At 70.8% G+C, this 223,430-nt stretch carries 224 protein-coding genes, 1 tRNA gene, 1 other RNA gene and 3 pseudogenes (2 of these 229 cut by a window edge); 113 read left to right on the forward strand and 116 right to left on the reverse strand.

What is annotated here, in order from left to right; genetic code table 11:
- The 8 genes from FZ046_RS14485 to FZ046_RS14520 form a co-directional block, all read right to left on the reverse strand.
- Positions 1-1,939 carry the 5' portion of an NADH-quinone oxidoreductase subunit G gene (locus tag FZ046_RS14485; protein ID WP_246183042.1) on the reverse strand. The gene continues 371 nt to the left of window position 1, outside the view, so 1,939 of the gene's 2,310 nt are visible here — the first part of the coding sequence; its start codon is at positions 1,937-1,939; its stop codon lies off the left edge, out of view.
- 44 nt (positions 1,940-1,983) lie between these two features.
- Complete coding sequence (gene nuoF, locus FZ046_RS14490) at positions 1,984-3,297, reverse strand: NADH-quinone oxidoreductase subunit NuoF (RefSeq protein ID WP_070352410.1); 1,314 nt, start codon at positions 3,295-3,297, stop codon at positions 1,984-1,986.
- A complete protein-coding gene (nuoE, locus tag FZ046_RS14495; protein ID WP_070352409.1) occupies positions 3,294-4,139 on the reverse strand; it encodes an NADH-quinone oxidoreductase subunit NuoE in 846 nt (281 codons plus the stop codon). Before nuoE ends, nuoF begins: the two co-directional genes overlap by 4 nt.
- Before the next feature lie 58 nt (positions 4,140-4,197).
- Positions 4,198-5,502 (reverse strand): NADH dehydrogenase (quinone) subunit D, encoded by a 1,305-nt coding sequence (gene nuoD / locus FZ046_RS14500; protein WP_070352408.1) that lies wholly within the window; start codon positions 5,500-5,502, stop codon positions 4,198-4,200.
- Positions 5,502-6,179, reverse strand: coding sequence for an NADH-quinone oxidoreductase subunit C (locus FZ046_RS14505; protein WP_070352407.1), 678 nt, complete (start codon positions 6,177-6,179; stop codon positions 5,502-5,504). The genes nuoD and FZ046_RS14505 overlap by 1 nt, the downstream gene beginning before the upstream one ends.
- On the reverse strand, positions 6,176-6,733 hold the full coding sequence (locus tag FZ046_RS14510) for a NuoB/complex I 20 kDa subunit family protein (protein WP_070352406.1): 558 nt from the start codon (positions 6,731-6,733) through the stop codon (positions 6,176-6,178). The genes FZ046_RS14505 and FZ046_RS14510 overlap by 4 nt, the downstream gene beginning before the upstream one ends.
- Positions 6,724-7,098, reverse strand: a complete 375-nt coding sequence (locus tag FZ046_RS14515) for an NADH-quinone oxidoreductase subunit A (RefSeq protein ID WP_070352405.1) — start codon at positions 7,096-7,098, stop codon at positions 6,724-6,726. The genes FZ046_RS14510 and FZ046_RS14515 overlap by 10 nt, the downstream gene beginning before the upstream one ends.
- Before the next feature lie 201 nt (positions 7,099-7,299).
- On the reverse strand, positions 7,300-7,713 hold the full coding sequence (locus tag FZ046_RS14520; RefSeq protein ID WP_070352404.1) for an Rv3143 family two-component system response regulator: 414 nt from the start codon (positions 7,711-7,713) through the stop codon (positions 7,300-7,302).
- A gap of 93 nt (positions 7,714-7,806) precedes the next feature.
- Here FZ046_RS14520 and FZ046_RS14525 point away from each other — a divergent pair, with 93 nt between their 5' ends.
- Entirely contained in the window at positions 7,807-8,433 is a 627-nt protein-coding gene (locus tag FZ046_RS14525; protein ID WP_070352403.1) for a class I SAM-dependent methyltransferase, read from the forward strand.
- A gap of 21 nt (positions 8,434-8,454) precedes the next feature.
- Here the strand turns inward: FZ046_RS14525 and FZ046_RS14530 are convergent, their stop codons facing one another.
- The 10 genes from FZ046_RS14530 to FZ046_RS14575 all read right to left on the reverse strand — a co-directional run bounded on the left by FZ046_RS14530 (position 8,455) and on the right by FZ046_RS14575 (position 17,913).
- Positions 8,455-8,787 carry a DUF6285 domain-containing protein gene (locus FZ046_RS14530; RefSeq protein WP_070352402.1) on the reverse strand — a complete coding sequence of 111 codons (333 nt, stop codon included), beginning with the start codon at positions 8,785-8,787 and terminating at the stop codon, positions 8,455-8,457.
- On the reverse strand, positions 8,784-9,764 hold the full coding sequence (locus FZ046_RS14535) for a phosphotransferase family protein (protein WP_070352401.1): 981 nt from the start codon (positions 9,762-9,764) through the stop codon (positions 8,784-8,786). Before FZ046_RS14535 ends, FZ046_RS14530 begins: the two co-directional genes overlap by 4 nt.
- Positions 9,761-11,002, reverse strand: a complete 1,242-nt coding sequence (locus FZ046_RS14540; protein WP_070352400.1) for an acyl-CoA dehydrogenase family protein — start codon at positions 11,000-11,002, stop codon at positions 9,761-9,763. The genes FZ046_RS14535 and FZ046_RS14540 overlap by 4 nt, the downstream gene beginning before the upstream one ends.
- 18 nt (positions 11,003-11,020) lie before the next feature.
- Positions 11,021-11,632 (reverse strand): TetR/AcrR family transcriptional regulator, encoded by a 612-nt coding sequence (locus FZ046_RS14545; RefSeq protein WP_070352399.1) that lies wholly within the window; start codon positions 11,630-11,632, stop codon positions 11,021-11,023.
- Between the two features lie 9 nt (positions 11,633-11,641).
- Complete coding sequence (locus tag FZ046_RS14550; RefSeq protein ID WP_070352398.1) at positions 11,642-12,550, reverse strand: hydroxymethylglutaryl-CoA lyase; 909 nt, start codon at positions 12,548-12,550, stop codon at positions 11,642-11,644.
- On the reverse strand, positions 12,547-13,752 hold the full coding sequence (locus tag FZ046_RS14555) for a CaiB/BaiF CoA transferase family protein (RefSeq protein ID WP_070352397.1): 1,206 nt from the start codon (positions 13,750-13,752) through the stop codon (positions 12,547-12,549). The genes FZ046_RS14550 and FZ046_RS14555 overlap by 4 nt, the downstream gene beginning before the upstream one ends.
- On the reverse strand, positions 13,749-14,960 hold the full coding sequence (locus FZ046_RS14560) for an alpha/beta fold hydrolase (RefSeq protein WP_083298122.1): 1,212 nt from the start codon (positions 14,958-14,960) through the stop codon (positions 13,749-13,751). The genes FZ046_RS14555 and FZ046_RS14560 overlap by 4 nt, the downstream gene beginning before the upstream one ends.
- Positions 14,961-16,064 (reverse strand): homogentisate 1,2-dioxygenase, encoded by a 1,104-nt coding sequence (locus FZ046_RS14565; protein ID WP_070352396.1) that lies wholly within the window; start codon positions 16,062-16,064, stop codon positions 14,961-14,963. It abuts the gene before it with no gap.
- Between the two features lie 82 nt (positions 16,065-16,146).
- Positions 16,147-17,295 carry an acyl-CoA dehydrogenase family protein gene (locus FZ046_RS14570; RefSeq protein WP_070352395.1) on the reverse strand — a complete coding sequence of 383 codons (1,149 nt, stop codon included), beginning with the start codon at positions 17,293-17,295 and terminating at the stop codon, positions 16,147-16,149.
- A gap of 39 nt (positions 17,296-17,334) precedes the next feature.
- Positions 17,335-17,913, reverse strand: coding sequence for a TetR/AcrR family transcriptional regulator (locus FZ046_RS14575; protein ID WP_070352394.1), 579 nt, complete (start codon positions 17,911-17,913; stop codon positions 17,335-17,337).
- A gap of 255 nt (positions 17,914-18,168) precedes the next feature.
- On the opposite strand from FZ046_RS14575, the gene FZ046_RS14580 reads away from it, so the two are divergent.
- Positions 18,169-19,146, forward strand: coding sequence for an esterase family protein (locus tag FZ046_RS14580; protein WP_070352393.1), 978 nt, complete (start codon positions 18,169-18,171; stop codon positions 19,144-19,146).
- A 22-nt stretch (positions 19,147-19,168) separates the two neighbouring features.
- Here FZ046_RS14580 and FZ046_RS14585 read toward each other — a convergent pair whose 3' ends face one another.
- The 4 genes from FZ046_RS14585 to hisN form a co-directional block, all read right to left on the reverse strand.
- On the reverse strand, positions 19,169-20,167 hold the full coding sequence (locus tag FZ046_RS14585; protein WP_070352392.1) for an oxidoreductase: 999 nt from the start codon (positions 20,165-20,167) through the stop codon (positions 19,169-19,171).
- A gap of 36 nt (positions 20,168-20,203) precedes the next feature.
- A complete protein-coding gene (locus FZ046_RS14590) occupies positions 20,204-21,418 on the reverse strand; it encodes an acyl-CoA dehydrogenase family protein (protein ID WP_070352391.1) in 1,215 nt (404 codons plus the stop codon).
- Positions 21,419-21,478: 60 nt separating this feature from the next.
- A complete protein-coding gene (locus tag FZ046_RS14595; RefSeq protein WP_070352390.1) occupies positions 21,479-22,876 on the reverse strand; it encodes an acyl-CoA dehydrogenase family protein in 1,398 nt (465 codons plus the stop codon).
- A 91-nt stretch (positions 22,877-22,967) separates the two neighbouring features.
- Positions 22,968-23,741, reverse strand: coding sequence for a histidinol-phosphatase (gene hisN, locus FZ046_RS14600; protein WP_070352389.1), 774 nt, complete (start codon positions 23,739-23,741; stop codon positions 22,968-22,970).
- Between the two features lie 23 nt (positions 23,742-23,764).
- Here hisN and FZ046_RS14605 point away from each other — a divergent pair, with 23 nt between their 5' ends.
- Positions 23,765-24,115: a hypothetical protein gene (locus tag FZ046_RS14605; RefSeq protein WP_070352388.1), complete on the forward strand. Its 351-nt coding sequence runs from the start codon at positions 23,765-23,767 to the stop codon at positions 24,113-24,115.
- Here FZ046_RS14605 and FZ046_RS14610 read toward each other — a convergent pair.
- A pseudogene (locus FZ046_RS14610) lies at positions 24,112-25,376 on the reverse strand (DUF222 domain-containing protein). The gene FZ046_RS14605 and the pseudogene FZ046_RS14610 overlap by 4 nt on opposite strands.
- Before the next feature lie 64 nt (positions 25,377-25,440).
- Here FZ046_RS14610 and FZ046_RS14615 point away from each other — a divergent pair.
- Entirely contained in the window at positions 25,441-25,848 is a 408-nt protein-coding gene (locus FZ046_RS14615; RefSeq protein WP_070352387.1) for a PPOX class F420-dependent oxidoreductase, read from the forward strand.
- Between the two features lie 6 nt (positions 25,849-25,854).
- On the opposite strand, the gene FZ046_RS14620 is transcribed toward FZ046_RS14615, so the two are convergent.
- The gene (locus FZ046_RS14620; RefSeq protein ID WP_070352386.1) at positions 25,855-27,225 is read right to left on the reverse strand and encodes an FAD-dependent oxidoreductase; all 1,371 of its coding nucleotides are present in this window, start codon (positions 27,223-27,225) and stop codon (positions 25,855-25,857) included.
- Positions 27,226-27,368: 143 nt separating this feature from the next.
- Between FZ046_RS14620 and prfB the strand changes: the two genes are divergently transcribed.
- The 7 genes from prfB (at position 27,369) to FZ046_RS14655 (ending at position 32,968) form a co-directional block, all read left to right on the forward strand.
- Positions 27,369-28,475 (forward strand): peptide chain release factor 2, encoded by a 1,107-nt coding sequence (gene prfB, locus FZ046_RS14625; protein WP_070352385.1) that lies wholly within the window; start codon positions 27,369-27,371, stop codon positions 28,473-28,475.
- The gene (locus FZ046_RS14630) at positions 28,465-29,436 is read left to right on the forward strand and encodes a mechanosensitive ion channel family protein (RefSeq protein ID WP_070352384.1); all 972 of its coding nucleotides are present in this window, start codon (positions 28,465-28,467) and stop codon (positions 29,434-29,436) included. The genes prfB and FZ046_RS14630 overlap by 11 nt, the downstream gene beginning before the upstream one ends.
- 62 nt (positions 29,437-29,498) lie before the next feature.
- Positions 29,499-29,942 carry an Rv3103c family proline-rich protein gene (locus tag FZ046_RS14635; RefSeq protein ID WP_246183043.1) on the forward strand — a complete coding sequence of 148 codons (444 nt, stop codon included), beginning with the start codon at positions 29,499-29,501 and terminating at the stop codon, positions 29,940-29,942.
- Between the two features lie 42 nt (positions 29,943-29,984).
- Positions 29,985-30,674 carry a cell division ATP-binding protein FtsE gene (ftsE, locus tag FZ046_RS14640; RefSeq protein ID WP_070352382.1) on the forward strand — a complete coding sequence of 230 codons (690 nt, stop codon included), beginning with the start codon at positions 29,985-29,987 and terminating at the stop codon, positions 30,672-30,674.
- The gene (ftsX, locus tag FZ046_RS14645; protein WP_070352381.1) at positions 30,675-31,568 is read left to right on the forward strand and encodes a permease-like cell division protein FtsX; all 894 of its coding nucleotides are present in this window, start codon (positions 30,675-30,677) and stop codon (positions 31,566-31,568) included.
- Between the two features lie 19 nt (positions 31,569-31,587).
- Positions 31,588-32,082: an SsrA-binding protein SmpB gene (smpB, locus tag FZ046_RS14650; protein WP_070352380.1), complete on the forward strand. Its 495-nt coding sequence runs from the start codon at positions 31,588-31,590 to the stop codon at positions 32,080-32,082.
- Positions 32,083-32,131: 49 nt separating this feature from the next.
- Positions 32,132-32,968: a DMT family transporter gene (locus tag FZ046_RS14655; protein WP_070352424.1), complete on the forward strand. Its 837-nt coding sequence runs from the start codon at positions 32,132-32,134 to the stop codon at positions 32,966-32,968.
- A 1-nt stretch (position 32,969) separates the two neighbouring features.
- On the opposite strand, the gene FZ046_RS14660 is transcribed toward FZ046_RS14655, so the two are convergent.
- Positions 32,970-33,350 (reverse strand): nuclear transport factor 2 family protein, encoded by a 381-nt coding sequence (locus FZ046_RS14660; RefSeq protein ID WP_070352379.1) that lies wholly within the window; start codon positions 33,348-33,350, stop codon positions 32,970-32,972.
- 28 nt (positions 33,351-33,378) lie between these two features.
- Here FZ046_RS14660 and FZ046_RS14665 point away from each other — a divergent pair, with 28 nt between their 5' ends.
- From FZ046_RS14665 to FZ046_RS14675, 3 genes are all read left to right on the forward strand, one after another.
- On the forward strand, positions 33,379-34,215 hold the full coding sequence (locus FZ046_RS14665; RefSeq protein WP_246182784.1) for a maleylpyruvate isomerase family mycothiol-dependent enzyme: 837 nt from the start codon (positions 33,379-33,381) through the stop codon (positions 34,213-34,215).
- A gap of 78 nt (positions 34,216-34,293) precedes the next feature.
- Positions 34,294-34,662: a transfer-messenger RNA gene (gene ssrA / locus FZ046_RS14670) on the forward strand.
- Positions 34,663-34,802: 140 nt separating this feature from the next.
- Complete coding sequence (locus FZ046_RS14675; RefSeq protein ID WP_070352377.1) at positions 34,803-35,660, forward strand: cutinase family protein; 858 nt, start codon at positions 34,803-34,805, stop codon at positions 35,658-35,660.
- Between the two features lie 12 nt (positions 35,661-35,672).
- On the opposite strand, the gene FZ046_RS14680 is transcribed toward FZ046_RS14675, so the two are convergent.
- On the reverse strand, positions 35,673-36,035 hold the full coding sequence (locus FZ046_RS14680; protein ID WP_070352376.1) for an Rv2640c family ArsR-like transcriptional regulator: 363 nt from the start codon (positions 36,033-36,035) through the stop codon (positions 35,673-35,675).
- 55 nt (positions 36,036-36,090) lie between these two features.
- On the opposite strand from FZ046_RS14680, the pseudogene FZ046_RS14685 reads away from it, so the two are divergent.
- The 3 genes and pseudogenes from FZ046_RS14685 to FZ046_RS14695 all read left to right on the forward strand — a co-directional run.
- A pseudogene (locus FZ046_RS14685) lies at positions 36,091-36,471 on the forward strand (ArsI/CadI family heavy metal resistance metalloenzyme); the annotation flags it as partial.
- A gap of 5 nt (positions 36,472-36,476) precedes the next feature.
- On the forward strand, positions 36,477-37,556 hold the full coding sequence (gene arsB / locus FZ046_RS14690; protein ID WP_070352374.1) for an ACR3 family arsenite efflux transporter: 1,080 nt from the start codon (positions 36,477-36,479) through the stop codon (positions 37,554-37,556).
- Positions 37,553-37,954 carry an arsenate reductase ArsC gene (locus FZ046_RS14695; RefSeq protein WP_070352373.1) on the forward strand — a complete coding sequence of 134 codons (402 nt, stop codon included), beginning with the start codon at positions 37,553-37,555 and terminating at the stop codon, positions 37,952-37,954. The genes arsB and FZ046_RS14695 overlap by 4 nt, the downstream gene beginning before the upstream one ends.
- A gap of 7 nt (positions 37,955-37,961) precedes the next feature.
- Here FZ046_RS14695 and FZ046_RS14700 read toward each other — a convergent pair whose 3' ends face one another.
- The 6 genes and pseudogenes from FZ046_RS14700 to FZ046_RS27445 all read right to left on the reverse strand — a co-directional run bounded on the left by FZ046_RS14700 (position 37,962) and on the right by FZ046_RS27445 (position 40,979).
- Positions 37,962-38,675, reverse strand: a complete 714-nt coding sequence (locus FZ046_RS14700; RefSeq protein WP_083298129.1) for a DUF1460 domain-containing protein — start codon at positions 38,673-38,675, stop codon at positions 37,962-37,964.
- Positions 38,676-38,699: 24 nt separating this feature from the next.
- Positions 38,700-39,531 (reverse strand): annotated as a pseudogene (locus FZ046_RS28325) (lytic murein transglycosylase); the annotation flags it as partial.
- A gap of 53 nt (positions 39,532-39,584) precedes the next feature.
- Positions 39,585-39,809, reverse strand: coding sequence for a hypothetical protein (locus tag FZ046_RS14705; protein WP_070352372.1), 225 nt, complete (start codon positions 39,807-39,809; stop codon positions 39,585-39,587).
- 33 nt (positions 39,810-39,842) lie between these two features.
- The gene (locus FZ046_RS14710; protein WP_083298120.1) at positions 39,843-40,337 is read right to left on the reverse strand and encodes an ATP-binding protein; all 495 of its coding nucleotides are present in this window, start codon (positions 40,335-40,337) and stop codon (positions 39,843-39,845) included.
- Between the two features lie 80 nt (positions 40,338-40,417).
- Complete coding sequence (locus FZ046_RS14715; protein WP_070352371.1) at positions 40,418-40,765, reverse strand: hypothetical protein; 348 nt, start codon at positions 40,763-40,765, stop codon at positions 40,418-40,420.
- 49 nt (positions 40,766-40,814) lie between these two features.
- The gene (locus FZ046_RS27445) at positions 40,815-40,979 is read right to left on the reverse strand and encodes a hypothetical protein (RefSeq protein WP_170292439.1); all 165 of its coding nucleotides are present in this window, start codon (positions 40,977-40,979) and stop codon (positions 40,815-40,817) included.
- 282 nt (positions 40,980-41,261) lie between these two features.
- Here FZ046_RS27445 and FZ046_RS14720 point away from each other — a divergent pair, with 282 nt between their 5' ends.
- Together FZ046_RS14720 and FZ046_RS14725 are read left to right on the forward strand one after the other, a co-directional pair.
- On the forward strand, positions 41,262-42,128 hold the full coding sequence (locus FZ046_RS14720) for an extracellular catalytic domain type 1 short-chain-length polyhydroxyalkanoate depolymerase (RefSeq protein WP_070352370.1): 867 nt from the start codon (positions 41,262-41,264) through the stop codon (positions 42,126-42,128).
- Positions 42,129-42,198: 70 nt separating this feature from the next.
- Positions 42,199-42,378 carry a hypothetical protein gene (locus FZ046_RS14725; protein ID WP_125939687.1) on the forward strand — a complete coding sequence of 60 codons (180 nt, stop codon included), beginning with the start codon at positions 42,199-42,201 and terminating at the stop codon, positions 42,376-42,378.
- 59 nt (positions 42,379-42,437) lie between these two features.
- On the opposite strand, the gene FZ046_RS27675 is transcribed toward FZ046_RS14725, so the two are convergent.
- Entirely contained in the window at positions 42,438-42,977 is a 540-nt protein-coding gene (locus FZ046_RS27675) for a hypothetical protein (RefSeq protein ID WP_211372242.1), read from the reverse strand.
- 53 nt (positions 42,978-43,030) lie between these two features.
- Positions 43,031-44,608 carry a PTS transporter subunit EIIC gene (locus FZ046_RS14735; protein WP_070352369.1) on the reverse strand — a complete coding sequence of 526 codons (1,578 nt, stop codon included), beginning with the start codon at positions 44,606-44,608 and terminating at the stop codon, positions 43,031-43,033.
- Positions 44,609-44,756: 148 nt separating this feature from the next.
- On the opposite strand from FZ046_RS14735, the gene FZ046_RS14740 reads away from it, so the two are divergent.
- Positions 44,757-45,227, forward strand: coding sequence for a PTS sugar transporter subunit IIA (locus FZ046_RS14740; RefSeq protein WP_070352421.1), 471 nt, complete (start codon positions 44,757-44,759; stop codon positions 45,225-45,227).
- A 75-nt stretch (positions 45,228-45,302) separates the two neighbouring features.
- Complete coding sequence (nagA, locus tag FZ046_RS14745) at positions 45,303-46,439, forward strand: N-acetylglucosamine-6-phosphate deacetylase (protein ID WP_070352368.1); 1,137 nt, start codon at positions 45,303-45,305, stop codon at positions 46,437-46,439.
- Here the strand turns inward: nagA and FZ046_RS14750 are convergent.
- Entirely contained in the window at positions 46,436-47,047 is a 612-nt protein-coding gene (locus FZ046_RS14750; protein WP_246182786.1) for a TetR/AcrR family transcriptional regulator, read from the reverse strand. The two genes, nagA and FZ046_RS14750, sit on opposite strands and share 4 nt — an antisense overlap.
- 129 nt (positions 47,048-47,176) lie before the next feature.
- On the opposite strand from FZ046_RS14750, the gene FZ046_RS14755 reads away from it, so the two are divergent.
- Both FZ046_RS14755 and FZ046_RS14760 read left to right on the forward strand, forming a co-directional pair.
- Entirely contained in the window at positions 47,177-48,274 is a 1,098-nt protein-coding gene (locus FZ046_RS14755) for a DmpA family aminopeptidase (protein ID WP_070352367.1), read from the forward strand.
- Positions 48,271-49,704: an APC family permease gene (locus FZ046_RS14760; RefSeq protein WP_070352366.1), complete on the forward strand. Its 1,434-nt coding sequence runs from the start codon at positions 48,271-48,273 to the stop codon at positions 49,702-49,704. Before FZ046_RS14755 ends, FZ046_RS14760 begins: the two co-directional genes overlap by 4 nt.
- Here the strand turns inward: FZ046_RS14760 and FZ046_RS14765 are convergent.
- Entirely contained in the window at positions 49,694-49,885 is a 192-nt protein-coding gene (locus FZ046_RS14765) for a hypothetical protein (RefSeq protein WP_070352419.1), read from the reverse strand. The two genes, FZ046_RS14760 and FZ046_RS14765, sit on opposite strands and share 11 nt — an antisense overlap.
- 52 nt (positions 49,886-49,937) lie before the next feature.
- Here FZ046_RS14765 and FZ046_RS14770 point away from each other — a divergent pair, with 52 nt between their 5' ends.
- Complete coding sequence (locus FZ046_RS14770; protein WP_149484267.1) at positions 49,938-50,366, forward strand: hypothetical protein; 429 nt, start codon at positions 49,938-49,940, stop codon at positions 50,364-50,366.
- A gap of 80 nt (positions 50,367-50,446) precedes the next feature.
- On the forward strand, positions 50,447-51,073 hold the full coding sequence (locus FZ046_RS14775) for a GNAT family N-acetyltransferase (RefSeq protein WP_070352364.1): 627 nt from the start codon (positions 50,447-50,449) through the stop codon (positions 51,071-51,073).
- Positions 51,074-51,080: 7 nt separating this feature from the next.
- Here the strand turns inward: FZ046_RS14775 and mbtN are convergent, their stop codons facing one another.
- Genes mbtN through FZ046_RS14800 form a run of 5 tightly spaced genes read right to left on the reverse strand, consistent with a single transcriptional unit; the run spans position 51,081 to position 54,917 of the window.
- On the reverse strand, positions 51,081-52,271 hold the full coding sequence (gene mbtN / locus FZ046_RS14780) for a mycobactin biosynthesis acyl-ACP dehydrogenase MbtN (protein WP_070352363.1): 1,191 nt from the start codon (positions 52,269-52,271) through the stop codon (positions 51,081-51,083).
- A complete protein-coding gene (gene mbtM, locus FZ046_RS14785; RefSeq protein WP_070352418.1) occupies positions 52,268-53,815 on the reverse strand; it encodes a long-chain-fatty acid--ACP ligase MbtM in 1,548 nt (515 codons plus the stop codon). The genes mbtN and mbtM (FZ046_RS14785) overlap by 4 nt, the downstream gene beginning before the upstream one ends.
- Positions 53,816-53,844: 29 nt before the next feature.
- Positions 53,845-54,114 (reverse strand): mycobactin biosynthesis acyl carrier protein MbtL, encoded by a 270-nt coding sequence (locus tag FZ046_RS14790; protein WP_070352362.1) that lies wholly within the window; start codon positions 54,112-54,114, stop codon positions 53,845-53,847.
- Positions 54,115-54,154: 40 nt separating this feature from the next.
- A complete protein-coding gene (locus FZ046_RS14795) occupies positions 54,155-54,511 on the reverse strand; it encodes a fluoride efflux transporter FluC (RefSeq protein WP_070352361.1) in 357 nt (118 codons plus the stop codon).
- Positions 54,512-54,536: 25 nt separating this feature from the next.
- Entirely contained in the window at positions 54,537-54,917 is a 381-nt protein-coding gene (locus tag FZ046_RS14800) for a fluoride efflux transporter FluC (protein ID WP_070352360.1), read from the reverse strand.
- An 85-nt stretch (positions 54,918-55,002) separates the two neighbouring features.
- On the opposite strand from FZ046_RS14800, the gene pgm reads away from it, so the two are divergent.
- The 3 genes from pgm to FZ046_RS14815 all read left to right on the forward strand — a co-directional run bounded on the left by pgm (position 55,003) and on the right by FZ046_RS14815 (position 58,022).
- On the forward strand, positions 55,003-56,637 hold the full coding sequence (gene pgm, locus FZ046_RS27940) for a phosphoglucomutase (alpha-D-glucose-1,6-bisphosphate-dependent) (RefSeq protein WP_070352359.1): 1,635 nt from the start codon (positions 55,003-55,005) through the stop codon (positions 56,635-56,637).
- The gene (locus FZ046_RS14810) at positions 56,634-57,896 is read left to right on the forward strand and encodes an MFS transporter (protein ID WP_070352358.1); all 1,263 of its coding nucleotides are present in this window, start codon (positions 56,634-56,636) and stop codon (positions 57,894-57,896) included. The genes pgm and FZ046_RS14810 overlap by 4 nt, the downstream gene beginning before the upstream one ends.
- 53 nt (positions 57,897-57,949) lie before the next feature.
- Positions 57,950-58,022 (forward strand) — tRNA-Ala (locus FZ046_RS14815).
- A gap of 74 nt (positions 58,023-58,096) precedes the next feature.
- On the opposite strand, the gene FZ046_RS14820 is transcribed toward FZ046_RS14815, so the two are convergent.
- Together FZ046_RS14820 and FZ046_RS14825 are read right to left on the reverse strand one after the other, a co-directional pair.
- Positions 58,097-58,567 carry a hypothetical protein gene (locus FZ046_RS14820; RefSeq protein WP_125939686.1) on the reverse strand — a complete coding sequence of 157 codons (471 nt, stop codon included), beginning with the start codon at positions 58,565-58,567 and terminating at the stop codon, positions 58,097-58,099.
- Between the two features lie 116 nt (positions 58,568-58,683).
- Complete coding sequence (locus FZ046_RS14825; protein WP_070352356.1) at positions 58,684-59,514, reverse strand: MerR family transcriptional regulator; 831 nt, start codon at positions 59,512-59,514, stop codon at positions 58,684-58,686.
- 132 nt (positions 59,515-59,646) lie between these two features.
- Between FZ046_RS14825 and FZ046_RS14830 the strand changes: the two genes are divergently transcribed.
- Both FZ046_RS14830 and FZ046_RS14835 read left to right on the forward strand, forming a co-directional pair.
- Positions 59,647-60,000: a nuclear transport factor 2 family protein gene (locus tag FZ046_RS14830; RefSeq protein ID WP_070352355.1), complete on the forward strand. Its 354-nt coding sequence runs from the start codon at positions 59,647-59,649 to the stop codon at positions 59,998-60,000.
- Positions 59,997-60,839 carry an SDR family NAD(P)-dependent oxidoreductase gene (locus tag FZ046_RS14835; RefSeq protein ID WP_070352354.1) on the forward strand — a complete coding sequence of 281 codons (843 nt, stop codon included), beginning with the start codon at positions 59,997-59,999 and terminating at the stop codon, positions 60,837-60,839. Before FZ046_RS14830 ends, FZ046_RS14835 begins: the two co-directional genes overlap by 4 nt.
- Positions 60,840-60,849: 10 nt before the next feature.
- On the opposite strand, the gene FZ046_RS14840 is transcribed toward FZ046_RS14835, so the two are convergent.
- From FZ046_RS14840 to FZ046_RS14865, 6 genes are read right to left on the reverse strand one after another with little or no spacing between them, the layout of a single operon-like run.
- Positions 60,850-62,235 carry an NAD(P)/FAD-dependent oxidoreductase gene (locus FZ046_RS14840; RefSeq protein ID WP_070352353.1) on the reverse strand — a complete coding sequence of 462 codons (1,386 nt, stop codon included), beginning with the start codon at positions 62,233-62,235 and terminating at the stop codon, positions 60,850-60,852.
- Positions 62,236-62,243: 8 nt separating this feature from the next.
- The gene (locus FZ046_RS14845) at positions 62,244-63,353 is read right to left on the reverse strand and encodes an ABC transporter ATP-binding protein (RefSeq protein WP_070352352.1); all 1,110 of its coding nucleotides are present in this window, start codon (positions 63,351-63,353) and stop codon (positions 62,244-62,246) included.
- Positions 63,343-64,134, reverse strand: a complete 792-nt coding sequence (locus FZ046_RS14850) for an ABC transporter permease (RefSeq protein WP_070352351.1) — start codon at positions 64,132-64,134, stop codon at positions 63,343-63,345. The genes FZ046_RS14845 and FZ046_RS14850 overlap by 11 nt, the downstream gene beginning before the upstream one ends.
- Complete coding sequence (locus tag FZ046_RS14855) at positions 64,131-65,024, reverse strand: ABC transporter permease (protein ID WP_070352350.1); 894 nt, start codon at positions 65,022-65,024, stop codon at positions 64,131-64,133. Before FZ046_RS14855 ends, FZ046_RS14850 begins: the two co-directional genes overlap by 4 nt.
- Before the next feature lie 15 nt (positions 65,025-65,039).
- The gene (locus tag FZ046_RS14860; RefSeq protein ID WP_070352349.1) at positions 65,040-66,152 is read right to left on the reverse strand and encodes an ABC transporter substrate-binding protein; all 1,113 of its coding nucleotides are present in this window, start codon (positions 66,150-66,152) and stop codon (positions 65,040-65,042) included.
- A gap of 10 nt (positions 66,153-66,162) precedes the next feature.
- Positions 66,163-66,750, reverse strand: coding sequence for a type II toxin-antitoxin system RelB family anti-toxin (locus tag FZ046_RS14865; RefSeq protein WP_070352348.1), 588 nt, complete (start codon positions 66,748-66,750; stop codon positions 66,163-66,165).
- Between the two features lie 135 nt (positions 66,751-66,885).
- Between FZ046_RS14865 and FZ046_RS14870 the strand changes: the two genes are divergently transcribed.
- Positions 66,886-67,233, forward strand: coding sequence for a cupin domain-containing protein (locus tag FZ046_RS14870; RefSeq protein WP_070352347.1), 348 nt, complete (start codon positions 66,886-66,888; stop codon positions 67,231-67,233).
- A 26-nt stretch (positions 67,234-67,259) separates the two neighbouring features.
- On the forward strand, positions 67,260-68,435 hold the full coding sequence (locus FZ046_RS14875; RefSeq protein WP_070352346.1) for an MFS transporter: 1,176 nt from the start codon (positions 67,260-67,262) through the stop codon (positions 68,433-68,435).
- Here the strand turns inward: FZ046_RS14875 and FZ046_RS14880 are convergent.
- From FZ046_RS14880 to FZ046_RS14905, 6 genes are all read right to left on the reverse strand, one after another.
- Positions 68,414-68,839 carry a PPOX class F420-dependent oxidoreductase gene (locus FZ046_RS14880; RefSeq protein ID WP_070352345.1) on the reverse strand — a complete coding sequence of 142 codons (426 nt, stop codon included), beginning with the start codon at positions 68,837-68,839 and terminating at the stop codon, positions 68,414-68,416. The genes FZ046_RS14875 and FZ046_RS14880 overlap by 22 nt on opposite strands.
- Positions 68,840-68,909: 70 nt before the next feature.
- The gene (locus FZ046_RS14885) at positions 68,910-69,668 is read right to left on the reverse strand and encodes an ABC transporter ATP-binding protein (protein WP_070352344.1); all 759 of its coding nucleotides are present in this window, start codon (positions 69,666-69,668) and stop codon (positions 68,910-68,912) included.
- The gene (locus tag FZ046_RS14890) at positions 69,665-70,624 is read right to left on the reverse strand and encodes an ABC transporter substrate-binding protein (RefSeq protein WP_070352343.1); all 960 of its coding nucleotides are present in this window, start codon (positions 70,622-70,624) and stop codon (positions 69,665-69,667) included. The genes FZ046_RS14885 and FZ046_RS14890 overlap by 4 nt, the downstream gene beginning before the upstream one ends.
- Positions 70,625-70,652: 28 nt before the next feature.
- Positions 70,653-71,498, reverse strand: a complete 846-nt coding sequence (locus FZ046_RS14895; RefSeq protein ID WP_246182787.1) for an ABC transporter permease — start codon at positions 71,496-71,498, stop codon at positions 70,653-70,655.
- Entirely contained in the window at positions 71,495-72,295 is an 801-nt protein-coding gene (locus FZ046_RS14900) for a sulfurtransferase (RefSeq protein ID WP_070352342.1), read from the reverse strand. Before FZ046_RS14900 ends, FZ046_RS14895 begins: the two co-directional genes overlap by 4 nt.
- On the reverse strand, positions 72,292-73,656 hold the full coding sequence (locus FZ046_RS14905) for an NtaA/DmoA family FMN-dependent monooxygenase (protein ID WP_070352341.1): 1,365 nt from the start codon (positions 73,654-73,656) through the stop codon (positions 72,292-72,294). Before FZ046_RS14905 ends, FZ046_RS14900 begins: the two co-directional genes overlap by 4 nt.
- 350 nt (positions 73,657-74,006) lie before the next feature.
- Between FZ046_RS14905 and FZ046_RS14910 the strand changes: the two genes are divergently transcribed.
- Complete coding sequence (locus FZ046_RS14910; RefSeq protein WP_070352340.1) at positions 74,007-74,669, forward strand: GntR family transcriptional regulator; 663 nt, start codon at positions 74,007-74,009, stop codon at positions 74,667-74,669.
- An 89-nt stretch (positions 74,670-74,758) separates the two neighbouring features.
- Here FZ046_RS14910 and FZ046_RS14920 read toward each other — a convergent pair whose 3' ends face one another.
- From FZ046_RS14920 to FZ046_RS14930, 3 genes are all read right to left on the reverse strand, one after another.
- Entirely contained in the window at positions 74,759-75,232 is a 474-nt protein-coding gene (locus FZ046_RS14920) for an ATP-binding protein (protein ID WP_070352339.1), read from the reverse strand.
- 73 nt (positions 75,233-75,305) lie between these two features.
- Positions 75,306-75,971: a L,D-transpeptidase family protein gene (locus tag FZ046_RS14925; RefSeq protein ID WP_070352416.1), complete on the reverse strand. Its 666-nt coding sequence runs from the start codon at positions 75,969-75,971 to the stop codon at positions 75,306-75,308.
- Positions 75,968-76,411, reverse strand: coding sequence for an EVE domain-containing protein (locus FZ046_RS14930; RefSeq protein WP_070352338.1), 444 nt, complete (start codon positions 76,409-76,411; stop codon positions 75,968-75,970). Before FZ046_RS14930 ends, FZ046_RS14925 begins: the two co-directional genes overlap by 4 nt.
- 9 nt (positions 76,412-76,420) lie before the next feature.
- Here FZ046_RS14930 and FZ046_RS14935 point away from each other — a divergent pair, with 9 nt between their 5' ends.
- Positions 76,421-77,287, forward strand: coding sequence for an adenylate/guanylate cyclase domain-containing protein (locus tag FZ046_RS14935; RefSeq protein ID WP_070352337.1), 867 nt, complete (start codon positions 76,421-76,423; stop codon positions 77,285-77,287).
- On the opposite strand, the gene FZ046_RS14940 is transcribed toward FZ046_RS14935, so the two are convergent.
- Positions 77,260-78,567: an MFS transporter gene (locus FZ046_RS14940; protein ID WP_070352336.1), complete on the reverse strand. Its 1,308-nt coding sequence runs from the start codon at positions 78,565-78,567 to the stop codon at positions 77,260-77,262. The genes FZ046_RS14935 and FZ046_RS14940 overlap by 28 nt on opposite strands.
- Entirely contained in the window at positions 78,567-79,343 is a 777-nt protein-coding gene (locus FZ046_RS14945) for an SDR family NAD(P)-dependent oxidoreductase (RefSeq protein WP_070352335.1), read from the reverse strand. Before FZ046_RS14945 ends, FZ046_RS14940 begins: the two co-directional genes overlap by 1 nt.
- Positions 79,344-79,454: 111 nt before the next feature.
- On the opposite strand from FZ046_RS14945, the gene FZ046_RS14950 reads away from it, so the two are divergent.
- Positions 79,455-80,285 (forward strand): LLM class F420-dependent oxidoreductase, encoded by an 831-nt coding sequence (locus FZ046_RS14950; protein WP_070352334.1) that lies wholly within the window; start codon positions 79,455-79,457, stop codon positions 80,283-80,285.
- On the opposite strand, the gene FZ046_RS14955 is transcribed toward FZ046_RS14950, so the two are convergent.
- The 5 genes from FZ046_RS14955 to FZ046_RS14975 all read right to left on the reverse strand — a co-directional run bounded on the left by FZ046_RS14955 (position 80,282) and on the right by FZ046_RS14975 (position 87,607).
- On the reverse strand, positions 80,282-82,609 hold the full coding sequence (locus FZ046_RS14955) for a putative bifunctional diguanylate cyclase/phosphodiesterase (RefSeq protein WP_070352333.1): 2,328 nt from the start codon (positions 82,607-82,609) through the stop codon (positions 80,282-80,284). The two genes, FZ046_RS14950 and FZ046_RS14955, sit on opposite strands and share 4 nt — an antisense overlap.
- 108 nt (positions 82,610-82,717) lie before the next feature.
- Positions 82,718-84,451: an FUSC family protein gene (locus FZ046_RS14960; protein ID WP_070352332.1), complete on the reverse strand. Its 1,734-nt coding sequence runs from the start codon at positions 84,449-84,451 to the stop codon at positions 82,718-82,720.
- Positions 84,452-84,477: 26 nt separating this feature from the next.
- Positions 84,478-84,732, reverse strand: a complete 255-nt coding sequence (locus FZ046_RS14965; RefSeq protein ID WP_070352331.1) for a hypothetical protein — start codon at positions 84,730-84,732, stop codon at positions 84,478-84,480.
- 98 nt (positions 84,733-84,830) lie between these two features.
- Positions 84,831-85,829, reverse strand: a complete 999-nt coding sequence (locus tag FZ046_RS14970; RefSeq protein WP_070352330.1) for a phospholipase D-like domain-containing protein — start codon at positions 85,827-85,829, stop codon at positions 84,831-84,833.
- On the reverse strand, positions 85,826-87,607 hold the full coding sequence (locus tag FZ046_RS14975) for an ABC transporter ATP-binding protein (protein WP_246182788.1): 1,782 nt from the start codon (positions 87,605-87,607) through the stop codon (positions 85,826-85,828). The genes FZ046_RS14970 and FZ046_RS14975 overlap by 4 nt, the downstream gene beginning before the upstream one ends.
- Positions 87,608-87,705: 98 nt before the next feature.
- Here FZ046_RS14975 and FZ046_RS14980 point away from each other — a divergent pair, with 98 nt between their 5' ends.
- Positions 87,706-89,091, forward strand: a complete 1,386-nt coding sequence (locus tag FZ046_RS14980) for a CYTH and CHAD domain-containing protein (protein WP_328514365.1) — start codon at positions 87,706-87,708, stop codon at positions 89,089-89,091.
- Between the two features lie 34 nt (positions 89,092-89,125).
- On the opposite strand, the gene FZ046_RS14985 is transcribed toward FZ046_RS14980, so the two are convergent.
- From FZ046_RS14985 to FZ046_RS14995, 3 genes are read right to left on the reverse strand one after another with little or no spacing between them, the layout of a single operon-like run.
- A complete protein-coding gene (locus FZ046_RS14985; protein WP_083298125.1) occupies positions 89,126-89,869 on the reverse strand; it encodes a carboxymuconolactone decarboxylase family protein in 744 nt (247 codons plus the stop codon).
- 58 nt (positions 89,870-89,927) lie between these two features.
- Positions 89,928-90,680 (reverse strand): mycofactocin-coupled SDR family oxidoreductase, encoded by a 753-nt coding sequence (locus FZ046_RS14990; RefSeq protein WP_246183045.1) that lies wholly within the window; start codon positions 90,678-90,680, stop codon positions 89,928-89,930.
- 50 nt (positions 90,681-90,730) lie between these two features.
- Entirely contained in the window at positions 90,731-91,561 is an 831-nt protein-coding gene (locus FZ046_RS14995; protein WP_070352328.1) for a mycofactocin-coupled SDR family oxidoreductase, read from the reverse strand.
- 106 nt (positions 91,562-91,667) lie between these two features.
- On the opposite strand from FZ046_RS14995, the gene FZ046_RS15000 reads away from it, so the two are divergent.
- The gene (locus FZ046_RS15000) at positions 91,668-92,315 is read left to right on the forward strand and encodes a TetR/AcrR family transcriptional regulator (protein ID WP_070352327.1); all 648 of its coding nucleotides are present in this window, start codon (positions 91,668-91,670) and stop codon (positions 92,313-92,315) included.
- Here the strand turns inward: FZ046_RS15000 and FZ046_RS15005 are convergent.
- A complete protein-coding gene (locus tag FZ046_RS15005) occupies positions 92,240-93,520 on the reverse strand; it encodes a cytochrome P450 (RefSeq protein WP_070352326.1) in 1,281 nt (426 codons plus the stop codon). The genes FZ046_RS15000 and FZ046_RS15005 overlap by 76 nt on opposite strands.
- Before the next feature lie 128 nt (positions 93,521-93,648).
- On the opposite strand from FZ046_RS15005, the gene FZ046_RS15010 reads away from it, so the two are divergent.
- A complete protein-coding gene (locus FZ046_RS15010; protein WP_099045862.1) occupies positions 93,649-94,251 on the forward strand; it encodes a TetR/AcrR family transcriptional regulator in 603 nt (200 codons plus the stop codon).
- Here the strand turns inward: FZ046_RS15010 and FZ046_RS15015 are convergent.
- Positions 94,244-95,083, reverse strand: coding sequence for a mycofactocin-coupled SDR family oxidoreductase (locus FZ046_RS15015; RefSeq protein ID WP_070352325.1), 840 nt, complete (start codon positions 95,081-95,083; stop codon positions 94,244-94,246). The two genes, FZ046_RS15010 and FZ046_RS15015, sit on opposite strands and share 8 nt — an antisense overlap.
- An 83-nt stretch (positions 95,084-95,166) precedes the next feature.
- Positions 95,167-96,060: an endonuclease/exonuclease/phosphatase family protein gene (locus FZ046_RS15020; protein ID WP_246182789.1), complete on the reverse strand. Its 894-nt coding sequence runs from the start codon at positions 96,058-96,060 to the stop codon at positions 95,167-95,169.
- Positions 96,061-96,130: 70 nt separating this feature from the next.
- On the opposite strand from FZ046_RS15020, the gene FZ046_RS15025 reads away from it, so the two are divergent.
- Positions 96,131-96,427 carry a hypothetical protein gene (locus FZ046_RS15025; protein ID WP_070352324.1) on the forward strand — a complete coding sequence of 99 codons (297 nt, stop codon included), beginning with the start codon at positions 96,131-96,133 and terminating at the stop codon, positions 96,425-96,427.
- 7 nt (positions 96,428-96,434) lie between these two features.
- Here FZ046_RS15025 and FZ046_RS15030 read toward each other — a convergent pair whose 3' ends face one another.
- From FZ046_RS15030 to FZ046_RS15045, 4 genes are all read right to left on the reverse strand, one after another.
- Positions 96,435-97,505, reverse strand: a complete 1,071-nt coding sequence (locus FZ046_RS15030) for an aldo/keto reductase (RefSeq protein ID WP_070352323.1) — start codon at positions 97,503-97,505, stop codon at positions 96,435-96,437.
- Between the two features lie 23 nt (positions 97,506-97,528).
- On the reverse strand, positions 97,529-98,950 hold the full coding sequence (locus FZ046_RS15035; protein WP_070352322.1) for a glycoside hydrolase family 183 protein: 1,422 nt from the start codon (positions 98,948-98,950) through the stop codon (positions 97,529-97,531).
- A gap of 164 nt (positions 98,951-99,114) precedes the next feature.
- Positions 99,115-101,370, reverse strand: a complete 2,256-nt coding sequence (treS, locus tag FZ046_RS15040) for a maltose alpha-D-glucosyltransferase (protein WP_070352321.1) — start codon at positions 101,368-101,370, stop codon at positions 99,115-99,117.
- Between the two features lie 155 nt (positions 101,371-101,525).
- Positions 101,526-102,344 carry a siderophore-interacting protein gene (locus FZ046_RS15045; protein WP_070352320.1) on the reverse strand — a complete coding sequence of 273 codons (819 nt, stop codon included), beginning with the start codon at positions 102,342-102,344 and terminating at the stop codon, positions 101,526-101,528.
- 164 nt (positions 102,345-102,508) lie between these two features.
- Between FZ046_RS15045 and mbtM (FZ046_RS15050) the strand changes: the two genes are divergently transcribed.
- Positions 102,509-104,086: a long-chain-fatty acid--ACP ligase MbtM gene (gene mbtM, locus FZ046_RS15050; protein WP_070352319.1), complete on the forward strand. Its 1,578-nt coding sequence runs from the start codon at positions 102,509-102,511 to the stop codon at positions 104,084-104,086.
- 24 nt (positions 104,087-104,110) lie between these two features.
- Positions 104,111-104,950, forward strand: coding sequence for a glycoside hydrolase family 16 protein (locus FZ046_RS15055; RefSeq protein WP_070352411.1), 840 nt, complete (start codon positions 104,111-104,113; stop codon positions 104,948-104,950).
- A 12-nt stretch (positions 104,951-104,962) separates the two neighbouring features.
- Here the strand turns inward: FZ046_RS15055 and FZ046_RS27450 are convergent, their stop codons facing one another.
- The 3 genes from FZ046_RS27450 to FZ046_RS15070 are packed head-to-tail and all read right to left on the reverse strand — an operon-like array spanning position 104,963 to position 107,111.
- Positions 104,963-105,691, reverse strand: coding sequence for a hypothetical protein (locus tag FZ046_RS27450; protein WP_246182790.1), 729 nt, complete (start codon positions 105,689-105,691; stop codon positions 104,963-104,965).
- Between the two features lie 8 nt (positions 105,692-105,699).
- Entirely contained in the window at positions 105,700-106,383 is a 684-nt protein-coding gene (locus FZ046_RS15065; RefSeq protein ID WP_070353452.1) for an MspA family porin, read from the reverse strand.
- 44 nt (positions 106,384-106,427) lie between these two features.
- Positions 106,428-107,111, reverse strand: a complete 684-nt coding sequence (locus FZ046_RS15070) for an MspA family porin (protein ID WP_070353451.1) — start codon at positions 107,109-107,111, stop codon at positions 106,428-106,430.
- Positions 107,112-107,479: 368 nt separating this feature from the next.
- On the opposite strand from FZ046_RS15070, the gene FZ046_RS15075 reads away from it, so the two are divergent.
- Entirely contained in the window at positions 107,480-108,019 is a 540-nt protein-coding gene (locus tag FZ046_RS15075; protein ID WP_246182791.1) for an Rv2240c family protein, read from the forward strand.
- On the forward strand, positions 108,012-108,710 hold the full coding sequence (locus FZ046_RS15080) for a sensor domain-containing protein (RefSeq protein WP_070353449.1): 699 nt from the start codon (positions 108,012-108,014) through the stop codon (positions 108,708-108,710). Before FZ046_RS15075 ends, FZ046_RS15080 begins: the two co-directional genes overlap by 8 nt.
- Here FZ046_RS15080 and FZ046_RS15085 read toward each other — a convergent pair.
- Both FZ046_RS15085 and FZ046_RS15090 read right to left on the reverse strand, forming a co-directional pair.
- Positions 108,658-110,199, reverse strand: coding sequence for a class I adenylate-forming enzyme family protein (locus FZ046_RS15085; RefSeq protein WP_246182792.1), 1,542 nt, complete (start codon positions 110,197-110,199; stop codon positions 108,658-108,660). The two genes, FZ046_RS15080 and FZ046_RS15085, sit on opposite strands and share 53 nt — an antisense overlap.
- Positions 110,189-111,022, reverse strand: a complete 834-nt coding sequence (locus tag FZ046_RS15090) for an AraC family transcriptional regulator (RefSeq protein WP_176749568.1) — start codon at positions 111,020-111,022, stop codon at positions 110,189-110,191. Before FZ046_RS15090 ends, FZ046_RS15085 begins: the two co-directional genes overlap by 11 nt.
- A gap of 24 nt (positions 111,023-111,046) precedes the next feature.
- Here FZ046_RS15090 and FZ046_RS15095 point away from each other — a divergent pair, with 24 nt between their 5' ends.
- Positions 111,047-112,312, forward strand: a complete 1,266-nt coding sequence (locus FZ046_RS15095; RefSeq protein ID WP_070353446.1) for an amidohydrolase family protein — start codon at positions 111,047-111,049, stop codon at positions 112,310-112,312.
- A 12-nt stretch (positions 112,313-112,324) separates the two neighbouring features.
- Here the strand turns inward: FZ046_RS15095 and FZ046_RS15100 are convergent, their stop codons facing one another.
- The 8 genes from FZ046_RS15100 to FZ046_RS15130 all read right to left on the reverse strand — a co-directional run bounded on the left by FZ046_RS15100 (position 112,325) and on the right by FZ046_RS15130 (position 118,622).
- Positions 112,325-112,735 (reverse strand): Zn-ribbon domain-containing OB-fold protein, encoded by a 411-nt coding sequence (locus FZ046_RS15100; RefSeq protein WP_070353460.1) that lies wholly within the window; start codon positions 112,733-112,735, stop codon positions 112,325-112,327.
- A 23-nt stretch (positions 112,736-112,758) separates the two neighbouring features.
- On the reverse strand, positions 112,759-113,964 hold the full coding sequence (locus tag FZ046_RS15105; protein WP_070353459.1) for a thiolase family protein: 1,206 nt from the start codon (positions 113,962-113,964) through the stop codon (positions 112,759-112,761).
- Positions 113,965-113,992: 28 nt separating this feature from the next.
- The gene (locus tag FZ046_RS15110; RefSeq protein WP_070353445.1) at positions 113,993-114,580 is read right to left on the reverse strand and encodes a TetR family transcriptional regulator; all 588 of its coding nucleotides are present in this window, start codon (positions 114,578-114,580) and stop codon (positions 113,993-113,995) included.
- Positions 114,581-114,735: 155 nt separating this feature from the next.
- Complete coding sequence (locus FZ046_RS15115) at positions 114,736-115,860, reverse strand: acyl-CoA dehydrogenase family protein (RefSeq protein ID WP_070353444.1); 1,125 nt, start codon at positions 115,858-115,860, stop codon at positions 114,736-114,738.
- An 11-nt stretch (positions 115,861-115,871) separates the two neighbouring features.
- Complete coding sequence (locus FZ046_RS15120; protein ID WP_070353443.1) at positions 115,872-117,104, reverse strand: acyl-CoA dehydrogenase family protein; 1,233 nt, start codon at positions 117,102-117,104, stop codon at positions 115,872-115,874.
- A 120-nt stretch (positions 117,105-117,224) separates the two neighbouring features.
- The gene (locus tag FZ046_RS15125) at positions 117,225-117,884 is read right to left on the reverse strand and encodes a TetR family transcriptional regulator (protein WP_070353442.1); all 660 of its coding nucleotides are present in this window, start codon (positions 117,882-117,884) and stop codon (positions 117,225-117,227) included.
- A gap of 60 nt (positions 117,885-117,944) precedes the next feature.
- A complete protein-coding gene (locus FZ046_RS28175; RefSeq protein WP_256277809.1) occupies positions 117,945-118,073 on the reverse strand; it encodes a hypothetical protein in 129 nt (42 codons plus the stop codon).
- A 45-nt stretch (positions 118,074-118,118) separates the two neighbouring features.
- Positions 118,119-118,622, reverse strand: coding sequence for a TetR family transcriptional regulator (locus FZ046_RS15130; RefSeq protein WP_099045920.1), 504 nt, complete (start codon positions 118,620-118,622; stop codon positions 118,119-118,121).
- A gap of 448 nt (positions 118,623-119,070) precedes the next feature.
- On the opposite strand from FZ046_RS15130, the gene FZ046_RS15135 reads away from it, so the two are divergent.
- Positions 119,071-119,961, forward strand: coding sequence for an FAD-binding protein (locus tag FZ046_RS15135; protein ID WP_070353441.1), 891 nt, complete (start codon positions 119,071-119,073; stop codon positions 119,959-119,961).
- Here the strand turns inward: FZ046_RS15135 and FZ046_RS15140 are convergent.
- The 3 genes from FZ046_RS15140 to FZ046_RS15150 are packed head-to-tail and all read right to left on the reverse strand — an operon-like array spanning position 119,938 to position 124,674.
- Positions 119,938-121,785: a putative bifunctional diguanylate cyclase/phosphodiesterase gene (locus tag FZ046_RS15140; RefSeq protein WP_149484269.1), complete on the reverse strand. Its 1,848-nt coding sequence runs from the start codon at positions 121,783-121,785 to the stop codon at positions 119,938-119,940. The two genes, FZ046_RS15135 and FZ046_RS15140, sit on opposite strands and share 24 nt — an antisense overlap.
- Positions 121,786-121,795: 10 nt before the next feature.
- The gene (locus FZ046_RS15145) at positions 121,796-123,952 is read right to left on the reverse strand and encodes an Rv1355c family protein (RefSeq protein ID WP_070353439.1); all 2,157 of its coding nucleotides are present in this window, start codon (positions 123,950-123,952) and stop codon (positions 121,796-121,798) included.
- The gene (locus FZ046_RS15150) at positions 123,949-124,674 is read right to left on the reverse strand and encodes a hypothetical protein (protein ID WP_070353438.1); all 726 of its coding nucleotides are present in this window, start codon (positions 124,672-124,674) and stop codon (positions 123,949-123,951) included. The genes FZ046_RS15145 and FZ046_RS15150 overlap by 4 nt, the downstream gene beginning before the upstream one ends.
- A gap of 365 nt (positions 124,675-125,039) precedes the next feature.
- Between FZ046_RS15150 and FZ046_RS15155 the strand changes: the two genes are divergently transcribed.
- Complete coding sequence (locus FZ046_RS15155; protein ID WP_070353437.1) at positions 125,040-125,492, forward strand: MaoC family dehydratase; 453 nt, start codon at positions 125,040-125,042, stop codon at positions 125,490-125,492.
- Between the two features lie 92 nt (positions 125,493-125,584).
- On the opposite strand, the gene FZ046_RS15160 is transcribed toward FZ046_RS15155, so the two are convergent.
- Positions 125,585-126,754, reverse strand: a complete 1,170-nt coding sequence (locus FZ046_RS15160) for an acyl-CoA dehydrogenase family protein (RefSeq protein ID WP_070353436.1) — start codon at positions 126,752-126,754, stop codon at positions 125,585-125,587.
- A 57-nt stretch (positions 126,755-126,811) separates the two neighbouring features.
- Here FZ046_RS15160 and fabG point away from each other — a divergent pair, with 57 nt between their 5' ends.
- From fabG to FZ046_RS15190, 6 genes are all read left to right on the forward strand, one after another.
- Entirely contained in the window at positions 126,812-127,552 is a 741-nt protein-coding gene (gene fabG / locus FZ046_RS15165; RefSeq protein WP_070353435.1) for a 3-oxoacyl-ACP reductase FabG, read from the forward strand.
- A 1-nt stretch (position 127,553) separates the two neighbouring features.
- The gene (locus FZ046_RS15170) at positions 127,554-128,771 is read left to right on the forward strand and encodes an acetyl-CoA C-acetyltransferase (RefSeq protein ID WP_070353434.1); all 1,218 of its coding nucleotides are present in this window, start codon (positions 127,554-127,556) and stop codon (positions 128,769-128,771) included.
- Positions 128,768-129,961 carry an acyl-CoA dehydrogenase family protein gene (locus FZ046_RS15175; RefSeq protein WP_070353433.1) on the forward strand — a complete coding sequence of 398 codons (1,194 nt, stop codon included), beginning with the start codon at positions 128,768-128,770 and terminating at the stop codon, positions 129,959-129,961. The genes FZ046_RS15170 and FZ046_RS15175 overlap by 4 nt, the downstream gene beginning before the upstream one ends.
- The gene (locus tag FZ046_RS15180; RefSeq protein WP_070353432.1) at positions 129,945-130,628 is read left to right on the forward strand and encodes a GntR family transcriptional regulator; all 684 of its coding nucleotides are present in this window, start codon (positions 129,945-129,947) and stop codon (positions 130,626-130,628) included. The genes FZ046_RS15175 and FZ046_RS15180 overlap by 17 nt, the downstream gene beginning before the upstream one ends.
- Positions 130,629-130,697: 69 nt before the next feature.
- On the forward strand, positions 130,698-131,981 hold the full coding sequence (locus FZ046_RS15185; RefSeq protein WP_070353431.1) for a PucR family transcriptional regulator: 1,284 nt from the start codon (positions 130,698-130,700) through the stop codon (positions 131,979-131,981).
- A gap of 242 nt (positions 131,982-132,223) precedes the next feature.
- Positions 132,224-133,804, forward strand: coding sequence for a GMC family oxidoreductase (locus FZ046_RS15190; protein ID WP_070353430.1), 1,581 nt, complete (start codon positions 132,224-132,226; stop codon positions 133,802-133,804).
- Positions 133,805-133,845: 41 nt separating this feature from the next.
- On the opposite strand, the gene FZ046_RS15195 is transcribed toward FZ046_RS15190, so the two are convergent.
- Complete coding sequence (locus FZ046_RS15195) at positions 133,846-134,667, reverse strand: mycofactocin-coupled SDR family oxidoreductase (protein WP_070353429.1); 822 nt, start codon at positions 134,665-134,667, stop codon at positions 133,846-133,848.
- Between the two features lie 114 nt (positions 134,668-134,781).
- On the opposite strand from FZ046_RS15195, the gene FZ046_RS15200 reads away from it, so the two are divergent.
- From FZ046_RS15200 to FZ046_RS15235, 8 genes are all read left to right on the forward strand, one after another.
- Positions 134,782-135,957, forward strand: a complete 1,176-nt coding sequence (locus FZ046_RS15200; protein ID WP_070353428.1) for a thiolase family protein — start codon at positions 134,782-134,784, stop codon at positions 135,955-135,957.
- An 84-nt stretch (positions 135,958-136,041) separates the two neighbouring features.
- A complete protein-coding gene (locus tag FZ046_RS15205) occupies positions 136,042-136,815 on the forward strand; it encodes a crotonase/enoyl-CoA hydratase family protein (RefSeq protein ID WP_070353427.1) in 774 nt (257 codons plus the stop codon).
- 23 nt (positions 136,816-136,838) lie between these two features.
- The gene (locus tag FZ046_RS15210; protein ID WP_070353426.1) at positions 136,839-137,879 is read left to right on the forward strand and encodes an acyl-CoA dehydrogenase family protein; all 1,041 of its coding nucleotides are present in this window, start codon (positions 136,839-136,841) and stop codon (positions 137,877-137,879) included.
- Positions 137,880-137,907: 28 nt separating this feature from the next.
- Positions 137,908-138,879, forward strand: a complete 972-nt coding sequence (locus FZ046_RS15215) for an NAD-dependent epimerase/dehydratase family protein (protein WP_407664480.1) — start codon at positions 137,908-137,910, stop codon at positions 138,877-138,879.
- Positions 138,876-139,922: a TIGR03857 family LLM class F420-dependent oxidoreductase gene (locus FZ046_RS15220; protein ID WP_070353424.1), complete on the forward strand. Its 1,047-nt coding sequence runs from the start codon at positions 138,876-138,878 to the stop codon at positions 139,920-139,922. The genes FZ046_RS15215 and FZ046_RS15220 overlap by 4 nt, the downstream gene beginning before the upstream one ends.
- A gap of 178 nt (positions 139,923-140,100) precedes the next feature.
- Positions 140,101-140,634: a hypothetical protein gene (locus FZ046_RS15225; RefSeq protein WP_070353458.1), complete on the forward strand. Its 534-nt coding sequence runs from the start codon at positions 140,101-140,103 to the stop codon at positions 140,632-140,634.
- Between the two features lies 1 nt (position 140,635).
- Entirely contained in the window at positions 140,636-141,805 is a 1,170-nt protein-coding gene (locus FZ046_RS15230) for a glutathionylspermidine synthase family protein (protein WP_070353423.1), read from the forward strand.
- A 13-nt stretch (positions 141,806-141,818) separates the two neighbouring features.
- Positions 141,819-142,268 carry a DUF350 domain-containing protein gene (locus FZ046_RS15235; RefSeq protein ID WP_070353422.1) on the forward strand — a complete coding sequence of 150 codons (450 nt, stop codon included), beginning with the start codon at positions 141,819-141,821 and terminating at the stop codon, positions 142,266-142,268.
- Positions 142,269-142,272: 4 nt separating this feature from the next.
- On the opposite strand, the gene FZ046_RS15240 is transcribed toward FZ046_RS15235, so the two are convergent.
- The 4 genes from FZ046_RS15240 to FZ046_RS15255 all read right to left on the reverse strand — a co-directional run bounded on the left by FZ046_RS15240 (position 142,273) and on the right by FZ046_RS15255 (position 148,018).
- Positions 142,273-142,410 (reverse strand): YbdD/YjiX family protein, encoded by a 138-nt coding sequence (locus FZ046_RS15240; protein WP_099045919.1) that lies wholly within the window; start codon positions 142,408-142,410, stop codon positions 142,273-142,275.
- Positions 142,410-144,719 carry a carbon starvation CstA family protein gene (locus tag FZ046_RS15245; protein WP_070353421.1) on the reverse strand — a complete coding sequence of 770 codons (2,310 nt, stop codon included), beginning with the start codon at positions 144,717-144,719 and terminating at the stop codon, positions 142,410-142,412. Before FZ046_RS15245 ends, FZ046_RS15240 begins: the two co-directional genes overlap by 1 nt.
- Positions 144,720-144,811: 92 nt before the next feature.
- On the reverse strand, positions 144,812-146,344 hold the full coding sequence (locus FZ046_RS15250) for an ATP-dependent DNA ligase (RefSeq protein WP_070353420.1): 1,533 nt from the start codon (positions 146,342-146,344) through the stop codon (positions 144,812-144,814).
- Between the two features lie 99 nt (positions 146,345-146,443).
- Positions 146,444-148,018, reverse strand: coding sequence for a molybdopterin-dependent oxidoreductase (locus FZ046_RS15255; protein ID WP_070353419.1), 1,575 nt, complete (start codon positions 148,016-148,018; stop codon positions 146,444-146,446).
- A gap of 123 nt (positions 148,019-148,141) precedes the next feature.
- Here FZ046_RS15255 and FZ046_RS15260 point away from each other — a divergent pair, with 123 nt between their 5' ends.
- The 4 genes from FZ046_RS15260 to FZ046_RS15275 all read left to right on the forward strand — a co-directional run bounded on the left by FZ046_RS15260 (position 148,142) and on the right by FZ046_RS15275 (position 153,040).
- Positions 148,142-148,909 (forward strand): SDR family NAD(P)-dependent oxidoreductase, encoded by a 768-nt coding sequence (locus FZ046_RS15260; RefSeq protein ID WP_070353418.1) that lies wholly within the window; start codon positions 148,142-148,144, stop codon positions 148,907-148,909.
- Positions 148,910-148,985: 76 nt separating this feature from the next.
- Complete coding sequence (gene poxB / locus FZ046_RS15265; RefSeq protein ID WP_070353417.1) at positions 148,986-150,722, forward strand: ubiquinone-dependent pyruvate dehydrogenase; 1,737 nt, start codon at positions 148,986-148,988, stop codon at positions 150,720-150,722.
- Between the two features lie 62 nt (positions 150,723-150,784).
- Positions 150,785-151,990: an acyl-CoA dehydrogenase family protein gene (locus FZ046_RS15270; protein WP_070353416.1), complete on the forward strand. Its 1,206-nt coding sequence runs from the start codon at positions 150,785-150,787 to the stop codon at positions 151,988-151,990.
- Positions 151,991-151,993: 3 nt separating this feature from the next.
- Positions 151,994-153,040 carry a phosphotransferase family protein gene (locus FZ046_RS15275; protein ID WP_070353415.1) on the forward strand — a complete coding sequence of 349 codons (1,047 nt, stop codon included), beginning with the start codon at positions 151,994-151,996 and terminating at the stop codon, positions 153,038-153,040.
- Positions 153,041-153,043: 3 nt separating this feature from the next.
- Here FZ046_RS15275 and FZ046_RS15280 read toward each other — a convergent pair whose 3' ends face one another.
- On the reverse strand, positions 153,044-153,799 hold the full coding sequence (locus tag FZ046_RS15280) for a sulfite exporter TauE/SafE family protein (protein WP_083298242.1): 756 nt from the start codon (positions 153,797-153,799) through the stop codon (positions 153,044-153,046).
- A 185-nt stretch (positions 153,800-153,984) separates the two neighbouring features.
- Here FZ046_RS15280 and FZ046_RS15285 point away from each other — a divergent pair, with 185 nt between their 5' ends.
- Positions 153,985-154,458 (forward strand): 2-isopropylmalate synthase, encoded by a 474-nt coding sequence (locus FZ046_RS15285; RefSeq protein ID WP_070353414.1) that lies wholly within the window; start codon positions 153,985-153,987, stop codon positions 154,456-154,458.
- On the opposite strand, the gene FZ046_RS15290 is transcribed toward FZ046_RS15285, so the two are convergent.
- Positions 154,446-155,762 (reverse strand): MFS transporter, encoded by a 1,317-nt coding sequence (locus FZ046_RS15290; RefSeq protein WP_070353413.1) that lies wholly within the window; start codon positions 155,760-155,762, stop codon positions 154,446-154,448. The two genes, FZ046_RS15285 and FZ046_RS15290, sit on opposite strands and share 13 nt — an antisense overlap.
- 123 nt (positions 155,763-155,885) lie before the next feature.
- On the opposite strand from FZ046_RS15290, the gene FZ046_RS15295 reads away from it, so the two are divergent.
- Entirely contained in the window at positions 155,886-157,232 is a 1,347-nt protein-coding gene (locus tag FZ046_RS15295; RefSeq protein ID WP_070353456.1) for a rhodanese-like domain-containing protein, read from the forward strand.
- A 44-nt stretch (positions 157,233-157,276) separates the two neighbouring features.
- Here the strand turns inward: FZ046_RS15295 and FZ046_RS15300 are convergent, their stop codons facing one another.
- On the reverse strand, positions 157,277-158,758 hold the full coding sequence (locus FZ046_RS15300) for a cytochrome P450 (protein ID WP_070353412.1): 1,482 nt from the start codon (positions 158,756-158,758) through the stop codon (positions 157,277-157,279).
- A gap of 115 nt (positions 158,759-158,873) precedes the next feature.
- On the opposite strand from FZ046_RS15300, the gene FZ046_RS15305 reads away from it, so the two are divergent.
- Entirely contained in the window at positions 158,874-159,524 is a 651-nt protein-coding gene (locus FZ046_RS15305; RefSeq protein ID WP_070353411.1) for a TetR/AcrR family transcriptional regulator, read from the forward strand.
- Between the two features lie 7 nt (positions 159,525-159,531).
- Complete coding sequence (locus tag FZ046_RS15310) at positions 159,532-160,398, forward strand: SDR family oxidoreductase (RefSeq protein WP_407664392.1); 867 nt, start codon at positions 159,532-159,534, stop codon at positions 160,396-160,398.
- Here FZ046_RS15310 and FZ046_RS15315 read toward each other — a convergent pair.
- From FZ046_RS15315 to FZ046_RS15325, 3 genes are read right to left on the reverse strand one after another with little or no spacing between them, the layout of a single operon-like run.
- Positions 160,395-161,546: an AAA family ATPase gene (locus FZ046_RS15315; RefSeq protein WP_070353409.1), complete on the reverse strand. Its 1,152-nt coding sequence runs from the start codon at positions 161,544-161,546 to the stop codon at positions 160,395-160,397. The genes FZ046_RS15310 and FZ046_RS15315 overlap by 4 nt on opposite strands.
- A gap of 11 nt (positions 161,547-161,557) precedes the next feature.
- A complete protein-coding gene (locus FZ046_RS15320) occupies positions 161,558-162,631 on the reverse strand; it encodes a DNA polymerase IV (RefSeq protein ID WP_070353408.1) in 1,074 nt (357 codons plus the stop codon).
- Positions 162,628-163,245, reverse strand: coding sequence for a TetR/AcrR family transcriptional regulator (locus FZ046_RS15325; RefSeq protein ID WP_070353407.1), 618 nt, complete (start codon positions 163,243-163,245; stop codon positions 162,628-162,630). Before FZ046_RS15325 ends, FZ046_RS15320 begins: the two co-directional genes overlap by 4 nt.
- 89 nt (positions 163,246-163,334) lie before the next feature.
- Here FZ046_RS15325 and FZ046_RS15330 point away from each other — a divergent pair, with 89 nt between their 5' ends.
- The 4 genes from FZ046_RS15330 (at position 163,335) to nrdE (ending at position 167,266) form a co-directional block, all read left to right on the forward strand.
- Positions 163,335-163,877: an NADPH-dependent FMN reductase gene (locus FZ046_RS15330; RefSeq protein WP_070353406.1), complete on the forward strand. Its 543-nt coding sequence runs from the start codon at positions 163,335-163,337 to the stop codon at positions 163,875-163,877.
- 493 nt (positions 163,878-164,370) lie between these two features.
- A complete protein-coding gene (nrdH, locus tag FZ046_RS15335) occupies positions 164,371-164,613 on the forward strand; it encodes a glutaredoxin-like protein NrdH (RefSeq protein ID WP_070353405.1) in 243 nt (80 codons plus the stop codon).
- 71 nt (positions 164,614-164,684) lie between these two features.
- On the forward strand, positions 164,685-165,131 hold the full coding sequence (gene nrdI, locus FZ046_RS15340) for a class Ib ribonucleoside-diphosphate reductase assembly flavoprotein NrdI (RefSeq protein ID WP_070353404.1): 447 nt from the start codon (positions 164,685-164,687) through the stop codon (positions 165,129-165,131).
- Entirely contained in the window at positions 165,098-167,266 is a 2,169-nt protein-coding gene (gene nrdE, locus FZ046_RS15345) for a class 1b ribonucleoside-diphosphate reductase subunit alpha (RefSeq protein ID WP_083298240.1), read from the forward strand. The genes nrdI and nrdE overlap by 34 nt, the downstream gene beginning before the upstream one ends.
- Positions 167,267-167,335: 69 nt before the next feature.
- On the opposite strand, the gene FZ046_RS15350 is transcribed toward nrdE, so the two are convergent.
- The gene (locus FZ046_RS15350) at positions 167,336-167,728 is read right to left on the reverse strand and encodes a VOC family protein (RefSeq protein ID WP_070353403.1); all 393 of its coding nucleotides are present in this window, start codon (positions 167,726-167,728) and stop codon (positions 167,336-167,338) included.
- A 145-nt stretch (positions 167,729-167,873) separates the two neighbouring features.
- Between FZ046_RS15350 and FZ046_RS15355 the strand changes: the two genes are divergently transcribed.
- On the forward strand, positions 167,874-168,761 hold the full coding sequence (locus FZ046_RS15355) for a phytanoyl-CoA dioxygenase family protein (protein WP_070353402.1): 888 nt from the start codon (positions 167,874-167,876) through the stop codon (positions 168,759-168,761).
- Positions 168,762-168,770: 9 nt separating this feature from the next.
- On the opposite strand, the gene FZ046_RS15360 is transcribed toward FZ046_RS15355, so the two are convergent.
- Positions 168,771-169,154 (reverse strand): DUF5997 family protein, encoded by a 384-nt coding sequence (locus tag FZ046_RS15360; protein WP_070353401.1) that lies wholly within the window; start codon positions 169,152-169,154, stop codon positions 168,771-168,773.
- 58 nt (positions 169,155-169,212) lie between these two features.
- Here FZ046_RS15360 and FZ046_RS15365 point away from each other — a divergent pair, with 58 nt between their 5' ends.
- Positions 169,213-169,917 (forward strand): LysR substrate-binding domain-containing protein, encoded by a 705-nt coding sequence (locus FZ046_RS15365; protein ID WP_070353400.1) that lies wholly within the window; start codon positions 169,213-169,215, stop codon positions 169,915-169,917.
- A gap of 44 nt (positions 169,918-169,961) precedes the next feature.
- Complete coding sequence (locus FZ046_RS15370; RefSeq protein WP_070353399.1) at positions 169,962-170,786, forward strand: GNAT family N-acetyltransferase; 825 nt, start codon at positions 169,962-169,964, stop codon at positions 170,784-170,786.
- A gap of 93 nt (positions 170,787-170,879) precedes the next feature.
- Here the strand turns inward: FZ046_RS15370 and FZ046_RS15375 are convergent, their stop codons facing one another.
- Positions 170,880-172,064: an NAD(P)/FAD-dependent oxidoreductase gene (locus FZ046_RS15375; RefSeq protein WP_070353398.1), complete on the reverse strand. Its 1,185-nt coding sequence runs from the start codon at positions 172,062-172,064 to the stop codon at positions 170,880-170,882.
- Between the two features lie 141 nt (positions 172,065-172,205).
- On the opposite strand from FZ046_RS15375, the gene FZ046_RS15380 reads away from it, so the two are divergent.
- From FZ046_RS15380 to nrdF, 3 genes are all read left to right on the forward strand, one after another.
- On the forward strand, positions 172,206-172,946 hold the full coding sequence (locus FZ046_RS15380; RefSeq protein WP_070353397.1) for a TetR/AcrR family transcriptional regulator: 741 nt from the start codon (positions 172,206-172,208) through the stop codon (positions 172,944-172,946).
- A 32-nt stretch (positions 172,947-172,978) separates the two neighbouring features.
- Positions 172,979-174,502 carry a flavin-containing monooxygenase gene (locus FZ046_RS15385; protein ID WP_070353396.1) on the forward strand — a complete coding sequence of 508 codons (1,524 nt, stop codon included), beginning with the start codon at positions 172,979-172,981 and terminating at the stop codon, positions 174,500-174,502.
- Between the two features lie 98 nt (positions 174,503-174,600).
- A complete protein-coding gene (gene nrdF, locus FZ046_RS15390; RefSeq protein ID WP_407664395.1) occupies positions 174,601-175,587 on the forward strand; it encodes a class 1b ribonucleoside-diphosphate reductase subunit beta in 987 nt (328 codons plus the stop codon).
- Between the two features lie 78 nt (positions 175,588-175,665).
- Here the strand turns inward: nrdF and FZ046_RS15395 are convergent, their stop codons facing one another.
- Both FZ046_RS15395 and FZ046_RS15400 read right to left on the reverse strand, forming a co-directional pair.
- Entirely contained in the window at positions 175,666-176,721 is a 1,056-nt protein-coding gene (locus tag FZ046_RS15395) for an NAD(P)-dependent alcohol dehydrogenase (RefSeq protein ID WP_070353395.1), read from the reverse strand.
- 145 nt (positions 176,722-176,866) lie between these two features.
- Entirely contained in the window at positions 176,867-177,142 is a 276-nt protein-coding gene (locus FZ046_RS15400) for a YciI family protein (protein ID WP_070353394.1), read from the reverse strand.
- 191 nt (positions 177,143-177,333) lie between these two features.
- Here FZ046_RS15400 and FZ046_RS15405 point away from each other — a divergent pair, with 191 nt between their 5' ends.
- From FZ046_RS15405 to atzF, 4 genes are read left to right on the forward strand one after another with little or no spacing between them, the layout of a single operon-like run.
- Entirely contained in the window at positions 177,334-178,200 is an 867-nt protein-coding gene (locus FZ046_RS15405; RefSeq protein WP_246182794.1) for an urea amidolyase associated protein UAAP1, read from the forward strand.
- Positions 178,197-178,847 carry an urea amidolyase associated protein UAAP2 gene (locus FZ046_RS15410; protein WP_070353393.1) on the forward strand — a complete coding sequence of 217 codons (651 nt, stop codon included), beginning with the start codon at positions 178,197-178,199 and terminating at the stop codon, positions 178,845-178,847. The genes FZ046_RS15405 and FZ046_RS15410 overlap by 4 nt, the downstream gene beginning before the upstream one ends.
- Positions 178,844-182,461 carry an urea carboxylase gene (uca, locus tag FZ046_RS15415; RefSeq protein WP_070353392.1) on the forward strand — a complete coding sequence of 1,206 codons (3,618 nt, stop codon included), beginning with the start codon at positions 178,844-178,846 and terminating at the stop codon, positions 182,459-182,461. The genes FZ046_RS15410 and uca overlap by 4 nt, the downstream gene beginning before the upstream one ends.
- On the forward strand, positions 182,458-184,248 hold the full coding sequence (gene atzF / locus FZ046_RS15420) for an allophanate hydrolase (RefSeq protein WP_149484270.1): 1,791 nt from the start codon (positions 182,458-182,460) through the stop codon (positions 184,246-184,248). Before uca ends, atzF begins: the two co-directional genes overlap by 4 nt.
- On the opposite strand, the gene FZ046_RS15425 is transcribed toward atzF, so the two are convergent.
- The gene (locus FZ046_RS15425) at positions 184,188-184,907 is read right to left on the reverse strand and encodes a TetR/AcrR family transcriptional regulator (RefSeq protein WP_070352134.1); all 720 of its coding nucleotides are present in this window, start codon (positions 184,905-184,907) and stop codon (positions 184,188-184,190) included. The genes atzF and FZ046_RS15425 overlap by 61 nt on opposite strands.
- 218 nt (positions 184,908-185,125) lie before the next feature.
- Here FZ046_RS15425 and FZ046_RS15430 point away from each other — a divergent pair, with 218 nt between their 5' ends.
- The 10 genes from FZ046_RS15430 to FZ046_RS15475 are packed head-to-tail and all read left to right on the forward strand — an operon-like array spanning position 185,126 to position 195,915.
- Positions 185,126-187,117 carry a dipeptide ABC transporter ATP-binding protein gene (locus FZ046_RS15430; RefSeq protein ID WP_070352135.1) on the forward strand — a complete coding sequence of 664 codons (1,992 nt, stop codon included), beginning with the start codon at positions 185,126-185,128 and terminating at the stop codon, positions 187,115-187,117.
- A complete protein-coding gene (locus tag FZ046_RS15435; protein WP_070352136.1) occupies positions 187,118-187,996 on the forward strand; it encodes an ABC transporter permease in 879 nt (292 codons plus the stop codon). It begins immediately after the preceding gene.
- Complete coding sequence (locus FZ046_RS15440; RefSeq protein WP_070352137.1) at positions 187,993-188,997, forward strand: ABC transporter permease; 1,005 nt, start codon at positions 187,993-187,995, stop codon at positions 188,995-188,997. The genes FZ046_RS15435 and FZ046_RS15440 overlap by 4 nt, the downstream gene beginning before the upstream one ends.
- Positions 188,998-189,633 (forward strand): cysteine hydrolase family protein, encoded by a 636-nt coding sequence (locus tag FZ046_RS15445; protein WP_070352138.1) that lies wholly within the window; start codon positions 188,998-189,000, stop codon positions 189,631-189,633.
- Positions 189,630-191,207, forward strand: coding sequence for an ABC transporter substrate-binding protein (locus tag FZ046_RS15450; RefSeq protein ID WP_070352139.1), 1,578 nt, complete (start codon positions 189,630-189,632; stop codon positions 191,205-191,207). The genes FZ046_RS15445 and FZ046_RS15450 overlap by 4 nt, the downstream gene beginning before the upstream one ends.
- Positions 191,207-192,046: an N-acyl homoserine lactonase family protein gene (locus FZ046_RS15455; RefSeq protein WP_070352140.1), complete on the forward strand. Its 840-nt coding sequence runs from the start codon at positions 191,207-191,209 to the stop codon at positions 192,044-192,046. The genes FZ046_RS15450 and FZ046_RS15455 overlap by 1 nt, the downstream gene beginning before the upstream one ends.
- Complete coding sequence (allB, locus tag FZ046_RS15460) at positions 192,046-193,332, forward strand: allantoinase AllB (protein WP_070352141.1); 1,287 nt, start codon at positions 192,046-192,048, stop codon at positions 193,330-193,332. Before FZ046_RS15455 ends, allB begins: the two co-directional genes overlap by 1 nt.
- A complete protein-coding gene (alc, locus tag FZ046_RS15465) occupies positions 193,329-194,351 on the forward strand; it encodes an allantoicase (RefSeq protein WP_246182795.1) in 1,023 nt (340 codons plus the stop codon). Before allB ends, alc begins: the two co-directional genes overlap by 4 nt.
- The gene (locus tag FZ046_RS15470) at positions 194,348-194,872 is read left to right on the forward strand and encodes a hypothetical protein (protein ID WP_070352224.1); all 525 of its coding nucleotides are present in this window, start codon (positions 194,348-194,350) and stop codon (positions 194,870-194,872) included. Before alc ends, FZ046_RS15470 begins: the two co-directional genes overlap by 4 nt.
- Positions 194,869-195,915 carry an isopenicillin N synthase family dioxygenase gene (locus FZ046_RS15475; protein ID WP_070352142.1) on the forward strand — a complete coding sequence of 349 codons (1,047 nt, stop codon included), beginning with the start codon at positions 194,869-194,871 and terminating at the stop codon, positions 195,913-195,915. Before FZ046_RS15470 ends, FZ046_RS15475 begins: the two co-directional genes overlap by 4 nt.
- Here the strand turns inward: FZ046_RS15475 and FZ046_RS15480 are convergent.
- Entirely contained in the window at positions 195,908-197,005 is a 1,098-nt protein-coding gene (locus FZ046_RS15480) for an iron-siderophore ABC transporter substrate-binding protein (RefSeq protein ID WP_070352143.1), read from the reverse strand. The two genes, FZ046_RS15475 and FZ046_RS15480, sit on opposite strands and share 8 nt — an antisense overlap.
- A 171-nt stretch (positions 197,006-197,176) precedes the next feature.
- Between FZ046_RS15480 and ctaD the strand changes: the two genes are divergently transcribed.
- Positions 197,177-198,922, forward strand: a complete 1,746-nt coding sequence (gene ctaD, locus FZ046_RS15485; RefSeq protein ID WP_070352226.1) for an aa3-type cytochrome oxidase subunit I — start codon at positions 197,177-197,179, stop codon at positions 198,920-198,922.
- Positions 198,923-198,945: 23 nt separating this feature from the next.
- Positions 198,946-200,160, forward strand: a complete 1,215-nt coding sequence (serB, locus tag FZ046_RS15490) for a phosphoserine phosphatase SerB (protein ID WP_407664397.1) — start codon at positions 198,946-198,948, stop codon at positions 200,158-200,160.
- A gap of 10 nt (positions 200,161-200,170) precedes the next feature.
- On the opposite strand, the gene yczR is transcribed toward serB, so the two are convergent.
- Complete coding sequence (gene yczR / locus FZ046_RS15495) at positions 200,171-201,616, reverse strand: MocR-like transcription factor YczR (protein WP_070352145.1); 1,446 nt, start codon at positions 201,614-201,616, stop codon at positions 200,171-200,173.
- Positions 201,617-201,794: 178 nt separating this feature from the next.
- Between yczR and FZ046_RS27455 the strand changes: the two genes are divergently transcribed.
- From FZ046_RS27455 to FZ046_RS15530, 8 genes are read left to right on the forward strand one after another with little or no spacing between them, the layout of a single operon-like run.
- On the forward strand, positions 201,795-201,962 hold the full coding sequence (locus FZ046_RS27455) for a hypothetical protein (protein ID WP_170292440.1): 168 nt from the start codon (positions 201,795-201,797) through the stop codon (positions 201,960-201,962).
- Positions 201,959-202,642 carry a membrane protein YczE gene (gene yczE, locus FZ046_RS15500; protein ID WP_070352146.1) on the forward strand — a complete coding sequence of 228 codons (684 nt, stop codon included), beginning with the start codon at positions 201,959-201,961 and terminating at the stop codon, positions 202,640-202,642. The genes FZ046_RS27455 and yczE overlap by 4 nt, the downstream gene beginning before the upstream one ends.
- Complete coding sequence (locus FZ046_RS15505; RefSeq protein WP_070352147.1) at positions 202,594-203,442, forward strand: ABC transporter ATP-binding protein; 849 nt, start codon at positions 202,594-202,596, stop codon at positions 203,440-203,442. The genes yczE and FZ046_RS15505 overlap by 49 nt, the downstream gene beginning before the upstream one ends.
- Before the next feature lie 47 nt (positions 203,443-203,489).
- Positions 203,490-204,269, forward strand: coding sequence for an NUDIX hydrolase (locus FZ046_RS15510; protein WP_176749518.1), 780 nt, complete (start codon positions 203,490-203,492; stop codon positions 204,267-204,269).
- Positions 204,266-204,916 (forward strand): enoyl-CoA hydratase-related protein, encoded by a 651-nt coding sequence (locus FZ046_RS15515; protein ID WP_070352149.1) that lies wholly within the window; start codon positions 204,266-204,268, stop codon positions 204,914-204,916. Before FZ046_RS15510 ends, FZ046_RS15515 begins: the two co-directional genes overlap by 4 nt.
- A gap of 27 nt (positions 204,917-204,943) precedes the next feature.
- Positions 204,944-205,912: a class I SAM-dependent methyltransferase gene (locus FZ046_RS15520; RefSeq protein ID WP_070352150.1), complete on the forward strand. Its 969-nt coding sequence runs from the start codon at positions 204,944-204,946 to the stop codon at positions 205,910-205,912.
- The gene (locus FZ046_RS15525) at positions 205,870-207,066 is read left to right on the forward strand and encodes a THUMP-like domain-containing protein (protein WP_099045850.1); all 1,197 of its coding nucleotides are present in this window, start codon (positions 205,870-205,872) and stop codon (positions 207,064-207,066) included. Before FZ046_RS15520 ends, FZ046_RS15525 begins: the two co-directional genes overlap by 43 nt.
- Before the next feature lie 59 nt (positions 207,067-207,125).
- Positions 207,126-207,833 (forward strand): esterase, encoded by a 708-nt coding sequence (locus FZ046_RS15530; RefSeq protein WP_070352151.1) that lies wholly within the window; start codon positions 207,126-207,128, stop codon positions 207,831-207,833.
- A 35-nt stretch (positions 207,834-207,868) separates the two neighbouring features.
- On the opposite strand, the gene FZ046_RS15535 is transcribed toward FZ046_RS15530, so the two are convergent.
- Entirely contained in the window at positions 207,869-209,170 is a 1,302-nt protein-coding gene (locus tag FZ046_RS15535; protein ID WP_070352152.1) for an outer membrane protein assembly factor BamB, read from the reverse strand.
- A 53-nt stretch (positions 209,171-209,223) separates the two neighbouring features.
- On the opposite strand from FZ046_RS15535, the gene FZ046_RS15540 reads away from it, so the two are divergent.
- Positions 209,224-209,961 carry an acyltransferase gene (locus tag FZ046_RS15540; RefSeq protein WP_070352153.1) on the forward strand — a complete coding sequence of 246 codons (738 nt, stop codon included), beginning with the start codon at positions 209,224-209,226 and terminating at the stop codon, positions 209,959-209,961.
- A 26-nt stretch (positions 209,962-209,987) separates the two neighbouring features.
- Here the strand turns inward: FZ046_RS15540 and FZ046_RS15545 are convergent, their stop codons facing one another.
- From FZ046_RS15545 to FZ046_RS15555, 3 genes are read right to left on the reverse strand one after another with little or no spacing between them, the layout of a single operon-like run.
- Positions 209,988-211,214, reverse strand: coding sequence for a glycosyltransferase family 4 protein (locus tag FZ046_RS15545; RefSeq protein WP_070352154.1), 1,227 nt, complete (start codon positions 211,212-211,214; stop codon positions 209,988-209,990).
- 22 nt (positions 211,215-211,236) lie between these two features.
- The gene (locus FZ046_RS15550) at positions 211,237-212,799 is read right to left on the reverse strand and encodes a 1,4-alpha-glucan branching protein domain-containing protein (protein WP_070352155.1); all 1,563 of its coding nucleotides are present in this window, start codon (positions 212,797-212,799) and stop codon (positions 211,237-211,239) included.
- On the reverse strand, positions 212,792-213,583 hold the full coding sequence (locus FZ046_RS15555) for a class I SAM-dependent methyltransferase (RefSeq protein WP_070352156.1): 792 nt from the start codon (positions 213,581-213,583) through the stop codon (positions 212,792-212,794). The genes FZ046_RS15550 and FZ046_RS15555 overlap by 8 nt, the downstream gene beginning before the upstream one ends.
- A gap of 206 nt (positions 213,584-213,789) precedes the next feature.
- On the opposite strand from FZ046_RS15555, the gene FZ046_RS15560 reads away from it, so the two are divergent.
- From FZ046_RS15560 to mnmA, 8 genes are all read left to right on the forward strand, one after another.
- Positions 213,790-214,581 (forward strand): electron transfer flavoprotein subunit beta/FixA family protein, encoded by a 792-nt coding sequence (locus tag FZ046_RS15560; RefSeq protein WP_070352157.1) that lies wholly within the window; start codon positions 213,790-213,792, stop codon positions 214,579-214,581.
- A gap of 41 nt (positions 214,582-214,622) precedes the next feature.
- The gene (locus tag FZ046_RS15565) at positions 214,623-215,576 is read left to right on the forward strand and encodes an electron transfer flavoprotein subunit alpha/FixB family protein (protein ID WP_070352158.1); all 954 of its coding nucleotides are present in this window, start codon (positions 214,623-214,625) and stop codon (positions 215,574-215,576) included.
- A 177-nt stretch (positions 215,577-215,753) separates the two neighbouring features.
- Positions 215,754-216,509, forward strand: coding sequence for an SDR family oxidoreductase (locus FZ046_RS15570; RefSeq protein WP_070352159.1), 756 nt, complete (start codon positions 215,754-215,756; stop codon positions 216,507-216,509).
- Positions 216,510-216,535: 26 nt separating this feature from the next.
- Positions 216,536-216,916, forward strand: a complete 381-nt coding sequence (locus FZ046_RS15575) for a cupin domain-containing protein (RefSeq protein WP_246182797.1) — start codon at positions 216,536-216,538, stop codon at positions 216,914-216,916.
- 89 nt (positions 216,917-217,005) lie between these two features.
- Complete coding sequence (locus tag FZ046_RS15580) at positions 217,006-217,845, forward strand: GNAT family N-acetyltransferase (protein WP_070352161.1); 840 nt, start codon at positions 217,006-217,008, stop codon at positions 217,843-217,845.
- Positions 217,842-218,702, forward strand: a complete 861-nt coding sequence (locus tag FZ046_RS15585) for a lysophospholipid acyltransferase family protein (RefSeq protein ID WP_070352162.1) — start codon at positions 217,842-217,844, stop codon at positions 218,700-218,702. The genes FZ046_RS15580 and FZ046_RS15585 overlap by 4 nt, the downstream gene beginning before the upstream one ends.
- Positions 218,703-218,736: 34 nt before the next feature.
- Positions 218,737-219,933, forward strand: coding sequence for a cysteine desulfurase family protein (locus tag FZ046_RS15590; RefSeq protein ID WP_070352163.1), 1,197 nt, complete (start codon positions 218,737-218,739; stop codon positions 219,931-219,933).
- Positions 219,934-219,940: 7 nt separating this feature from the next.
- Positions 219,941-221,017, forward strand: a complete 1,077-nt coding sequence (gene mnmA, locus FZ046_RS15595; RefSeq protein ID WP_070352164.1) for a tRNA 2-thiouridine(34) synthase MnmA — start codon at positions 219,941-219,943, stop codon at positions 221,015-221,017.
- Here mnmA and FZ046_RS15600 read toward each other — a convergent pair.
- A complete protein-coding gene (locus FZ046_RS15600) occupies positions 221,014-221,661 on the reverse strand; it encodes a sensor domain-containing protein (RefSeq protein ID WP_070352228.1) in 648 nt (215 codons plus the stop codon). The genes mnmA and FZ046_RS15600 overlap by 4 nt on opposite strands.
- An 82-nt stretch (positions 221,662-221,743) precedes the next feature.
- On the opposite strand from FZ046_RS15600, the gene FZ046_RS15605 reads away from it, so the two are divergent.
- Positions 221,744-222,754, forward strand: coding sequence for a uroporphyrinogen decarboxylase/cobalamine-independent methonine synthase family protein (locus FZ046_RS15605; RefSeq protein WP_070352165.1), 1,011 nt, complete (start codon positions 221,744-221,746; stop codon positions 222,752-222,754).
- Positions 222,755-222,869: 115 nt separating this feature from the next.
- Positions 222,870-223,430 carry the 5' portion of a hypothetical protein gene (locus FZ046_RS15610; protein WP_070352166.1) on the forward strand. Its footprint extends 342 nt past the window's final position, so only the first 561 of its 903 coding nucleotides appear in the window; its start codon is at positions 222,870-222,872; its stop codon lies beyond the right edge, outside the window.

Consider the following 223,430-nt stretch of genomic DNA (forward strand, 5'->3'; position numbering starts at 1 on the left):
CGCGGGCCGCGGCGGTGTCGGGCAGTGCGAGGTCGACGCCGAATTCGTCGGCGAGCGCCGCCAGCACGCGCATGTCGGCGGTGGCCTCCGGCGGCAGCGCGGGACCGAACGGTCGCAGCCGGCCCTCCCAGTCGACGAAGGCGCCGGCCTTCTCCGCGACCGGCGCCACGGGAAACACCACGTCGGCGCGGTCGCTGACGGCACTGTGCCGCAGTTCGAGGCTGACGACGAACCCGGCGGCGTCGACGGCGGCGAGCGCCGCCGCCGGGTCGGGTAGATCGGCGACGTCCACGCCGCCGACGAGCAGCGCGCCCAGCTCCCCGTCGAGGGCGGCGGCCAGGATGCCGGAGGTGTCGCGGCCCTCGGCGTCCGGCAGGGCGTCGACGTGCCAGGCGGCGGCGACCTCGGCGCGGGCGTCCGGGTCGGCCAGCGGCCGACCGCCCGGCAGCAGCGTGGGCAGCGCGCCCGCTTCGAGCGCCCCCCGGTCCCCGGCACGGCGCGGGACCCAGCCCACCCGCGCGCCGGCGGTCGCGGCGGCGCGCAGCACCGCCGAGTACGCACCCGGTGACGTGGCGAGCCGCTCACCGACGAGGATCACCGTGCCCGGCGTCAGCTCCGGCCCGAGGGCGTCGAGGGCCTCGGCCTCACCGCCGGGGACGGCGGCGACGAGGGTGCCGTCGAGCTTGCGCAGACCGCGGGACGCGAACGGGGCGACCGAGATGACCGCGAGCCCGTGCTTGCGGACGGCCTTGCGTAGCCGCAGGAAGACGATCGGCGACTCCTCCTCGGGCTCGAGCCCGACGAGCAGCACCGCGGGCGCCGCCTCGAGGTCGGCGTAGGTGACCGCCATGGTGCGGCCGGCGACCGCGGCGGCCAGAAAGGCGGCCTCCTCGGCGCAGTGGGCGCGGCTGCGGAAGTCGATGTCGTTGCTGCCGAGGACGATTCGCGTGAACTTCGCGTACGCGTAGGCGTCCTCGACGGTGACGCGGCCGCCGACCAGCACGCCCGTGCGGGCGCCGGCGGCCTGGAGCCCACGGACCGCGACGGCGACGGCCTCCGACCACGACGCGGGCCGCTGCCCGCCGTGCGCGTCACGGATGAGCGGCGTGGCGATGCGGTCGCCCTGGCGGGCGTAGGCGAACGCCCACCGCCCCTTGTCGCAGTTCCACTCCTCGTTGACCTCGGGGTCGTCCCCGGCGAGGCGGCGCAGCACCCGGCCGCGCCGGTGGTCGGTGCGCTGCGCGCAGCCCGACGCGCAGTGCTCGCAGACGCTGGGCGTGGAGACCAGGTCGAATGGGCGGGCACGGAACCGGTAGGCGGTGCCGGTGAGCGCGCCGACGGGACAGATCTGCACCGTGTTGCCGGAGAAGTAGGAGTCGAACGGCGCGTCGGCCGCGATCCCGACCTGTTGCAGCGCACCGCGTTCCAACAACTCGATGAACGGGTCACCCGCCACCTGATCGGAGAATCGGGTGCAGCGCGCGCACAGCACGCAGCGCTCCCGGTCGAGCAGGACCTGCGCGGAGAGGTTGATCGGCTTCGGGTAGGTGCGCTTGACGTCGGTGAAGCGGCTGTCCGCGCGGCCGTTCGACATCGCCTGGTTCTGCAGCGGGCACTCGCCGCCCTTGTCGCAGACCGGGCAGTCCAGCGGGTGGTTGATCAGAAGCAGTTCCATCACCCCGTGCTGGGCGCGGTCGGCGATCTCCGACGTCAGCTGCGTGCGCACCACCATGTCGGGCATCACGGTCGTAGTGCAGGAGGCGAGCGGCTTGCGCTGGCCCTCCACCTCGACGAGGCACTGCCGGCAGGCGCCCACCGGGTCGAGCAGCGGATGATCGCAGAACCGGGGGATCTGCACGCCCATCAGCTCGGCCGCGCGGATCACGAGCGTGCCCTTCGGCACGCTGATGCGGTGGTCGTCGATGGTCAGCGACACCATCTCCACCTCGGCGGCGGTACCGGCCCGCTGGTTCTCGGCGGTCGTCACACGCCCACTCCTTCCGGTGCGGCCAGCATCGCGGCGCGCGGGTCGAACGGGCAGCCGCCGTCGAGGTGCGCGAGGTACTCGTCGCGAAAGTGCGCAATCGAGGACGTGATCGGGCTCGCCGCGCCATCTCCGAGCGCGCAGAACGACTTGCCGAGGATGGCGTCGGACACGTCGAGCAGGGTGTCCACGTCCGAGGCGTCGGCGTTCCCGGCCTCCAGACGGGCGTAGATCTGGGTGAGCCAGTAGGTGCCCTCCCGGCACGGCGTGCACTTGCCACACGATTCGTGGGCGTAGAACTCGGTCCAGCGGCGCACCGCCCGCACCACGCACGTGGTCTCGTCGAAGATCTGCAGCGCCTTGGTGCCCAGCATCGAGCCGGCCTTGCCGACGTTCTCGTAATCCAATGGCACGTCCAGGTGTTCGGCGGTCAACAGTGGCGTCGACGAGCCGCCGGGGGTCCAGAACTTCAGCTGGTGCCCGGCGCGGACCCCGCCGGCGAGGTCGAGCAGCTCGCGCAGCGTGACCCCCAACGGTGCCTCGTACTGGCCGGGCCGCGTGACGTGCCCCGACAGCGAGTACAGCGTGAACCCGGGTGACTTCTCCGATCCCATCGACCGGAACCACTCGGCGCCACCGCGGATCACCGCGGGGACGCTGGCGATCGACTCGACGTTGTTCACGACCGTCGGGCAGGCGTACAGGCCGGCCACCGCGGGGAACGGCGGGCGCAGCCGGGGCTGGCCGCGCCGGCCCTCGAGCGAATCCAGCAGCGCGGTCTCCTCGCCGCAGATGTAGGCGCCCGCGCCGGCGTGCACCACCAGATCCAGGCCGACGCCGGAGCCGGCGACGTCCGGGCCGAGGTAGCCCGCCGCGTAGGCCTCCGCGACCGCGGCCTGCAGGCGGCGCAGCACCGGCACCACCTCGCCGCGCACGTAGACGAAGGCGTGCCGGGCGCGAATGGCGTAGGCGGCGACGATGGCGCCCTCGATCAGCACGTGCGGCGTGGCCAGCAGCAGCGGCATGTCCTTGCACGTCCCGGGCTCGGACTCGTCGGCATTGATCACCAGGTAGTGCGGCTTGGCCGCCGCCCCCTCCGCGCCTTGCGGAATGAACGACCACTTCTGCCCGGTCGGGAACCCCGCCCCGCCGCGGCCGCGCAGGCCGGACTCCTTCACCAGCGCGATGACGTCGTCGGGTGCCATGCCGAGCGCCGTGGTCAGCGCGTCGTAACCGCCGTGGCGGCGGTAGGCGTCCAGCGTCCAGGACGACGGCTCGTCCCAGTAGCGGCTCAGGACCGGGGTGAGCGTCACGGGCGGCTGCCGTTCCTCGGCGGCACGTCGGCCGATGGGGCGGGCGCGGGCTCCTCGCGCACCGCCTCGGCAGCCATCTTCTCCTGGTCCGGGGCATCGACGGCCGCGGTGGCGGCGCCGGGCTCGGGTGCGGTCATGCCGTGCTCGCGTGCCACCGTCAGCCCGGCGAGCGTTGCCGCACCGGGCAGAGTGTCGTTGGCGCCGGGCCGTTGATCGGGGAACCCCGCGAGGATGCGGGCCGTCTCGCGGAACGTGCACAGCGTCGCGCCCCGGGTGGGGGTCACCGGACGACCGTCGCGCAGCGCATCCACCACGTCCCGTGCGGAGTCGGGCGTCTGATCGTCGAAGAACTCCCAGTTGACCATCATCACCGGGGCGTAGTCGCACGCCGCGTTGCACTCGACGTGCTCGAGGGTCACCCGCCCGTCGGCGGTGGTCTGTCCGGCGTGCAGTCCCAGGTGCTGTTGCAGGGCGTCGAGGATGGCGTCACCGCCCATCACCGCGCACAGCGTGTTCGTGCAGACGCCCACCAGGTAGTCGCCGGTGGGGGTGCGCCGGTACATCGAGTAGAAGGTCGCGACGGCCGTCACCTCGGCCGCGCTCAGCCCGAGTCGCTCACCGCAGAAGGCGATTCCGGCAGGGGTGAGGTAGCCGTCCTCGGCCTGCACCAGGTGCAGCAGGGGCAGCAGCGCCGACCGCGGCTGCGGGTACCGGCCGATGATCTGCGCGGCGTCGCGAGTCAGCCGCTCGACGACGTCGACCGAATACGACTGCGGTCCTCGCGAGATGGGCGGCCCGGGTTCGTCGGGGCGGGGGCCGAGCCGCAATTCCACCGCCGTCACACGAGTCTCCTCTTCGCGCGAGCGCTCATCAAAAGTCTCCTCTTCGCGCGAGCGCTCATCAGCGGTCCACCCCACCCATCACCGGATCGATCGACGCCACCGCCGCGATCGCGTCGGCGACCATCCCGCCCTCGCACATCGCCGCCACCGCCTGCAGATTCGTGAACGACGGGTCGCGGTAGTGCACGCGGTAGGGGCGGGTGCCACCGTCGCTGACCATGTGCACGCCGAGTTCGCCGCGCGGCGACTCCACGGCCACGTACACCTGGCCGGCGGGCACCCGGATGCCCTCGGTGACGAGCTTGAAGTGGTGGATGAGCGCCTCCATCGAACCGCCCATGATCTTCGCGACGTGCTCACCGGAGTTGCCCAGGCCGTCGGGCCCGAGCGTCAGGTCGGCCGGCCACGCGAGCTTGCGGTCGGTCAGCATCACCGGACCGGGTCGCAGCCGGTCCAGGCACTGCTCGACGATCTTGATCGACTCCCGCATCTCCTTGACCCGAATGAGGTAGCGGCCGTAGGAGTCGCACCGGTCGTCGGTGACGACGTCGAACTCGTAGTGCTCGTAGCCGCAATACGGCTGGGCGCGTCGGAGGTCGTGCGGCAGCCCGGTGGAGCGCAGCACCGGACCGGTGATGCCGAGCGCCATGCACCCGGTCAGGTCGAGGTAGCCGACGCCGACGGTGCGCGCCTTCCAAATGTAATTCTCGTTGAGCAGATTCTCCATGTCGCGCAACCGCTTCGGCAGCAGCGCCAGCAGCTCGCGCAGCTGCGGCAGCGCTTCGTCGGGCAGGTCGGCGGCCAGCCCGCCGGGCCGGACGTAGGCGTGGTTCATCCGCAACCCGGTGATGGTCTCGAACACCGACAGGATCAGCTCGCGCTCCCGGAACCCGAAGAACATGGCCGACATCGAGCCGAGTTCCATGCCGCCGGTGGCCAGCGCCACCAGGTGGCTGGAGATCCGGTTGAGTTCCATCAGTAGCACCCGGATGACGGTGGCGCGTTCGGGGATGTCGTCGGTGACGCCGAGCAGGGCCTCGACGCCGAGGCAGTACACCGTCTCGTTGAAGAAGGGGGAGAGGTAGTCCATCCGGGTGACGAACGTGACGCCCTGCGTCCAGGTGCGGTACTCGAGGTTCTTCTCGATCCCGGTGTGCAGGTACCCGATTCCGCAGCGCGCCTCGGTGATCGTCTCGCCCTCGATCTCGAGGATGAGGCGCAGCACGCCATGGGTGGAGGGATGCTGTGGGCCCATGTTGACGACGATGCGGTCACCGGCGTCCGCCGCGTCGCGCGCGGCGGCGACGACCTCGTCCCAATCCTCGCCGCCGACGGTCACGACGGTCTCGCGCTGATCGGTCATCAGTGGTACGCCCTCCGCTCGTCGGGCGGCGGGATCTTCGCGCCGTGGTACTCCACCGGGATGCCGCCGAGGGGATAGTCCTTGCGCTGCGGGTGGCCCACCCAGTCGTCGGGCATCTCGATGCGCGTCAGCGCGGGATGACCGTCGAACAGGATGCCGAAGAAGTCGTAGGTCTCGCGCTCGTGCCAGTCGGTCGTCGGGTACACCGGGTACAGCGAGGGGATGTGCGGGTCGGCGTCGGGGGCGGCCACCTCGACCCGCAGCCGGCGGTTGTGCGTGATGGACATCAGCGGGTACACCGCATGCAGTTCGCGGCCGGCGTCGGCCGGGTAGTGCACGCCCGAGACCCCGAGGCACAGCTCGAATCTCAACGCCGGATCGTCCCGCAACGCCTGCGCCACGGTCCGCAGGTGCGCCCGCCGCACCTCGATCTCGAGTTGGCCGCGGAACACCACCACGCGCTCGACCGCGGCGGCGAAGGTCTCCTCGCCGAGTGCGGCGGCCAGCGCGTCGACCACCTCGTCGAAGTAACCGCCGTACGGCCGCGGCGTGCTGCCGGGCAGGGCGACCTCGCGGACGAGGCGGCCGTAGCCGGACGTGTCACCGCTGCCGCGCACGCCGAACATGCCGCGCCGCGTGCCGATCACCTCGCGGTCCGGATCGTCGGTATCGGTCATGGGCGCAGCAGTCCGGTGAACTCGATGGTGGGACGGGACGCGAGCGCGGCCTGCTCGGCGGCCGCGACCACCTCGGCACGGTGGACGCCGAGCGGCATCTCGGCGATCTTGGCGTGCAGGGCGAGGATCGCGTTGAGTAGCATCTCCGGGCGGGGCGGGCAGCCGGGGAGGTAGACGTCGACCGGCACCACGTGGTCGACGCCCTGCACCACGGCGTAGTTGTTGAACATGCCGCCCGAGGACGCGCAGACCCCCATCGCGAGAACCCATTTGGGCTCTGCCATCTGGTCGTACACCTGTCGCAGGACCGGGGCCATCTTCTGGCTGACCCGACCGGCGACGATCATCAGGTCGGCCTGGCGCGGGGTGGCCGAGAATCGCTCCATGCCGAACCGGGCGATGTCGAACCGAGGCCCAGCGGTGGCCATCATCTCGATCGCGCAGCACGCCAGGCCGAAGGTGGCCGGCCACAGCGACCCCTTCCGGACGTAGCCCGCGACCTTCTCCACCGTGGACAGCAGGATGCCGCCGGGCAGCTTCTCCTCTAGTCCCACGTCAGACCCCCGCGCCGCCACACGTAGGCGTAGGCGACGAACACCGTGAGCATGAACAGCAGCATCTCGATCACCGCGAAGAGGCCGAGCGCATCGAAGGACACGGCCCACGGGTAGAGGAAGACGATCTCGATGTCGAAGACGATGAACAGCATCGCCACCAGGTAGTACTTGACCGGGAACCGCTGGCCGGTGGCCTGCCCATTGGGCGAATGGGGATCGATCGGCTCGATGCCGCACTCGTAGGCCTCGAGTTTCGCGCGGTTGTAGCGGCGTGGGCCGATCAGGACCGCGATGCCGACCGAACCGACCGCGAAGACCGCAGCGATCGCCCCGATGACCAGGATGGGTATGTAGGAATTCATACCGCCGTGTCGCTCCCTCGTTGGGCTGTCGATGTGAGCTACGACACAGCTTAGCCTCGTTAACGGATCGCCCGGAGCATTTTGGCGAGGATCGCGTGTTCGGCCCTTCGTCCGGCACCGCCGCGGCGCTCAAGACGAAGACGCAACGCGCTCAGTTCATTTCGCGCCGTCCACGCAGGGTGTCGTGCACCCGCGGTGTCGTCAGTCGACCAGCGTGCGCAGCACCCCGGCCACGGCCTCGCCCAGCGCGATCGGGTCGATGGGGTGCGGCACCGCCGCCTCGGCGCGCGACCACGAGGCCAGCCAGGCGTCGTCGCGCCGGCCGGTCAGCACCACGATCGGCGGGCAGTGCGCCACCTCGTCCTTGAGCTGCTTGGCCACGCCCATGCCGCCGGCCGGGGTGGCCTCGCCGTCGAGGACGGCGACGTCGATGCCGCCGGCGTCGATGGTGCTGACCACGACGGGGGCGGTGGCGACCTCGAGGTAGGTCAGCTCGGGCAGGTCCGGGTGCACGCGGCTGCCCAGCGCCCACCGCACCTGATCGCGGACGCGCGCGTTGTCGCTGTAGACGAGGATCCGGATGGGGTCTGCTGCGGCGTCGCGCGCGGGGGACACCTCGGTGATGCTACGACCGGCGTGCGCTCACCGCGGCGAGTTCGCGTACCCGGTGGTTGACCTCAACGATGGTTGAGGTCCGACACTGGCGTCATGACCACTCCAGCCATGCACCGCTTCAACGAGGCCTACCTGTCGCACACCGCTCCGTGGGTGATCGGCGAGCCGCAGCCCGCCATCGTCGCCCTGGAACGCAGCGGTCGGCTACGGGGCCGCATCCTCGACGCGGGCTGCGGCCTCGGCGAACACACGATCCTGCTCGCCGCCCTCGACTACGACGTCCTGGGCATCGACTACGCACCCGAGGCCGTCGAGCAAGCGCGCGCCAATGCCCGCGCCAAGGGCGTCGACGCCCGTTTCGAGGTGGCCGACGCGACCGCGTTGCCCGCCGACGGCGGGTACGACACGGTGCTCGACAGCGCGCTGTTCCACGTCTTCGCCGGCGACGACCGTGGGGCGTACGTGGCGAGCCTGCACGGCGCGCTGCGACCCGGCGGCACGGCCCACGTGCTGGCGTTGTCCGACACCGGTCGCGGCTTCGGTCCGGCCGTCGGCGAGGACGACGTCCGATCCGCGTTCGCCCACGGGTGGGACCTCGAGGCCCTGGAGGCCACCACCTACCGCGGCGTGGTCACGCACTGGCACGCCGAGGCCCTCGGGTTGCCGATCGGCACGGTCGTCGACGAGCCGGCGTGGCTTGCGCGGGCGCGGCGTCGCTGACAGCACTGCGCGCGCTTGGCGCTACTCCTGGTCGTAGCCGGGATGGGCGACGGCGAGCCGGCGCAGCACCAGAGCGCGCAACACCGCGGTGACCTCACCGCCGTGCCCGTCGAGGTCGCCGCGGCGGATGGCGGCGGCCAGCGCCGCCTCGTCGGGGTAGCCCAGCAGTTCCGGGGGCGCCGCGCCGCGGGCGTCGTCGAGCAGCTCGCGCTCGACGGTCCGCAGCGCGTTGGCCGCGACCCGGACGTGGAAACCGACCGCCCCGTCGGTGGCCTCTCGCACCTCGGTCTCGAGGAACTCGGCGACCGCGGCCACCAGTTCGGCGGCGGTCGGCCTGCCGTGCCAGCCGGTCACGCCGACTCCAGCAGCGCAAGCAGGTCGTACTCGGTCTCGCACACCCGCCTGCCGATGGCGGCCAGCTCCACCGACCGGGTGGCGCCGGACAGGTGGCGCTCCACCTGATAGCGGCAGATGACGCCCCACCGCAGGGTGGACAGCACCAGCCACCAGTGCATCGCGCCGCGGTCCAGCGTCGTGCCGGATGCGTCCTCGTAGGCCCGCAGCAGGTCCTCGACGCTGCCGAGGCCGCCGGCGCCGAGGGCGGGCGGCGCGCCGAACCGCCACGCCCGGATGCAGAACCAGGCGAGGTCCTCGTACACCTCGCCGGCGTGGGTCAGTTCCCAGTCCAGCACCGCGGCCAGCCGGGCGGGTGCGGTTGCGGTGTCGACGATGAGGTTGCCCATCCGAAAGTCGCCGTGCACCAGCACCTTCGGCGATGGGGCGGGCCGGTGTGCGGCGAGCCACCGGAACGCCCACTCGAAGGTCGCGGTGGTGTCGCCCATCGCGTCGAGCTGCCCGTGCGATTCGCCGAGCGGCTCGGCGTCGGTCAGCCCGATGCCGGTGGGATCGGCGCGGTGGATCGCGGCCATCGCCCGGGCGCACTGCGACAGCAGGTCCGCCCGCGACGCGTCGTCGATGGCGCGCTGGATCCGGCGCACGATGGTCTCGCCGGCGACGAAGTCGCACACCAGGAACGGGCTGCCCAGCGTCGCGGTGGAGTCCGACGCCACCAGGACGCGGGGCACCGGCGCGCCGGCGGCGGCGGCACGGGTGAGGGCGGCGGCCTCCAGCTCCATGCCGGCGTGGATCTCCTCGGGCGGGCCGACGCGCAGGATCAGCGGCCGTCGTCGGTCGGTGGTCACGGCGTCGAACGCCCACGTCGCCCGGCTGGCGCCGCCGGTGAGGACGCGCAGCCCCTCGATGCCCACGTCGCCGAGCGCGGGGGCCAGGGCGGCGCCCAGTGCGCGGGCCAGCGCGTCGCCGCCGATCATCGACGCGACCCGAACCGGAACATGCGCTGCGCCACCCGGCGGATCTGAATCTCCTCGGCGCCCTCGGTGATCCGGTAGCGGCGGTGATGACGGTAGATGTGCTCGAACTGCTCGTGGCGACTGTAGCCCAGGCCGCCGTACACCTGCATCGCGCGGTCGGCGGCCTCGCACACCAGGCGGTTGGCGCGGTAGTTGGCCATCGACACCTTGTCGGAGACCTCCATGTGGTGGTCGCGGTCCAGGTGCCAGGCAGCGTAGTACACCAGCAGCCGCACCATCTGCGTCTCGGTCTGCAGCTCGACGAGCGGCCACTGCACGGCCTGGTTCACCGACAGCGGCTTGCCGAACACCACCCGCGCACTGGCGTACTCGGCGGCACGGTCGATGCAATACTGGGCGGCGCCCAGGCTGCTGGCGGCCTGACGGATCCGGTTCTCGTGCAGGAACGTCTGGCCCACCTCGAGGCCGTGGTCGACCTCGCCGAGCACCGCGTCGGCGGGCACCCGCACGTCGGTCAGGACGACCTCACCGTGGTCGGTCGGCATGTTGAACGTCCACCAGTAGAAGGGCACCGTGAAACCCGGTGCGTCGCAGGGCACCAGGAAGGCCGTGATGCCGAGCGCCTGTCCGGCCTCCCCGGACGTACGGGCGAACACCAAATCGTGCGTGGCTCGGTGTACGCCGGTGTTCCACCGCTTGGTGCCGTTGATGATCCAGGAGTCCCCGTCGCGGACCGCGGTGGTCTCCAGCCAGGTGGCGTCGCTGCCATGGTCGGGTTCCGATAGTCCGAACGCCATGGACCGGGTGCCGGTCAGCATGGCCTCGATCCACTCGGCCTTCTGCGACTCGGTACCGAATCGGTCCATCATGATGACCTGGGGGAAGTTGCCGACGATCGACGACTCGTCCTGCAGGTCGTTGTGCAGCCCGAGCCCCTTGTGCGCCAGATGTTCCCGGATCACGGCCATGTCGAGGTTGCTGCCGTCGCGGCCGCCGAACCGCGACGGCAGGCCGTAGCGCAGCCAGCCGGCGGCGTCGGCGCGGCGCCGCATCTCGTCGAGCAGCTCCTCCCACTCCCGGCGCGGCACGCCGCCGTTCTCCCAGTCGGTGCGGGCGTACTCGCGTCGCCGGTCGAAGTACTGCAGGTGCTCGGCCTCCAGTGGCGCGATCTCCGCGGAGATGAAGGCGTCGATCTCATCGAGCACGCCCCGAAGGTGTTCGGGCAGGGCGAAGTCCACGTCGGTTCTCCTCGGTCGCTAGATGCCGTACAGGGTTCGCCGCCAGATCGTCGACAGCGTGGTGATGGCCTGCTCGTCGCCGACGACGAGTCCCAGGCCGGAGGGGCGCAGCGAGACCACCGTGAAGTTCTCGAAGAGCAGCGCGATCGCGGCGCCGATCAGCTCGGGATCGGCGTCGGGTGCGTACCCCTGCTCCTGGGCACGGCGCACCGACGCCGCCACCATGTCGATGCCGAAGCGCCGGAATTCGTTCTGCACGTCGGCGAAGCGCGGCCGGGTGTCGGCGAGCTGGTTGACCGCCACCATGATGCCGATGTGCTGGGTGAAGACGTTCCAGTAACCGGTGACCACCTGGGTGAAGAAGTCGGTGTCCGCGGGGGACTCGGGTAGGTGCACGGTCAGGCCGGAGGGCATCACGACGTCGTGCAGGAACGACGTCGCCAGGGCGTAGAGCAGGTCCTCCTTGTCGGTGTAGTACCGGTAGAAGGCGGCCGTGGAACGGCCGGCGGCGGTGGTGATGTCGGCCAGCGTGGTGCCGTGAAAACCGCGCTCCGCGAACAACGTTCGCGCAGCCTGCTCGAGAGCGTCACGGGTCTGGCGGCCCTTGGCGGTGAGGACGTCCTGGGGCACGGGACGGGCTCAGCCGAGGATGCGGTCGCCGGCGCGCAGCAGCGCGCTGGGCAGGTCGTGGCCGACGGCGTCGCGGGCGACGGCGGCGGCGTGGATGGCGGCCGTGAGGTCGACGCCGGTGTCGATGCCGCTGTCGCGCAGCAGGTACACCAGATCCTCGGTGGCGATGTTGCCGCTGGCGCCGGGGGCGAAGGGACAGCCGCCGAGGCCGCCCACGGAGGCGTCCAGGCGAGTGACCCCGGCCGTCACGGCGGCCCAGGCGCTGGCCAGTCCGGCGCCGCGGGTGTCGTGGAAGTGGGCGCCGACCGGCACGTCGCCGAGCACGGGGCGCAGCACGTCGAGCAGCGTCGTCACCCGACGCGGCGTGGTGGTGCCGATCGTGTCGGCGACGGCGACCCGGTCGGTGCCGAGTTCGACGGCCGCCGTGACGACGTCGCGGACCCGCGCCGGATCGGTGGGCCCGTCGAAGGGGCAGTCCCAGGCGGTCGCGACGATCACCTCGATGGTGGCGCCGCCGTCGTGCGCGATCCGGGTGATGTCGGCGATCAGGTCCGTCGACTCGGCGGTGCCGCGTCCGACGTTCGCGCGGCTGTGCCCGTCTGCGGCGGACACCACGTACTCCAGCGACGTCATGCCGGCGGCCACCGCCCGGGCGGCGCCGCCCGGGCCCGCCACCAGCGCGGAGAACTCGACGTCGCCGTGCTGCTGCCGCAACCGGGGCAGTTCGGCGGCGAGCGCGGCGGCGTCGGCGAGGGCCGGCACCTTCGACGGCGAGACGAAGGCCGTCACCTCGACCTCGCGGACACCCGTCGCGAGGACCGCCTCGAGCAGAGCGAGCTTGGCCGCCAACGGGATCGGCCGCTCGATCTGCAGGCCGTCGCGCAGGCACACCTCGCGGATGGTGACGCTCCCGATCACAGCACCCCCTCGTGGCGCAGCTGGTCGATGTCCTCGGCGGAGCAGCCCAGCAGACCGCGGTAGACCTCGTCGTTGTGCTGGCCGGGCACGGCCGATCCGGAGCACCGGATGGTGCCGGGCGTGTCGGAGAGCACCGGGATCACGCCGGGTCCCTTGACGGCACGCCCGATGCGTTCGTCCCAGTGGTCGGCGATCATGCCGCGAGACAGCAGCTGCGGGTCGGTGACGACCTCGGCGACGGTGTTGATGGGTCCGCTGATGACACCGGCGGCCGAGAGCGTGGCGATGACGTCGTCGGGTTGGCGGGCGGCGGCCCAGGCGCCGATGATCTCGTCCAGCTCGTCCTGATTGCGGCCACGACTGACGTGATCGGCGAAGCGCTCGTCGGTGGCGAGTTCGGGCCGCCCCATGGCGGCGCACAGCCGCCGGAACACGGTGTCTTGGTTGGCGGCGATGACCACCCAGCTGCCGTCGGCGCTGCGGTAGATGTTGGACGGCGCGATGCCCTCCAGCCGGGTGCCCGACGGCCCCCGCACCACGCCGCCGACGTCGTAGTCGGGGATCGTCGACTCCTGCACCGCCAGGCAGGCCTCGGTGAGCGCGGCGTCGACCACCTGGCCCTCGCCGGTGACGCTGCGGCGGTACAGCGCGGCCAGCGCGCCCTGGGCGGCGAACATGCCCGCCAGGCTGTCGCCGAGCGACAGCGCCAGGCGCGGCGGCGGACCGCCGGGGAAGCCGTTCATGTGCCGCAGGCCGCTGGCCGCCTCGGCGACCGACGCGTAGCCGGCCTTGTGCGCCTCGGGCCCGGTCTGGCCGTACCCGGACACCCGGACCAGGACGATGCCGAGGTTGCGGGCACGGAGCACGTCGTAGCCGAGGTCCCACTTCTCCAGCGTGCCGGGGCGGAAGTTCTCGACGATCACGTCGGAGCGCTCGACGAGGTCGAGGAACAGGTCGCGTCCGCGGGGCGCGCGCAGGTTCAGCGTCACGGCCTTCTTGTTGCGCGCATGCACGGTCCAGAAGAAGTGATGCCCGTCGCGTTCGGCCTGGCCCCAGGTGCGCAGCGGGTCCGGGGCACCCGGCGGTTCGATCTTGATGACCTCCGCGCCCATGTCGCCGAGCAGCCGTCCCGCGAAGGGGCCGGAGATCAACGTCCCGACTTCCAGGACCCGGATGCCGTCGAGCGGTCCGGTGACCGTCACGGCGCCGAATCCCGGGTCGCTTCGCTCCTGCTCTCCGCTGCGAATCCGTGCCGCTGCAGCCAGTCGGTACAGATGCCGACCGCGGCCGCCAGCGTCTCGCGCTGGTCCGGTCCGGCGTAGTAGTGGTTGGCGCCCGGGATCTCGTGCATCTCCTTGTCGGGGTGGCCGATCGCCTCGAACAGCCGGCGGGTGTGGCTGGGCGTGCAGGCGTCGTCGGCCAGGTTGCCGATGACCAGCGTCGGCACCGCGACGTCGGGACCGCACGCCACGGCGTCGCCGTGGGCGTCGTCGTAGCTCCACTGGGACAGCCAGCTCCGCAGCGTGCAGAACCGGGCCAGGCCGACGGGCGAATCGTTCACCACCCGAGGATCACCCAGATAACAGGTTCCCGGGGTCCGTTCGTTGGGATCGACGGTCGGGTCCAGCCAGCGCGGGTCCGCCATGGTGCCGTGCACGACGAAGGCGAACTCATCATCGGGTCGGCCCGCCGCCGCGAGTTCGGCCAGTTTCGCCTTGACCCACTTGGTGATTCGCCGGTTGCGGTCGATCTGCGCCTGCCGGTACCGCTCGAGGAACTCACTCGTGTACGGCGGCTGGTTCGGGTTGGCCGGGTCGTAGAGGTTCAGTTCGGGATCGCGACGGCCGGGGTCGGATTCGTCGAGGATCGAGGCGTCCAGCCACTCGGTCAGCGTGCCGTGCCGGCTGACGTGGGCGGCGAGCAGCATGACGGCGTCGGCCGGGACCAGCCCCAGTGCCGTCAGGTCGGGCCCGTCGCCGGACGGGCTCGACGTCACGGTGGGGTGCTGCGCCTGTTGCTGATAGAACACCGACAGCGAGCCGCCACCGCTCCAGCCGGCGAGCACCACCTTCTCGTACCCGAGGCGGTGCTTCGCGTCCTTGATGCACTCGCCGAGGTCTTCGACGACCTTCTCCATGAGCAGCGCGCTGTCGGTGCCGCGGAACCGGCTGTTGCAGTAGATGACGTGGTGCCCGGCGCGGGCGAGGGCGTTGATCATCGGCAGGTAGGCGCCACCGCCGATCGGGTGCATGAAGATCAGTACGGTATTCGATGCTGCGGCAGGCCGCAGCAGGTAGCTCTCCAGCACGACGAGTTCCGCGACACCGCCGTAGACGTCCCGCACGCGCGAGGTGTTCTGGTAGGCGACCAGGTAGGGGATCCGCTCGTAGTGGTGCTTCACGGCGCTCACTCAGTGCTGCCCGAGGTCGCTTGCGAGGACCTCCGCCGACGGCACCAGCCGGCGCCGGGTGTCGATGGCGATTACCGACCAGTCCACCCGGTCGAACTCGTCGAACGTCCGGCGTGCGCGTTCGCGGGCCTTCTCCGGGGCGCCGTGGTGCACGCCCTGCGGTGCGTGCGAGATGAGGCCCGGCGGCATGGGGATGCCGTACAGCGCCCCGCTGTGGAAGAACGCGATCTCGTCGTAGTCGACGTTGCGGTGGTACCAGGGCGTGCGCTCGGTGCCGGGGACGCCCTCGGCGGGCTTGGGCAGGAAGTTCATCACGGCCACGCCGGTCGCCTGCATGAACAGGTGCACGGTGGGCGGCAGGTGCACGCTGTCGGAGGTGACCACGTTGTAGTCGGCGATGTTGAAGGTGAAGGCGAAGTTGTCGCCCCGCCAGCCCTCGACGTCCAGCGGGTGGTGGGGGTAGTACAGCGTCGTCGGGCCGCCATCGTGGACGAGCCGGACCTCGTACTCCCCGTCCTCGGTTCGCGGCCCGTCGTCGAGCGCCGCGGGTTCGGGGATCACGGCCTGCGACGGGTCGAAGGGAAAGTGCCTGCCGAGCGCGCCCGGTGGCGGCACGCGGAACTCCGCGGTGGCCTGCACCATCAGCCAGACCTCGTCGCCGGCGTCGGGGACGTGGCGCCACGTGCAGGCCTTGGGGACGTAGACCCAGTCGCCCTCGCGGTAGCGCAGCGGGCCGAACTCGGTCTCCAGGAGCCCGGATCCGCGGTGCACGAAGCTCAGCAGGTCGCCGTCGACGTGGCGCACGAAGTAGGGCATCGCCTCGGCGCGGCGGGACAGCAGCACCTGGCAGTCGGCGTTCGAGAACATCAGCAGCGGGCCGCCCCGGGGGTCGCTGGCGTCGTCCGGCTCCAGTGCCGAGGACAGCACGTCCACGGGGCGCAGTGGGCCGACGCTGCGGAAGGCCGTCGGGTCGTGGCGCCGGTACATGTTGGCGGTCCGGCCGGTGAAGCCGTCCCGGCCGAGTTCGTCGTCCTTGAGGCCGTCGAGGTCGGCGTGCAGTCGCCGGGGCGTCACGCCCTTGCGCAGGTGGACGAAGGACTCCATGGCTGTCTCCCTTGACCGAACTGAAAGTGACGTTAGTTTCACTTCTGGATGGCTGTCAACGGTCCGACCGCGGGGGACGCGGTCAGACCATCGAGGTGCGCGGGATCTTCAGCCCGAGGGCCAGGGCGCCGGCCAGTTCGCGGCTGGTGTCGTAGTCGAACACCACGTGACCGGACAGCACGTCGACGTCGCGCTTGTATCGCTGCAGGGGACTGTCGAGGAAGTGCACGCTGGCGCCGGCCGCCTCGAGCAGCATGGCGATCACCGCCCGCGACTCGCGCACGACGTGCGCCGCGGCGAGCCGCGCCTCACCGCGCACCGGGCGCGGCACGGCCTCTCCCGCGGTGACGAGCGCCTCGATCCCGGCGACGGTGGCGTCCACCAGGCCGTGCAGTGCCCGTAGGCGCACCCCTGCCTCGGCCAGCCGGGCCTGGGCGAGCGGTTTCTCCTGCTGCGTCGTGCCCTCATAGGGCAGCACGCGCTGCCCGAGCCGCTCGGCGAACAGGTCGCGGACCCGTTCGGCGCTGCCGAGGGCGGGCATGGCGGCGAGCAGCGCCAGGGCGGGCACCAGCGGCCAGCGGTAGGTGGGGGAGTCGTGCAGGCCGGCGCCGGGCGTGGTGCCGGCGTAGACGTCGGCGACGCGCGCCAGACGGTGCTCCGGGACGAAGGCATCGGTGATGACGGCGTCCTGGGAGCCGGTGGCCCGCATGCCGTTGGTGTGCCACACGTCGACGACCGCGACGTCCGCTGCCGGGAGCAGGGCGAGGGCGGGGTAGATGCCGTCGTCGGGACCGCACAGCGCGCCGACCATGATCCAGTTGCCGTGTACGGCGCCGGTTGCCCAGGACCACCGGCCGGTGAGGCGCACGCCGCCGTCGGCGGGCAGACCGCGTCCGGTGGGCGCGAACGGCGCGGGTGCCAGGAACGGCCGCGTGCCGAAGGCCTCCTCCTGGGCCCGCTCGCCGAACAGGGCGACGATCCAGTTGTGCAGGGCGTAGAAGCCGAGCGTCCAGGCGCTCGAGGTGCAGCCGTGCGCCATTCGCCGCACCGGGTCGAGGAGTTCTCCGAAGGCCGCCTGGGCGCCGCCGAAGCGCTTCGGCACCAGCAGGTCGGACAGCCCGCTGCGGGCATAGTCCGCGACCGTCTCGTCGGGGAGGTGACGCAGGTCCTCGGCGTGCCGGGCCCGCCCGGCCAGCCGCGCGACGAAGCCCTCGTCGATGACGTCGCTCATGGCGTGGAACGTACCATACCTTTTGGTATGGAAGCTGTGTCAGCGGGTGAGGAGCAGGTCGAGGAAGCGGTCGGCACGCACCGCGTCCGTGCCGTCCGGCACCGCCTCGGAGAGATGGAGGAAGCCGATGCCCGCCGCGAAGGTCGCATTGGCCCGCACGTCGGCGTCCACATCGTCGAAGCCGTAGTCGAGGAACGCCTGGCGCACGGCTCGGAGCACGCGGCGGTCGGAGGCGCGCACGCTGGCCGCCACGGTCGCGTCGGACCGGGCCCACTCGCGCATCGCCCGTTCGAGCGTCCAGTGCCGGGGACTGACCAGAGACGCCATCATCCGCGCCAGCCGCTCGCGCGGGTCGATCCCGGCCGTCTCGTCGAAGACACGCCGGTCGGCGTCGCGCAGTTCTCCCCAGGATTCGATCAGTGCGGCGCGATAGGTCGAGATGTCCGCGAAGTGCCAGTAGAAGCTGCCCTTGGTGACGCCCAACCGGCTGCACAACCGGTCGATCGTCAGCGCCTTGAGCCCCTGTTCGGCCAGGATGGCAAAGCCTTCCTGCACCCAGTCGTCCACGCCGAGCCGTCGCGTCCGGGCGTCGGCGGCGGTGCGCCGCGAGCTCGCCATGTGCGGTAGCCTACGGACGGCCACGGCACCTGTTCTGACGTCGACGTCACCAGCGCCGACTTTCTCGGGGCGCTGGCACCGTGTTTTACTTCCTTGGCGACAACTGAATGCTTACGGTCCGCTCGAAAGCCTCCTGGGCTACGTCGGGTGGGCGCGGCGCGGGGCGGACATGCGTCCTCGCGTAGCAAGCGCGGTCAACCGGCCGCAGGGTGCACGGGTTACGTCGTAACCGGAACTGAATGGGAAATTTATTCGATGTTCGTTGACAGAATTGGCGGCCGTTGGGCGCGCCGGTTGTTGGTGTCGGCCATGGCGGTGCTCGCACTGCCGGGTCTGGTCGGCCTGACTGGCGGAAGCGCGACCGCTGGGGCGTTCTCGCGTCCCGGTCTGCCGGTCGAGTATCTGATGGTGCCGTCGCCCAGCATGGGTCGCGACATCAAGGTCCAGTTCCAGAGCGGCGGCGCCAACGCGCCGGCGATCTACATGCTCGACGGTCTGCGCGCGCAGGACGACTTCAACGGCTGGGACATCAACACCCAGGCGTTCGAGTGGTACCTCGACTCGGGCCTCTCGATGGTCATGCCGGTCGGCGGCCAGTCCAGCTTCTACGCCAACTGGTACAAGCCCGCGTGCGGCAAGAGCGGTTGCCTCACCTACAACTGGGAGACCTTCCTGACCCAGGAACTCCCCGCCTACCTCGCCTCCGAGAAGGGCGTGAAGTCCACCGGTGGCGCTGCGGTCGGCCTGTCGATGGCCGGTTCCGCCGCGCTGACCCTGGCGGCGCACCACCCGGCGCAGTTCCCCTACGCCAGCTCGATGTCCGGCTTCCTGAACCCCTCCGAGGGTTGGTGGCCCTTCCTGATCAACATCTCGATGGGTGACGCCGGTGGCTACAAGGCCAACGACATGTGGGGCCCCGCCGAGACCGATCCGGCCTGGAAGTACAACGATCCGATGGTGCAGCTGCCGACCCTGGTCGCCAACAACACCCGCATCTGGATCTACTGCGGCAACGGCCAGCCCAACGAGCTGGGCGGCGGCGACCTGCCGGCCAAGTTCCTCGAGGGCCTGACCATCCGCACCAACCGGACGTTCCAGGACAACTACATCGCCGCCGGCGGCAAGAACGGGGTGTTCAACTTCCCCGACGCCGGTACCCACGCCTGGGCGTACTGGGGTCAGCAGCTTCAGGCCATGAAGCCGGACCTGCAGCGCGTCCTGATCGGAGCCTGACGGTAGCGGGCCGGCGGGCGGCCTAGAAGCCGCCCGCCACCCGTACCACCGCCCGGCCCGAATAACGGCCAGCACGCACCTCGTCGATCACGGACACCACGTCCGTCGCATCGACGAGGTGCGTGACGTTTTGGAGGCGTCGAGGCCGCAGCTCGTCGCCGAGCCTGGCCCACAGCGCCCGGCGCGCGTCGATCGGCAGCAGCACCGAATCGATGCCCAGCAGTGCCACGCCACGCAGGATGAACGGCATCACCGTCGTGTCGAGCTTGGGGCCACCCGTCAGGCCGCTGGCGGCCACCGCACCCCCGTACGCGAGCGTGCTGAGCACGTCGGCCAACGTCGCACCGCCCACGCAGTCCACCGCCCCCGCCCAGCGGGTCTTGCCCAGCGGCCGCGGCTTCGCCTCCGGATCCTCCGGCAGCCGGCCGATCACGTCGGCGGCGCCCAGCTCGCGGAGGTGGTCGGCGGCGTCGGCCTTGCCGGTCGATGCCACCACCCGGTATCCCGCGGTGGCGAGCAGGTCCACCGACACCGATCCCACCCCGCCCGTGGCGCCCGTGACGACGACGTCGCCGTCGTCCGGGGTGATGCCACGGTCGATGAGGGCCTGGACGCTCAGCGCCGCCGTGAAGCCCGCGGTGCCGATCGCCATGGCGTCCTGGGCGCTCAGCGACCCGAGCGGCACCACCTGTTCGGCGGGCAACCGCGCGTACTCGGCGTAGCCGCCGTGCTTGCCGGTGCCGATGTCGTAGCCGTGAGCCAGCACCCCGTCGCCCACCGCGAAGTCCGGTGAATCCGACGCGACCACCTCACCGGCCAGGTCGATGCCCGGGACGATGGGGTAGTCGCGGACGACGCCGCCCTTGGGCGTCACCGCGAGCGCGTCCTTGTAGTTGACGCTGCTGTGCGTCACCCGGATGGTGACGTCGCCGGCCGGGAGGTCCGCCTCGCCGAGCGTCTCGACCGACGTGGTGATCCGATCGCCGTCCTGGCGTGCGACGAGTGCCTTGAAGGAGTCCATGCCCCGACGCTAGCGCGTCGGGGCTCCGCGGGGCCGCTACTTCAGTTCGGCCGACGACAGACCCAGCAGGCGACGTGCGATGACGAGCTGCTGAATCTGCTGGGTGCCCTCGAAGATGTCGAGGATCTTCGAGTCGCGGGCCCACTTCTCCAGCAGCGTCTCCTCGGAATAGCCCAGCGTTCCGGCCAATTCGACGGCCTTGAGCGTGATGTCGCTGGCGACCCGGGCGGCCTTGGCCTTGCCCATCGACGCTTCCTTGGAGTTCGGGATCTTGTTGTCCGACTGCCACGCCGAGCGGACGGTGAGCAGGTAACCCGCCTCCCAGTCGGCCTCCATGCGGAGGAACTCCGCGGCGGGGGCACTCTGCGCGTGCGCGGGCTTGTCGTAGGAGATCTCGACGCCTGCGTCGGTGAGGATCGTGCGCAGCTCCTCCAAGGCGGCGCGCGCGACGCCCACGGCCATGGCCGCCACGATGGGCCGGGTGTTGTCGAAGGTCTGCATGACCCCGGCGAAGCCCTTGTCCGTCTTGATCTCCGGGCTGCCGAGCAGGTTCTCCTTCGGGATCCGGGCGTCGACGAAGCGGATCGCCGCGGTGTCGGAGGCCTTGATGCCGAGCTTGTGCTCCAGACGCTCGACGGTGACGCCGGGGTGCTCGCGCGGCACGATGAACGACTTGATGGCCGCGCGGCCCTGGGACTTGTCGAGCGTCGCCCACACCACGATGTGCGTGGCACGCGAGCCCGCCGTGACATAGATCTTCTCGCCGTTGATGACGTACTCGTCGCCATCGAGGCGGGCCGTGGTGGTGACGGCCGCGGAGTCGGAGCCGAAGCCGGGCTCGGTGATGGCCATCGCGGCCCACACCTTGCCGAGCCGGTCGAGCTGCTCCTTGGTGGCGACGCTGGAGATCGCTGCGTTGCCGAGGCCCTGGTAGGGCACCGACAGCAGCAGGGCGACGTCGCCCCAGCTGATCTCGAGCGCGTTCAGCAGTGCAGACATGTTGGCGCCGTTGACGTTCGACTTCTTGCCGTCATCTTCGCCGGCGGCGAAGGCCTCCGCGCCGGCGAACGAGATGGTCTTCGCCGCCGAGATGCCCTCGAAGAGGGTGGCGAGGGTGTCGAGTTCGACGGGGTAGGCGTGCTCGGCGAGGTCGTACTTGCGCGAGATCGGCCGGATCATCTCCGCGGCGCCCTGATGGCCCTTCTCGATGACGGCCTGCAGCTTCTTGGGCATTTCCAGATTGATGGCCATGACTGTCCGTTTCGGTGAGGTGTGGTGGTCTGGGGTCAGACGATCAGAGAACGACGACGATCAGAGAACGACGACGCCTTCGGCGACGCCGAGGGCACGCAGGTCGCGGTACCAGCGCTCGACCGGATGTTCCTTGGTGTAGCCGTGCCCGCCCAACAGCTGCACGCCGTCCAGGCCGATCTGCATGCCCTTGTCGGTGGCGATCCGCTTGGCCAGTGCGGCTTCACGGGCGAAGGACAGACCCTGCTCGGCGCGTGCGGCGCCGCGCCAGGTCACCAGCCGCAGACCGTCGAGTTCGGTGGCGATGTTGGCGCACATGAACGCCACCGCCTGGCGGTGCGCCACGGGCTCGCCGAACGCCTCGCGCTCCTTGACGTAGGGGATGACGTAGTCGAGCACCGCGTGCGAGGTGCCGACCGCCAGGGCCGCCCAGCCGAGGCGGGCCAGCGCGATCGCCTCGGAGTAGTCCGCGGCGTAGCGGGCGTCGTCCGCGTCGGGCTCGCCGAGGCGGTTGTGCAGCGGCACCGCGACGTCGTCGAGTTCGATGCGGCCCAGTTCGGCGGCGCGGATCCCCATGCTGCGATCCGCCCGCACCGTCAGGCCGTCGGTGGACGACTCGACGATGAACAGCGCCGGCCGGCCGTTCAGCTGCGCGGCGACGACGAAGAGTTCGGCGTCGGCCGCGGCCGGCACCAACGACTTGACGCCGGTGAGCCGGTAGCCGCCGGGGGTGCGGACCGCGGTGGTCTTGAGCGCCGTGGGGTCGAAGAGCGCGTGCGGTTCGGCGATCGCCACGCACGCCTGCGGCACGTTCTCACCGGCGAACTCGGCGAGGTAGGTGGCCTGCTGGTCGGCGCTGCCCCAGTGGGTGAGCGCCGAGGCGACGCCGGCAGGAGCCAGGATCGGCAGGGCCAGGCCCATGTCGCCGTAGGCCAGCGCCTCGGCGACGAGGGCGTTGGTGACGGTGCTGCGCTGCTCGGCGATCCCGTCGAAGTCCTCTGGCACGTGGATGGCCGTGATGCCCAGTTCGGCGGCCTTGCCGACGAGGTCGCGCGGATAGGTCGCGGTGTCGTCGGCGTCGTGGGCGGCGGGGCGCAGGATCTCCTCGGCGAACTCCGCGACGGTCTCGACGATCATCTTCTGGTCGTCGTCGGGGGTGAGGTCGAAGTAGTCGGCGCCGCTCGGCTTGAGCCGGGTGGCCGGCTTGCCGAGCCCCTGCACGCGATTGAACTGCCGGGTCGAGGCGCCGACGGCCGAGAACGCCGTCTTGACGCCATAACGCAGACCACGATTGAGCGGATCACGCAGGTTGTAGCGGTCCAGGAACTCCTGGCCCAGAAGCGGCGTGATCAGCGCCAAGCCGATGTCGGTCGCCGACCGCTTGTGTCGCTGCAGTCCGATGGCGCTCTCGCCGGAGCGTCGCGGGCGTTGGTTCGTGCCGGTGCGGGTGTTGGTCATGTCGCAGCCTCGCGTCGTTGGGGCAGTGCTCGATGACCGTATCTTACTCCAGAGTAAGATCGGCGGTACCTGTTAGGAACTTCACACGGCGTCAACCCAGGCGGCGCAGGACCTCGTCGTGCAGCAATCCGTTGGTGGCCAACGCACTTCCGTCGTGCGGGCCGGGGGCGCCGTCGAGATTGGTGAACCGGCCGCCGGCCTCGCGGACCACCACGTCGATGGCCGCGAGGTCCCACAACTTGACCTCCGGTTCCGCCACGACGTCGACCGCGCCCTCGGCCAGCAGGCAGTAGGACCAGAAGTCGCCGTAGCCGCGGACTCGCCACACCTCGTCGGTCAGGGCGACGAAGCGGTCCCGCCGCCCCTCCCAGCCGACCAGATCGGAATACGACAGGCTCGCCGACTCCACGTCGGCGACCTTCGACACCGCGATCCGGCGGGTCGTGCCGTTGAACGACGCGAAGGCGCCCTCGCCCGTCCCGGCCCACCACCGCCGGGCCAGCGCCGGCGCGCTGACGACGCCGACCGTCGGGACGCCGTCGGTGAGCAGTGCGATGAGCGTGGACCACACGGGTACGCCGCGGACGAAGTTCTTGGTGCCGTCGATGGGGTCGAGCACCCACTGCCGGCCTTCGAACACCGGTGTGCCGCCGAACTCTTCGCCCAGCAGCGCGTCGCCCGGGCGGGCGTCGGCCAGGAGTCCGCGCAGCGTCTCCTCCGCGCCGCGATCGGCGTCGGTCACGGGCGTCAGGTCGGGCTTCGTCTCGACCGCGAGGTCGAGTGCACCGAACCGGTCGAGGGTCAGCGCGTCGGCGGCGTCGGCCAGTCGAAGCGCCAGGGTCACGTCGTCGGAAACGGTGCTCATGGCAAGAGTCCTACCATGGCGGTGTGTGGGAACTCCTTGCCCTTCTGCTCATCGTCGGAGCGATCGCCCTGATCGTCGTCCCGAGGCTCCGCAAGGGCGGTCCCCGCGGCGAACTCGCCCACGGCACGCTGCTGGTCACGGGACTCAGTCCGCGGCCCGCCGATGCGGTCGGCGAGCAGTTCGTCACCATCAGCGGCGTCATCAACGGACCGACCGTCAACGAGCACGTCGTCTATCAGCGCATGGTGGTCGACGTGAACGCCTGGCCCACCATGGGGCAGTTGATCCCGGTGCTGTACTCGCCGAAGAACCCGGACAACTGGAGCTTCGCGCCGCCCGAACCCCTCGACCCGCCCCCCGCGCCGGGCTACTAGGCCGCGCGGTCGTCCGTCGCCACGCGGAACCGCGCCACGTCCATCAGACGCACGTTGACGCGCGTCCGGCCGGGTAGCGGTGGTGCCGTCGAGGTGTACGTCGCACCGATTGGCGTCGTGAATTCGGCTGTATGACAGCCGGATTCGGTTGCCGTGCGCACGCGCCAGCCCGGCGCCTCCTTGGCGTAGTTGCAGGCTTCGCACGTGCCCTCGCCGTTGCAGGCGCTGGTGGGGCCGCCCCGGGCATCCGGCAGCGCGTGGTCGGTGTGTGCCGGATCGGCGCATCGCAGTACGGCGTGCGGCACGAGTCGTCGCGCAGCGCGATGAACGTCGCCAGGCCCTTCGGGAAGCGGCGCGCGCGGGACTCCATCGCTACCCGGCCGCCGGAGCGTGGATGGCGGTACAGGCGGAGCAGGGTGGCCGTCGAGCGCTCGTCGCCGACCGCGCCGGCGATGAGGTGCCGCGCCACCGCAGCGGGGATCGGGCCGTAGCCCGCGAGCCGTGCCGGATCGGTGGCGCCGCCGAGCAGTGTCTCGTCGGTGAGCAACAGCTGTACCGCCACCGGTACGGGGACGTCCGCCGGCCGGCCCGTCACGCGCTCGGTGAGCGTGTCGGCCATGACCTGACCGCGCCCGCGGCCGTCGCTGCAGGTATCGGCGGCCCGCCGTAGCGCGGCGTACACCGCCACGCCCGCGGCCATCGGCAGCAGGGCCGTCATGTACGACATGGCGTCCGGAGCCGGGCGGATGCTCACGGTGCGCTCGTTCTCGGCGCGCGCCGCACGGTCGACGACGGCGCGGGGATCCAGCCGGTAGGCGATGGCCCGCGCGTCCGCCGCGATCCGCCGGTCGCCCTTGCCCTCGAGATCGGCGGCGGCGCCGCACAATTCGGCGTCGAGAAGGCGACGGTCCTCGACGTCGAGGCAGGCCGACTCGCGCACGATCAACGTGGCGCGCCACTCGGAGAGCGCGCCGGACTCGAGCGCGGCCAGCGTGTGCGGCATCTCGTGGACCAATGCCCGCGCGAAGCCGAGGTGCCGCCCGCCGCGGCTGGGGGAGTCGCGGCGCGCCAATGCGACCTCGCCGGCCAGCCCACGACCCCGTGTGGCGGCGGGTAGACCCGCGGCCGCCTCGGCGCGGCGCCGCATCTCGTCGAGCGCCGCCGTCGCCCGGGCCTGCCCGGCGGCCGCGGCCGCCTTCACCCGTTCCAGGCGGCTGATCTCGGCGACCAGCGCCGCCTCCCGCTCATCCCGTTCGAACACGTGTTCGACACTACGTCAGGGGTACGACACAGCCGCGTCGCACGAAAGTGGGTATGAAGGCGTCATGCCAGAAACGCTGCCCGCCGACCTGATCGACCTGCTCCGCAAGCCCGCGCCCTGCTTCATCGCCACGCTGATGCTCGACGGCTCCCCGCAGCTCACCGAGACGTGGGTGCACACCGACGGCGAACACGTCGTCATCAACATCGTCGACGGCTCGCAGAAGGCCCGCAACGTGGCCCGCGACCCACGGGTAGCGGTCAACATCGCCGATCCCGAGGACGTGCGGCGCTTCTACGCGGTCCGCGGCCGCGTCATCGCGAGCACCACCGAGGGCGGCCGGGAGCAGATCGACGAGATCTCGCACAAGTACCTCGGGATCCCCTACCCGAACTTCAGCGGCAACCCGGACGAGACCCGGCTGATCCTCACCATCGAAGCCGACAAGGTAACCCCGCCCCCGATGGGCTGACGCCGGTCAGCCGTGACCGATGCGGAGCAACTCCGCCACGTTAGTCAACTTCACGCGCGGCCGGCCCACCTTCTCGCCGGCCACCCGCTCGTAGTCGTCGATGAGCTTCCAGTGATCGCCGGTGACCACCTTGGGCTGGCGCTCCACCAGCCACCGGGCGAGCTGCTCGTCGTGGTCGGGACCGAAGTCGGCCAGTTCGGCACCGGCGAGATCGGCCAGCAGCGTGTCAACGGTGTCCTGGGAGTCCCTCTTGTTGCTGCCGATCACACCCGACGGGCCACGCTTGATCCAGCCCACCACGTACGCGTTGCGGGTGCCCTCGACGTGGCCGTCGGCGTGCGGGATCGTGCCGGACCGCTCGTCGAACGGCAGGCCGGGGGTGGCGACACCGCGGTAGCCCACGGCACGGACCACCAGCTGTGCCGGCAGCTCCTCGCGAACGCCGCTGTCCTTGGCGACCACCCGGCCGCCCTCGTCCACGAGGTCGTTGCGGCCCAGCACGATCGACTCGACCCGGCCGTCGCCCTTGATCTCGATGGGAGAGGTGCGGAAGCGGAAGACGATGCGCCGCTTGGCGCCACGCGGACCGCGCTCGGCGTACCCGCGCAGCACCTTGACGTTCTGCTTCACGGTCTTGCTCGCCGCGTCGAGCGCCTCGTCGGTGACGTCGGCGAAGTCCGCCGGATCCACCACCACGTCGACGTCGGCCATGGCCTCGAGGTCACCCAGCTCGCGCAGCTCCAGCGTGGTGAACGGCGCCTGCAGCGGGCCGCGCCGCCCGACCACCACCACCTCCTCGACACCGCGGGTGTGCAGCGAGTCCAGGGCATGGTCGGCGATGTCGGTGGCGGCCAGCAGATCCGGGTCGCTGACCAGGATGCGCGCCACGTCGAGCGCGACGTTGCCGTTGCCGATGACCACCGCCCGGCCGGACGACAGGTCGGGCAGCATCTCCTCGAAGTGGGGATGCGCGTTGTACCAGCCGACGAAGTCCACGGCCGCCACGCTGCCGGTCAGGTCCTCGCCCGGAATGTTCAGCGCGCGGTCGGCCTGTGCGCCGATCGCATAGACCACCGCGTCGTATCGGTCAGCCAGCTCCTCGGCCGTCACGTGATTCCCGATCTCGACGTTGCCGAAGAAGCGGAAGCGCGGATCGGCCGAGGTCCGCTCGAACTGCGCGCTGATCGATTTGATCTTCGGGTGGTCCGGCGCCACGCCCGAGCGCACCAGCCCCCAGGGGGTCGGCAGCATCTCCAGCATGTCGATGCGGACGTCGCGGCCGGCCGCGGCGTCGGAGTCGGCGAACTTGAGCAATGACGCTGCGGCGAAGTACCCCGAAGGTCCCGAGCCGACGATCGCCACGTGGTAGGGCCGCATGCTTCAGCTTCCTCCTAGCCGGCGCCCGACCACGCGCACAGGGCTGTCGCGACGTCGCCAGGCTTCTGCGGAACCGACTCTAACCCCGCACCCGGGGGTAAGGAGGGAAGTCGCCGACGACCGGGTCGGTACGCTGGTGTCCCGTGGATCAAGACCGTCAAGTAGACATCGCCGCCCTCGACACCACCCTGACCACGGTGGAGCGGGTGCTCGACGTCGACGGTCTGCGCACCCGCATCGCCAACCTCGAGCAGGATGCCTCGGACCCGAAGCTGTGGGATGACCAGACGCGCGCCCAGAAGGTCACCAGCGAGCTGTCGCACGCCCAGGGTGAGCTGCGGCGCGTGGAGGGCCTGCGGCAGCGCCTCGAGGACCTGCCGGTCCTCTACGAGCTGGCCGACGAGGAGGGCGGCGCCGACGAGGTGGCCGAGGCCGACGCCGAACTCGCGCGGCTGCGCGAGGACATCGAGGCGATGGAGGTGCGCACCCTCCTGTCCGGCGAGTACGACGAGCGCGAGGCGCTGGTCAACATCCGTTCTGGAGCCGGTGGCGTCGACGCCGCCGACTGGGCGGAGATGCTGATGCGGATGTACGTCCGCTGGGCGGAGAAGCACGACTACCCGGTCGAGGTGTTCGACACGTCCTACGCCGAGGAGGCGGGCATCAAGAGCGCCACCTTCGCCGTGCACGCGCCGTTCGCCTACGGGACGCTCTCGGTGGAGCAGGGCACGCACCGGTTGGTGCGGATCAGCCCGTTCGACAACCAGAGCAGGCGCCAGACGTCCTTCGCGGAGGTCGAGGTCCTGCCGGTCGTCGAGACCACCGACCACATCGACATTCCCGAGGGCGACATCCGCGTCGACGTGTACCGCTCCAGCGGTCCGGGCGGACAGTCGGTGAACACCACCGACTCCGCCGTCCGTTTGACGCACATTCCCACGGGTATCGTCGTGACCTGTCAGAACGAGAAGTCGCAGCTGCAGAACAAGGTGTCGGCGATGCGGGTTCTCCAGGCAAAGCTGTTGGAGCGCAAGCGCCAAGAGGAACGTGCCGAGATGGACGCGCTGAAGAGCGACGGCGGCAGTTCGTGGGGCAACCAGATGCGGTCCTACGTGCTGCACCCGTACCAGATGGTCAAGGACCTGCGGAACGACTACGAGGTCGGCAATCCCGCGGCGGTGCTCGACGGCGACATCGACGGATTCCTCGAGGCCGGCATCCGCTGGCGCAATAGGAAAGATGACGACTAACTACCTGGCCTTCGACTGGAGCCAGCGCTGGCACGACTTCTGGCGCGGCGAGATCGGTGAGTGGATCCTCAGCCGCGGGCTGCGGATCATCATGCTCGTCGTGCTCGCGATGCTGATCGCGCGCTTCATCAACTGGCTCGCTCGCAAGGTCACCCGCCGCATTGACGCGGAGTACCGCGAGAGCGACCAGCTGGTGCGCAGCGAGAGCGCCAAGCACCGTCAGGCCGTCGCCTCGGTGATCTCCTGGGTGTCGATCGCCGTGGTCTTCGTGGTCGTCGCCGTCGAGATCACCGACGTCATCGACGTTCCGGTGGGCTCGCTGGTGGCGCCGGCGGCCGTGCTGGGCGCCGCACTGGGCTTCGGGGCGCAGAAGTTGGTGCAGGACCTGCTGGCCGGCTTCTTCATCATCACCGAACGCCAGTACGGCTTCGGTGACCTGGTGCAGCTGAGCATGTTGGGAGCGACGGAACCCGCCGAGGGCACCGTCGAGGAGGTCACGCTGCGCGTCACGAAGTTGCGTACCAGCGAGGGCGAGGTCTTCACCGTCCCGAACGGCAACATCGTGCGATCGCTGAACATGTCGAAGGACTGGGCGCGTGCGGTCGTCGACATCCCGGTTCCGGCCACGGCGGACCTCAACCGGGTAAATGACCTGCTGCATGCGGTGGGCGAGAACGCGATGGAGGACCGCGCGCTCAGCAAGCTCCTCCTCGACACCCCGCAGCTCATGGGCGTCGAGAGCATCGAACTCGACACCGTCAACCTGCGGATGGTCGCCCGGACCCTGCCGGGCAAGCAGTTCGACGTCGGTCGGCGGCTCCGCATCCGGATCATCGCGGCGCTCACGACCGCCGGCATCGCCACGCACGAGCAGACCCCGACCGTGGAGACCATCGATCACCCGTTGGCGACGAACCGGGCGGACGCGTCGTCGACGCCGTCGAAGGAGCAGCAGCGGTGACCCCGTCCCTCAAACGCGACAGCGTCGACAAGAGTTGGCCGCACTACCTGTTCTGGGGCCGGATGCGCACGTCGACCTTCGGGCTGATCGTCGCCTTCTTCGTGACCGCCTGGCTCTACCAGACCTATCAGCCACCGCCACCGGCGCCCGTGGCGGTCCCGGAGACGGCCGTCGTCCCGCCGGGCTTCGTACCCGACCCGGAGTACACCTGGGTGCCGCGCACCAACGTGGAGACGCGCACCAGGACCACGACGACGACCACCGAGCCGATGACGACCACGACCACCACCGAGCCGCCCACGACGACGACCCCGTCGACGACGTCGGGAACGCCGACGTCGCCCGGGCAGCCGAGCACCACCGTGACGGATCCGGACGGGCCGGGCCCGTTGCCGCCGACGACGATCACGCCGACCACCACCACGCCTGTCCCGGCACCGGGTTTGCCCTTCCCGCTGCCGACGCTGCCGGGGCTGGCCCCGGCCACCGCGCCGCCCCCGCGCTGAGCGGGGAGCCGGTCGGGTGTCCCGCTACACTGGCGTGCCGTGATGATCACCCTCGACCGCGTGAGCAAGCAGTACAAGTCCTCCGCCCGCCCGGCGCTGGACAACGTCTCGCTCAAGATCGACAAGGGTGAGTTCGTGTTCCTGATCGGCCCTTCTGGGTCGGGCAAGTCGACGTTCATGCGCCTGCTGCTGGCCGAGGAGCACCCGACCCAGGGCGACATCCGGGTGTCGAAGTTTCACGTCAACAAGCTGTCGAACCGGCACATCCCCGGCCTGCGACAGGTGCTCGGATGCGTGTTCCAGGACTTCCGCCTGCTGCAGCAGAAGACGGTGTTCGAGAACGTCGCGTTCGCCCTCGAGGTGATCGGCAAGCGGTCCGACGTCATCAACCGCGTCGTGCCCGACGTGCTGGAGATGGTGGGCCTGTCGGGCAAGGCGAACCGCCTGCCCAACGAGCTGTCCGGCGGAGAGCAGCAGCGCGTGGCCATCGCCCGCGCCTTCGTCAACCGGCCCCTGGTGCTGTTGGCCGACGAGCCGACCGGCAACCTGGACCCGGAGACCAGCAGGGACATCATGGATCTGCTCGAGCGGATCAACCGCACGGGGACGACGGTGCTCATGGCGACGCACGACCACCACATCGTCGACTCGATGCGCCAGCGGGTCATCGAACTCGAGCTGGGACGCCTGATCCGCGACGAGCAGCGCGGTGTCTACGGAATGGATCGCTAAGTGCGCTTCGGCTTTCTCATCAACGAGGTCCTCACCGGATTTCGTCGCAACATCACCATGACGGTCGCCATGATCCTGACGACCGCCATCTCCATCGGCCTGTTCGGCGGCGGCCTGCTGGTGGTCCGGCTGGCGGACAGCTCGCGGACCATCTACCTCGATCGCGTCGAGAGCCAGGTGTTCCTCACCAACGACGTGTCGGCCAACGACCCGACGTGCGACGCGGATCCGTGCAAGGCGCTGCGGACGCAGATCGAGGACCGGGACGACGTGCGGTCGGTGCGGTTCCTCAACCGCGACCAGGCCTACGACGACGCCATCGCCAAGTTCCCGCAGTACAAGGACGTGGCGGGACGGGACGCCTTCCCCGCGTCGTTCATCGTCAAGCTGGACGATCCCGAGCAGCACGCCGAGTTCGACAAGGCACTCGTCGGCCAGCCCGGCGTGCTCAACGTGCTCAACCAGAAGGACCTCATCGACCGGTTGTTCGCCGTCCTCGACGGGTTGAGCAGCGCGGCGTTCGCGGTGGCGCTGGTGCAGGCCGTCGGCGCGATCCTGCTGATCGCCAACATGGTGCAGGTCGCCGCGTATACGCGGCGCACGGAGGTCGGCATCATGCGTCTGGTGGGCGCCAGTAGGTGGTACACCCAGCTGCCGTTCCTCGTCGAGGCGATGCTGGCCGCGTTCCTCGGCGTGGTGATCGCCATCCTGGGCCTGATCACCGTGCGCGCACTGTTCCTCGAGAACGCCCTGAACCAGTTCTATCAAGCGAATCTGATCTCGAGGATCGACTACGCGGACATCCTCTACATCTCGCCGATCCTGCTGTTCGTCGGCGTCGTGATGGCCGGTGTAACGGCATACGTCACGCTGCGCCTGTACGTACGGCGTTAGACGGGGTAGGTAGTTCGACGTGGCGAAGAAGGTAGACGAGGCGACCAAGGCCAACAACAGGGTCGTCGCAACCAACCGCAGGGCGCGGCACAACTACGCCATCCTCGAGACGTTCGAGGCCGGCGTTGCGCTGATGGGCACCGAGGTGAAGAGCCTGCGCGACGGCACGGCGTCGCTCGCCGACGCCTTCGCCACCGTGGACGACGGCGAGATTTGGCTGCGCAACCTGCACATCCCGGAGTATCACCACGGCAGCTGGACCAATCACACGCCGCGCCGCAACCGGAAACTGCTGCTGCACCGCAAGCAGATCGACAACCTGGTGGGCAAGATCCGCGACGGCAACCTGACCCTGGTGCCGCTGTCGGTCTACTTCGTCGACGGCAAGGTGAAGGTCGAGTTGGCGCTCGCCCGCGGCAAGCAGGCGCACGACAAGCGCCAGGACATCGCCAAGCGCGACGCGGCGCGCGAAGTGACGCGCGAGCTCGGTCGACGCGCCAAGGGCATGGGTTGATGGCGCCGCCGGAGCGGCTCCGACGCTGAACGGCATCCTCTTCGCGTTGATCTCGGCTCTGGGTTACGGGATCGGCGACTTCGTCGGTGGCATGGCCGCGCGCCGGGTCGCCGCACTGCGCGTCGTGCTGGTGTCCTACCCGGTGGCGATGGTGCTGCTCACCGGGCTCGCGGCCATCGTCGGCGGCACCGTGTCGACCCCGGCGGTCGTCTGGGGTGCGCTGTGCGGCGTCAGCCAGGCCTTCGGGGTGTGGTGGTTCTACGCGGCGCTCGCCGCCGGGCCCATGTCGGTGGTGTCGCCGCTGACGGCGGTCCTGGTGGCGGCGATCCCCGTGATCGCCGGGGTGGGGCTGGGGGAGCGTCCCGCGATGCTGGCGGTGGGCGGCATCGTCGTGGCGTTGCTCGCGGTGGTCCTGGTGTCGCGGGAGAACACCGACCCCGAACCCGCCGGCTCGGAGAGAGGGACGCAGCGCTTCACCGCGTCGGTGGCGTGGCTGACCGTCGGTGCCGGCTCGGCGTTCGGTCTGAACTTCGTGCTGATCGACCAGGCACCCAGCGAGGCGGGGCTGTGGCCGCTGGTCTTCGCGCGGATGTCGGCCAGCGCGCTGGTCGTCCTGATCGCGCTACTGAGCCGTAACCTGGTGGTACCGGGCGGACCGACGCTCCGCCTGGCCATCCTCGCGGGCGTCCTCGACACGATCGCCAACGTCGCGATGCTGCTGGCACTGCAGGCGTCGCTGCTGTCGCTCGCCGGTGTGCTCATCTCGCTGTACCCCGCGGCGACGGTGGCGCTCGCGCTGCTGGTCCTCAAGGAACGGGTGACGGCGTGGCAGGTGGCCGGCATGGTGCTGGCGCTGGCCGCGGTGGCGATGATCGCGGGCGCCTGAGTCAGATCCGGGTGGGGTCCCAGTACTCCCGCATGAATGCGAGCCGGCCCGACGGCGCCACCCGGAAGCGGACCACGTAGTCCTGCTCGTAGGCCCTGCCGGTGTCGGACATCGTGGTCGAGCCGTGCAGTTCGGCGAACCACTCGCCGCCGCCGACCGGCCAGGCCTCGATCGCACTGAACGTGAACGGCTCGAACAGGCCCAGGGAGCTGAAGTAACCGACGATCGCGTCGATGCCGTCCAGCCGCTGCGGGGTGCCGACGCTGCCGGCGTAGGGGAACTCGACGACGCCGTCAGACTCCCAGATCGCGGGCAGTTCGGCGCCGGCGCCACGGCCCGCGGCGTCGAGGTGGGCGAGGTAGACGTCCGGTGGTGGGGGCACGCCACGAATCTAGGGTTACGGTCGTCTGGTGACCAGCCCCGCACGGCCCATGACCCTGCTCGACCGCGCCGAGGTCCTCGATGCCCTGTTCGCATCATGGGACGGCATCGACCGGCTGCTCGCCGACGTATCCGACGACGAGTGGCGCACGGCCACGGCGCTTCCCGGCTGGAGGGTGGGCGACGTCGTCGCTCACGTCATCGGCACCGAGTCGATGCTGCTCGGCATGCCGACACCCGAGGTCGACGTGTCCGGGCTCGACCACGTCCGCAACCCGATCGGACAGCTCAACGAGTGCTGGGTCCGCCACCTCGGCGCCGGTACCCGCGAGACGGTCATCGAGCGGTTCCGCGACGTCACCGCACAGCGCCGAGCGGCCCTGGAGGCGATGACCGACGACGCGTGGAACGCGCCCTCGGCCACCCCGGCCGGACCCGACACCTACGGCCGGTTCATGCGGATCCGTGTCTTCGACTGCTGGATGCACGAACAGGACATCCGGGACGCGCTGGCCCGTCCGGCCGACGACGACGAGCTGCGCGGATCCGCCGCCCGGCTGGCCCTGGACGAGGTGCAGGCGTCGATGGGGTTCGTCGTCGGCAAGCGCGGACAGGCGCCCGACGGGTCGCGCGTCGCGATCGAACTCACCGGCCCGCTGCAGCGGACCATCCGGGTCGCCGTCGACGGCCGCGCCAGGGTCGTCGACGACTTCGGTGGCGACGCGCCGACGACCACGATCACGCTCGACGGCCTGCACTTCATCGACGCGTGCGGTGGCCGCTCCGGCACCGAGCCCGACGTGACCTACGACGGTGACGTCGAGGTGGGCCGGCGGATCGTCGCCAACCTGAACTACGTGATCTAGCCGGAATGAAACCCAGCTGACCGTTGTCTTACTGGGCGCTACAATGGGAAGTCCTGTCGAGACTCGACGGGGATGCGAGGGGCTGAACGGTTTCGACTTCGCGCATCGAATCAAGGGAAGCGTGCCGGTGCAGGCAAGAGACCACCGTAAGCGTCGTTGCAACCAATTAAGCGCCGATTCCAATCAGCGCGACTTCGCCCTCGCTGCCTAAGCGACGGTGAGTCTGTCAGACCGGGAGCGCCCTCGGCCCGGACGCTGGCATCAGCTAGAGGGACCCACCCACGGGTTCGGTCGCGGAACCCGTGGGGACATCAAACAGCGACTGGGATCGTCATCCTGACTCGTTCGCGTGATCAGGAGATCCAAGTAGAGACATAGCGGACTGCGCACGGAGAAGCCTCGAGGGAATGCCGTAGGACCCGGGTTCGATTCCCGGCAGCTCCACCGACGACGAGCAGGTCAGACAAGCGTCTGACCTGCTCGTTGCCTTTCCGGCGGCTGGCGGGCCGCGACGCACTTCGTTCGCTGAGAATCCCCGATCACGCAAGAATGCTGCGTATCTCCTGGTTGGAGGTACCATTCGACGCATGTCACTTCGTTGTGGGCGTAGCTGGCGGGCGACGGACGCCCCATCGGTCGGCCGCGGGGCCGGGCGGGTGGCGGTGGCGCTGGTGGTCGCCTCCGTCCCGGCGTGGATTCCCGGCGCCCTTCCGACGGCTGCTGCGGCCGACTGCGCCGACGCCGAGGTCGTGTTCGCCAGGGGCACCGACGAGCCGGACGGCATCGGCGTGGTGGGCAGTGCCTTCGTCGACTCGCTGCGCGAGCGGGCCGTCGGCCTGGACATCGCGACCTACGCGGTGGACTACGACGCGGGCAAGCTGCAGCTGGGCAGCGGCGACGGCGCCAAGGACATGATCAAGCACATCGAATCCATGGCGGCCTCGTGTCCCGACACCAAGCTCGTGTTGGGCGGCTACTCTCAAGGCGCGAACGTCGTCAACATCGTCGCCGGCAATCCCATCGTGGGTATCGCCTGGGGCCGCTCGCTCCCGTCGTCGAGCGCGGACAACGTCGCGGCGGTCGCCACCTTCGGCAACGTCGCCAACCGCTCGGGCACCAAGTTGCCCTCCGAGTCCCCGATGTTCAGCGGCAAGGCGATCGACTTCTGCAACCCCGCCGATCCGATCTGTCACGCCGGTCCGGGTAACGCGTGGAGCGGGCACACCGACGGCTACGTGCCCACGTACACGACCCAAGCCGCGAGTTTCGTTGCGTCCAAGCTGCTGGCCGGCAGGGGCTCGTCGGTGCACGGCCTCGGGCCGTCGACGGGGTATGAACAGACGCCGCCCTACGCCTCGCCGGCGCCGATCTATGCGTCTCCGCCGCAGGGCACCGATCACATGCCGCCGGGCTACGACCCGTCCCTCATGGCCGGCATGCCCTGACGTTCGGCGACCCTAGGGCCGGCAGCAAGTCGGATCGAGTACGGCGCAGAGCGCGCCGACCGCGTCGTGGCTGGGGCGGTGGAAGACGCTCATGCCCCGCCGGTCGGAGGCGACGAAGCCGGCTTTGCGCAACTGCGTGAGGTGGTGGCTGACGGTTGATTCGCTGAGCCCGAGAACCGCCGCGAGGTCCGCGCCGACCTCCTCGCCGGCCGCGGAGCTGAACAGTAGCGACATGATCTTCACCCGCACCGGGTCGGCCAGCGCCTTGAGGCGCACGGCGACCTGCAGGGCGTCGTCGTCGCTCATGGGTCCGGCGGCCACCGGGGCGCAACACACGGGTGTCGAGACGTCGATCACTGGAAGAGCCTTCGGCATGCCGTCATCATGCCACGTTATTGACATATATCGAAGAGGTGGGCATCGTGGGCTCGTGTCCCGCATGCAACTCGCATTGAACGTCGACGACCTCGACGCCGCAATCACGTTTTATCGCAGCCTCTTCGGCGTCGAACCGGCGAAGGTGAAGGAGGGTTACGCGAACTTCGCCATCGTCGACCCGCCGCTCAAGCTGGTGCTCCTGGAGAACCCCGGGCGGGGCGGCACGCTCAACCACCTCGGCGTCGAGGTGGAGTCCACCGCGACGGTGCACGCCGAGATCACGCGCCTCGCCGGCGAAGGCCTCTTCACCGAGGAGGAGATGGACACCACGTGTTGCTTCGCCACCCAGGACAAGGTGTGGGTCACCGGCCCGGCGGGGGAGAAGTGGGAGGTGTACACCGTGCTGGCCGACTCCGAGACCTTCGGCACGGCCGCGCCGTGACAGGGGCCGTCGCGCCGGAAGCCCCCGTCGCCCGCAGGCTCTCGACCCTCGACCGGTTCTTGCCGGTGTGGATCGGCGTCGCGATGGTTGCCGGCCTGGTGCTCGGCCGCATGGTGCCCGGTATCGGCTCGGCGCTCGATCGCGTTGCCGTGAACGGAGTTTCGCTGCCGATCGCACTGGGCCTGTTGGTGATGATGTACCCGGTGCTCGCGAAGGTGCGCTACGACGCGCTCGACGCCGTCACCGGCGACCGGCGCCTCCTCATCGGTTCGATCGTGCTCAACTGGGCGCTCGGCCCGGCCGTCATGTTCGCCCTTGCCTGGCTGCTGCTGCCCGACCTACCCGAATACCGCACGGGACTCATCATCGTCGGCCTGGCCCGCTGCATCGCGATGGTCATCATCTGGAATGACCTCGCGTGCGGTGACCGTGAGGCGGCCGCCGTCCTCGTAACGCTGAATTCGGTGTTTCAGGTGGTGATGTTCGCCGCGCTGGGCTGGTTCTACCTCGCCGTGCTGCCGGGGTGGCTCGGCCTGCCACGGACCTCGATCGCGACATCGCCGTGGCAGATCGCAACCTCGGTCCTCGTCTTCCTCGGCATCCCGCTTCTCGCCGGCTACCTCTCCCGCCGTCTGGGCGAACGCGTCAGAGGCCGCGACTGGTACGAGGGCACCTTCGTGCCGAGGATCGGCCCATGGGCGCTCTACGGCCTGCTGTTCACGATCGTCGTCCTGTTCGCATTGCAGGGCGACCAAGTCACGACCCGTCCCCTCGACGTCGTCCGCATCGCGCTTCCGTTGCTCGTCTACTTCGCAGTCATGTGGAGTGGCGGCTACGCCCTCGGTAGGGCATTGCGGTTGGGCTACGCGCGCACCACCACCCTCGCATTCACGGCCGCGGGCAACAACTTCGAACTCGCCATCGCGGTCGCCATCGCCACCTACGGTGCCTCGTCGGGGCAGGCGCTGGCCGGGGTGGTCGGGCCGCTCATCGAGGTGCCGGTGCTGGTCGCGTTGGTGTACGTGTCGCTGGCCCTGCGCCGGCGGTCCCTCGCCGATCGGTCGGAGCGGCCATGAGTCGCAAGCCGGCCGTGCTGTTCCTGTGCACGCACAACGCCGGCCGCTCGCAGATGGCGATGGGCTTTGCCAGGCACCTCGCGGGTGAACGCGCGGACGTTTACTCAGGCGGCTCCGCGCCGGCGGACGCCGTCAACCCGGCTGCGGTCTCGGCCATGGCCGAGGTCGGCATCGACATCAGCGCCGAGGTGCCCACCCCGTGGTCCGACGACGTGCTTCGTGCCGTCGACGTCGTCGTCACCATGGGTTGCGGGGACACGTGCCCCTTCTACCCCGGAAAGCGCTACCTCGACTGGGAGGTACCGGATCCCGCGGGCCGAACCATCGACGCCGTTCGGCCCATCCGCGACGACATCGCCATCCGCGTCCGTCGCCTGCTCGACGATCTCGGTGTCTAGCGAGCACTCACGACAGCGGGCGCAGCACCACGATGCCCGGCACCGTGCGCAGGTAGCTCGACAGGGGGGTGTCGACGACCCGTTCGTCGGTGTCGAGCGAGGATGCGTTGCGCAGCACCGGGCCGTCGGGTCCGATCACGACGATGCCCACGTGGGTGACGTCCAGACCGCCGTCGTCGGCGTACGCGCCGACGTAGTCACCCGTGCGCACCCCGTGCAGCACCGCGTCGTTCACCCGTGCACTCGGGATGTAGGACACCGAGCGTGGCACCGGCGGCAGCCCGGGCAGGTAGACGCCGCCTGCGTCCTTCTGGTTGAGGACCTTCGGCACCGAGACGGCGTAAGCGCTCAGCGTCGCGGTCACGTCCGTGGCCAGTGCTGGTGTGGTGGCGGCCCAGTCGGTGAAGAAGTGCCGGCGAGTCGCGAAACCGACGACGCCGTCGCGGTAGCGCACGGTGGCCAGGGCGTCGACCACGTCGGCGCGGGTGCGGGAGCGCTTGAGGGCCTCGACGTAGTCGACGAGGGTGAGGCAGTCGACGCGCTCCAGGTCGGCGACGAGGCGCTCGGGTTCGGTGGCCGAGCCGACGAGCGTGTCGGCGCCGTACGGCGTGCCGAGGAAGGCTCGGGACAGCCGCTCGGCGCGCACATCCGAGGACGCGTCGAGCGGAACGAGCGCGAGCATCTGGTCGATGCGTTCCCCGCTGCGGGCCGTCATGCGCATGTCCGCGAAAGGCGTTCGGCGGTTCAGGAACTCGGCGACCGGCAGCGGGGACGCTGCGTCGTAACCGACGGGCAGGAGCACGTCGCCGTAGGGCGTGTCGACGTAGACCTGCCAGTGGTAGTAGCCGGCGAACGCCGCTGGATCCGCGGCCAGCACCGCGGCGTAGTCGTCGACTGCGCGCACGTAAGCGGAACAGCGCTGCGTCGGGATCGGCGGCGAATCCGTGAGCCGCCAGGAAGCGGCCAGAGGCCAGGATGGCGTCCCGCGTGGAGTCGATGTCGCCACCCTGGCCATACGCGGCGAACGTGCTCGGCAGGAACTGCATCGGCCCCCGCGCCCCGGCCGCGCTGATTCCGGCGACACGGCCGAACCGCGTCTCGATGGCGTGGATCGCCGCGAGGTGCGCCCAGCCGACGCCGGAGGCGGCCTCCGCCTCCCGGTAGTAGCGCAGCAGTTCGTCGGCGGGCGGGGGCGCGACGATGCGCCACGAGGGCAGGGTGGTGCGTAGCGGTGCCGACGCCGCCATGTCGTCGAGGCTCCGCCGGGCGTCGAGGTTCCGGTCGAAGGCAGTGAGCAGCGGCGGAGGCACGTGAGCCCTGGCCGTCGTCGCCCACTCCGGTTGGCGGCTCAGGACACGGTAGGCCCGTTGTTGTCGGTGTGCTGCCGCGGCGACGGCGTCCACGGTCGCGCGCGAATCCCTGATCACGCGCTCGTCGGTCACCAGGTCGACGGCGAGGCGTTCCGGGTCGGACGCCGGTGTCGACTCGGGGGTCGCGGGCCGAGGCAGGGTGGCGGACGGCGGGGTCTGCGGCGCTGCGGTCTTGGTGGGGACCGTGCATCCGGCCAGCACCACCAGCGCCGCTGCGAGCGGCGCACACCAGTCCCGGACGGGGTGCGCCGACAGCACCGTCAGGCGACGGCCGGCGGAGTGCCCCACAATTCCACGACGTCACCGATGCGGCGCAGCATCACGTAGCGCACGTTCTCGGATTCCGCCTTGCCCGACCACTGCTCGTATGCGGCCCTCGCCCCCTGCTCGTCGCCCTCGAACACGGTGGTCGGCTTCGGCGGCACTCCGTCGCTGCTCGTGTCCTCCGCTTCGCCGATGACGACGTTCCACATGGGGTCGGCCATGGATGGTTTCCTTCCGTGCGTCGAAGTTCGAAATCAGGCAGGTCCGCTGCCGCTGAGCGCCAGCTCGCGGGTCTCGCCGAGGGGGGTCTCCGAGGGACAGTCGTGGAAGTGGATGGACACCGTGGTGCCGTCGGCGCGACGGTCGATCTGGACGCCGTCGGCGAGTGACCGCATGAGGATCAGCCCGCGTCCACGCAAAGCGGTCGCCCCCGTCGTGGCGGGCTCGCGCCACACACCCTCGTCGCTCACCTCGAACCGAAGCGTGTCTTGCCCGCCGTCGTACTCGGCGGTCAGCCGCATCGGACCCGACTCCGCGCGTCCCTCGTAGGCGTGATCAGCGCAATTGGACAGGGCTTCGTCGACGGCCAGCAGGATGTCGGCGCGCCGCTCGTCGCTGAGGCGGAAGCCGTCGGCGATCCAGGTGCTCAGCTCGTCCCGAAAGTGCGCGACGGTGCGGCCATCGGCGCGTCCGAGGCGCCGGATGCCGGCGGTGCTCTCGACGTGATCGCCGTGTCGATGCGGAGTCATGATGGGTTGTGCTTACCCAGGATGGGCTTGGCTTACCCAGCTTCGCATCACGACAGGATCGCGATTCTTCGGCTCGCTCGCTACGGGCTCGAGCTGATGGTGGAGTGCGGCACCGGCTGTGGTCCGGCGGCCGCCTCGTCCTCCGACAGGCCGATGCAGGCGCCGCTGTCGCGTCCGGTGCACGGAACGCCCTCGATCTCGGGAATGTCCGGGTTGGCCGCGGTCGTATCGAAGCCCTGGGGGGAGTTCGGCACGAGGAACGGAGTGCACGTGGTCGTGAACACGTCCATCTCCTCGCCGCCCGAACAGTCGGCGTGCAGCCCGGCCGGTGCGACGTGCGACGCGAGGACGGCGGGTACACCGAGCGCGCCAACCGCGAGGGCCGCGGCGACGAATAACCGTCGTGACGGTGACGACACGAGCGACATGCGAACCCTCCCGGCGATGAGCGTCGGCCGAAGCCGTGGTGCTCGCATCCTATGCGGGGGCGGTTCCCGGCATCCGACGTTCGGCGTCGTGTCCCGCGGTGGTCGTCTCGGCCGGACGTAGGCCGCTGAAGGCGCCGACGGCGATGCGGACGGCGTGCAGCAGTGCGAGCTCTCGACCTCGCGCGTCGACGTCGAGGTTGTCGTGTTCGATCATGGCCGCTCTCCTCGCAGACTCCGGCGAGCATACGACGTACCGTTGCCAAAATCCACTCGTGGTGTGCGGTAGAGAATGACCCAAAGTGATCTTGACCTGCTCAGCGAGCCGTAAGGGCGCACGATCGGAAGCTCAACAGCACGGAGTTTTGTTTGCTAAATCTGCACCGTGATGCACGATTGGGGCGAAAGCCCCGGTCAGGGGCCCACCGTTCACCGGCGAGCCGTCTGCAGTTCGACGAGCGCGACACCGTGAGTTCACCCGCCGTGGCACCATCGGTCGATGCCGACGCTCAAGACAGCCGCGCGTCTCTGCGCGCTGGTTGTCCCGTTCCTCGTTGCCGTGGCCGGTATCGGCCCCGCTGCCGCCGTGCCGGGAGAACTACCCGGCGCGATCAGCCACGCCGGCATTCAGCGGACCTATCTGCTGCACCTGCCCGCGGGCGTCGACCGGCCCAACGGTCTGGTCGTCAACCTGCACGGAGCCGGTCAGAACGGCGGCATCCAGATGGGGGTGACCAATTTCAACGCGATCGCCGATCGCCAGGGCTTTGCAGTGGTCTATCCGGACGGCATTGACCTCAGCTGGGCCGATGGCCGCGGTGCGTCGGTGCCCGACCGCCAGGGCGTCGACGACGTCGGCTTCCTCTCCGCGCTCATCGAGCAGGTGTCCCGCGACCATGGCGTTCCGCCGGGCCGGGTCTTCGTGACCGGGATGTCGGCGGGCGCCTTCATGGCCTCGCGGCTGGCGTGCGACCGTGCCGACCTGGTCGCGGCCATCGCGCCCGTCTCCGGCACGCTGGGCAGCGGGGTGCCGTGCGCGCCGTCGCGGCCGGTGTCGGTGCTGCAGGTGCATGGCACCGCGGACCCCGTCGTGCCGTTCACCGGCGGGCCGATGGTCGGTCGTGGCGGCCCGAGCGACGTGGTGGCCGCACCCGCCGCTGCGCAGCGCTGGCGCGACATCGATGCCTGCCCGGCCCCGGTGACGACGAGCCTCGGGGGCGGCGTGACCGGCAGCACCTCTGCCGGGTGCGCCGGCGGCACGGCGGTCTCCTTCGTGCAGATCGACGGTGGCGGACACGTGTGGCCGGTCGGGAACTACGACGCTTCTGCGGCCATCGGCCAGTTCTTCGCCGCCCACGGCCGGTAGGTCACGTCGATCACGAAATGATCACGCGGCCAAGCGCGTCGGGAGTGGCCACGGTGGGTAGCCCCTCAACATGGCTGACATTCAGACCCGACGGCCGATGGTCACTCCCGCTCGAATCGGCTCGGTCATCGCGGTTTCCGGCATCGCGGCGTGCTGTTTGGCACTGGTGCTCGGACTCGCTCACTTCGCCGTCATCGCCCTCATCATCACGCTGGTCGGCGGCAGCGTGGCGCTGGTAACCCTCAGCTGACACCCGTCATTCACGCGAAAGGCGGGCCAGGGTCACCTGGCCCGCCTTTCGCGTGTGGATCACCCGGCAGACGCGCAACCGACGTTGGCGATGCAGAAGGATGCACCGCCGGGACCGGCGTTGGCGTTCGCGCCCGGAACGTTGGCCTGCGCGCCCCCGCCGTCGGCCGAGGCGCCGGCACCAGGGACGGTCGCCTGTGCGCCGCCGCGGTCGGCTGATGCGCCGGCGCCCGGGACGGTGGCCTGTGCGCCGCCGCGGTCGGCTGAGGCGCCGGCACCGGGGACGGTGGCCTGTGCGCCGCCGTTGTCGGCGGAGGCGCCGGCACCGGGGACGGTGGCCTGTGCGCCGCCGTTGTCAGCGGAGGCGCCGGCACCGGGGACGGTGGCCTGTGCGCCGCCATTGTCAGCCGACGCACCGGCGCCCGGGACGGCGGCGCTTGCCTCTCCGGGTCCAGCGTTCGCACACGCGGGCCCCTCGACGCACGGCGCCGGCGGGGCCGGCTCGGCCAGTGCGGCGGGCACGCCCAGCGGGCTGAGGGCCAACGCCGCCGCGGCGGCACCGGCAAGGATGAATCGCTTGGAGGAGGAGTTGTCGAACATGCAGGGCGGGTACCACTGCGTCGCGTCGCCAAAACGTGACCAAGATCGACGCGTCAGAGGACGTCGTTGATGTCGTTCTTGAGCGCCTCGGCCCGTGTACCGAACACAGCCTGAACGTTGTGGCCCACCTCCACCACGCCCGCTGCGCCGAGGGATTTGAGTCGTGCGTGATCGACCTTCGCGGTGTCACGTACCTCGGTGCGCAGCCGGGTGATGCACGCGTCGACGTTGACGAGGTTGTCCCGGCCGCCGAAGGCCTCGATGAGCTGCTCGGCCTGGCTGGCGGTCGCCGTCGCGACGCCGGCGCCGGCGCCGTTGTCGTCGTCGACGGCGACCGTGGTCACCGACGCGGCGCCCTCGCCGAGGTTCGCCCGCTGTTCGGCGTCGAACTCCGCCTCCGGCTCCCGGCCCGGCGTCCGCATGTTCCAGCGCGTGATGACGACGCGGAACAGGACGTAGTAGAGGACGGCGAACGCCACGCCCATGCCGATGAGGATGGGGATGTTCTTGGCGGCCGGGGCGGTCCCGTACAGCAGCAGGTCGATCAGGCCCGCCGAGAACGAGAAGCCGAGGTGGACGTCGAGCAGATAGGCGAGCGCGAGCGAAAGGCCCGTCAGCACGGCGTGCACTACGTACAGCGGGAAGGCCACGAACATGAAGGCGAACTCGAGCGGTTCGGTGACGCCGGTGAGGAAGGCGGTGAGCGCGGCTGCCGACAGGATGCCCACCGCCACGCGGCGCTGCCGCTTGTTCGCGACGTGGATCATCGCCAGCGCAGCGGCCGGCAAACCGAACATGAGGATGGGGAAGAACCCGGCCGTGTACGCGCCGCCGGTCGGATCGCCCGCCGTGAACCGTGGGATGTCGCCGGTGAACACCTCGCCACCCGGGGACTGGTAGTCGCCGTAGAGGAACCAGATGTAGGAGTTCGGAATGTGGTGCAGGCCGAGCGGTATCAGCATGCGGTTGGCGAAGCCGTAGACGAACGCGCCGAATGCGCCTGCACCGGTAATGAACTCGCCGAGGCCGGTGAGACCGGCATCGAAGATGGGGTAGAAGTAGCTCATCGCGAAGGCCAGGAACAGTGATGCCAGGGACACGATGATCGGGACGAACCGGCGGCCGCCGAAGAAGCCGAGGTACGACGGCAGCTCGATGGTGTGGTACCGGTCGAACAGCCAGGCCGTCAGCAGGCCCACCACGATGCCCGCGAAGACGCTGTAGTTGATCTGCGCCTGCTCGCCGGCCTTGTCGAGTTCGCCGGCCAACACGATGGGCGACATCGTCTCGAACACGGCCTCCACGACCAGATATCCGACGACGGCGGACAGGGCGGTGGAACCGTCGGCCTTCCGCGCGAAGCCGATCGCGACGCCGACCGCGAAGAGTAGCGGCAGGTGGTTGAACAGCGCGCCGCCGGCAGCGCTCATCGCCTGGAAGAAGGCGCCGATGACCGGCGCGTCGATCTTGCCCAGCAGGTCGGGCTGTCCGAGACGCAGCAGGATGCCCGCGGCGGGAAGCACCGCGATTGGCAGCATGAGGCTCTTGCCGAGCCGCTGCAACTGTGCGAAGCCGGGAATGCGCAGGCGTGACTTCGCCTGCGCGGCAGTACTTTCGGTCGCCTCACTCATCGCTGATGGTCCTCCCTCGCCGCGCCCGCCACGTCGTGCGGAACGAGGAGAAAGCCTAGACCAGGAGGGCCGAAGGGGGGCCGGCTTGCGGACACGCTCGTAAGGTGGGAGGGCGAGACGACGACGAGGAGTGGCCACGGTGAGTGCGGTGCAGACGACGACGGTGATCGCTCCGGTGGCGGGACGCGCGGTGCCGCTCTCCGACGTGCCCGATCCGGTCTTCAGTCAGGGCATGGTGGGCTATGGCGCCGCCGTGGACCCGCCGCGCGCGGTGATCGAGGCGGTGGCTCCGGTCGGGGGCACGGTGCTCAAGCTGATGCCGCACGCCTACGTCGTCCTGACACCGGAGAAGGTCGGCGTGCTGGTGCACCTGGGCCTGGACACCGTCGCGCTCGACGGCGAGGGGTTCACCGCGCACGTCTCGCAGGGCGACGACGTGACCGCCGGGCAGCGCGTCATCACCTACGACGTCCCCGCGGTCGTGGCCAAGGGGCTGAACCCCATCGTGCCGGTGGTGGTGATGGACCTGCGCGATGCCGACCGGGTGATGGCCGCCGAAGCGGTGCTGGAGGGTGCCGAGATCGACGCCGGCACCGCGCTGTTCACGGCACACGGCTAGATGGAGGTCGTCATCGTGCCGGGCGGCGCCCAGAGCGGTGCCCACCGCAGCGACCCGGACCGACGGGGCATCTGAGTGCTGCTCACCGCGGACACCGTCGTGACCGGACCGGACGTGCTGCGGCCCGGGTGGATCGAGACGTCCGGCGACGGCGTGCGCGCCGTCGGCACCGGGGCGCCGCCACGCCCCGCCGACCACGAACTCGGGCCGGTCACCGTGATCCCCGGGTTCGTCGACACCCACGTGCACGGCGGCGGCGGAGCGGAGTTCGCACAGGCGTCCGACGCGGCGACGGAGGCCGCGGTCCAGGTGCACCGCGCGCACGGCACCACCGCGATCGTCGCGTCCGTGGTGACCGCGGCGCCCGACGACCTGCTGCGCCAGGTCCGTCACCTCGCCGGCCAGGTCCGCGCCGGGATCCTCGACGGCATCCACCTGGAGGGCCCCTGGCTGTCGACGCTGCGCTGCGGCGCCCATGACCCGGCGCTGATGCGCGACCCGGACCCCGCCGAGATCGACCGTCTCCTGGACGCGGGGGCCGGAGCCGTCCGCATGGTGACGATCGCGCCGGAACGTCCGGGCGCGTTGGACGCCATCCGCAGGTTCGCCGACGCCGGCGTGGTGGTGGCGGTCGGCCACACCGAAGCCACGTACGCTCGGACGCTCGAGGCCGTGGAGGCCGGCGCGACCGTCGGCACGCACCTGTTCAACGCGATGCGGCCCATCGACCGTCGAGAGCCCGGACCCGTGGTGGCGCTGCTGGAGCACCCCGCCGTGACGGTCGAGGTGATCACCGATGGCGTGCACGTCGCGCCGGCGATCTATCGGCACGTGGTGCGCAGCGCCGGTCCGGGGCGGGTGTCGCTGATCACCGACGCGATGGCCGCGACCGGGATGTCCGACGGCACCTACCGGCTCGGCGGGCTCGCCGTCGACGTCGCCGGTGGCGTCGCACGGGTGGCGGGCACCGAGACCATCGCCGGAAGCACGGCGACCATGGATCGGGTCTTCCGCTACGCGCTGGCGCACTGCGGTCTGCCGCCGGAACCGGCGCTGCACTTGGCGGTCGAGCAGTCGAGCCTCAATCCAGCTCGCGCACTTGGTCTTTCGATTGGTCTGAGCGCCGGCGCGCCGGCCGACCTGGTGGTTCTGGACGCGGGGCACGCCGTCACCGCGGTGTTGCGCCGCGGTCGGTGGGTGGTGGCGCCCTAGACCGTCTCGGGCAGCGCGGACCCCGTCGCCAGGTGCGCGTAGTCGCGGACGAGCCGCAACGCGGTCAGGCGGTCGACGGCCGGGTCGCGCGCCACGATGCGGTAGCCGAGGTAATCCTCCAGGGCCATCAGCGTCATCGCGACGTCGCGCGCCGGCGTGGCGAGCCGGAAGCTGCCGTCGGTCTCCCCGGCGGTGAGGATGCGCTCGTAGAGCCCCACCTGCCGGTGGTAGATGCCCTGTACGTCGCGGCGCTGGTCGAGTTCGAAGCCGGCGGCGAGCACCGCCCGCCAGATCGCCCGCCACTCGGCGTCCTCCGGGCCGGTCGGCAGGCCCGCGGCGATCACGTAGGCGAGGCGCTGCGGGGAACCGTCGGTGGTCTCGGCGATCGCGAGCCGTTCGTCGTAGAACCGGACGTCGGAGCGCAGCGCCAGTTCGGCGAGCAGCTCGTGCATGTCCTTGAAGTAGTAGCGCACCGCGTTGGCGGTCAGCCCGAGTTCGGCGGCGACGTCGGCGATCCGCAGCGTGGCGAGGTCGTGCCGCTCGATGAGCCCGATCGCCGCGTCGAGGATCTCCTCGCGGCGTTCGATCTGACGGTTCGGCCGTGGCACCCCCTCATGATCCACGCCGCGGCGCCCGGAGCGTCGGCAACATCGGATTCCGTCCGTTCCGTTGCGCGCCGCCCGTAGGAGGCGCATTATTTTCCGACTAGGAAAAGAACTCCTGCCACGAAGGACGTCATGCGCGCTCGAGATCTCGGCGTCGTCGTCGGGGTGCACCCGACCGGAGAACACAACGCCATCACCGACGTACCCGGCGTGCGCGTCGGGCACGTGACCCTGCACGACGACGGCCCGCCGGCCGTGCACACCGGCGTCACCGTCGTCGTGCCGCACGACGACATCTGGACCGAACCGGTGTTCGCGGGTGCCCACCGACTCAACGGCAGCGGCGAGCTGACCGGGCTGGAGTGGATCCGCGAGTCCGGCGAACTCACCACCGCCATAGGTCTGACGAACACGCACAGCGTCGGCGTCGTTCGCGACGCCCTGGTCGACGCCCAGATCGGTGCCCGCGGCGAGGGTGTCTACTGGTCGCTGCCGGTGGTGGGGGAGACCTACGACGGCCTGCTCAGCGACATCAACGGCCACCACGTCCGCGCCGAACACGTGCACCAGGCGCTGGCCGACGCGCGCGGCGGCCCGGTCGCCGAGGGCAACGTCGGTGGTGGTGCCGGCATGATCTGTCACGAGTTCAAGGGCGGCATCGGCACCGCATCGCGCGTCACCGACACCGCCGCCGGCCGCTACACCGTCGGCGCGCTGGTGCAGGCCAATCACGGCCGGCGGGAACGGTTGCGCGTCAACGGGATCGGCGTCGGTGCCCGGATCGGTCCGGACGTGGTGCCGCTGCCCGGCGTGCCCGCGCAATTCGAACGCGGATCGGGGTCGATCATCGTCCTCGTCGCCACCGATGCGCCGCTGCTCCCGCACCAGTGCACCCGCCTCGCGCAGCGCGCCGCACTGGCCGTCGCGAACGTCGGCGGCACCGGTGAGCAGTACAGCGGCGACCTGATGCTGGCCTTCGCCACCGGCAACCGCGGCATCCCGTCCTACGCCTGGGACGAGGACCCGCAGGCCGAGCGGCCCGAGGTGCCGCTGCGGATGGTCGCGCCGCAACTGATGACGCGGCTGTTCGACCTCACGGTCGAGGCCACCGAGGAAGCCATCGTCAACGCGCTGGTCGCCGCCACCACGCTCACCGGACGTCACGGCATGACCGTGCACGCCCTGCCCCACGACCTGCTCGCGCAGGCCTGCTTCCAGGAGGAACGATGACCACGACGGGCACGGAGAACGGCACCGACACCGGCGCCGGGCGGCTACGCGGGCACCTCGGCAGCGTCGCGGTGGTGTTCATGGTCGTCGCGGCGGCCGCGCCGCTGACCGTGATCGGCGGCAACATGCCGCTGGCGATGGCGCTGGGCAATGGTGCCGGCGCACCGGTGGGCTTCGTCCTCGCCGCACTGGTGCTGCTGGTCTTCAGCGTCGGCTTCGTGACGATGACGCCGCACGTCCCCGAGGCGGGAGCGTTCTTCTCCTACGTCACCGTGGGTCTCGGCAGGCGCCTGGGCACCGGCATCGCCGTGGTCGCGCTGATCGCCTACACCGCCATCCAGGTCGGCATCTACGGCTACATCGGCTGGGCCATCGACGACACCGTCCGGTTCTACGGCGGCCCGGAGGTGCCGTGGCCGGTGTACGCGTTCGCCGTACTCGCGATCGTCGCGTTGCTTGGGTACCGCCACATCGACCTCAGCGCCAAGGTGCTCGGCATCGCGCTGGCCCTCGAGATCGGCATCGTGCTGCTGCTCGACGTCGTCATCGTCGGCAAGCCCGGGCCCGCCGGGCTGACGCTCGACTCCTTCCGCCCCGAGGTCTTCACCAGCGGCACCCTGGGCATCGCGGTCCTGTTCGCGCTCACCGGGTTCATCGGCTTCGAGGCCACCGCGGTGTTCCGCGACGAGGCACGCGATCCCGAGCGCACCATCCCGCGCGCCACCTACGCCGCGGTGCTCATCATCGGCGGGTTCTACGCGCTGACCTGCTGGGCGTTCGTCGTGGCCACCGGCCCGGACGAGGTAAGCGCCACGGCGCAGCGCACCCTCGACGGCGAGGGCAACATGCTGCTGGACACCACGGGTGCGATGCTCGGCGCACTGGGCCGCGACGTGGTCAACGTCCTGCTGCTCACCAGCCTGTTCGCCTGCGTGCTGTCGTTCCACAACGTCATCGCCCGCTACCAGTTCGTGCTGTCCGGGCGCGGGCTGCTGCCGACCCGCCTGGGCGTCGTGCACGACCGACACCGGTCGCCGGCGTTCTCGTCGGTGGTGCAGACCGTCACCGCGGCGGTCATCGTGGCGCTGCTGGCGGTGTTCGGCGTCGACCCACTGGTCGGGGTGTTCGGCTCGATGGCCGGTGTCGCGACCGTCGGCATGGTGCTGCTGATGTTCACCACGTCGGTTGCCGTGCTGGTCTTCTTCGTGCGTCACCGCGCCGAGTCGCGCGGCCGACTCTGGCAGACGCGGATCGCGCCTGCGGTCGCCTGCGTCGGCCTGCTCACCAGCCTGTGGCTGGTGCTGTCCAACTTCACGCTGGTCACCGGTGGCAGCGTCGCGCTGAGCGCGGCCCTGGCCGCGGTGCCGTTCGTAGGCCTGCTGGTGGGCGTCGCGCTCGGCAGCCGGTTGCGCGTGCCGGCTACCCGGTAGCGCCGTCGACGAAGGCGATGAGGCGCGGGTCGTCGGAGGTGAAGCGTTCGACCTCCTCCCCGCCGTCGCAGCGCAGCAGCGCGATGGTGATGCCGTGCCGGGTGCGGGCAATCACCTCCCACGTCGCGCCGGCGTCCTGCCAACGGATCAGCTCGGCCACCCGGTCCCGGTCGTCGTCCACCGCTCCACGATGGCACGCCCACCGCGACGATCCGCTGTCGTAGGCTGCCGCGGTGGACGTCGCGTCGCGCATCGGCATCGGAGCGGTGTTCGTGTGGCTCGGCATGGTGCTCGCGATCTCGTTCCTCGAGGCGCCGTTGAAGTTCCGGGCGCCCGGCATCACCCCGCAGCTCGGACTGGGTATCGGCCGCCTGGTGTTCCGGGCGCTCAACGTGTGCGAGCTGCTGCTGGCCGTCGTCGCCGCGGTCACCCTGTTCGCGCACGAGACGTCGACGGCGGCGACGGTCGCCCTGACCGCGGCCGGCGGCGCACTGGTGGTGCAGACGGCGATCCTGCGGCCCCTGCTGTCGCGGCGCACCGCGCTGGTGCTCGCCGGCGAGCACGACCGCGGGCGGTCGATCGCGCACTACCTCTACGTCGGGCTCGAGGTGGTCACGGTGGTGGCGCTGATCGCCGCCGGGGTGCTGCTGCTCGGCAACTGACGGGACGCCCGCGCCGTGAGGTCGGGAGCGGTTGGGTAGCCAAGGCTGCCCTTACTCCCTCGGGTAGGCTCGGCGCCGAGATGACCGAGATCGAAGAGGCACTGCCGGTGCTGCCGCGCGAACTGACCGACGTCACCGACGAGGTCCGGGCCGTTCCGGCCCCGCCGACGCCGGTGCTCGCCGAGCCCTACTTCTTCCGGCTCGCCGACGCCGACGCCGACGCCGCTTTGATCTCGGAGTGGATGAACCGGCCGCACCTCGCGGAGGCGTGGGAGTATGACAATCCGCCCGGCTGGTGGCGAAACCACCTGCGGGCGCAGTTGATCGGCGACTACTCGCGGCCGTTCGTCGGCAGCTTCAAGGGCCAGGAGATGGCCTACCTCGAGGTGTACCGTGCGGCGAAGGACTCGATCGCCCCGCGGTACGCGTGCGACCCGCACGACCTCGGTCTGCACGCCGCCATCGCGGACCTCAAGTTCGTCAACAAGGGCATCGCGCCGATCCTGCTGCCCCGCGTGGTGGCCAGCCTGTTCGACCTCGAACCCCGGTGCCGCCGCATCATGTTCGACCCGGACCACCGCAACAGCGGCGCCCGCGCGGTGTGCGAATGGGCTGGCTGCACCTTCCTCGGCGAGCACGACATGGCCAATCGCCGGATGGCGCTCTACGCCCTGCCGCGCACCCCCGAGGACGCGCCGCAGCGCTGAGACCGCGTCAGGGAAGCTGGTCGAACTCCGCGTAGCCGTCGTGGTCGGGCTTCATCGCCGCCGCCACCAGCTCCCACAGCACCTCGTCGGTGCCGCCGCCGACCCGTGCGAGCTTCATGTCCCGCCACCACCGGCCCAGCGGCGTCTCGTCCACCAGGTAGCCGGAGCCGCCGAAGATGTGCATGCACTCGTTGACGACCTCCTCGCCGAGGCGCGCGGCCGAGACCTTCATGGCGGCGGCGGCCCGCAGGTCCAGCCTGCCGGTCGCCGCAACGCCGTCCAGGGCGTAGCGCAGCATGTCCACCCGGGCCTGCAGGTCGGCCAGCCGCAGCCGCAGTGCCTGGTGCTCGTAGAGCGTGTGGCCGAATTGTCGACGAACCATCATGCGCGCCAACGTGATACCGATGACCCGCTGCGCCGAGGTCGAGACCAGCCCGGCCACCGACATGCGCTCCTGCGCCAGGCCCCAGGAGATCGCCGCGAGGCCGATGCCTGCGCGCGCGACCAGCGCGTCGGCGGGTACCCAGGTGTCGATGTGCACTGCGGCGGTGTCGAGCGGTCCGGCGCCCACCTTGCGGTAGGGCGTTTGGATCTCGCACTGCGCCAGGGGCACGGCGATGACGACGACGCTGCCGTGCTTGCTGTTCGGGTCGTGATCGACGCTGCGGGCGACGGCCATCACGTGGTCGGCGATGGGGGACAGCGACACGTACTTCTTGATGCCCGTGACCCGGAAGCCGGCGCCGTCGGTGCGCACCTCGGTGCCGACGATCTGCAGGTCCGATCCGCCGGACTGCTCGGAGGCGCCGATGCACAGCACCGCCTCGCCGCGGATGGCCTGCTCGGCGATGTCCTTGAGGTAGTCCGACTTGCCGAACCGGCGCAGGATCGCGATCGCCGAGTCGTGCAGGCCGACGCCCACGCCGATGCCCGCCGAACCCAGCGTGCCGAGCTTGCGGGCCAGCGTGATGACCTTCGCGACGTCGGACTGCTGCTGACCCGGCGGCCACTTGGCGGCGAACACGCCGCTGGCACCGAGGTATTCGATGAGCTGGCGCGGGAAGCGTTCGGTGGCCTCGGCCTGCGCGGTCCACGCGGTGATGCGCTCGTCGAAGACCCGGTCGAGGAGCGCGGCGTAGTCCTCGGCCGTCTCGTTCCCGGTGGTCGACACCGGCGGTGCGTCCGTCGTCGCGGTCATCGCGCGCCCTCCAATTGCCGTTTGACTTCGAGTCGCTTCAACTTGCCCGACGAGGTCCGCGGCAGCGAGCCAGGCTTCAGGAAGACCACGTCGGCGGGCACCACACCGCAGGTGGAGGCGATCAGCTGCACCACCTCGCTGCGGGCGGTCGGCTCGTCGGTGCCCTTGAACTCCGCGGCGATGACGAGCCCGGGCCGGGCCGTCGCCTCGCCCGTGCCGACCGCGACGACGCCGCCCTCGCGGACCCCGTCGACCCGGGCGGCGATGCGCTCGATCTCGGTGGGGAACACGTTGCGACCGGCGACGGTGATGAGTTCCTTCGCGCGGCCGCAGACGACCAGTCCGCCGTCGACGAAGTAGCCGATGTCGCCGGTCGGCAGCCATGCGGTGGGGTCGATGGGGTCCTCGCCGACGTAGCCGGTCATCAGCGACGTGCCGCGGACCTCGACCTCGCCGACCTCGCGGTCGCGCACGTCGGTGTCGTGGTCGGCGTCGGTGTTCAGCCGCACCTCCATGCCGGGGACGGCGTGGCCGAGGACGGCGTAGCGCCGTACCGACTCGTGGCCGTCGGCCCGCACGGTCAGCTCGTCGGTCGCCAGACCCGAGAACGGGGCGGGAACGGTGACGGCACAGGTGGATTCGGCGAGGCCGTAGGAGGGTGCCAGCGCGGCGGCGTCGAAGCCGAAGCGTGCCATCTCGGTGGCGAAGCGTGCGGTGCCCTCGCAGTCGACGGGCTCGCCGCCGTTGAGCGCGAAGCCCAGGTTGCTCAGGTCGACGTCGTCGCCGACGATCTTGGCGTACTTGCCGACGATGTTGAACGCCATGTTCGGTGCGGCGGTCATGGTGGCACGGCTCTCGGTGAGCCATGTCAGCCAGCTGAACGGCGACGCCGCGAAGGCCGTGGTCGGCGCCTGCCACAGGTCGGCACCGCCGAGAAGGGCGGTCATCACGAACGCCAGGCCCATGTCGTGATAGATCGGCAGCCAGCTGTGCGCGCGACTGTTGTGGTCGACGACGACGTGCTCGACGAGTCCGCGGTAGTTCGCGAGCGCGGCGGCCGGTGAGATCCGGGCGGCCTTCGGCGTCCCGGTCGAGCCGGCGGTGCCCTGCAGGATGGCGACGTCGCCGCCGACGGGAGCCGCGAAGGAGCGCGAACGTCGTTCGTGGGCAACGTGTCCGACGTCGAGGACCTCGAGGCCGGCGTGGGCGTCGCGCAGCAGGTCGTGCGGTGCGCCGTGGGCCAGCACGGCGGTCACGCCGATCGAGCGGAAGCGGTCCGCGGTGGCCAGCGCCCACTGCCGGGGGTCCGCGCCGCGGACGGGACCCGGGAGGATCGACAGCGCGGTGCCGGCGAAGAAGGCGCCGGGAATGGCGGCCATGAATTCCACGGTGGGATCGCCGATCAGGCCGACGGCGCGGACGCCGCCGTCGGCGAGGCGCTCGGCGACGTTTTCCGCGCGGGCGTGCACCTCCTGCCACGGATGTCGCTGCCACGCTCCGATGTCGGCATCGAGGACCGCCAGGACGTTGGGGGAGTCCGTCATCGCCGCCGACACGGCGGCCGCGAGGTCGTTCACGGATTGCTCGGCGCTGCAGGCACCTTGGCGAGGATGGCGTCCTCCAGTTCGCCGACGGTGTCGCAGCTGAGCAGGTCCTCCTCGGTGAGCGCGACGCCGAGCTTGTCCTCGATGGCCACCATGCCCACGGCGAACGCGACCGAGTCCAGACCGACGTCGTCGATGAGTCGGGACGCGCGGGTGACCCGGCCGACGTCGACGTTCATGTCGTCACGCAGGATCTCGCTGAGGGCAGCACTGACCGACTCCGAACTCGACTTCTCCATGGCGGTGGAGATTACACGGCGGGATAAGGCAAGGCTATGCTTACGTCCCGGCGATGGCGTCGACCAGCGCGAATCCTGCGAACGCCGCCGCCAGACCCACGGCGAGGCTGGCGAGCGCGTAGGCCAGCGCCACCCGAGGGCGCGAGCGCAGCTGCAGCATCAACTCCAGCCCGAAGGTCGAGTACGTCGTCAGCGCACCGCAGAACCCGACGCCGAGGATCTGCCCGGCCACCGGCCCCACTGGCACGGCGGTCAGCACGGCGAGCAGGAACGACCCCGCCACGTTCACCGCGAACGTGCCCCACGGCAGCGCCCGGCCCACGTTGAACGCGCGATCGGCCAGGTAGCGCAGCGGCGCACCGACGGCGGCGCCGAGCGCCACCCACAGCAATGTCATCGCGGCTCCCGCCGCCGCAGAAACGTCATTGCGGCTGCCGCCGCTGCACCGCCCACAGGCCCAGGCCGGCGGCCAGGACGCCGCTGCCGAGCTGCAGGCCCAGGTAGGCCAGACCCAGCGCCGGCCGGCCCGCCGCGATCACGGCGTGGACCTCGACGACGTGGGTGGAGAACGTCGTGTAACCGCCGAGGAACCCGGTGCCGAGGAACGGCCGGACGAGGTGGTGCGGCGTGAACCGCTCGATCGCGCCGACCAGCAGGCCGATGCCGAAGCAGCCGGTGACGTTGATGGCGAACGTCGCCCACCCGATCGTCCCGGCGGGATGTGGCCACGCCTGCTCCAGGACGGCACGCAGGACGGCGCCCAGCACGCCGCCCAGCGCCACCACCGCCAGAATCCTTGGCATCGCCAGGGAGCATAGAGACAGACGCCGGGCGAATTCTTCGGGGACGGTCCGGTGCGGCGCGCCGGGGAGGAGCAGAATCGACGCCATGGCGGCCAACCCACGCGCCGGGCAACCGGCACGACCAGAGGACCTCATCGACGTGGCCCAGGTGGTCACCGCCTACTACTCGGTGGTGCCCGACCCCGAGAACGTGGACCAGCAGGTCGCGTTCGGCACCTCGGGCCACCGCGGGTCGAGCCTCGATGCGGCGTTCAACGAGGCGCACATCCTGGCCACCACGCAGGCGATCGTCGAGTACCGGGCCACCCAGGGCACCACGGGGCCGCTGTTCATCGGGCGGGATACCCACGCGCTGAGCGAGCCGGCGTGGACCTCGGCGCTGGAGGTGCTCGCCGCCAACGACGTCGTCGCGTTCATCGACGCCGCCGACCGGTACACCCCGACCCCCGCCGTCAGCCACGCGATCCTGACCTACAACCGCGGCCGGTCGTCGGATCTGGCTGACGGCATCGTCGTGACGCCGTCGCACAACCCGCCCCGCGACGGCGGCTTCAAGTACAACCCACCCAACGGCGGCCCGGCCGACACCGACGCCACCGGGTGGATCGCGAAGCGCGCCAACGAGATTCTGCGCGGCGGCCTCGCCGATGTGAAACGGGTGCCGCTCGCCCGGGCGCTGACCACCGCCCGACGGCACGACTACCTCGACGCCTACGTTCGGGATCTGCCGAATGTCGTCGATCTCCACGCCATCCGTGCCGAAGGGGTGCGCATCGGCGCCGACCCGCTCGGCGGCGCCAGCGTCGACTACTGGGGTGCCATCGCCGAGACGCACGGGCTGGACCTGACGGTGGTCAACCCGCTGGTCGACGCGACGTGGCGGTTCATGACGCTCGACACCGACGGCAAGATCCGGATGGACTGCAGCTCGCCCAACGCCATGGCCTCGCTGATCGCGAAGATCGGCGACTACCAGATCGCCACCGGCAACGACGCGGACTCCGACCGGCACGGCATCGTCACCCCCGACGGCGGGCTGATGAACCCGAACCACTACCTGGCGGTGGCCATCGACTACCTCTACGCCAACCGGCCCGGCTGGCCCGGGTCGACGGCGGTGGGCAAGACCGCGGTCAGCAGCTCGATCATCGACCGCGTCGTGGCAGGCATGGGCCGCACGCTGGTCGAGGTGCCGGTCGGGTTCAAGTGGTTCGTCGACGGGCTCGTCGGCGGAAGCATCGGGTTCGGCGGCGAGGAGAGCGCCGGGGCGTCGTTCCTGCGCACCGACGGCACCGTGTGGACCACCGACAAGGACGGCATCATCCTGGCGCTGCTGGCCTCGGAGATCGTCGCGAAGACGGGGGCGACGCCGTCGCAGCGCTACGCCGAGCTGGCCGAGAAGTACGGCGCACCGACCTACGCGCGCATCGACGCGCCCGCCGACCGCGAGCAGAAGGCGCGGCTGGCCAAGCTCTCGGCCGATCAGGTGAGCGCCACCGACCTCGCCGGCGAGCCGATCACCGCCAAGCTCACCTCTGCGCCGGGCAACGGCGCGCCGCTCGGCGGGCTGAAGGTCACCACCGAGAACGCGTGGTTCGCGGCGCGGCCCTCGGGCACCGAGGACGTGTACAAGATCTACGCCGAGTCGTTCAAGGGTCCCGAGCACCTGAAGGAGGTGCAGGAAGCGGCTCGCGAGGTGGTGAATACAGTCATCTCGTGAGTGCGGAGGCTGACTGTACGTCTGCGGCGGAGGAGTCCAAGCCCCGGCTGCCCAGCGAGGTCTGGGTCCTGATCTTCTGCAACGCGGTGGTCGCCCTCGGCTACGGGGTGGTGGCGCCGGTGCTGCCGCAGTACGCGCGCAACTTCGGAGTGAGCATCGCCGCGGCGACGTTCGTCATCACCGCGTTCGCGTTGATGCGGCTGGTCGGTGCGCCACCCGCCGGGCTGTTCGTGCAGCGGTTCGGCGAGCGCCGGGTGTACGTCACCGGGCTGCTGATCGTGGCGCTGTCGACCGGGGCGTGCGCCTTCGCCGAGACCTACTGGCAGCTGCTGCTGTTCCGGTCGCTCGGTGGTCTGGGGTCGGCGATGTTCACCGTGTCGTCGCTGGGCCTGATGATCCGAATCTCGCCGCCGGACGCCCGTGGGCGTGTGGCGGGGATGTTCACCTCGGCGTTCCTCGTCGGTTCGGTCGGCGGCCCGGTGCTGGGCAGCCTCACAGCCGGGCTCGGGTTGTCCATGCCGTTCGTCATCTACGGCATCGCGCTGCTGATCGCGGCGGGCGTCGTGTTGGTCACGCTGCGCCGGTCGTCGTTGGCGGCGCCGGAGGAGCAGACCGAGCCGGCGATCAGCGTGCGGGTCGCGCTGCGCAACCGGGCCTACCGGGCGGCGCTGGCATCGAACTTCGCGACCGGCTGGTCGGCGTTCGGGCTGCGGGTGGCGTTGATCCCGCTGTTCGTCGTGGAGGTGCTCGACCGCGGGGCGGGCGTGGCCGGGCTGGCGCTGGCGACCTTCGCCGTCGGCAACGTGGCGGTCGTGATTCCCAGCGGGTACCTGTCCGACCGCGTGGGCCGCCGCATCCCGCTGCTCGTCGGGTTGCCCGTGGCGGCGGCGTCGACGCTGCTGGTGGGGTTCACGACGTCGATGCCGGTGTTCCTGGCGGCGGCGTTCGTCACGGGCGCGGCGACGGGCATCTTCATCTCGCCGCAGCAGGCGGCCGTGGCCGACATCGTCGGCAGCAAGGCCCGCGGCGGGACCGCCGTCGCGACGTTCCAAATGATGTCCGACTTCGGGGCGATCCTGGGCTCGCTGGCCGTCGGGCAGATCGCCGAGCACTTCTCCTACGGGGCGGCGTTCGCCGTCAGCGGCGGCATCCTGCTCGCCGCGGCGATCGGGTGGGTGTTCGCGCCGGAGACCCGGCCCCAGCGGTCGCACACGCCGGCCCGGCCGCTCGGCCCCGACGCCGGCGGCGAGGTGCCCTGACCACTGATTTTGGGCCTGCGTGCACCGTGGTGTAACTTCGATGAGCACGACGAGGGGCTATGGCGCAGTTGGTAGCGCACCACACTGGCAGTGTGGGGGTCAGGGGTTCGAATCCCCTTAGCTCCACTCCTCCTCGAGAACCCGCTCCGGCCGCTGGCTGGAGCGGGTTCTCTGCCATCGAAGGCATTGATGCCGAGGCGTCAGTAGTTGGGCTCCTCCGCGCTGGCTGCATCGACGAGGTTCGACAGCGAGATTCCGTCCATGTTGTAGAACATCGCACCGCTCGGATCGGCCACGACGTCGACTTGAACGAACTTCTGGGTCCCCCTGCGGGTGGTGGCCGTGAGGAGCCCCCGATATTGGTTCAAGTCGACGTTGATGAGTTGAAGTTCATCGTCGACGGTGATGCCGAAATCCTTGGTCCGGTCGTTCGTGGCAATCTGCTCGCGGGCCAGCACCACCACCTGGCTGGCTACCTGATCGACGTTGGTCGTTGGAGGAGGAGGCGGCGGCGGCAGCGGATCTTCCCACCAGTGACCGCCGACCACGACGGAGATGGCGAACGCAGACACGCCAGTGAACACGATGGTCTGCACGATGCGGATGACGTTCTCCGTCTTCATCAGCCCTGCCCCCGCTTGAACGAACGTAGCGGTCCACCCCGCCGCCACGCAGCAAAGGGTAGAACACGTCGGCTCGCGAAGGGAGCGATGCGCTGATTCGCTGCGGGCGAGGTCTTGTTGGAGATCGCGGAACCGCACACCGCTCAACCCACCGCGTCGCCCCGTCACTCAGACGCTGCAGTGGTCCCGAAGATCGGCCAGCAGATCTCCGTGGCGGTGAACGCCAGGGGAGCCGACGGCGTGCTGCCGAGGTAGTGCTCGCGGATCGGTCCCTGGTGACTGATCAGGTGCTCGTTGACGTACGTCCCCAGGGCCCCGTAGCTGCGGTCGATGTCCGCGTCGTGCGTGCCGGGGTGCACGAGCACCGCGTACTCGGCGGCAGGAAGGACCTCGGCCCGGACGCCGTGGGGAGCGGTGGCGGATTCCGGGGCGGGCACGAACAACGTGGCCTCGCCGCGTGTTTCGAGGAAGACCGCCCGGTCGTAGAGGCCACCCAGCTCGAGTGCGGCCGGTGCGCCTGCCGCCGAGTCGATGGCGTGACGCAGCGTCCCCAGCGCGGCCATGAACCAGTCGTCGATCTCGGAGACCTCGATGACGGCGCCGACGGACCACACGGCGAGCGCGGGTTCGTGGCGCACCTCGACGTCGGCGGTGGTCCGGACGGGGGAGAGCAGCTCACGCAGCGCGCCCACGGCATCGCGGGTCTGCTGCAACTGTGCCTCCATCCGTTCGAGGTGGGTCGTGATGATCTCCGTGCGGGCCGCCGCGTCGTCCGTGCTCAGCAGCGCCTTGATGTCCGGGATGGACATGCCCAGCGACCGGAACCGGCGAATGATGTGCGCGTGATCGACTTGGCCGGTGTCGTAGAAGCGGTACCCGGTGACGGCGTCGATGTGGGCCGGTTCGAGGATGCCGATGTCGTGGTAGTGCCGTAGCGCCTTGCGGCTCAGGCTGGTCATCACCGCGAAGTCACCGATCGAGACCTGCGCGCCCATGGGGTCCTCCTCTGCGTTTCACCGTCACGGCTCACGCCATCCTCGTGCCTCCCCCTAGGGGAAGGTCAACACCGCTCGCGAATTCGATCAAGGGCTTGACCTTCCCCTTACGGCAACCTCGATGGTGGCGTCATGACCAACACGCAATGGGATGCACTCCCAGACACCGTCAGGACGTTCATGACCGCCGTCGACGCACGGGAAGCCGACCGAGCCCTCGCCACGCTCACCCCGGACGCCGTCGTCACCGATGAGGGCCACGACTACGCCGGCCACGACGCCATCGGATCGTGGGTCGCGACCGCGGCCAGCGAATACACCTACACCACCGAGATCACCGGCGCGACGGTGCTCGAACGGGACACCGACACGATCTTCGACGTCGCACAGCATCTCGAGGGTGACTTCCCCGGTGGGGTCGCCGACCTGCACTACCGGTTCAGCCTCGACGGCGCACTGATCAGCCGGGTGGTGATCGAGCCGTGACGCGGCGTTGGTTCATCACCGGTGGGACGCCCGGCAACTTCGGGACGGCGTTCGCCGAGGCGGCGCTCGATGCCGGGGACCGGGTCGTGCTCACCTCCCGGCGCCCGCAGCAGCTGGCGACATGGGCAGAGGAGTACGGCGACCGCGTCCTCGTCGTGCCACTGGACGTCACCGACGCCGAGCAGGTGCAGCGCGCGGTGCGTACCGCCGAGGAGCACTTCGGCGGCATCGACGTGCTCGTCAACAACGCCGGCCGCGGCTGGTTCGGATCGATCGAGGGCATGGACGAGTCGGCGGTGCGGGCGATGTTCGAGCTGAACTTCTTCGCGGTGCTGTCCGTGACGCGCGCGGTGCTCCCGGGGATGCGCGCCCGCGGGAGTGGCTGGATCGTGAACGTGTCCTCGGTGGCCGGGCTGGTGGCGGCGACCGGGTTCGGCTACTACAGCGCGACGAAGTTCGCCGTGGAGGCCGTCACCGAGACGCTGCGCGCCGAGGTCGCCGCACAGGGCATCTCGGTGCTGGCCGTCGAACCGGGAGCGTTCCGCACCAACGCCTATGCCGGCTTCGCCGATGAGCCCGTCGAGGAGCCGATCCCCGAGTATCACGACATGCTGCGGCAGGTGCGCGACGCGTTCGTGGCGATGGACGGCGTGCAACCCGGCGATCCGCACCGCGGTGCGCGGGCAGTCATCGCGGCGCTGGCGCAGGACCCGCCTCCGCGGCGGCTGGTCCTCGGCAACGGCGGGTACGACGCCGTGATCGAGACGCTGGAGGGTGCGGTGGCGGACATCCGGGCGAACGAAACCCTCTCTCGCAGCGCCGACTTCCCGGCCGGGTAGCCGACCCCGTCTACCGGCCCGTGATCGCGTTGGCGACCCGCGCGATGCGGCTGGTGTGGCCCAAGCCGTTGGCCTCGCGGCGGTCGGCGGTGCGGTAGAGCGCGTACATGCTCTGCACGCCCAGCCAGCGCAGCGGCTCGGGCTCCCACCGGCGCACCCGGCGGCCCACCCACGGCAGGCGGGTCAGCTCGGTCTGCCGCCGCAGCACCAGGTCCGCCAGCGTGCGGCCGGCCAGGTTGGTGGTGGTGAGGCCGCTGCCGACGTAGCCCCCGGCGGTTCCCATCCCGGAGGCGGTGTCGAAGTCCACGGTCGCCGTCCAGTCCCGCGGCACGCCGAGCACCCCGCACCAGGCGTGCTCGATCGGCACCGCCGACGTGGCGGGGAACATGTCCCGGGTCAGGGCGGTCAGCGCATCGATCGTCCACTGCTGCGTCGCGCCGCGGTCGTCGAGCTTGGACCCGAACCGGTAGGGAATCCCGCGCCCGCCGAGGGCAATACGGTCGTCGGCGGTTCGCTGGGCGTACATGTAGCCGTGCGCATAGTCGCCGAGCAGTTCTGCACCGCGCCAGCCGATCCGGTCGTGCACGTCGGCCGGCAGGGGAGCGGTGACGATCATCGACGAGTTCATCGGCAGCCAGCTGCGCTTCTGCCCCTCGATGCTGCCGGTGAAGCCCTCAAGGCAACGCAATACCACCGGCGCTCGCACCGTGCCGCGGTCGGTCACCGCGCGGCCCGGCTCGATCCGGGTGACCGTGGTCTGCTCGTAGATCGTCACGCCGAGGCCCGCCACCGCGGTGGCGAGGCCCTGAACCAGCTTGGCCGGTTGTACGCGGGCGCAGTGCGGGCTGAACATGCCGCCCAGCGACCCGGCCACCCGCACCCGGTCGTCGATCTCCGAGCGGCTCAACTCGACGAAGTCGTCCGGGCCTGCGCCCCAATCCCGTTCGTAGCGCACGCCGTCCTTCAGCCGCTGCAGCTGCGGGGCGTTGCGGGCCACGTGCAGTAGGCCGTCCTTGACGATGTCCGCGTCGATGCCCTCGTCCTTGGCGACGGCGATAACCTCGTCGACGGCCTCGCGCATCGCCCGCATCAGATCGACCACGCCCTGGTGGCCGTGCGTCGACGCATAGGCGTCCCGCGAGCCCGCCAGCTCGGCCGACAGCCAGCCGCCGTTGCGTCCCGACGCCCCGAACCCCGCGAACTCGCGCTCGACGATGACGATGCGCAGGTCCGGCTGCGTGCGCTTCAGGTAGTACGCCGTCCACAGCCCGGTGAAGCCGGCCCCGACGATGCACACGTCGGCCTCGCGGTCGCCGGGCAGTGCCGGCCGCGGTTGCGGCAGCCCGATCTCGGAGTACCAGAACGACACACCGCCGTTGGTGGGCTGCTGAGACATGAGAACTCCTAGTTCGTCGAGACCGACGGCGCGCCGTCGAGGGTGAGGACCGAGGCGTCCTCGGCCCGGAAGGTCAGCCACACCGGGGCATCGGGGTGCACCGACGTCAGTGCGGCGCCGGCACTCTCGCGGACCAGCACCGTGCTGCCGTCGTCGAGGCGCACCTCGACCTTGCGGGCGTTGCCGAAGTACACCTCCTGGATGACGCGACCGCTGACGGCGTTGTCGCTCAACGGCTCCTGCGTCCCCGGCTGCAGCGCGATGCGCTCCGGCCGCACCACGACGGCCACGTCCCGTGCGCTCGGCAGCGGGCCGCGGGTGGCCCGCAGCGCCCGGCCGCCGGCCTGGACCCGGTCGCCGTCGAGGATGCCGCGGAACACCGACGACTCGCCGAGGAACTGGGCGACGAACAGGCTGGTCGGGTGTTCGTAGAGATCCGACGGCGTGCCGATCTGCTGGATTCGCCCGTCGTCGAACACCGCGATCCGGTCGGACAGCACCAGCGCCTCGTCCTGGTCGTGGGTGACGTAGACGAAGGTGGTGCCCAGCTCGGCGTGAATCCGCTTGATCTCCAACTGCAGTGTGTCCCGCAGCTTCTTGTCCAGCGCCCCGAGCGGCTCGTCCATGAGCAGCACCCGCGGGCTGTAGACCATGGCGCGGGCCAGCGCGACGCGTTGCTGCTGGCCACCCGACAGTTCCTTCGGCTTCCGTCGGCCCAGGTGTTCGAGGCCGACCATCCGCAGCGCGTCGGCCACCATGCCCGCCCGCTGCGCCTTGCCGATGGAGCGCTGCCGCAGCGGATAGTCGACGTTGTCGGCGACGCTCATGTGCGGGAACAGCGCGTAGTGCTGGAAGACCATGCCGATGTTGCGCTTGTAGGGCGGCAGGTCGGCGACCGGGCTGCCGTCGATCGCCAGCTCGCCGGACGTGACGTCGACGAAACCGGCGATCATGTTGAGCGTCGTCGTCTTGCCCGACCCGCTGGGGCCCAGCAGCGTGAGGAACTCGCCCGGGCGGGCGTCGAGGTCGATGGCGTCGACGGCAGTGACCTCGCCGTACCGCTTGGTCAGTCCCCGCATGGTGATCGAGGCACCGTGCGGCTGGTGGTCATCGGACACGATTCCTCCTGATGGCGACGACGCTGGCGAGGATGGTGAGCGCCGTGGTGAGCGCGAGGATCACCGTGGCGGCCGCGGCGATGGTGGGGTCGGTGTCGCGGGTGACCGACGCGTACATGCGCACCGGAAGCGTCTGCAGATACGGACTTTGGATGAACAGCGACAGGACGACCTCGTCGAAGCTGGTCGCGAAGGCGAACAGCGCACCGGAGAGCACGCCCGGGGCCACCTGCGGCAGCGTGATGGTGCGGAAGGTCGTCCACCGGTTGGCCCCGCAGATCGCCGCCGCGTCCTCCAGTCGACGGTCGAAGCCCTGCAGGCTGGCGCTCACCGGGATGATGACGAACGGCAGCGCCAGGACGCTGTGCGCCACCACGAATCCCGTCGTCGTGCCGAGCAAATTCAACCGTAGGTAGATCGCGTAGATGCCGATCGCCACGACGATGACGGGAACGATCATCGGCGACAGCAGCAGCGCCCGCAGACCCTGGTCGCCGAAGAAGCGCGTCCGGCTGAACGCGACCGCGGCGGCGGTGCCGCACACCGTCGCCACGACCGCCACCAGCAGCCCGACCCGGATGCTCGCCTCCAGCGACCACAGCCAGGACGGGTCGGTGAAGAAGTTGACGTACCACTGCGTCGAGAAGCCGGTCGGCGGAAAGGTGAACGACGGCCGGTCGGTGAAGCTCAACGGGATGACGACCAGTGACGGCGCCACCAACCACGCCGCCACCACCGCGCAGAACAGTCCCAGCACCGTCCGCCATAGTCGGCGCGTCACGAGGGCCGCTCCGAGGACGCGCGGCGCAGCGAGAACATCAGCACCGCCAGCACGGCGAAGGTCAACAGCAGCAGCACGACGCCCATGGCTCCGCCGCGGCCCCACTGCAGCAGGCTGTTCACCTGCACGTAGATCTGCTGGCTGATCAGCGCGTTGTCGGGTGCGCCCAGCAGCGCCGGCGTGACGTAGAAGCCGAGGCTGGAGATGAAGACCATCAGGGCCCCCGCGCCGATGCCGGGCATGGTCAGCGGCACCCAGATCCTCGTGAACGACGTCAGCGGTCGCGCGCCCAGGCTCGACGAGGCCAGCACCAGCCTGCGGTCGATGCCCGACATGACCGCATACAGCGGCAACACCATGAACGGCAACAGGATCTGACTCATGCCGATCACGACGCCGAGGTTCGTGCGGATCAGCTGGACGTCACCGAGGCCCACCAGGCTCAGTGCCGCGTGCACGGGACCGTTGTCCTGCAACAGGATCACCCACGCGAACGTCCGCACCATGAGGCTGGTCCAGAACGGGACGAGCACCAGCAGCGTCAGGACCGCGCGCACCTTCGGCCCGAAGGCCACCATGGCGTACGCGTACGGGTAGCCGAGCAGCAGACAGATGACGGTCACCTCGAGTCCCGTGGTGAACGTGCGCAGCAGCACCTCGCGTTGCACGGCGTCGCCGACGTACCAGGCGAAGTTGTCGAACCCGGCGCCGGGATCGGTGAAGGCGCGCCACAGCATCACGCCCAGCGGCACGGCGAACACGCCGAGCACCAGCACCAGCGAGGGCGCCAGCAGGGCATAGGCGCCGCGCCGCCTGCGCTGTGCGCCCGCGGCCTCGGTGCCCGACGCCGGCGGTGCTGCGCTGCCGGAGAGGACGTCGACGACGGTCATGGTGTGGTGCGTCTCCTACTTGGCGAGCCAATCGGTGTAGGCCCCGACCATGTCGTCGTTGTTCTTGGCCCACCAGGCGAGGTCGATCGGGAAGCGGTCCTCGAGTCGCTCCGGGGTGGTCGTGAGGTAGCTCTGCGCCAGCTGGTCGAGCTGCGGCTTCGCGTCGACGTTGATCGGGCTGTAGGACGTCAGCTCGGACAGCTTCGCCTGCTGCTGGGCGCCCAGGTAGTAGTTGATCAGCGCCATCGACGCCTTGGGGTTCTTGGCGCCCTTGGGCACGGCGATCGTGTCGGCCTCGGGCATCCACTGGTTCCACATCGGCGCGAAGGGTGCCCCGTTCTTCACCGCGGAGTAGGCGCGCCCGCTCCACACCAGCGCCATGTCCACCTGGCCGGCCTCGATGAGCTGCTGGGAGTGCGCGCCGCTGTTCCAGAACACGATGTCGTCGCGGATCGAGGACAGCTTGCGCAGCGCCCGCGGCGCGTCGATCGGGTACATGGCGCCGGGTGCGACGCCGTCGGCCAGCAGCGCGCCCTCGAGCACGCCGGGGTCGAGTTCGCCGGCGATGCCCTCGACGGAGCGCTTGCCGGGGAACTTCGCGGTGTCGAAGAAGTCGGCCCACGACTTCGGCGGATTGGCGCCGTACTTCTTGGTGTTGTAGACGACGATCAGGCCGTATCCCATTGCGGGAACCGAACAGTCGTCGGTCTTCGCGCCCGGCGGGATCTTGCTGACGTCGACGATGCTGGTGTCGATCGGCACGAACAGCTCGCCGCAGTGCTGGGCGGTGAAGACGTTGGTGGTGTCGATGACGTCCCAGGTGACGTTGCCGGACTCGACCTGCGACTTGATCTTCGTGCTCTCGGTGGGGCCGTCCTGCAGGACGCGGGCGCCCGACTCCTTCGCGAACGGGTCGACGGCGGCCTGGGTCTGGCCGTCCTGGAAGATGCCGCCGTAGGAGACGAACGTCAGGGTGACGCCCTTGAGCAAGTCGGCCTTGATGGTGCCGGCCTGCGGCGGGCCGCTGCCGAGGTCGACGTCGGCGCCGGGCGCCGGGCCAGACGAGCACGCGGCGGTGAGCAGGACGGCCGCCATGCCGCTTCCAATGGCCTTCAGTGCGGGGGACATGTGGACTCCTTCACGCGGTGGGTGGGCTGACGATCCACAGCAGCTCGGCGGTCGAGTCGCTGAGGTTGTGCACGGTGTGCGGTATCGACGTGCGGTATTCGGCGGAGTCGCCGGCCTCCAATTGGTGCTGCCTGCCGTCCAATTCGAGGGTCAACGTCCCGCGCACCACGACGAGGACCTCCTGGGCGTCGCCGTGGGTGTAGGCGTCGCCGGCCGACCCGCCGGGCGCGAACTCGGCCGAGTACACCTCGAGGTTCATCAGCGGCTTCTGCGACAGGAGGTACTTGGCGCTGAGGTCGGAGACGTGGATTTCGGGGCGCTCGGCCTTGCGCAGGATGCGGGCACCGTGCGCATGGTGGTCGCCGAACAGGTCGGGCAACGTGACGCCGAGTTCCTCGGCCAGGCGCCGCAGCGTGCCGACGCTGGCGTTCACCTGGCCGCGCTCCAATTGACTGAGGAACCCCGCCGAGATCCCCGCCCGGCTCGCCAGGTCGCGCAGGCTCAGTTTGCGCACCTGTCGGAATTCCCTGATGCGACTGCCCAATTCGACGTCGGCGCGCGACGCGGCGGTACCCACGGTGTCGTCGGTCAGCGCCATCGGCGAACGTCCAATCTCACGGGGTAGAACCCGGGGTTCGATATAGGTAAACAAAGTGTTCGTTGGCGTGCCACACTATGCCTGCCCCCGAGGGCGGGCAACCGGAATGACGAAAACGACTCGCGGAAGGCCGTCATGAGCGCACTGATCCATCTGTCCCGGCACGCCGTGGCGGGCGACCTCGAACCCGCGGGGCGCCGCGCGGGTGCCGACAGCGGCGACCCGCAGGTGCGGCTGCTGCCCGTCGCGTCGGGCAGCGAGGCGCAGGTCGGCATCTGGGAGTGCGAGCCCGGCGGCTGGCCGGTCGTCGACCGTCCCGACACCGAGACGTGTTACATCATCTCGGGCGCGGCGCGGCTGACCGACGACGCGACGGGACGGGTGATCGACGTCGGTCCCGGTGACGTCCTCGTCCTGCCGCCCGGGTGGACGGGACGGTGGGACGTCGTCGAGACCATCCGCAAGGCCTACACGGTCTTCTAGCCCGACCGACGAAGGAGGGAGTCCGGGTGCGGGCCTACCGCGATCTGGTTCGCGTTCCGGGCGTCGTCAACGTCACTGCGGCACAACTGTTCGCGCGGCTGCCGCTGGGCATGCTGTCGCTCGCGATCCTGCTGCACGTGCGGGAAAGGACCGGTTCCTACGCGCTCGCGGGCGCGGTCGTGGCCTGCATGAGCGCCGGTGAGGCCGTGGCCATGCCGGCCAGCGCGCGCATCGCCGGCCGGATCGGCGCCGTGCCGGTGCTGCTCACGTGCTCGATCACCAACGGCGCCAGCATGTTCGCGCTCGCCTTCGCGACGCCGTCGCCGCCGCTGCTGCTGACGATCGGCGTGCTGATCGGTGCGTCGGTGCCGCCCCTGATGCCGGTGGTGCGCGCGCTGTACCCGCAGATGGTGCCGCGCGAGGGCGTCCGGGCACTGTTCGCACTCGACACCACCGCACAGGAACTGATCTGGGTGGTGGGCCCGGTCGCCGCGACGCTGCTCGTGTCGGCGGTGTCGACCGCGGCGCCACTGCTGGTGTCGGCGGCGGTCACGCTCGGCGGCACGTGCTGGTTCCTCGTCGGCGCGCGGCGGCTGCACCCGCAGCGATCGCCGCGGACCGCGGCATTCGGCCGCGTGCTGATCGACCGTGCGGTGCTCCTGGCCATGATCGCCAGCGCGGCGCTGGTGGCGTCGTTCATGGCACTCGAGGTCGGCGTCGTCGCCGACTACGGCAGCGGCGTCCGGGCCGGCGCCGCCATCGCCGTCGCCAGCGCCGGATCGCTGGTCGGTGGCCTGGCGTTCGGGCACCGCCGGCTCGGGGTCGGCGGACTGGTGGCGGCGCTGTCGGTCGTCGCGGCGGGCACCGCGGTGTTCGGCCTCCTCGACGGTGCGGTCGCGCAGTTCGTGGCGCTGTTCGCGTCCGGGCTCGGCTTCGCGCCCGCGCTGTCGGCGCTGTATGCGATGGTGTCGCACCGGGTCGACCCGGAACTCGCCACCGAGGCCTTCGGCTGGCTCAACAGCGGGGCCCTGGTCGGTGGCGCCGCCGGCACCGCCCTTGCCGGCGTCGCGACCGACGCCCGTGGCGTGGCGGGGGCCGTCACCGTCGCCGTGTGCCTGGCGCTGGTGGCGGCGGCGAGCCCCCTGGCCGCGCGGCTGGCCGGGCCGCTCGAAGGGTTGTCTCAGCCGCGACCGTCGGGCTGATCGTTGTTCTTCTGCGCACCCCAGCCGTGCACGCGGTCGATGTCGATGAGCGCACTCACCCGCGGACGCTCCTGGTCCGGGTACGGCGTGCCCTGGTAGTGCTGCGACAGCGCATCGATGTCGGCCAGGCCCTCGTCGTCGTAGATCTCGCTGACGTGGCCGATGAGCGTCACGTGGGTGTACCAGTCGGCCTCGTCGATCACCGTCAGGGAAACCCGTGGGTCCTTGCGGATGTGGTTGAGACGCTTGCGTGCGACGTCCATGTTGACCAACACCTGATCGCCGCGCAGCAGATACCAGGTGGCCGCCGACACCGGCTGCCCGTCGGAGCGGACGGTGCTGATCACCGCGGGGTTGGGCTTGGACAGCATCGTGCGGGCTTCGTCCGACAGCGGCGACGACATGCGTTCTCCTCGGGGGTGCGACATCGGGAACCCTGGGGTTCCCGCACCACGGCCGGTCAACCGCGATCGGTCAGGTGACGCCCAACGCATCGGAGACCGCGTCGTAGAGGTCGTGATACTCCGGGGTGAAGCGAAGCTCGCGCGGATCCCTCGGACGGGGCAGCGGCACCTCGTAATCCACGATGATCCGGCCGGGGCCTGCGGACATCACGACGACGCGATCGGCGAGCAGCAGCGCCTCGTCCACGTCGTGCGTCACGAAGATCACGGTCGTGCGCAGGTGCTCCCACAGGCGGAGGAAGTCGCGTCCGACTTCGCGGCGAGTCAGAGCGTCGAGGGGCCCGAAGGGCTCGTCCATCAAGAACACGCTCGGATCGGACGCCAGCGTGCGCGCCAACGCGACGCGCTTTCGCATCCCACCCGACAGGCGGCTCGGCAGTTCGTCGGCGAAGTCGGCGAGGCCGACGCGCTCGAGCAGTTCCGTGCTGCGCCGGTCCTGCTCGCCCCGTGCGACGGCAGCGATCTGCAGCGGGAGCCGGACGTTGTCGCGTGCCGAACGCCAGGGGAGCAGCGCGTCGTTCTGGAAGAGCATGCCCACACCGGCGGGCGGCGCGGTCACGACCGCACCGCCCACCCGCACCTCGCCGCTCGTCGGCGGCACGAGCCCGGCCGCCACCTTGAGCAGCGTCGACTTGCCGCATCCGCTCGGTCCGACGAGGGCGACGAACTGTCCCGAGCCGACCGTCAGCGAGACGTCGTCCACGGCGAGCCGGCGGCCCGTGGGTGTCGGGTAGGCGACCCCGGTGCCGTCGAAGACGACCTCGGTCACGGCGACCTCAACAGGCTGAAGTCGAAGGCGTCCTCATAGCTCGGCGCCGCCCCGGGCTCGACCTGTCCGACCTGCTCCAGCAGCGCGACGGTGTCGCGATAGACGCGCGCGTCGGCGATCAATCCCGGTGGCGCCTGCTCCAGCGTGGTCCTCAGGACCGGCTCGAGCACTTTCTGGTCGAGGTCTGGCGCCTGCTTCTTCGCAGCCTCGAGCGTGGCGGGGAAGTCGGTCGTGCCCCGCTGCAGGGTCGCATCGACGCCCCGGACGAACGCGCCCAGCGCATCTTGGTGCGACTGCGCCCACGACTCCCGGGCGATGACGGTCAGCGCGACGTACTGGAAATCGGGCTTCCACAACACCCTGAACCGGCCGGACTGCACCATGGTGGTCAGAAGGGGGTCGGTGACCATCCCGGCCGCGGCACCACCCTTGTCGATGGTGGCCTGCATCGTCGCCCCGGTGCCACTGCCGACGACGCGCAACCCCTCGTAGTCGATGCCCGCGTCGGCCACCGCCCGTTGGAGTTCGGTGTCGGACAGACTGCCGGGTGCCGTCACGGCGACCGACCTGCCGGCGAGGTCGGCGACCCGGGAGATGCCCGAGGTCGTTGAGGTCACCAGCGCGTACGGCGGGACCTGGCTGGTGACCGCGTACCCCTTCACGTCGAGATTCTTGATGCGGTTGCGCACGACGTGCTCGCCGGCGCCGACGAAGGCGTCGATGCTCCCGCCGCTGAGCGCCTGAACCGCGTCGGAGCCGCTGTCGAAGCAGACCCTCTCGGCGGCGACGCCGTCGAGCTGGCCCTCGTCGATGGCAAGCGCCGCGAGACTCAGCCCGCCGCAGACGATGCCGACCTTCACGGCGTTGGTGCGTTCCTGGTCCGCGCATCCGGCGAGTGCCAGCGTCGCGGCCGTGGCGACCGCGAGGGCAGCAGCCGTCAGCTGTCGTTTGATCATGGTGATTCCCCAATCGAAGATGGGCGCCTCAACGGGGCGCGATCCGGCGCTCCAAGATCTTGAGCAATTGGTCGAGTGCGATGGCGACCGTGGTGATGACCGCGAGGCCGGCGAAGACGCCGGTGACGTCGAGGAGGTTCGACGAGTACTTGATGTAGTAACCGAGTCCCTCGCTCGCCGCGATCAATTCGGCGATGACCGCCCCGATGAGCGCGATCCCGATCGACAATCGGACGCCGGTGACCAGCCATGGCACCAAGGAGGGGACGACGACCCAGCGCAGCGTCTGCCATCGGGTGGCCCGCATCGACCGGGTGACGTCCACGAGGTCCCGATCGATCTGCTGCACGCCCTGGTGAACGTTGTAGAAGACGACGAACAGCACCATCGTCACCACCATCACCACCTTGGACAGCAGGCCGACGCCGAACCAGATGATGAACAGCGGCGCCAGGACGACTCGCGGCAGGCTGTAGAGGGCCATCATGTACGGCAGCAGCCATCCGCCGATGAGGAACGACGACCCCAGGGCGATGCCGAGGACCGCTCCGAGCGGCACGCCGATCGACATGCCGAGGGCGACCTCGACCAGCGTCTGCGTCAGGTGCGGCCACAGCTCACCGGAGTGCACCAGGTCGACGAGGCGCTCGGCGATCGCCGACGGAGACGACACGTAGAAGGACGGGAAGATCCGGTCCGAACTCAGCTGCCATGTGCCGACGATCACCACCGCGATGAGCACGCGGCCGCCCAGGACGACGGTGCGCCGGTGCCGTGCGGCCCGCCGGTCGATCGACGCCAGATCCGCCTGTCCCGCGCGGACCGGAGCCGTGGGAGCGGTAGTCGGCGTCGGCCGATCGAGTGAACGGCTCACGACGTCCCTCCCGTGGCCGTGCTCGCCCTGGCGACGGCTCGGCGTGGGTCGGCACTCCACGCCGAGAACGACCCGACGAACAGCGGTGCGGTGACGCCGAGATGGGCGAGTACCGCGACGCCGTGGGCCGCCGCGACCCCGCCACCGCAGTACAGTCCGATCCCCGCCAGGTCGGGTCCGTAACGGGCGCGCAGGGTGGCGGCGTCGTGAAGCCTGCCGTCGTCGGCGATGGTCGACCTGGAGCTGACGTTGCGCGCGCCGGGAATGTGCCCGGCGGCGAACGCATCCGTGGGTCGAGCATCGACGAGCCGGCCGGCCGCGGCGCGAGCCGCGGCTGCATCCGCGTCGAGTTGCGGTAGCCGTCCGCCGGTCAGGGTCGCCGTGCCCCGCCCGACGTCGGCGGCGAGGCGACCGACGGGATGTCCTGCGGCCAGCCAGGCCGGCAGGCCGCCGTCGAGGATGCTGACGTCCGCCAAGCCGGCCCAGCGCAGGACCCACCAGGCGCGGGCCGCGACGAAGCTGCCGTCGTGGTCGTAGACGACGACGCTGGTGTCGTCGTGAATGCCCCAGCGGCGCACCGTGCCCTGCAGTGTTGGCAGGTCGGGAAGGGGACGCTTGCCCTCGGTCGCGGGTGCGCCGGAGCGCGAGAGATCGGTCGTCAGCACTGCCACCACCGCCCCGTCGACGTGGCGGTCCGGCGCGTCGTCTCCGGTGCGACGGACCTCGATGACGCGCACCGTGTCCGGGCGCTCCCGGCGGATGGCCGCCAGGGTGTCAGCGCTGACGAAGACCGTCACGACGGCACCGCCTCGGGCGCGGCGCTGAACCGGTTGACCGGGCGGGACAGGCCCAGGTGGTCCCGCAGCGTCCTGCCGGTGTACTCCCGGCGGTGCAGCCCCCGGCGTTGCAACTCGGGGACCACGAGGTCGACGAAGCGGTCGATGTTGTAGGGGACGCGCGGCGGGAAGATCATGAAACCGTCGGCGGCGCCGGTCGTGAACCACTCCTCGAGCACGTCGGCCACCCGCTGCGGGCTGCCGACCACCTCCTTGAACATCGCGCCGCGGAGGAGCGTCGCGGTGATCTCGGCAAGTGTCGGATCGTCGTGACCGTAGAGGTCGATGGAGGTGTCCAGAGCGGTGCGTCCGGCGTGCGGCAAAGCGGTCGTGTCGACGACGTCGCCGATCCGGGCGTCATCGGGCAGTGCGGACAGGTCGACGCCGAACGCCTCGGACAGTCGCGCACGGCCCGCCGGGCCCGTCCGCAGGAGATGCTGCAGCTCCGAATACCGTTGCCGTGCATCGGCATCGGTGTCCTCCACGTAGACGGCGACGCCGGGAATGATCAGCTGGTCCTCGGGGGAGCGACCATGGGCGGATAGTCGCGACTTGAGGTCGGCGTAGTACTCACGTGCTCCGGCGAGCCCGAGCGTCGAGGAGTTCGTGAAGCGGAGATCGGAGAACCGCGCACCGAGTTCCCGTGACCGCTCGGAGGCGCCGGCGTTGACGATGGGCAGGCGCCCCTGTACGGGCCGCTGCACGTTCAGCGGGCCGTCGACGGAGAAGAACTCGCCGCGGAAGCCGATCTGGTGCACCCGGTCCGAGTCCACGAAGCGTCCCGTCGCCGCGTCCGCGACGCGCGCGTCGTCCTCCCAGCTGTCCCAAAGCAATTCGAGCACCTGGATGTACTCCGCCGCCCAGTCGTAACGACGGTCGTTGTCCCAGTGTTGATCCCGGCCGAAGTTGCGCGCCGCCTCCTCGTTCTTGCCGGTCACGATGTTCAATCCGACGCGGCCGGCGCTGAGGTGGTCGATCGTGGCCGTGGCCCGCGCCACGTTGTAGGGATCGCTGTAGGTCGTGTTGACCGTGGTGATGAGCCCGATGTTCGTCGTCACGGCGGCGATGTGCGATGCGAGGGTGAGGGCCTCCGGGCGAAGCACCTCGTTCGGGTTGGCGAACTGCGATCCGGTCAACCCCACGAGCCGGTCGCCGATGAAGAAGAAGTCGAAGACGCCCCGTTCGGCGGTCTGCGCCGCCTCGCGGAGCAGCGTCGGATTGGAGTTCCCGTCGGGATGGGACCCCGGCAGCCGCCAGGCGGCGGGATGGAAGCCGGTGGGCCAGATGGTGAGACCGAGGTGCATGCGTCTGTCGTCGGACACGTGATGGTGCCTTTCGCCCCGTCCGGGGCACGAGAGTGAAGGCGTCGACCATCCGCCGGCGCGCAGGGACGCGGCGCGGCGAGGAGATGGTGAGCCGGAAGGGAGGGGGAAGCGTCGCGGGGACGCTCAGCGCATACAGAGGCAGCTGTTGACGAGCAGGAGGTCGACGTACCGGCGCCGCACCAGGCTGGAGGCGTCCGCGAATACGCGGCGAGGAGACTGCGGGCACGTGTGACGACGGCTCGACGCCGTGATCGCATGCTGCAGCCATCGATTCACGTACGCGAGCGTATACACTCGTGTACGCGACCGCAACCCCAACCGTCGAGAGCAAAGCGGGGCGAAAGACGATGACTGGCAATGCATCTACGGCCGGTGCGCGCGCCGATGCCCACTACCTGAGAGTGAAGCAGGACCTGCTCGACGGGCGTTTCGGTCCAGGAACGGTGCTCCTCGAAACCACCCTCGGACAGTCCTACGGTGTGTCCCGCACACCGATGCGGGAGGCGCTGGCCCGGCTAGCGCACGACCGACTGATCGAACGCACCGATCGGGGCTACGTCGTCCGAGAGCGGTCGGCCGAGGAGATCGAGGCGATATACGAGGCGCGGATTCCGCTCGAGGCCGCGGCCGCCGAGTTGGCGGCGCGGCGGCGCAGCGCGATCGACGTCGACCGACTCGCACACCTGCTGGCGATGCGTCGTGACGAGAAGGACACCGCACGCCATCCGGACTGGAACTCCGAGTTCCACGTCGCGATGCGCGACGCCGCTCGTAGTGCCGTCATCACATCGTCCCTCGGTCACCTCGATGATCTCCTCGTCGACTACCGCCCGGACCGTGCGGCATCGGCCACCACGAACCGCGGGTACCTCGAGCACGTGGAGATCCTGGAGGCGATCCGCCGGGGAGACGCCGCTGCGGCGGGGGAGACGATGACCAGCCACCTCGAGCGGATGCGCGATCTGCGCGTCGCGGCGCACGTGCGTCGTACCTCGGCGCGCGCCCACTGAGCCTCGGCGCCGCCGCGCAAAGCCTCTCGACGCCGCCGGCGCTAGGCCTCTCGACGCCGCCGGCGCTAGGCCTCTCGACGCCGCCGGCGCTAGGCCTCTCGGCGCCGCCGGCCGCGCCGGGTCTCCTGCACCTCGCAGCCGAGGAACTGCATGCGCACCGTCGTTCCGTCCGCGGTGGCGTCGATGACGACGTCGTCGGCGAGCGCGCGGATCAGCCGCGTGCCGCGGCCGCGCAGTCCCTCGGACGTCGGCGGCGCCTGCTCGAGCCAGGTGCCCTCGTCGCTGACCACCACGGTGACCGTGGACTCCTGGCGGTCCAACGACACCTCGAGGTACATCGGTCCCGCCTCCGAGCGGTTGCGGTAGGCGTGGTCGGCGCAGTTCGACAGCGCCTCGTCGGTGGCCAGCAGGATGTCGGCGCGGCGCTCGGCGGAGAGGCTGAGCGTCGCGTCGAGCCACTCGCCGAGCGTGCTGCGGAAGCGCGCGACCGTGACGGGGTCCGCACGGCCCCGCTGGCGCAGGTGCCCGGCCCCCTCCGAGCTGTTGACGTACTCGACGGTCACGCCGAACTAGGTACCCGCTGCGGCGTCGGCGTCATCCTCGTGACGTGAACCGTCATCAGATCGACGTTTCGATTCACGACGCCGGGGGTCCGGCGTCGACGCCGATCGTGATCTGCGGGTGCGCCGCAGGGTCCAGCCAGGCGAGCAGCTTCACCATCCGGGCCTCGTCGATGGCGACGCAGCCCCACGTCGGGTCGCCGTCGGTGACGTGCAGGAAGATCCCCGCCGACCGTCCCAGCACCCGTTCGGGATTGTGGTCGATCAGCACGGCGTAGTCGTAGATGCTTCCCGAGTCGTAGAGATTCTCGGCGTCGTCCGACCAGGACAGGTCCGCCGTCCGGACGTGCTGGTTGTAGGTCCGTGACTCCTGGTCCTCGTCCCACCAGTCCTCGTCGGTGGTCTGGAAGTACGGCATGCGCGTCCCGGGATCCGGCTTGCGACCGAAGGCCTGCCCGAGCGGGAAGGTGCCCACGGGCGTGCGGAACACGTCGTCGGCCGGCGCGCCCACGCCGAGTTCGCCGAGATCGGCGGGTACCGGTCCGAGCACGGCTTCCCAGCGGTCGCCGACGAGCTGGTAGGCGGTGAGTTCACCGGTTGGCGAGTCCGCGTTGGGCGCGCTGACCACGATGCGCTGCCGCACCTCGTCGTCGCGCTCGGCGGCGGCCCGCCCCGCCGGGGCCAGCGCCGAGAGCAGCGTCGCGACCAGGACGGCGTGGGCGATGCGGCGGCGGGGGCTCATCGCGCCATCCTCGCGCATCCCGCCGGCAGCAGCGGCGCCAGTGCCGCCCACTCGTCGCCGCTGACCCAGGACGGGTTGGCCTGCTGGGGTGACCTGAGCACCTCGAGCGTGCGCAGACCCGGAATCGACGCCAGGTCGGCGGCCGTGACGGGTTCGGCGAACAACGAGAGGTCGACGGGTACGTGTCGTTGCCCGGCAGCGTCGGTGCTCACCTCGCCGGCGATCACCCCCGCGCCCCAGATCCCGCGCCGGGCGTGGCCCGACACCCAGAACAGCACCCGCTGGCCCGGACGCATCAGCCGCGTGCGGTAGTTGGCCGCGACGCACCACGCGTCCTTCGCCGCGCCCGCGGCGAGCATCGGCTCGATCGGCGTCAGCCGAGCATTGCACTCGATCACCCACGCACCGAGCGTCTCGAGGGTCACGCGGCGATCCGGCACGAACCCATCATGCCGCGCCGTCGTGGCGGGCCCGGGGATGATCGACCGGTGACCCTCGCACTGTCGCTCGTCGTCGCACTCGAGGCCGCCGGCCTGATCGCCCTGGCCGTCGTCCTCGCCGTGTCACGACGGTCTCTGCGGACCACGCGGCGGGCGCTGGCGCAGGCGCGGCATCCGGAGCCCCGCGGCCCGCGTCGGCGCCGCCCGCCGCTCGGTGTGGCGCCGCTGGCCGTGAAGACCGTGCTCAACACCGTGCAGACCGCCGACGCGGTGCTGCGCAAGGGCCTCGGCGGACAGGTGCGCAGCAGCATCGAGGACCTCGCGGGGTGGGCGCGAGTCGAGCGCCCCAGCCTGGGGCGGGTGGTCTCCGCCGACGGCCGGGTGGTGCTGGTGTTCTCCGACATCGAGGGATCCACGCAGCGCAACGAAGCCCTCGGCGACCGGGAGTGGGTGCGCGTGCTCGAGCGGCACAACGCGTTGATCGACCGGCTCGTCGCCGACCACCGCGGGTACGTCGTGAAGAACCAGGGCGACGGGTTCATGCTCGCCTTCGCCGAGCCCGCCGACGCCGTCCGCTGCTGCATCGCCGTGCAGGAGGCGCTCGCGGCCGATCCGGAGCGCTGGGACGGCATCCGGGTCCGGATGGGCGTGCACGTCGGCACCTCCGTGCGCCGCGGTGAGGATCTCTTCGGCCTCGACGTCGCGATGGCCTCGCGGGTCGCCGACCTCGCCGACGGGGGAGAGGTGGTGGTGAGCGAGGCGGCGCGCGCCGCCGTCGACGACGACGCCATCCGCTTCGCCGCTCCACGCACGGTCGAGCTGAAGGGCGTCCGCGACGCGCAGACGGTCTACGCCGTCGACCTCTCGGCGGGCTGAGGCACCGCGTCGGGCATGGGGCCGGTCAGCCGGGCGGGACGGCACAGCAGCGCCACCGCCAGCGTGAGCACCGCGGCCACGGCGAACGCGGCCTGGACGTTGATCAGATCGGCGGTGCCGCCGAGCACGGTCGCCGCCAGCGGCCGGGAGCCGACGAACCCCACCAGCCACAGCGCCATGATGCGGCCGCGCAGTTCCTCGGGCGCCCGTTCCTGCACGACGGTGCTCAAGCCCGTCATGGCCCAGCCGAAGCCGACGCCGGCCACGGCGAACCCCGTCAGTGCGACGGCGGTGACCGTGCCGACGGTCAACACCACGCATCCCACGCCGAGGACGAGCAGCCCCACCGAGGAGACCTTCGCCGCCGCCACCCGGCCGCCGAGCGCGGCCAGCGTCGCCATCCCGACCGCCGCACCCACGCCGAACACCGCGGACAGCACACCCACCAGACGCGGGCCGCCACCCAGCGCATCGGCCAGCGACGGGGCCAACGTGATCGACGGGTCCGAGGCGATGCCGATCGTCGTCACCGCGAGCAGCGCCAACAGCAACGGCCGGTCCCGCCAGACGTAGCGCACCGCCGTGCGGACCCGGTAGTCGGCATCGGCGCGCTTGGCCGGCGGGGCGGGCAGTCGCACGGCCAGCAGGAACACCGCGAAGGTCAGGTGCAGACCGGCGCTCACCGCGAAACCCGCCGCCGACCCGAGGTGCGCAGCGAGGTACGCGCCGGCCGCCGGGCCGAGGACCCGGCCGATGGTCAGCGGAAAGCTGTTGAGCGCCATGGCCGTCGACAGTTCGCCGGGCCGGATGAGGTTCGGCACGATGGACTGCATCGCCGGGCCACCCACGACGAAGCCGAAGCCCACCAGGGTGGACCCGAGGAGCACCGGGACGGCGGCCGCCGCGCCGGCGATGTCGGGATCGGCGAACAGCCATACCGCCACCGACCCCGATCCGGCGATGCACAGCACCCGGCCGAGCAGGATCTGTCGCGCCGGGTTGCCGGTGTCGGCCCACTTGCCGCTCGTCGGACTGAGGATCAGCTGCGGACCGAACTGCACCACGCCGACGAGTCCGACCATCAGCGCCGAGCGCGTCGCGTCGTACATGACGATCGCCGCGACGATGCCGTGCGTCCAGACCCCGACGACGGAGAACATCTTGCCCCAGAACAGGGCGCCGAACACCGGGTCGACGATTAGGCCCAGTGCCCCGCGGGGCCGCGGCGCAGTGCCGCGGCCCTCGTCGGGTCCGGCCGGGCCGGAATCGTCGGGACGCACTACTTCGGGGGCATCCTGATGCCGCCGTCGACGCGGACCACCTCGGCGTTCATGTAGGAGTTGGTGATCAGTTCGACCACCATGGACGCCAGCTCCTCGGGCTTGCCGAGCCGGTGCGGGAACAGCACGGACTCCCCGAGCTTGGCCTTGAACGCCTCGGACGCCTCACCCTCGCCATAGATGGGGGTGTCGATCAGCCCGGGCGCCACCGTGTTGACGCGGACGCCCACGGCCGACAGGTCGCGCGCGACCGGAAGCGTCAATCCGACGACGCCGCCCTTGGACGACGAGTAGGCGGCCTGGCCGATCTGCCCGTCGAACGCCGCGACGCTCGTCATGTTGACGATCGCGCCGCGCTCGCCGGTGTCGGTCGGGTCCAGACGGCTCATCGCGGTGGCGGCCAGCCGGATGCAGTCGAAGGTGCCGACCAGGTTGATGGCCAGCACCTTCTTGTAGGCGTCCAGGTCGTGTGCCGAGGAGAACTCACCGTCCTTGCCGATGGTGCGCTGTGCCCAGCCGATGCCCGCCGAGTTCACCAGCGCCCGCAGCGGGCCGAGATCGGCGGCCGTGTTCACCGCGTCGGTGATCTGGTCGGTGTTGGTGACGTCGACGCTGACGAACGCGCCGCCGATCTCGTGTGCCAGGGCGCGTCCGCGCTCCTCCTGCAGGTCGGCGACGACGACGCTGGCTCCCTTGGCGGCCAGTTGCCGTGCGGTGGCCGCACCGATGCCCGATGCCCCACCCGTGACGATTGCGCTAGCTCCGTTGATGTCCACGACGATCAGACTAGGGCGTGGGTGGCGAACGCCGATTGGGTGTCGGCCCGTCGGGGAATGCCGACCCACCGAGCCCGGTTGGCAGCGATGACCCCCGCAGGAAGGGAACACATGAGGATCGGCATCTCGACGTTCGTCAACGACGACACCATCGACACGGTGACCCTGGCCCGCGCGGTCGAGGAACGCGGCTTCTCGTCGCTGTCCATCGCCGAGCACACCCACATCCCGGCGAGCCGGAAGTCGCCCTATCCGATGGGGGGCGACCTACCGTCGATCTACTACCGCACGCTCGACCCGTTCGTCACGCTCGCCGCCGCAGCGGCCGTGACGTCGTCCATCGAACTCGTCACCGGCATCGCGCTGCTCATCCAGCGCGACCCGATCATCACCGCGAAGGAGACCGCCAGCATCGACCTGCTGTCCAACGGGCGCTTCGTGTTCGGCGTCGGTGCGGGGTGGAACATCGAGGAGTTGAGCCACCACGGCACCGACCCGAAGACCCGCGGCAAGCTGCTCGACGAACGCATCGAGGCGATCAAGGCGCTGTGGACCGACGAGCCCGCCGAGTACCACGGCAGCTTCGTCGACTTCGATTCCTCCTACCTGCGCCCCAAGCCGGTTCAGCGACCGCACCCGCCGGTGTTCATCGGCGGCGACTCCGACGCCACCGTCAAGCGCGTCATCCGGCACGACGCGGGATGGATCTCCAACCCGCTACCCGCCGACCGGCTGGCTCACCGCATCGGGCAGATGCGCGACGGTCTCGGCCACGACGTCCCGCTGCGCCAGTTCGGCACCCCGGCGGACCCCGACTACTGGCGTGCCGCGGAGGATCTCGGCTTCGACGAGGTGGCACTGTTGCTGCCGACGAAGCCGCGTGACGAGTCGTTGCGGCTGCTCGACGACTTCGCCGAGCGCGTCGCGGCCTACCGCGGCTAGCCCCGCGCTGCGATGGCCCGCTCGCTGAGGGGCCGCACGTCCAGGACCTCCGACGCACTGACCGGTGGGCTGCAGTGGTGGCCCTGGATGACGTCGCAGCCGTGTTCGGCCAGCCGGGCCGCGGTGGCTCCGTCTTCGACGCCCTCGGCCACGCACGTCATGTCGAGCCGGTGGGCGAGGTCGATGATCGCCCGGACGATCGCCTCGGCCCGGTCGTGGGACAGCATCGGCGCGATGAACTCGCGGTCGACCTTGAGTTCGTCGATCGGGAGTTCGCGGAGGTAGCTCAGCGCGTTGTAGCCGCTGCCGAAGTCGTCGATCGACACGCGGATGTGCTGCTCGCGCAACATGTCCAGAACGCTGCGTACCCGCCGGGTATTGCCCAGCAGGAAGTCCTCGGTGATCTCCACGGTGAGCCGGTCGGTCCGCAGTCCACCGTCGGCGATGATCTGCCCGATCCGAGCGGGCAGGTCCACGTCACCGAGCGAGGGCGGAAAGAGGTTGACGGCGAACGGGACGTCCACGCCCGCCGCGCGCCACCCGGACGCGTCACGCACCGCCCTGTCGATGACCGCCTCGGTCAATGCGCCCATGAGGCCGTTCTGCCGTGCCAGCGGCAGGAATTCGCCCGGCAGCAGCACTCCGCGCTCGGGGTGTTCCCACCGCACCAGCGCCTCGACGCCGGCCATCGTCCCCGTGGCGACGGTGAACTTGGGCTGGTAGACGAGGCTGAGGTCGCCGTGGTCGATCGCGCGCCGGAGTTGAGCGAACAGCTGCAGCCCGGCCGAGCCGCTGCGACGGGAGGCGACGCTGCGCTCGCGGGGCGGGTCCAGCTCGCGGACGTCGATCATCTCCATGTCCGGGGTGTAGGAGACGACGCCACCGTGCTGGCTGCGCTTGGCGGCGTACATCGCGAGATCGGCCTGCTTGAGCAGGGTCTCGGCGGACCACTCGGCGTTGCCTGCGCTCTCGCCCGCCGAGGCGCCGACGCTGGGGCGCATGAAGACGTCGTGCCCGTCGACGGGGAACGGCTCGTCGAAGGCGTCGAAGATCCGGTGCGCCACGATGAGTGGTGGGTCGAGGTCGTCCTCGATGAGGACGTTGAACTCGTCGCCGCCGACGCGGGCCACCGTGTGACCGTCGCTGACCGCGCCGACGATGCGAGAGGCGACCGCGCGCAGCAGTGCGTCGCCGGCGGGGTGCCCGAGCCAGTCGTTGACGACCTTGAAGTCGTCGAGATCCACCGACAGCACGGCCACGCCGCGGCCGTCGCGACGGCGCAGGGCGACCGCGTGCGCGAGTCGGTCGGCGAACAGAGCGCGATTGGCCAGCCCGGTCAGCGGGTCGCGGAACGCCTGGTCGGCGACCATCGTCAGCAGCCGGCGGTTCTCCTCGCTCATCAGGAACTGCCGCAGCACGACGCAGGTCACCAGGACCAGCGCCGCGACGACGAGCGTGGTCGACCCGTCGGTCATCACGGCGTACACGGCCGCCGCGGGCAGTGGGACGTAGGGCAGCCAGAACGCCGCCCGCGACGGCGCCTTGGCGAGCCCCAGTTCGATGTGCGCCGACCGCGCGCCGAGCATCGCCGCGACGCCGAAGAGCAACAGCCCGGCCGCCCAGCCGACGTCGACGGCTCCGCCGCTGACGTAGGAGTCGTCGGCGCTCAGGAGGACGAAGGTGCCGTCACTGACCGCCATGACGGCAGCTGCCACCCCGAAGACCACCATCACCGCCCGCTGCCCGGACCGTGCGCGGGTCAGCATCAGGCAGGCGGCGGTGACGAGCACCAGGTCGGCGATGGGATAGCTCACCGACACGGCGAAGGCGACGCGGCTCTGCTCCTCGCGGTGGAACACGTCGTCCAGCCCGATGGCCCAGAACACCACGAACAGCGATCCGGCGACCATGGCGCCGTCGACCAGCAGCCGGCTCTGCGACTGCCCGACGCTGCCGATCGGCAGCAGCAGCAGCGCCACGCACGCTGCCACGGAGAAGAGCAGGTACCCGCCGTCGGCCGGGGAGGGGAACGGGGCGGAGTCCACGCGCAGGACGAGTTCGTAGTAGGCCCAGACGGCGTCACCGAAGAACCATCCCGCCAGCCCGACGGTCAGGGCGAGCCAGGCCCGGCGCTGCCGGCCGCGGCAGACGAGCGCGGTGCGAGCGGCCGAGCACGCCGCGAATCCACCGGCCAGCAAAGACCCGATGTCGCTGACGACGAGTACGCCGGTCGGGCCGCCCCAGCCCAGGAGCAGCGAGGTCGCGAAGACGGCGAAGCCGACGGCGAGGGCGCCGAACGCGAGGTTCGGCTTCCACCCCGTCATGACGCTCCTCGGGTCCGGTGCTGGGCACCGACGGCACCAGGCTCTTCGCAGACTACGTCGCGTCCCCGGCCGTCGGGGGTCAACCCGGTCGTTCGTTCGTCGTCACCCTCACGCCCGTGCCGAGAGGACCTGCCGGGCCTCGACGATCTCGTCGGCAGCGAACGCCGGAACCGCGCCGTCCGCCACGGGTGGGGCACCGGTGCGCGCTGCGGTGGCGAGGTCTGCCAGGTCGGCGTGGAGGCGCTCGCCGTCCGCGGGGTCGACGGGGCGCCGCGACCCGGGGTGCTGGACGTGCCAGCATGCGGCGAGCGTCCGGTAGGTCAGTCGCTCGCACGCGGCGACGGCCGGCCACAGCCGTTCGGCCGCTCGAGACGCCCTGCTCCCGCTCTGAACGGCGGCGTCATAGGCAACCAGCAGTGCCATCGCCCGGGTCTGGGCGTCGCGGCGGGCCACGCGGGCCGACGCACTGGTCACCTCGCCCGCGGCGAGGTGCGGCACGAGGAGCGCCAAGGCGTCCAGCGCGTCGGCGAGCGCCGTGCGGATGCGGGTGGCCTCGTAGCGGTGTCCGCCGAGCAGCAGCACCGCGAAGGCGACGGCGCAGCCGATCAGGGTGTCGACGCCGCGGGTGAGCAGCAGTTCGCCGAGGTCGCCGATGGGCCGGCCACCCGAGGCGATGGTGAGTGCCGTCGGCGTGATCACGACGGTGGCCAGCGCATAGTTGCGCACCACCAGCATCTCGATGGAGAACTGCAGGACGAACAGCAGTGCGGCCAGCCACGGGCCGTGCGGGTGCAGCCCGAGGATGCCCCCGGCCAGTCCGAGCCCCGCCAGCGTGCCGAGCAGGCGTTGCAGTCCGCGGACCACGGTGCGGCGGCGATCGAAACCGTTGTGCAACACCAGGACTGCGGCGGCGATGGCCCAGTACCCGCGGTCGACGCCGAGCGCGGTCGCCAACGACCCGGCCACCACTGCGGCCACGCCCACCTGAACGGCCACCCGGAGCGGGTGAGAGCCGGCGAGTGCGGAGCGGAGCAGCGCAACGCCGCCGGGCCGGCCCAGCGGGATCTCGTCGGTCCTCGGACCGCGTTCGGAGTGCGGGCCGGTGGTGCCGCTGACGAGGCCGGCGAACGTGGCGTGCAGGCGGTGGTTCGTCGCTCGCAGCCGCTGCAGGGCGGCGCTGCGCTCGGGCCGGATGGGCTGGAAGGTGACCAGGACCACCCAGGAGTGGTGCAGGGCGCGCGCCGCGGCGTCCACCGAGCGGTTCTCCGCAGCGGTGCCCACATCCTCGGCCAGTCGATGCACGGCGCGCTCGGCGGCCGCGACGGCCGCCCGCTCCGGTCCGCGATACCGCACCAGGGCACCCGACATGTGCACGAGCCAGGAGAAGGCGCCGCCGCACAGCACCAGCACGCCCAAGTGCCACGGGCTTTCGTGCTCGACCGAGATGCCGACGCCGGCCGCACAGGCCAGCGCGAACATGTAGGCGCCGGGCGGTCCCACCGCCAGCGTGTTGCACACCAGGACGGCGACGGCGGCGATCGCCGACGTCACTGCCACGCCCAGCCAGGGATCGGTCGATGCCGCCCAGTCGCCCAGGGTGACCGCGACGGCCAGCGACACCGCGACCACGGCGAGTTCCAGCGCACGGTAGGCGTACGGGCGTCCGCTGCCGTACAGGGCGGTGAAGCCGCCGATGGTGGCCGTCAGTCCTGCGGCGACATCGCCGGCCGCCCACCCGGCCACCACGGGCGCCGCCATGCAGAACCCCGCACGCAGGGCGAAGGGCCACCGTCCCGTCAGCCGGTTCACGGCGACGACCTGGCCCACGATGCCCGGCAGCACCCGATCAGGCTAGTGGACCGGTCCGATCAGTCCGGCCGTCGCATCGGGAAGCGCCGGCGCCGCGCGAAGCGGTCGTAGGCGGCGCCGCGGCGCATCTCCACGACGGCGGCGATCGGTCCCCAGTTCAGCCCGGCTCGGCGGGCGTCGTCGACGGCGTCCTGCAGGGCGTCCAGTGCCGCGCCCGCATCCGCGCCGCGCGGACAGTGGGCGAGGCACTCGTAGGCCGCGCGTACCCGGCGCAGCGCCTCGTCCTCGGCGGATGTGTCGTGTGCCTGGCGCATGTGTCCTCCGACTGCTCAATGGACACCATTAGACACCCATTTAGCCGAGCCGGCCGGGGTGACGATCCGTGGGTAAGAAAGGCGTCAGGTTTCGACGGTCACCGGTGCCGGTGCGGCTCCCGCAGCGCCAGCTGCTCGACCTCCTGGGGGTCGCGGCGGGCGAGGTCGGCCAGCAGGCCCGCATCGCTGAGGTCCAGCCGCGCCGAGTTCTTCCAGTCGTGGCGGGCCACCTCGTTCAGTCGCTCCAGGACGTGGTGATCGCTGAACTCGATGGCCAGTTCGCGGCGGTGGTCGAAACTGCCGGGGGACAGGTTGATCGATCCGACGATGGCACGTTCGTGATCGGCCAGGATCATCTTCGCGTGCAGCTTGAGGTGCTTGAGGTGGTGGATCTTGATGCCGACGTCATCGAGGATGCGCAGCCCGCTCACGCCCTCGAGCAGCTTGTCCTTCTTCAAGTGGTGCGGCGCCCGGGCCATCACGTGCACCTTGACCCCGCGCCGGGCGGCACGGACCAGGCGTTCGATGATGACGGGGTCCTGGTAGCGCTCGTTCTGCACGAACAGCGCGGACGTGGCGGAGTCGATGAACTCGGCGATGCGCGCACGGCCGTTGGTGGGGCACCACAGCAGCCGGGCGTCGTGGCCGGGGTCGAAGTCCTCGCGGTGCCAGTCGGCCTCGAAGCACTCGACGATTTCGAGCACCTCGGTGCGGCTCGGCGTGACGACGGCGTAGTCCCGGGTCTCGGTGAAGTTCTCCTCGGTCCAGTTGAGTGACTCGACGAAGGCGTGCTCGTCGTCGACGACCATCGACTTCTCGTGGGTGAGATCGAACGCCGGATTGCTGGCTCGCACGTCGATCCCGAACGCCTGCAACATGTCTCGCGCGCTGTCGTTGTCGGTCATCCCGTCGCGGCGGGCGGGGTTCAGCATGACCTGGACCATCACGCCGCGGCGGTGAGCGGCCACGACCGCGTCGAGCAGCGGCGTGTGGGAGAACGCGAACATCTTGATGCGCACCGAGCGCCGGGCGCCGGCGATCGCGTCGAGCACCGGCTGGGCGGAGTCGTCGGGCAGGATGATCAGCGAGCGCGTCACGGCACCTCGTCTTCGTACTGGATCCGGTGCAGTTCAGCATAGGTACCGCCGGAAGCGAGCAACTCGGCGTGCGTGCCCTGCTCGACGACGCGGCCCTCCTCGAGCACGACGATCTTGTCGGCGTCGCGGATCGTGCTGAGCCGGTGCGCGATGGTGATCACCGTGCGGTCGGCCATCAGCCGCTGCAGCGCCGACATGACGAGGTGCTCGGACTGGGCGTCGAGCGCAGCGGTCGGCTCGTCGAGGATGAGGATGGGGCTGTTGCGGATCAGCGCGCGGGCGATGCCGATGCGCTGCCGCTGACCGCCGGACAGCGTCATGCCGCGTTCGCCCACCGCGCTGTCGTAGCCCTGCGGCATCTCGGAGATGAACTCGTGCGCGTTGGCGAGCTTGGCCGCCTCCACGATCTCGTCGTGGTCGGCGTCGGTCCGGCCGAAGGCGATGTTGTCGCGCACCGTCCCGCGGAACAGCACGGTGTCCTGCAGCACGTAGGCGATCTGCTGCCGCAACTCGTGCAACTTGTACTCGCGCAGGTCGACGCCGTCGATCCGCACCGCGCCCATGCTGGGGTCGTAGAACCTCGGGATCAGGCTCACCAGGCTCGACTTGCCGCTGCCGGTGTGCCCGACGATGCCGACCAGCTGGCCGGGTGCCACGTCGAAGGTCACGTCGCGGAGCACCGGCTTCTCGCCGTCGTAGCTGAAGGCGACGCGTTCGAAGGACAGCGCGCCCTTCACCCGCGCCGGGTCCACCGCGTCCGGCTTCTCCTCGATGGCGGTCTCGGCGTCGAGCAGCGCACCGACCCGCTCGACGCCCACCGACGCCATGGCGATGGTGTTGGTCAGCTTCGCGAGGTCCTGCACCGGCTTGAAGAACGAGGCGAGGTAGGAGATGAACACCGTCAGCGTGCCGGCCGTCATGGTGCCGGCGAGGATGAGCGCCGAGCCCCGCCACAGCACGATCGCTGTGCACGCCGCGACCACCACCGCGACGATGGGCGACACCACCGACTTCACCCGGCGCGCGTTCAGCGCCGCGTCGACGGCCTGCTGCCCGACGAGGGCGAGCTGGCGCCCCTGCTCGGACTCGCGGTCGAAGGCCTTCACGACGCGGATCGACTGCAGACCCTCCTCGGCGACCGCCACGATCTCCGATTCGCGCCGGCGCACCTCGTGCGTCGCCGCCTTCACGGCCTTGCGGACGCGCGAGACGAACAGCAGCAGCAGCGGCGCCACGACGAGCGCGATCAGCGTGAAATCCCACTGCAGCCAGAGCATCAGCGCCAACATCCCGACGATCGTCAGCAGGTCGGTGGCGATGCCGAGCGTGGACGCCGACGCGAAGTCCTGGATGGTGTCGACGTCGTCGGTGAGGGTGGACAGGATCGGGCCGACGCGGTGGGTGTCGAAGTAGCTCAGCGACAGCTGCTGCAGGTGATGGTAGGCGCGGTTGCGCAGCTCGTTGCCGATGCGCTGACCGACGGTCTCGGTCAAGTAGTTCGCCACGTACGTGGCGACCGCGGCGATGACGGCGATGACGACGACGATGATGGCGGCCAGCCCGGCGACGTGCATCTTGCCCTCGCCGCCGAGCATCGGCTGCAGCAGGCCGTGCAGCCACCACGGCAGTGGGTGGTCCCCAACGACGCTGTCCAGCACGATCTTCAGCGGCCATGGAGCGGCCAGGCCCATGGCGATCTGCACCACGAGGACGGCGAAGATCGCCGCCAGCAGCCACCGGTGCGGCCTCAGCAGTTCGAGGATCAATCTCACGGTCACCAGCGCCTTGCTCGGAGGATGGGCCAGGTGGATCGGATCGCAGCGTACAGCCACGGGCGGTTCGAGCGGCGCCAAAGCACCGGGCGTGGTTTTGCGTCGTGGGCACCGGGAAAGCCGGTGGAGTGCACGAGTACGTGGAGCGGGAACTGAAGTGGTCGGTGGACGCGGACTTCGAGATGCCGGACATCGCGGCGTTCGCGCGTGACGGCGAGGTCCGGACCGACGCGGTCGAACTGTCGAGCACCTATTACGACACCGCCGATGACGACCTGCGGGCCCAGGGCATCGTGGTGCGCCGCCGTGACGGCGACGACGACACCGGGTGGCAGGTGAAGCTACCCACCGCCGACGGCCGGCTCGAGCTGCACTGGCCGCTCACCGATACCCCGCCCGAGGAACTGCTGCGGGTGCTGCGCGGTGCGGCACTCGGCAAGCCGCTGTCCGAGGTCGCCACGATCCGCACCCACCGGCAGCGCCACGTCGTCATGGCCGGCGGCGCGCAGCGTTTCGAGGTCGCCGACGACGCGGTACGGGCGTCGGTCGGCGACGCGCTGCTCGCCTGGCGCGAGGTCGAGGTGGAACTCGGGCCGGACGAACGTGCGGTGCCCACGAAGCTGCGCCGCGGCTTGCGCGCTGCCGGCGCACGGACGGCCTCCTACCCGTCCAAGCTGGCGCGTGCCGTCGGCGCACCCCGACCACCGCAGCGATCGAAAGCCGCCGCGGTCCTCGGTGACTACGTCGACGCACAGCTCGCCGCGATCGTGGCGGGCGACGTCGCGCTGCGGCGCGGCCAGGACCCCATCCAGGACACGCGGGTCGCGATCCGGCGCCTGCGCAGCGTGCTGCGGGTCTTCGCCGACGTCATCGCCGAGGACACCGACGGCCTCGACGCCGAACTCCGGTGGTTGGCGGGCGTTCTCGGCGACGTGCGCGATCCCCAGGTGCAGCAGGAGCGCTTCGCCGAGGCGCTCGGCGACATTCCGTCCGAACTCGTCCTGGGACCCGTGCGGTCGCGGATCCGCAGCGATCTGCGGGGACGTGAACTGCGGGCGCGCACGGCCGTCGACGAGGCCCTGGACACCGAGCGCCACCTCGCGCTACTCGCCACTCTGCGGCGGTGGCGCGGTACGCCGCCGTTCGCGGCGGACCTCGCCGCCAAGCCGCTCGTGGCGGACGCCAGGCGGGCCGGGCGCAAGGCCCGTCGCCGCCTCGCCCGTGCGCTCGACGCCGGCGACCCGGACCTGCTGCACGGCGCGCGCAAGGCCGCCAAGCGGGCCCGCTACGCCGCGGAACTGGTGTCGCCGCTCGACTCCGGATCCGCGCGGTGGGCGAAGCGGTTCAAGCAGGTGCAGACCATCCTCGGCGATCATCAGGACGCCGTCGTGGCCTCGAGGCGCTACGCCGGCTGGGTGCCGCCGCGGGATCGGCGCCGGGGGAGAACGGCTTCACCTTCGGCCTGCTGTACGCGCGCGAAGAACGGGTGATGGCCGACGCCAGGGTCCGGGTCGCCGGCGTCGCTCACCGCTGAGCGGTCTCGCCGGCGATGCGCCGTTTCTGTTCGGCGATGGCGTCGTTCAGCCGGGAGGCCTTCGGCCAGCCGTAGTACGCCGCGAAGTGCAGCGCCAGTTCGTCCATCTCGGTGGGCGACACGTCCCCGCTCTTGAGTGCGGCGTACACGTGTGACTGGATCGGCAGCTCGGCGTCCTGGAACGCGACGCACGCCACGGTGATCAGGCGGCGCTCCCTGTGGCCGAGGCCCGGCCGTAGCCACACCTCGCCGAAGACGAAGTTCAGGATGCCCGCGCCGGAGTACGGGTCGTCACGCGTGGGCGCGAACGGAAGGCAGTTGATGTCACGGAAGGACTCCTCGCCGCCGCGCAGACGCGCCTCGGGGTCGCTGGCCGTCGTCAACGGCAACAGCGGGTTCGGCTCGTCGGCGGCAAGCCCCCGTTCGGCGAGAACACGGGCCCACTGCGCACCGACGACGATGTTGAAGCGCGATGCCTTGGGCCAGCCGGCGTACACCGCGAAATGCAGCACGGCTTCCCGCATCTCGTCGATGCCGACGTCGCCGCTGGCCAGCGCGGCGTACACGTGCTCGACGAGGGGCCCGTCGGCGTCGGCGGCGGCAACGCAGGCCAGGGTGACGAACCGGCGGTCGCGCCGGCTGAGGCCCGGCCGCGACCACACCTCGGCGAAGACGAAGTCGATGAGACCGTCGGACGCGGTCGGGCTGTCGTCGTCGGGCGCCGGGACGGTCATGACTTCGGCGTATCGCCGCAGCCCGGCCACGTGGCGGTCGTCGGTGCTCACGGCACTCCTATCGGATCGTCACGCCGGCGTCCACCTTGAACTGGAGGCCGGTCACGTACCGGGATTCGTCGGACACCAGGTACAGCACGGCGTTGCTCACGTCGACCGGTTCGATCATGGCGGTGGGCAGCGCGTTGCCGAAGAGGGGCGCCAGGTCCGTGCGGGTCTCGGCGAGCAGTGCGTGCATGGACGCCGGCGCCATGCCGGTCGGTACGCCGGTGGGATGCACGGTGTTGACGCGGATCCCGCTGCCGGCCAGTTCGTTGGCCAGTGCCACGCTCATGCCGACCATGCCCTGCTTGGACGCGGTGTAGGGGATGTGCAGCGGGCTGCCCTTGATGCCGGCGGCGGAGCTGATGTTGACCAGACTGCCCCCGCCGGCGTCGAGGAGGAAGGGGATGGCGGCCACGCACGTGTTCCACGCGCCGATGAGGTTGACGTCCAGTACCAGGCGCCAGTGGGCGCCGGTGGTCGAGTCCCACGTCCCCGCCGTCAGGACACCGGCATTGGCGACGGCGGCGTCGAGACCGCCGAGTTCGCGCGCGGCGTCGGCGACCGCGCGCCGCAGGGCGTCCTCGTCGCGGACGTCGACGACCGCGGTCACGGCGCGGCGCTTGCATCGACGTACCAGCCGGGCCGTCTCTTCGAGATCGGCGACGGTCGCGAGCGGATACTCGAGTCCGGGCAGGGATGCGCAGACGTCGACCAGGATGAGATCGGCACCCTCCTCGGCCAGGCGCATGGCGTGGCTCCTGCCCATGCCGCGCGCGGCGCCGGTGACGAGAACGCGCTTGTGCGCGACGCGGCCGCTCACAGCTTGTTGCAGAAGCCGGCGTCGACGGGGAACGTCACCCCAGTGACGTACCGGGCGTCGTCGGACACGAGGTAGGCGATGGCCGCGCTGACGTCCTCGGGTGCCAGCATCTCGACGGGCATGGGGTTGGCGAGGTGCGGACCGCCGCCCTCGGGATGACTGCGGAGGAAGTCCTGCATCTGGTCGTTCGTGGCCATCATCGTGTCGACGGCGGTCGGATGCACCGTGTTGACACGAATTCCGTGCGGCGCGAGCGCATTCGCAAGCGTACGCATCAGCCCCACGATGCCGTGCTTGGACGCGGCGTAGGCCAGACCGCCGCCCTGCGTTCCGCCGAACCCCTTGAGTCCGGCGGTGGAACTAGTGAAGACGATCGCACCGCCCCGGTCACCGGCCAGTAGGTGCGGCAGCGCGGCCTTGGCCGTGTGGAAGGCGCCGACGAGGTTGACGTCGAGGACGTCGGTCCACTGCCGAAGTTCCTCGGCGAGGGTCAGTTCGCGGAAGGCCATCGTGGCGATGCCGGCATTGGCCAGCACGACGTCGAGCCGACCGAAGTGGGCTACGCCGGCGTCCACGGCGCCCGCAAGGGCGTCGAAGTCACGGACGTCGGCCACGGAGGCGAGCATCGTGCCACCGCGTTCGGCCACCAGGGCGACGGTTTCGTCGAGTTCGGTGCGGGTGGCCATGGGGTAGCCGGTGGAGTCGATGTCGGCGCACACGTCGATGCCGATGATGGCCGCGCCGTCGGCAGCCAATCTCAGCGCGTGGCTGCGGCCCTGGCCGCGTGCGGCGCCGGTGATCAGGGCGACTCGTCCATGCAGGCTCATCGTTCCTCGCTTCGGTGCGGTCGGACGGCTCTGCGCCGTCCTGGAGTAACCGTGTTACTGCGGTACGGTAACCGGGTTACACCGCCGAGGGCAAGGGGTTGGTCGAATGAGCGAGGCGATCGGCCGCGCGGATGCCGCGCGGGGCGCAGACGCCCGCATCCTCGCCATCGTGGCGGGCATCCTGGACGAGGACGGTTACGACGCAGTCCAATTGCGCGACGTGGCGCGGCGGTCGCGGACCTCGCTCGCCACGATCTACAAGCGCTACGGCAACCGCGACGACCTCATCGTCGCCGCGCTTCAATGGTGGATGCAGGAGAACCGCTACGCGAAGGTGACCCGTGGGGGGCGTCGGCGCGGTGAGTCGTTGCACCAGGCCCTGATGCGGTTGTTCCGCACCATCTTCGAACCGTGGGAGGACCATCCCGGCATGCTCGCGGCGTTCTACCGTGCGCGCTCGTCACCCGGTGGCGACCGGCTCCTGCACCACGGTCTGGACGCGGTCGTGCCGGCCGCCATGGAGGCGCTGGCCGACGTCGACGAGGCCTTCGTCGCCGATCTCGATGCGGTGCTGTCGAGCCTCGTCTACGGCCTGCTGGGCCGCTTCGCAGCCGGCGAGATCGCCATCACCGACATCGTCGCCACCCTCGACCGCTCCATCCGGTGGATGACGCGGGGCTACGACGCCGAGTCGGCGACGTCGAACTCGACGTGCAGTTCGGTGAGCCCGCGGAGGAGGAACGTCGGTTCGTAGCGGTAGGTGCGCCGGTCGGCCGGGCCGTGCGCCGTGGCGCTGATCCGGATGTCGCGCAGGCGGTCGAGCAGGCGGTGAACCGTGATCTGACCCTCGACGCGCGCCAGCGGGGCGCCGGCGCAGGTGTGGATCCCGCGACCGAAGGCGAGGTGCTCGCGCACGTTTCGGCGGTCGACGCGGAACTCGTCCGGCGCCTCGAACTTCGCCGGATCCCGGTTGGCCGCACCGAGGCAGAGCATCACGACGCTGCCGGCGGGAATGCGGACACCACCCAGCTCGGTGGTCCTGCGAGCCAACCGGAAGTCGACCTTGGTCGGGCTCTGCGTGCGCAGCGACTCCTCGATGAAGGCCGGGATCAGGTCTCTGCGCTCGCGCAACAGGTCCTGGAACTCGGGGCGGTCGCCGAGGACCTGGACGGTGGTGCTCAGCAGCTTGGTCACCGTCTCCTGGCCCGCGGCGAAGAGGAACGTGGCCGGACGCACGACCTCCAGCACGGCGGGCGTCGACCCGTCGGGGTAGGTAGCCGACGCCATGCCGCCCAGGATGTCGTCGCGTGGCGCACGCCGGCGATCGGCGATGTAGGCGCTGAACGTGTCGTCGAGGTACTGCAGCGGGTTGAGTCCGACGGGCTCGCCGTCGAGCGCGCCGACGCGGTTGCCCGTCGGCTTGTCCGCGCCCAACGCCCGGCGGAACCCGGCTCGGTCCTCCGGCGGGACGCCCAGCAGATCGGTGATCGCCAGGGTGGCGAAGGGTCTGGCGTACTCGGCGAGGAACTCGCAGCGCCCGTTGCCGATGAACTCGTCGAGCTGCTCGTCGACGAGCTGCCACATGAAGTCCTCGTTCTCCTTCAGGCGGCGTGGCGTGAGCAGCCGGCTGAGTAGCGAGCGCGCCCGGTCGTGCTCGGGCGGGTCCATCACCACCATGTGCTCGTGGATCGGAAACAGGTGCCGGTGCGCCTCGATCTGCGCCGAGATGTCGTCGCCCTCGGGCACGAACGGAAGGGGAGGGAAGGGCCCACCGATCGCGTTGACGGCCGAGAACGCATCGACGTCCTTGAACACCGCCATCACCTCGGCGTACCCGGTGACCGCCACGACGCCGTGATGCGGTTCCACGGTGACCGGTCCGCGGCTCCGCAGGTACTCGTAGGGGTCCTGGGTCACCGCCTCGTCGGAGAAGTAGTCGATGTCGGCCACGTGCGTCACGTGTCGCCTCCTTCGCGTCGCCCAAGATTTGAACGATTGATCAAAGTCGCGTCGATTGTCTAACACGTCGTCGACACGTGGTCAAGGACGCGTCACCGTGCGTGGCGATTGCGCGCACGGCGTGCACAATGTGGGTCGTGGCGGCCACGCGGACCAACCGGGACAAGGAGTCCGTGACCCGTACGCGCCTCATCGAGGCCACCGCGGCCCTCATGCGCGAGGAGGGCTACGCGGCCGCGACGTCGCGGCGCGTCGCCGAGCGCGCGGGCGTCCGCTCCGCCCTGGTCTACTACTACTTCGACACCATGGACGACTTGTTCGTCGCGGTGTTGCGCGCGGGTGCCGACGCGGCGCTCGACAGGATGCGACAGGCTCTGCACGCCGACGACCCGCTGCAGGCGCTGTGGGAGATCAACTCCGATGCGCGCCTGACCGTCCTCAACTCCGAGTTCGTCGCCCTCGCCAACCATCGGAAGGTCGTGGGTGTCGCTCTCAAGGCCTACGCCGAGCGGGTGCGCGACATCGAAACCGCCGCCGCTGCCATCGGACTACGCGCTCGTGGCGTCGACCTCAGCGACTACCCGCCCGTCGTCGTGTCGATGGTGCTGGTGCAGATGTCACGCAGCCTGAGCAACGAGAGTGCCATCGGCGTCACGGCAGGACACCGCGACATGATCGCGGTGGTCGACCGGCTGCTCGGCTCGACACCGGAGGTCGGTTCCACTACTTGAGCATGCTGCCCGCGTCGACGGTGAGCGGCAGTCCGGTGACGTATCGGGACTCCTCGGAGGCGAGGAAGAGCACGGCGTTGCTGATGTCGACCGGTTCCACCCAGCCGACGGGCAGTACGTGCATCATCTGCGCGACGACGGCCATGTCGTCGGGCCCGGGGTTCTCCAGGTCCGGCCGGAACAGCTTCATGGTGCCCTCGTTCATGAACATCGGCGTATTCACGTTGGTCGGGTGGACCGAGTTCACCCGGATGAAGTGCTGCCCGAGTTCGACGGCGAAGGTGCGCATCAAACCGACGACGCCGTGCTTGGCCGCGATGTAGTGCCCGGTGTGGGGGTACGCCTTGAGTCCGCCGACCGAACTGGTGAGGATGATCGAGCCCCCAGGTCCGCTCGACAGCAGGTGGGGCACCGCGCACTTCACCGTCTTCCACACCCCGGACAGGTTGACGTCGATCATGTCCTGCCAGTCGGCTTCGCTGGTCCGATCCAAGGTGTTGCCGCCGTTGCCGATCCCGGCATTGGCGACGACGATGTCGAGCCTGCCCAATTCCTCCACCGCTCCGTCGAGGGCCGACGCCAGGGCGTCGTAGTCGCGGACGTCGACCTCGGCCGTCACGACGCGCCGACCGAGATCCTTGATCAGTCCGGCGGTCTCGGCGAGGTCGTCACGCGTCGCCGCGGGGATCTCGCTGCTGCTTCCCACCTGACGGCAGACGTCGACGGCGACGATGTCGGCGCCCTCCTGCGCGAGCCGCACGGCATGGCTGCGTCCCTGCCCGCGCGCCGCCCCGGTGATGAATGCGACTTTGTCCGCCACGCGTCCGGCCATGGTGCGCCTCCCGTCCGGTGCCGCTCGTCCAGCGGCACGATTTGATCGATCGATCAGGACGATGGCAGTACGCGTGCCGGCTGTCAAGGGGTCGGGCGCGAGGTCAGCGTGCACCGGAGGCCGAAGTGGTCGGACGGGAAGATCCGCGGAAGCTGCGCCGAGAGCGGTTCGGTGCCCAGCAGTCCGATGTCCGACGCCGACCAGGCCGTCCCCTTGAGCAGGATGCGGTCGAACCGCACGTGCCGGTGCTTGTCCTTCATGTCGTAGCGCATGAGGTTGATCGACGTGTCCTCGGTGTATCCGTGCTCTCCGGGTCGCAGTGCGGGCCAGAGGTCGGTGTACGGGGCGGTGATGCGTCCGTTCTCCCGGTCGCGCATGTTGAAGTCGCCCAGGACGACGGCGTCGTCGGCGCCGCGCAGCGCCCGGGTGATCGCCCGCAGCTGCGTCGCGCGCAGGCCGGCACGTCGTTTGCCGCTGTCGAGGTGGATCGAACACACCGTCAACGGATTGTCGTCGAAACCGAACTCGCACAGCAGGATTCCGCGCGACAGCTCACTCGGCAGCGGCCGGTAGGTGACGCGGCGAACCGGCAACCGCGTCAGCAGCACTATGCCGTAGGGCCCGATGTCGCGATGCCCGACGGCGGCGGCGCTGCGGTAGTCACGCCGAATCCACGGTTGGGCGTGCAGGATCGCCAGTGCGCGCGGCGTCATCTCCTGGAACACCATGACGTCGGGCGCGAGCGGCGCCAGCACGCCGGCGAGCGCGCCGTGGCGTTCGTCGGCGTGGAGGTCGTCGAACCACACGTTGTACGTCGTGAGCGTCAGTGTGGCGGGTGCCGCCTCGTCGGCGTCGGCGACGTGGTTGGCGACGTCGGCGGCGTCCACCCACCGCCCGGCCACCGCGTCGTACACCCGCACCGGGACGCGGCGCCGACGCCGGCCCAGGCCGCGCCACACCGAGAGGACCGAACGCACACCGCAGATTGTCCCCGCTGTGGCGGTTTCCTAATCTAGGGCCATGACGAACGTCGACTAATCTAGGGCCATGACGAACGTCGACTACGTGCTCGTCGGACCCGGTCCGTCCAGCGACGAGGTTCAGGAAGCGGTGGCACGCATCACCGACAGCGTGCTCACCCCGGAGGGCAAGCTCTACCCGGTCATCGGTCGACCGACCTCGTTCCTGCGCGTGCTACCGGATCGAGAGTCGCCCGGCGGCACGGCGATTCACGTGTTCTTCGCCAGCCAGCCCGTGGCGGAACGACACGAGCTGGCCCGCTCGATTCATCGCGGCCTGTCCGAGGCCACCGACTGGGATCTCCGCCTGGACTGCGAGGCCTGAGCGGCGGTCAGACGTCGGAACTCTCCCGCCAGAGGTCGATGCCCGATTCCGACGCGTACCGGTCGATCTCGGCCAGTTCCTCGGCGCTGAAGTCGAGATTGCGCAACGCGCCGAGATTCTCCTCCAGCTGCGCGACGCTCGACGCGCCGACCAGCGTCGAGGCCACCGTCTCGTCGCGCAGCACCCAGGCCAGCGCGAGCTGTGCCAGCGACTGACCACGGCGCCGCGCGATGTCCGCCAGAGCCCGCAGACGGTCGAGCACCTCGTCGGTCACCAGGTCGTCGTCGAACGTGGGACGGGCGGTGGCGCGGTCGATCTCGGCCGCGGAGCGCTCGAGGTAGCGGTCGGTGAGCAGGCCCTGTCCCAGCGCGGTGAAGGCGATGGCGCCCATGCCCGCCCGCGCGAGTTCGGACGTCAGATCGCCCTCGATCCACCGGTTCAGCAGGGAGTAGGACGGCTGGTAGATCACCAGCGGTGTGCCGAGTCGCTGCGCGATCTCGGCCGCCTCGGCGGTCTTCGCCGCGGAGTACGAGGAGATGCCGACGTAGCGGGTCTTGCCGGCGCGGACCGCGGCGTCCAGGGCGCCGATGGTCTCCTCCAGCGGCGTTCCGGCGTCGATGCGGTGCGAGTAGAAGACGTCGACGTAGTCCAGGCCGAGGCGGTCCAGGGACTCGTCGAGACTGGCCAGCAGGTACGCCCGGCCGCCCAGTTGTCCGTACGGTCCCGGCCACATGTCCCAGCCGGCCTTGGTCGAGATGAGGAGTTCGTTGCGGTAGGGCTTGAAGTCGCGCCGGAGCATCCGGCCGAAGTTCTCCTCGGCCGAGCCGTAGGGCGGGCCGTAGTTGTTGGCGAGGTCGAAGTGGGTGATCCCGCGGTCGAACGCGTAGCGGAGCACCTCGCGCTGCACGTCGAAGGGCCGGTTGTCGCCGAAGTTGTACCAGAGCCCCAGCGAGATGGCGGGCAGCAGCAAGCCGGAAGTGCCGACCCGGCGGTACGGCATCTCGTCGTACCGGGTGCGCGCGGCCACCCACGGGTCGTGCGTGAAGGGGACGTCGGGGATCGCGAACGGCTCGGCCATGGCATCCAGCCTAGGCCGACCTGTCAGGGCAGCACCGTCTTCAGCAGCATCACGTTGTACGCCGACCACAACGAGAGGGTGTAGTACAGCTCCTTGCCGACCGACCACGGGTGCAGGTACGGCGCATAGATGCCGCCCGGGATGTCCGTGGCGCGTACCAGAAGCTGTTCGGGACCCCAGGGGCCCTGGGGTGCCGGCGCGGTCCGCATCACGACGTCGTTGGCGCCGTTGCAGTGCAGCACGACGTACTGCTTGAGGTAGGTGTTGTACTGCGCCGACAACTCCCCGACGGGACCGGGGATCACCGGTGTCGCGGCGGCCGGATTCGCCGGCACCCACGCCTGCTGATCGCCGTTCCAGTACTCGTAGCGCGTGAGGTCCGGAACCAGGGTGGGGGCCACGCGCGCGAGGTACGCCGCACCCCCTCGGCCCGGCGGTGTGCCGAACGCGTACAGGTACGGGTCGCCGGGACCGGGCTTGAGGAAGGCGCCCATCTGGAAGTTCTCGTTGCCGCCACCCGGCGGCCGGATGGTCCCGGGATAGACCCCCCAGGTCTCGCCGTTGTCGGTCGACGTGGCGATGGCCGAGAAGTTCGTCGACCAGGACCCGGGGCTGTCCCAGTTGCGGATCGACATGAAGTTGAGGAACTGGTTGCGGCCGACCGCCACACCGGCGGTCGGGATGATGCCCGTCTCCTGCGGAGCCTGGCCGATGCTGTTGATGATCTGCTTGGAGATGCCCGGACGCCACACCGGCGACCCGGAATAGCGGTTGGCCACGGCGCCGTCGGCGACGGCGACGGTCTTGGCGAGCGAGCGGTCCTGGGTGCGGAACAGTGCGTTGTAGCGCCACTGCTTGCCCGGGATGCCGCAGTAGCCGTTGGTGTCCCCGAACGCCATCAGCACCTGCCCGTTCGCGGGATCGCCGTTGTCCCACATGATCCCGAGGTCAGTACCGGTGATGGCGAACCGCTGGATGGTCTGGTTGGGGCTGTCCGGTCCGGTCACCCAGCCGACGATGGAGGTGCCGGGCGGACTCGCCGGGACGGCCGCCGCCGGTGCGGGCGGGGCGGGCGCGGGCGTGCGCACCGGCTCGGGGGCCGCGGCGCCGGGTGCGGGCGACGACACGACGGCGGCCTGCTGGCGCACCTGCGCCGACGGCGGCACCAGCGCCTTGAGGATGGCCAGCGGTAATTGCCCGAGCCGGGGGAGCGGCGCGGCGTCGTTGGCGCCGGCCGGTTTGTGCCCGAGCGGACGGTTGAACGGTGCCAGCGCCGACGGACTCGGGATCTGGAAGGCCTGACCCGGCAGGGGCTGAGCGGCCGCGGCGGCGCCCTCGCACGGCTCGGCGACGGCAGGCGGCGCCACGCCGAGCGTCACGCCCAGAACCACCACCGCAACGCTGGACACCGTTGCCAGCGGAACCGTTCGCAGTCGCGGCGACATGCCTCACCTCTCGGCCGGCACGTCGCGGTCTCGTGGCGACGTGGTTCACGCGACGTTAGCGACCGCGTCCTCACTGCGGGGGACGGTGCGCGAACGGGTATGCGTTCGTGACCGTGTCGCAACCGCGGCCGCGGGCGCCGAGGTCGGCGCCCGCGGGCCCGCCGTCACGCGTCGGCCGGGACCGGCGGCACCTCGACGAGCAGCGCCATGCCGTGGTGCGGGGGCATCTCGACGGTGAAGCTGTGCAGGTCGTCCACGGTGGCGAAGGCCTTGCCGGTGAACATGTCCGACACCGTGCCGCCGGGTGGCAGGGCCTCGGAGCGGACCGTGCCGGCCACGTCCTCGTTGGCGAAGTTCAGGACCGTCAACTGATACTGACCCTCGTCGGCCAGTTGATGCACGAGCACCAGCATGCCGCGGTGCGAGACCTCGGGGATGTCGACCTGCGTGCTCGTCGCGATGCCGTAGTGCGAACGCACCCGCAGGATCGCCTGCAGCTGCCGCAGGAAGCTGGTGTCGTCATCGAGTTGCTGCGGGATGGGTCCGTAAAGGCTACGGCCGCGCGGCATCCCGGCCGTCGACTGCGTCGCGTCGGGGTTCACGCCCATCAGGTCGTGCGCGGCGCGGTGGATCCACCGGGTGTCCCCGCCGCGCAGCAATTCGGCGACCTCGCTGGTGGGCAGCGTCAGCATGCCGCACAGATCCCAACCGCTGAGGGCGAAGACGCCCGGTTGCAGGGCGTTGAACATCGCCAGCAGCAGGTGCGCGCGCCGGACCCGATCCAGCGACACGCCACCGCCCGAACCGTCGCCGATGTCGTCGAGGTCGGTGACCCCGAGTGTCGCCGCGATGACGGTCGCGGTGGTGCAGGCGATCCCGTTGGTGGTGAACACCTGGTTGTACGGGCCGTTCGCGCCGGTCAGCTTCTCCAGCAGGTCGCTGCGCACCGATTCGCCGAGCGCCTCGCCGGTGACCTCTTCGCCCTTGTAGGTGTAGACGTCGTCGCGGTGCCCGTTGGACCAGTGCACGAGTTCGTAGGTGAGTTCGTCGTGGTTCTGCAGCGCGTGCACGAGCGACGCCGGGTCGACGCCGAGTTCGAGCGTGGTGCGCAGCGTGAGCCGGAGGAACTCGGTGTCGGCGGTCGCGAGCGCGTGGTGGTAGGCGGGCCGGTTGATGAAGTCGTAGGACAGGTCCGCACCGGCCTCGCCGATCTCGCGGATGTCGTCGATCGTCAGGTTGAGTTCCTGGAAGGTGAAGCCACCCACCTTGCGCACCATGCTGGCGATCAGGTGGTTCGCGGCCTCCGACAGCGGATGCCCCTCCGACCAGCCCACCGAGTCCTCCGACGCCGCCTTCTCCGCGCCGAGGAACCCGTTGGCGTCCAGGCGCAAGCCGCCGGTGCCGAGGTCGGTCAGCGAGTGCAGCGCGTCGCCGATCACCAGGCGCATGCCGGCGAAGGACGGGTCGAGCCAGTTGATCGACGGTTGACCGTCCTTGAAGTAGTGCAGGTACACCCAGCGCCGCTCGACGCCGTCCACGCCGAGCACCGGGCGGGTGACGCTCCAGTTGGTCTCCTTGACGCCCTCGGCGTAGAAGATGACCCGCTGCAGGCGGCCGATGATGTAACCGGCCTTGTCGAGCCACTCCTCGGTCGCGGCATCGATGTTCACCGAGTCCGCGCCCGGCGGAACCTCGGGGAGGTGCTCCCAGTCGCGCGGGTCGATCTCGACCATGTGGTAGATGCCCGGGTAGTCGGCGTACTTCATCTCCGCGAGCCGGAAGTCCGCGCCCTTGCCCGTGTGGCCGGGCACGATGTCGTCGATGATGGTGCCGCCGTACCAGTTGGCCGTGCCGCACATCGTGCGGAATTCGTCCTCGGTGCCGAAGGCCGGGTCGATCTGCGTGCTGATCCGGTCGAAGTGCCCGTCGACGCTGGGCGTCAGATCCCACCCGGAGATCCCGCCGGCGCGTTTGACCGGGCCGGTGTGGATGCCCTCGATGCCGATCTCGGCGAAGGCCTTCCACATCTCCTCGTCGGCCATCGCCTTGAGGAACGACTCCTGCGGACGCGTGATGAGCGACAGCGGGTAGGCCGTGAACCACACCGACGCCGTGTCGACCGCACCCCGGGGACTCGGGGTGGCGTACGGGTTCTGCCACATCGAGCCCTGGCCGGAGAACTGCTGACTGATCTCGTTGGCGTCGGCGAGCATCGACTGGCTGAGCAACCAGGACACGTAACCGGCGTTGTCCGCCGTCGGCGAACCGTCCTGCGTCAGCGACCGCCGGGTGAACGGCGTACGCACCCGCGGGCGGAAACGGAGGGCACGCGGGCGCGCAGGATGGAGGTGCTCGTCGAAGGTGACGTCGGTCGTCTCGCTGACCTGGTCTTCCGGCTCCGACTCTGCCGCGTGAGTCATGCATTCCCTTCGCAGATGCGCGTGAAAAGGCTGAGGTGATCGTCCGCACGCAGTATTGCCAACGTTCGGCGATGTTGAAACCGGAGAATCGGCGCCGCTGCGCCCGGGTCTATTCGGCGCCGCTGCGCCGGGTTCCTTCGGCGCCTGCGCCGGGGTCAGAGCCCGAGGCGCTCGAGCGCCTCGTCGAACTCCTCCGCGGCCACCTTGTCGCCCCGGCCCGCCGCCAGCGCCTGCGCGTACACCTGGACCGCGGAGTCGCCGGTAGCGGCGAAGCGCGCGTCCCATGCCTCGCTGTCGGAGCGCCAATATCCCGTCACGTCGAGCTGGTCGACCGACCACCCCGCAGCGCGGAAGTGCTTGCGGACGGCGCGCGCCTGCGCGGCCTCACCGGCGAACCAGCAGTAGCCGACGCCCGGGGGACGGGGCCAGCGCCGTACCGCGTCGGCGAGCCCACTGCCGCCGACGCCGTTGCCGGTGCCGAGGACGGGCAGCAGCGTCACCGCCGGATGCGGCGGCAGGTACGCCAGATCGTCGTGGTCGAGCACCTCGGCCACCACGGTCGCGGGCGTGCCCTCGCCAAGCCGTTCGATGATGCGGGCGGTGGCGGGCAGCCCGGACAGATCACTGACGAGGAGCTGCCACGACGCGCGGGGATCGGGTCGGTACCAGGACCGGGCATGGTCGAGCCCGACGAGGTGGCCGTTCGCCGCGGTGAGGGCCCACGAGGTGCCCGGTCCGTCGGCGTGCAGCACCACGTCGACGTCGATGTGGTCCTCGGGACCGTCCCGGACGTGGCGCCGCACGGTGTAGGTGCGCGCGTCGCCGTCGGGCGTTCCGTCGAAGTAGACGCCCACGGCGGCATCACCGGCGTCCGGGATGGCCAGCGCGGCCGGTTCGGTGATCCGCAACGTGATTCGCCGCAGACGCGGGCCCAGGTCAGCGGCGCCGACGACGGTGGCAGGGGTGAACGGCATCGCTGGACGAGGGTACGTCACCGGCGCCCGCCGGCCCGGTAACTAACATTGCCGCCAATTCGCCCGGTACCCTCTCGGCACGTGGTGGTGTGCACGGAAGCCTGCTGGTCGTCGGCCGACAGCGAAGTCCTCGGTGATTGCCCGACCGGCGCAGGTGCCGCATCGTGAACGTCCTCGCCGCGGCACTGGCCGAGCGCCTCTCGGCGAGCGGCAACGACCTCGTCGTCCTCACCGACGGCACGTGGCGGCACCATCCGTGGCCGGAGGTGCACGCGCGCGCCGAGAACGTGGCCGAGCGTCTGCTCGATGCCGGCGTCACCGCCGTGGGCCTGGTGGGGGAGCCCACCGTGGAATTCATCGCCGCGATCGTCGGCGCGTGCTACGCCGATGCCGCGCTGTCGATCCTCCCGGGACCGATCCGCGGATCCGACGCCGAGCAGTGGGCGGCGTCGACGCTGGCCCGGTTCGCCGGCATCGGCGTCGCGCACGTCCTCGCCAACGGTCACTACCTCGACGGTCTCGCTGCCGTCGACGGTCCGCTACCGGTGAGCGCGGTCGCCGCCATCGCCGGTGCGGAGCGCTCGACGACATTCCGCCCGCCCGCAGGCCCGGCGCCCACGGCAGTACTCCAGGGAACGGCCGGATCCACCGGCGCGCCCCGCACCGTGCGGTTGGCGCCCGAGGCGGTGCTGGCGAACCTGCGTGGCTTGAACCTGCGCATCGGGGTCACGCCGGCCGACGTCGGGTGCTCCTGGCTGCCGCTCTATCACGACATGGGCCTGAGCTTCCTGCTGTCCGGGGCGCTCGGCGGCACCGACGTCTGGCAGGCGCCGACGGCGGCCTTCCAGGCCTCGCCGTTCCGCTGGCTGGGCTGGCTCACCGAGAGCCGCGCCACCATCGCGGCCGCTCCGAACATGGCGTATGGGCTGATCGGGAAGTACTCGCGGCGGGTGACCGACGTCGACCTCGCGCCGCTGCGGTTCGCGCTCAACGGTGGCGAGCCCGTCGACTGCGACCTGACGGCCCGCTTCGCCACCGAGATGGCGCGCTTCGGTTTCACGGCCGGAGCGCTGGCACCGTCGTACGGTCTGGCCGAATCCACGTGTGCGGTCACGGTTCCCGAACCGGGCACCGGCCTCCGGATCGACGGGACCGAGGTGCGCACCGATGACGGCGTGACCACGCGGAGCCAGGCCGTGCTCGGACATCCCATCGAGGGCATGGAGATCCGCATCGAGCCCCGCGACGACGTCGTCGTCGATGCCGGTGGCCGTGACGTCGGCGAGGTGCTCATCCGTGGCACGTCGATGATGAGCGGCTACGTCGGCGGTCCGGACCACGGTGAAAGCTGGTACGCCACAGGCGATCTCGGCTATGTCGTCGACGGCGGCCTGGTGGTCTGCGGACGTGCCAAGGAGATCATCACCGTCGCCGGCCGCAACGTCTTCCCCGCCGAGGTGGAGCGCGTCGCCGAGACCGTGCCCGGCGTGCGGTCCGGCGCCGTGGTGGCGGTCGGAACGGGTGAGCGTTCGATCCGGCCCGGGTTGGCCGTGGTCGCCGAGTTCCGCGGACCCGACGAGGAGGGAGCACGGGCGCTGCTCACGCAGCGCGTCGCGTCCGAGTGTGGCGTGGTGCCCGCCGACGTCACGTTCGTCAGGCCCGGTTCGCTACCGCGCACGTCCTCGGGCAAGTTGCGGCGGCTCGAGGTGAAGCGGAGTCTAGGCGGAAGCACCCACAGCTGACTCACAGGCTTTAAGGTGTCGGGCGTGCCTGAGTTCGATCGCCGCAGCGTGCTGATGATGACCGGGATCGGCCTGCTGGCCGCGGCGGTCCCCGTTCCCGCCCGGGCCATGCCCTCCGCCGGGCCGCTGCCTGCCTTCCCGCCCATCGACACCGCCGACGTCGGTGGCGGCGTGCTGTTCGCCGACGAGTTCGACGGCCCCGCGGGATCGCCTCCGGACTACGCGAAGTGGCGGGTGGCGCCGGCCCGCGAGACCATCCGCAACCCGGCCTTCTGGGACCGGCCGGAGAACATGGGTCAGTACCGCGACGACCGGCAGAACCTGTTCCTCGACGGCAATTCGAACCTCGTCATCCGAGCCACGCGCGAGGGTGACCGGTACTTCGGCGCGAAGATCCTGGGCAATACGACGATCGGCATCGGCCACACGTGGGAGGCGCGTCTACGCCTGAACTGCCTGACCCCGGGCGCCTGGCCGGCGTGGTGGATGCTCAACGAGGCACCCGGCGGTGAGATCGACGTCGTGGAGTGGTTCGGCAACGGCGGGTGGGCGCCCGGATCCACGGTGCACGGGACGCTCGACGGCACGACGGCGATCAACGCACCGATCGACGTCGACGATCAATGGCACACCTGGCGCTGCCAGTGGGACGAGGCGGGCATCCGGTTCTGGCGCGATCACGCGCCCGGCATGCCGCCGTACTTCGACGTCCCCGCCGGAGCACTCGATCCCTGGCCGTTCAACGACCCCGGGTTCCAGATGTTCCCGGTGCTGAACCTCGCGGTGAGTGGCTCCGGCGGAGGCGATCCGAGCGGCGGGGTCTATCCCGCGGAGATGCTCGTCGACTACGTCCGGGTGTGGTGACGCCGTCGCCCGTCAGCCGCCCGGCGGAGGCGGAGGCGGTGGCAGGATGAGCCCCGGCGGAGGCGGCGGAGCACCGTCGTCGGGAGCCGGTGGCAGGTACTCGACCAATCCCGGCGAGATCACCGTTCCGGGTGGCGGTGCGGTGCCGGGCAACGGCTGACCCAGTTCGGCCTCGGGCCGCTGCCCCAGACCGCCGTAGGTGCGGTGGTCGCGCTGCATGTCGATGAAGCGGCCGAACCACTCCCGCTTGCTGACGTCGGAGTTCTCCTGGCCGGGCGCCACGTCGAACTGCTTGCCTCCGGGCGCCGACGGGACCTCGTACTGCGGGAGGCCGTAGGCGTTGTTGAAGACGTTGAAGTTCGGCGGGGTGCCCGGGGATCCGTTCGGCGCCATGGGAACCGGAGCCTGGCCGAGGACGCTCGCCGCGTCGAGGCCGTTGACCGACGGCGCTCCGAGCGCGCCGGGCACGCCCGGCTGGTCGCGCTGGGCAAGCACACCGAGACCGTTGGACAGCGGCATGCCGAGGACCGGGACGTTCGGGCCGGCGGGCGGAGCGGGCGCTGCCGGATCCGGGGGCAGTGGTGCCGCCGCCGGGTCGGCGGGCGGCGGCACCGCCGGGTCGGCGGGCAGGGGGAGCGGCGGCGGAGGCGGCTCGGCAGCGGCGGTCGCCGGGAAGGCGACCGCCGCGCCGATGACGAACGCTCCGACGGCGATCCGGGTGGGACGGATGCGCACGGTCACGAGCGAACCTAGACCGACTTCGTGACGCCGTAGTAGGCGACGATGTCGTCGGTGTCCGCAGTCGAACTCGTCAGCGTCGCGTAGGAGCGCAGGAACGACTGTCCGACGCACCCGTCGACCTTGATGTGCGTGTCCTTGATGGTGACGCGGACCGGAGCGGCCTTGTAGGACTTCTTGTTCACCGGAACCTGCTGCACCGTACCGGGCTTCGCGTGGATCTCGATGGTGCCCGAGAGCGGGAAGCTGAGCGCCGGCGCGAACACCGGGCCGGTCGCCGGGAAGCTGAGGCCACCGACGCTGACGCCGGCCTGGCCGATCAGGCGGACCTGACCGAGTTCGATGCCGCAACCGATCTGGTAGCCGCTCTCCATGTTGCCGCCACTGAGCGTGCCCTTGCCGTTGCCGGTCACCGTGCCGGTGAACGTGCCGCCCACCAGGTACTCGCGCGAGGAGAGCGCGGTGGTCAGCGGCGCGATCGGCAGCTGGGTCTCGTTGGAGGCGGCGACGGTGAGGACCCAGCCGTCGGGGGTGGTGACGACGCCCGGGGGCGCCGAGGCGACGACGCCGTTGTCCGGCGGCGGGCCGGGATCGGCGGCGGGATCGACGGGGGGCTCGGCGAAGGCCGAGGGGGAAGCAGCTGCGAAGGGAATGGCGATGAACGCGGCCGCCACCGTGGCAAGACGATTCAACATCGTGGTTCTTCGTTCCTTTGTCGTGGGTTGATGGACGGCTGGGGTCAGACGGCCTTGGTGACGCCGATGTACGTGATCACGTCGTCGGTGTTGTCCGTCGACGAGGTCAGCGTGGCGTAGGAGCGAATGAAGGACTGACCGGCGCACTGGTCGGTCTTGATGCGGACACCGGTGACCGAGACGCGGGTGGAGGTGCCCTTGAACGACTTCTTGTCGATGGCGACGTTGGTGACGGTGCCGGGCTTCAGATACACCTTGCCCTGCAGGCTGATGCCGGCGCTGACGCTGGGCAGACCGATGGCGCTGATGGCCGGCGTGATGCTGGCGCCGGGGTTGATCTCCACCTCGTCGGAGATGATGCCGCAGCCGATCTGCTCACCGGCCTCCAGCGTGCCGCCGGCCAGCTTGGTCTTGCCGCTGCCGGTGATCTTGCCGGTGAACGTACCGGCGACCAGGTACTCGCGCGACGAGATGGCAGTGGTGAGCGGCGCCACGGGAAGCTGCGTCTCGTTCGAGCCGGACACCTCCAGACGCCAGCCGTCCGGGGTCACCAGCACACCCGGCGCGGCGGAGGGAACCGCACCCTCGGGCGGCAGCGGATTGGCCACCGGCACGATGGCGGGATCGGCCGGGGGGGCCGGCGGCGCCGGCTCCGCGAGGGCGAGGGGCGCAGAGCCGACGGTGGCCAGCACGCCGACGGCAGCCAGAGTGGCGAAGCGAGTGAACATGAGGTTTTGGGCGCCTCTCGTTGGTCCGAAACCGGATGAGTTGCAGGGGATGTGTCGCGTGGGAGCTTCCATGCCGCGAGTTACCGAACGGTGAACGGAAGGCGAAGAGTTACCGCCCCGTCATCGTCGAGTGGGGGTGGCGGAATCAGCGAGACTTTCGCTCCCGCAGAGTTTTTCTGCCTGACAGGCGGTTTGCAGCTGGTGGACACCGGATCGCCGCGCCCCGGCTCACGACGCGTTGCCGTGTGTTCACCATCGGTTCATGTTGGATCTCGACGGTGGGTCCGGTGTGGCGGCAGCGGAGCCGTCGTCGCGCGATGGCCGCTGCCCGCGCGGTCCACTGCCGAGTGAACATGGAGGAAGCGCCCGTGAAGCCTTGCAACGTTGCCATCAGCGCGTCGATCGCGACGTTCCTCGGCGCTGCGGCGGTCGCGGTGGCTCCGCTGGCCGGTGCCGAGCCCGTGGACGGCGCCGACCCCGCGGTGCCCCCGCCCGTCCCCATGGTCGCGCCGGTGACCTCAGACGATGCCGACCCGGCCGCCGTGGCGGCCTGCGGCCAGTTCGCCGAGGTGCTCAACGCCACCTCCGCTTACTACGGCGACTTCGCCGACGCGCTGGAGACCTACGAGAATCCCGACTACGACGACCCGGCCACCAGCCAGAGCAACGTGGTGGCGCGGACGGCGCTGCGCCAGGGCGCAGGTGTGTCGATGGACGCCGCCAACACGCCCGGATTGAACCCCGACATCGCCAACCCGATGCGGTCCTGGTCCTGGGGCGCAACGAAACTCCTCGTCAAGATGGGCGTACGCGGCGGCCGGGAGACACTCAACACGACGGCCAACGAGATGAACGACAGCGCCACCAACGTTCAGACGGCATGCGCCACCGCCGGGACGCATGCCTGACCTTCGCACCGTCCTCGGCTGCCTCGTGGTGGCGGCGGCGCTCGCGACCGCCGGTTGCGCACAACAGAAGTCGGGCGCCGCGGCACCGCCGAAGGACGTGCCCGCCGCCGCGCTGGAACCGGCGCTCCTGTCGGTCACCGAGCTGAACCGGGTGATGAAGACGACGCTGACGCCACACCCCGTCGCGCAGACCATGAACGACGACCGCGCCCTGCTGCCGAACCTCAACTGCCTGGGCGTGTGGCAGCCCGACCAAGCGGCGATCTATGGCGAACCGGGATCGCCCGACGGCTGGGTGACCGTACGGCACCAGATCATGCGGAACCCCGACAGCGACGACTGGACGTCCATCGTGCAGCAGTCGGTGGCCAACTATCCGTCGGCGGATGCGGCGAGGGCGTTCTTCGACGCCTCGGCCGACCGGTGGTCGAAGTGCACCAACCACACGGTCAACATTCAGCTGAACGACACGCAGATGCCGAAGTGGCTCTCGGGCGACCTCAGCCGGACCGCGGCGCAGCTCGCGATGCCGATCGCGCGCGGCGTCGGTCCGGACAGCCGGGTCTGTCAGCACGTGCTGTCGGTGTACGCCAACGTGATCATCGACGTGACCGCCTGCCAGCCACCGACACCGGTCGTCACCGCGGCGTCGGAGATCGCGGCGAACATTCAGAAGAGCCTTCCGGCCTGAGCGTCGCGCGCGCGAGCCGGCGGACCTCCTCCTTGGCGATCTTGCCGTTCGACGTCAATGGCAGCGCATCGACGAACAGGACGTGCCGCGGACGCTTGAAGGCCGTCGCGTGGGCCCGGGCGTGTGCGATGAGATCCGCCTCGTCACAATGGCTTCCGGGACGGGGGACGACCACCGCGCAGATGGCCTCACCCCAGTAGGCGTCGGGCACGCCGACTACGGCGACCTGGTCGACGCACGGGTGGTGTGACAGCACGTCCTCGACCTCGCGCGAGGACACGTTCTCGCCGCCGGTGATGACGACGTCCTTGCGGCGGTCGACCACCACCAGTCGGCCCGCGTCGTCGATGCGCCCGACGTCGCCGGTCGGGAGCCAGCCCTCGACGGTGGCCGACCGCCCGTCGGGCCAGTAGCCGGCGGCGACCTGCGTTCCGCGAACCAAGATCTCGCCCACCTCGCCACCCTCGATGCGCACCTCGACGCCGGTATGCGGTCGGCCGGCGCTGGCCAGCGCGGCGTCGTCCCCGGCAGCGCCGGCACGGTGGTCGTCGGGTCCCAGGAACGTCACGTTGCCCCCGGTTTCGGTCATCCCGTAGCCCTGGTGGAAACCGACGTCAAGCGTGTGCAGGGCGCGGCGCAGCAGATCGGCTCCGATGGCCGCCGAGCCGTAGGCGACGTCGCGCAACGTCGGGATGCGCGCGCCGGTCTCCTCGAGGTGGCGCAGCAGCGCATGCAGCATGGTGGGCGCCAGCGAACACGACGTCACGCCATGACGGTTCACCAACTCCACGAACGTCGCCGGGCGGAAGTCGGGCACGGGCAGCACGGTCGACGCCGTGGCGTGGTGCACCAGCATGTTGTAGCCGGCGACGTGGCACATCGGGAACGGCAGCAGGTACACCCCGCCCGGCTGCACCGCACGGCCCTCCACCGTGCCGGCCACCGCCGCGATGATCGACCGGTGGGTGTGCAGCACGCCCTTCGGCGTCCCGGTGCTGCCGCTGGTGAAGAGCAACCAGGCGGTGTCGTCGGGACGGGCGGCGTCGACCGGCAGCGGCGCATGCGTCAGGAGTTCCCGCCACCGCGGCGAGGCGAAGGCGATCCGCGGCACGCCGGACGGCGGCAGCTCGTCGAGATACGGTGCGGCGCCCACGATCAGCGCCGGCGCGGTGGCGTCGAACTGGGCCGCGCGTTCGGCGGGTGCGAGACGCTGATTGACGAGCACCAGGATGCGACCGCTGCGCGGCACGGCGTAGTACAGCAGCGCGTACTCGAGGCCGTTGTCGCCGATCACCGCGATCCGGTCGCCGGCGGCGGTATGCGCGTGCAGCCAGCCGGCGACGGCGGCGACCATGCGGTCGAGTTCGGCGAACGTGGTGGCGGTGCCGTCGGCCGTGACGACCGCCGGCCGGTCGGGTGCGGTGGCGGCGGCGGCGGTGACGATCTCGTGCAGCAGCGCACGCCCGCCGGAGCCGATCTCACGCATCATCGGCCACCCGGCGCCGGTAAGCCGACGGTGTCTCGCCGCAGAACTGGGTGAAGCACCGCGTGAACGCGCTCGTGCTCTCGAAGCCGACGGCGGTCGACGTCGCCTGCACCGTCTGGCCGGGTCCGGCGAGCAGCGCCATGGCGCGCAGCATGCGGGCGTTCAGCAGGTAGCTGCGCCAGGACACGCCCAGTTCGTCGGCGAACAGCCGGCGCAACGTCCGCTCCGAGACCGCGACCGCCCGGGCGACGTCGGCACCGGTGACGGTGTCGAGGTGCTCCTTGGTGTACGCCAGTGCAGCGCTCACGATGGGGTGGTCGGACGTCGGAAGGCTCAGCGGCGCTTCGTGATCCAGCGCCTCGCTCACCAGGGCGGCCAGGGTGCGGAAGAAGTCGTCGGAGACGCGGTCGCCGGCCGCTCGGTCGATCGGCCAGCGCAGGCCGTAGATCATCATCTCGCGGATCAACGGGGAGACGGCGATGATGCGGGCGCGGCCGCCGGGCTCGGCGATCAACTCCGGTGCGAACATGACCGCCACGGTCTTCACGTCGGGGTTCATCACCGCCTGGTGCTCGAGCCCGGCGGGGATCCACGCCGCCTGCTGCGGCGGCAGCAGGTAGTGGGCCGAGTCGGTCTCCACCTCGACGACGCCGTGCAGGGCGTACTCGATCTGGTGCACCTCGTGGGAATGCCACCCCGTGATCAGGCCGTCGCCCTCGTAGAGATAACTGCCGGCCACGGCACGGCCGCCGCGGCGCAACTCGATGACCGGCCGGCCGTTGGCCGGAACGGACAAACGTCTGTCCGAAGCTGCAGAGACGGTCACGGAATCTCACGGTACTACTGAGACATGCGTACCGATGAGCTGATCCTGGTGAGCATCGACGACCACGTCGTCGAACCGCCCGACATGTTCCTCAACCACGTGCCTGCAAAGTACAAGTCCGAGGCGCCGATCGTGGTGACCGACGACAAGGGCGTCGACCAGTGGATGTATCAGGGCAGGCCGCAGGGCGTCAGCGGGTTGAACGCCGTGGTGTCCTGGCCGGCGGAGGAGTGGGGACGCGACCCGGCCGGCTTCGCCGAGATGCGCCCCGGCGTCTACGACGTGCACGCCCGGGTGCGGGACATGAGTCGCAACGGCATCCTCGCCTCGATGTGCTTCCCCACGTTCACCGGCTTCTCCGCGCGGCACCTCAACATGCACCGCGAGGAGGTCACGCTGGTGATGGTGTCGGCTTACAACGACTGGCACATCGACGAGTGGGCGGGCAGCTACCCGGACCGCTTCATCCCGATCGCGGTGCTGCCGACGTGGAACCCCGAGGCGATGTGCAAGGAGATCCGCCGCGTCGCCGCCAAGGGCTGCCGTGCGGTGACGATGCCGGAGCTGCCGCACCTCGAGGGGTTGCCGAGCTATCACGACGAGCAGTACTGGGGCCCGGTGTTCCAGACGCTGTCCGACGAGAACGTGGTCATGTGCCTGCACATCGGCACCGGGTTCGGCGCGATCAGCATGGCGCCGAACGCCCCGATCGACAACCTGATCATCCTGGCCACGCAGGTCTCGGCGATGTGCGCCCAGGACCTGCTGTGGGGCCCCGCCATGCGCAACTACCCGGACCTCAAGTTCGCGTTCTCCGAGGGCGGGATCGGCTGGATCCCCTTCTACCTCGATCGCAGTGACCGGCACTACACCAACCAGAAGTGGCTGCGCCGGGACTTCGGTGACAAGTTGCCGAGCGACGTGTTCCGCGAGCACTCGCTGGCCTGCTACGTCACCGACAAGACGTCGTTGAAGCTGCGCCACGAGATCGGCATCGACAACATCGCCTGGGAGTGCGACTACCCGCACTCGGACTGCTTTTGGCCCGACGCGCCCGAGCAGGTGCACGCCGAACTGCTCGCCGCAGGCGCCGACGACACCGACATCAACAAGATCACCTGGGAGAACTCCTGCCGGTTCTTCGACTGGGACCCGTTCCAGCGGACGCCGCGCGAGCAGGCCACCGTCGGGGCGTTGCGCGCCACCGCGACCGACGTCGACGTGTCGATCCGGCCGCGACGGGAGTGGGCGCGGCTCTACGAGGAGAAGCAGCTCGCCGAGGCCACGTAGGCCCCGGCCGGGTCAGCTCAGCGGCCGGTATCGCAGCATCGTCACCTCGGGGTAGTCGAAGAACACCGGCTGCACGGGCATGCCGACTTCGACCTCGTCGGGTGCGGCGTCCACGATCTCGGTGGAGAACCGCGGCCCCTCGTCCCACTGCACGACGGCGAGGATCTGCGGGACGTCGTCGGCGAAGTGCGGTGACACCGGCCGGTGGCTGACGGTGAACGTGTAGAGCGTTCCGGCACCGCTGATGTCGCGCCACTGCAGGTCGTCGGCGAGCGTGCCGGGCGCCAGCACCCTGGGATAGAACACCCAGCGATCCGACGACGGCGAGTATTGGATGCGAATCCGGTGCTCGCGCAGCGCATCCCAGAACGGCGCCGTGGTGGGCGTCGGGATCGGCATGGGCCGAGTGCTGGGCTGTGGCATGGGCCGAGTGTTCGGCTGCGGCATCAGTCTCCCTCCAGGACGAGAGTCGTCTGCTCGGACAGGATCCCGCCGTTGCCCGACACGAATGCGCGGTGACAGTCGGCCACCTGCGTCGCGCCGGCCCGGCCCATGAGCTGCCGGGTGGCGTCGCAGACGTGGTGCATGCCGCCCGCGAGACCGGCCTGCCCGTAACCGAGTTGGCCGCCCGCCGTATTCATGGGGAAGTCGCCCCGGAACGTGAGATCGTGCTCGGCGACGAAGCCCAGACCCTCGCCCTTGCCGCAGAAGCCGGCGTCCTCCAGGCTCAGCAGTGCGGTGATGGTGTAGCAGTCGTAGATCGACACGACGTCCATGTCCGACGGCGTCAGACTCGCCATGCCGAAGGCCGAGGCGGCCGCCTTCTGCATCGGCGTCGCCAGCAGGTCGTCGGCGTACGTCGGCGTCTTGTAGGGCACGCGCTCGCCGAACCCCTTCACCCAGACCGGACGGTGCCGGGCGCGTCGTGCCAGTTCGGCGTCGGTGACCAGGACGGCCGCCCCGCCGAAGACCGGCATGACGATCTCGAGCATGTGCAGTGGGGACGCGATCACCGGGCTCGCGACGACCTCGTCGACGGTGAGGGGCTTGTCGCGGAAGATGGCACCGGGCGTGTGGTTCGCGTTGACCCGCTGATCGACGCTGATCTTCGCCATGGCCCGCTCGTCGTAGCCGTAGGTGGCGGCGTAGAGCGTCGCCACCTGACCGTAGGGGCCGTTCTGGCCGAGATTGCCGTAGGGAATCTCGAACTCGGCCTGCGGGGAGCCGTACCGGTTGCTCGACGCGCCGAAGTGCAGCATGTCGCCGAAGTCGACCGGCTTCTCCTCGCTGGTCGGCGTCAGGGGAGTGGCGGGCACGACGCAGAGCACGGCGCGGCAGATGCCGAGTTCGATCGCCGCTGCCGCGCGCCAGACCATGGCCGCCGAGCTGGCGCCGCCCAGGTCGACCAACTCGGCGAAGTTCGCTCGGATGCCGAGGTACTCGACGACGGTCGACGGCACGAAGATCTGCGACTCCTGCACGTGCCCGGTGCAGATGCCGTCGACGTCGGCGACCGACAGGCCGGCGTCGGCGACCGTGGCCGCGGCCAGGCGTGCCAATTGCTCGAGGGTGAACTCGGGCGGACCGGTCGGGCGCTTCGTCGCGGGCAGCTCCGTGAAGCCGACGATGGCGGCGTCTCCCCTCAAGCCCATGCGCATCCCTTCCGGTTCGGCGGAGTCGTCAACGGTCGTCACCGGTCAAGATCAGCGACAGCATGGTGTCGAGTCGCCGCGCCATGGTGTGATAGCCGATCTCGCGGGCGTGGGCCTGCAGCAGCGCACCCCAGAAGACGGTTTCGAGAGTGGCCACCACCTCCGGCCAGGCCCCGGTGCCCAACGCCGCCGCGAGCCGGCGGCGCACCTCGGCGGCGATCCGCGCGCGGACGTCGGCGACCGCAGGGTCGTCGGCGGCGAGCAGGGCCCGGGTGCAGGCGCGGGCCAGGCCGGGCCTCTCGGCGAGGATCACGGTGATGGCCCGCACCTGTGCGCTGACGCGGGCGTGCACCGATGCGGTGGGGTCGATGTTCAGCGGCAACGCCGTGACGTGCTGCAGGTAGACCTCGGCGTACACCGCCTCGAGGGACGGGAAGTGCGCACGCAGCGCCATCGGAGCCACCCGGGCCCGCGCCGCGAGGGCGGCCACCGTCACGTCGGGGTCACTCGACTCTTCGAGCATCTGTGCGGCCGCGTGCAGCACCCGCTGTTCGGGCCGGCTGCGCAGGTCGTGGACGACCCCGACGCGGGTGAGGTCGGACGCCGAACTGGACATGTGTCCAGCTTAGCCTCGACGCCGCGTCGCGGGCAATGAAACTCGGATTCGGCTTCAGAAACGGTGTTTCGGCAGCGCATCGTGCTGGGCGAGTCCCGCCCGGGTGCCGGACTCAGCGATCGCCCCGCACATGCCGGACATGTGTCCAGCTCGCGTCAGGTTCGGGACAGACGGGCGTACCGCGCGACGTGGAAGTCGGTCGAGCCGTACTCGTACTGCAGTGTGGTGAGCCGCTTGAAGTAGTGCCCGATCGCCAATTCCTCGGTCATGCCCATGCCGCCGTGCAGCTGCACCGCGTTCTGACCGACGAAGCGCGCGGCCCGTCCGATCGTGGCCTTGGCCGCCGAGACGGCCCTGGCCCGCGCGTCCGGGTCCGCGTCGAGGTGCAGCGTCGCCAGATACGTCGCGGCGACCGCCTGCTCGACCTCCATGTGCATGTCGACCATCCGGTGCTGCAACACCTGGAACGCGCTGATCGGCTGCCCGAACTGGTGGCGCTGCGCGCAGTACGCCACGGTGTCGGCCAGCACCTTGCGCATGCAACCGACCGCCTCGGCGCACACCGCGGCGGCGCCCTCGTCACGCGCGCGCTCGAGCGACGGCCACAGCGCACCGTCGACGCCCAGCAGGGCGTCCGTGGGCACCCGCACGCCGTCCAGCACGACGTCGGCGGCCCAGCGGTCGTCGACCGTGCGGTACCGGTGCATCGTCAGCGCGGCGCCGGCCGTGGCCGGGTCGACGAGGAACAGCGACGGTCCGGCGGGCGTGTGCGCCGTGACGAGGAGGTGCGTGGCGAGCGGCGCGGTGGTGACGACCATCTTGCTGCCGTGCAGGACCCACTCACCGCCGTCGCGGTGCGCCGTCGTCGACGGGACGCGCCAGTCGTCGCCGGTGCCCTCCTCGGCGGCTGCCAGGGCCACGACCGCGGTGCCCGCGGCGATGCCCTCGAGTAGGCCGTCGGCAGTGGCGCCGCCGGCGCGTCGGAGCAGTCCGGCCGCCACCACGGCGGTGTCGACGTAGGGCTCGACGACCAGAGCGTGACCGAGTGCCTCGGCGATCACCATGACCTCCACCGGCCCGCCGCCGGTACCACCGGCCTCCTCGGGCAGCGCGGCGCCGAGAATGCCCAGGTCCTCGGCGAAGGACCGCCAGATCCCGGGTTGCCAGCCGGCGCCGACCTTGGCGGCGGTCCGGCTGGCCGCCAGGTCGTAGCGCGTGGCCAGGAACCGGGTGAGGCCGTCGCGCAGCATCGTCCGTTCGTCACCGAGGGTGAAGTCCATCGTGGTGTCTCCTACAGTCCCAGGGCGGCCTTGGCCAGGATGTTGCGTTGGATCTCGTTGCTGCCGGCGTAGATCGAGCCCGCACGGTCGTTGAGGTACCGCAACGGCGCCACGGCCTGCCACGGTTGGCCGCCGACGTAACCGTCCTCGGGCGGCGTGAACTGCGCCACCGGGCCGCCGGGTCGCGTGGCGTGCGGCTGGTAGGCCCGACCCCGCGGGCCTGCGGCCTCCATCGCGAGTTCGGTGAGGACCTGGCTGAGTTCGGTGCTGAGGATCTTGAGCATCGACGAGTCGGCACCGGGATGTCCGCCGCCGGAGAGCGCGGCGAGCACCCGGTACTCGAGGACTTCGAGGACGTCGGTGCGGATGCGGGCCTCGGCGAGCCGGCGGGAGAACCCGGGGTCGTCGAGCAGCATGCCACCCGAGGGGCCGGGCGCCGTCCCGGCCACCGTCGCAATCTCCTCGGCCAGCACCTGCAGCGCCGGCGCGGTGGCCCCACCGCCGCGCTCGAACTCCAGCAGGTACTTCGCCACCGTCCAGCCGTCGTCGATCCGGCCGATGACGTTGCTCTTCGGCACCCGCACCTCGTCGAAGAAGACCTGGTTCTGGATCTCCTCGCCCGAGGTCATGACGAGCGGCCGGACGTCGATGCCGGGCGAGGCCATGTCGACGAGCACGAACGTGATGCCCTGCTGCTTCTTGGCGGTGCGCGACGTCCGCACCAGCGCGAACATCCAGTTGGCCTCCCGGGCATGGGTGGTCCAGATCTTGCTGCCGGTGCACACCAGATCGTCGCCGTCGTCGGCGGCGGCCATGGACAGCGAAGCTAGGTCCGACCCGGACTCCGGCTCGGAGTAGCCCTGGCAGAAGAACACCTCGCCGGTGAGGATGCGCGGCAGGAAGAAGTCCTGCTGCGCCTTGGTGCCGAACGCGATGATGGCGTGGGCCACCATGCGGATGCCCATCGGTGACAGCGTCGGGGCTCCGGCGAGCGTCGACTCGCGACTGAAGACGTAGTGCTGGGTGAGGCTCCAGTCGCAGCCGCCGTGCTCGACGGGCCAGGCCGGAGCGGCCCACCCCCGGTCGTGCAGGATCGCCTGCCAGCGCAGGCTGGCCTCGTGATCGCTGTAGACGCTGGTCATCAGTCGTCCCGCGCGGCGCAGGTCCGGTGTCAGCTTCTCCTCGAGGAAGGCCCGGACCTCGTCGCGGAACTCGAGGTCAGCGGGCGACCACGCCAGGTCCATGGGTCATCCGTTCGTCGTGAGTACGTCCGCCACAGAGTAAACCTAGTTAGTCAGGTGAAGGCAATGCCAGGCACGACGAAGGGCCGGCCGATCTCCGGGCGGCCGGATGTCGCGGGCGGATCAGCCCGCGGTGTTGGGGTCCTTGCCGCGCAGGGACTGACGGGTGAGGAACTCGCGGTAGTAGCCCAGCGAGTCGGCGGACACCAGCGACGGCAGCAGGATGGCCAAGGTCCGGCCGAAGCGGCTGCGGAGGTCCTTGCTGTCGGCGAGGGCACTGGAGAGCAACTCCGCGCCCAGCAGGCACCCGACGATGGTGTTGCCCGCCTCGGTCGGGTCGAGGTCGGCGAGCAGGTCGCCCTCGGTGCCCGCGGCGGTCGTCAATCGCGTCATCTCGTCCAGCAGGACGGCGTAGGTTTCCTTTGCCGTCTTGTTGAATCCGCCGAAGGTGCGCAGCAGACGGGCGGCGGCCTGGGCGGTGCGATCGTTGCCGAGGACGTCGGTGACCACGAACAGTCCGTGGATGACGTTCTCCATGGCCGGCGAACTCGACCGCCCCGCGGCGCGGAAGGCGTCGAGGACCTTCTCCGCGCCCTCCTCGATGATCGTGGTGGCGAGCGCTTCCTTGGAGTCGAAGTGGTAGTACAACGCCCCCTTCGTCAGGTCGGCGCGCTCGATGATGTCAGCCAGACCTGCTGCGGGATAACCGATTTCGTTGATCAGATCGATTGCGGAGTCGATGATCCTCCGTCGGGTCGCCTCGGATCTTGCCTGGCGCACCACCTTCGACTACCTCCGTCCATCCTCGGGAGCCATCTGACTCTCGAGTCGATTAGAAGGAGATCATAGTTCGCGGGCGCGGTACGGTGCGGCATTCTTGATGGCCAGCGCGGTGCGTCGCTGGATGAATTCGGTGAGGTAACCCAGGCGGTCGGGCCTGGCAAACCCCGCGATCGTCATGGCGAGTGCCATCTCGAGGTCGCAGAAGAAGGTCTTCGGATCATCGAGATCGCTGGTCTATCGCAGGCCGAGGTAGAGGGACACGACCAGGCGGGCGCCCTGCTCGGGATCGACGTCGGCGCGGACGTCGCCGTCGTCGACCGCCCGGCGCATCAGGTCGCCGAACGAGGACACCCACCGTCCGGTGAGTTCGGCCTGCAGCCCGCTGAATCGGCCGAGTGCCTCCAGGAGGTTGAAGCCGGCGCGCGCCACGGGCTCGCCGACGTCCTGCAGGCCGATGCGGTAGCAGACCTCGATCATCGCCTCCAGGCCGGGAAGCGACTGGAAGAACGCCGCGTCGAAGGCGGCGCCCGCGATGTCGGCGCGGTGGTGCACGACGGCCGTGGCGAGGTCCAGCTTGGAACCGAAGTGGAAGTACATCGCGCCCTTGGTGACGCGTGCGCCCTCCAGGACGTCGTCCAGATTGACCTGGCTGTAGGGCTTGTCGGCGAACTGCTGCGCCGCCGCGACGAGGATCTGCTGCCGGGTGGCGTCGCCGCGCTTGTCGGCCTGATCGGTCATCGGCGGCTCTCGGCGGCGCGGCCGGGTGCGTTGCCCGGACCTGTCCGATCGTTTGCCGTCGACACCGCGTCATCCCTTCGTCGCGCCGCGATCCCCTGAGCGCGGCGGGTTGGTGTTCGCCCACAGTATTGCTACCGACGCAGGGTCGGTTACAGGGGTGGTGAACATTCCGAAGGTATGTAAAATACCGGTCGTGATGACTTCGAGTCTCGCGCTGGGGAGCCGTGCCGCCCTCGCCGCCAGTGGGGCGGTCGAGGTGACGTTGGCAAACCACGAAGGATTCGACACCGCCCGCGCCGGGGACGCCGCGCCGACCGGTGAGTTCCATCACACCGCTACGTTCCGCGGGTCGACGACCGGGTTCGGGCGGGCTGCCGGGGGGCGGGATCGACGGTCCGCGGCAGGCATGACGACCGAGCCACCGCAACCTTCGAGGTAACGCACGCGCATGTGGGATCACGTAGTCGACCTAGTCAGCATCGGTGCCGGCATCGGTGGGCTGGCGCGCGCCATCGCCACCGTCGACGCCGGCGCCGACGTCCTCGTCGCGGACGCCGCCTCGACGAGCCCGTGCACCGTCGCGACCCGGCGCCGCGTCGCCACCCGGCGCGGCTGGCTCTGCCCCGACGTGGACGACCCCGAGACCCGCGAGTACCTGCACGGGTTCGCGCAGTGGGTACCGGAGAGCGCCTACGTGGCCGCCGACGTACCCGTCCCCACCCGCGTGGCGAGCCACCTCGACGCCAATGCGGTGGAACCGTTCGTCGGTGCGCGGCTCGGCGACTGGGCCGGCCAGTGCCTGACCTCGCCCTACGGCATGCTGCACTCCACCGTGTTCGGATCCGGCCGCTCCACCATGCGAGCCGCCGACGGCGGCACCATCGAGGTCGTGCCGATCGGCACGATGCGATGGCAGCGCGGCCTCGGAGCGTCCGCGCTCAAGGAGTGGATGGCCGACCAGGCGCGCGACCGCGGCATCGAGGTGCTGACCGCCACACCGCTGCAACGCCTCGTCTTCGACTCCGGCCGCGTCGTCGGCGTCGTGCTCGACGGCCCCGGCGGCCCGCTCGCCGTGGGCACCCGTCGCGGCGTGACCTTCGCGCCAGGCGAGCGCGACCTCGCCGGTGCCGGTGAATCCGGCGTTCCGCTGCGCGGCGAGGACCGCGAGGTCTGCCTGGTGGGTCGCACGGCCAGCCGCTTCGGCCGTGTGGAGCTGTTGAGCCCGCCGGACACGACGGCCCGGGCGCTGTGCCACGTGTCCGGACGCGCGCTCCTGGCCGGCCTGCGCGACGCCCGGTCACCGCGGGCGGACGTCCTACGCTGCGGGAAAGCTCACTGACACCCGACCCGCCTGGATCAGCGCCAGCATGTCCTCCGACGCCAGCGGCTCCGACAGCAGGAAGCCCTGCGCGCGGTGGCAGCCGTGCCGCAGGAGCGTCCGTGCGGCCAGGTCGGTCTCGACGCCCTCGGCGACCAGCTGCAGGCCGAACGCGTCGGCGAGCGCGATGATCGCGCGGACGATGGCGAGGTCGTTGGGATTGGCGCCGAGGTCGGTGACGAAGCTCCGGTCGATCTTCAACACGTCCACCGGCAATTGCTTCAGGTGGGCGAACACGCTGTAGCCGGTGCCGAAGTCGTCGATGGCCACCTTGACGCCCGCGTCGCGCAACCCGTTGAGCGTGATGGTGGTGGTCTCCAGGTCCTGCACCACGACGCTCTCGGTGATCTCGACGCAGACGGACCCGGGCGGGAGGCCGAACTCGTCGAGGATGCTCGCGACCAACTCCACGAAGCCCGCGGTGACGAGTTGGACGGGCGACACGTTGAGGCGCAGGACGACGTCGGTGCCCGCGCCGCTGGCACGCCACCGCGCGAAGTCCGCGCACGCCGTACGCATCACCCACCGGCCCAGCTCGCCCGCGAGGTTGATGGACTCGGCCACCGCGATGAACGTGGCGGGGGACAGCAGCCCCCGGGTGGGGTGCTGCCACCGGACCAGCGCCTCGGTGGCCAGGACCCGGCCCGTGCGCATGTCGACCTCGGGCAGGTAGCGCAGGAACAGCGCGCCGTTGTCGAAGACGTTCTGCAGGTGCAACTCGATGTCGTTGCGGAACTCCGAGGCGAGCGCCATCTCCTCGGTGGCGAGCACGACGCGGTTTCCGCCGTCGGATTTCGCATGCATCACCGCCTGGTCGGCGCGCCGCATGAGGTCGGTGGTGGTGTCGCGGCCCGGCGCGCCCAATGCCACGCCGATGCTGACGGTGCGGGCCAGCATCTCCCCGTCGATCGACACGCGTTCGCGCAGCACGTCGCGCAGGTGGTCGGCGAGGTCGCGGGCCTCGGCCGCCGCCATGGCCTCCGCGGGCACGACCACGAACTCGTCGCCGCCGAGGCGGGCGATCATGCTCGACCGCTTGGTGTTCTGCTGCAGGCGGTCGGCGAGCACGCGGATGAACCAGTCCCCGGCGGTGTGGCCGAGGTAGTCGTTGATGGTCTTGAGCCGGTCGAGGTCGAAGAACAGCGTCGCGACGGGGCCGGGAGCGCCGGGAGCGAGCCGTTCGGTCAGGTGGTCGAGCAGCGCGCGCCGGTTGTAGAGGCCGGTCAGCGAGTCGTGCTCGGCCAGGTGGGTGAGCCGCTCCTCGGCCTTCACGCGGGCCTGGACCTGGGCGAACAGCGAACCGATGGCTTCTAGCGCGTTCATCTCCTCGGGCCGCCACTCGCGGTCGCCGAACTTGACGAAGCCCAGGACGCCGGTCGTCACGTTGCCGGAGACCAGGGGAGCTGCCGCCATCGAGGTCTGCGGCACGTTGCGCCCCTCGGCGATGCGGCGCTGGTAGTCCTCGTCGTCGGGTCGGAACACCAGCGGCTTGTCGATGTACTCCGACGCCGCGAACACCGGATCCGCGTCGGCGAAGTACACCACCCCCAGCGGGTCGGGGTCCGGGACGTCGGGCCGCTGCAGCCACTCCGCCACCAGGATCGACGCCCGAATCGAGTGGTCGTTGTGCCGCAGGAAGCTGACGTCCACGTCGAAGTACTCGACGAGCATGCCCAGCACCTTCGCCGCCACCGCCGCGCTGGTGGCGGCGTCCGACGCCATGAGCGCGACGGCGACGTTGGTCACCAGCCGGTCGAGGCTCGGGCGGGGCGTTTCGCTGGACATCGTGACCAGCTTAGAGCCGGTCAGCCTCGTTCACGCTGCGTCTGCGGCTCTTGACCGATGCCGGGCGCGTCATGGACAACCGCAGGATCAGCGCCGGAACCTCGCCGTGCAGCCCGGCGACCTCCGCGAAGCGCTGACGTAGGCCGGCCAGCGCGACGGCGTGGTCGGCCGACACCTCCGCGAGGTCGTCGTCGGACACCGCGTACAGGAAGGCCGGTGACACGGGCTGCACCGACAGGCCGAGGTCCTGGGCGGTGACCCACACCGACTCGACCGCCGCGCCGCCCCGGGCGTAGTCGGTCAGCTCGGTCCCCGAGATCGTGACGACGGCCAGCGCGCTGCTGGCGTTGACGCGGTCGGAGGTGTCGGCGCCGAGCACCTGGCCACCCTCCCAGGTGGCGAGTTCCGCCATCACGTCCGAACGCTTCAGCAGGTCGAGCGCCACCAGCGTGCCGGCATCGAGTTCGAGGCTGCGGACGTCGATGCCCGAGTCCATCGCGTCGTCCCCGGGCCAGCGGAGCTCGGAGATCATCTCGGCGTGCAGCAGCGGGGTGAGGTAGCGGATCCGGTCGGCGGCGGCGAGGATGCCCGCGGCCTCGGTGAGCTGCTCGCGCGCGTTCACCAGCCGCAGACCCGCGCCCTCGCGGGCGGCGGCCGCGGCGAGGGCGTCGACGACGTGGTCGCCGAGCGCGGTCGGTGGGCCGTGGTGGCGGTTGGTCTCCCGGCGCAGCACCGCCGCGTGCAGCCGGCCGAGGTCGGGATCGGAGCCCGGGACGAGTGCGACGGTGGCGACCAGCGGCGCGGACCCCGATGGCGCGGCGTAGCGCACCTGGCCCACCACCTCGCCGGACGCGGCGGCCGCCACGCGGGCATTGAACGCCGCCGCACCGACCGCGACCGCGCTGCCGCGGAACGCGACGTCCATCGTCGAGGTCAGCTCCGGCAGCACCGCAATCGCCACGCCGTCGTCGGTCGTGGAGATCGACCAGGGTTGCGAGTTGCCGCCCGACGGCGCGCGCACGGCGGCGGCCACCATCGACGCGAGCAGGTCCTCGCCGACGACGGCGGGGGTGGCGTCGGCGACGTCCATCACCGGATCTGCCGGCGGCGCTGCGGGTTCGACGACCGCGTCGAAGGCCGCGGCGGCATCCAGGCGGATCCGGCCGGACGGCAGGTGGCCACCGAGCCCGATGCGGCGGACGGCCTCGGCGACGCCGCCGGCGCCGAGCGTGACGTCGCCGGCCAGCTGCGGCCACGTCGACAGGCCGTGCCCCACCTCGAGCAGCGATGCCGCGGCGCGCCCGGACAGCCCGGCCACGTCGATCAGGCGCAGCACCCGTCCCACCTTCTGCTGGGAGGTCAGCGCGCGCAGCTCGTCGGCGTCGACGTCGCCGAGCAGGCCGTGGAAGATCGGTCGCCCCGGGTCCAGGTCGAAGCGCTCGACGTCGATCAGTCCGCGGTCGCTGGTCGCCATGACCACCGGGATGCCGCGGGCGCGCGCCCGCAGACGCACCAGGGTCTTGATGTCGAGCGAATCGCACTCCTCGATCACGACGTCCAGGCCGGCGAGGAAGTCGTCGACGGTGTCGTCGGTCAGGCCGGCGGGCCAGGGCGTCACCGTCAGGTAGGGATCCAGCTCGCTGATCCGGCGTGCTGCGGCGGTGGCCTTGTTGACGTCGAGGTCGAACACGCTCGCCGGAACCCGGTTGAGGTTCGACAGTTCCAGCTCGTCGAAGTCCGCGAGCCGCAGTTCGCCGCACAGCCCCTCGGCGGCGAGGGTGTGGGCGATGACGTGGCCGGAACTGAGCCCGACGACGCCGACGCGCAGCGCGCCCAGGCGGTCCTGCTCGGCGAGGGTGATGAGGTTGCGGTTGCGGTCCAGCCGCAGTCGCCGGAACGCGCGCGGTCCGAGGACGGCGACCACGGTGCGCCGCCACGGGTAGTGCGCCCACCGCGGCGGCTCGTCGAGCAGGGCGGCGTCGCCGTCGGCGATCTCGCGCAAGCCGCGGCGCTGGGTGGCCAGCGCGTCGAGCACGGTGACGCCAGGGTCGTCGCGCAACGCATCGAGGGTGGCGGCGTCGTCGGCGCGCGTGGCGTCGAGCAGAACGGCGGCGTGCCCGGCGCCGTCGGACGCCCCGTCCGGAGCGCTCTCGAGGCCAGCGTTCACAGGGCCAGCGCCGTCAGCGGCGCCAGCGCAGCGGTCTCCCGGAGGATCTTCGCCACCTGGTCGGGGTCTGCGTGCCGGACGAACGTGCGCCGGTCCCACCACATCATCTTCGTAAGGTAGCGCTCATCCGGGTAGGGGGTCGGGGGGATGGGGGCCACCACGCCGCCCGACGACGCCCAGCGCTGCAGGACGTGCGGCGCGGACGTGGCCACGCAGAACTGCAGGCCCAGCAGCTCCATCACGTGGAAGACGTTGCGCGCCAACAGCGCCGTGGTCGCGCGGCCGAGGTCCTTGCCGCGGTCGTCGGTGCTCCACGCGGACTTGATCTCGGCGACGCCGAACGGCACGCGGTCGTCGATCATCTTGCGCACCGCGGCCTGTCCGGGTTGGCCGGCCCACTCCCGAACGGCGTGGGCGTCGTCGGCTCCCCGCAGGGGGCCCACGGCCCGCACGCCGCCCACCACCCGACCGTCGTCGTCGAGCAGGGCGCAGAACGTGGCGGTGTCGGCGCCGTCGGCGATCGCCGCGACGTCCAGCGCATTCTGCACGCCGTGTCGCCGGTAGCTCCGCTCGGCGCCGCCGAGGTAGGCGTGCCACAGTTCGGGGTCGAGCCGTGGCGTCGAGAGCACGACCGTCGCCCGGGAGTCCGCGTCCCACCACGACGCATTCTCCGCCAGGGGCTCGTCGCCGAAGCCGTCGAAATCCACCGTGGACACGCTCATGAAAACCCCAATTCGTCGCGCAGTCATGCGTTGGTCGAGTTGTCGCTGACTGCTGTCCTTCGCATCGATCCGAATGCGAATAGCGCGATCAGTATCGGGTCGCCGAACGCCTTTCACCACCCCGTGTTTCGGGACTACCCGCAGGTCAGGAGGCTGAATCGAGGTAAACCTGCGTGCGCGTCAAAACGTCGCAATTCGATGATCAGACCATTGCCGCAGCGTAAGAATGTTCAGCTGGCCATCTGGCGAAGATTCGAACCAATTCCCCGAAATTCCAGCAAAACGAAGATTGTGTTCTCTTCCGACAGCGACTAGATGTATCAGGGGCGGTGCGCGGCGCCGCCACCCCACCGAGAGGAGCAGGCGTGAAAGTCTTCGACGATCTGAGCGAGTTTGCAGCGGCCCAGGGCAGCCAACTCGGTCCCACCGATTGGTTGGAGATCACCCAAGACCGCGTCAACACCTTCGCCGACGCCACCGACGACCACCAGTGGATCCACGTCGACCCGGAGAAGGCGGCCAACGGTCCCTTCGGCGCCACCATCGCCCACGGCCTGCTCACGCTGTCGCTGCTGCCGCACTTCTCCCAGCAGCTCTACCGGGTCAACGGCATCTCGCTCGCGGTGAACTACGGCTACAACAAGGTCCGCTTCATCAACCCGGTCAAGGTCGGCGCGAGAATCCGGGCGCGCGGTGAGGTCACCGCGATCAATCAGCTCGACGGTGCGGTGCAGGCGACGACGACGATCACCATCGAGATCGAGGACGCCGACAAGCCGGCCGCGGTGGCCGAGTCGATCATCCGCTACATCGCCTGAGTCGATGCGGCCTGAGGCGATGCGGCCTGAGTCGCCGCGGCCCGAGTCGCCACTGCCCGAGTCGCCGCGCCCGAGTCGCCGCGCCCGACGGCTCAGCGCGCGGCGCGCGCCGCCCGCAGCAGCCCGCCGCCGATGATCAGGCGTTGGATCTCGCTGGTGCCCTCGTACAGCCGGAGCAGGCGCACGTCCCGGTAGATCCGCTCGACGGGGACCTCGCGCATGTAGCCGCTGCCGCCGTGCACCTGCACGGCGAGGTCGGCCACCCGGCCCACCATCTCGGTGCAGAACAGCTTGGCGGTCGAGGGGGCGATGCGCCGGTCCTCGCCGGTGACCCACAGCCGGGCCGCCTCGCGGACCAGGGCACGTCCGGCCATCACCCCGGCCTGCTGGTCGGCGAGCATCGCCTGAACGAGCTGGAACTCGCCGATGGCGGTGCCGCCCTGGGTCGCGGTGGCGGCGTAGCCGACCGATTCGTCGAGCGCGCGTTGCGCGGTCCCGACCGACAGCGCCGCGATGTGGATCCGGCCGCGGGCCAGGGTCGTCATCGCCGCCCGGTAGCCGATGTCCTCGGCGCCGCCCACCAGTGCGTCGGCGCCGACGCGGACGTCGTCGAGCGCGACGTCGGCCGTCCACGCGCCCTCCTGGCCCATCTTCGCGTCCTTGGGGCCGACGGTGACGCCGTCGGCGTCGGCGGGCACCAGGAACACCGCGATGCCGGGACCGTCGGCGTCGGCCGGCCGGGTGCGGGCGAAGACGACGAACAGATTGGCCGTCGGCGCATTGGTGATGTACTGCTTGCGGCCCGTGATGGCCCAGCCATCGCCGTCGCGCACCGCCCGGGTGCGCAGACCCGCCGGGTTGGACCCGGCCCCGGGCTCGGTCAACGCGAAGGACGCCACCACGGCGCCGCTGGCGATGTCGGCGAGCCAGCGCGTCTTCTGCTCGTCGGTGCCGAAGCCGACGAGCACCTGCCCGGCGATGCCGTTGTTCGTGCCGAACATCGACCGCAGCGACAGCGTGGTGTAGCCCAACTCCATCGCCAGCTCGACGTCCTGGGCGAGGTTCAGCCCGAGCCCGCCCCACTCCTGGGGGATCGCGTAGCCGAACAGGCCCATGTCGCGGACCTGGGCGCGGATGTCGGCGGGCACCTCGTCACCCGTCATGATCTCGACCTCGCGCGGGACCACGACGGTGCGGACGAACTCGCGCGTCGCGGCCAGGATGTCGGCGAAGTCGCTATCACTGACGGTCTGCTCGGCCATGGTGTGTACGAATATCATATTTCCGATATCCGATTCGACGAAGGAGGCGGACCGCCGATGGGCTTGCTCGACGGACGATGTGCAGTGGTGACCGGAGGTGCGCAGGGCATCGGGCTCGCGATCGCGACGCGCTACGTGGCCGAGGGCGCGCGCGTGGTGCTCGGCGACCTCGACCCGTCGGCCACCGAGGCGGCGGCGGCCGCGCTCGGGGGTCCCGACGTGGCGCGCGCGGTGCGCTGTGACGTCACCGACGGCGCCCAGGTCACCGCGCTCGTCTCCGCCGCGGTGGACGCCTTCGGCAGCCTCGACGTCATGGTCAACAACGCGGGCATCACCCGCGACGCCACCATGCGCAAGATGACCGAGGAGCAGTTCGACCAGGTGATCGCCGTACACCTCAAGGGCAGCTGGAACGGTACGCGCGCGGCGGCCAACGTGATGCGCAAGCAGCAGCGCGGCGCGATCGTGAACATCTCCTCGATCTCCGGGAAGGTCGGGCTGATCGGTCAGACCAACTACTCGGCGGCCAAGGCCGGCATCGTAGGGCTCACCAAGGCGGCGGCCAAGGAGGTCGCCCATCTCGGCGTACGCATCAATGCGATCCAGCCCGGGCTGATCCGCTCGGCCATGACCGAGGCCATGCCGCAACGCATCTGGGACGAGAAGCTCGCGGAGATTCCGATGGGCCGCGCGGGAGAGCCCAGCGAGGTCGCGTCGGTCGCGCTGTTCCTCGCATCCGATCTGTCGTCCTACATGACCGGCACGGTGCTCGAGGTCACCGGCGGACGGCACATCTGAGATGGACCTGCGCGAAGCCGTGGTGTGCGAACCGTTGCGCACGCCGATCGGCCGCTACGGCGGCATGTTCGCCGCCCTGACGGCGGTGGACCTCGGCGTCGCGGCGCTGACCGGTCTGCTCGGGCGGACCGGTGTGCCCCCCGGTGACGTGGACGACGTCATCCTCGGCCACTGCTATCCGAGCACGGAGGCGCCGGCCATCGGTCGCGTCGTCGCGCTCGACGCCGGGCTGCCGGTGACGGTGCCCGGCATGCAGATCGACCGGCGCTGCGGCTCCGGGCTGCAGGCGGTGATCCAGGCCTGCCTGCAGGTGGCCACCGGCCAGCACGACCTCGTCGTCGCCGGCGGCGTCGAGTCGATGAGCAACGTGGTGTTCCACTCCACCGACATGCGCTGGGGCGGCGCCCGCAGTGGCGTCACGGTGCACGACGGGCTGACCCGCGGCCGCACCACGGCGGGCGGGCGGCACCACCCGGTGCCGGGCGGCATGCTCGAAACCGCCGAGAACCTGCGCAGGCAGTACGGCATCGGCCGCGCCGAGCAGGACGAACTCGCCGTCCGCTCGCACCAGCGTGCGGTCGCCGCGCACCGCGACGGCCTGCTCGCCGACTCGATCGTGCCGGTGACCGTGCCGGTGCGCGGCGGCGAACGGACCCTGGACACCGACGAGCACCCGCGTGCCGACACCACCGTCGAGGCGCTGGCCGCGCTGAAACCCATTCTCGGCCGCCACGATTCCGAGGCGACGGTGACGGCGGGCAATTCCAGCGGACAGAACGACGCCGCGGCGATGTGCCTGGTGACCACCGTCGAGGAAGCCGCCGCCCGCGGGCTGACCCCGTTGGTGCGGCTGGTGTCCTGGGGCGTCGCCGGCGTCGGACCGGAGGTCATGGGCATCGGCCCGGTCCCGGCGACCGAGGTCGCGCTCGGCAAGGCCGGCCTGACGCTGGCCGACATGGACCTCATCGAACTCAACGAGGCCTTCGCCGCCCAGGCCCTCGCGGTGCTGCGCGAGTGGCAGTTCACCGACGTCGACCACGACCGCCTCAACGTGCACGGCTCCGGGATCTCGCTCGGCCATCCCGTCGGCGCCACCGGCGGCCGGATGCTCGCCACGCTGGCCCGCGAACTGCACCGCCGCGGCGGCCGCTACGGCCTGGAGACGATGTGCATCGGCGGTGGGCAGGGACTGGCCGCGGTGTTCGAGAGGGTGGCATGACCAGACTGGCCCAGACCCCGGGTCTGACCGACGTCCAGGCCGAGATCGTCGCCGCCGTGCGCGATTTCACCGACCGGCAGATCATCCCGAACGCCGCCGAACTCGAGCGCTCCGACACCTACCCGCAGGCGATCGTCGACGCGATGCGCGAGATGGGGCTGTTCGGGCTCATGATCCCGCAGGAGTACGGCGGGCTGGGCGAGTCGCTGCTGACCTACGCGCTGTGCGTCGAGGAGCTGGCCCGCGGGTGGATGAGCGTGTCCGGGGTGATCAACACGCACTTCATCGTCGCGTACATGATCCGCCAGCACGGCACCCCCGAACAGAAGCAGCGGTTACTGCCACGCATGGCGACCGGCGAGGTACGGGGCGCCTTCTCGATGTCCGAACCCGAACTCGGCTCGGACGTCGCGGCCATCCGCACCCGCGCCACCCGGCTGCCCGAGGGCGGGTACGTGATCAACGGCCAGAAGATGTGGCTGACCAACGGCGGCAGCTCCACGCTGGTCGCCGCGCTCGTCCGCACCGACGAGGGCGCCGACAAGCCGCACCGCAACCTCACCGCGTTCCTCGTCGAGAAGCCCGCCGGTTTCGGCGAGGTCGCCCCGGGACTGGTGATTCCGGGCAAGCTCGACAAGCTGGGCTACAAGGGGATCGACACCACGGAACTGATCTTCGACGGATACCGCGCCGCCGAGACCGACGTGCTCGGTGCCGCACCCGGCCAGGGCTTCGTGCAGATGATGGACGGCATCGAGGTGGGCCGCGTCAACGTCTCCGCGCGGGCGTGCGGGGTCGGCCTGCGCGCCTTCGAACTGGCCGTCCGCTACGCCCAGCAGCGCCGCACGTTCGGCAAGCCGATCGCCGAGCACCAGGCCATCGCGTTCGAACTCGCCGAGATGGCCACCAAGGTCGAGGCGGCGCACCTGATGATGGTGCACGCCGCCCGGCTCAAGGACTCCGGCGAGCGCAACGACGTCGCCGCCGGAATGGCGAAGTACCTCGCCAGCGAGTACTGCGCCGAGGTCACCCAGCAGAGCTTCCGGATCCACGGCGGCTACGGCTACTCCAAGGAGTACGAGATCGAACGACTGATGCGCGACGCGCCGTTCCTGCTGATCGGTGAGGGCACCAGCGAAATCCAGAAGACGATCATCAGCAAGAACCTGCTCCATGAGTATCGGCTCTGAGCCCGCCTTCGCGATCCGGCCGCAGCTCTCCGACGACGTGGCGCGCTACGTGCGGCGACGGATCTTCGACGGCACGTTCGCGGCGGGGGAGTACCTGCGGCTCGACCAACTCGCCGCCGAAGTCGGCATCAGCGTCACCCCGGTGCGCGAAGCGCTGCTGACCCTGCGCGCGGAGGGGCTGCTCGATCAGCACCCCCGACGCGGGTTCATGGTCGTGGCGGTGACCGCCCGCGACATCGCCGACGTCGCCGGCGTGCAGGCCTACGTCGGTGGCGAGCTGGCCGCCCGCGCGGCCGAAAACGTCACCGACGAGCAGCTCGCCGCGCTCACCGCGATCCAGGACGATCTCGAAAAGGCCTACGACGGAGCTGATCTCGAACGGACGGTGCGGCTCAACCACGACTACCACCGGATGATCAACGTCGTCGCCGACGCCCCCAAGCTGGCGCACGTCATGTCGACGATCACCCGGTATGCGCCCGAGTCGGTGTTCCCGACGCTCGAGGGCTGGCCCCGTCAGTCCATTCACGACCACCGCCGGGTGCTCGCGGCGCTCGGCCGGCGCGATCCCCGGGAGGCGCGCTCGGCGATGGCCGAGCACTTCGCCGTCGGGGTCGCCCCGCTCGTCGAGCACCTGCTGGCGCGTGGCGTGATCGCCGCGGACTGAACGGGGCGCAGCGCCCTTTCCGTGCCGAATGCCGCTCTGCGGGACGGGCATCACGGCTACGGTCGAATGATGGCGCGCTGGACCGGCGGATCACCCCTCGACGAGGATGAGCGCATCCGCGCCCTCGCCACCCGACTGATCGACGACCTTCCGCAGCTGTCCACCGACATCCGGCAGTTCGTCGAGGCGGCCATCCCCCGGATGGCGGGCGACGCGTCGATGACGGATCTCTTCCACGCGAGCGTCCGCGGCAACGTCGAGACGGTGCTCCGGTCGCTGCGCCAACGCATCGACGTGAAGGACGTGGACGCCCCGGAGGCGGCCAACGAGCACGCACGGCGTCTGGCGCACAACGACGTGCCGGTGAACTCGCTGATCCGCGCCTACCGGCTGGGACAGCGTCGGATGACCGAACACGTCTTCGGGGCGCTCCGGGACGTCGATGTGCCGTCCGCCGAGCGGATGGCGGTGTTGGAGACCGTCACCGCAACGATGTTCGAGTACATCGACCGCATCTCACTGCAGGTCGGCGCCGTCTACGAGGAAGAGCGCGAACGCTGGCTGGAGAACCGCAACACCCTGCGCGCCGTCCGCGTACGCGAGCTGCTGGACGGACGGTACGACGACGACGTGGACGCGGCGACCACGTCGATCCGCTACCCGCTGCGCTGGCACCACCTCGCCGTCGTTCTCTGGTTCTCCGAGGCACATCCCGAGCCGGACGGGTTGGCGCGTCTGCAGCGCTGTCTCAACGACCTGGGTGACGCGACCGGCGCGGCGGCGGCGCCGCTCTTCGTCGCGGCGAATCCGCTGACCGCCTGGGGGTGGCTGCCGTTCACGGCGGCGGTCGACTCCGCCGTAGAGGACATGCGCGAATTCGCCTCCGGCAGGCGCGGAGTGCCCAACATCGCCGTCGGCCTTCCTGCCGCGGGCATCGCGGGATTTCGTCGTTCCCATCAGCACGCCCGGGCGGCGCATTCGGTCGCCAGTGCGCGTCACGGCACGGAGCCGATCGTCGTCTCCGCCGCCGACCCGGGGCTGGCGCTGGCATCGATCATCGGTACCGACGTCGTGGCGGCACGCTCCTGGGTCGCCGACGTCCTCGGCGACCTCGCCGACGACGAGGACGGCGCTGCCCGTCTGCGAGAGACGCTGCGCACGTACCTGCTCCACGGCGGCAGTTACAAGGTGGCGTCCGAGGAACTCATCCTGCACCCCAACACGGTGAAGTACCGGGTCGGCCGAGCTCTGCAACGGCGCGGGCGGGCGATCGACGAAGACCGGATCGACGTCGAAGTCGCCCTGCTGATGTGTCGGTGGTACGGGCAGGCCGTGCTGCGGACGTCGCCCTAGGCCCGTCCGCGCCAACGACGGAGTACGTCGTGCGCGGTGACGAGCAGCGGGATCAGCAGCGGTGAGAATCCGAGGAGGAAGATCGCCAGGAAGGACCACATGGGCACCGAAAGGTAGCCATCGCCGCAGCCGAAACGTATGTCTCCGGGCGACCAACATCGGGCGAAGACTCGTCCTCCACGGCCAAGGCGTCGACGTGCGCGCCGTGGAACAGTGCAGCGAACTCGAGAGAGGACGTGCACGTGGAGTCGTGGGATTACATCGTCGTCGGTGCCGGATCCGCCGGAGCCGTCGTCGCGAGCAGGCTCACCGAGGACCCGGCCGTGCGCGTGTTGCTGATCGAGGCGGGCGGGTCGCACCGCCGTCTCCGCGTGGCGATGCCCGCGGCCTTCCCGACGCAGTTCAAGACGGCGCTGGACTGGCAGTTCCACACCGAGCCGGAACGGTTCCTCGACGGGCGTTCCCTGTTCCACCCGCGCGGCAAGATGCTCGGCGGATGCAGCTCGATGAACGCGATGATCTACATCCGCGGCAACCGCGACGACTACGACTCCTGGGCGAAGGCCGGTGCGACGGGCTGGTCCTACGACGAGGTCCTGCCCTATTTCCGCAGAGCGGAGGCGAACTCGCGGGGTGAAGACACCTACCACGGTGGCGACGGACCGCTGCGCGTGGAGGATCCGCGGTCGCCCAACCCGCTGAGCCGATCCATCGTGGCGGCGATGGTCGCGACCGGCATCGAGCCCAACGACGACTTCAACGGCCCGGAGCAGTTCGGCGCCGGGTTCTTCCAGCTGACCCAGCGCAGGGGCCGGCGATGGACGACCGCCGACGGGTACGTCGCGCCCGCCCGACGACGCGAGAACCTCGACATCGCGACGAAGACGCACGTCCTCGGCGTACGCATCGAACGCGGCCGGGCCGTGGGCGTCGACGTGCAGCGCAACGGCCGGCGCGTCCTGCTGCGTGCCGACCGGGAGGTCGTGCTCTCGGCGGGGGCGCTGAACACGCCGCAACTGCTGATGCTCTCGGGCGTGGGGCCCGCCGACCACCTGACCGACCACGGCGTTCCCGTCGTCGTCGACAACCCGAACGTCGGCAGCCACCTGATGGACCATCCGCTCTACACCGTCAACTTCGACGCCCCCGGCGCGACGGGAACCCTCGAATCCGCCCGCACGCCACGGCAGTTGGCCGACTTCCTGGTCCGCGGGCGGGGACTGTTGACGTCGAACATCCCCGAATGCGGCGGCTTCACCGACCGGCGGCCCGGTGATACCGGCCCGGTGATGCAGTTCATGTGCTGCCCGGGCTTTCTGCAGAATCATGGCTTCACCACCCACGACGGTCCGGGCTTCACGATCGCGTGCTCCCTCGTCGCGCCCCTCAGTCGCGGTGCCGTTCGGCTGCGCAGCGCCGACCCCCGGGACGCGGTGGCGGTCCGGTTCGACTACTTCGCCGAGCGTGCCGACATGGAGGCGATGATCGACGGCATCCAACGGGCGCGCGAGATCGCCGCGGCACCGCCCCTGAAGGGCATCACCGGGCGGGAGATCAACCCCGGCGCAGCCGCCCGCACCCGCGCCGATCTGGCCGACAGCGTCCGGCGACTCGCCGAACACACCTACCATCCCGCCTGCAGTGCGCGCATCGGCAGCGAGGACGACGGCGTCGTCGACGCCGAGTTGCGCGTGCACGGCGTCGAGAGGCTGCGCGTGGCCGATGCCTCGGTCTTCCCGACGGTGCCGCACGGCAACACCCACGCCCCGACGGTCATGGTCGGCGAGAAGGCCGCCGACCTCCTGCGCGCCGCCGCCGACTGAAGAGGAGCGCCTCCCGGTCGTCCGGGCATGGCACACCTGGTTTAGAACTGCACGTTGCCCCCATCGACCGCGATGGCGGCCGCGGTGACGAAGGAGGCCTCGTCGCTGGCCAGCCAGAGCACCGCGTCGGCGATGTCGCCTGGCTCGCAGATGCCGGCGGGCAGGAAACCCTGCAGCATCGCGCCGAGCGCGGGATGCGACTCCATGGTGCGGCCGATCTCCGCGACCATGTCGCCGGATCCCATGTCGGTGGCCACCGGGCCGGGGTGCACGCTGTTGACCCGGATGCCGTGCCGTCCCAGTTCCGCGGCGAAGCCGCGCGCCATGCCGGTGACGGCGTGCTTGCTCGCGGTGTAGTGAATCATGAACGGCTGCATCTTCAGTCCGGCTGCCGAGCTGATCAGGATCACCGATCCGCCGCGGCCGCCGTCCACGAGGTGCCGGGCGCCGGCCATCACGGTGTTCCACGTTCCGGTGACGTTGACGTCGAGGACGTCGCGGAACGACTCCGGCGTGATCTCGTCCCACGTCTGCGGCACGGTGATGCCGGCGTTGGCGACGATGACGTCGAGGCGGCCGAGTTCGGCGACGCCGGCCGCGACCGTGGAACGCAGCGCGTCGTGGTCGCGGACGTCGACCGCCGAGGCGAGGATGCGCCTGCCGGTCCGTTCGACCAGGCGCACGGTCTCTGCCAGGTCCTCCGGCGTGGCCGGGTCGTAGCGGATGCACGGCGGTAGCGGGCCCGCGACGTCCACCGCGATGACGTCGGCGCCCTCCTGCGCCATTCGGACGGCGTGCGCGCGGCCCTGCCCACGTGCCGCGCCGGTGATGAATGCGACCCTGTCCAACAGACGTCCGGTCAACGGATCGAGCCTCCTGCCCGTTCGGCGGCCGCCGGCGTGATGCCGGTCACTTACCGCAGGTGAAACAGTTTCTGCTACTTTTGTAACGTCTCATAGCCGAAGCGAGGTCGTCGAATGCCCACACCCGTCATCGTCGGAGCCGTCCGTACCGCGATCGGGCGGTCCTTTAAGGGCACGCTCGTCAACACCCCGCCGGAGACCCTGATCACGGCGGTGCTGCCCGAGGTGGTGCGCCGCTCCGGCATCGACCCCAACGACATCGACGACCTCATCTTCGCCGAATCACATTACGGCGGCGGCGATCTCGCGCGCTACGCCGCGGATGCCACCGGCCTGCAGCACGTGCCGGGCCAGTCGGTCAACCGGCACTGCGCCGGCAGCCTCACCGCGATCGGCAACGCCTCGGCCCAGATCGGTTCGGGCATGGAGCGCGCGCTGATCGCCGGCGGCGTGCAGTCGCTGTCGATGACCCCGCTGGTGAACTGGCGCATCCCCGGACCCGAGCTGAAGTTCGAGGAGCGGTGGATGCCGCCCACGCACGTCGAGACCCCCGACGCACCGACCAGGGACATGTCGATCACCGTCGGCTGGAACACCGCCCAGGCGGCCGGCATCAGTCGCGAGGAGATGGACGCCTGGGCCGCGCGCAGTCACCAGCGCGCCGTCGCCGCGCAGGACGCCGGCAAGTTCGCCGACGAGATCCTGCCGCTCAAGATCACCCAGGCCGACGGTGCGGTCACCGAGTTCGCCGTCGACGAGCACCCGCGACGCGACACCACGGTGGAGAAGCTCGCCGGACTCAAGGTGCTGCACCCCGAGATCGAGGGCTTCTCGATCACCGCCGGCAACAGCAGTGGCACCAACGACGCCTGCGCCGCCGTCGCACTGACCGAGCGCGGCTACGCCGACGGCGCCGGCCTCGACGTCCTCGCCACGGTCAAGGCCTGGGCCTCGGTCGGCGTCGCGCCCCGCGACACCGGGCTCGGCGGCGTCCGCGTCATCGGCAAGGTGCTCGACCGCGCGGGTCTGCGTCCCTCCGACGTGGCGCTGTGGGAGATCAACGAGGCCTTCGCCTCGGTGCCCATCGCCGCGTGCAAGGAGTACGGCCTCGACGAGGAGAGGGTGAACTTCTCCGGCAGCGGGTGCAGCCTCGGTCACCCGATTGCGGCGTCGGGCGCCCGGATGGTGACCACGCTGGTGCACGAGTTGCGCCGCCGTGGCGGCGGCATCGGCGTGGCGGCGATGTGTGCCGGCGGCGGCCAGGGCGGCGCCGTCGTCGTCGAGGTCTGACGCTCGACCAATCGCGTTGCGCACGACGATGATTCGTCGTCCGAAACGCCTTCGGCCCGGTGCCGTGGCACGTATGGTGAAGCGGTGTCCGACAACCCCGACGAGGTCGTCCTGCGTGAACGCCGCGACCGCACGCTCATCATCACCATCAACCGGCCGGAGGCGCGCAACGCCTTCAACACCGCCGTCGCGCAGGGGCTCGCCGACGCGATGGACGAACTCGACGACACCCCGGAGCTGTCGGTCGGCATCGTCACCGGCGCGGGCGGCAACTTCTGTGCGGGCATGGACCTCAAGGCCTTCATGGCCGGCGAGGTGCCGACCATCCCGGGTCGCGGCATCGGCTTCACCGAGCGCCCGCCGCGCAAGCCGCTGATCGCCGCGGTCGAGGGCTACGCACTGGCCGGCGGCACCGAGATCGTGCTGGCCACCGACCTCGTGGTGGCAGCCAGGGACGCGAAGTTCGGCATCCCCGAGGTCAAGCGCGGACTGGTCGCCGCGGGCGGTGGCCTGCTCCGACTGCAGCACCGCATCCCCTACCAGAAGGCGCTCGAACTGGCGTTGACCGGCGACAGCTTCACCGCCGAGGAGGCCTCGCAGTGGGGCTTCGTCAACGTGCTCACCGACGCCGGCGGGGCGCTCGAGGGCGCTCTGGAACTGGCCGGCCGCATCACCGCCAACGGCCCGCTCGCGGTCGCCGTCACCAAGCAGGTCATGGCCTCGGCCGCCGGCTGGAGTGAGGACGAGATGTGGCGCAAGCAAGGCGAACTGGTGATGCCGGTGTTCTCGTCGAAGGATGCGATGGAGGGCGCGACGGCATTCGCCGAGAAGCGCAAGCCCAACTGGACGGGCTCCTGACCCACCCGAGCAGGGGATGACGGATGGACCGCTACGAACTCCGCAGGCAGGACTACGCGCTGTCGGTCGACCAGGGGGAACTGCAGCGCGCCTACCGCGACTTCCTGAGCGCGCACTGCCCGCTGGAGACCGTGCGTGCGGCGGAGGCAACCGGTTTCGACGCGGACCTGTGGCGCCGGTGGTGCGCCACCGGCGCCGCGTCGATGGCGCTCCCCGAGTCGGTCGGCGGCGACGGCGCCACACTCGTCGACCTCGTCCTGGTCGCCGAGGAACTGGGCAGGCGCCTGGCGCCACTGCCGTGGATCGACCACGTCTGCGGTGCCCGCCTCCTCGCGCGCCTCGGCGTCCTCGACGACGCCGCGGTCGTGTCGGGGGAGTCGATCGTCGGTCTCGACGCCGTCGAGACGCCCGGCGCCGGACCGCGGCTGGTGCCCTCCGGGGCCGTCGCCGCCCAGGTGCTGGTGCGCGACGGCGACGACGTCGTCCGGCTGACCCACCGCAAGCCGCCCGCGGGGGTCGCCAACATCGGCTGCCTGCCGATGGCGTGGATCGACCCCGCGGCCGCCGACACTTGCACGGTGCTGGCGAGCGGCCCCGACGCCGCGGCCGCCCATCGGCTCGCCATGGACGAATGGCGGCTGCTCACCGCTGCCGCGCTGGCGGGACTGGTGGAGGAGACGATGACCATCGCGGCCCGGTTCGCCACCACGCGGTACACGCTCGGCGTGCCGATCGGGTCGCTGCAGGGCATCTCGCATCCGTTGGCCGACGTGGCGGTCGCCGTCGAGGGCGGACGCGCGCTGGCCCGGCGTGCCGCCTGGTACCTCGATCACGAACCCGCCGCACGTCCGGAGCTGGCGCCCGCGGCGTTCGTCTTCCTGGCCGACGTGGCGCCACGTGCCGCGACGACGGCCGTGCAGGTGCAGGGCGGTCTCGGGGTGTCGGCGGAGGCGGCCGCGACGGCGTACCTGGTCCGTGCCCGGGGCTGGTCGCTCGCCGGTGGTGACCCCGCCGCCACCGCCGTCCGCATCGGCCGTCTGGTCGCCGAACGGGAGAGCGCCTGACGCGATGGCCGGCCGACGCGTACTCGTGATGGGCGCGAGCGGTTTCGTGGGCTCGCACGTCACCCGCGCCTTCGTCGAGGACGGCGACGACGTTCGGGTCTTCCTGCGCCGCACCAGTCGGACCGACGGCATCGACGACCTCGACGTGGAGCGCCATCACGGCGACCTCACCGACGCCGACGCGGTGCGCGCGGCGATGACCGGCTGCGACGTGGTGTGCTACTGCGTCGTCGACACCCGGTTCACCCTGCGTGACCCGGCACCGCTGTTCGCGACGAACGTCGACGCGCTGCGCCACGTCCTGGACGTCGCGGTGACGATGGGCCTGTCGCGCTTCGTGTTCTGCAGCACGATCGGCACCATCGCCCTGGCCCCACCCGGCCGGCGCGCCACCGAGGACATGCCCGTCGACTGGGCGGGCGGCGCCTACATCGCGTCGCGCCGCCGCGCCGAGGACATGGTGCTGCGGTACGCCGCGGAGCGCGGGCTGCCCGCGGTCGCAATGTGCGTGTCCACGCCGTACGGGCCGCTGGACTTCCAGCCGCACCAGGGCCTGCTGATCCGGGCGGCGGCGCGCGGCCGGATGCCGGTGTACGTCCGCGGCGTCAGCGCCGAGGTGGTCGGCATCTCCGACGTCGCACGGGCCTTCGTCCTGGCCGCCGAGCGCGGCCGCCCCGGCGAGCGGTACATCGTCTCGGAGAGCTACCTGTCCATGCGCGACCTGCTCGCCATCGCGGCCGGGGAGGTGGGTGCACGACCGCCTCGCATCGGGGTGCCGCTGCCGGTGGTCTACGCCGTGGCGTGGCTGCTCGACGTCGCCAGCCAGCTGCTGGGCCGCGACCCGCCGCTCACCGTGACCGGCGTCCGGCTGATGCACGTGATGTCGCCTGCCGACCACGCCAAGGCGACGCGGGAGCTGGGCTGGCAACCCCGGCCCGTCGCCGAGGCGGTCCGGGCGGCGGCCCGTTTCCACCGGGATGCGGCAGGATCGGCGACGTGACCGAACGGGTGCTGGACGAACTGGGCTTCTACCTGCTGGCGGGGGCAGGAGGCGAGGGTCCGGCGACGCTGGTCGATGAGGCGCGTCAGGGGGAGGAACTCGGCTTCGGCACCGGGTTCGTCTCGGAGCGGTGGAACGTCAAGGAGGCGTCGTCGCTGACGGGCGCCGCGCTGGCCGTGACGTCCCGCCTGCGCATCGCGACCGCCGCGACCAACCACAACACGCGCCACCCGCTGATCACCGGATCGTGGGCGACCACCATGCACCGACTCTCCGGCGGCCGCTTCACGCTCGGTCTGGGCCGCGGCATCGCCGCGATGTACGACGCGTTCGGCGTCCCGGCGATCACCACCGCTCAACTCGAGGACTTCGCCCGGGTGATGCGCCGGCTGTGGCACGGCGAGGTGATCATCGGTCACGACGGACCGATCGGGCAGTACCCGGTGCTGTTCCTCGACGCCGACTTCCGCGAGGACATCCGGTTGGCGCTGGTTGCGTTCGGTCCGCGGACGCTGGCGCTCGGCGGCCGGGTCTTCGACGACGTCATCCTGCACACCTACTTCACTCCGGAGACGCTGGCGCGTGCAGTGGCGACGGTCAAGAGGGCCGCCGAGCGCGCCGGCCGGGATCCGGCCGCGGTGCGGGTGTGGTCCTGCTTCGCCACCGTCGGCGATCACCTGCCCGAGGAACTGCGGCTGAAGAAGACCGTCGCCCGCCTCGCGACCTACCTGCAGGGTTACGGCGACCTGCTGGTGCGCACCAACGGCTGGGATCCCGCGGTGCTGGCGCGGTTTCGCGACGACCCGGTCGTCCAGTCGGTGCCCGGCGGGATCGACCACAAGGCGACCGCCGAGCAGATCGAGCACATCGCGACGCTGCTGCCCGACGAGTGGCTCGAGCCGGCGGCGACCGGCTCGGCGCGGCAGTGCGTCGAGCGGGTGCGCCGCGAATTCGATCACGGCGCCGACGCGGTCATCCTGCACGGCGCCACGCCGGCGGAGCTGGCGCCGATCGTCGCCGAGTACCGCGCCACCGTCGGCTGAGGCCACAGCCGCGGACCGCCGTCAGGGGCGTCTTCTCTATGCTGGAGGTTCACGGAGCGGGAGGGGCATCGTGCGCGACGACGAGACGAGCGCCGGCGCAGCCGGTGCACCGGACGGCGCACCGGACGACGCATCGGACGGGGAGACGGCGCCCGCCGAGGGCCGCACCGCCGGGTCGATCCGCTGGCAGGACGCCGCCACCGCGCAACCGCGGCAGCCGACCGTCGCGGAGGCGCGGCAGCGCGACAAGGCGCGCAAGGCCCGCGAGGCGGCCGAACGGTTCGCCGAGGAACAGGAACGCCAACGCGACGCCCGCGCGGCGACCCGGCGCAAGGCGCTCATGGGGTCGGTCGCGGTGGTCGGCCTCGTCGGCGCCGTCGCGCTGGGCTACCACCTGCTCAACGACGACGACGAGGTGTCCGCCACCTGCGTGCGGGACGGCACCAACGAGGTGGTGCCCGACCAGTACTGCTCCACGGGCACGGTGGGCACCGGTGGCCTGTTCATCTTCGCCGGGTCGCCGTACCGCTACTACTACGGCGGCAACAACTCCGGCATCGGCAGCGTCGCGCGCGGCGGCACCATCGAACTGCCGCGCGGCACCACCGGCCGCACGTCGGCCGGGCAGAGCATCTCCCGCGGCGGATCGGACGGCAGCTCGGTGACGCGCGGCGGTTTCGGCTCGAGCAGCCACAGCGGCTCGGGCAGCTGACGTGCGACGCGAACGTCACGCACCCCGTCCGGACTGGCGCCGCATCGTCGGCGAGCAGGGCATGTGCTTCGGCACGCCGGCGCGCGACGCCGACGGCACGGCGCGGCCGTACTGGGACGAATCGGTGCACTACGTCTTCGACATGGACGAGGTGCTCTCCATCGAGGCGTCGGTGGAAGTGCTGCACTCGATGTGCCTCGACGCCGTCGAGCACGTCGTGCTCACCGAGCGCTACCGCGACTTCGGGCTGCCCGAATGGTCCTGGGAGCACGTCGAGAAGTCCTGGCGCCGAGGCGATCCCCACCTCTACGGCCGCTTCGATCTGCGCTACGACGGCAGTCGACCGCCGGTTCTGCTGGAGTACAACGCCGATACGCCGACCTCGCTGCTGGAGGCGGCGATCCTGCAGTGGCACTGGAAGACCGACGTCTTCCCCGCCGACGACCAGTGGAACTCGCTGCACGAGCGGCTCGTCGCCCGCTGGGCCGAGATCCGCGACCGGCTGCCCGGCGCCGAGACGCACTTCACCTGGTCGGCCGCCGACCCCACCGGCGAGGACAACGTCACCCTCGCCTACATCCAGGAGTGCGCCGCCGAGGCCGGCCTCGCCACCGTCGGCCTGGCGATCGAGGACATCGGCTTCGACGAGGACCTGTCGCGGTTCGTCGACCTCGAGGAAGCGCCGATCGACTCCATCTTCAAGCTGTATCCCTGGGAATGGCTCGTCGACGACGACTTCGGGAAGCGAGCGCTGGACTCCCTGCCGCAGACGATGTGGGTGGAGCCGCTGTGGAAGACGCTGCTGAGCAACAAGGCGATTCTCGCCGTGCTGTGGGAGATGCATCCCGGCCACCCGAACCTGTTGCCCGCCTACGTCGACGACCCGCACGAGCTGGTCGACTACGTGCGCAAGCCGAAGCTCGGCCGCGAGGGCGCCAACATCACCATCCACGCCGACGGGCACGAGATGCAGACCGGCGGCGTGTACGGCGAGGAAGGCTTCGTCTACCAGTTGTTCGACCCGCTGCCGACCTTCGACGACATGCGGCCCGCGCTCGGCGCGTGGATCGTCGGCGACGAGTCCGCGGGCCTCGGCATCCGGGAGACCTCCGGACTCGTCACCGACGACGGCGCGGCGTTCGTGCCGCACCGCATCCCGCTGCCCCGATGAGGAAGGACCACCCGTGACCACCGTTGCGCTGCCCCCCGACTACTGGTCGGCACTCGGTCACGGGGCGTCCGCCATCGCGCTCTACGCCATCGTGGGGCTCGCGCTGATCGTGCTCGGCTTCTTCGTCCTCGACTGGACGACGCCGGGACCGCTGCGCACCCTGGTGCAGGCCGGCCGCCCGAACGCGGCGGCGATCGCCGCGTCGGGCCTGGTCTCGCTGTCGATCGTGGTCGTGCTGGCCATCTTCAGCTCGTCGGGCGACCTGCTCGACGGTCTGCTCAAGACCCTGATCTTCGGCCTGCTCGGCATCGTCGCGCAGGCCGTGTCGGTGCGCATCATCGAACTCGTCACCGGCATCGACATCGGGGCCGTGCTCGCCGCCGAGCGGTACACCCCCGAGGCGCTCGTGGTGGTGGGTGCGCACGCCGGACTCGGACTGATCGTCGCTGCAGCGATCCTCTGAGGGGTCAGCAGCAGCGCGTCTGCGGATTGGCCTCCGTCGCGGCGTGCCGCATCCGCCAGTACTCCCGCTCGGTGAGCACCGGTTCTCCCGGGTGGGTGCGGGCGCGGTGCGCGACGTAGCGCTCGTACAGGTCGTCGCCCATCAGTGCGCGCCAGTACGCACGGATCTCGCGCCCTGCGTGCCGGATGCCTCCCACTGCTTCGCCACCTCCTTCTCCGCCTTCGTGGTGAACAGACCGGACGGCGCGAAGATCCGCGACGGCACCGGCTCGTCCTCGGCGAGCGGCAACCCGCGTCCGCGGATCGCCTTGAGCGCCATGACGACCCCGGCGACGAACACGATGAGCACCAGCACGGCGAACACCACCGACAGCGTGCCCTGGATGAAGGTGTTGCGGATGACCGCGTCGATCTGGCCGGCGTCCTTGGCCGCGCCGAACGCCGTCTTGCCCGCGTCCTTGGCGTCGCGGTACTGGAAGTGCTGCGTCCAGTAGCCGACCTTGGGGTCGCCGGAGAAGATCTTCTGCCACGATGCCGTCATCGTCACCACCAGATCCCACAGCAGCGGAATGCCGGGGATCCAGGCCCACTTCAGCAGCCCACGCTTGATGACGACGACCGTGACGACGGTCAGCGCGATCGCCGCGAGCAACTGGTTGGCGATGCCGAACAGCGGGAAGAGGGTGTTGATCCCGCCGAGGGGGTCGGTGACGCCCATGAGCAGGATGCTGCCCCACGCCGCGACGACGATGACGCTGCAAATCCACGCGCCCACACGCCAACTCGGGTTGCGCAGCTTGGCCATCGGCCCGCCGAGGTTGCCGAGGCCGTCGGACAGCATGAAGCGGGCGACGCGGGTGCCGGCGTCGACCGTCGTGAGGATGAACAGCGCCTCGAACATGATCGCGAAGTGGTACCAGAAGGCCTTGAATCCCTCGCCCCCGAAGACCTGGTGCAGCACCTCGGACATGCCGAACGCCAGCGTCGGCGCGCCGCCGGTCCGGGACACGATCGACTCCTCGCCGACGCTCTCGGCGGCCGCGGTGATCTCGGCGCCGGTGATCGGGGGACCCGACAGGCCCAGGCCGTTGACGTAGGTGGCGGCCGTCTCGGCGGTGGTGCCGGTGGACGCGGTCGGGGCATTCATCGCGAAGTACAGGTGCTGGTTGAGGATCGCCGCGGTGATGAGCGCCATGATCGCCACGAACGACTCGGTGAGCATGCCGCCGTAGCCGATGAGCCGCATCTGGCTCTCCTTCTCCAGCAGCTTGGGCGTGGTGCCGGAGGAGATCAGCGAGTGGAAGCCCGACAGCGCGCCGCAGGCGATGGTGATGAACAGGAACGGGAACAGCGATCCGGCGAACACCGGCCCGGTGCCGCTCGAGGCGAACGACGACACCGCGGGCGCCTCCATGAGCGGGCGGGCCAGCAGGATGCCCACCGCGAGCAGCGCGATGGTGCCCACCTTCATGAACGTCGACAGGTAGTCGCGCGGCGCGAGCAGCAGCCACACCGGCAGCACCGAGGCGGCGAGGCCGTAGACGATGATGCACCACGACAGGGTCACCTTCGACAGCGTGAACCAGTCGGCTATCCAGGCGGTCTCGGCCACCCAGCCGCCGGAGACGACGGCCAGCAGCAGCAGGACGACGCCGATCAGTGACACCTCGGACACCCGGCCGGGGCGGAGGAACCGCAGGTACAGACCCATGAAGATCGCGATCGGGATGGTCATGGCGATCGAGAAGACGCCCCACGGGCTCTCGGCGAGAGCGTTGACCACGACGAGCGCCAGCACGGCCAGCAGGATCACCATGATGATGAGGACGCCGACGATCGCGGCGACCCCGCCGGTGGTGCCCAGTTCGTCACGCGCCATCTGGCCCAGCGACCGGCCGCGCCGGCGCACCGAGATGGACAGCACCAGGTAGTCCTGCACGCAGCCGGCGACCAGGGCGCCGACGATGATCCAGATGGTGCCCGGCAGGTAGCCCATCTGCATGGCCAGCACCGGACCGACGAGCGGTCCGGCGCCCGCGATGGCGGCGAAGTGGTGGCCGAAGAGCACCCGCCGATCGGTGGGTAGGTAGTCGGTGCCGTTCTCGAATACCTCGGCGGGCGTGGCGTTCTCGTCGCGCGGCTGGACGATGCGCGTCTCGATCAGGCGGGCGTAGAAGCGGAATCCGATGACGTAGGTGCAGATCGCGGCGATGACGAACCACACGGCGTTGACGGTCTCGCCGCGGAAGAATGCGATGACCGCCCACGCGATGGCGCCGAGCAGTGCGACGACGCCGAACACGATGCGGTGCCGCGCGGTGATCGGGGAGCGGTCGACGATCGCGACCGGAGGGAGGTCCTTGGCGGTGCGGACGTACGTGACGTCGCCGACGGTCTCCTCGGTGCGCTCCGACGTCGCGGGGGCCGGCGGGGATGAAGACGATGAGGCCATGTGCTCGATCCTGTCATCGTGGCCAGCGCCGTGGTGACGAACGCCCCCATTCGGGCGCAGCGGTCCCCTCCGGCTCGGCAGTACCCCTCGGCTCAACGGTCGTGGAAGGCGCGCACCGTGTCGACGGTGTCGGCTTCGGCCGGGTTCTTGTCGTCGCGGTAGCGCAGCACCCGCGCGAAGCGCAGCGCCATGCCGCCGGGGTAGCGCGTCGAGGCCTGCACGCCGTCGAAGGCGATCTCCACGACCTGCTCGGGCCGCACCCGCACAACGGCCCCGTCGGTGGGGCCGTCGGCGAGGCCGAGGAAGCGTTCGGTCTGCCAGGCCAGCATCTCGTCGGTCATGCCCTTGAAGGTCTTGCCCAGCATCACGAATCCGCCCGTGTCCGGGTCGAGCGCGCCGAGGTGGATGTTGGACAGCGTGCCGCTGCGCCGGCCCGATCCCCACTCCACCGCGAGCACGACGAGGTCGAGGGTGTGCACGGGCTTCACCTTCAGCCAGCCCGCACCGCGCCGGCCCGCCTCGTACGGCGAGGACGGCGCCTTGGCCATGACGCCCTCGTGCCCGGCGGCCAGCGTGCGGTCGAGGAACGAGGCGGCCTCGTCGGGGTCGGCGGTGACCGTGCGATCGACGCGCTGGGTCTCCGGGACGAGGGCGTCGAGCCGGGCGAGGCGTTCGGTGGCGGGGAGGTCGAGCAGGTCGGTGCCGTCGAGGTGCAGCAGGTCGAAGAAGAAGACCGACAGCGGTTGGTCGGCGCCGCGGGCGCCGCGGCGGCCGAATCGCGAGGCCGTCACCTGGAACCGGTCCGGGCGGCCGTCGGGACGCAGCGCGATGGCCTCGCCGTCGGCGATCACCGCGTGCGCGGGCAGCGCCCTCGCGGCCGCCACCACCTCGGGCAGGCGGTCGGTGACGTCGTCGAGGCTGCGGGTGTACACCGTCACCCGGTCGCCGTCGCGGTGGATCTGCACCCGGGCGCCGTCGAGCTTCGCCTCGAGAATGGCCGTCCCGCCCAGCTTTTCGAGCGCGGCGTCGACGCCCGTGGCGGTCTGCGCGAGCATCGGCCCCACCGGGGTGCCGACCTGCAGGCGGAATCGGCCGAGCGCTTCGGCGCCCTCGGTGAGGACGGCCGCCGCGACCGCGGCGAGATCGCCGCTGAGCATGGCCGCGCGCCGTACGTCGGCGGCGGGCAGGAGGGCGGCCTTCGCGACGGCGTCGGCCATGACGCCGAGCAGGGCGCCCTGGCGCAGCTCGCCGCCGAGGAGGCGCCGCAGGAAGGCCTGCTCGGCGGCGGTCGCGGCGCCGAACAGGCCGCCGAGCAGCTCGGCGCGACGTGCCGTCGAGCCCTTGCCCGCGACGGCCTTCACGGCGTCGAACGTCGCGTGCACGCCGGGCACGGTGAGCGTGGGGTCGGTCGCCGGGGACGGCAGCGAGCGCAGCGCGGCCCAGCCCACGCCGATCTGACGCTGCGGCAGCTCCCCGGACAGCCAGGCCACCGTCGTGGCGATCGTGGTGGCGTCACCTCCGGCGGCGGCGAGCGTCAGCACGTCGGCGATCCGGGTGGTCTTGGCCAGCCGGGACGACACCGCGCCGACGTCGGCGGAGGCGGTGGCGACGTCGAGGAGGAGCACATGCCCAGGGTGGCACGCCACGCCGACATCGCTCTCGGGGGACATCGCTCTCGGGGTGACGATGCTCTCGGGGGACGATGCTCTCGGGGGACCGGGTGGCTAGGTCACGGTGAAGGGCACCGTGTGCCAGCCGGTCGCGCCGTCGGGGACCACGTCGGCCTGCTGCGACGTCTGCACCGCGCCGGTGTTGTCGGTGGCCCGCACCGAGATCTCGTAGGACCCGGGTTCGGTGGCCTGCCAGCCGAAGCTCCACAGCCGCCAGGTGTCGTTCGAGTAGGCGGCGCCCAGTTGGGCGGGCTGCCACCGGTCGGCGGGCTGCCCGGGGCCGGTGATGCGCACCTCGACGGCCTTGACGCCGCGGTGCTGGGCCCAGGCGACGCCGCCGAACTGGACGGGTCCGCGGGCGACGTCCGCACCGGCGCGCGGCACGTCGATGCGCGACTGCGTCTTGATCGGCCCGCGGGCCGACCAGCCGAGCCGGGTCCAGTACGCCTCGGCCCGGTCGAAGCGGGTCAGTTCCAGGTCGACGACCCACTTGGTCGCCGAGACGTAGCCGTAGAGGCCGGGGACGACCAGCCGTGCCGGGTAGCCGTGTTCGGTGGGCAGCGGCGCGCCGTTCATCGCGACCGCCAGCAACGCGTCGCGGTCGTCGGTCATCGCCTCCACCGGCGTGCCCGCGGTGAACCCGTCGATGGACTTCGAGAGCACCATGTCGGCGTCGTCGTGGACGCCGGCCTCCGCCAGCAGGTCGCGCACCCGGTAGCCGGTCCAGGTGGCGTTCGAGATGAGGTCGCCGCCCACCGGGTTCGACACGCAGGCCAGGGTCACGACCTTCTCGACGGCAGTGAAGCGCTCGAGGTCGGCGAAGGTGAGGGTCACCTCGCGGTCGACCATGCCGCGGATCTTCAGTCTCCATTCCTCACGGCTGACCTGGGGGACCGCCAGCGCGGTGTCGATGCGGTAGAAGTCGGCGGCCGGCGTGATGAACGGCGGCAGGTCGACTCCGGCGGGCTGCACCGTCGGCGGGACCGGCGGCGCGGGCGTCGCCGGCGTGGGCAGCGCGAAGGCGCTGCGGTCGCCCGCCACCGAGGAGCGCATGCGGCCCAGCACGAGGCCCGCCGCACCGCTCACCGCACCGACGGTGAGGAACCCGAGTGCCACCAGCGACAGCCGCCGGCCGGGGTCCGGTGCCGGGCCCGCGCCGGGCGCAACGGTGGTGGTCTGGCGACGGGGCTTGGGGTCGGTGAACCTGCCGGACACCAGCAGTCGCAGCACGCCGATGCCACACGCGGCGCCGACGACCGTGGGAATGACGTGCAGCGGGGTGGCGCCCGGGCGGGACAGCACGGCCGCGCACCCGATGGCTCCGGCCACCGCGATCGCGATGCTGCCCACCGGCACCCGACGGGTCTCGAAGCGTGCGCTCAGCCCGGCGATCAGAACGATCACGAACAGCACCGCGAGGGTGAGGAACAGCTTGTCCGCGGTGGCGAACGTCTGGATGGCCCACTCCTTGACCGGGCCCGGGGTGAGGTCGACGACGGCGCTGCCGACGGCGGTGCGCGCATCGGCGGCCGGGCCGAACGGCACGGCGGCGAGCTGGGTGACCCCCAGCGCGACCGCCGCGGCGGCGACACCGAGCAGCGGGCTGGGACGGTCAGCGCGGTCGACCATGGCCGCCAACGTACCGACGCGCGCATACGGCCGGGTGAGCCAGCGCCCTTACCGTAAGGTGACGTCCGCCAGCTGCTTTACAGTTCCACCTCGATTTGCAACGCATCAGCGGAAGGGACGTACATGGAGATCTCGGGGAAGAAGGCGATCGTCGTCGGTGGCGCATCGGGTTTCGGCAAGGCCACCGCGGCCGCGCTCGCCCAGCGCGGCGCGAGCGTCGCCATCCTGGACCGGCCGCAGTCCAAGGGCAAGGACGTCGCCGCCGAGATCGGCGCCGACTTCCACGAGGTGGACGTCACCGACTTCGGCGGAACCGAGACCGTCCTCGCCGACGCGGTCACCGCACTCGGCGGGCTGCACGTCATCGTGACCACCGCCGGCGGCGGCATCGGCGAGCGGACCATCACCAAGGACGGGCCGCACAGCCTCGAGACGTTCCGGTCCACGGTCGACCTCAACCTGATCGCCACCTTCAACATCAGCAGGCTGGCGGCGTGGCAGATGAGCCGGCAGGAACCGGTCGACGACGACGCCGAGGAGCGCGGCGTCATCATCAACACCGCCTCGATCGCCGCCTTCGAGGGCCAGATCGGACAGGTCGCCTACACCGCGTCGAAGGCCGCGATCGCCGGCATGTGCCTCACCATGGCCCGCGACCTGGGCAGCCTGGGCATCCGCGTCACCGCCATCGCGCCGAGCCTGTTCGCGACCGGCCTCACCGAGGGCATCCCCGACGAGTTCGCCAAGGCGCTCACCAAGGACGCGGCGTTCCCCAAGCGCCTCGGCAAGCCGGAGGAGTACGCGAAGCTCGCCCTGGCGATCGTCGAGAACCCCATGCTCAACGGCCAGTGCCTGCGCCTCGACGCCGGCCAGCGGTTCGCCCCGAAGTAAGTAGAGTGATTTCGGCGCGCTTTCCGTCGCTCACGCGCGGAAAGCGCGCCGAAATCACGACTGAAGGGGTCCGCGAGTGGCAACCGTCGCCAGCCAGATCATCGGGGCCCTGTCCCGCAGCGGAGTGCGACGGGTCTACGGACTGCCCGGCGACAGCCTCAACGGGTTCACCGACGCGATCCGCCGCTCGGACCACCTCAGCTGGGAGCACGTTCGGCACGAGGAGACCGCCGCCTTCGCCGCGGCCGCCGACGCCGCCCTCACCGGCCAGCTGGCGGTCTGCGCGGGCAGCTGCGGACCCGGCAACCTGCACCTCATCAACGGCCTTTTCGATGCCCAGCGCAGCAGGGTGCCGGTGCTCGCGATCGCCGCGCACATCCCACGCAGCGAGATCGGCTCCGCCTACTTCCAGGAGACCCACCCGCAGGACCTGTTCCGCGAGTGCAGCGTCTACTGCGAACTGGTCAGCACCCCGGAGATGGCGCCGCGCATCCTCGAGATGGCGATGCGTGCGGCGATCGAGTCGCGCGGCGTCGCCGTCGTCGTGATCCCGGGGGAGATCTTCCTCGCGAACGCCGGCGAATCACCCTGGCTGACACGGGCCATCGAGCCCACCCGGTCGGTGATCCGGCCCGACGACGCCTCGTTGCAGCGCGCCGCGGACATCCTGAACGGCGCCCGCAGCGTGACCATCCTCGGCGGCGCGGGCGTGCAGGGCGCCCACGATGCGCTCGTCACGCTGGCGGACACGCTCAACGCGCCGGTGGTGCATGCGTTGCGCGGCAAGGAGTTCATCGAGTACGACAACCCGTTCGACGTCGGCATGACGGGTCTGCTCGGATTCGCGTCCGGGTACAAGGCCATCAAGGAGTCCGACGTCCTGCTGATGCTCGGCACCGACTTTCCCTACCAGCAGTTCTTCCCCGACCACGCCCGCGTCATCCAGGTCGACGTGCGCGGCGCGCACCTGGGCAGACGCACGCCGATCGAGCTGGGGCTCCTCGGCACGGTCGCCGACACGCTCGCAGCGCTGCAGCCGCTGCTGGTCCGCAAGACCGACCGCGAGCACCTCGACCGGTCGCTCAAGCACTACCGCACCACCCGCCGCCGGCTCGACGAGCTCGCCGTCAACGACCGCGACCGCACTCCCATCCGACCGGAATACGTTGCCGGACTGCTGGATCGGCTGGCCTCCGACGATGCGGTGTTCACCGTCGACGTGGGCTCGCCGGTGGTGTGGGCAGCGCGCTACCTGCGCATGAACGGCCGGCGCCGACTCGTCGGCTCGTTCAACCACGGCACCATGGCGTGCGCATTGCCGCACGCGATCGGCGCCCAGACCGCCTTTCCCGGGCGGCAGGTCGTGGCACTGGCCGGTGACGGCGGGCTGACGATGCTCTTCGGCGAACTCGTCACGCTGCTGCAGAACCGGCTGCCGGTGACGCTGGTGGTCTTCAACAACTCGTCGCTGAACTTCGTCGAACTCGAGATGAAGGCGGCGGGCATCGTCACCTTCGGCACCGACCTGGTGAACCCCGACTTCGCCGCGGTCGCCCGATCGATGGGCATGTTCGGCCGCCGGGTGGAGGCACCGGGCGACCTCGAGGGAGCGCTCGCCGAGGCCCTCGCGCACGACGGGCCCGCCGTCGTGGACGTCGTCACCGCCCGCCAGGAACTGTCGATCCCGCCGGCGATCACCGCCGAACAGGCCAAGGGCTTCTCGCTGTACGCGATCCGCACCATCATGGCCGGGCGCGCCGACGAGTTGCTCGATCTGGTCACCACCAACGTCGCACGCCGCCTGTTGGACTGACCGCCGCGCCGACTTCACCGATTCGGCACCCGGATCCGCCGATCGCCGCCACGATGAGGGGCATGGTCGACGTCCTGGGGACTGACGTGCCGTCCGAATCGCCGCGTGCCGATCCGGTGGCCCTGGCGCGCGGTCTGCGCTCTCTGGTGCGCGCCGAGGCCCCCGCCTGCGAGCGGGCGCGCACGATGACGCCCGCCGTCGTGGAGGCGATGTGGTCCAGCGGTCTGATGCAGGCGTTCAACCCGGCGCCCGCGGGCGGTCTGGAGCCGACCTTCGCCGCGATGATCGAGACGTGGATCGAGATGGCCTGGCAGGACGGCTCGTTCGGCTGGACCGGCATCGCGAACCTGCCGTCGTCCTTCGCCGCTGCGGCGTACCTGCCCGACGCGGGCTTCGCCGAGGTGTTCACCGCGCGCGACAACCGGGCGACGCTCGGGGGACAGTTCTTCCCGAACGGTCAGGGCGTGGCCGTCGAGGGCGGCTACCGGCTCACCGGCGCGTGGAGCTTCGGTTCGGGCACCGGACACGCGCAGTACGTCGCCGCGGGGTTCCTGCCGATGGTCGACGGGCAGCCCCGGTGGGTGAGCGAGGGCATCCCCGACATGCAGGTCGCGGTGATCCCGCGCGAGGAGGTCGACTTCGCCGACGGTTGGCACGTGCAGGGACTGCGCGGCACGGGCTCCTACGACTACGCGGTCACCGACGTCTTCGTGCCGGCCGAACGGACCTTCGCGCTGTTCACCCGCACACCGCTGCGCGGCACGTCGCCCGCCACGAGGATGGGCATGATGCCGGTGACCGCCGCCGGCCACGCCGCCTGGGCGCTCGGCGTGGCGAAGAGCATGCTCGACGACGTCGCCGACCTGGCCGCCACGAAGTTCCGGATGAGCGACATGGCGTCGCTCGCCAGCAGGCCGACCTTCCAGAAGGGCTACGCCCACCACCTCGCGGCGTGGCGCGCGGCCCGGCTCCTGGTGCTCGAGGCGTTCACCGCGGCCGAGGCGGCCGTCGCCTCGGGTGAGGACCTCACCCCGGTGCTGCGCGCGGACATGCGCGCGGCCGCCGTGTACGCCACCGACGTCTCGCGCGGCGCGGCGGAGTGGGCTCATCTGGCCGCCGGTACGAGCGCCATCCGCGACGGCAGCCGTCTGGAGCGCGCGTTCCGCGACGTCTACACCGGCACGCAGCACGCCTTCATCAGCGAGAAGGTCGCGATCGACGCCGCCCAGATCTGGCTCGGCGTCATCGACGACCAGTTCGGCCTGTAGCCGGTGTCGGCCACGCTCACCGACGCGCAGCGGTCGGCCGTCGAGAACTGGCTTCGGACAACGGGTCTCGGCTCGGACGTCACCGACGTCACCCCGCTCACCGGCGGCACGCAGAACATCGTGGTGCGCCTGCACGTCGACGGGACCCCGATGGTGCTGCGCCGACCGCCACTGCACCCCCGGCCCACCAGCGACAAGACCATGCTGCGTGAGATGGCCGCGTTGCGCACTCTGGCCGGCACCGACGTCCCGCACCCGGCCTTCATCGCCGGCTGCGAGGACCTCTCGGTGCTCGGCGTCGTGTTCTATCTCATGGCCGAGGTCGACGGCTTCAACCCGGGCACCGAGGTGGCGCCCGCCTACGTCGAGGACGCCGGCCTGCGCCACGACGTGTGCCTCTCGTATGCGGCGAGTCTCGCCCGGTTGGGCGCCGTGGCGTGGGAGGGCAGCCCGCTGGCCGAGCTGCGTCGGCCGGGTTCGTTTCTCGCACGCCAGGTTCCGCAGTTCCTCGGCCTGCTCGAGAGCTACCGGCACGACGGCTACGACCCCGGTGCGCTGCCGGCGGTGGGGGACCTCGCCGACTGGCTGCGCGAGCACCAGCCCCCGGACGGCGCGCCGGGGATCATGCACGGCGACGCCCACCTCAACAACGTGATGCTGGCGGCCGACCGCCCCGAACTCGCCGCGTTCGTCGACTGGGAGATGTGCACGATCGGCGATCCGCTGCTGGACGTCGGCTGGATGCTGGTGTGCTGGCCCGGCGAGCCCACCACCATCGACGCCGGCGCCCGGCTGGCCGAACTCGGTGGCCTGGCGACCCGCGCCGAGCTGCTCGAGGCCTACCGCGGCGCCGGTGGGCGCGGCACCGACCACCTCGACTGGTATGTGGCGCTGGCGTGCTTCAAGCTCGGCATCGTCATCGAGGGCACGTGGTCGCGCTTCCTGGCCGGGCAGGCCGACCGCGATGCCGGGGAGCGACTGCACCAGTCGGCGACCGACCTGATTCGGCTCGGGGTGCGGGTGACGCGCGGCGAGGACGTCTTCGTCTGACCGCTACCGGTAGGTCTGGAGGCCGAGGTCGATGGCGAGCGCCAGCGCGCCCAGCGCGATGAGGATGCGCAGCGCGGTGGCCGGTGCGTGCCGCACGACGATGGGGCCGAGCCGGGAACCGAGGAGGCAGCCGAGCGCCATCGGCACCATCGCCAGCCAGTGCACCGGCGCGAAGAAGGCGAACACCACGGCAGCCACGCCGTTGGACACGCCCAGGATGACGTTCTTGGCGGCGTTGGCCCGGGGGAGCGACGCAGCGCTGCCGAGCAGCAGCGCCAGCAGCAGGACCCCGGCCGCCGCACCGAAGAAGCCGCCGTACACGCAGATCGCGAGCACCGCGGCGCCGGTCCACGCGACGCGCGTCCGGCTGGAGGCCACCTCGACGCGGGTGCGGCGCGGCAGCGCGATGATCACCGCCGAGGCGGCCAGGAGCGCCGGCACGACGTTCTCGAAACCCGATGGCGGTATGGACAGCAGCAGCACGGCGCCGGCGACGCCGCCGACGGCAGCCAGCGGAACGAGCCGCAGCACCGTGGCCCGCTGGCCGGCCAGTTCGGGCAGCGACCCCCACACCGAGCCGACGCCGTTGAACACCAGCGCGACGGTGTTGGTGACGTTGGCGGTCACCGGGGGTAGGCCGACGGCGAGCAGCGCGGGATACGTCGACACCGACGCCAGTCCGGCGATGCTGCCGGTGAGCCCGCCGCCGATGCCCGCCAGGAACAGCAGGGCCAGCTCCCACCCTCCGAGCCCCATCATCGGCGGCCAACCCTAGTGGGCCCGGAATGTCGCTTGCACAGCCGGTCGCCGCGGGCCTAACATCGCGGACGTGCCGAGACGACTCGTAGTAGCAACCCGCAGCGGGGTCTGATCCAGACCGACCCCCCGCTGTGGGTGGTCGCTACTGACGTCGGTCGATTCCTCCTCGAAGAGAAGACCGGCACATGATCTCCACCGTCCTGACCGCCCTGCCGTCCGCGGCGCACCCGTCGGCGTCGCTGCCCCGGGGCCTGCGCGAGGAGGCCTCGGCGATGACCACCGACGCGTTCCACGCGACCTACGCGCCGAACGGCGGACCGCTGCGGCTGGGCTCCTGGGAATGCATCGACGCCGACCGGCCGGCCACCTGGCCCGGGCCGCGCACGTTCCAGGCGACCATCGCCGTGGGTGACCGCATCAGCACGGCGACCGCCACCGCCGGCGGGCCGATCGGTGCACTGACCGCGATGCTGCACGACCACGGGATCACCGTCGAGATGCTGACCTTCCACCAGCGCCACGTCGACGGCGGCACCGCCACCTACGTGCACGGCACCGACGGCGCCCGCGACCGGTGGGCGATGGGTCTGGCCGAGGACGGCACGCAGTCCGCCTTGCGCGCCGTGATCGCCTGCGCGAACCGGCTCTACGCCGACTGACCCGCGGCGTCGGATGGACGCAGCGCCAGCGTGGCGACGACGCTGATGGTCGCGGTGAGGACGAGGTAGCCGCATGCCAGCCAGGGCGTGCCGCCCGCGGCCGCGATCAACGCGGTGAGGATGAGTGGCGTCAGCCCCGAGGCGTACACGCCGGAGAGCTGGTACACCGTCGAGAGCCCGGTGTAGCGGATGCGCGTCGGGAACAGCGAGGCGTACAGCGTGCCCTGCGCGCCGTAGAACCAGGCGTGCACGACACCGAACACCAGCACCATGCCGAGGGCGTACCAGAGCAGGTCCGCGGTGGAGAACAGGGCGAAGACCGGGAACACCGAAACGGCGTACGCCGCGATCCCGGTGGCGTACACCCGCTGCGGGCCGAAGCGGTCGGCCAGCAGGCCCGACACCGGCAGCAGCACCGCCATCAGCAGCGCGGCGATCGTGACCACCACCAGCACCGGGACCTTGGCCAGGTGCAGCGTGCCAGTGGCGTACGAGATGGCGAACACGCCCCAGGTGTTGAACGCCGCGCCCTCGCCCCACCGTGACAACATGCCGAGCACCGTGGACCGCAGCGCCGGCGGGGTGAAGACCTCGCGCACCGGCACGGTCGACGTGTCACCGGACTGCCGGACCTTCTCGAATTCGGGTGTCTCGGTGGCCTTGAGCCGAACCACCACGCCGACGATCACCAACGCGATGCTGACCAGGAACGCGATGCGCCAGCCGTAGGTCTGGAAGGCCTCCTCGGTCATCGCGACCTGCAGCAGCGCGAAGACGCCGGTGCCGAGCGCCAGTCCGAGTGCGAGGCCGACCTGCGGGATGCTGCCGAACAGGCCGCGCCGCTGCGGCGGGCTGTGCTCGACGGCCAGCAGAACCGCGCCGGCCCACTCGCCGCCCAACGCGAAGCCCTGCACGATGCGCAGGAGCAGCAGCAGCAGCGGCGCCAGCACGCCGATCTGCTCGGCGGTCGGCAGCACGCCCATGAGCGCGGTGGCGCCGCCCATCAGCAGCATGGTCAGGGCCAGTGTCTTCTTGCGGCCGATCCGGTCGCCGACGTGACCGAAGACGAAGCCGCCGATGGGACGCACCACGAAGCCGACGGCGAACGTCGCGAACGACAGCAGCGTCCCGACCAGTGAACTCTGGTCGGGGAAGAAGGCGTGGTTGAAGACCAGGCTCGCCGCGGTGGCGTAGAGGAAGAAGTCGTACCACTCGATGGTCGTGCCGACCAGGCTGGCCAGCAGCGGGGTCCTCAGGTTCGTCGGCGCGGGGCCGGTGTCCGGCGGAGAGTCGGTGGTCGTCACGTCGGAGCAGTAAGCCGTAGGTGCGGCGCGCGCACAAGGGTTCTGCGCGTGATGAGCGCAACTGCGCGCTGCGCTGGCCCGAACCCACGGCAGCGGGTAAGGCTCTTGGGGGTGAGCATGGACATCGCCGTCGAGGTCGTCGAGACGACGGGCCTGGGGGACCGCAGCTACGTCGTGACCGGCGCGGGTGTCGCGGTGGTCGTGGATCCGCAGCGCGACATCGACCGCGTCCTGGACGTCGTCGGCGACGCCCGGGTGAGCCACGTGCTGGAGACCCACGTACACAACGACTACGTGACCGGCGGTCTGGCGTTGGCGCGTGCCACCGGAGCCGAGTACGTGGTGCCGGCCGGCGACGACCTCGGCTACCCGGCGCGCCGCGTGACCGACGGCGACGTGATCGACGCCGGACCGTTCACGTTGCGCAGCCTGCACACCCCGGGCCACACCCCGCACCACACCAGCTACGTGCTGGCCGACGGACACGGCGCGGTACTCGGGGTCTTCTCCGGCGGCTCGATGCTGTTCGACGCCACCGGCCGTACCGACCTCGTCGGTCCCGAGCACACCCGCGACCTGACCCACGCGCAGCACCGGTCGGTGCGACGGCTTGCCGACGAGGTGCCCGGTGACGCCCAGCTCTACCCGACGCACGGCTTCGGCAGCTTCTGCGCAGCGGGCACCGCGGGCCGCGAGGCCTCCACCGTCGGCGAGCAGCGCGACGCCAACCCCGCCCTGACCCAGGATGAACGGTCCTTCGTCGAGGACCTGCTGGCGAACCTGGCGGAATTCCCGGCCTACTACGCGCACATGGGCGTGCTCAACCGCGAGGGACCCGACGCACCCGACCTGTCGGTGCCGGCGCTGGTGGACCCGGCGGAGCTGCGGCGCCGCATCGACGCAGGCGACTGGGTGGTGGACCTGCGGCACCGGACCGCGTTCGCCGCCGGCCACCTGCGCGGCACCATCGGCTTCGAGCTGTCCGGGTCCTTCCTCACCTACCTCGGGTGGCTGTATGCGTGGGGTACCCCGCTGGTCCTGGTGGGCGACGACCGCGATCAGATCGCCGCTGCGCGACGGGAACTGGTGCGCATCGGCATCGACGAGGTGACCGGCGCCGCGCTGGCCGACCCGTCGCGGTGGACTGCCGACGGCGTCGCGTCGTCCTACCCGGTCGCCGACTTCACGGGGGTAGGGGAGGCGCTGGGGCGGCCGGAGGTCACCGTGGTCGACGTCCGGCGGGCCGACGAGTTCGACGATCGACACGTGCGCGGTGCGGTCAACGTGCCCGTGCACGAGCTGCTCGACCGGCTCGACGAGGTGGCCGACGGCGAACTCTGGGTGCACTGCGCCAGCGGCTACCGCGCGTCGGTCGCGGCGTCGCTGCTGCACCGGGCGGGCCGGCGGGTCGTGCTGGTCGACGACGGCTTCGACCGGGCCGTCGACCTGGGGTTGACCGCCCCGGACTGACCCGGCTCAGCCGACGCGGTCGGCCCTCGTCGTGCCGGCGCGACTCACCGCAGCGGGCGCAGCACGATCGGCATGCCGTCCATCGGGATGGGCATGCCGCCGTAGTCCCAGCTGGCCGTGTAGCCGGGGCGGGCGAGTTCCAGGCGGTACTTGCGCAGCAGGCGGTGCATGACCGTCTTGATCTCCAGCTGGCCGAACACCATGCCGATGCACTTGTGCGCACCGCCGCCGAACGGCGCGAACGCGTAGCGGTGCTGCTTGTGCTCGTTGCGCGGCTCGGTGAAGCGCGCGGGGTCGAACTTCTCCGGATCGGTCCACAGCTCGGGCAGGTGGTGATTCATCGACGGCCAGGTGACGACGGCCGTGTTGGCCGGCAGGTAGTGGCCGCACAGCTCGGTCTCGCGGACGGTGGAGCGGACGTTGAAGGGCAGCGGCGTCACCAGCCGCAGCGACTCGTTCATGACGAGGTCGAGGGCCTCGAGCTTCTCCAGTGCGTCGATGTCGAGCGGCCCGTCACCGAGGCGGTCGGACTCGTCACGCACCCGGTCCTGCCACTCCTGGTTGGCGGCCAGGTGATAGGCCATGGTGGTCAGCGTCGACGTCGAGGTGTCGTGCGCCGCCATCATCAGGAAGATCATGTGGTTGACGATGTCCTGGTCGGAGAACGTGTTGCCGTCCTCGTCGGCGGTGTGGCACAGCACCGTCAGCATGTCGGTGCCCTCGGAGTTGCGCTTCTCCTTGACGCGGGCGACGAAGTAGTCGTCGAGCACCTTGCGCGCCTGCAGCCCGCGCCACCACTTGAACGGCGGCACCGAGGTGCGGATGATCGCCCCACCGGCGCGCGTGGTCATCGTGAACGCGTCGTTGACCTTGGTGACCAGTTCCTTGTCACCGCCGTGCTCGTGGCCCATGAACACCACCGAGGCGATGTCCAGGGTCAGCTCCTTGACCGCGGGGTAGAAGAGGAAGCGGTTGTCGTTGGCCGCCCACTCGTTGACCACGACGTCGGAGGCCACCCGGTCGATGTGCTCGACGTAGCCGGTGAGCCGGCTGCGGATGAACGCCTCCTGCATGATCCGGCGGTGGAACATGTGCTCGTCGAAGTCGAGCATCATGAGCCCGCGGTTGAAGAAGGGGCCGATCACCGGGTGCCAGCCCTGCTGCGAGTAGTCCTTGTTGCGGTTGGAGAACACCGTCTGGGTGGCGTCGGGGCCGAGCGCCAGCACCGACGGCAGCGCGGCGGAGTGCATGTAGTGGACCGGGCCGTGCTTGCGGTAGACGTCGAGCACGAACTCGGGTCCGCCACGGAACGTCTCGATCATGTGGCCTAGCACCGGGAGCCCGGAGTCGCCCATGACCGGCTCGAGGTCGCTGCCCGCGGGCGGCTCGGCCAGCACGAACTGCTTCCAGTCGCGCTGCCGCAGCCGCTTCTCGACGGCACCCATGCCGGGGAAGTTGTTCAGCGACGGGGTCAGCCGTCGCTTCGCCTCACCGAGCAGGTAATCGGTGGTGCTGATGGTCGCCATGTCTCTCCTGGGCTGGATGCGTGTGGTCGATCTCACTCTTCGGACCATCCTGGCCGCGCCACTTGACGCATGTCAAGTTTGAACCTGGTGTGGCGGGGTGCCAAGGTTGATGCCCATGAGCCTCGAGTCGGTGTCCGAACCGGCGCCGACGAACGCCCGTCGGAGCCGCGGCGACCGGCAGCGCGAGGCGATCATCACCGCGGTCCGCGAGCTGCTCGAGGTGCGATCGTTCGCCGACCTGTCGGTCAGCATGATCAGCGAACGCGCCGGCGTGGCGCGGTCGGGCTTCTACTTCTACTTCGACTCGAAGTACGCAGTGCTCGCCGTGATCGTCGCCGACGCCATGGAGGAGCTGGAGAAGCTCACCCACGACTACGCGCCGCGGGAGGACGGGGAGACGCCCGCGCAGTTCGCCAAGCGCATGGTGGGCAGCGCCGCGGCGGTGTTCGCCACCAACGACCCGGTGATGCAAGCGTTCACGCTGGCGCAGAACACCGACGCGCAGATCCGCGAGATCATGAACGACTTCGAGGACACGGTGATCGACAAGATCGTCGGCCTGGTCCGCCAGGACACCGGCGCCCGGCCCATCACCGACGACCTGCCCGCGCTGGTGCGCATGCTGACCGCGACCACCGCGATGACGCTGTCGCACGACACCGGCTTCGTCGGCCGCGGCACCGATCCGGATCGCGCGATCGACGTCGTCGAGCGGCTGTGGCTCAACGCCCTGTGGGGCGGCGATGCCACCGAGAGCGCGGAGTGACCGACCGGTGATCAAGGACTTCGCCGGCACGCGATGCCTGCTGACCGGCGCGGCCAGCGGCATCGGGCGCGCCACCGCGCTGAAGCTCGCCGCCGAGGGCGCCGAACTCTTCCTCACCGACCGCAACGCCGAGGGGTTGGCCGACACGGTCGCCGACGCACGCGCACTCGGGGCGACGGTCACCGCGCACCGCGCGCTGGACGTGTCCGACCACGACGCCGTCGCGGCATTCGCGGCGGAGGTCCACGACGCCATCGGCGGCGCGACACCGGCAGTGGACGTCGTGATGAACATCGCCGGCGTCTCGGCGTGGGGCACGGTCAGCACGCTGTCCCACCGGCAGTGGGAGTCGATGGTGGCGATCAACCTCATGGGCCCCATCCACGTCATCGAGTGCTTCGTCCCGCCGATGGTGGCTGCCCGCCGCGGCGGTCACCTGGTCAACGTGTCCTCGGCGGCCGGGCTGGTCGCACTGCCCTGGCACGCCGCCTACAGCGCCAGCAAGTACGGCCTGCGCGGCGTCAGTGAGGTGCTGCGCTTCGACCTCGCCCGGCACCGCATCGGGGTGTCACTGGTGGTGCCCGGCGCGGTCAAGACGCCGCTGGTGCAGACCGTCGAGATCGCCGGGGTGGACCGCGAGGACCCCCGGGTGGCCAAGTGGGTCGACCGCTTCGGCGGGCACGCGGTATCCCCGGAACACGTCGCCGACCGCATCCTTGCCGGCGTGCGGCGCAACCGCTACCTCGTCTACACCTCGCCCGACATCCGCGCGCTGTATGCCTTCAAGCGCTACGCCTGGTGGCCCTACAGCGTGGCGATGCGCGTGGTGAACGTCGTCTTCACGCGCGCGCTGCGGCCCGCGGGCCGGCGTTAACGCTTTCCCCACTCCCACGGCGGCGCGGTCAGCATCGTCTGACCGGCGATCCGGGTCTCGCCCCACTCCTTGTACAGCGCGACCTCGGAGGTGCCCGGGCCCGCCATTTGCTCGCGCATGGCCGCCGAGTGCGTCACCACCACGACCTGGGTGGCCGACGCCGCCGCGGTGATCATCGACGCGAGCGGGGCGAGCAGGTCCGGGTGCAGCGACGTCTCCGGCTCGTTGAGCACCATCAGCGACGGCGGGGACGGGCTGAGCAGCGCGGCGCCCCACAGCAGGAAACGCAGTGTGCCGTCCGACAATTCGGCCGTCCGCAACGGTCGCAGCATGCCCTGCTGATGCAGCAGAAGGTCGAACAGTCCGTCGGTGACGCCGACCGACAGCGTGGCCCCGTCGAACGCGTCGGCGACGGCGCGGGCGAGGTCGTCGAACCCGGCCTCGACGATCGTCTGCACGGCCGCGGCGAGGTCGGCGCCGTCGTCGGCGAGCACCGGCGTGCGCGTCCCGACCCGCGGCTGCCGGGCCGGCGCATCCGCGTCGACGCGGAACCCGTCGTAGAATCGCCAGTCGCGCAATCGGTTCCGTACCGCGGCGAGCTCCGGTAGCGCGCCGTACTCGGCGAGCACGCTGCGGTGCAGGGGGAGCGAGCGGGTCAGCTCGTCGAAGCCCCGGCCCGACTCCGAGGCCACCTCGGCGTAGTCCTGCCCGCGGGACACCAGCGTGGTGGTCCGCCGCAGCCGGTCGCCGGCGAACACCGCCTCCCGCTTGATCTCCGGGTCCCGCGCGAACAACGAGCCCGGTCCGGCGTAGGCCGGCAACCCGAGGTCGATGAGGTAGCCGAAGTCGTCGGAGGCGAATCCGAGTTCGAGCGACACCGGCCGGGTGCGGGTCGTGCCCTGCGTCGAGCCGGTCCGGCGGGCGCCGCCGACGCCCTCGGGACCGGCCCACAGCACCGACTGCAGACCGCCCTCGCGGGCGAGCGAGCCGATGACCTCGTTGCGGGCGCAATCGGCGAGCAGCCGCAGCGCGCGATACACCGACGATTTGCCCGTGCCGTTGGCGCCCGTGACGAGGGTCAGGCCGCTCAGCGGCAGGACGACCTCGCGCAGGGAGCGGTAGCCCCGGACGGCGATGGTCTGCAGCACGGTCGGAAACGCTAGCGGCCCGCACTGACGGATCCGGCGGGCGCGTCGAGCGGCGCCAACTCCAGGCGCACGCCGAGCAGCCGCACGGGTCGCTCGAGGTCGAACTGGTGCAGCACGGCCAACGCGGTCGACGTGACGACGTCGGCGTCGGTGCCCGGCGCGGGCAGCTTGCGGATCTTGGTGCGAGTGAAGAAGGTCGACGTGCGCACGGTCACCGCGACGCGGGTGACGGTGCGGCCCTGGTCGACGACCTCGGTGAGCGTCCGGGCCGCGAGGTCGCGCACCGCGTCGTCCATCGCGGCGCGATCGGTGAGATCGGTCGGGAAGGTGACGACGTGGCTGCGCGAGCGTGGCACCCACGGCGCGGCGCTGACGGTCTCGTCGCCGCCGCCCTTGGCCAGCAGCAGGATGCCCAACCCGGTCGACGGGCCGAACGCCGCGGTCAACGCGGTCGCATCGGCCGCGGCGAGGTCGGCGACGGTGGTGATGCCCATCCCGGCGAGGCGCTTGGCGGTCTTCGGCCCGACGCCCCAGAGCGCGTCGACGCCGCGGTCGCCCATGACCGCCATCCAGTTCGCGTCGGTCAGGACGAACACCCCGGCCCCGCCGCTCGCGGGCTTGGCGAAGCCGGTCGCCACCTTGGCGCGCTGCTTGTTGTCGCTCACGCCGACCGAGCACGCAAGGCCGGTCGCGTCGGCGACGGTCGAGCGGATGCGCTCGGCGAAGACGACGGGGTCGTCATCGGGGAATCCCACGTACGCCTCGTCCCAGCCCCACACTTCCACGGGGTGGCCGAGGTCGCGCAGCAGGCCCATCACCTCCTCGGACGCGGCGTCGTAGGCCTGCGAGTCGGACGGTAGGAAGGTGGCGTCGGGGCACTTGCGCGCGGCAGCGCGCAGCGGCATTCCGGCGTGCACGCCGACGGCGCGGGCCTGATAAGACGCGCAGGTGACGACCTTGCGGGGTTCGGTCGGGTCGCCGTTGCCGCCGACGATGACCGGCAGCCCCACCAGCTCGGGGTGCCTGCGGAGTTCGACCGACGCCAGGAACTGGTCGAGGTCGACGTGCAGCACCCAGCCGCTCACGTGCCGCAGATCTTCGCGACGACGTCCTCCCACGCGGCGGCCTGGCGGTCGAGGTCGCGGCCCAGGTCGTCGACCTGGTGGGTGACGTAGTCGGCGTCGAGCAGGGCGAGCAGCGCGTCGGTCTGGGCGTCGAGGTCGCCGGTGGTGCGTGCCGCTTCGAGCAGCATCCGCACGTGGGTGCGGTGCAGCATGGCCGGGGCATTGAACCGGGTCTGCGGGTCGCGTCCGGCGTCGGACAGCAGCGCGCGGTGCTCCCACACGAAGCGCAGCCGCTCGCGGCCGTAGGCGAGCAGCCGCTCGACCGGTGCTGCGCCCGGGCCCAGTGGGGGAGGGCCGAACATGAAGGCGTTCTGCTGCACCGTCTCGTCCTCGTCGAGCAGCACCAGCATCAGACCGGCCCTGCTGCCGAAGCGCCGGAACAGGGTGCCCTTGCCGACTCCGGCCTCGGAGGCGACGTCGTCCATCGTGACGGCGTCGGCGCCGCGGTCGGCGATGAGCCGGCGCGCAGCGGCGAGCAGCAGGGCGCGGTTGCGGGCGGCGTCACCGCGTTCCGACGGCGCGGCATGGGAGACCCGGAGGCCGGATGGCACCCCTGAGTCGTCCACGGCGGCCATGCCCGTACTTTAGCTCAGCCGGAATAATTCGGACCATGGTCCGTTTATGCTATGCAAGCATCGGGGACGAATCGACGAAGGGAAATGAGATGTCGGACGTGTTGGTACTGGTTCTGCTGGGCAGCCTCCGCAAGGAGTCGATCAACCGCCAGCTGGCCGAACTCGCCACCGAGGTGGCTCCCGAAGGGGTTCGGGTCGAGCTGTTCGACCGGATCGGCGAGCTGCCCTTCTACAACGAGGACGTCGACGGCGACGACGTTGCCGAGCCGGTGCGGGCGCTGCGCGACGTGGCGGCCAAGGCGAACGCCACGCTCGTAGTGACGCCCGAGTACAACGGCAGCATCCCGGGGGTGCTCAAGAACGCCATCGACTGGCTCTCGCGCCCGTGGGGCAACAGCGCGCTGAAGGACAAGCCCGCCGCGGTCGTCGGAGCGGCGCTGGGGCAGTACGGCGGCGTGTGGGCGCACGACGAGACTCGCAAGTCCTTCGGTATCGCCGGACCCCGCGTCATCGAGGACCTCAAGCTGTCGATCCCGACGAAGACGCTCGACGGCAAGCACCCGCGGGAGAACGCCGAGGTCACTGCGAGCCTGCGCGACGTCTTCGCCAAGCTCGTCGCCGAGGTGGGCTGAGCCCTCTCGCGGCCCTCTCGCGATCAGCGTCGTCGCCAGCCGCCGGTGTGCCCTGTTCGGGGCGTGCCGGCGGCTTTGCTGTTGGAGCCCGGGCGCGCGAGCGGTGTCGGTGGGGGTTGGTAGAACCGCTCCAGGCGGGCGACACGGGCGGGATGTGACGTGCGACACGCCGGTGAAATCGGCCCGTCGCGGCTTACGACCTGGGAATTCCACGAATGTCGTTCAGAACATCTTGTATCCGTATCGATTGTCGGCCACTAGGTGTAGTGTCTTGCACACCGACAGACCCCAAGAGGAGCCACTGCCTCACCGGCCCGTCGGAGCACGCGAAACCGGCCTCGTCGGGTCCTCGACCCAGCCGGTCCCGCCGCTCCGAAAGCGCCCGAACGGCGGAATTTCCGGGGCGGTCGGCTCGCTGAACCTCAGTGGGAAGCAGTAGCCAGCAGTCCTCGATAAGTCCGTCCCCGTCCCGCCCCGAAGAGGAGTCGAGCCCATGACCGTCACCGTGTACACCAAGCCGGCCTGCGTCCAGTGCAACGCCACCTACAAGGCGCTCGACAAGCAGGGCATCGACTACGACGTCGTCGACATCAGCCTCGACGCCGAGGCGCGCGACTTCGTGATGGCCATGGGCTACCTGCAGGCGCCGGTCGTGGTAGCAGGCGGCGAGCACTGGTCGGGCTTCCGTCCGGACCGGATCAAGGCGCTCGGCGGCGCGGTCGCGGCGACGGCCTGATCCACGAGCGGCCTGAATCACGAGCCGCCTGATTCACCGGCGACCGGGTACTCCGAGGGAGAAGGAGCGATATGACCAGTCTCGTCTACTTCTCCAGCGTCTCGGAGAACACGCACCGCTTCGTGGAGAAGCTGGGCATCCCCGCCACCCGCATTCCGCTGCGGGAGCGGATCACGGTCGACGAGCCCTACGTGCTGGTGCTGCCCACCTATGGGGGCGGGCACGCCAACGGTCCCGATCCCGAGCGCGGGGGCTACGTCCCCAAGCAGGTGATCGCCTTCCTCAACGACGAACACAACCGGTCGTTGATCCGCGGCGTCATCGCAGCGGGCAACACCAACTTCGGGGCCGAGTACGGCTACGCGGGTGACGTGGTCTCCCGCAAGTGCGGCGTCCCGTATCTCTACCGCTTCGAACTCATGGGAACGACGGACGACGTGTTCGCCGTCCGCGCCGGCTTGAAAGACTTCTGGAGGGAACAGTCGTGCCACCAACCATCACAGCTGCAGAACTTGTGACCACCGGGGCGCACGCCCTGCCCGGAGAGACCGACTACCACGCGTTGAACGCGATGCTGAACTTGTACGACAAGGACGGCAAGATCCAGTTCGACAAGGACCGGGAGGCGGCGCATCAGTACTTCCTGCAGCACGTCAACCAGAACACGGTCTTCTTCCACAGCCAGGACGAGAAGCTCGACTACCTGATCGAGAAGCAGTACTACGAGCGCGAGGTGCTCGACCAGTACTCGCGCAACTTCGTCAAGACGCTGCTCGACCGCGCCTACGCCAAGAAGTTCCGCTTCCCGACGTTCCTCGGCGCGTTCAAGTACTACACCTCCTACACGCTCAAGACGTTCGACGGGAAGCGCTACCTCGAACGCTTCGAGGACCGCGTCGTCATGGTCGCGCTGACCCTGGCCGCCGGTGACACCACGCTGGCCGAGCGCCTCGTCGACGAGATCATCGACGGCCGCTTCCAGCCGGCCACTCCGACGTTCCTCAACTCGGGCAAGAAGCAGCGCGGCGAGCCGGTCAGCTGCTTCCTGCTGCGCATCGAGGACAACATGGAGTCGATCGGCCGCTCGATCAACTCGGCGCTGCAGCTGTCCAAGCGCGGCGGCGGAGTGGCGTTGCTGCTAAGCAACATTCGCGAGCACGGCGCGCCGATCAAGAACATCGAGAACCAGAGTTCGGGCGTCATCCCGATCATGAAGCTGCTCGAGGACTCGTTCTCGTACGCCAACCAGCTCGGCGCCCGCCAGGGTGCGGGTGCGGTGTACCTGCACGCCCACCACCCGGACATCTACCGGTTCCTCGACACCAAGCGCGAGAACGCCGACGAGAAGATCCGCATCAAGACGCTGAGCCTGGGCGTGGTGATCCCGGACATCACCTTCGAGCTGGCGAAGCGCAACGAGGACATGTACCTGTTCTCGCCGTACGACGTCGAGCGCGTCTACGGCGTGCCGTTCGCCGACATCTCGGTCACCGAGAAGTACTACGAGATGGTCGACGACGCGCGGATCCGCAAGACGAAGATCAAGGCGCGCGAGTTCTTCCAGACCCTCGCCGAGCTGCAGTTCGAGTCCGGCTACCCGTACATCATGTACGAGGACACCGTGAACCGGGCCAACCCGATCGAGGGCAAGATCACGCACAGCAACCTGTGCTCGGAGATCCTGCAGGTGTCCACGCCGTCGGAGTTCAACGAGGACCTGTCCTACAGCAAGGTCGGCAAGGACATCTCCTGCAACCTCGGCTCGCTGAACATCGCCAAGGCGATGGACTCGCCGGACTTCGCCCAGACCATCGAGGTGGCCATCCGAGCGCTCACCGCGGTGAGCGACCAGACGACCATCACCTCGGTGCCGTCGATCGAGCAGGGCAACAACGAGTCTCACGCGATCGGCCTGGGGCAGATGAACCTGCACGGCTACCTGGCGCGCGAGCGGGTGATGTACGGCTCCGAGGAAGGCGTCGACTTCACCAACATCTACTTCTACACCGTGCTCTACCACGCACTGCGCGCCTCGAATCGCATTGCGATCGAACGGGGCCGGGCATTCGGCGGCTTCGAGCGCTCCAAGTACAAGTCGGGGGAGTTCTTCGACAAGTACACCGAGCAGGCGTGGGAGCCGAAGACCGAGCGGGTGCGTCAACTGTTCGCCGATGCCGGCATCCGGATCCCCACCCAGGAGGACTGGAAGCGGTTGAAGGAGTCGGTGCAGACGCACGGCATCTACAACCAGAACCTGCAGGCGGTCCCGCCGACGGGCTCGATCAGCTACATCAACCACTCGACGTCGTCGATCCACCCGGTCGCCAGCAAGATCGAGATCCGCAAGGAAGGCAAGATCGGCCGCGTCTACTACCCGGCGCCGTACCTCACCAACGACAACCTGGAGTACTACCAGGACGCGTACGAGATCGGCTACGAGAAGATCATCGACACCTACGCCGCCGCCACCCAGCACGTGGACCAGGGGCTCAGCCTGACGCTGTTCTTCAAGGACACCGCCACCACGCGCGACGTGAACAAGGCCCAGATCTACGCCTGGCGCAAGGGCATCAAGACGCTGTACTACATCCGCCTGCGGCAGATGGCGCTCGAGGGCACTGAGGTGGAGGGTTGCGTCAGCTGCATGTTGTGACGTGACGCCGAGACCGCAGAAGGTGACGGATTCCCCCGGGGACCGTCACCTTCTGCGTTTCGGCAGTCCCTACTGGTTCGGGTCGAACCAGAAGATCTGCCAGGAGTGCCCGTCGAGGTCGTGGAAGCTGCGGCCGTACATCGTGCCGTGGTCCTCGGAGTCGCCCGGCTTCGCGCCGGCGGCCAGGGCACGGTCGACCAGTTGGTCCACGCCCGCGCGGCTGTCGACCCCGAGGCAGACGACGCACTCCTTCGTCTGCCACGCGTCCGCGGTTCGGGCCGCGTGCAGCGCGTCGAACACGTCGCGCTGCAACAGCATCGCGAACTGGTTCTCGCCCAACACGAGTGTCAGCGCGTCGTCGCCGCTGTAATCCTCGTTGACCGAGTAGCCGAGGGCGGTGAAGAACCCCCGGGAGCGGCCGACGTCGGCGACGGGCAGGTTGACGAAGATCATCGAATGCATGGCGGGTAGACCATCGACCGTGCGGAAACTCATCGGCCGGCCGCATGTCGTGCTACCCCCGTCCCCAGCGCGCCACGGCCCGACCGTAACCGGTGCGTGACACCAATTTACCTGGTCAACACACGCATATCGCGATACTCGAGCCATGACCACGCTGACGCACGTACCGGCGACGACACCTCCGGCCGATCTGGCGGACCACCTGCGCCGCGACGGCTACGTGATCGTCGACGACCTCGTGCCGAACGCATTGATGGACACCATCACCGACGAGCTGGCGCCGCACCTCGATGCCACGCCCATGGGCTACAACGCGATGATCGGTCGCAAGACCCGGCGCACCGGCGCGCTCATCGCGCGGTCGCCGGCGTGCCGCACCCTCATTCAGAATCCGACCGTCTTGGGCGTATGCGCGGATTTCCTCGGACACGCCAGCGCTTTTCAGTTGATGCTGACCCAGGTCATCTCCATCGAGCCCGGCGAATCCGAGCAGGCGCTGCACCGCGACCAGAACGCCTTCGACTTCTACCCGTTCCCCGACGACTACCACGTGCAGTGCAACACGCTGTGGGCGATGACCGACTACACCGCCGAGATGGGCGCTACCAGGATCGTGCCCGGAAGTCAGGTCGGTGACACGAAGCCCACCGACTACGCCGACGAAGACTGCCTGCAGGCCGAGATGTCGCGTGGTTCGGTGCTGCTGTACTCCGGCAAGATCGTGCACAGCGGCGCGGCGAACCGCAGTGACCGGGTGCGACGCGCCATCAACGTCAACTACTGCGTCGGCTGGGTCCGCCAGGAGGAGAACCAGTTCCTCTCGGTGCCCCTCGACGTCGCACGCACCCTCGACGACGACCTGCTCAAGTTGATCGGATACCAGGAGGGCGCGTGGGCGATGGGATACTTCCGTGACTTCGAGGACCCGCTGCGTGCCATCCGCGGCGACGAGGTCGCCTACGGCTTCGACGCGGCCAAACTCAACGGCAACTCCGGCGCGGCGTTCGCCGATCAACTCACCCACAGTGAGTGACCGCCGGAATCAGCGCGCCTTGTCCGCCCGCTCCGCCTTGAGCCGGCGCTCCTCGCGCAGCACGTTCTCGTAGCTCTCCCGTTCGGCGACCAGCCAATCCGGCTTGTCCGCGAGCAGCGTCTCGATCTGACCGGTGGTCAGCGCCTCGGTGACGCCGCCGCGCGCGAGCCCGGCGATCGACACCCCCAGCTTGGCCGCGACGAGGTTCTTGGGGTGCGGGCCGTTACGGCGGAGGTCGACCAGCCACTGCGGCGGATCCTGCTGCAGCGCCGTCAGTTCGGCGCGGGTGATGGCGTTCGCCTGGAACTCCGCCGGGGTCGCCGGCAGGTACACGTCCAGCTTCTTCGCGGCGGTGGCCGGCTTCATGGACTGCGCGTTCGGCCTGCTCGTCATCGCCCATCCGCTTCTCGAGCGTCGCTCATGCCGAAGAGCCTATCGGTAGCCTGAGGCGATGCCCCAGTCCTCGCTGACCCTCGGCTACGTCCCGGGTGGGACGCCGGCGAAGTGGGCGCGCATCTGGGCCGAACGCCACCCCGACGTCCCGTTGACACTGCGGTCGGTCGCCGCGGCGGACGCGGCCGAGGAGGTGCGCGCCGGCACCCTCGACATGGCGGTGCTCCGCCTACCGACCGACACGTCCGGACTGGCCACCATCCCGCTGTACGAGGAGACCACCGTCGCCGTCGTGCCCACCGACCACGTCATCAGCGCCGCAGATGAGATCACCGCCGCCGACCTGACGGACGAGCCGACGCTGCGTCCGCTCGACGACGTCGTCGACTGGCCGGCCGCGCCCGGCGCGCCGGTCGACCATCGCCCCGAGACCACATCGGCGGCAATCGAACTCGTCGCCGCCGGAGTCGGCGTGCTCGTGGTGCCGCAGTCCCTGGCCCGGCTGCACCACCGCAGGGACCTCACCCATCGGCCAATCGTCGACGCGCCCGCGTGCCCCGTCGCGCTGGCCTTCCCGGACGGGCCACAGCCCGAGTGGCTCGAGGATTTCATCGGCATCGTCCGCGGCCGCAAGCCCAGTTCGTCGCGCGGACAGGCGCAATCGGCGCCCAAGCGCACCGCGCGGGAGAAAACCCTCGCCAAGCAGGCCGCCCGCGCCGCGGCGGGCAAGGTCGCCCGCAAGCCGGGCCGTGGCCGCCGGTAGAAAATCGGTGGAGATCGACGCGTCGAAGGCGCACGCTCGATCCCATGGCCGTCCGCCTGTACCCGTCACCGACCGCGTTCCTGCCGGTCGCGCGCCTGGTGTACCGCACCGACCCCGTGCGCTACACCAGCGAGCTGACGGCGCTGCGCACCGCGGGAGACGACGGACTGTTCCTGTCGGTGCTCGACGGCGTCGGCGTGGTCGGAGCGGCCCTGCAGACACCCGGTGACGCGTTGCTCGTCAGCGGCCTCGACCCGGCGATGGTCGAACAGGCCGTCGCCGCATTCGGAACCACTGCGGGCAGCCGGCTGCCGGCGGTGCGCGGAACGACCGCTCCGGCAACGGCATTCGTACACGAGTGGCGAGAGTCGGGCCGGGGCGACCCGCAGTCGTCGATCGCGCGCACGCTGTACCGGCTCGGCGATCTGCACCCGCCGACCGATGTGCCCGGCACCGGCGGGCTCGCGGGCGCGGCCGACGACGACACCGTCCTCGAATGGCTCGACGGCTTCTTCGCCGACGCCTTCGACGCCGCCCCGGACCCTCCGGCGCGCCGGCGCTACCTCGACGGCATCCGCGCCGCCGGCGGCGACGTGCTGTTGTGGATGCTCGACGGCACGGCTGTCTCGATGGCCCGCGTACACGCCCCCGCGGCGGGGGTGTCGCGCATCGGTCCGGTCTATACCCCACCCGAGGCGCGCGGCCGGGGGTTCGGTGCCGCCGTCACCGCCGCGGCCTGCGCGCAGGCGTTTCGGCGCGGCGCCCGCGACGTCGTGCTGTACGCCGATCACGCCAACCCCGGCGCCAACCGGATCTACCGCCGGCTGGGTTTCCGCGCCGTCGCCGAGACCATCGAATATCGCTACTGAACCTCGGTCGGCGAGGCCCTCCAACGCCGAGTGTGGGGCTCTCACCCCCACACTCGGCGGGCGCCGATGTCGGCGGGGCGGAATCCGAGGCGGTTACTTCACCGTGTGCTGCGGCCCTTGGGCCTTCTTGTACAGCACCTTCAGCATACGGTCACGGAACGCCGCATTGTCGATGAGTTTCACGCCGGCGCCCGCGAGCTTCGGCTTGCCGATCAACTTGTGCATGTACCGCCCGCGGCGGTACTCGCGGCCCCACGCGGCCTCCATGCGCTGCCCGTAATTGGTGAAGTCGTCGGGCCCGCCGTTCTGCAGCGCCGCGATCGCGCACTCGCCGGCGGCCAGCCCGGACTCGAGCGCCTTCGAAATGCCCGCGCCGGAGGCCGGCTTGCCCGCACCCAGCGAGTCGCCGGTGAACAACACGCCCGGTCGCCACGGCGGCCATGCGGTGAAGCCCATCGGCAGCCGCCACGCCCGCACGCTCTTGTTCTTCTTCAGCTCCTCGATCGGCGGCAGCTCCCACTCGCGCGGCAGCGTGCGCAGGAAGTCGCCGAGGAACTGGGTGGCATTGATCGACTGCCAGTTCGCGTAGCTGTTGACGTAGCCCAGCCCGATGTTGAAGACGCCGTTGCCCATCGGGAACACCCAGCCGTAGCCGGGCAGCTGATCGCCGCCGAACATCAGCTTGAGGTAGATGTCGAGCGAGTCCGAGTCGGGACGATTCGCGTGCATCTCGGAGCGGATCGCGATCGCCGAGTAGCCGTTGTACTCGGAGTCGAGCTTCAGGGCGCGCTTGATTGGGGAGTAGGCACCGTCGGCCGCGATGACCGCGTCGCCGTGGACCTTCTCGCCGTTCTTGAGCACGACGCCGACGACCCGGCCGTCGGCGTCGAGCTCGGGACCGCTCACCTCGGCGCCCTGACGCACCTCGGCGCCGGCCGCCTCGGCATGCGTCAGCAGCAGCGTGTCGAGTTCCGTGCGGCTGACGGTGTGCCCGTGATCGGGCATTCCGGGGCGGCGCGGAAAGGACAGCTCCCAGGCGCTGGGACTGTAGACGGTGACGCGATCCACCCGGTGGAACCGGGACACCTCCTCGGCGAGGCCCATCTTCTGCAGGTAGCTGACGGCGCGGGCGGTGAGCCCGTCGCCGCACGGCTTGTCCCGCGGGAACTGGGCCTTGTCCAGGACCAGCACCTTCGCGCCGGTCTGTGCGGCCTGCCACGCGGCGGCCGACCCCGAGGGGCCACCGCCCGCGATGACCAGGTCGTAGCGCTGCGTCATGTCCTCGATCCATCCTCGGCGGAAATTCTCGTCGGCGATGGTACCCGCGGCGCGCGGGTGAACCGCGCCACGTGCGACGGCCCTGGTGGGGCCCCGGCGCGGTATGGCAGATCACCCGGTACCAGCGGGTACAGTAATTCCGTGCGTCGACCCACGATCCCCCGGCCCGGGCCCCAGCCCGCCGCCAAGGTGGATGCGCGCAGCGAGCGGTGGCGCGAGCACCGCAAGAAGGTGCGCGCCGAGATCGTCGACGCGGCGTTCCGGGCCATCGACCGACTCGGGCCCGAGGTCAGCCTGCGCGAGATCGCCGAGGAGGCGGGAACCGCCAAGCCGAAGATCTACCGGCACTTCACCGACAAGTCGGATCTGTTCCAGGCCATCGGCGAGCGGCTGCGGGACATGCTGTGGGCGGCCATCTTCCCGCACATCGACATCGCCAAGGATCCGGCGCGCGAGGTGATCCGTCGCAGCGTGGAGCAGTACGTGCTGCTGGTCGACGAGCACCCGAACGTCTGCCGGTTCCTGATCCAGGGGCGCTTCGCCGAGCAGAGCGAGTCGACGATGCGTGCGCTCAACGAGGGTCGCGAGGTGACGCTGGCCATGGCGAGCATCTTCAACAACGAGCTGCGTGAGATGGAACTGGACGGCGTCGCGATCGAACTGGCCGCCTACACCACGTTCGGCTCGGCGGCGGCCGCCACCGACTGGTGGCTGGGCCCCGAGGTGGACAGCCCCCGTCGCATGCCGCGCGACGCGTTCATCGGCTACATGACGACGATCATGCTGGGCGCGATCAACGGCACCTGCGAACTGCTCGGCATCCGCATCGATTCGGAGCTGCCGCTGCACGAGGGCGTCCGGCGCCGCGAGTCCGTCGCCTAACCGGTACCGCCGTTCCCAGGTATCGTCGTGACATGACCGTCGCCGACACCGCCAGCGCCGCCGACTCTTCCTCCGCCGATCCGCGCGCCGCCCAGCCCGTCCGCACCCGCGCCCTCATCATCGGTAGCGGCTTCTCCGGACTGGGCATGGCGATCGCCCTGCAGAAGCAGGGCGTCGAGTTCCTGATCCTGGAGAAGGCCGACGAGGTCGGCGGTACCTGGCGCGACAACACCTACCCGGGGTGCGCGTGCGACATCCCGTCGCACATGTACTCGTTCTCCTTCGAGCCGAAGGCCGACTGGTCCCACATGTGGTCCTTCCAGCCCGAGATCCAGGAGTACCTGCTCGGCGTCACCGCCAAGTACGGGTTGCGCCGTTACGTCGAGTTCGGCGCGAACGTCGACCGCGCCCACTGGGACGAGGCCGATCAGAGCTGGCACGTCTTCACCGCCGATGGTCGCGAGTTCGTCGCGCAGTTCCTGGTGTCGGGGGCCGGCGGTCTGCACATCCCGCTGGTGCCCGAGATCGAGGGGCGCGACGACTTCACCGGCGCCGCCTTCCACTCCGCGCAGTGGGACCACTCGGTGGACATCGCCGGCAAGCGCGTCGCGATCATCGGCACCGGGGCGAGCGCCATCCAGATCGTGCCCGAGATCGCCCGCGTGGTCGGTGAACTGCAGGTCTACCAGCGCACGCCACCGTGGGTCATGCCCCGGGTGAACAACGCGTTCCCGGAGTGGCTGCGCAACGTCTTCGCCACCGTGCCGGGCACCCGCGCGGCGATGCGGGCCGGGATCTACTGGCTGCACGAGGGCGTCGGCTTCGCCATGACCAAGCAGCCGCGGCTGCTGAAGATCGGCGAGCTGCTCGGCCGCTGGAACATCCGCCGCAGCGTGTCCGACCGCGAGCTGCGCCGCAAGCTCACGCCGAACTACCGGGCGGGCTGCAAGCGCATTCTCAACTCCGACACCTACTACAAGGGCATCGCCCACCCGAACACCACGGTGATCACCGAACGGATCGAGCGCATGACGCCCACCGGCATCGTCACGGCCGACGGCGTCGAGCGGCCCGTCGACGTCGTGGTGTTCGCCACCGGCTTCCACGTCACCGACTCCTACACCTACGTCGACATCAAGGGCGCGGGCGGCGAGGACCTGGTGGACCGCTGGAACGCCGAGGGCATCCAGGCGCACCGCGGCATCGCCGTCGCCGGCATGCCCAACCTGTTCTTCCTGCTCGGACCGAACACCGCGCTGGGGCACAACTCGGTGGTGTTCATGATCGAGTCGCAGATCGACTACGTCGCCCAGGCCATCGCGGCCGTGGACAAGCGCAAAGCCCGTGCACTGACACCGAAGCGCTCGGCGCAGGACGCCTACAACGCCGAACTGCAGGACGAGTTGGGCGGCACGGTGTGGAGCACCGGAGGTTGCCGCAGCTGGTACCTCGACGCCCACGGCGTCAACCGCACGCTGTGGAGCGGCATGACGTGGCAGTACTGGTTGGCGACGCGCCGGCTGAAGGCCTCGGAGTACGAGTTCAGCGGTCGCTGAGGAAACGTCAGAAATTCCGTCGCGACACAACGTGTTGTGTTGCAGCGCGCCGTCGGACACCAGTTGTAGTGTCGGGGGAGTAGCCGTCACGTCCTGAAATGGGGTTCGAAGTGTCCGAGGGAATCAAGCTGATCGACCGCGTCTCGGCCATCAACTGGAACCGCCTGCACGACGACAAGGACGCCGAGGTCTGGGACCGCCTGACGGGCAACTTCTGGTTGCCGGAGAAGGTGCCGGTGTCCAACGACATCCCGTCCTGGAACACCCTCAACGAGCACGAGAAGCAGCTCACGATGCGCGTGTTCACCGGTCTGACGCTGCTCGACACGATCCAGGGCACCGTCGGCGCGGTCAGCCTGATCCCGGACGCGCTGACGCCGCACGAGGAGGCGGTGTACACCAACATCGCGTTCATGGAGTCGGTGCACGCCCGCAGCTACAGCAACATCTTTTCGACGCTGTGCTCGACCGCCGACATCGACGATGCGTTCCGCTGGTCGGAGGAGAATCCCAACCTGCAGCGCAAGGCCGAGATCGTCATGCAGTACTACAAGGGCGACGAGCCGCTCAAGCGCAAGGTCGCCTCCACGCTGCTGGAGAGCTTCCTGTTCTACTCGGGCTTCTACCTGCCGATGTACTGGAGCAGCCGCGCGAAGCTGACGAACACCGCCGACATGATCCGGCTGATCATCCGCGACGAGGCCGTCCACGGCTACTACATCGGCTACAAGTTCCAGCGCGGCCTGGCCCAGCAGGACGAGGCCACCAAGCAGGAGCTGAAGGACTACACCTACGAGTTGCTGTTCGAGCTGTACGACAACGAGGTCGAGTACACCCAGGACCTCTACGACGGCGTCGGCCTGACCGAGGACGTCAAGAAGTTCCTGCGGTACAACGCCAACAAGGCGCTGATGAACCTCGGCTACGAGGCGCTGTTCCCGCGCGACGAGACCGACGTCAACCCGGCGATCCTGTCCGCGCTGAGCCCGAACGCCGACGAGAACCACGACTTCTTCTCCGGCTCGGGGTCGAGCTACGTGATCGGCAAGGCCGTGGTGACGGAAGACGAGGACTGGGACTTCTAGCCCCGGCTGCCGACGGCCCTGAAACGACGACGCGGGCGGACTCCCGAAGGAGTCCGCCCGCGCGCGTAGCGGGAGCGACTAGATGGTCGCGTTGTCGATCACGAAGCGGTAGCGCACGTCGCTGGCGAGCATGCGGTCATAGGCCTCGTTGACGTAGGACGCCTCGATCACCTCGATCTCGGGCGTGACGTCGTGCTCGGCGCAGAAGTCCAGCATCTCCTGGGTCTCCTTGATGCCGCCGATCAACGAACCGGACAGGCGGCGGCGGCCGAAGATCAGCGCACTGGCCGGTACCTCCATCGGGTTCTCCGGCATGCCGAGTTCCACCAGCGTGCCGTCGAGCTTCAGCAGCCCCAGGTAGTCACCCATGTCGAGGTTCGCCGACACGGTGTTGAGGATGAGGTCGAACGACCCACGCAGCTTCTTGAAGGTGTCCGGATCGCTGGTCGCGTAGTACTCCGAGGCGCCCAGCCGCAGGCCGTCCTCCATCTTCTTGAGCGACTGGCTCAGCACGGCCACCTCGGCGCCCATCGCCTTCGCCAGCTTCACGCCCAGGTGGCCGAGGCCGCCGAGACCGATGACGGCGACGCGCTTGCCCTCGCCGGCACCCCAGTGCCGCAGCGGCGAGTAGGTGGTGATGCCCGCGCACAGCAGCGGCGCGGCCTTGTCCAGCGGGATCGAGTCCGGGATGCGCAGGACGTAGTTCTCGTCGACGACGATGGCGTCGCTGTAGCCGCCCTGGGTGGGCTTGCCGTCACGGCCGACGCCGTTGTAGGTGCCGACCATGCCGGGGTTGTTGCAGTACTGCTCCTCACCGGCGGTGCAGTACTCACACTCGCGGCAGGAGTCGACGAAGCAGCCGACGCCGACGCGGTCGCCGACCTTGTACTTCGTCACGTCGGAGCCGACCTCGGTGACGATGCCGGCGATCTCGTGGCCGGGCACCATGGGGTACTTCACGCCGCCCCACTCGCCGCTGACGGTGTGCAGGTCGGAGTGGCAGATGCCGGCGAACTTGATGTCGATGGCGACATCGGCGGGGCCGACGTCGCGACGCTCGATCGTGGTCTTCGTCAGCGGGGCGTCGGAACCCCAGGGAGCGGTCGCGGCGTAGCCGGAAACTGTCGTGGTCATGTGTTCTACGTGCCTCTTCGTCTCGTCTCGCAAACGTCTTTCGCCAAGAATTTAGCGAAGGTAATGATCAGGGCGCAGCGGTGAGCCCGCCCGAACCTGCAACGGCCACGGGCGCGGGATCAATCCCGATAGTGACGATGATCGCTCACAGGCCCGGCGCTCGCAGCGCAGCGTTGAACGTCGTCCGCTCGTAGGACACCAGCCCCGCCTGGGTGTACGGATCCGCGGCGATCAACTCCTCGGCCGCGGCCACGTCGATGTCGCCGGTGATGAGCACGCCGCCCTGCTGCGACTCCTGCCGACCGGCGAGCAGCAGCCGTCCGGCCTCGATCTCGCGTTCGATCCACTCGACGTGCGCGGGCCGCGTCTGGTCGACGACGTCGAGCGGCTCGCGATAGGTCAGCACCAGGACGTGGAACACGCGATGAGACTACGGCACGGCGCGGCGCGCCTCCGGCGACGTTTCTGTCACCTGACAGAAACATCCGTCGACCGTTGTTAACGACCTCCTCCGGAACGGTTACACCGCGGCAACCACCACCCCCGCCGCAACGCGAAAACTGTCACTCGACAGAAATCGGCTCGACCGACACCCCCGACCCGGGAGTCCCCGTGACCAGCGACACCGCCGCACCCAGCGCCACCGCCACCACCGCGGGCGCGCGGGCGCACGCCCGCGCCCAGCACGGACTGACGGCCGCGTTCATGCGCCACGTGCCCGCCACCGGCAGCCCCACGGCACCCGACGGCATCGCCGCCGAGCGGCTGACGTGGTCGGAAACCGTTGCCGCGGGCGGATATACGACCGCCGTCCTGCAGCGCGGCACCCGCGTGCGGCTGACCGACGTCGACGGCGACGCCTGCGCACACGTCCTGCTGCACCGCGCCGACGCCCCGCACGAGCGGCTCAACGTCGCCGACACCGTCAAGGTCCCCTGGCAGGCCTACCTCGGCACCGGCCACCCGCTACTGAGCGGTTTCGGCCGCGTCCTCGCCACGATCGTCGCGGACACGTCCGACGCCCACGACGCGCTGACCGGCACCACCACGACGGCCGGCAACGCCGCGCGCTACGGTTCCGGCGCCCCGGAATCCGCGTCACCAGCCGGCCGCGACCTGCTGCTGCTCGGCGCCCTCAAGCACGGTCTGGGACCCCGCGACCTGCCGCCCTCGGTGTCGTTCTTCCAGGGCGTCCGGGTCGCGGCCGACGGCACCCTGACCTGGCGGGGGAGCGCCGGCCCGGCCCGCACGGTCGACCTGCTGTTGCACGTCGACGCCATCGTGCTGCTCGCCAACACCGCGCACCCGCTGGACCCGCGTACCGAATTCACCTGCAGCCCACTGCGCGTGCACGCCTGGCCCGCCGCCGACGAGCTGGACGCACTGGCCCGGGGCGACCTCGTCGGCCCGCTGGGCCCCGAACACCTGCAGGCCATCGCCAACACCGACGCCGATCTGACCGCCCGAGGAGTCCTGTGACCGCCACCGCCGTCCCCGCGCTGATCGCCGGAGAGACCGTGCTCGACGAGACCATCGCCGCCCGCGCGCCCTGGTCCGCCGTCGTCCGCGCCGGCGACGTCCTCACCATCGTCGACCTCGACGGCAACCAGGCCGTCGACTGCCTGCTGTACGCCGCCGACGACACGGCGGTGCGGTACTCGGCCGCCGAGACCATCGCCCGGCAGGGCCGCATCGCGCTGACCACCGGTTCGGTGCTGCGGGCCGACACCGGCGCGGCGCTCGTGACGGTGATCGCCGACGAGGTAGGCGTCCACGACACCCTCGGCGGCGCCTGTTCCAAGGAGTCCAACACGCTGCGCTACGGCCAGCACACCCGCGCCCAGCACGGCTGCATGGAGAACTTCCTCATCGAGGGTGCCCGCTGGGGCCTCGGTGCCCGCGACCTGTCGAGCAACGTCAACTGGTTCATGAACGTGCCCGTCGACCCCGACGGCGCGCTCGGCATCGTCGACGGGCTCTCCGGTCCCGGCAAGCGCGTCGCGCTGCGTGCCGACGTCGACACGCTGGTGCTCATCTCGAACTGCCCACAGATCAACAACCCCTGCAACGCCTTCAACCCGACACCCGTGCGCGTCGTCGTCACCCGACCGGACGCGGCCTCGTGACGCGCACCGCGCTGATCGCCAACCGCGGCGAGATCGCCGTCCGGTTGATCCGCGGCGCCCGGTCCGTCGGGCTGCGCACCGTGGCGGTGTTCTCCGACGCCGATCGCGGTGCCCCGCACGTGCGCCTCGCCGATGACGCGGTGCGCCTCGGCCCCGCCGCGCCGGGGGAGAGCTACCTGCGGGCCGACGCCATCCTCGCCGCGGCGGCTGCCACCGGCGCCGACCTCGTCCATCCCGGATACGGATTCCTCTCCGAGGATGCGGATTTCGCGGATGCGGTCGAGCGGGCCGGGCTGACGTTCGTCGGTCCCACGCCCCACCAGCTGCGCGTGTTCGGCACCAAGCACACCGCCCGGGCGGCGGCGCGCAGCGCGGGAGTTCCGGTCTTCCCGGGCACCGAGCTGCTGAACAGCGCCACGGCCGCCACCGCGGCGGCCGCCGAGATCGGCTATCCCGTCATGCTCAAGGCGACCGGCGGTGGCGGCGGCATCGGCATGCAGGTCTGCCGCGACGCCGCCGAACTGCGCGCCGCCTACGACCGGGTGGTCCGGCTGGCCGAGCGCAGCTTCGGCGCGGCCGGCGTGTTCCTCGAGCGCTTCGTCGAGCACGCGCGCCACGTCGAGGTGCAGGTGTTCGGTGACGGCACGGGACGGGTGGTGTCCCTGGGCGACCGGGACTGCTCTCTGCAGCGCCGCAATCAGAAGGTGCTCGAGGAGGCGCCCGCGCCGGGACTCGACGACGCGCTGCGCGAACGGCTGCACGCCTCGTCGCGCGCGCTCGCCTCGTCGGTGAACTACCGCTCGGCGGGCACCGTCGAGTTCGTCTACGACCCCCGCCACGCCGAGGCCTCCTTCCTGGAGGTCAATGCCCGGTTGCAGGTCGAACACCCCGTCACCGAGGCGGTCACCGGAATCGATCTGGCGGCGTGGATGTTCCGGCTCGCCCTCGGCGAGACCGACGTCTTCGCCGACCACCTCGACCCCTCCGGCAGCGGCGCGGTCGGCGTCCACGGACATGCCGTCGAGGCCCGCGTCTACGCCGAGGACCCGGCACGCGACTACCGTCCGAGCACCGGCACGCTGACCGCGGTCGCGTTTCCCGACGACGCCCGCGTCGACACCTGGGTCGCCCAGGGCACCGAGGTGTCCGCGTTCTACGACCCGCTGCTCGCCAAGATCGTCACGACCGGCGACGACCGCGACGCGGCCCTCGACGCCCTCGGCGCCGCCCTCGACGCGACGGTGCTGCACGGCATCGAGGTCAACGTCGGCACCCTGCGCGCCGCCGTCGACGACGCGGACGTCCGTGCGGCGCGCCACGACACCGCCACGCTGGCCGGCGTCGCCGACCCCCGTCCGCGCATCACCGTCGAGCGCCCGGGGCTGCTCACCACCGTGCAGGACCTCCCCGGCCGCATCGGCCTGTGGAACGTCGGCGTCCCCCCCAGCGGCCCGATGGACGACCTGTCCTTCCGGCTGGGCAACGCCGCCCTCGGCAACGACGAGGGGGCACCCGGACTCGAATGCACCGCTTCGGGACCGGCGCTGCGCGTGACGCATTCGACGACGGTGTGCGTCACCGGCGCGTCGTGTCCCGTCACCGTCGACGGGATGCCGGTCCCCATGTGGGAGCCGGTCGACATGCCCGCCGGAGCGCTCCTCGACGTGGGCGCGGCCGAACGTGGGCTGCGCACCTACGTGCTCGTCGCCGGCGGCCTCGACGTACCGACCTACCTCGGCAGCGCCGCGACGTTCACCCTCGGCCGGTTCGGCGGGCACGGCGGACGGCAGCTGGTCACCGGCGACGTGCTGCGCGCCCGGCCCGCCGCGGCCGTCGTCGGCCCCGTGCCGCCCGCGCAGCGGCCCACGCTCGGTACCCAGTGGCACCTCGCGGTCACCGAGGGCCCGCACGGCGCACCGGAGTTCTTCACCCGCGCCGATCTCGAGACGCTGTTCGCAACGCCCTACCGCGTGCACTTCAACTCCGCGCGTACCGGCGTGCGCCTCGAGGGACCGAAACCGCAGTGGTCCCGCCCGGACGGGGGACAGGCGGGACTGCACCCGTCCAACATCCACGACACCGCCTACTCGATCGGCGCGCTCGACTTCACCGGCGATACGCCGATCCTGCTCGGTCCGGACGGCCCCAGCCTCGGCGGCTTCGTGTGCCCGGTCACCGTGGTGTCCGCCGAGCGGTGGAAGTTGGGCCAGCTGCGCCCGGGTGACACCGTGCGCTTCGTCCCGGTGCGGGCCGACCAGGCGCCCTCGAAGCACGAGAAACGGTTCTTCACAACGTTGTTCGCGAGTGGTGGGGACGGGGACGACGGCGTGCTGGCGCGCCGTGAACGCGACGGCGCACCGACGGTCACCTACCGGCGCAACGGCGACGACAACGTGCTCGTCGAGTACGGCGACATGGTGCTCGACCTCGCGCTGCGCGCCCGCGTGCATGCGCTGCACCAGCGGCTGGAGGCCGTCGCGGCCGAGGGTGCGGTCACCGGCATCGTCGACCTCACCCCGGGCATACGGTCGCTGCAGGTGCACGTCGATCCCGACCGGCTCCCGACCGCGGCCCTCCTGGAAGTGCTCGCCGACCTCGAGGACGAGCTGCCCGCGACGTCGGAGTTGGTGGTGCCCAGCCGCACCGTGCGCCTGCCGCTGTCCTGGGACGACCCCGCGACGCGCGAGGCGATCGCCCGCTACACCTCCGGGGTGCGCGACGACGCCCCCTGGTGCCCGTCGAACATCGAATTCATCCGGCGCATCAACGGATTGGCGTCCCAGGACGACGTCCGCGACGTCGTGTACTCCGCGGAGTACCTGACGCTCGGCCTCGGCGACGTCTACCTCGGCGCGCCGGTCGCGACGCCGCTCGACCCGCGGCACCGGTTGGTGACGACGAAGTACAACCCCGCCCGAACGTGGACGGCGGAGAACTCCGTCGGCATCGGCGGCGCGTACCTGTGCATCTACGGCATGGAGGGGCCCGGCGGCTACCAGTTCGTCGGCCGCACCACCCAGGTATGGAGCACCTACCGCCACACCGCCCCGTTCGAGGCCGAGAAGCCCTGGCTGCTCCGGTTCTTCGACCGCATCTCGTGGTACCCGGTGTCGGCCGAGGAACTCCTGGACCTGCGCGCCGACCTCGCCGCGGGCCGCGGCACGGTCGACGTCGCCGACGGCACGTTCTCCCTCGCCGAGCACGAGCGCTTCCTCGCCGAGAACGCCACGGACATCGCGGCGTTCCGCGAACGGCAGAGTGCGGCGTTCGCCCAGGAGCGCGCCGCCTGGGCGGCCGCCGGCGAGTTCGACCGGGCCGAACGTGCCCAATCCCGGGCGGTCGCACCGACCGCCGACCTGGTCCTCGACGCCGGCGCCGAACGCGTCGACGCCCCGTTCTCGTCCAGCGTGTGGAAGGTGGACGTGCACGTCGGTGACGCGGTGGTGGCCGGTCAACCCCTGCTGGCGCTGGAGGCCATGAAGATGGAGACCGTGATGCGGGCGCCCGTCGACGGCGTCGTGACCCACGTGCTGGTGCAGGCGGGCCACCAGGTGGATCCCGGCGCACCGCTGGTCGTGGTCGACCGCGCCGACGTGGCGGGCATCCCGGCATGAGCGCCGTCGACCGCGTCCGCGCGGCATACGCCGCGATCGCCGCCACCGACCGGCCGGAGATCTGGATCGCGCTGCGTCCCATGGCCGACACCCTCGCCGAGGCCGAGGCGGTCGACGCCGCGGCCGCCGCGGGGGAGGAACTGCCGCTCGCCGGACTGGTCGCTGCGGTGAAGAACAACGTCGACGTCGCCGGGCTGCCCACCACGGCCGCATGTCCCGGCTTCGCAACCACACCGGCGGCCGTCGACGCCCCCGTGGTGGCGCGGCTGCGGGCCGCGGGCGCGGTGGTGCTGGGCGCCACCAACCTCGACCAGTTCGCCACGGGGCTCGTCGGCACCCGCAGCCCCTACGGCGCGGTCCGGGACGCCCGTCGTCCCGCGCACGTCTCCGGGGGTTCCAGTGCCGGCTCCGCCGTCGCCGTCGCACTCGGTCTGGTCGACGTCGCGCTCGGCACCGACACCGCCGGGTCGGGACGCGTCCCGGCGGCGCTGCAGGGCATCGTGGGCATCAAGCCGACGATCGGGGTCGTCCCCGTCGACGGTGTGGTCCCGGCCTGCCGCCGCTACGACTGCGTCACCGTGTTCGCCCGCGACATCGACACCGCCGACGTCGCGATGGGCGTCATCGCCGGCCCGGGGGACGACGCGGGCGCCCGCCCGTTCGCCCCCGGTGCGCCGCTGGCGGCGCCGGACGTCCCGGTCGTGGCGGTACCCAGCGATGTGCCCGGGCTCTCGCCGGCGTGGCGGGAGGCCTTCCACGCGGCCGCCGTCCGGCTGGCCGAGAGCGGCGTCACGGTGCGCGAGGTCGACATCGCTCCCTTCCTCGCGGCCGCGCGCCTGCTCTACGACGGTGGTCTGGTCGCCGAGCGGCACGAAGCGGTCGGCGACTTCGTCGACGCGCACCGCGACGACGCGGACGCCGCGGTCGACTCGACCGTCGGCGCCATCGTCTCGGCGGCGGGCACCGTCGCGGCCACCACGCTGCTGCGCGACCGCGTGCGGCTGATGGAACTCACCTCGGTCGCCATGGCGTCGATCGCTGAGTGCGACGCCATGCTGGTGCCAACCACCACCGAACATCCCACCCTCGCCGAGGTGGCCGCCGAACCCGTTGCCGTCAACGCGCGGCTGGGGACCTACACCAACTTCTGCAACCTAATGGATCTGTGCGCAGTGGCCGTCCCCTCGGGCACGGCGGGCGACGACCAGTTCGGCGTCTCGGTGATCGCCCGGGCCGGCGCCGACGCCGTCGCGCTCGACCTGGCCCGGCGGGTCGTCGCCCCGACGCCCCCGGTCGCCGCGCCCGGAGCGGCGGCCGCCGCGGCGAGTGCCGCGCCGTGGCCGACGCGCGCCGGTCTGTCCGCCGTCGAGCTGCTCGTCGTCGGCGCGCACCTACGGGGTCAGCCGCTCACCTGGCAGCTGACCGACCGCGGCGCGCGCTGGCTGGGTCCGACGCGCACCGCGCCGCTCTATCGGATGGCGCGCCTGGACACCAGCCCGCCGAAACCCGGGCTCACCCGCGTCGGCGCCGCCGACGGCGTGTCGATCGGCGGCGAACTGTGGCTGGTGGGCACGGCGATGCTGGGCGACTTCCTCGCCGCGCTGCCCGAGCCGATGTCGCTGGGGCGGGTGACCCTCGCCGACGGCACCGACGTCGTGGGATTCGGGTGCGCCTTCGACGCCTGGCGCGACGGCGTGGACGTCTCCGGGTACGGCGACTGGCCGAGCTATCTGAGGGCGGCGGCTGCGCCGTCGGCGGAACCGTCCTCGGATGCAGCCCGGGTGTAGCGGCGCATCTCGCGCAGGCTGCGGCGGCGCAGCGCCCGCATCGCGTCGTCGGCGACGCCGAGCACGCGTAGGCCGGCGTCGGCCACGTGCAGCGGCAGCTCGGCGCGTTGCGGCCCCTCGGGCACCGACCACACGTTGACCAGTGACTCCACCAGGCGGAACGGCAGATCGGCCGCGGCGGGGTGCACGCCGGTCTGGTCGATCACCGCGCGGCTCAGCGCCAGGTAGTGCAACCGCAGCCGCTCGCGGTCGGACCAGAACGGCTCCAGGCGGGCGTCGCGCAGTTCGGGCAGCAGGTACAGCGCCCCGAGGTTCCACCGCCCGGACAGGAGTTGCTCACCGTCGAACGCGGCCAGTGCGTGCAGGTGCTCGGCCGCGGTGAGCGCCGGCTGGGCGCCGAGGAGGCTCGGAATGAAACCCAGTGTGGGCGCGACGGTCTGGCTCAGCAGCGCGCACAGGATGTCGTCCTTGGTCTTGAAGTAGTGGTACAGCGACGCCTGCCGGATCCCGACCGACTCGGCGATCGACCGCGTCGAGGTGGCGGTGTAGCCGGCGGTGGTGAAGAGTTCGCCTGCGGCATCGAGGATTTCGTCACGCGCCGTCGTTCCCGGACGGCGCTGGTCGTGCAGGCGGGGGCGACCGGCCCGGGTCAGCGACATGTCCCCATCGTGGCCCATGCGGACCCCGAATCGGTAGCCCCCTCATATCTGTCATGCGATAGAAACACGCGACACCCATCGGTTACCTACGCCGCGGATTGGTTACAGCGCCGACACCCACGGGGCCGGCGAGGCCGCAAAACTGTCAACTGACAGGCCAGCGGTTGCGGACATCCGCGTCGCCGGCGCCACACGCTCACCGCTGGGAGTGCTTCTCGATGGGCATGGCCGCATCCGCAGTCGACGCCGACCGTGACACCGCTGCGCCGGTGCCGTCCGGGGTCCCGCCGACGGCCGACCCGGTCGCCACCGTCGGCGACCTGCGAGTCACGTTCCGCCGCAACGGCGCCGACGTGCATGCGCTGCGCGGCGTCTCGCTGGCGATCGCACCCGGCGAGATCCTCGGCCTGGTCGGCGAATCCGGATCCGGCAAGAGCGTCCTGGGCTTCACCCTGCTCGGCCTGCTGCCCGAGGGCGCCGCGGTCGACGGCACCGTGCGCGTCACCGGCTCGGACATGGTGCACGGCGACGCCAAGGCGCTCCGCAAGGTCCGCCGCCTCGACCTCGGTGCGGTGTTCCAGGACCCCATGACGTCGCTCAACCCCACGATGCGCATCGGCAGGCAGGTCGCCGAAGCCGCGGGAAGCGACGCCGAGGCCCTGCGCCTGCTGACGGCCGTCGGCATCCCCGACCCCGCGCGGCGGATGCGCGCGTTCCCGCACGAGCTGTCCGGCGGCCTGCGCCAGCGCGTCATGATCGCGATCGCGATCGCCGGCGATCCCGCCCTCATCATCGCCGACGAGCCGACCACCGCGCTGGACGTCACCGTGCAGGCGCAGGTCCTGCGCCTGCTGCGGCGGCTGCGCGACGAGATCGGTTGCAGCATCGTGTTGATCACCCACGACCTCGGCGTCGCCGCGCAGATCTCCGATCGCATCGCGGTGCTGTACGCCGGGCGCATCGCCGAGATCGGGCCCACCGCCGACGTTCTCGGCACCCCGGCGCACCCCTACACGCACGGACTACTGCGCTCCCGGCTGACGCTCGAGACGGCTCGCGACCGTCGGCTCGCCGCCCTCGCCGGCTCGGTGCCCAGCCCCGTCGCGCCGCCCCCGGGCTGCGCCTTCGCCCCGCGCTGCGCGCTGTCCGACGACGACTGCACCCGCACGCCACCGGAGCCCATCGCCGTCGCCCCCACCCGCGTCAGCGCCTGCATCCGCACCGTGGCCGACGTCACCGCAGGCCTCGGGACGACGGCGACGAACACCTCCGAGCCGTACCCCGCGACCGCCGGGACGTCCGATCAGCCGCCCGCCGTCGTGCTGCGTGACGTCACCAAGTCGTTCACCGTCGCGCGTCACGGCAAGCTGCAGGCGCTGCGCGGCGTGTCGCTGCGCGTCGGGCACGGCGAATCGGTGGCACTGGTGGGGGAGAGCGGATCGGGCAAGTCGACGCTGCTGCGGGTCATCGCCGGTCTGGAGAAGGCGACCTCGGGCACCGTCGACCTCCCGGGCGGCCGCCGCCCGCAGATGGTCTTCCAGGACGCGGGCGCCTCGTTGACGCCGTGGCTGTCGGTCGGCGAGCTCATCGCCGAGCGGCTCCGGGGCACCGGGGCGTCGCGCCGCGAGCGCCGCGATGCGGTGGTCGAGGTGCTCGAACGCGTCGGCCTGCCCGCCGACGTCGCGACGTCGCGCGCCGGCCAGCTGTCCGGCGGCCAGCGGCAGCGCGTCTCACTGGCCCGGGCCACCGTGGTGCCGCCGTCGGTGCTGCTGTGCGACGAACCGACCAGCGCGCTCGACGTGTCGCTGGCGGCATCGGTGCTCAACCTCATCGGCGACCTGCGCCGCACCCTCGACATGTCCGTCGTGTTCGTCACGCACGACCTGTCGGTGGCCCGCGTCGTCGCCGATCGCATCGCCGTCATGTACCTCGGGCGCATCGTCGAGATCGGCCCCGCCGAGCGGGTGATCGGCGCGCCCGCGCACCCCTACACCCAGGCGTTGGTCGACTCCATCCCGGACCTCGGACGCGAATCACGGGTGCTGGCAGGCGAACCCGCGAGCCCACTGTCCCCGCCCAGCGGCTGCGCCTTCCACCCGCGATGTCCCATCTCCGTCGACACGTGCGGCGCCGAGGACCTGGACGTGCGCCTGGAGGGCACCCCGGCCAATCCGCACCAGGTGGCCTGCATCGAACGAAGGGCGCTGTAGATGGCCACCGTCGTCCCCGCCGCCCCGGCGGCACCCCTGCTGCGCGGGCGGACCCGCTTGCCGTCGCTGCTGCGCACCGACTCGCGGCTGCTCAACTGGATCGGGTTCTCGCTCGTCGTCGTCGTCACCCTGGTGGTCCTCGCCGTGCCGGTGCTGGCCCCGCACGATCCGTTGGTCCCGGCAGGCATGCCGCTGCGGGCGCCCGGCGAGAACGGCTTCGTGCTCGGCACCGATTCCATCGGCCGCGACATCCTGTCCCGGGTGCTGTACGGCGCCCGGTCGAGCTGGTTCGCCGCGCTCGTCGTCGTCGCGGTGGGCCTGCTCATCGGTGGCCTGATCGGCCTGATCGCCGGCGCCACGGGCGGCTGGGTCGACACGGTCCTGATGCGCATCACCGACGGCTTCCTCAGCCTGCCCGCGCCGGTCCTCGCCATCGCGGTGGTCGCGGCTCTCGGTCCCGGCTTCGTGCACACGCTGATCGCCGTGTCCATCGTGTGGTGGCCCTTCTACGCCCGGCTGGTCCGCGGCGAGGTGGCGCGGCTCGCGGCACGGCCGCACGTCGAGGCGGCGCGCCTCGCCGGCACCAGCCGCATCCGCGTCGCCACCCGCCACCTGCTTCCCGGCGCGGTGCCCAACGCGCTGGTGGCCGCCAGCCTCGACATCGGCACGCTGATCCTGACGCTCGCCGCCCTGTCGTTCCTCGGACTCGGGCAAGCCGCTCCGGCACCGGAACTGGGCGCCGACTCGGCTCGCAATCTCAGCTACTTCCTGCAGCAGTGGTGGGTGCCGGTCATGCCGGGCCTCGGCGTGCTCGTCCTCGCCCTGGTCGGCAACGTCGCCGGCGACTGCCTGCGCAACCTGATGAGGACCAACCGATGAAGGCATTCGTGGCGAGCCGGCTGGGCGCCATGGTGGCGATCCTGGTAGCGCTCACCGGTGTCATGTTCGTGCTGCAGCACGTCTCCCCGCTCGACCCGGTCAAGGCCCAGCTCGGCGCGCAGGCCTCCGCCGACGCGGTCGCCGCCCGCCGGGAGGCCCTGGGCCTGAACGACCCCATCCTGGTGCAGTTCTGGCACTACCTGACCGGCGCCGTCACCGGGGACCTCGGCACGTCCTACCGCACCCGCCACGCGGTGCTGAGCGACCTCGGCGACTTCGTCCCCGCCACACTGGAACTCGCGCTCTTCGGGCTCGTCATCGCCATCCTGCTGGCCGTGCTGCTCGCCTTCAGCACCACGCTGCGGTGGCGCGGCGCCGGCCTGCTGCGCGCGGTGCTGTTCACCGGATCCTCGGCGCCGATGTTCCTGCTCGGCATCCTCGGGTTGCTGGTCTTCTACAAGACGCTCGGCTGGGTACCCGCCAACGGCCGCACCGGCATCACCGACGTCGACCCCGGCCCGACCGGACTGCTCACCCTCGACGGGCTCCTGCGCGGCCGCTTCGACGTCGTCGCCGACGCCCTGCATCACCTCCTGCTGCCCGCGTTCGTCATCGCGCTCGGTCCCGCCGTCGCCATCGGCCGCGTCCTGCGCAGCAGCCTGCTCGGCGACGTCGACAGCGACTACGCGAGAACCGCACGCGCCAAGGGACTGTCGGAGACCCAGATCATGGCGCGCCACGTCCTGCGCAACTCCGTCGGCGCCGCGCTGTCGATGACCGGCCTGCAGGTCGGCCTGATGTTCTCCGGCGTGCTGGTGGTCGAGCAGGTCTTCGGCTGGCCCGGCATCGGCCAGTACATCGCGCAGAGCATCCCGGTGGCCGACTTCCCGGCCATCGCCGGCGTCACGCTGATGCTCGGCGCCCTCTACGTGTTCATCAACACGGTCGTGGACCTGCTCCAGGCCGTCGCAGACCCCCGAATCGCAGTCACAGGAGGATAGGTGCCGAAACAGCCACTGATCGTGGGCAACCCCGTGCTGGTCGTCGTCGACATGCAGGAGTCCGGCGACATGCCGGTCGAGGAGGTCGGCATTCCGCACATGCCGGGCTACGCCGAGCGGATCGAGCGGGCGCAACGCCTGATCGCCGCCGCCCGCGCCGCCGACGTCCCGATCGTGTTCTTCCAGGAGGTGCACCGCGCCAGCGGCGTCGACTTCGGTCGCGAACTCGACGGTGTGGAGGGTCCGCACTGCATCGAGGGCAGGCCCGGGACGCCGCTGCACCCCGCCCTGCTGCCCGACCTGGACGGACCGAACGCCGAGTTCCACATCGTCAAGCGGCGTTACTCCGGCTTCATCGGCACCGAATTCGAGATCGTGCTGTCCGGGTTGAAGGCCGACACGCTGATCCTCATCGGTGGGCTGACCGACGTCTGCGTGCACTACACGTTCGCCGACGCCCATCAGCGCGACTTCCACGTGCGCGTCGTCACCGACTGCGTCGGCGGCTCGTCGGAGTACCGCCACGACGCCGCGCTCGACGCCATGGAGTACCTGCAAACCGGGGCCACGCGGACCACCGAGGAGATCCTCGCCGCGTTCTCGTCCCGCACCGTCCTCGAAGGAGCCGCACGATGAAACTGCGCACCCTGCTGGCCGTCGGCGCGACCGCCGTCCTGGCCCTCACCGCCTGCGGCGGTTCGGATTCCGGTGGCAGCAGCACGCCCAACGCGGCCCCCACCGACAAGGTGCTGCACCTGTCCTTCCTGCAGGACCCCGGCCAGCCGCCGGACCCCGACGTCTACTACGCCGGCCAGGGCCTATTGCTGACCACGAACACGTACGAGGGTCTGCTGCAGTACAAGGGCGGCACCGAGAAGCCCGAACTCGAGCCGCTGCTGGCCACCGAGTGGACGGCTTCACCGGACAACCGGGTCTTCACCTTCAAACTCCGCCAGGGCGTGACGTTCCACGACGGCACACCGTTCACGTCGGCTGCCGTCAAGGCCTCCTTCGACCGCCGGACCGCCGTCAACCAGGGTCCGGCCTACATGGTGGCCGACGTCGAATCGGTGACGACGCAGGGCGATTACGACGTCACGGTCACCCTCAAGGCGCCCAACTCGGCGTTCCTCGACTACCTCGCCTGCCCCTACGGGCCGCGCATGCTCAGCCCGGAGGGTCTCGCCAAGAACGCGGGCGGTGACCACGCGCAGGCCTACCTGACCAGTCACGACCTGGGCACCGGTCCGTACACACTGACGGCCGCCGAGGTCGGGTCGCGTTACCAGCTGACGGCGTATCCCGGGTACTGGGGGCCGAAGCCGTACTTCGAGAAGGTCGAGATGCCGGTGATCACCGACGTCTCGGCGCAGCAGCTGCAGTTCAACAACGGCCAGCTCGCGGCGATCCTGCACGACCTGCCGTCCTCGGCCGTGCAGAGCTATCTCGACAACAAGGCGTTCGCCAATTACTCACTGCCGACCATGATGTCGAACTTCGTCTACGTCAACCCGAAGAAGGGCATGATGACCGACGTCAAGAACCGCACCGCGGTCATGCAGGCCATCGACGTCGACGAGCTGGTCAAGCAGACGTACTTCGGACGCGGCGAGAAGGCCGAACAGATCTACCCGTCGAACATGATGGCCGCCGAGTACGGCAAGCAGTCGGTGACGCACGATGCGTCGGTGCTGTCCGGCATCGCTGCGGGACTGCCCGCCGATCAGAAGAGCATCACCATCGGCTACGACTCGAGCAACCCGGACAACCAGCTGATCAGCAACCTCATCCAGACCCAGCTGGCCGCGGCCGGGTTGACCGCGAAGGTGCAGGCTTACCCCACGTCGGAGATCTACGGCTGGATCGGCGGTGACGGCCAGGCCGCGCCGGAACTGCTGGCGTACCTCGGCTGGCCCGACGCGCCCTCGCCGTACACCTGGGGCCACATCTCCTGGGACCCCGACGGTGGCCTGAACCTGCTCGGGTGCTCCGCACCGCCGATCACCGACGCCCTGGCCAAGGGATTGCCGACCGGCTCGGTCGACGACTTCTCCACGGCCGGTGAGGAGGCGGTCAAGACCGGCTGCTGGCTCAACCTCGCCAACGTCAACGACTTCATGGTGGCGCAACCCTGGCTCAAGGGCATGGAACAGGCGCACGTGGTGACCAACCCGAACTCGCTGCGCCTCGCGGCGCTGTCGGTGGGCTGATGGCGACACTGCTGCGCAAGAGTGGCGTCCGGCGGATCATCCTGCTGACGCTGGGCTGGGAGGAGCTGCCGAAGTCGGTCTCGGTGTACGGCGCCCCGCCCGAGGAGCGGCTGCGGGAGCCGGTCCCCGGGGTGCTGCTGCAGACCGACGGCGGGTGGGTGCTGCTGGACACCGGCTTCAACACCGCACTGGTACGGGACCCGGCGCTGTCGCGGCGGTTCTTCCCGACCGTCGAGTACCGTCCGGTGCTGCCGGGGCCGGGCGAGCCGATCGAGCAGCGTCTCGCCGAGGTCGGGGTCGACTTCGACGCCATCCACACCGTCGCGGTCAGCCATCTGCACCACGACCACGCCGGCGGGCTGAAGTTGTTCGCCGGCCGGGTTCCGGTGCACGCCCAGCGCCGGGAACTCGAGTACGGGTTGTCGAATCACCCGGAGCCGGAACGGAATGCGATCGTCCGGGTGGACTTCGACGATCCGAACATCGACTGGCGACTGGCCGACGGCGAGGCCGAGGTCGCGCCGGGCATCACCGCGGTGCCGACGTACGGCCACACGCCGGGCCACCAGAGCTTCGTGGTCGATCTCGACGAGAGCGTGACGGGGGAGACCGGCGCGCACGGGTACGTGTTCGCCTTCGACGCCGCCGATCTCACCGAGAACATCGAGCACGAGCTGCCCATCGGCGGCTACATCGACGTGGATCCGCAGGACACCGTGGAACCGATCCGCAGGCTCAAGCGGCTGGCGGCCGACAAGGGGTACCCGCTGATCCCCGGTCACGACCCGCACGTGTGGCCGGAGATGACGCGCCACTTCCACGACCGGTTCGGCGGCTGATGGACCTGGTCCTGCGCAGCGACCGCGTGCTGCTCGGCGACGAGATCCGCCCGGCCGCCGTGGCCGTCGCCGCGGGCGTCATCGTCGAGGTCGGCGACCGCGACGCGCACTACGACGCCGCCGCCTCGACCGACGTCGACGGCGTCCTGCTGCCCGGGTTCGTCGACACCCACGTCCACGTCGACGACCCGGGCACCGACTGGGAGGGCTTCGGCACGGCGACCGCGGCCGCCGCGGCCGCGGGCATCACCACCCTGGTGGACATGCCGCTCGACTCGGTGCCCGTGACGACCAGCGTCGCTGCGCTGCACGAGAAACGCAGTGCTGCCGAGGGCAACTGCCTCGTCGACGTCCACTTCTGGGGTGGCGCGGTGCCGGAGAACACCCACGAGTTGGGTCCCCTGGCGGAGGCGGGCGTGCTGGGGTTCAAGTGCTTCCTCACCGAATCCGGCAACCCGCGCTTCGGGCACCTGGCGCCCGAACAGTTCGGCAGGGTGATGGCCCGGATCGCCGAGCTGGACTCGGTGCTGCTGGTGCACGCCGAGAGTCACGACGTGATCGCGGCGAGTCCGGCGCCGAGCGGCCGGCGCTACGCGTCCTTCCTCGACTCGCGGCCCGCCGCGGCCGAGACCGAGGCCGTGGCGCTCGTCATCGAGACCGCCCGCGCCACCGGCGCGCGCGCACACGTGGTGCACGTGTCGAGTGCCGCGGTGCTCGACCTGCTCGCGCAGGCGCGGCGATCCGGCGTCGCCGTGACCGCGGAGACCTGCCCGCACTACCTGACGTTCGCGGCGGAGGAGGTGCCCGACGGCGGCACCGAATTCGCGGTATGCCCGCCGATCCGCCGGTCGCACGACCGCGAGGCGCTGTGGGACGCCCTGGCCGACGGCACGATCGACGCCGTGGTGTCCGACCACTCGCCCTGTGCACCAGTGGCCAAGGGACACGGCGACTTCGGCACGGTGTTCGGCGGCATCGGGTCGCTGCAACTGGGGCCGCGGGCAGTGTGGTCGCACGCCGCGAAGCGCGGCTTCGGCCTCGCCGAACTGAGCCGCTGGATGTCGCGGCGTCCCGCCGAGATCGCCGGACTCGCCGACCGGGGTGCGATCGCCGTCGGCATGCGGGCGGACCTGTGCGCGTTCGACCCGGACGCCTCGCAGCAGGTGCACGCGGCCGACCTGCGACACCGCCACCCGCCCACCCCCTACGACGGGATGACGCTGCGCGGCGCCGTGACGCGGACCTGGGTCGCGGGCCGGACGGTGTACGAGCCGGTGGCCGCGTGACGCCACTGCACCGGGTCGACCTCGCCGTCCGCACGCTCGGCGGCAGCGTCGTGGCCGCCAGCGACGAATCCTTCGGCGTCAAGGAGCGTCTCGTCGATCCGGCCGAACCGGCGTTCGTGCCCGGCACCTACGACCTGCGCGGCGAAGTGGTCGACGGCTGGGAAACCCGTCGCCACGCCGGACGCGACGGCGACTGGGCCATCGTGCGTCTCGGGGCGCCGGGCCGCATCCACGCCGTCGACGTCGACACCCGCTTCTTCTCCGGCAACCACCCGACCGCCTGCTGCGTCGAGGCGTGCGCCCTGGACCGCACCGCCGATCCCACCTCGGCGGCGGTGCGGTGGACGCCGCTGGTGGACCGCGCGGTATTGGCCCCGGACGCACACAACCTGCTGGCGGTCGACGACCGGCGCCGCTGGACGCACGTGCGGCTGCGACTGGCCTCCGACGGCGGGGTCGCCCGCCTACGGGCCTACGGCGAGGTGATCCCCGACCCGGCCGCGTGGGAGGACGTCACGGTCGAGGTGTCCGGCCTCGAACACGGCGGGCGGCTCGAATGGTGCAGCGACAGCTTCTATTCGCACGCCGACGTCCTGCTCGCGCCCGACCGGCCCCGCAACATGGGTGACGGCTGGGAGACGCGACGCCGCCGCGACGTCGGACCGGACACCCACGACGCCGTCCTCATCTCGTTCGCCGCGCCCGCCGATCTGCGCCGCGTCGAGATCGACACGTCCCACTTCGTGTTCAACGCCTCCACCGCGGTGGAGGTGCTGGGGAGTCGGACCACGCCCGACGACGACCACGGCTGGGCGCTGGTGCCGTTCGACGTGCCGGTGCTGCCGCGGACGGCGCTGATCGCCGACGCGCGCCAGGTCTTCCGCGTCGACGTCGCCGACGTCACCGCGCTGCGCGTGGCCGCCTACCCCGACGGCGGCATCGCGCGGGTCCGCGCGCTCGGCACGCCGACCGCCGCCGGGCTGGCCCAGCTGCGCCGGATGTGGGAGCAGTCGGCGTGAGCGAGGTGTCCCTGGCGACGTGCGCCGGACTGTGGCGGCGGGTCCTGCTCGTCGAGGCCGACGGCTCCCGCGACACCGGCACCGACGTCGTCTGGCTGCAGGGCGACACCGCCTACGTCGACTCGCGGGGGTTCGCCGGGACCCTCACCCAGGCCGGGTCGGTCTTCACCTGGCACCGGGCCGTCGACCAGACACCACCGGGCGCACCCGACGAGGGCGAGATGCGCTGGGAGGAGGACACGTTGGTGGAGACCGGCGTGCACGCCGACTACGTCGAACACTGGCGGCGCGACCAGGGTGCAGCGACACCGCGGTGGGCCGCGTTCCTGGCCGGCGCCGACGGTGCGCCGGGCGTGCTGCTGCGCGTGGGCGACCGCTTCGGCGTCGCCGTGCCCGGCACGGTCGTCGTCGGCGCCGTCGGCGACGCGACGTGGCGGACCATCCGATTCACCCCGGAGTCGGTCGATCTCGACGGCGTGGCCTGGCACGTCGCACGAACCGAAGGAGAGGTCATCCCATGAGCGTGGCGTCGTTCACGTCGGTGCCCGTCATCGACGTCAGCGGGTTGCGGTCCGCCGACCCGGCGGCGCGGGCGCGCGTCGCGGCCGAACTCGGCTCCGCCGCAGCCGACATCGGGTTCTTCTACGTCAGCGGCACGGGCGTCGACGAAGCGCTGTTCGAGCGGCTGCTCGCCGCCACGACGCGGTTCTTCGCGCTGCCGCTGGAGGAGAAGATGCGCAGCTACATCGGGCTGTCGCGGTGCCACCGCGGCTACGTGCCGGTGGGCGAGGAGGGCGTGGAGTCGGGGACGCCGGATCTGAAGGAGGCCTTCGACACCGCGCTGGACCTGCCGGCCGACGACCCCGATCACCTGGCGGGCAACCCGATGCTCGGCCCCAACACCTGGCCCGACCTGCCGGGCTTCGCCGAGGCGGTGACGGCGTACTACGACGCGGTGCTCGAGGTGGGACACCAGCTGCTCGCGGCGTTCGCCGTCGCGCTCGGCGAGGACCCCGGCGTGTTCTGCCGGCACGCCACCAAGACGCCGAGCCAGCTGCGGCTGGTGCACTACCCGTTCAACCCGGATGCCGAGGACGTGCTCGGCATCGGCGCGCACACCGACTACGAATGCTTCACCCTGCTGAAGCCGACCGCGCCCGGACTCGAGGTGATGAACGGGTCGGGGGAGTGGATCGACGTGCCACCGGTCCCGGACACGTTCGTGGTCAACGTCGGGGATCTGCTGGAGCTGTGGACCAACGGCGCGTTCGTCGCAACCAGTCACCGCGTCCGCAAGGTCGTCGAGGAGCGCTACTCCTTCCCGCTGTTCTTCAACGTCGACTACGACACCGAGGTGCGGCCGCTGCCCCGCTTCGTGCGCGACGGCGACGTTGCCCGTCCGCCACTGCGGGCCGGCGAGCACCTGTTCGCGCAGACCGCGCAGACGTTCGCCTACCTGCGGAAGCGGATCGCGTCCGGCGAGCTGGTACTGCCCGACGGGGCGATGGGGGTGAACCAGTTCGGGCAGCAGGCGCTGCACGCGGCGACGCGAGGCGTCAATTGATGGGCGCGTTGAGGAAGCGGAGGTCGTCGAGGATGCCGCGGGCGGCGACGATGCCCTCACCGGACTGCCACACCTCGTCGTTCACCACGTAGACCCGGCCGTCCTTGGCGGCCGACAGCCGCTTCCACGCGTCGCTGCCGAGCACGTCGGCGGCACGCGCCTTGGCGGCCGGAGAGGCGAAGGACACGTAGACGACGTCGCCCTCGGCGGCGGAGAAGTCGGCGTCGTCGAGGTCGGTCGTGCCGATCTCCAGGTAGGGCTCGTCGGAGAAGCGCTGCGCCGCGGGTCGGTCGACGCCGACGGCGCCCAGCACGCTGCCCGGGAAGTCGTCGGTGCCGTACACGCGGGCCACCGTGTCGGTCAGCCGTACCACAGAGGCCTGGTAGTGCACGGCGTCGTTCTGGGCGCCCGTCCGCTTGGCGGCGTCGGTGAACCCGTCGAGCAGTCCGGTGGTCGCGCCGGCGCGGCCGGTCGCCTCGGCGACGGTGCGCAGCGTGTCGCGCCACGCGGCGCCGGGCGGGCCGGTGAACACGGTCGGCGCGATCTCCGACAGCGGCCCGAACTGCTGTGGGGTGAGCGCCTGCGAGCCCAGGATCAGGTCCGGCCGGGCGGCGCGGACGGCGTCGAGGTCCGGCGTGGTCCGCGTGCCCGCGGCCGGTACGTCGTGGATCACCCGTCCGAGATAGGACGGCTGCCCGGTGGCCCCGTCCGGCAGGGCCGCCGCCACGATGCGCGACTGCAGGCCCAGCGCGCACAGCGCGTCGAGCTGGTCGCCGGAGAGCACGACGATGCGCTGCGGGTCGGCCACCACCTCGGTGCTGCCCGCGGCGTGGCGCACGTCGCGGCGCTCCGGTCCGTCGTCGAGCCGCGCGGGTTCCGGCGCGCACGACTCGTCGGGCCTGCGCTGGTTGCCGAGGACGCCGGCGCCGGCCACCTTGGTGGTGCTGGTCACCGGTGCGCCCGACGGCGACGCGGCGGGCGACTCGGTTCCGCCGAGCCCGCCGCAGCCGCCGAGCACGGTGACCGCCGCAGCGGTCAGAACGGCTGCACCAGCGCTGATCCGGCCGAGTCGCGGACTGGGGGAGCGCACGACGCGACGGTAACATCCGGCCTGCTGAGAGCACCTCGAGCAGCGCTGTCCGGGAAACGATGACGAAATACGACGAGTTGTAGGACCCATGGCGCCAGACGTCGCACGAGGGGACTACCATCACCTTCAAAGCACGTGCGGGTCCTGCCCGCCGAAACTTTGGAGGATCTGTTGGTAGCCGAAGCGCCCCCAATCGGAGAACTCGAGGCCCGGCGCCCCTTCCCGCCCCGGATGGGGCCGAAGGGCAACCTGATCTACAAGCTGGTGACCACCACCGATCACAAGCTGATCGGCATGATGTACTGCGTCGCCTGCTTCATGTTCTTCTTCATCGGTGGCCTGATGGCCCTGTTCATCCGGACCGAGCTGGCCCTGCCCGGGCTGCAGTTCCTGTCCAACGAGCAGTACAACCAGCTGTTCACCATGCACGGCACGGTGATGCTGCTGTTCTATGCGACGCCCATCGTGTTCGGCTTCGCGAACCTGGTGCTGCCGCTGCAGATCGGTGCCCCCGACGTCGCGTTCCCGCGGCTCAACGCCTTCTCGTTCTGGCTCTTCCTCTTCGGCGCGCTGATCGCCATTGCCGGCTTCATCACCCCCGGCGGTGCGGCCGACTTCGGCTGGACGGCGTACTCGCCGCTGACCGACGCCATCCACTCCCCGGGCGCGGGCGGTGACCTGTGGATCATGGGCCTGGCCGTCGGCGGTCTGGGCACCATCCTCGGCGCGGTCAACATGATCACCACCGTGGTCTGCATGCGCGCTCCGGGCATGACCATGTTCCGGATGCCGATCTTCACCTGGAACATCCTGGTGACGTCGATCCTGGTGCTGCTGGCCTTCCCGCTGCTGACCGCCGCGCTGTTCGGCCTCGCCGCCGACCGCCACCTGGGCGCCCACGTGTACGACCCCGCCAACGGCGGCGTCCTGCTGTGGCAGCACCTGTTCTGGTTCTTCGGACACCCGGAGGTCTACATCATCGCGCTGCCGTTCTTCGGCATCGTGAGCGAGATCTTCCCGGTGTTCAGCCGCAAGCCGATCTTCGGTTACACGACGCTGATCTACGCGACGCTGGCCATCGCCGCCCTGTCGGTGGCGGTGTGGGCGCACCACATGTACGCCACCGGCGCGGTGCTGCTGCCGTTCTTCAGCTTCATGACGTTCCTCATCGCCGTGCCGACCGGCATCAAGTTCTTCAACTGGATCGGCACGATGTGGAAGGGCCAACTCACGTTCGAGACACCGATGTTGTTCTCGGTGGGCTTCCTCATCACGTTCCTGCTCGGTGGCCTGTCGGGCGTGCTGCTCGCCAGCCCGCCGCTGGACTTCCACGTCACCGACAGCTACTTCGTCATCGCGCACTTCCACTACGTGCTCTTCGGCACCATCGTGTTCGCCACCTACGCGGGCATCTACTTCTGGTTCCCGAAGATGACGGGCCGCCTGCTCGACGAGCGCCTCGGCAAGCTGCACTTCTGGCTGACGTTCATCGGCTTCCACACCACGTTCCTGGTGCAGCACTGGGTGGGCGACGAGGGCATGCCGCGTCGGTACGCGGACTACCTGCCGTCGGACGGCTTCACCACGCTGAACATCGTCTCGACGATCGGCGCGTTCATCCTCGGCATCTCGACGCTGCCATTCGTGTGGAACGTGTTCAAGAGCTGGCGCTACGGCGAGCCGGTCGTGGTCGACGATCCCTGGGGTTACGGCAACTCCCTGGAGTGGGCCACCAGCTGCCCGCCGCCGCGGCACAACTTCACCGAGCTGCCCCGGATCCGTTCCGAGCGGCCGGCGTTCGAGCTGCACTACCCGCACATGGTGGAGCGGATGCGCGCCGAAGCGCACGTCGGACGGGCACACGGCCCCGACGACGGTGACGTCACGCGCCTCGACGACGCTCAAGTGCGCACCTGACCGAAGGCGTGACTACGTCAAGGGTGTCGGTCCTCATCACCGTCACCGGACGCGATCAGCCCGGCGTCACCTCAGCGCTGTTCGAGGTGCTCGCACGCCACGACGTCGAGTTGCTCAACGTCGAGCAGGTGGTGGTCCGTGGCCGCCTCACGCTCGGCGTGCTCGTCGCCGGCCCCGGTGAGATCGCCGGGGGCCCGGCGCTGCGCGACGAACTGCACGACGCCATCCGCGGCGTGGGCCTCGAGGTGACGATCGAGCGCAGCGACGACCTGCCGGTGCTGCGGGAGCCGTCGACGCACACCATCGTGGTGCTGGGGCGGCCGATCAGCGCCGAGGCGTTCGGCGTGGTGGCCCGCGAGGTCGCCGCGCTGGGCGTCAACATCGACACCATCCGCGGAGTCTCCGACTATCCGGTGACCGGTCTCGAGCTGCGAGTCTCGGTGCCGCCGGGCGCGGCCTACGGACAGCTGCAGCAGGCGCTGGCCCGCGTCGCGGTGGACGAGGGCGTCGACATCGCGCTCGAGGACTACAGCCTGTCGCGACGCGCCAAGCGGCTCATCGTGTTCGACGTCGACTCCACGCTGATCCAGGGTGAGGTCATCGAGATGCTGGCCGAACGCGCCGGCGCGCTGGCCGCGGTCGCGGAGGTCACCGAGGCCGCGATGCGCGGCGAGCTGGACTTCGCCGAGTCGCTGCACCGGCGGGTCGCCACGCTGCGGGGGCTGCCGGCCGAGGTGCTCGACGAGGTCGCCGACCAGATCGAACTGACCCCCGGCGCCCGGACGACCATCCGCACGCTGCGCCGGCTGGGATTCCACTGCGGCATCGTGTCCGGCGGCTTCCGCCAGGTCATAGAACCGCTGGCGCACGAGCTGATGATGGACTTCGTCGCCGCCAACGAACTCGAGATCGTCGACGGCACGCTCACCGGTCGAGTCGTCGGCACGATGATCGACCGGCCGGGCAAGGCCAAGGCGCTGCGCGACTTCGCCCAGCAGGCCGGCGTGCCGATGGAACAGACCGTGGCCGTCGGCGACGGCGCCAACGACATCGACATGCTGACCGCCGCCGGGCTGGGCGTGGCGTTCAACGCCAAGCCCGCGCTGCGCGAAGTGGCCGACGCATCGCTGAGCCATCCCTACCTCGACACCGTGCTGTTCCTGCTCGGGGTCACGCGCGGTGAGATCGAGGCCGCCGACGCCGTGGACGGCACCTACCGGCGGGTGGAGATCCCCTAGCGGGGAATCCTCAGACCACGACGGCGCCGTGGTCCGGTCCGGCGCTGCCGGTCACGGCGTGCCAGGCGCGGCACAGCAGTTCGATCGCCTCGGTGAGTTGGTCGTCGGGCAGCGTGTAGGGCACCCGGATGAACCGCTCGAGGGTGCCGTCGACGCCGAACCGTGGGCCGGGCGGGATCTCCAGGCCCATCCGCGACGCCGCCGCCGACAGCGCCGAACTCATCGGTGCGGGCAGCCGGATCCACAGCGACATGCCGCCGGTGCCGGGCAGTGGCTGCCAGTCGGGCAGCAGGTCGCCCAGCAGGGTGAGCAGCAGGTCGCGGCGCGACCGCAGGATCTCCCGGCGTTCGGAGAGCACCTCGTCCTCGGACGCGAGAAGCCGTGCTGCGGCGAGCTGTTCGACGATCGGCGTGCCCATGTCGACCGACGGGCGCAGCGCGGCGATGGTGGCGAGCGTGGCGCGTTCGGCGCGGATCCACCCGATGCGCAGGCCGCCCCAGAAGGACTTCGACATCGAGCCGACGGTGAGCACCAGGTCGCGGCGGGTGGTCAGCGACGCGGCGAGCGGCGCCGGCACCGGGCGGTCGAGCCACATGTCGGTGATGGTCTCGTCGACGATGGTGCGGGTGCGCGTGTCGGCGATGACGCGCGCGAGGTCCCGGCGACCCGCCTCGGGCAGTGTGAGACCGGTCGGGTTGTGGTTGTCGACGATGAAGTAGGCCAGGCTCGGATTGAGTTGACGCAGTGCGGCATCCACGGCGTCGACGTCCCACCCGGTGCTGCTGACGGCCACCGGCACCGGACGGATCCCGCGGCTCGCCATGGCCGACAGCGCGCCGTGGTAGGTGGGTTGCTCGACGAGGGCACGGTCGCCGGGCTGGCTGTAGGTGGCCAGGATCAACCCGATCGCGTGCAACGCCCCGGTGGTCACCATGATCTCGTCGGGGTCGGTGGGCAGGCCGCGGGCGGTGTAGCGCTCAGCGAGCGCGGCGCGCAGGGGAGCGACGCCGGTCAGCTCGATCCCGATGTCGTGCAGGTAGGGGGTGACGTGCTCGGCGGCGTGGGCGAACGCCCGCGACGTGATGTCCGCGGGGGCGGCGAAGGTCGCGGCGGCCAGGTTCACCGCCGTGGGCACCGACGGCGTCGCCGCGCCGGGACTCGCGACCGGCAGCGCGGTGGTGCTGCGGGCACCCCGCCGGCCGTTGAGGTAGCCGTCGTCGCGCATCTGGGAGTACGCCGCGGTGACGGTGGTCCGTGACACCCGCAACGCGTCCGCAAGCGCACGCTCGCTGGGCAGTTGCGCGCCGACCGGTACCCGCCCGTCGACGATCAGCATGCGCAGCCCGTCGGCGAGCCCCTGGTACGCCGGGCCGCTGTGCGCGGACGTGCGCCAGTTCCCGAGTTCGCGGGCGAGCAGGTCGACGTCCAGACGCCGGGCAGCCAGATCTTCGATCATCCAGGCCAGTCTGGGGCCACTGGCTCCTACTTCGCAAGCCATCGAGCCTAAGACGTCGATGACACGGTGCGCAATCGAGTTTCAGGAGGTCCAGATGACCGTCATCCTGAGCCAATGGAAGCCAGATTTGCAAAAGTGGATATTGAAAGAGGGTCCAGTATCGCGTCACGATGTCCGCATGACACAGCACTGGACCTCTCGGATGTCTCATTCCGCCCGCCGCTGGGGCCGGGTGTTCCGCACCGCGCCGCGTGCCGGCTCGGCCGGTCACCTCGACGACGCCGATGCCCGGCGGGCCCGCGCCGACCTCGACGCGATCCGCGCGCGCTTCCCCGACCACGCATGAGGCGTCACGTCGCGCGCGGCGCCGCGCTCCTGGCGGGTCTGGTCGGCTACGGCTTCTCGATGGCGCTGATGGTCGAGGCCGACCTCGGCCTCGACCCGTGGGACGTCTTCCACCAGGGCCTCGCACAGCGCACCGGCATGTCGATCGGGCTGGCCTCGGCAGTCGTCGGCGTCGCGGTGCTGCTGGCCTGGATTCCGCTGCGCAACCGTCCCGGCATCGGGACGGTCGCCAACGTCGTCGTCATCGCCGTCACCGTCGACGCCGGTCTGGCCCTGCTGCCGAGCCCGTCCGGGCTCGCCGTGCGCACGGCGATGATGCTGACGGCGGTCCTGCTCAACGCCGTCAGCACCGTGCTGTACATCGGCGCCGGCCTGGGGCCGGGTCCGCGCGACGGCCTGATGACCGGGCTGGTGCGACGCACCGGGATCTCGGTCCGGGTGATCCGCACCGCCATCGAGACCACCGTGCTGCTCGCGGGCTGGCTCCTCGGCGGCACCGTCGGCGTCGGCACCGTCGTCTACGCGCTCGGCATCGGCCCACTGGTGCAACTGGTCCTGCGCCTCACGCCGACGCGGTGGCTCGCCGTCAGCGGGTGGGCGTTCGCGACCACGCGCCTGACTACGATGAGCGAGTGCCGGCCGGAGACGAACGCGACGAAACCGTCGATGAAGACCTGCTGATCGACTTCGCCAGGGTCACCCTCCGACGCGGCGGCAAGACCCTCGTCGGTCCGGTGACCTGGTCGGTCGAACTCGACGAACGGTGGGTGGTCATCGGACCCAACGGCGCCGGCAAGACGTCGCTGCTGCGGATGGCCGCCGCCCTGGAGCATCCCTCCTCCGGGACGGCCTACGTGCTCGGCGAGCGGCTCGGCCGCACCGACATGGCCGAGCTGCGGTCGCGGGTCGGGTTGAGCAGTTCGGCTCTGTCGCAACGGGTTCCGGACGGCGAGATCGTCCGCGACCTGGTGGTCTCCGCCGGTTACGCGGTGCTCGGCCGGTGGCGCGAACAGTACGAGGACGTCGATTACGCCCAGGCCGTCGACATGCTGGAGAGCGTCGGTGCCGAACATCTCGCCGAACGCACGTACGGCACGCTCAGCGAGGGTGAACGCAAGCGGGTGCTCATCGCCCGCTCGATGATGACCGACCCCGAGCTGCTCCTGCTCGACGAACCCGCGGCCGGACTGGACCTCGGCGGGCGCGAGGAACTGGTGGCGCGGCTGGCCGACCTGGCCGCCGACCCCGACGCGCCGGCCACCGTGCTGGTCACCCACCACGTCGAGGAGATCCCCCCGGGGTTCAGCCACTGCCTGCTCCTCTCGGAGGGCGCGGTCGTGGCGTCCGGTCTGCTGTCCGACGTGCTGACGTCGGAGAATCTGTCCACCGCATTCGGGCAGTCGATCGCGCTCGAGCGCATCGACGGCCGCTACTTCGCCCGGCGCACCCGCGCCCGCGCGGCCCACAGGAGGCGTCCGTGACCGACACCGCTGCCGACCCGTTGATCCCGCGCCCGGCGTCGACGGTGATGCTGGTGCGCCAGTCGAGCGCGCTCGAGGTGTTCCTCATGCGCAGGCACTCGGCGATGGACTTCGTCGCGGGGGTGATGGTGTTCCCCGGAGGCGGCGTCGACGAGCGCGACCGCAACGCCGACGTCGCCTGGTACGGACCCGAACCGCAGTGGTGGGCCGACCGCTTCGGCGTCGACGTCGGCCTCGCCGAGGCGCTGGTCTGCGCGGCGGCGCGGGAGACCTTCGAGGAGTCCGGGGTGCTGTTCGCCGGGTCCGCCGACGACTCCGACGTCCTCGTCGACGACGCGTCGGTGTACCGCGACGCCCGGGCGGCCCTCGCCGACCGCTCGCTGTCCTTCGCCGACTTCCTGCGCACCGAGAAGCTGGTCCTGCGCGCCGACCTGCTGCGGCCGTGGGCCAACTGGGTGACCCCCAAGGAGGAGCGCACCCGCCGCTACGACACCTACTTCTTCCTCGGCGCCCTGCCGGAGGGCCAGCGCGCCGACGGCGACAACACCGAGACCGACCAGGCATTCTGGACTACCCCGGCCGCCGCGCTGGGGGAGTTCGAAGCCGGACGTTCCTTCCTGCTGCCGCCGACGTGGACGCAGCTCGACTCCCTCGACGGCCGCACGGTCGACGAGCTGCTCGCCACCGAGCGGCGGATCGTCCCCATCGAGCCCAGCCTCACGGCCGACGGGGTCCAGGGCAACTGGGACATCGAGTTCTTCGACGGCGCGCGCTACAACGCCGCCCGCAACCGCCGCGCGCCGCAGGGGTACGGCTCGGGCGCATGACCGAACTCGTCGGGGAATTCGTCGGCATCCACGTCGCGGACGGGGTCGGGACGCTGCTGCTGTCCCGGCCACCGCGCAACGCGCTGACCCGGCAGGCCTACCGCGAGATCGCCGCCGCCGCCGAGAAGTTGAGCGGACGCGACGACGTCACCGCCGTCATCCTCTCCGGCGGGCACGAGGTGTTCTGCGCCGGTGACGACCTACCCGAGCGCCGGAGCCTGTCGGCGGCCGAGGCGCCGACCGCCGCCGAAGCCGCCGCGACGGCCGTCGCGGCGGTGGCCGCCATCGCCAAGCCGACGGTCGCCGCCGTCACCGGCTACGCGCTGGGGGCCGGGCTCACCCTGGCGCTGGCCGCTGACCGGCGAATCAGCGGCGACAACGCCCGCTTCGGCGCCACCGAGATCGGCGACGGGCTGCCGGCGAGCCCCGCCGCCACCGCCCGGCTCACCCGCGCGGTCGGCGAGAGCGTTGCCAAGGACCTGGTGTTCACCGGACGCTTCGTCGACGCCCGCGAGGCGCTGGCCGTGGGCCTGGTCGACGAGCTCAGCGCACCCGACCACGTCTACGACGCCGCGGTGCGGTGGGCCCGCGGGTTCGCCGGGACGTCGCCCGCCGCGCTCGCCGCCGCGAAGGCAGCGTTCGCCTGACGGCTCCGGGCCGTTAGGCTGCCCTTCATGACGAGCATCGATCCGGCTCCGCACCCGCACGCCACCGCCGAGGAGGTCGAGGCGGCCCGCCACGACACCAAGCTGGCCCAGGTGCTGTACCACGACTGGGAAGCCGAGAGCTACGACGACAAGTGGTCGATCTCCTACGACCAGCGCTGCATCGACTACGCCCGCGGCCGCTTCGACGCGATCGTTCCCGACGACGTCCAGCGCGAGCTGCCCTACGACCGCGCCCTCGAACTGGGCTGCGGAACCGGGTTCTTCCTGCTCAACCTGGTACAGTCCGGCGTCGCGCGGCGCGGCTCGGTGACCGACCTGTCCCCGGGCATGGTGAAGGTCGCGACCCGCAACGGCCAGTCGCTCGGGCTGGACATCGACGGCCGGGTCGCCGACGCCGAGGGCATCCCCTACGACGACGACACCTTCGACCTGGTCGTGGGGCACGCCGTGCTGCACCACATCCCCGACGTCGAGCTGTCGCTGCGCGAGGTGGTCCGGGTGCTCAAGCCCGGCGGCCGCTTCGTGTTCGCCGGCGAACCCACGACTACGGGCAACGTGTACGCGCGCAATCTGTCCACGTTCACCTGGAACGTCGCCACCACCGTCACCAAGCTGCCGGGACTTCGGGGCTGGCGCCGCCCGCAGGCCGAACTCGACGAATCCTCCCGGGCTGCGGCGCTGGAGGCCGTCGTCGACCTGCACACCTTCGACCCCGCCGACCTCGAGCGGATGGCCACCAACGCCGGCGCCGTCGACGTGCGCACCGCCAGCGAGGAGTTTACCGCGGCGATGCTCGGATGGCCGGTCCGCACCTTCGAGGCGTCGGTCCCGCCCGGTCGCCTCGGCTGGGGCTGGGCCAAGTTCGCCTTCAACAGCTGGACCACGCTCAGCTGGGTCGACGCCCACGTGTGGCGCCGCGTCGTGCCCAAGGGCTGGTTCTACAACGTCATGGTGACCGGGGTGAAGCCGAGCTGAGGTTCGCGCGCGCGGACGTCGACTACCTGACGTCCGACGACGGCCGCGCGGCGCTCGCCGCCGTCGCCAAGCTGCCGCTGACCGACCGCATCGCCGACGTCGGCCGGGTCCGGGCGCGTTTCGGCGAGCGGGCGCCGGTGCTCGTCGAGACGGTGCTGCTGCGCCGCCGGGCGGCCGCCAAGTTCGCCGACGCCGGGCAGTGGCTGTTCACCGACGAGGCGTTGCAGCAGGCCACCCCGGACGCCGTGGCCGCCCATCGTGCCCGTCGGCTCGCCGGCGCGACGGTGCACGACGTCACCTGCTCCATCGGCAGCGAACTCGCGTCCCTCCGCACGACGGCCGGACTGGTGTTCGGCAGCGACCTCGACGGCGTGCGCGTCGCCATGGCCGCTCACAACGTCCCCGACGTCACCGTGGCGCGCGCCGACGCACTGCGCCCGGTGAGCCGCTCGGCGGTGATCGTCGCCGATCCCGCCCGCCGCAGCGGGGGACGGCGTCGCTTCGACCCGCGCGCGTACGCGCCCGCGCTGGATTCCCTACTCGGCTGCTATGCCGACCGCGACCTCGTGGTGAAGTGCGCACCCGGCATCGACTTCGCCCGGCTGCGCGACCTCGGCTTCGACGGCGAGGTGGAGGTCACCTCCCTCGGCGGCAGCGTGCGGGAGGCGTGCCTGTGGTCACCGGGCCTGCGCGCCACGGGCGTCACCCGCCGCGCCACCGTCCTGGACCGGTCCGAGACGCTCACCGACGCCGATCCCGACGGCTGCCCGGTCGCGCCGGCCGGCCGGTGGATCGTGGACCCCGACGGGGCGATCGTGCGGGCGGGGCTGGTGCGGCACTACGCGGCGCGGCACGGGCTCTGGCAGCTCGACCCCGACATCGCCTACCTCTCCGGTGACGAACTGCCCAGCGGCGTCCGCGGGTTCGAGGTGCTCGAGCGCATCGACTACGGCGAGCGGCGGCTACGCGACGCGCTCGCCGCCCGCGACGTCGGCACCGTCGAGATCCTGGTGCGCGGCGTCGACGTCGACCCCGACGCGCTGCGGCGCCGGCTCAAAGTGCGCGGATCGGCGTCGTGCAGCGTCGTCATCACCCGCCTCGGCACCGGAGCGCGCAGCAGGTCGGTGGCGTACCTGTGCGCGCCGACCTACTGACACCGCGGGTATCGTGAGATCGGCGGCGTCCGGGCCGTCCACGTGAGAGGGACTGTCCCATGCGCGTTTCCGCGTTGGCCGCCGCCATCGCCTTGGCGGTGACGGCCGCCCTGCCGCTCGGCGCGTCGACCGCCGCGACGGCCTCGGCCGCGCCGCCGACGTGCGCCGACCTGTCCGGCGTCCTCGACGCCGCGCAGAACTGCCGCATCCAGGCCACCGACCCGGCCTACTCGCTCGACATCACCTTCCCGGCGACCTACCCGGACCAGAAGCCGCTGTTCGACTACGTTCGGCAGACGCGCGACGGGTTCCTCAACGTCGCCAAGGCGCCCGGCCCGCACGAGCGGCCCTACGAGCTGGACACGACGGCCGCGCAGTACGGTTCGGCCGTGCCGCCGCGCGGCACCCAGAGCGTGGTACTGACGACCTTCTCGGACGTCGGCGGCGCCCACCCGCAGACCTACTACCAGTCCTTCACTTGGGACCAGGGCTATCGCAAACCCATCACCATCGACACCCTGTTCCGCGAGGGCACCCAGCCGTTCGGCGTGATCCTGCCGATCGTCACCGCCGAGCTGTCCAAGCAGTCCGGCCAACCGGTCGTCATCCCGCCCGGCGTCGGTCTGGACCCGCAGACCTACCAGAACTTCGCCATCACCAACGATTCGCTGATCTTCTTCTTCAGCCAGGGCACGCTGCTGCCCGAGGCCGCCGGCGCCGTCGAGGTCACCGTCCCGCGCGGACCGGTCGACGCGATGATCGCCTGACGGTCGGGGTCACCGCTGCCTCGCGCGAGCGCTCGTCAGGCGGGTGCGAAGGCGTACACCCGGCCGTCGCTCGTCGCGGCGATCACCCGGCGGTCGTGCCCGATCGACACCCCAAGCGGATAGCCCTGCGCGTTGCGCATCGGGTAGGCGTGGACCGTGCTGCCGTCGGAGACGTCGAACACCAGCAGCGCCATGCCGTCCTGCGCGCGGGTGACGGTGTAGCCGACGCCCCCGCCCGCCTGGCTGGCCGTCGCCAGCGGTGCCACGTCGTCGCGGGTCCAGGTGACCTCGCCGCGGTCGCCGTCGTCGCGCACCCCGGTGAGCCGCGCACCGGGCCCGCCGCCGGCGACGATCGCACCGTCGGGTGCGAGCGACGGCGGGGTCTGCGGCTGGTAGCCCAGCGCGACCGACCACTTCGGCGTGCCGTCGTCGGCGTTCAGCGCCCACAGCCGCTCATCGCGCCCGTTGACGTACACCGTGCGCCCGTCACCCGAGAGCACCGGGCTGGCCAGCGGGCCCCCGCCGACGGCGGTGCTGGTCCACTCGCGGGTGAGCAGCGGCGTCTGGCCCTGCCGGTAGCGCAGGGCGACCAGGACGGGTCCGGCGGCCCCCGGCTCCCACAGGCCCAGCACGATCGTTCCCGTGGCCGCCGAGTAGGCCGGCGCGGCCGCGACGGGGCACCGGGACCGTGCCGGCTGGCAGTCCTCGAGGCCGCGCTGGGAGTCGGTCGGGTCGACGCCGGCGACTAGGTCCACCGGGGTCCCCACGACGGTGCCGCGGTGTGCGTCGAACACCTGCACCTGGCCGAGGTGGGTGGTCACCAGGAGCTGACCGGGCGCCACGATCCGCGGCGTGAGCGGCAGGCCGATCACCGGCTTGCGCCAGCGGATCCACTGCGTCGTCGGGAAGGACAGCATGGCGCCCGGCTGGCCGACGTAGAGGTTGTCGAAGCCGTCGAACAGCGGGCTGGTCAGCCCGCCGCCCTGCCACAGTCGCGAACACCAGCGCTGCCGCCCGTGGTTGTCGACCTCCCACACCATCAGCGAGCAGCCGCCGGCGGTCTGACCGTTGACGGCCAGGTAGTTCACCGAGCCCAGCGCGACCTGCGCCCCGAGATCGCCCTTCACCGAGCGCAGCCACTCCAGGCGCAGGTCGCGCGGTCCGTCGACGTCGGCGTAGCTGCTGTTGGCGGCGTCGCCGTATTGGGCGGGCCAGCCCTGCGCGGGCTGCGCCTCGACCCATTGGTCGGTGTCGCCGCAGGCGGTCGGCAGCAGCGTCAGGAGCGCTGCGGCCGTGACGGCAACCAGGCGGCGCACGGCCGTTCGTCGATCGGGCATCGAGATCCGAGACTATCCCGGCCGACTCCGTGCCTCGCGTAGGCTGTCCGGCCATGACGACGATGTGGGGCGCGCCGCTGCACGTTCGCTGGCGCGGGTCGCGTCTGCGCGATCCTCGTCAGGCCCGGTTCCTCACCGCGGCGTCGCTGCGCTGGGTCCTCGCGAACAAGGCCTACACGCCCTGGTACCTGGTCCGGTACTGGCGGCTGCTGAAGTTCAAGCTCGCCAATCCGCACATCATCACCCGCGGCATGGTGTTCATCGGCAAGGGCGTCGAAATGCAGTGCACGCCCGAGCTGGCGACCATGGAGATCGGCCGCTGGGTGCACATCGGCGACAAGAACACCATCCGCTGCCACGAGGGCTCGCTGCGCATCGGCGACAAGGTGGTGCTGGGCCGCGACAACGTCATCAACACCTACCTGGACATCGAACTCGGCGACTCGGTGCTGATGGCCGACTGGTGCTACGTCTGCGACTTCGACCACAGGATGGACAGCGTCGAGATGCCCATCAAGGACCAGGGCATCGTCAAGAGCCCGGTGCGCATCGGGCCGGACACCTGGGTGGCCGCCAAGGTGACCGTGCTGCGCGGCACCAGCATCGGCCGCGGCTGCGTCCTCGGCGCGCACGCGGTGGTCAAGGGCGAGCTTCCCGACTTCTCGATCGCCGTCGGCGCGCCCGCCAAGGTGGTCAAGAACCGCAAGCTGGCCTGGGAGACGTCGGCCGCCGAGCGCGCCGAACTCGCGCGGGCCCTCGCCGACATCGAGCGCAAGAAGGCGGCGCGTTAGATTCGGATCGGCCCCGCGAGCCCGGCTCAGCCGTAGTGCGGCAGCGGCCGCTCGACGATCAACCGGCGCGGGTGGGGCTGGCGCTCGGCGCGTTTCGCGGACAGGTACACCTGCGCGGTGTGATCGGCCACCGTCGGCCAGGAGAAGTCGGTGAGCCGCGCGCGCGCCGTCACGGCGCGCTGCTGGGCGGCGGCGGGGTCGTCGAGCACCCGGCGTACCGCGTCGGCGAGGGCGGCCACGTCGCGCGGCGGGCACGACACCCCGGTGACGCCGTCGAGCACCGCTTCGCCGAGGCCGCCCGCGGTCGACGTGATCAGGGGGATGCCGGTCGCGGCGGCCTCGAGCGCCACGATGCCGAACGGCTCGTAGTGCGACGGCAGCACGGCCGCGTCGGCACGGTGCAGCAGGTGCACCAGTTCCCCGTGGTCGACGCGGCCGACGAACGCCGTGGCCTTGAGCACCCGGTGCTTGCGGGCGCACGAGGTGAGGAAGTCCTGCTGCGTCCCGTCGCCCGCGACGGTCAGCGTCGTACCGGGATGGGTCTTGCGGATCCGGGCGAGCGCCGCGATCGCGTCGTGCACGCCCTTCTCGTACTCCAGGCGGCCGAAGTACAGCAGTTCGGCGGGGCCGTCGTGGTGGCGGCGGGCCGCGAATGGCCAACCGTCGGTGTCGATCCCGTTCGGGATGACGGTCGTCTCGGCGAGCCCCGGGCCGAACAGGGCGGTGATCTCCTCCCGCATCGACGCCGAACACGTGATGAGCGAATCGGATTCGCAGACCAGCCAGGATTCCAGCGCGTGCACCTGGCGGCTGACCGGCCCGGAGATCCACCCGGAGTGCCTGCCGGCCTCGGTGGCGTGGATGGTCGAGACGAGGGGTACGTCGAAGAACTCGGCGAGGGCGATGGCCGGGTGGGCCACCAGCCAGTCGTGGGCGTGCACGAGGTCGGGCCGCCAGTCCCGCAGCGTCAGCCCGGCGCGGACCATCGCGTGGCCCATCGCCAGCGTCCAGGCCATCATGTCGGTGCCGAAGCCGAATTCGTGGGGGTCCTGGGCGGCCGCGATGACCCGGACGCCCTCGCTCACCTCGTCGGTCGTGGGGTGGGTGCTCGGGTCGGTGCCGGTCGGTCGCCGCGCCAGGACGACCACCTCGTGGCCGGCGGCGGCCAGCTCGGTCGCCAGATGGTGGACGTGCCGCCCGAGGCCGCCGATGACCACCGGCGGGTACTCCCACGACACCAGCAGGACCTTCACGCCGGCCGCCCGGCCCGGGCGCTCACCGCGGCAGCCTCCTGGCGTCCAGCGCCCCGAAGAGTCCGTCGGCCTGATTCCATCCCGCCGCAAGGCGTTCGGCGTGCCCGCGGCGGCCCGCCGCGAGCGCGTCGGCGATCTCGCGGGTCGCGTGCGCGTGCAGGTGGGCGCGGTAGCGCGCGTACTCGGCGGCGGTGTCCTTGCTGACCATGAACGGCCAGTCGCTCGAGACCGTGAGCAGCGTCTCGCGCAGGATCTGGTCGGCCACCGGGTTGCGCGCAGTCGTGCTGCCGGCGTTCTGGGCGAGGGTCTTGTCCACGGCGGCCAGTGCGGTGTCGACGACCTCGCGGTTGAGCGCCACCAGGTCGGCGACCTGCTCGCCGGACCAGACCTGCCAGTCCTTGCCCGACCCCCAGGAACTCGGCGGCAGGTCGACCGACGAGCCCACGTAGCCGTCGACCATGGCGTCCGACAGCGTGCCGACCCGCACGCCCGCCTCGGGAAGCGCCCGCAGCACGCGTTCGAGCCACACCGGGCCCTCGTACCACCAGTGCCCGAACAGTTCGGTGTCGAAGGCGGCGATCACGTGGGCGGGTCTGCCGAGGCGCTCGGACTCCGCGACGAGGCGTCGCCGCACCACGTCGACGAAGTCGGCGACGTGGAGGTCGATCGCGGCGTCGGCGCGAGCGGGGTCGTACGGCGCCTTGTCCTCCGATGGGACGGTGCGTCCCGTCACGCGGGCCGGCTTGAGCCCGGTGACGTGGTCGTAGGTGTGGAAGTCGCGGTAGGCGGCGTGTCCGGGGTAGCCCGACTTCGGCGACCAGACGCGGTAACTCACCCGCAGATCGCGGCCGAAGGCGACGACGTCGGACGTGCCGACCGGGCGGCCGAGTGCGGTGTCGCCGTGCAGCGACGGGCCGTCGACCATGAAGTGGGTGACCCCGGCGGCGGCGTAGTCCTGCTCGAGTCCGGGGGCGTAGGCGCACTCCGGTGCCCAGATGCCGCCGGGGGTGTGCGCGAAGCGCAGGCCGGCGTCGGCGAGGCCCTCGCGCAGCGCGAACTCCCGCAGGCGGGGGTCGAGCAGCGGCTGGAAGGGGTGCGACAGTGGGCCACCGAGCAATTCGAGCGTGCCCGCGTCGATCAGGCTGCGCAGCAGGGGACTCCCGCCGTGCCGCCAGGCGACGGCGAAGTCGTCGAGCGCCTCCTCGGCGTGCCGGCGCTCGGTTTCCCCGAAGGCCCGAATGGACTGCGCCGCAGCGTAACCCGTGCCCCCGGCCCCGCGCCGGGTGGCCGCCTCGCGCGCCCGCAGCTCCCAGTTGGCCAGCCAGTGGTGCATGCCGTCGAGGCAGTACGGGTCGTCGAGCTGAGCGCAGACCACCGGCGTCATCCCGAGCGTGACGAGGTGGCTGCGCCCCTCGGCGGCGAGCGTCCGGAAGACCCGCAGCAGCGGCAGGTACGAGGCCGCCCACGACTGGTACAACCACTCCTCGCCGACCGGCCATCGGCCGTGGTGCGCCAGCCACGGAAGGTGGGTGTGCAGTACCAGGGTGAACTGGCCGGGTACCGCCGCCGACCCGGCGTCAGTCACGGCGCACCGCGATCGCGACGAGGTCGAGACTCTCGTCGATGTCGCGCTCGGCGGCGTCGAGCAGGGCGAAGTCGTCGGTGGTGATGCCGGCGACGTCGGCGAGCAGGTCGTCGGGCCATGCCTCGCCGGCCAGCGCCCGGCCGATCTGGGCGTCGATGATCGAGCCGCCGTGGCGGGCGTCGAGTTCGCGCAACCGCGGCCCGTGGAAGACGCCGAGCATGGCCGCGACGTCGAAGCCGCCCTCGACGAGCAGCTCGGTCAGCTCCGTGGCGTTCAGCTCGCGGGTGTGGAACGGGTTGAGGGGCGTGTCCCGGCCGGGGGAGAAGGTGATGCGGTTGGGCGTCGACATCAGCAGCACGCCAGCGGGACGCAGCACGCGGTGGCACTCGCCGACGAACTGGCCCTGATCCCAGAGGTGTTCGATCACCTGGAAGTTCACCACCACGTCGACGGCGGCGTCCGGCAGCGGCAGGTCGGCGAGGTTGCCCTGGCGCATCTCCACCCGCGGGTAGCGCGCCCGCACGTGGGCGACGGCCGAATCGTCGTAGTCCAGTCCGATCACGCGCCGGGCCACGGCGGTGAGGAGGTCGGCGCCGTAGCCCTCGCCACAGCCGGCCTCCAGGACGTCGCGATCGGCGCACCGGGACGCCAGGCGCTCGTAGACCACCTCGTGGCGGCGGAACCAGTAGTTCTCCTCGGCCAGCCCGGGCACCGTGCGCTCACCGGTGAGGGGCAGCGGGGTCACCGCGGCCGCTGCCTGCTGGTCGGAAGGAATCGCGCTCATCGAGAGGCAGGCTAACCCAGCCGAGCCCCTCGGCAGGGGTCTGCATGTGAGTCATGCCACGTCGGGGGAGGTCAGAGGGCAAAGTGCAACAGGTTATGGTGAGGAGGATGCCACCGGAAGTTACTTGCGAGTAACATGGTGGCGGTACCAATCACGTGGTAGTGCGGCCGCGCGGGCGGCCTCATCGAGGAGGACGAACCAGACCTATGACGAACATCGTGGTCCTGATCAAGCAGGTCCCTGACTACGAGGATCGCAAGCTCGCCGACGACTACACGCTCGACCGTGCGGGTAGCGACGCGGTGCTCGACGAGATCAACGAGAAGGCCGTCGAAGTAGCGCTGCAGCTCAAGGAGAAGCACACCGACGCCGGCTACAACGTCGTCGCGCTGACCGCCGGCCCGGAGGGCGCCGAGACGGCGATCCGCAAGGCGCTGTCGATGGGTGCCGACGAGGCCTACCACCTCGTCGACGCCGGCCTGCACGGGTCCGACGTCGTGCAGACGTCCTACGCGCTCGCCAGCGCCCTCGGCCAGATCGAGGACGTCGCGCTGGTCATCGCCGGCAATGAGTCCAGCGACGGCGTCGGCGGCTCCGTGCCGGCCATCCTGAGCTACTACCTCGGCCTGCCGCAGCTGACGCACATGCGCAGCATCGAGATCGCCGACGGCAAGATCACCGGTGAGCGCGAGACCGACGACGGCGTCTTCGAACTCGAGGCCACCCTGCCCGCCGTCGTCAGCGTCGGCGAGAAGATCGTCGAGGACGCCCGGTTCCCGTCCTTCAAGGGCATCATGGCCGCCAAGAAGAAGACGGTGACCCCGCTGACCCTCGAGGGCGTCGGCGTGGAGTCCGGCATCGTCGGTGCCGACGCGTCGGAGACGAAGATCACCTCCGCCGCCCCGAAGCCGCCGAAGTCCGCCGGCGAGAAGATCACCGACGAGGGCGAGGGCGGTCAGAAGATCGCCGAGTACCTGGTCGGCCAGAAGCTGCTCTGATCCCCCCACCGTCGAAGAAGACCGAACAAGAGGCATAGGCAATGGCAGAAGTACTCGTGCTCGTCGAGCACGCCGAAGGCAACGTCAAGAGCGTCACCAGTGAGCTGCTGACCGCGGCCCGCTCGCTCGGTGAGCCGTCCGCGGTGGTCGTCGGGGCGCCCGGCACCACCGAGAAGCTGACCGACGCGCTGAAGGCCGCCGGTGCGGCCAAGATCTACGCGGCCGAGTCCGACACCGCCGAGCAGTACCTGGTCACCCCGCAGGTGGCCGTGCTGTCCTCGCTGATCGAGTCGGCGAGCCCGGCTGCGGTCCTGCTGGCGTCCGTCGCCGAGGGCAAGGAGATCGCCGGTCGACTGGCCGCCGACACCGGCTTCGGCGTCCTGTGGGACGTCGTGGGCATCAAGGAGGGTGGCGTCGGCGTGCACTCCATCTTCGGTGGCGCCTACACCGTCGAGGCCAGCGCCGGGGACACCCCGATCATCGCGCTGCGTCCGGGTGCGGTCGAGGCCGCTCCGGAGGCCGGCGCCGGCGAGGTCGTCTCGGTGGACGTCCCGGAGATCCCGGAGAACTCCACCAAGATCGTGTCCCGCCAGCCCGCGCAGAAGAGCGCACGTCCGGAGCTGACCGAGGCCAAGGTCGTCGTCGCCGGCGGCCGCGGCGTGGGCAGCAAGGACAACTTCAGCATCGTCGAGGATCTCGCCGACGCACTCGGCGGCGCCGTGGGCGCCTCGCGTGCGGCCGTCGACTCCGGCTTCTACGAGGGTCAGTTCCAGGTCGGCCAGACCGGCAAGACCGTGGCCCCGCAGCTGTACATCGCCCTGGGCATCTCCGGAGCGATCCAGCACCGTGCCGGCATGCAGACGTCCAAGACGATCGTCGCGATCAACAAGGACGAAGAGGCGCCGATCTTCGAGATCGCCGACCTCGGCATCGTGGGCGACCTGTTCAAGGTCACCCCGCAGCTGACCGACGCGGTGAAGGCTCGCAAGGGCTGACACCCGCACCCCCGCACGACGAGGACCCCGGCGCCGCCTCGGCGCCGGGGTCCTCTCGTCGTCGGGGACACGCATCCCTTCCGCCTGCGGAGACGACCACGGACTTTCCAGGGTCCGCGGCACACCCCCGCGGTGCGACGGTGGAACCGTCACACCAGTGCAGAGGAAGGGGTCGTCATGACCGAACACAGGCGGATCGTGGTCTTCGGGGCCACCGGGCTCATCGGTGCCCGCGTCGTCGAACTGCTCACCGAGGCCGGACACGTCGTCGTCGGCGCGTCGCGACGCAGCGGCGCCGACGTCGTCACCGGCGCAGGGCTGGACGACGCCGCCGCCGGTGCCGAGGTGCTCGTCGACGTCACCAACTCGCCGTCCTTCGACGACGAGCCGGTGCTCGCCTTCTTCACCGCCTCGTCGACGAATCTCGTCGCGGCGGCGAAGGCCGCGGGCGTGCGGCACTATGTGGCCCTGTCCATCGTCGGCGTCGACGGACTGCCCGAAAGCGGCTACATGCGGGCGAAGATGGTGCAGGAGCGCACGATCGCCAACTCCGGCCTGCCGTACACGGTCGTGCGCGCCACGCAGTTCTGCGAGTTCACCGAGGCGATCACCGGCTCGCTGCGCGCCGGCGACGAGTTCCGCGTCCCCGACGCCCGCATCAAACCGGTGGCGGCCGCGGACGTCGCCGCGGAGGTGGCCCGCGCGGCGACCGCCGAACCCCTCGGCGGCACCATCGACGTGGGCGGCCCGGACACGATCTCCTTCGCCGACATGGCGCGGGCCGTGCTGGCTGCCCAGGGCTCCGAGGCCGCCGTCGTCGTCGATCCGTCGGCGACGTACTTCGGAACGCCGGTCGATGCCGACAGCCTGGTCACCGGCCCCGGCGCGACCCTCGCGCCCACCCGCTTCGCCGACTGGCTCGCGCACCGATGAGCACCTGCGACGCGCTTCGGCGCGCCATGACCGTCGTGCAATCCGTCACGCCACCGCACCTGCCGCCGGATGCCGAGGTGATGACCGTGATCATCGAGTGGCCCCCCGGATCCTCCGGCGCGCCGCCGCACCGGCATCCCGGCGGCCCGGCGTTCGGCTACGTCCTCGAGGGCGAGATGCTGTTCGAACTCGAAGGCGAGGCCCCGCGCGTCATCCGGGCCGGGGAGGCGTTCTGGGAGCCCGGCGGCGACGTCATCCACTACTCGGACGCCAACCACCGCACCGACGTCCCGCTGCGCTTCCTGGTGACGATGCTGTGCGTCCCCGGCCAGCCCATGCTCGTCGTCGTCGGCGACGACGAACTCGAGCAGCGCAAGGACCGTCGCGTGCCCCGCGAGGGGTTCTGACGTACCCCGCACGGACTCGTCACCCAGCGTGCACGAACACGTCACGCCGTCGTAGGCATCCCGCCCCACGACGGCGAGACCGTGCACGCATGAGCACAGCATCCGTACTCATCGCCGCCGACGAGACCGTCGGCGCCGCGTCCGGGGGGACCGGACCGCGCTACACCCTCCTGCTGTCCACTGCCGACGACCTCATCGACGCCGCGCAGCGCCTGCGGCACCAGGTGTTCACCTCCGAGCCCGGCTTCGCGCTCGCCGGTGCCACCGACGGCCGCGACGCCGACCGCTTCGACGAGTTCTGCGACCACCTGCTGGTCCGCGACGACGAGTCCGGCGAACTGGTCGGCTGCTACCGCATGCTGCCGCCGCCGGGAGCCATCGCCGCCGGCGGGCTGTACACCGCCACCGAGTTCGACGTCTCGGCGCTCGACGACCTGCGCCCCTCGCTCGTCGAGATGGGCCGCGCCGTCGTCCGTCAGGACCACCGCAACGGCGGCGTCGTCCTGCTCATGTGGGCCGGCATCCTCGCCTACCTGGATCGCTGCGGCTACGACTACGTCACCGGGTGCGTCTCGGTGCCCGTCGACGGCGGCCCCGACGAGCCGCCCGGCACCCCGATCCGCAGCGTCCGCGACGTCGTTCGCGCGCGGTATGCCTCGCCGTACCGCCTGCGGCCCTACCGTCCGGTCGTGGTGAACGGTCGCGGGCTCGACGACATCGCGCCGCCGGCGCGGGCGTCGGTGCCGCCGCTCATGCGTGGCTACCTGCGGCTCGGGGCGCGGGTCTGCGGTGATCCGGCCCACGATCCGGACTTCGGCGTCGGAGACTTCCCGGTGCTGCTGGACAAGCGCGAGGCCGACGTGCGGTACCTCGCGCGGCTGCGTTCGGTCGCCGCGGCGGGCGAGATGGCCGACGGGATGGGCCGATGAGCAGCCACGCCCTCGCCGACCACCCCTGGCTGCCGCGTGCCTCGTGCGATGCGAGCTGCATCCGCGTCGACGCCGCGCACGCCTCGCGGCGGGTGGTCGTCGCGGTCCGCACGTCCGTCCGGGTGACGTGCGCCCTGGTGCTGTTGGCGGCGGCGCCCCTGCTGGCCGTTCCGATGCCGGGCAAGTCGCGGCTGCAGCGGGCCTACTGCCGGGCGATGCTGCGCTGCCTGGGCGTGCGAATCACGCTGTCCGGCGGTCCGATTCGCAACCTTCGGGGCGTGCTGGTGGTCAGCGGACACGTCTCCTGGGTCGACGTCTTCGTCATCGGGTCGGTCTTGCCCGGATCGTTCGTCGCGCGCGCCGATCTCATCGAATGGCCGGCGCTGGGCGTCCTGGCCCGGCTGATGAAGGTCATCCCCATCGAGCGGGCCAGCCTGCGCCGGCTGCCCGACGTGGTCCGCACCGTCGCCGACCGGCTGCGGGCCGGCCACACCGTGGTCGCGTTCCCGGAGGCCACCACGTGGTGCGGCCTCGGCTACGGTCCGTTCCGTCCGGCGATGTTCCAGGGCGCGATCGACGCCCACCGGCCGGTGCAGCCGCTGCGCCTGACCTACCGCCACCGCGACGGCGCGCCGTCGACCGTCCCCGCCTTCATCGGCGACGACAGCCTGCTGCAGTCGGTGCGGCGGGTGATCACCGCCCGGATGACCGTGGCGCACGTCGCGGTGCAGTCGCTGCAGCTGCCCGGTGAGGACCGGCGCGGGCTGGCCGCGCGGTGCGAGTCCGCGGTCCGCGGCACCGACGCCGCGGGCCGGGCCACCCGCCGCGCCGACGGGGGTCACGCGCTGGTCGCCTGAGTGTGACCTGGCCTGCCGGTATCCTGGGTGGGCCATGAGCGCCGTCTACCTGGATCACGCCGCCACCACCCCGATGCACCCGGCTGCCATCGAGGCGATGGTCGACGCGCTGGGCACGGTCGGCAACGCATCGTCGCTGCATACCTCGGGTCGCGCGGCCCGCCGCCGCATGGAGGAGGCCCGCGAGACGCTGGCGGGGCTCCTGGGTGCGCGCCCCTCGGAGATCGTGTTCACCGCCGGGGGCACCGAGAGCGACAACCTCGCGGTCAAGGGGATCTTCTGGGCGCGCCGCGACGCCGATGCGCGCCGCCGCCGCATCGTGACCACCCCGATCGAGCATCACGCCGTCCTGGACGCCGTGGAGTGGCTGGTCGAGCACGAGGGTGCCGAGGTGACCTTCCTGCCCGTCGACGCGGACGGATCGGTCAGCCCCGCCGCGCTGCGCGAGATCCTCCAGGACCGGTGCGAGGCCGGCGACGTCGCCGTGGTGTCGATCATGTGGGCCAACAACGAGGTCGGCACCGTGCAACCGATCGCCGAGCTGGCCGCCGTCGCCGCCGAGTTCGACGTGCCCATGCACAGCGACGCGGTGCAGGCGGTCGGGCAGGTGCCCGTCGACTTCGCCGCGAGCGGTCTGTCGGCCATGAGCGTGACGGCGCACAAGTTCGGCGGCCCGATGGGCATCGGCGCGCTGCTGCTGCGCCGCGACACCGCTGCGGTGCCGCTACTGCACGGCGGCGGGCAGGAGCGCGACGTCCGTTCGGGCACGCCCGACGTCGCCGCCGCCGTGGCCATGGCGGCCGCCGCGCGGGTGGCCGTCGAGAACATCACGGCCTACCGGGCGCGGGTGCTGGCACTGCGCGACGCCCTGATCGAGGGCGTGCTCTCGTCCATCGACGACGTGACCGTCAACGGGGCCGCCGGCGACCACCGGTTGCCGGGCAACACGCACTTCACGTTCCGCGGCTGCGAGGGCGACGCACTGCTGATGCTTCTGGACGCCAAGGGCATCGAGTGCTCCACCGGGTCGGCGTGCACGGCCGGCGTCGCGCAGCCCTCGCACGTGCTCACCGCGATGGGTGCCGATCCGGCCAGTGCCCGTGGTTCGCTGCGGCTGTCGCTCGGACACACCAGCACCGAGGCCGACGTGCGCGCAGCCCTCGACGTGCTCCCCGCCGCCGTCGAGCGCGCCCGGCAGGCCGCCCTGGCCAGCGCGGGCCCGCGGAAGTAGGCCGGCGATGCGCGTCCTGGTCGCCATGAGCGGTGGCGTCGACTCGTCGGTGGCCGCCGCCCGGATGGTCGACGCCGGTCACGACGTCGTCGGCGTGCACCTCGCGCTGTCCTCGGCGCCGGGGACGCTGCGCACCGGATCGCGTGGCTGCTGCTCCAAGGAGGACGCCGGCGACGCCCGGCGGGTGGCCGACATCCTCGACATCCCGTTCTACGTCTGGGATTTCGCCGATCGCTTCGCCGACGACGTGATCGACGACTTCGTCGAGTCCTACGCGCGCGGCGAGACGCCCAATCCGTGCGTGCGGTGCAACGAGCGGATCAAGTTCTCCGCGTTGGCGGCGCGCGCCGTGGCGCTCGGCTTCGACGTCCTGGCCACCGGCCACTACGCGCGGCTGGCCGACGGACGGCTGCGCCGCGCCGTGGACGCCGACAAGGACCAGTCCTACGTGCTGGGCGTGCTGACCGCCGAGCAGCTCGCCCGTGCGGCCTTCCCCGTCGGTGACACGCCCAAGCCCGACATCCGGGCCGAGGCCGCCGCGCGTGGCCTCCTGGTCGCCGACAAGCCGGACAGCCACGACATCTGCTTCATCCCGTCGGGCGACACCCAGGCGTTCCTCGGCGCCCGGATCGGGGTGCGGCGCGGCACCGTCGTCGACGCGGGCGGCACGGTGCTCGCCGAGCACGACGGCGTGCACGGCTTCACGATCGGCCAGCGCAAGGGACTCGGCATCGCCGGTCCCGGCCCGGACGGCTTGCCGCGCTACGTGACGGGGATCGACGCGGCCACCGGGACCGTGCGCGTGGGCGCCGCCGCCGATCTCGACGTGCACCAGCTGACGGGCGAGCGGCCGGTGTTCACGTCGGGCCGCGCGTTCGACGGACCGGTCGAGGCCGAGGTGCAGGTGCGTGCGCACGGCGGGCTGGCGCCCGCCGTCGTCGAGGTCCGCGACGGCCGGTTGCTCGCCACGCTGCGCGCGCCGCTGCGTGGTGTCGCGCCGGGCCAGACCATGGTCGTGTACCGGCCGGATCCCGCCGGGGACGAGGTCGTCGCCAGCGCGACGATCGGCGGCGGCGACACCTAGCCCGGAACCTTCGCCAGCAGGTTGGTCAGCACGATGTCGGGCACCGATGCGGGATAGCCGCAGAACGTGACCTCTACCAGCACCACCGACTTCAGCCGGTAGTCGCGGCCGCAGTCCGCCCCCGTCCTGGTCTGGATCGCCTCCGGCGCAGCGGTCCAGTCGCCGACGTAGACCGATCCCGACGACGAGGATCCGCAGTCGTCGATCATGGCGGCCAGGGCGTCGAAGGCGCGCCGCGCGGACGCCGGGTCCCGGTAGCCGGCGGCGCCCTGCGAGATCAGCGCGCCCCGCGGCGGGTCCTGGTAGGTGGTCTTGTGGAACTCCTCGAGGTCGCCGAAGGTCTGCGTCTCGGTGAAGTACCAGCGGCACGGCACCGGCGCGGTCTGCGCGAGCGGGCCGATGTCGACGGGCTGCTTGCCGTCCATGGACGGGATGACGGTCAGGTCCTCGCCGCCGCCGGTGATGGCCTGCATCCGGGCGTTCTCGAGGAGCACCGCGTCGACGTCGACCGGCGACTTCGAGTCGTCGTCGATGCCGGGCACCGCCCGCACGGCGGTTCCCGACGTCGTCGAGGTGCACCCCGCAGCGCCCAGCAGCGCCGTCGCCGCCGCCAGTGCGCACAGCACGGGGCGGAGCGAGGTCATGATCGACACTAACGCGATGACCGACACGAACGCGACGACCGACATTGACGCGCGGACCGGGTGATCGAATACGGTTGCCCACGTGAGTGTTTTCGCGACCGCCACCGGCATCGGCTCGTGGCCCGGTACGGCTGCCCGGGAGGCCGCCGAGGTGGTCGTCGGCGAACTGACCGGCCTGACCCACCTCGTCGAGCTGCCTGCCCGCGGCGTGGGCGCCGACGTGATCGGCCGTGCGGCCGCACTGCTGGTCGACATCGGCATGGACACCGTTCCCCGCGGCTACCGGATCGCCTCGGGTCGCAGCGCGGCGGCGCGGCGGGCGATGAGCCTGCTCGACGAGGACGTCGACGCGCTGGAGGAGGCGTGGGAGAAGGCCGGGCTGCGCGGCAGTGCGCGCCCGGTGAAGGTGCAGGCGCCCGGTCCCATCACGCTGGCCGCGCAGGTGGAGCTGCCCGGTGGTCACCGCGCCATCACCGACGCCGGCGCGGTGCGCGATCTGGCCGCCTCGCTCGCCGAGGGCGTCGGGATCCACCGCGCCGAGGTGGCGCGCCGATTGGAGACCGAGGTCGTGGTGCAGTTCGACGAACCGTCGCTGCCGGCCGCATTGGCCGGCCGGCTCACCGGCGTGACCAGCCTGTCGCCGGTGCACCCCGTCGACGAGCCGCTCGCCGCCCAGCTGCTCGACGACACCGTCGCGGCCGTCGGCGGCGCGGTGGCGCTACATTGCTGCGCCGCGGCGGTCCCATGGAAAACGCTGCAGCGCACCGGTTTTCACGCGGTGTCACTCGATGCGAGCACGCTCGTCGCCGCGGATCTCGACGGCATCGGCGAGTGGATCGAGGCGGGTCGCACGGTGCTGCTCGGCGTGGTCCCCTCGACCGATCCGGGGACGCCGCTGGCCCCCGAGCAGGTCGCCGCCGCGGCCGCCGGCGTCACCGACCGGCTCGGCTTCCCGCGGGCGGTGCTGCGCGACCGGGTGGGCGTGACCCCGTCCTGCGGACTGTCGGGCGCCACGGCGTCATGGGCGCAGCGCGCCATCGAACTCGCGCAGAAGGTCGCCGACGGCATCGCGGTGGATCCCGACTCTGCCTGACGCCGCGACGCCCTCGACGCCCCTCAGCGCGACGATCGACTCAGCGGTTGACGCGTGCGACAATGGCCAGGCCCGATGTCCACGGACATGACGAGCGCCGACGCTCTGGAGGATCGTGGCCACGACGAATGGTTCCGACGCACTGGCCGGTGTCGCGGCCGCGTTGGTCGCCGTCGGCGTGCTCGTTGCGGGACCGGGCCTCGCCGTCGCGTCCGGTGACCCGGGATCTCGGCATTCCAGCGATGGCGACCGCCATTCCCATTCCCGCGCCGACCGGCACGACAGCGCCGGCCGGCACGACCGCGGTGAGCGGGGCGCCCGCGGCGCCTCCCGCGACGGGCACGAGCAGGGCGACCGCGGGCCCACCCGCGGTGAGGCGCGGCGCGGCGAGGACACCGCCCGCCGCGGAGGGAGCGGGCCCCGGGGCAGCGACAGTCCCGACCCGACCGACGAGCCGTCCACGACGCCGTCGCCCACGCTGCGGGTGGCGAGCCGCGCACCGCAGGACACCGCGGATCGCGAGCAGGGACTACAGGCCGCCGAGGCGACTCCGTCCGCATCCCCGGCCACGTCGCCAACCGGGTCGCCAACCGGGTCGCCGCCGGCCGTGATCGCCGAATCCGGTGGTGGCGGTGCCGTCGCTGCCGTCGATTCGCCGACGGCGCCGACCGTGGTG

Source organism: Mycolicibacterium grossiae (assembly GCF_008329645.1).
Taxonomy (GTDB): domain Bacteria; phylum Actinomycetota; class Actinomycetes; order Mycobacteriales; family Mycobacteriaceae; genus Mycobacterium; species Mycobacterium grossiae.

What these genes read in the sequence shown, in the direction of transcription:
- nuoD (WP_070352408.1), bottom strand. Translation starts at nt 5,502, where the DNA reads ATGACCGATCAGCGCGAGACCGTCGTGACCGTCGGCGGCGAGGATTGG.
- FZ046_RS14505 (WP_070352407.1), bottom strand. Translation starts at nt 6,179, where the DNA reads ATGACCGATACCGACGATCCGGACCGCGAGGTGATCGGCACGCGGCGC.
- FZ046_RS14515 (WP_070352405.1), bottom strand. Translation starts at nt 7,098, where the DNA reads ATGAATTCCTACATACCCATCCTGGTCATCGGGGCGATCGCTGCGGTC.
- FZ046_RS14525 (WP_070352403.1), top strand. Translation starts at nt 7,807, where the DNA reads ATGACCACTCCAGCCATGCACCGCTTCAACGAGGCCTACCTGTCGCAC.
- FZ046_RS14535 (WP_070352401.1), bottom strand. Translation starts at nt 9,764, where the DNA reads ATGATCGGCGGCGACGCGCTGGCCCGCGCACTGGGCGCCGCCCTGGCC.
- FZ046_RS14565 (WP_070352396.1), bottom strand. Translation starts at nt 16,064, where the DNA reads ATGGAGTCCTTCGTCCACCTGCGCAAGGGCGTGACGCCCCGGCGACTG.
- FZ046_RS14570 (WP_070352395.1), bottom strand. Translation starts at nt 17,295, where the DNA reads ATGAGCGACGTCATCGACGAGGGCTTCGTCGCGCGGCTGGCCGGGCGG.
- FZ046_RS14575 (WP_070352394.1), bottom strand. Translation starts at nt 17,913, where the DNA reads ATGGCGAGCTCGCGGCGCACCGCCGCCGACGCCCGGACGCGACGGCTC.
- FZ046_RS14580 (WP_070352393.1), top strand. Translation starts at nt 18,169, where the DNA reads ATGTTCGTTGACAGAATTGGCGGCCGTTGGGCGCGCCGGTTGTTGGTG.
- FZ046_RS14585 (WP_070352392.1), bottom strand. Translation starts at nt 20,167, where the DNA reads ATGGACTCCTTCAAGGCACTCGTCGCACGCCAGGACGGCGATCGGATC.
- FZ046_RS14590 (WP_070352391.1), bottom strand. Translation starts at nt 21,418, where the DNA reads ATGGCCATCAATCTGGAAATGCCCAAGAAGCTGCAGGCCGTCATCGAG.
- FZ046_RS14595 (WP_070352390.1), bottom strand. Translation starts at nt 22,876, where the DNA reads ATGACCAACACCCGCACCGGCACGAACCAACGCCCGCGACGCTCCGGC.
- hisN (WP_070352389.1), bottom strand. Translation starts at nt 23,741, where the DNA reads ATGAGCACCGTTTCCGACGACGTGACCCTGGCGCTTCGACTGGCCGAC.
- FZ046_RS14615 (WP_070352387.1), top strand. Translation starts at nt 25,441, where the DNA reads ATGCCAGAAACGCTGCCCGCCGACCTGATCGACCTGCTCCGCAAGCCC.
- FZ046_RS14620 (WP_070352386.1), bottom strand. Translation starts at nt 27,225, where the DNA reads ATGCGGCCCTACCACGTGGCGATCGTCGGCTCGGGACCTTCGGGGTAC.
- FZ046_RS14630 (WP_070352384.1), top strand. Translation starts at nt 28,465, where the DNA reads ATGACGACTAACTACCTGGCCTTCGACTGGAGCCAGCGCTGGCACGAC.
- FZ046_RS14635 (WP_246183043.1), top strand. Translation starts at nt 29,499, where the DNA reads ATGCGCACGTCGACCTTCGGGCTGATCGTCGCCTTCTTCGTGACCGCC.
- ftsE (WP_070352382.1), top strand. Translation starts at nt 29,985, where the DNA reads ATGATCACCCTCGACCGCGTGAGCAAGCAGTACAAGTCCTCCGCCCGC.
- FZ046_RS14675 (WP_070352377.1), top strand. Translation starts at nt 34,803, where the DNA reads ATGTCACTTCGTTGTGGGCGTAGCTGGCGGGCGACGGACGCCCCATCG.
- FZ046_RS14680 (WP_070352376.1), bottom strand. Translation starts at nt 36,035, where the DNA reads ATGCCGAAGGCTCTTCCAGTGATCGACGTCTCGACACCCGTGTGTTGC.
- FZ046_RS14695 (WP_070352373.1), top strand. Translation starts at nt 37,553, where the DNA reads ATGAGTCGCAAGCCGGCCGTGCTGTTCCTGTGCACGCACAACGCCGGC.
- FZ046_RS14700 (WP_083298129.1), bottom strand. Translation starts at nt 38,675, where the DNA reads ATGCGCATGACGGCCCGCAGCGGGGAACGCATCGACCAGATGCTCGCG.
- FZ046_RS14705 (WP_070352372.1), bottom strand. Translation starts at nt 39,809, where the DNA reads ATGGCCGACCCCATGTGGAACGTCGTCATCGGCGAAGCGGAGGACACG.
- FZ046_RS14710 (WP_083298120.1), bottom strand. Translation starts at nt 40,337, where the DNA reads ATGACTCCGCATCGACACGGCGATCACGTCGAGAGCACCGCCGGCATC.
- FZ046_RS14715 (WP_070352371.1), bottom strand. Translation starts at nt 40,765, where the DNA reads ATGTCGCTCGTGTCGTCACCGTCACGACGGTTATTCGTCGCCGCGGCC.
- FZ046_RS27445 (WP_170292439.1), bottom strand. Translation starts at nt 40,979, where the DNA reads ATGATCGAACACGACAACCTCGACGTCGACGCGCGAGGTCGAGAGCTC.
- FZ046_RS14720 (WP_070352370.1), top strand. Translation starts at nt 41,262, where the DNA reads ATGCCGACGCTCAAGACAGCCGCGCGTCTCTGCGCGCTGGTTGTCCCG.
- FZ046_RS14725 (WP_125939687.1), top strand. Translation starts at nt 42,199, where the DNA reads ATGGCTGACATTCAGACCCGACGGCCGATGGTCACTCCCGCTCGAATC.
- FZ046_RS27675 (WP_211372242.1), bottom strand. Translation starts at nt 42,977, where the DNA reads ATGTTCGACAACTCCTCCTCCAAGCGATTCATCCTTGCCGGTGCCGCC.
- FZ046_RS14735 (WP_070352369.1), bottom strand. Translation starts at nt 44,608, where the DNA reads ATGAGTGAGGCGACCGAAAGTACTGCCGCGCAGGCGAAGTCACGCCTG.
- FZ046_RS14755 (WP_070352367.1), top strand. Translation starts at nt 47,177, where the DNA reads ATGCGCGCTCGAGATCTCGGCGTCGTCGTCGGGGTGCACCCGACCGGA.
- FZ046_RS14760 (WP_070352366.1), top strand. Translation starts at nt 48,271, where the DNA reads ATGACCACGACGGGCACGGAGAACGGCACCGACACCGGCGCCGGGCGG.
- FZ046_RS14775 (WP_070352364.1), top strand. Translation starts at nt 50,447, where the DNA reads ATGACCGAGATCGAAGAGGCACTGCCGGTGCTGCCGCGCGAACTGACC.
- mbtN (WP_070352363.1), bottom strand. Translation starts at nt 52,271, where the DNA reads ATGACCGCGACGACGGACGCACCGCCGGTGTCGACCACCGGGAACGAG.
- mbtM (WP_070352418.1), bottom strand. Translation starts at nt 53,815, where the DNA reads ATGACGGACTCCCCCAACGTCCTGGCGGTCCTCGATGCCGACATCGGA.
- FZ046_RS14790 (WP_070352362.1), bottom strand. Translation starts at nt 54,114, where the DNA reads ATGGAGAAGTCGAGTTCGGAGTCGGTCAGTGCTGCCCTCAGCGAGATC.
- FZ046_RS14795 (WP_070352361.1), bottom strand. Translation starts at nt 54,511, where the DNA reads ATGACATTGCTGTGGGTGGCGCTCGGCGCCGCCGTCGGTGCGCCGCTG.
- FZ046_RS14800 (WP_070352360.1), bottom strand. Translation starts at nt 54,917, where the DNA reads ATGCCAAGGATTCTGGCGGTGGTGGCGCTGGGCGGCGTGCTGGGCGCC.
- pgm (WP_070352359.1), top strand. Translation starts at nt 55,003, where the DNA reads ATGGCGGCCAACCCACGCGCCGGGCAACCGGCACGACCAGAGGACCTC.
- FZ046_RS14825 (WP_070352356.1), bottom strand. Translation starts at nt 59,514, where the DNA reads ATGGGCGCGCAGGTCTCGATCGGTGACTTCGCGGTGATGACCAGCCTG.
- FZ046_RS14830 (WP_070352355.1), top strand. Translation starts at nt 59,647, where the DNA reads ATGACCAACACGCAATGGGATGCACTCCCAGACACCGTCAGGACGTTC.
- FZ046_RS14840 (WP_070352353.1), bottom strand. Translation starts at nt 62,235, where the DNA reads ATGTCTCAGCAGCCCACCAACGGCGGTGTGTCGTTCTGGTACTCCGAG.
- FZ046_RS14855 (WP_070352350.1), bottom strand. Translation starts at nt 65,024, where the DNA reads ATGACCGTCGTCGACGTCCTCTCCGGCAGCGCAGCACCGCCGGCGTCG.
- FZ046_RS14860 (WP_070352349.1), bottom strand. Translation starts at nt 66,152, where the DNA reads ATGTCCCCCGCACTGAAGGCCATTGGAAGCGGCATGGCGGCCGTCCTG.
- FZ046_RS14865 (WP_070352348.1), bottom strand. Translation starts at nt 66,750, where the DNA reads ATGGCGCTGACCGACGACACCGTGGGTACCGCCGCGTCGCGCGCCGAC.
- FZ046_RS14870 (WP_070352347.1), top strand. Translation starts at nt 66,886, where the DNA reads ATGAGCGCACTGATCCATCTGTCCCGGCACGCCGTGGCGGGCGACCTC.
- FZ046_RS14880 (WP_070352345.1), bottom strand. Translation starts at nt 68,839, where the DNA reads ATGTCGTCGCCGCTGTCGGACGAAGCCCGCACGATGCTGTCCAAGCCC.
- FZ046_RS14890 (WP_070352343.1), bottom strand. Translation starts at nt 70,624, where the DNA reads ATGATCAAACGACAGCTGACGGCTGCTGCCCTCGCGGTCGCCACGGCC.
- FZ046_RS14910 (WP_070352340.1), top strand. Translation starts at nt 74,007, where the DNA reads ATGACTGGCAATGCATCTACGGCCGGTGCGCGCGCCGATGCCCACTAC.
- FZ046_RS14925 (WP_070352416.1), bottom strand. Translation starts at nt 75,971, where the DNA reads ATGAGCCCCCGCCGCCGCATCGCCCACGCCGTCCTGGTCGCGACGCTG.
- FZ046_RS14935 (WP_070352337.1), top strand. Translation starts at nt 76,421, where the DNA reads ATGCCGCGCCGTCGTGGCGGGCCCGGGGATGATCGACCGGTGACCCTC.
- FZ046_RS14950 (WP_070352334.1), top strand. Translation starts at nt 79,455, where the DNA reads ATGAGGATCGGCATCTCGACGTTCGTCAACGACGACACCATCGACACG.
- FZ046_RS14955 (WP_070352333.1), bottom strand. Translation starts at nt 82,609, where the DNA reads ATGACGGGGTGGAAGCCGAACCTCGCGTTCGGCGCCCTCGCCGTCGGC.
- FZ046_RS14965 (WP_070352331.1), bottom strand. Translation starts at nt 84,732, where the DNA reads ATGCGCCAGGCACACGACACATCCGCCGAGGACGAGGCGCTGCGCCGG.
- FZ046_RS14985 (WP_083298125.1), bottom strand. Translation starts at nt 89,869, where the DNA reads ATGACCGTCCCGGCGCCCGACGACGACAGCCCGACCGCGTCCGACGGT.
- FZ046_RS14990 (WP_246183045.1), bottom strand. Translation starts at nt 90,680, where the DNA reads ATGGGCAGGAGCCACGCCATGCGCCTGGCCGAGGAGGGTGCCGATCTC.
- FZ046_RS14995 (WP_070352328.1), bottom strand. Translation starts at nt 91,561, where the DNA reads ATGAGCCTGCATGGACGAGTCGCCCTGATCACCGGCGCCGCACGCGGC.
- FZ046_RS15000 (WP_070352327.1), top strand. Translation starts at nt 91,668, where the DNA reads ATGAGCGAGGCGATCGGCCGCGCGGATGCCGCGCGGGGCGCAGACGCC.
- FZ046_RS15010 (WP_099045862.1), top strand. Translation starts at nt 93,649, where the DNA reads ATGTGGGTCGTGGCGGCCACGCGGACCAACCGGGACAAGGAGTCCGTG.
- FZ046_RS15015 (WP_070352325.1), bottom strand. Translation starts at nt 95,083, where the DNA reads ATGGCCGGACGCGTGGCGGACAAAGTCGCATTCATCACCGGGGCGGCG.
- FZ046_RS15025 (WP_070352324.1), top strand. Translation starts at nt 96,131, where the DNA reads ATGACGAACGTCGACTACGTGCTCGTCGGACCCGGTCCGTCCAGCGAC.
- FZ046_RS15030 (WP_070352323.1), bottom strand. Translation starts at nt 97,505, where the DNA reads ATGGCCGAGCCGTTCGCGATCCCCGACGTCCCCTTCACGCACGACCCG.
- FZ046_RS15035 (WP_070352322.1), bottom strand. Translation starts at nt 98,950, where the DNA reads ATGTCGCCGCGACTGCGAACGGTTCCGCTGGCAACGGTGTCCAGCGTT.
- treS (WP_070352321.1), bottom strand. Translation starts at nt 101,370, where the DNA reads ATGACTCACGCGGCAGAGTCGGAGCCGGAAGACCAGGTCAGCGAGACG.
- FZ046_RS15045 (WP_070352320.1), bottom strand. Translation starts at nt 102,344, where the DNA reads ATGCCGTTCACCCCTGCCACCGTCGTCGGCGCCGCTGACCTGGGCCCG.
- FZ046_RS15065 (WP_070353452.1), bottom strand. Translation starts at nt 106,383, where the DNA reads ATGTTGAATCGTCTTGCCACGGTGGCGGCCGCGTTCATCGCCATTCCC.
- FZ046_RS15070 (WP_070353451.1), bottom strand. Translation starts at nt 107,111, where the DNA reads ATGTTCACTCGCTTCGCCACTCTGGCTGCCGTCGGCGTGCTGGCCACC.
- FZ046_RS15080 (WP_070353449.1), top strand. Translation starts at nt 108,012, where the DNA reads ATGCCTGACCTTCGCACCGTCCTCGGCTGCCTCGTGGTGGCGGCGGCG.
- FZ046_RS15085 (WP_246182792.1), bottom strand. Translation starts at nt 110,199, where the DNA reads ATGATGCGTGAGATCGGCTCCGGCGGGCGTGCGCTGCTGCACGAGATC.
- FZ046_RS15095 (WP_070353446.1), top strand. Translation starts at nt 111,047, where the DNA reads ATGCGTACCGATGAGCTGATCCTGGTGAGCATCGACGACCACGTCGTC.
- FZ046_RS15100 (WP_070353460.1), bottom strand. Translation starts at nt 112,735, where the DNA reads ATGCCACAGCCCAGCACTCGGCCCATGCCGATCCCGACGCCCACCACG.
- FZ046_RS15105 (WP_070353459.1), bottom strand. Translation starts at nt 113,964, where the DNA reads ATGGGCTTGAGGGGAGACGCCGCCATCGTCGGCTTCACGGAGCTGCCC.
- FZ046_RS15110 (WP_070353445.1), bottom strand. Translation starts at nt 114,580, where the DNA reads ATGTCCAGTTCGGCGTCCGACCTCACCCGCGTCGGGGTCGTCCACGAC.
- FZ046_RS15115 (WP_070353444.1), bottom strand. Translation starts at nt 115,860, where the DNA reads ATGGACTTCACCCTCGGTGACGAACGGACGATGCTGCGCGACGGCCTC.
- FZ046_RS15120 (WP_070353443.1), bottom strand. Translation starts at nt 117,104, where the DNA reads ATGGACCTGGCGTGGTCGCCCGCTGACCTCGAGTTCCGCGACGAGGTC.
- FZ046_RS28175 (WP_256277809.1), bottom strand. Translation starts at nt 118,073, where the DNA reads ATGGCACTCGCCATGACGATCGCGGGGTTTGCCAGGCCCGACCGCCTG.
- FZ046_RS15130 (WP_099045920.1), bottom strand. Translation starts at nt 118,622, where the DNA reads ATGACCGATCAGGCCGACAAGCGCGGCGACGCCACCCGGCAGCAGATC.
- FZ046_RS15135 (WP_070353441.1), top strand. Translation starts at nt 119,071, where the DNA reads ATGTGGGATCACGTAGTCGACCTAGTCAGCATCGGTGCCGGCATCGGT.
- FZ046_RS15140 (WP_149484269.1), bottom strand. Translation starts at nt 121,785, where the DNA reads ATGTCCAGCGAAACGCCCCGCCCGAGCCTCGACCGGCTGGTGACCAAC.
- FZ046_RS15150 (WP_070353438.1), bottom strand. Translation starts at nt 124,674, where the DNA reads ATGAGCGTGTCCACGGTGGATTTCGACGGCTTCGGCGACGAGCCCCTG.
- FZ046_RS15160 (WP_070353436.1), bottom strand. Translation starts at nt 126,754, where the DNA reads ATGGCCGAGCAGACCGTCAGTGATAGCGACTTCGCCGACATCCTGGCC.
- fabG (WP_070353435.1), top strand. Translation starts at nt 126,812, where the DNA reads ATGGGCTTGCTCGACGGACGATGTGCAGTGGTGACCGGAGGTGCGCAG.
- FZ046_RS15170 (WP_070353434.1), top strand. Translation starts at nt 127,554, where the DNA reads ATGGACCTGCGCGAAGCCGTGGTGTGCGAACCGTTGCGCACGCCGATC.
- FZ046_RS15175 (WP_070353433.1), top strand. Translation starts at nt 128,768, where the DNA reads ATGACCAGACTGGCCCAGACCCCGGGTCTGACCGACGTCCAGGCCGAG.
- FZ046_RS15180 (WP_070353432.1), top strand. Translation starts at nt 129,945, where the DNA reads ATGAGTATCGGCTCTGAGCCCGCCTTCGCGATCCGGCCGCAGCTCTCC.
- FZ046_RS15185 (WP_070353431.1), top strand. Translation starts at nt 130,698, where the DNA reads ATGGCGCGCTGGACCGGCGGATCACCCCTCGACGAGGATGAGCGCATC.
- FZ046_RS15200 (WP_070353428.1), top strand. Translation starts at nt 134,782, where the DNA reads ATGCCCACACCCGTCATCGTCGGAGCCGTCCGTACCGCGATCGGGCGG.
- FZ046_RS15210 (WP_070353426.1), top strand. Translation starts at nt 136,839, where the DNA reads ATGGACCGCTACGAACTCCGCAGGCAGGACTACGCGCTGTCGGTCGAC.
- FZ046_RS15215 (WP_407664480.1), top strand. Translation starts at nt 137,908, where the DNA reads ATGGGCGCGAGCGGTTTCGTGGGCTCGCACGTCACCCGCGCCTTCGTC.
- FZ046_RS15240 (WP_099045919.1), bottom strand. Translation starts at nt 142,410, where the DNA reads ATGGGCGACGACCTGTACGAGCGCTACGTCGCGCACCGCGCCCGCACC.
- FZ046_RS15245 (WP_070353421.1), bottom strand. Translation starts at nt 144,719, where the DNA reads ATGGCCTCATCGTCTTCATCCCCGCCGGCCCCCGCGACGTCGGAGCGC.
- FZ046_RS15255 (WP_070353419.1), bottom strand. Translation starts at nt 148,018, where the DNA reads ATGGTCGACCGCGCTGACCGTCCCAGCCCGCTGCTCGGTGTCGCCGCC.
- FZ046_RS15260 (WP_070353418.1), top strand. Translation starts at nt 148,142, where the DNA reads ATGGAGATCTCGGGGAAGAAGGCGATCGTCGTCGGTGGCGCATCGGGT.
- FZ046_RS15270 (WP_070353416.1), top strand. Translation starts at nt 150,785, where the DNA reads ATGGTCGACGTCCTGGGGACTGACGTGCCGTCCGAATCGCCGCGTGCC.
- FZ046_RS15280 (WP_083298242.1), bottom strand. Translation starts at nt 153,799, where the DNA reads ATGATGGGGCTCGGAGGGTGGGAGCTGGCCCTGCTGTTCCTGGCGGGC.
- FZ046_RS15285 (WP_070353414.1), top strand. Translation starts at nt 153,985, where the DNA reads ATGATCTCCACCGTCCTGACCGCCCTGCCGTCCGCGGCGCACCCGTCG.
- FZ046_RS15300 (WP_070353412.1), bottom strand. Translation starts at nt 158,758, where the DNA reads ATGGCGACCATCAGCACCACCGATTACCTGCTCGGTGAGGCGAAGCGA.
- FZ046_RS15305 (WP_070353411.1), top strand. Translation starts at nt 158,874, where the DNA reads ATGAGCCTCGAGTCGGTGTCCGAACCGGCGCCGACGAACGCCCGTCGG.
- FZ046_RS15325 (WP_070353407.1), bottom strand. Translation starts at nt 163,245, where the DNA reads ATGGCCGCCGTGGACGACTCAGGGGTGCCATCCGGCCTCCGGGTCTCC.
- FZ046_RS15330 (WP_070353406.1), top strand. Translation starts at nt 163,335, where the DNA reads ATGTCGGACGTGTTGGTACTGGTTCTGCTGGGCAGCCTCCGCAAGGAG.
- nrdH (WP_070353405.1), top strand. Translation starts at nt 164,371, where the DNA reads ATGACCGTCACCGTGTACACCAAGCCGGCCTGCGTCCAGTGCAACGCC.
- nrdI (WP_070353404.1), top strand. Translation starts at nt 164,685, where the DNA reads ATGACCAGTCTCGTCTACTTCTCCAGCGTCTCGGAGAACACGCACCGC.
- FZ046_RS15350 (WP_070353403.1), bottom strand. Translation starts at nt 167,728, where the DNA reads ATGCATTCGATGATCTTCGTCAACCTGCCCGTCGCCGACGTCGGCCGC.
- FZ046_RS15355 (WP_070353402.1), top strand. Translation starts at nt 167,874, where the DNA reads ATGACCACGCTGACGCACGTACCGGCGACGACACCTCCGGCCGATCTG.
- FZ046_RS15360 (WP_070353401.1), bottom strand. Translation starts at nt 169,154, where the DNA reads ATGACGAGCAGGCCGAACGCGCAGTCCATGAAGCCGGCCACCGCCGCG.
- FZ046_RS15365 (WP_070353400.1), top strand. Translation starts at nt 169,213, where the DNA reads ATGCCCCAGTCCTCGCTGACCCTCGGCTACGTCCCGGGTGGGACGCCG.
- FZ046_RS15370 (WP_070353399.1), top strand. Translation starts at nt 169,962, where the DNA reads ATGGCCGTCCGCCTGTACCCGTCACCGACCGCGTTCCTGCCGGTCGCG.
- FZ046_RS15375 (WP_070353398.1), bottom strand. Translation starts at nt 172,064, where the DNA reads ATGACGCAGCGCTACGACCTGGTCATCGCGGGCGGTGGCCCCTCGGGG.
- FZ046_RS15385 (WP_070353396.1), top strand. Translation starts at nt 172,979, where the DNA reads ATGACCGTCGCCGACACCGCCAGCGCCGCCGACTCTTCCTCCGCCGAT.
- nrdF (WP_407664395.1), top strand. Translation starts at nt 174,601, where the DNA reads ATGGGGTTCGAAGTGTCCGAGGGAATCAAGCTGATCGACCGCGTCTCG.
- FZ046_RS15395 (WP_070353395.1), bottom strand. Translation starts at nt 176,721, where the DNA reads ATGACCACGACAGTTTCCGGCTACGCCGCGACCGCTCCCTGGGGTTCC.
- atzF (WP_149484270.1), top strand. Translation starts at nt 182,458, where the DNA reads ATGAGCGCCGTCGACCGCGTCCGCGCGGCATACGCCGCGATCGCCGCC.
- FZ046_RS15425 (WP_070352134.1), bottom strand. Translation starts at nt 184,907, where the DNA reads ATGTCGCTGACCCGGGCCGGTCGCCCCCGCCTGCACGACCAGCGCCGT.
- FZ046_RS15430 (WP_070352135.1), top strand. Translation starts at nt 185,126, where the DNA reads ATGGGCATGGCCGCATCCGCAGTCGACGCCGACCGTGACACCGCTGCG.
- FZ046_RS15435 (WP_070352136.1), top strand. Translation starts at nt 187,118, where the DNA reads ATGGCCACCGTCGTCCCCGCCGCCCCGGCGGCACCCCTGCTGCGCGGG.
- FZ046_RS15440 (WP_070352137.1), top strand. Translation starts at nt 187,993, where the DNA reads ATGAAGGCATTCGTGGCGAGCCGGCTGGGCGCCATGGTGGCGATCCTG.
- FZ046_RS15450 (WP_070352139.1), top strand. Translation starts at nt 189,630, where the DNA reads ATGAAACTGCGCACCCTGCTGGCCGTCGGCGCGACCGCCGTCCTGGCC.
- FZ046_RS15455 (WP_070352140.1), top strand. Translation starts at nt 191,207, where the DNA reads ATGGCGACACTGCTGCGCAAGAGTGGCGTCCGGCGGATCATCCTGCTG.
- allB (WP_070352141.1), top strand. Translation starts at nt 192,046, where the DNA reads ATGGACCTGGTCCTGCGCAGCGACCGCGTGCTGCTCGGCGACGAGATC.
- FZ046_RS15475 (WP_070352142.1), top strand. Translation starts at nt 194,869, where the DNA reads ATGAGCGTGGCGTCGTTCACGTCGGTGCCCGTCATCGACGTCAGCGGG.
- yczR (WP_070352145.1), bottom strand. Translation starts at nt 201,616, where the DNA reads ATGATCGAAGATCTGGCTGCCCGGCGTCTGGACGTCGACCTGCTCGCC.
- FZ046_RS27455 (WP_170292440.1), top strand. Translation starts at nt 201,795, where the DNA reads ATGACACAGCACTGGACCTCTCGGATGTCTCATTCCGCCCGCCGCTGG.
- yczE (WP_070352146.1), top strand. Translation starts at nt 201,959, where the DNA reads ATGAGGCGTCACGTCGCGCGCGGCGCCGCGCTCCTGGCGGGTCTGGTC.
- FZ046_RS15510 (WP_176749518.1), top strand. Translation starts at nt 203,490, where the DNA reads ATGCTGGTGCGCCAGTCGAGCGCGCTCGAGGTGTTCCTCATGCGCAGG.
- FZ046_RS15515 (WP_070352149.1), top strand. Translation starts at nt 204,266, where the DNA reads ATGACCGAACTCGTCGGGGAATTCGTCGGCATCCACGTCGCGGACGGG.
- FZ046_RS15520 (WP_070352150.1), top strand. Translation starts at nt 204,944, where the DNA reads ATGACGAGCATCGATCCGGCTCCGCACCCGCACGCCACCGCCGAGGAG.
- FZ046_RS15530 (WP_070352151.1), top strand. Translation starts at nt 207,126, where the DNA reads ATGCGCGTTTCCGCGTTGGCCGCCGCCATCGCCTTGGCGGTGACGGCC.
- FZ046_RS15535 (WP_070352152.1), bottom strand. Translation starts at nt 209,170, where the DNA reads ATGCCCGATCGACGAACGGCCGTGCGCCGCCTGGTTGCCGTCACGGCC.
- FZ046_RS15540 (WP_070352153.1), top strand. Translation starts at nt 209,224, where the DNA reads ATGACGACGATGTGGGGCGCGCCGCTGCACGTTCGCTGGCGCGGGTCG.
- FZ046_RS15555 (WP_070352156.1), bottom strand. Translation starts at nt 213,583, where the DNA reads ATGAGCGCGATTCCTTCCGACCAGCAGGCAGCGGCCGCGGTGACCCCG.
- FZ046_RS15560 (WP_070352157.1), top strand. Translation starts at nt 213,790, where the DNA reads ATGACGAACATCGTGGTCCTGATCAAGCAGGTCCCTGACTACGAGGAT.
- FZ046_RS15565 (WP_070352158.1), top strand. Translation starts at nt 214,623, where the DNA reads ATGGCAGAAGTACTCGTGCTCGTCGAGCACGCCGAAGGCAACGTCAAG.
- FZ046_RS15570 (WP_070352159.1), top strand. Translation starts at nt 215,754, where the DNA reads ATGACCGAACACAGGCGGATCGTGGTCTTCGGGGCCACCGGGCTCATC.
- FZ046_RS15575 (WP_246182797.1), top strand. Translation starts at nt 216,536, where the DNA reads ATGACCGTCGTGCAATCCGTCACGCCACCGCACCTGCCGCCGGATGCC.
- FZ046_RS15580 (WP_070352161.1), top strand. Translation starts at nt 217,006, where the DNA reads ATGAGCACAGCATCCGTACTCATCGCCGCCGACGAGACCGTCGGCGCC.
- FZ046_RS15585 (WP_070352162.1), top strand. Translation starts at nt 217,842, where the DNA reads ATGAGCAGCCACGCCCTCGCCGACCACCCCTGGCTGCCGCGTGCCTCG.
- FZ046_RS15590 (WP_070352163.1), top strand. Translation starts at nt 218,737, where the DNA reads ATGAGCGCCGTCTACCTGGATCACGCCGCCACCACCCCGATGCACCCG.
- mnmA (WP_070352164.1), top strand. Translation starts at nt 219,941, where the DNA reads ATGCGCGTCCTGGTCGCCATGAGCGGTGGCGTCGACTCGTCGGTGGCC.
- FZ046_RS15600 (WP_070352228.1), bottom strand. Translation starts at nt 221,661, where the DNA reads ATGACCTCGCTCCGCCCCGTGCTGTGCGCACTGGCGGCGGCGACGGCG.